The following is a 222,773-nucleotide window of genomic DNA, read 5'->3' as shown; positions in this document are numbered from 1 at the left end:
CGTCGATCAGCTCGCGGGCGCCGCCGCGGTCCGCGGTCACCACGGGCGTTCCCGACGCCAACGCCTCCAGGACGGCGAGCCCGAAGGTCTCCGCCGGGCAGCAGGAGAGGCTGACGTCGGCGTCGGCGATCCGGTGGGCCAGCTCGGCGCGGTCGCTCAGGTGTCCGTGGAACCTGACCGGTGCCCGGCCGCACATCGCCATCAGCTCGGCCTGCATCGGTCCCTCGCCGAAGACGTCGAGCCGGACGTCCACGCCCCGGCGGTGCAGCTCCAGGGCGGTGCCGACCGCCAGCTGCGGCGACTTCTCGGGGGAGAGCCGGCCGACGTGGATCAGGCGCAGAGCCCCGGCCGTGCTCTCCCGCGGCCGACGCCGGCGTGGATGGAAGTGCTCGAGATCGGAGCCGAGCGGGATCAGCATCATCGGGGTGCCGGCATCCTCGGCGAGCTGGTGGAACTCCCGGTGGGCGTAGCGCGAGGTCACCACGACGTTGTCGAAGGAGCGCACGAGGATCCGGTTGAGCAGTCCGATCGAGACCTTGGTCGTGGTGTCCAGGCCGGTCCGCAGCTGCATCTGGTCGTCGAGCCGCTCGTGGCTGAACAGCACCGACCCGACGCCGTTGCGCCGCGCCCACCACGTCACCGGGACCAGGGTGAACTTGTCCGAGCACTCGATGCTGGTCGGGCCCCACTCCTCCAGGATGTCGACGACCCGCCACGGCTCGAGGATCAAGCGGTAACCGCCACCGACCCGCGGGGCGCGGACCTCGACGAGCGGACCGTGCGGGCCGTCGTACCGCCGGTCGTTCTCGCCCGGGATGACCAGGAGGCGTTCGCACCCGGCCCGGGCGTAGCCGGCCCCGAGCGCCTCGAGCGCTGTCTTCATGCCTCCCGAGCGGGGCCCGATGAAGTTGGCCAGCTGAGCGATCCGCACGTGACAGACCCTCCCGGTTCCAGGTGAACGGGGAGGGTCTGTGCGGTGGATGTCGCCCGACGGGCGCTGGCCGAGGTCAGGCGGCGATGGGCTTCCCGTTGAGCTTCTTGTAGGTGTAGGCGGTGCCGATCAGGGCGACCGGGGCGGTCACCAGGTAGCCCACCAGGCAGAGGCAGAACCCGACCAGGGTGAAGAAGAAGGCCAGGATCGCCCAGACCAGGGCGCTGCCGACGTTGTCCTTGACCATGGTGAAGCTGGCCTTGATCGCGTCGACCGGCTCCAGGCCCTCGTCGAGCAGGAAGTAGGTCGAGTAGCTCAGCAGGAACGCGGCGATGATGCCGGGGATGATGCAGAGCAGGAACCCGACGAACACGATCGCCCCGGTCAGCAGGGCCAGGATCAGCACCTTGCCGATCGGGACCCGGCGGGCCAGCGAGCCGATCTCGAGCGGACGGCCCTCGGTCAGGTCGAGCGCCGCCCGGACGATGAAGGCGCCGACGAACGTCTGGACGACGAAGCTGACCGCGGCGAGCAGGGCGGTGAAGAGCAGGCCGACCAGCTGGTCGCTGTCCTTGGGGGTCGCCAGCTGCAGGACGACCGAGACAACGGTGGTCGCGACGAGCAGCAGCAGCGTGATCGCGATGATCACCCCGGCGTTCTGGGTGAACTTGGTCCAGCCGTAGGAGAGGGCGTCGCCGACGGAGTAGTCACCTCCGCCGCTGGGTCCGGCCGGCGGAGCCGGGGGCGGCGGGGGCGGCGTCGATCCGTAACCGCCGTACCCGCCCCCGTCGGAGGGGGGAGGTGTCTGGCCGTAGTCAGGAGGCTGCGTCATGAGGGGAACGTAGTCCCAGCTGTGGCATCCTGAACAGGGCGATTCGCGCTTGAAACGCACTTGTCACCGTGAGGGTGCACCCCGATTTGGCGCGGCCCGGGCAGCCTAGTAATGTTTCCGCCCGTTGCCCCCTTAGCTCAGTGGTAGAGCACTTCCATGGTAAGGAAGGGGTCGTCCGTTCAATCCGGACAGGGGGCTCTGTGGCGGGGTAGCTCAGGCGGTTAGAGCGCACGACTCATAATCGTGAGGTCGCGGGTTCGATCCCCGCCCCCGCTACCAAAGGCTTCACCGCAAGCATCACGGCACCACCCAGCAGCAGCATCATCCACCATAAGGACTTCCCATGGCCTCCAAGAGCAGCGACGTTCGCCCCAAGATCACTCTTGCGTGCACTGAGTGCAAGGAGCGCAACTACATCACCAAGAAGAACCGGCGCAACGATCCCGACCGGATCGAGCTGTCGAAGTTCTGCCCGCGTTGCCGCACGCACCAGGCGCACCGCGAGACCCGCTGATTTCTGCGCTCCAGAGCGCACCGCGAAGACCCCGCCTCGGCGGGGTCTTCTGCATTTCCCGACAAAGGTCGCGCCCGATTGTTGGCGACCTCCGGGAAGCGGCGGCCCGTCCCGGCCCCCTAGCGTCAGGGGCGTGGATGACTCACTGCTGGAGCGCACCTTCGCGCCCGTCGGCCCCTGGCAGATCACCGCGGATCGGGTGCAGGCCTTCGCCGCCGCCACCCGGTACGCCGGCGCCGGAGTGCCCCCGACGTTCCCGATCGTGCTGCTCAACGACGCGATGCTCGCCCTGCTCGACGAGATCGACGCCAGCCTGGAGCGGATCGTGCACGGTGAGCAGCGCTTCACCTGGGCGCGTCCGCTGGAGATCGGCGACGAGCTCACCGCCAGCATGCGGATCGCCTCGATCCGGACCCTGGGGGTGGCCGACGTGCTCGGCACCCTGACCACCCTGACGGACGCGAGCGGCGCCGTCATCGGCGAGGCCAAGGCCACCCTTGTGCACTCGGCCGAGGAGGAGGTGGCATGAGCGAGACCGTGTCCTACGAGACCCGCACCTTCCTGCTGACCCGCGCGGACCTGCTGGCCTACGCCGAGGCCAGCGGTGACCACAACCCGATCCACTCCTCCGACGAGATCGCCCTCGCGGTCGGCCTTCCCGGCGTGATCGCGCACGGCATGCTCACCCTCGGCCTGGTCGCCAGCGCCGTCGAGGGCTGGGCCGCCGAGCACCACGACCACGCCGAGGTGGTCGAGCTCGGAGCCCGGTTCACCGCGCCCGTCGTCGTGCCCAAGGACGGTGCGGCCCAGGTCACCGTCGCGGTGAAGTCGGTCAAGGAGGCCGAGGACGGTGCCGCCGTCACGCTGATGCTCGAGGTCACCACCGGCGGCGAGAAGGTGCTCGCCGCCCCCAAGGCCGTCCTGCGACCCCGCGGTTGAGACACTAGGCCGGTGACCCAGCACCGGCTCGCCGACCACACCACCCTGCACCTGGGTGGACCGGCACAGCAGTGGGTCGAGGCGACCACCACCGCGGAGCTCACCGAGGCGGCGAGCGACCGGGACGCCCTGATCCTGGCGGGCGGTTCCAACCTGGTCATCGCCGACAGCGGTTTCGCGGGCACCGTGGTCAAGGTCGCCACCCGGGGGATCACCCCCGACACCGATCTGTCCGGAGGCGACCCGTCGTGCGGTGGGGTGCTGCTCACCGTCGCCGCCGGCGAGAACCTCGACGACCTCGTCGCCGAGACCGTCGCCCGGGGCTGGAGCGGCCTCGAGACCCTGGCCGGGATCCCCGGTTCGGTCGGCGCGACCCCGATCCAGAACGTCGGCGCCTACGGGTCGGAGGTCTCGCAGACCATCGCCCAGGTGCGGGTCTGGGACCGGATGCTCGGTGGGTTCCGCACGTTCGCCGCCGCCGACTGCCACTTCGCCTACCGCTCCAGCCGGTTCAAGTCCGACCCCGACCGGCACGTCGTGGTCGAGGTGGTCTTCCAGCTCATCCCCGGCACCCTGGGTGCGCCCGTGCGCTACGCCGAGCTCGCCGCTCGGCTGGGCATCGCCGTCGGGGAGCGGGCTCCGCTGGCCGACGTGCGTGCCGCGGTGCTCGAGCTGCGCCGGGGCAAGGGGATGGTGATCGACCCGGCCGACCACGACACCTGGAGCGCGGGCTCGTTCTTCACCAACCCGCTGATCGACCCGGCGAGCGTCCCGACCGGTGCGCCGTCGTACGACCAGGGCGACGGCACCGTGAAGACCAGCGCCGCCTGGCTGATCGAGCACGCCGGCTTCGCCAAGGGCTACGGCAACGACCGGGTCAGCCTGTCGACCAAGCACACCCTGGCGTTGACCAACCGCGGTGGCGCCACCACCGAGGACCTGCTCGAGCTGGCCCGCGAGATCCGCGACGGCGTCGAGCGGGAGTTCGCGATCACCTTGGTGCCGGAGCCGGTGCTCCTCGGCTGCCGGCTGTGACACGACGCAGCGACACCAGGACCTCGTGGTGCTCGGTCTGCGGGAACATGTCCAGCAGCCGGGCGCTCGTGACCGTGTAGGACTCCATCACCGCCAGGTCGGCGGCGAGGGTGTCGACGTTGCACGAGGAGTAGAGCACGTGCGGCACCGAGGAGGACTCGAGCCAACCGGCCAGCGTCGGACCGATCCCGCGCCGCGGCGGGTTGACGATCACCAGCTCCGGTTCGGCCCGCGCCGCCAACGCCGCGGCGGTCGCATCGCCGGCGATCCAGGTGGCCTCGACCTCGAGCTCGGCTGAGGACAGCCGGGCTGACTCGATCGCCTGCTCGCTCGCCTCCACGCCGACCACTTCGCGCCCCGGGGCCGCGACGTGCAGCCCGAAGCCGCCGACGCCGCAGTACAGGTCCCACACCGACGTCGGAGCGATCTCCTCGACCAGGCCGGCCGCCTCCCGGTAGAGCGTCGCCGCCACCTCGGTGTTGGTCTGGAAGAACGACTGGGGCCGCAGGTGCAGCGGGCGTCCGTTGACCTCCATGGTGAGGGTCTCGCCGTGCAGCAGCACCTCCTCGGGGCCCTCGAGGATCGCCTTGTGCGCCGGCTGGAGGTTCGCCGAGACGACGCTCACCGGCAGCGCCGCGAGCAGCGTGGGCAGGTGCTTGCGCAGCCGGGGGAGCGGCTCGGTCGAGCGCAGCACGAAGCGGATCATCAGCTCACCCGACGGGGCGACGGTGGCGAGCACGTGCTTGAGCTCCCCGCGCCGCTCCGGGATCGAGTACGGCGTCAGCCCGGCGCGGCCGATGAAGTCGGCGATCACCGGCAGCGCGTCGTGCAACCGCGGGTCGTGCAGCCCGCACTCGCGCAGGTCGACGCCGTTCCCGGCCGGGTCGAGGATGCCCAACGTCGGCTCGGACGCGGTGCCCCCGATCACCATCTTGGCCTTGTTCCGGAAGCCCGACTCCGGGCTGGTGACCGGCTCGCGCCACGGCACCTCGGCCGGCAGCGCGGCAGCGACCCGGCCCTGCTTGCGCGCCAGCTGGTCGACGTACGGCATGCCCATCCAGGCGCACGAGCGACACACGGAGGTGTCGAAGTAGGAGCACTTCATCGGAGCGGACCCTCAGGTGGTGCGGATCAGAGGACGACGCTGACGTTGCGGGAGGTCTCGGAGAACCCGGTGTCGGAGATCTCGCCGTACGAGAAGACGAGGACGACGAAGACGATCACCGCCACCAGGGCCAGCACGGCCAGGGCGAGCATGACGGTGCCGACGAGGCCGAGGATGAAGCCGGCCTGCGCATCGCCGCGGCCGCTGAGCGCCCCGTTGGACTGGTCGATCCGGCGCATCGAGCGCAACCCCATCACCAGCGCGACGGGGGAGCCGAGGAAGCCGAGGCCGCACAACGCGAACCCGACGACCAGGGTGGCGATCCCGGTGATCATCGCGGTGCGCGCGTTGGGGTCCTCCGGCGCGGTGGCGTAGCCGTACGGCTGCGGCGAGTACGGGTAGCCGTACGGAGGCTGGCCGGGGGGCGGCAGCTGGCCCGGAGGCGGCTGCTGGCCCGGGTAGGGCGGAGGCCCCTGAGGTGCGTCGGCTGACCCGTTCGGCTGCTCGCTCATGACCCCATCATTCCGCAGGGGTGGCGAGCCAGGCGTCGACGTCGGCCAGGAGCGCGGCCTTGGTCGACTCCGGTGCGGCCGAGGCGCGGATCGATCCTGCGGCCAGCGAGGCGAGGTCGGCGTCGCTGAGCTCGTGGGCGGCGCGCATCGAGGCGTACTGGCCGAGCAGTCGGGACCCGAAGAGCAGCGGGTCGTCGGCCCCGAGCGCGATCGTGGCACCGGCGGCCATCAGCGTCGGCAGCGGCACCTCGGTCAGCGACGAGTAGACCCCGAGCGAGACGTTCGACGTCGGGCAGACCTCGAGCGCGACGCCGGCCTCGACGAGGGAGTCGAGCAGGGCCGGGTCCTCCGCGGAGCGGACCCCGTGGCCGAGCCGGGTCGGGTGCAGCGAGCGCTGCACCGTCGCGATGTGCGACGGACCGAGCAGCTCACCGCCGTGCGGGACCAGCATCAGTCCGGCGCGCTCGGCGATCGCGAAGGCGTGCTCGAACTCCGCCGTGGATCCGCGGCGCTCGTCGTTGGAGAGCCCGAAGCCGGTCACTCCCCGGCCGGCGTACTGCGTCGCGAGGCGGGCCAGGATCCGGGCGTCGAGCGGGTGCCGGGTGCGGTTGGACGCGATGATCGTCGACATCCCGATGCCGGTCTCGCGGGAGGCGACCGCGACGGCGTCGAGGACGAGCTCGGTGAACGCGGTGATCCCGTCGAAGATGCCGGCGTAGCCCGACGGGTCGACCTGGATCTCGAGCCAGCGACCGCCGTCGGCGACGTCGTCCTCGGCGGCCTCGCGGATCAGCCGGTAGATGTCCTCAGGCCGACGCAGCACCGAACGGGCGACGTCGTAGAGCCGCTGGAACCGGAACCAGCCCTTCTCGTCGGCGGCCGAGAGCTGGGGCGGCCACTCGGTGACCAGCTGGTCGGGCAGCCGGAGGCCCTCCCGCTCGGCGAGCTCGAGCAGGGTCGAGTGCCGCATCGACCCCGTGAAGTGCAGGTGCAGATGCGCCTTCGGAAGAGACCGAAGGTCACGCACCCAGCTTCTCCGCGGCAGCCAGGCGCACGCAGACCGCGACGACGGCCATCGAGGCCTCCACGTCGGCCACCGACGGGAACGACGGAGCGAGCCGGATGTTGGTGTCGTCGGGGTCGTTCTTGTGCGGGTACGCCGACCCCGCCGGCGTCAGCGCGACCCCGGCCGCCTTGGCCAGCTCGATCACCCGTGCGGCCGTGCCCGGAAGCACGTCGAGGGAGACGAAGTAGCCACCGTTCGGTCGGGTCCAGGTGGCGATGCCGAGACCGCCGAGGCCCTCGCTCAGCGCGGTCTCGACCGCGGCGAAGCGGGGCGCGAGCAGCTCGCGGTGCTTGGCCATGTGCGCCCGGACACCGTCCGCGTCGCCGAAGAACTCCAGGTGGCGCAGGTGGTTGATCTTGTCGGGGCCGATCGAGCCGAGGCCGAGGTGGTCCAGGAACCAGGCGACGGTCTCGCGGGAACCACCGAGGAAGGCCACCCCGGCACCGGCGTAGGTGATCTTCGAGGTCGAGGCGAAGACGATCGGACGGTGCGGGTGCCCGGACGCGGCGGCCAGCGACACGATGTCGGCGCTCTTCGTCTCTTCGTCGGTGAGGTGGTGCAGCGCGTAGGCGTTGTCCCAGAAGATCTTGAAGTCCGGGGCTGCGGTCGGCATCGACGCGAGCCGCGCGGCCACCTCCTGGCTGGTCACCTGGCCGGTGGGGTTGGCGTAGGTCGGGACCAGCCACATGCCCTTGATCGACGGGTCGGTCGCGACCAGGGCGGCGATCGCCTCGGCGTCCGGGCCCTCATCGGTCATCGGGACGGTGACCATCTCGATGCCGAGCCACTCCAGCAGCGCGAAGTGCCGGTCGTAGCCGGGCACCGGGCAGATGAACCGGACCGGGCCGGCCGACATGTCGACGCTCCACGGGTGGGGGGAGTCGACGCCGCCCTTGAGGATCAGGGTGACCAGGGTGTCCTTCATCAGCGTCAGCGACGAGGCACCCTGGGCGGTGATCTGGTCGAGCTCCAGGCCGAGCAGCTCGGCGAAGACCGCGCGCAGCTCGGGCACGCCCGCCAGGCCGCCGTAGTTGCGGGCGTCGGTGCCGTCGGCCTGCTTCTTCGAGGCCGGCAGACCCAGCAGTGCGTCGGACAGGTCGAGCTGGTCCGCCGACGGCTTGCCCCGCGTCAGGTCCAGCTTCAGGCCCTTGCCTGCCAGGGCGTCGTACGCCGTGCGCTCGGCCGCGAGGAAGGCGGCGATCTGCTCGGGGGTCTGGTCGGCGAGGGGGGTCTGCTCCGTCACCGGGCCATGTTCTCAGATCGGCGGTAGCCGTACCGAACCCGGCGGCGTAGCCGGGCGCGGCCGGGGTGGTTAGGCTCGATCCATGAGCGAGCAAGGGAGCCTGTACGTCGTCGTCGACCCGGCCACCGGTGAAGTGGTCCGTGAATACCCGACGGCGACCGACAATGACGTCGAGACGGCGCTGAGCGCCACTACGGAAGCCTGGAACACCTGGTCGAAGACGACCACCGTCGCCGAGCGTGCGGCGTTGATCCGCAAGGTCGCGGAGCTGCACTACGAGCGCAAGGAGGAGCTCGGCGCCATCATCGTCCGCGAGATGGGCAAGCCCCTCGAGGACGCCATCGGCGAGGTCGAGTTCTCCGGAGCGATCTTCGAGTACTACGCCGACAACGCCGAGAAGTTCCTCGCCGACCAGTCGATCGAGCTGCTCGACGGCACCGGCACGGCCGTGATCAAGCGGGCGCCGTTCGGTGTGCTGCTCGGGATCATGCCGTGGAACTTCCCCTACTACCAGGTCGCCCGGTTCGCCGGTCCCAACCTGATCACCGGCAACCCGATCGTGCTCAAGCACGCCCCGCAGTGCCCCGAGTCGGCCGCCGCGATCCAGCAGATCTTCGACGACGCGGGCTTCCCGGCCGGGACCTACGTCAACCTGTACGCGACCAACGAGCAGATCGCCGATATGATCGCCGACCCGCGGGTCCAGGGTGTCTCGCTGACCGGCTCCGAGCGTGCCGGTGCGGCCGTCGCCGAGATCGCCGGACGTCACCTCAAGAAGGTCGTCCTCGAGCTCGGTGGCTCCGACCCGTTCATCCTGCTCGGCACGAACGACATGGACGCGACCGTCGAGGCCGCGGCCGCCGCGCGCCTGGACAACACCGGGCAGGCCTGCAACGCGGCCAAGCGGTTCGTCGTCACCAGCGACCTCTACGACGAGTTCGTGGAGAAGTTCACCGCGCGGGTGCTGGCCGGGGCCGAGGGCATCACGCCGCTCTCCTCGGCGGCCGCGGCCGCCGGCCTGCAGCGCCAGGTCGACGAGGCCGTCGCCGACGGTGCCTCGCTGGCCAGCGCGGGCGAGCGCGACGGCGCGTTCTTCCCGACCGGGGTGCTCACCGACGTGACCCCGGAGAACGGCGTCTACTACCAGGAGCTGTTCGGCCCGATCGCGATGGTCTTCAAGGCCGCCGACGAGGACGACGCGGTCCGGATCGCCAACGACACTCCGTTCGGTCTCGGCTCGTACGTCTTCACCCCGGACGCCGAGCAGGCCGCCCGAGTGGCGTCGAAGATCGACGCCGGCATGGTCTTCGTCAACGGCGTCCAGGCCGACGGCGTCGAGCTCCCCTTCGGCGGGATCAAGCGCTCCGGCTTCGGCCGCGAGCTCGGCCCGCTGGGCATCGAGGAGTTCGTCAACAAGAAGCTGATCCGCACCATCGCCTGACCTGGGCTGGTGAGCAGGCAGAAGTTTTCGCCTGCACCACGCTGAACGGGCAGAAGTTTGCAGCGCAGGCTGCAAACTTCTGCCCGTTCGCCGCGTCCGGGGTGAAAACTTCTGCCTGCTCACCGAGTGGAGAACGCGGCCTCCGAGGCGGGGTCGACGCTGCGGCGGGCGAGGGTGAAGCAGGTCGCGCAGGCGAGGGAGGCGATCAGCATGCACGCGCCCATCGGGACCGCGGTGTCGCTGCCGGCGATCCCGCCGATCACGGAGAACACGCCGCCGGTGGCGAACTGGACGCTCCCCAGGAACGCCGAGCCGGCGCCGCGGAGGTCCCTCGCCTGCTCCATCGCGAGCGCGGCGGTGTTGCCGGAGACGAAGCCGAAGCTGCCCACGGTCGCGAACAGCGGGACCAGGAGCAGGCCCGGCCAGGGCGACAGCGCCGCCAGCAGCACCAGCAGGCTGCCGCCGACCAGGACCGGCAGCGCCCGGGCCAACGTGCGTGCCGGGTGCACCCGGCGCCGCGACAACCGGGTCGAGGTCGCGCCGGCCGCCATCAGCGCCAGCGAGTTGAGGCCGAAGCCGAGCCCGAACGCCCAGCTCGGCAGCCCGAGCACCTCCTGGTAGACGAACGACGAGGTCGAGACGTAGCTCATCAGGCAGCCGAAGCAGAACGAAACGGTGAGGACGTAGGCGACGAACGTCCGGCGCTTCGCCAGTCGCCCGAGCGGTGCGTAGGAGAGCCGCGGCGTCCGCGCCTCCCGGGGCAGCGTCTCGCGCAGCACCAGGACGATGCCCACCAGCTGGAGGGCGAGGAAGCCCAGCACGATCGCGAGGATGCCGCGCCACGGCACGTGCCCGGCCAGCAGGCCGCCCAGCACGGGCGCCGCGACGGGGGCGATCGTGATGATGGTCATCATCAGGCTCAGCGCCTGTGCCGCCCGGTGGCCCCGGACGAGGTCGGCGATCATCGCGCGCCCGATCACCAGCGACGACGACGCCGCCACCGCCTGGACGAACCGGGCGCCGATCAGCACCTCGACCGAGGGGGCGATCACCGTGACCACCGAGGCGGCGATGGCGATCGCCGTGCCGACGAACATCGGCCGCCACCGCCCCACGTGGTCCGACAGCGGCCCCCAGAGCAGCTGCCCGACCCCGAGCCCGACCAGGAACGCGGTCAACGTGAGCTGGATGTGCTGGCCGTCGGTCTCCAGGCCGGTCGCCATCTCGGGGAACGAGGCGAGGTAGAGATCGGTCGCGACCGGCGCCGTCGCCGAGAGCAGCGCCAGGACGCCGATGACCTTCAGCGGCAGGCCGCGGTCCGCCGGGTCGTCCGATGTCGCCAGCCCAGTCACCCTCCGACGGTAGTGACCTCGGCTTCGAGGGGCACCAGCGGCCTCCGCGGTTTTGTGAACATCCGACAGTTCGCGGAGGCTGAGGTGGGACGTTCCGTCGATGCATCGGTCGGAGCGCGAGGCGTAAATTGAGCAACTTGTTCGGAACGATGGAGGGGTGGACGGATGTCTACTGAGGTGTCGGCGGATCGACGGGCGGCGCGTGAGGCAGCCCGGATCGACGGCGAGAACGCGCGGTCGTGGCAGCTGGTCAACGCGCTGCTGCGGGACAAGTTCGATGCAGCGGAGCTCGGACGCGCGGACCAGGTGATCCTGGACGTCGAGGACGCGGTCGACGCATCCCTCAAGGGCCAGGCCCGACAGAACGTGGTCGAGTGGCTGACCTCGGGCGGCAGCGCCTGGGTCCGGATCAACGACTGGACCACCCTGGACTGGCACGACGACCTGGTCGCGCTCGCCGGCGCCCCGGGGCTCAAGGGCGTCATCCTCGCCAAGGTCGAGGCGGCCGAGCAGGTCACCGACACCTTCCAGCGGCTCGGCGGGAACACCCCGGTGATCCCCCTCCTGGAGTCGGCCCTCGGCATCGAGGACGCGGTCAGCATCGCCCGTGCGCGCGGCGCCTACCGGCTGGCCTTCGGCAGCGGTGACTACCGCAAGGACACCGGCGCGGCCAACGAGCCGATCGCGATGGCCTACCCCCGCACCCGCCTGGTCCTGGCCAGCCGGATCGGCGGCCTGCCGGGCCCGATCGACGGTCCGACGGTCGGCAACGCCCACGCCCTGCTGCGCGAGCAGTCGGCCGACGCGGTTGCGCTCGGCATGACCGGAAAGCTCTGCCTCACCGGTGACCAGCCTGCGCTGATCAACGAGTCGATGAGCCCGAGCCCGGCCGACGTCAGCTGGGCGACCGACTTCCTCGCCGAGTTCGAGGCCAACGGCCGCGTCATCCGCGACGGGTCGGACAAGCCACGCCTGGCCCGCGCGGAGACGATCGTGGCCCGCGGCAAGATCTTCCGGATCGCTCCGGAGCCGGACGACAGCAGCACGAGTACGGCGTCGCCGTACTGAGCTCGCGATCGACCGTGACGCCCCGCCCCTGCTGGCCCTGCTAGCAGGGGCGGAGTGCGTCGTGGAGCTCGTCGACGCTCGGAGCGAGCGGCAGGGCGGTGGCGTCGGGCCGCGCGCGCAGTCCCTCGAGCTGGAGGGCGGCCAGGCGCTGCCAGGCCTGCGGACACCGTGACGCCGTGCGGGCGATGAGCTCGGAGTTGCCGAGCAGCATCAGGCTCAGGTCGGTCCGGGTGATGTCGTCGCGCACCTGTCCTGCCGCGCGAGCCCGGTCGAGCAGCTCCTCGAGGCGGACCCCGACGAGGGCCTTCATCTCGTCGGCCGCCTGCGTGCCCGGGAATCGTTGCGCCACCAGTTCGCGCAACGCGGCGTTGCCGGCCTGGAGCTCGCCCAGGCCGATCACCAGGCTGCGCAGCCCCTGGAAGGGATCCGGATCCGCGCAGGCCCGGTCCACGACGTCGAGGTAGGCAGCCGCGATCGTCTCCAGAACCGCGGCGACCAGATCGCCACGGGTGGGAAAGCGGCGGTACAGGGTCGCGATCCCGACATCGGCCCTGCGGGCGACGTCCTCCAGCGGCGCCTCGAGCCCGCGTTCGGCGAACAGCGCCGTGGCCGCCTCGATGATCCGCTCGCGGTTGCGGGCGGCATCGGCGCGGAGCGTCTCCGCGCGCTCGACGGCCGGTGCCTCGGTCATGGGACCCATCTTATCAACTGGAGGGCAGCCTCCGTTTCGTTGTAGAGTCCCCAAAATGGAGGCTTCCCTCCGGTTGTGGCGAGGCTTTAGCGTGGCTGATTGCGAGGTGATCCGGTGGCAGTGATCGACATGGGCCGACGATCCGCGGTCACCCCTGCCCTTCGTTCGGCCGTGCCGCCCGTGCTCGAGATCGGCGGGCTCATCCTGATGGCGGCTGCCTACACCTGGATCCGGGCGCAGCAGGGCGCCGACGCCGGCGTCGCGTACGCCCACGCGGAGGTGATCCTCGACCACGAACGGTGGCTCTTCGAGCACGTCGAGCTGCCGTTCAACCACTGGGTCGCTGCCACCGCCGTCGTCGCCGTGCCCGCGTCGTACTACTACGCCGTCTTCCACTACCTGATGACCCCGGTCGTCTTCGCGGTCTCGTGGAAGCGCGGCGGGTGGATCTACAAACGCGGCTACTGGACGCTGGTGATCGCCTCCGGCCTGGCGCTGATCCTCTACGCGACCTACTCCGTGGCCCCGCCCCGCCTGCTGCCCGGCAGCGGTGCGATCGACGTGCTCCGGCAGTACGCCTCCTACGGGTGGTGGGGCGATGCCGCCTCCGCGCCGCGCGCGATCGGCGACGCGACCAACCAGTTCGCGGCGATGCCGTCCCTCCACTTCGGCTGGTCGCTCTGGTGTGCCATCCAGATGTGGAGCTTCGGTGGGCGGGGGTGGCGGATCGCCGCGGTGGTCTACCCCACGATGCAGGCCGTCGTCGTGATCGGCACCGCCAACCATTTCATCGGCGACGTGGTCGTCGGTGGGTTGTGCGTGCTCCTCGCGGAGGCGATCGTGGTGCTGGTGCACCGCTACGGCCGCGAATTCGGCACCCGATTGGTGCTCGGGACCCGCGCCCCGTAAGATTCTCGACTGGTGGATTTCCCACATGATGTTGTGCGCCCTTTTTGGGGCCATGGCACCCTGTGGCCCAACAGAGATTCACCGGAGGGCACTAGCTCAACTGGCAGAGCACCGGTCTCCAAAACCGGGGGTTGGGGGTTCAAGTCCCTCGTGCCCTGCACCAAAACGTTGGACGAGGAGAGGCATGTCCGAGAGCACGACCACCCCGGCACCGCGCAAGCGTGGTGGGGGAGAGAAGCGCACGAGCCTCTTCACGTTCTACCGGCAGGTCGTCGCTGAACTGCGGAAGGTCGTGTGGCCGACGCAGCAGCAGCTGACGACGTATTTCATCGTCGTGCTGGTGTTCGTCCTGATCATGATGGCAATTGTCTCGGTCCTCGACTTGGGCTTCGGCAAGCTGTTCTTCGCGATCTTCGGCGGACGTGACTGACGAGAACCATGGACGAACTGATGGAGCAGAACGTGTCTGAGCAGGAATTCGAGCCGACCGAGGCCGACCTCGACGAGATCGAGAACGCTGACGACGCCGAAGAGGCTGCGGACGTCGTCGAGACCGAGGCGCCCGTCGCCGAGGATGAGCAGGTGGCCGAGGTCGAGGCTGAGGCTGCGGCCGACGAGCCCGCCGACGAGGACCCGCTCGAGGCGTTCCGCCGCGAGCTGTGGGCCAAGGCCGGCGACTGGTTCGTGGTGCACACCTACTCCGGCATGGAGAACCGGGTGAAGTCCAACCTGGAGAACCGGATCATCTCGCTCAACATGGAGGACTACATCCACGAGATCGTGGTCCCCACCGAAGAGGTCTTCGAGATCAAGAACGGCCAGCGCAAGAAGGTCAAGCGCACCGTTCTCCCCGGCTACGTCCTGGTCCGGATGGACCTCACCGACGAGTCGTGGGCCGCTGTCCGGCACACGCCGAGCGTGACCGGTTTCGTCGGCCACCAGCACCAGCCGGTTCCGCTGTCGATGTCCGAGGTCGAGTCGATGCTGGCTCCGGCCGTCGTCGCCGCCGCCGAGGCTGAGGCCGCGGCGATCGCCGCCGGCACCGCCGACCAGGGTGGCGCGGGCACGATCCTCGCCGCGAAGAAGCCGGTCGAGGTCGCTGACTTCGGCGAGGGTGACTCGGTCATGGTCGTCGACGGCCCGTTCGCGACGCTGCACGCGACGATCACCGAGATCAACGTCGAGTCCCAGCGGCTCAAGGCCCTGGTCGAGATCTTCGGCCGGGAGACCCCGGTCGAGCTGTCGTTCAACCAGGTCAGCAAGGTTTGAGATCGGCGCCCGTCTGACGGGTGCTTGATTTGGAAAGTCTCCGGCTGATGTCGGAGACTTTTCCATTGGTGGGCTCGCCTGCCGGTCGAGAGGCCGACGAAGGAGCCAGTGGCAGAGGCATCCGCCTCGTCATGACCACGGAGAAGAAAGAGACACAAGCATGCCTCCCAAGAAGAAGATCGCCGCGCTGGTCAAGGTCCAGCTCCAGGCTGGTTCCGCCACCCCGGCTCCGCCGGTCGGTACCGCGCTTGGTCCGCACGGCGTCAACATCATGGACTTCTGCAAGGCGTACAACGCCCAGACCGAGTCCATGCGCGGCAACGTGATCCCGGTTGAGATCACCATCTACGAAGACCGCACCTTCGACTTCATCACCAAGACCCCGCCGGCTGCCGAGCTGATCAAGAAGGCCGCCGGCCTGGCCAAGGGTTCCTCGGTCCCGCACAAGGACAAGGTCGGCAAGCTGACCAAGGACCAGGTGCGCGAGATCGCGACCACCAAGCTTCCCGACCTCAATGCCAACGACATTGACGCCGCGATGAAGATCGTCGAGGGCACCGCCCGTTCGATGGGCGTCACCACCGACTGAACGTGGGAGAGCCGCGCTGGCTCGCTAACCACACCTCCTCTTAACAACCGAAGGAACAATCATGCAGCGCAGCAAGACCTACCGCGCCGCGGCTGAGGCGTTCGACAAGAACGAGATCTTCAGCCCGCTGGCCGCTATCACCATCGCCAAGGGTGCGAGCAAGAAGAAGTTCGACGAGACCGTCGACGTCGTCATGCGACTGGGCATCGACCCGCGCAAGGCCGACCAGATGGTCCGTGGCACCGTCTCCCTGCCGCACGGCACGGGCAAGACCGTCCGCGTCATCGTGTTCGCGAACGCCGACAAGGCCGACGAGGCCCGCGCCGCCGGTGCCGACGAGGTCGGCGGTGACGAGCTCATCGAGCGCGTCGCCGGTGGCTGGACCGACTTCGACGCCGCTGTCGCGACGCCGGACCTGATGGGCAAGGTCGGCAAGGTCGCCCGGATCCTCGGGCCGCGTGGTCTCATGCCGAACCCGAAGACCGGCACCGTGACCGCCGACGTGGCCAAGGCCGTGTCGGACATCAAGGGTGGAAAGATCGAGTTCCGCGTCGACCGCCACTCGAACCTCCACTTCATCATCGGCAAGGCCTCCTTCACCGAGGCTCAGCTCGCTGAGAACTACGCCGCGGCGCTGGAGGAGGTCCTTCGTCTGAAGCCGGCCAGCTCCAAGGGTCGTTACGTCAAGAAGATCACCGTCTCCACCACGATGGGCCCGGGTGTCCAGGTTGACCCCAACCGCACCCGCAACGTCGCGAGCGACGACGAGAACTGATTGACCTGAGCGCAGACCGAGCCTGCTCGGTCACGCTTCGCCCGAAGGGGCCTCGCCGATTTGGCGGGGCCCCTTCGTCGTCCGTAGAGTGCTCCTTGAAACCAGAGACCGCCGGTTGTCTGAGGGCCCAGCCCGATGACCGAAGGCTCCGAGAAATCGGACGGCCCGCGCAGGATTCAGAGCATGACCCGGCCGCGCCGAAGTCCACGCCCTGAGCACTGCGCTCAGGGCGTTCGTCATTTCGGAGTGGACCGGGAGTCTCGCCCACGGAAGAAGGAGACCCATGGCGCGGGCAGATCGCAACGCGGCCGTTGCGGAGATCGTTGACGAGTTCAACGCCTCCGCTGGTGCCGTGCTGACCGAGTACCGCGGTCTCACCGTCAAGGAGCTGCAGACGCTGCGTCGCTCCCTCGGTGCGAACGCCAACTACGCCGTGGTCAAGAACACGCTGACCAAGATTGCCGCCGAGCAGGCGGGTTTCAACGGTCTCGATGACTACCTCGCCGGCCCGACCGCCGTTGCCTTCATCAAGGGTGACGTCGTCGAGGTCGCCAAGGGTCTGCGTGACTTTGCCAAGGCCAACCCCGCCCTTGTGATCAAGGGTGGCTTCCTGGACGGCAAGGCTCTCGACGCGAAGGAGGTCGGCAAGCTCGCTGACCTCGAGTCGCGCGAGGTCCTCCTTGCCAAGCTCGCTGGCGCCATGCAGGCGTCGCTGGCCCAGGCGCTCTACGTCTTCAACGCCCTGCCGACCAAGGCTGCGCAGCTCGCTGCCGCCCTGCAGGTCAAGGCGACCGAAGACCCCACGATCCTCGCAGGTGGTGCCGGTGCTCCGGCTGCCGCCGAGGAGGCTGCAACCGAGGCTGCTGCTGAGGAGGCTCCCGCCGAGGAGTCCACCGAGGCCGCTGCCGAGGAGACCACCGAAGCGTGAGCTTCGGAACCACCACCTGAAACCCCGGTTCGCCGCTTCTAAGCCGCGGCGCACCACATCGAAAGGAAGCCAATCATGGCGAAGCTCAGCACTGCAGAGCTGCTCGACGCGTTCAAGGAGCTCACCCTCATCGAGCTCTCCGAGTTCGTGAAGGAGTTCGAGGAGACGTTCGGCGTCACCGCCGCCGCTCCTGTTGCCGTTGCCGCTGCCCCGGCCGCCGGTGGCGCTGCTGGTGGCGACGCCGCCGCCGAGCAGGACGAGTTCGACGTCATCCTCGAGGACGCTGGCGACAAGAAGATCAACGTCATCAAGGAGGTGCGCGCCCTGACCTCCCTCGGTCTGAAGGAGGCCAAGGACCTCGTTGAGGCCGCCCCGAAGGCTCTCCTCGAGAAGGTCTCCAAGGAGGCCGCCGAGAAGGCCAAGGAGGCCCTCGAGGCCGCCGGCGCCAAGATCACCCTCAAGTGATCCTGCGTTCAACGCATCTCTGACGTCTCTGACGTCGTAGCCCCAGGGCGACCACCTCACGGTGGTCGCCCTGGTGGCATTTCGGGCCCCCTCCGTCGCCTCCCGCCGGAACTTCGGGCAAATGGGTCTAGAACCCGTTCTCGAAGCCGATCGACTGCCTGGACGAGCCGTAACCTCAGTCACACTTCGACGTTGTTACGGATCAGTAGGTTGTGGAACTGGGACGGGAGATCGGTGCGCCATGGGCGTCGACATCAAGATCGAAAACCTCACGAAGAGCTTCGGCAAGCAGTTGATCTGGGGAGACGTCAGCCTGACGATCCCTGCCGGAGAGATCTGCGTGATGCTCGGGCCTTCGGGTACCGGCAAGTCCGTCCTGCTCAAGACCGTGATCGGACTGCTCAAGCCCGATTCCGGCTCGGTGATCATCGAGGGCACGGACCTCGTCACCTGCTCCGAGAAGGAGCTCTACGAGATCCGGAAGCTCTTCGGCGTCCTGTTCCAGGACGGCGCGATGTTCGGCTCGATGAACCTCTACGACAACGTCGCCTTCCCGCTGCGGGAGCACACCAAGAAGTCCGAGACCGAGATCCGCAACATCGTCATGGAGAAGATGGACCTCGTCGGCCTGATCGGCGCCGAGGACAAGCTCCCCGGTGAGATCTCCGGCGGCATGCGCAAGCGTGCCGGCCTGGCCCGCGCCCTGGTCCTCGACCCCGAGATCATCCTCTTCGACGAACCCGACTCCGGCCTGGACCCGGTCCGCACCGCGTTCCTCAACCAGCTCATCGTCGACCTCAACGCCCAGATCGACGCCACCTTCCTGATCGTCACCCACGACATCAACACCGCCCGCACGGTGCCCGACAACATCGGCCTGCTCTACCACAAGCACCTGGCCATGTTCGGCCCCCGCGAGATGCTGCTCTCCTCCGAGGAGCCGGTGGTCCGCCAGTTCCTCAACGCCCAACGCGTCGGCCCGATCGGGATGAGTGAGGAGAAGGACGCCGACCAGCTCGCCGCGGAGAAGGACATGGACCTTCCCCCGCTGCCCCCGATCGCCCTGCAGCTGGAGCCCTCCAACGGGATCCCGCGCCGCAGCCAGCAGGCTCCGGGCGAATGGTGCCGGCAGAACGGCGTCACCCCGCCCCCTGGCTCCTTCCAGCCGGACTCCGTCCTGGCTGGCGGCAGGGGAATCACGGCCGAGGTCTGATCGGTCATGTCCTCCCTGACCGCGGCTCGGGTCCTGAGGCCGGTCGGGACGGCCGGACGCTTCTTCGCCTTCGGGCTCGACGTGTTCCGCAGCCTGTTCCGCCGCCCGTTCCAGCTGCGTGAGTTCATCCAGCAGGCCTGGTTCATCGCGTCCGTCACGATCGTGCCCACGGCCCTGGTCGCCATCCCCTTCGGCGCCGTCATCGCGCTCCAGGTCGGCGGCCTGATCAAGCAGTTCGGCGCCCAGTCGTTCGTCGGCTCGGCCAGCGTGCTCGCCGTCGTGCGTGAGGCCGGCCCGATCGCGACCGCGCTGCTGATCGCCGGTGCCGGTGGCTCGGCGATCGCGGCCGACCTGGGCGCCCGCAAGATCCGCGAGGAGCTCGACGCCATGATGGTGCTGGGCATCGACCCGATCCAGCGGCTCGTCGTGCCGCGGGTGCTGGCCTGCATGCTCGTCTCGGTGTTCCTCAACGGCCTCGTCAGCGTCGTCGGCGTGCTCGGCGGCTACGTCTTCAACGTGATCATCCAAGGCGGTACACCAGGGGCCTACCTGGCCAGCTTCACCGCGCTGGCGCAGCTGCCGGACGTCTGGCAGGGCCTGGCGAAGGCGCTCGTCTTCGGCCTGATCGCCGCCATCGTCGCCTCCTACATGGGGATGAACGCCGGCGGCGGCCCGAAGGGCGTCGGCGACGCGGTCAACATGTCGGTCGTGATCACGTTCATGCTGCTCTTCGTCGCGAACTTCGTGATGAGTGCGCTCTACATCCAGTTCATCCCGGCGAAGACGGGGTAGCGCCATGAGTCTCTTCACCGCCGCCGGGGCCAGTGCGAGCAAGGCCGCCAGCCGTCCGCTCAACTGGCTCGACCGGCTCGGCCGCGAGCTCGCGTTCTACCTGCGTGCGCTCAGCTGGATCCCGCGCGCCCTGGGCCGCTACCGCCGCGAGATCGCCCGGCTCCTCGCCGAGGTCACCCTCGGCTCCGGCTCCCTCGCCATCATCGGCGGCACCATCGGCGTGATCACCGCGATGACCTTCTTCACCGGCACCGAGGTCGGACTGCAGGGCTACGCCGCGCTCAACCAGCTGGGCACCAGCGCGTTCTCGGGCTTCGTCAGCGCCTACTTCAACACCCGCGAGATCGCGCCCCTGGTCGCCTCGATCGCGATGGCTGCCACCGTCGGCTGCGGCTTCACCGCCCAGCTCGGCGCGATGCGGATCTCCGAGGAGGTCGACGCCCTCGAGGTGATGGCCGTCCCGTCCATCCCGTTCCTGGTCACCACCCGGATCATCGCTGGTCTGATCGCCATCATCCCGCTGTACGTCGTCGGCCTGCTGTCGTCGTACCTGGCGACGCGCTTCACCGTGACCAAGGTGTTCGGCCAGTCGACCGGGACCTACGACCACTACTTCAGCACCTTCCTCCCGCCGGGGGACGTGCTGTGGTCGTTCGGCAAGGTCGTCGTCTTCGCCGTCGTCATCATCCTGATCCACTGCTACCACGGCTACACCGCCTCGGGCGGACCCGCCGGCGTCGGTGTCGCCGTCGGTCGCGCCGTGCGGACCAGCATCGTCACCGTGGCGATCCTCGACCTGTTCCTCTCGATGGCGATCTGGGGCTCGGTCACGACGGTGAGGTTGGCCGGATGAACAACCCCACTCGGTTCCGGCTGCTGGGGGTCTGCTTCATCGCCCTGATGGTCGTCGGTGTCTGGCTCGTCTACGCGGTCTTCACCAAGAAGTTCGCCACCTACGACGAGGTCACCCTGCAGACCAGCTCGGTCGGCCTGCAGCTGCCCGACCGTGCCGACGTCAAGGTCCGTGGCGTGATCGTCGGTGAGGTCCTGTCGACCAGCGCCGACGCCGACGGCGCCACCATCACGCTCGGGCTCTACCCCGACGAGATCGGCACCGTCCCCGCCGACGTGACCGGGGCGATCCTGCCGAAGACGCTCTTCGGCGAGAAGTACGTCTCCCTCCAGGTGCCCGAGGGCACCGCGGCGACCGCGAGCGCGTCGCTCCGTGCCGGTGACGTGATCAAGAAGACCCAGATCTCGACCGAGCTCGACGCCGTCCTCAACGACCTGTACCCGCTGCTGCGCGCCGTCCAGCCGGCCGACCTCAACATGACGCTGAACGCGGTCTCGACGGCGCTCGAGGGCCGGGGTGAGCAGCTCGGTGAGTCCCTCGAGACCGCCGACTCCTACCTGAAGAAGCTCAACCCCGAGCTGCCGGTGCTGCTCGACGACCTGCGCCAGACCGCGCGCGTGGCCGACACCTACAACTCGGTGATCCCCGAGCTCTCCCAGACGCTGCGCAACACCCTCGTCACCGCCGGCACCCTGCAGGAGAAGCAGCAGCCCGTGCGTGACCTGCTCCGGAACACCACCGCCCTGTCGGGCACCGCCGAGGCGTTCCTGCGCACCAACGAGAAGAGCCTGACCGACCTCGCCCGGATCAACGACGGGCTGCTCGCCACCACGGCGCGCTACTCGACCGAGTTCCCCTGCCTGCTGGGCGGCCTGGACGCGCTCGGCCAGCGGGTCGGGAACGTCTTCCGCGGCTACACGCTCCACATCGTGCTCGAGACGCTGCCCAACCAGCCGCGGGCCTACACCGCCGCGGACCAGCCGGTCATGAAGGAGGACCGCGGCCCGGCGTGCGGGCACCTGCCGACGCCGCCGTGGAACCAGGCGAACCCGCTGAGGGTCGTCCCGCAGGTCAACGACGGGACCGGGGGGAACCTCAAGTGAGCAGGACAGGTCTCGACTCGAAGACCACCAAGGACCTGGTCAAGCTGACCATCTTCATGGTGGTGACCGCGATGGCGACGGGGATCCTGGTGCTCACCATCGGCAACCTCTCGTTCGGCGGCACCCAGCGGTACAAGGCCGTCTTCACCGACGCGACCGGCGTCGCGAAGGGCGACGACATCCGGATCGCCGGGGTCAAGGTCGGCACGGTCAAGAAGATCGAGATCACCGACCGGACCAAGGCGCTGGTCACCTTCACGGTGGCGTCCGACCAGCACCTGGCCGACGCGACCCGGGCCACGATCCGGTACCGGAACATCGTGGGCCAGCGGTACGTGGCGCTGACCGACACCCTCGACAGCGGGAACCGGATGCACGCCGACCAGGTCATCCCGGTCTCCCAGACCCAGCCCTCGCTCGACCTGTCCGTGCTCTTCAACGGCTTCAAGCCGCTCTTCCGGGCACTCTCGCCGGACGACGTGAACCAGCTCTCCTACGAGATCGTGAAGGTCTTCCAGGGGGAGGGCGGCACGCTGGAGAGCCTGCTCACCCACACCGCCTCGGTCACCCAGACCCTCGCCGACCGGAACGCGGTGATCGACTCGCTGATCGCCAACCTCAACCAGGTGCTCGACCACCTCGGTGACCGCGACCAGCAGCTCTCCCGCCTGATCACGACGTTCCGCTCGTTCGTGGGCGGGTTGTCCCAGGACAAGGACGCGATCCTGAACTCCCTCGACCAGATCTCCGAGGTCTCGGTCCAGACCGCCGACCTGCTCCAGGGTCTGCGTGGACCGCTCCCGACGGACGTCACCCAGCTGCGCCAGCTCGGAGCGAACATCAACAAGAACAAGGCCGAGCTCGACCGGAGCCTCCAGGTGCTGCCGATCAAGCTCAACAAGGTCGGGAACACCGCCAGCTACGGCTCGTGGTTCAACTTCTTCCTCTGCAACTTCGACGCGACGGTGAAGCTGCCGAACAAGCAGCAGATCCAGGTCGGGACGAGCGCGCTCAAGCTGAACACGGGGACGAGGTGCAAGCTCGGATGAGGCGTCTGTTCGGCGGCGAGTTCAAGCCGTTCCGCGAGCGCAACCCCCTGGTCATCGGGGCGGTCAGCCTGGCCGCGATCGCGTTGCTGATGATGGGCGCCTTCAAGGCGCAGGACCTGCCCCTGATCGGCGGCGGGACGAAGTACTACGCCGCCTTCTCCGAGGCCGGCGGTCTCAAGACGGGCGACGAGGTCCGGATCGCCGGTGTCCGGGTGGGCAAGGTGGACTCCATCGAGCTCGACGGCGACCAGGTCAAGGTCGGGTTCCGGATCAAGACCGACTCCCACTTCGGTGAGAAGACCGCCGCGGCGATCAAGATCAAGACGATCCTCGGCGCGATGTTCCTCGCCCTGGAGCCTGCCGGAGCCGGTCAGCTCGCGGACGGCGCCGAGATCCCGGTCTCGCGCACCGAGTCGCCGTACGACGTCGTCGACGCCTTCACCGGTCTGGCCGACACCGCCGGCGACATCGACACCGATCAGCTCGCCGAGGCGTTCACCACCCTGTCGGACCTGACCCGGACCACCCCTGACTCGTTCAAGGCCGCACTCGACGGTGTCTCCGCGCTCTCGCGGAACCTGGCGGCGAAGGACGAGCAGATCTCGACCCTGCTCACCAACCTCGAGCGGGTCAGCACCGTCCTCGACCAGCGCGACGGCGACATCGTGGCGCTGATGAAGGACGCCGACGGCCTCTTCACCTCGCTGGTGGCGCGGCGTGCGGCGGTGCACGACCTGCTCACCTCGACCGCATCCCTGTCGAAGCAGCTCACCGGTCTCATCCGGGAGACCCGCACCGACCTCAACCCGGCCCTCACGCAGGTCAAGGGCGTGCTCGCGGTGCTGGAGAAGAACCAGGAGAACATCGATGAGAGCCTGCGCCTGATGGCTCCGTTCTACCGGCTCTTCGCCAACGTGCTCGGCAACGGACCGTGGTTCGACTCCTACATCCAGAACCTTCCTCCCGTGCCGGCGGTGGGCTGATGAAGCGCGTCCTTCGCTGGGTCGTCCCAGCCGCCATCGCCCTGGTCGTGATCGTGCTCGGCGTCCGGATCCTCTCCGGTCCCGGGGAGAAGACCCTGGTCGCGGAGTTCCCGCGCACCGTGTCGGTCTACGAGGGCAGCGAGGTCCGCATCCTCGGCGTCACCGTCGGCACCGTCGACAAGGTCGAGCCGGGGGGCACCTCGGTCAAGGTCACGCTCAGCTACGACGCCGACGTCAAGGTCCCGGCCGATGCCAAGGCCCTGATCGTCGCCCCGTCCGTGGTCGGTGACCGGTTCATCCAGCTCACCCCGGCCTACACCTCCGGCCCGATGCTCGCCGACGGCGCCGTCCTCGACGTCGCCCGGACCGGCACGCCGCTGGAGCTCGACGACATCTACAGCAGCCTCGACGACCTCGTCGTCGCCGTCGGCCCCGAGGGGGCCAACAAGAACGGTGCCCTGAGCGACCTGCTCGAGCAGACCGCGAAGAACTTCGGCGGAGAGGGCAAGACCGTCAACCAGACGATCAACGACTTCTCCGACCTCACCCAGACCCTGGACGACAACAAGGACGAGCTGTTCGGTTCGGCGGAGAAGCTCGAGGGCTTCATCGGCACGCTGGCGAAGAACGACGACACCGTGCGGGACTTCAACACCTCGCTCGCCTCGGTCTCGGAGCTGCTCGCCGGCGAGCGCAACGACCTGTCCGCGTCGCTGCGCAACCTCGCCACGGCGCTCGGCGAGGTCAAGACCTTCGTCACCGAGAACAAGACGGTGCTGCACGACGACATCGCCAGCCTCAACCGGCTGGCCACCACCGTGGTGAAGCGTCGCGACGAGCTCTCCGAGACGCTCAACAACGCGCCGCTCGCGCTCGACAACCTGTTCCACGCCTACAACCCGCGCTCCGGCACGCTCGACACCCAGGCCAACCTGGACAAGCTCGTCGGCTACAGCCTGGCCAACCTCCCGCTCAGCGCCTGCACGATCCTGAACAACATCGACGCGTCGGGCCAGCTGTGCAAGCTGCTCGGTGGCAACGGTCGCAGCGGCGACGTCTTCGGTGCCCTCGCCGGCACCGGAAGCGCGTCCGGGAAGCGCAACGACCTCACGCTCGGGGGACTGGTCCGATGACCGCGAACGCATCCCGGCCGACCTGGCGCCGTCGTACGGCGGGCCTGGCCCTGCTCCTGGCCTCAGCGGTCGGCCTGTCCGCGTGCAGCTTCGACGCCTACTCGCTGCCTCTCCCGGGCGGCGCGGACGTGGGGAAGAACCCGATCACGGTGACCGTCGAGTTCGCCGACGTGCTCGACCTGGTGCCGGACTCCTCGGTCAAGGTCGGCGACGTCACGGTGGGCCGGGTCGACGCGATCACCCTCGAGGACGGCCACGCCGACGTCCGGATCAAGATCCGTCGCGACACCGACCTGCCGGTCAACGCGGTCGCCAACATCCGTCAGACCAGCCTGCTCGGGGAGAAGTTCGTCGACCTGGCCGCGCCGGCCACCGACGCGAGCCCCACCCGGCTGACCACGGGTGACACCATCACCCTGGCCAGCAGCGGCCGCAACCCGGAGCTCGAAGAGGTGCTCGGGGCGCTCAGCCTGATCCTCAACGGTGGCGGTGTCGCTCAGCTGCAGACCATCTCCGTCGAGCTCAACAAGGCGCTCTCCGGTCGCGAGGACGCCGCCCGCAGCGTGCTCACCCAGGCGAACGCGTTCGCCTCCCAGCTGGACGCGCACAAGGGCGACATCGTGCACGCGATCGAGGCCCTGGACCGGCTGGCCGTCTCGGCCCGGGCCCAGGAAGCCACCATCGACGCCACCCTCGAGGACCTCCCGGGCGCGCTGGAGAGCATCGACTCCCAGCGCAAGGACCTGGTCACCATGCTGCAGGCGCTCAGCGACCTCGGCGTGGTGGGCACCCGCGTGATCAAGGCGTCCAAGGCGCAGGTCATCCGGACGGTCGAGAACCTGCAGCCGACGCTGACCCAGCTCGCGGCGGCCGGGGACCACCTGGTGAACTCCCTCGACACCGCCTTCACCTACCCGTTCGTCGACGAGGTCGTCGGCCGCGACCCGCAGGTGGCGCGCAACCTGCACATGGGTGACTACGTCAACCTCGCGATCGACCTCCAGATCGACGCCTCGGGGCCGCTGAGCAACCTGGGCAACCCGGTGCCGTCGGCGATCAACCCGACCAACGTGGTCAACAACCTGCTCAAGTGCCTGACCTCGGGCGACCTCACGGGCAAGGCCTGCAAGGACCTGCTGGCGGCCGGCACGACCCTGTTGGACCTGCTCAACGCCTGCAAGAAGCCGGCCAACCGGGACACCGCGCTGTGCGGCGTGCTCAACCAGGTGCCCGGGCTGCCCAACCTCTCCGGGACCGTGCCGTCCCAGCTCCCGTCGGCGCTCCACCAGATCCTGCCGAGCCCGTTGAACGACACCCTGGCCGGCCTGCTGCCCGGTCTGCTGCGGGCCGCTCCCGGAGCGACCGCCTCGTCCGACGGCGAGGTGAGCGGGTCGTTCACCTACGACGAGCTCAGCGGTGTCTACGACCCGAGCCTGGTCCGGCTGCTCGTGCCGGGCCTCGCCGTGAAGGGGGCGACGAAGTGATCACCCGACGGACCAAGGTCCAGCTCCTCATCTTCGCGCTGATCACCGTCGTCGGCGTGACCTTCGCCGGCGCCCGCTACGCCGGCCTGGGCCGGCTGGTGCACGACTCGGCCTACACGGTCGTGGTGCACCTGCCCTCCTCCGGCGGCGTCTACGAGGGCGCCGAGGTCGACTGGCGCGGGGTCAAGGTCGGCACCGTCAGTGCCATGGACCTCGCCGACGACGGCGTCGACGTCCACCTCGACATCGACAACAGCTACGACACGATCCCGGCCGACGCGATCGCCCAGGTCGCCAACCGCTCAGCGGTCGGCGAGCAGTACGTCGACCTGCAGCCGCAGTCGGAGAAGGGGCCCTACCTCCAGGACGGCTCGGAGATCGCCGCGTCACGCACCCGGACCCCGCTGCCGACCGAGAAGCTGCTCGGCGACGCTGCGACCACGGTCGGCTCGGTCGACACCCAGTCGCTGACGACCACCATCAGCGAGCTGGGCACCGCCTTCGGCGGGACCGCGACGGCCCTGCAGACGATCCTCGACTCCAGCACGTCGTTCATCCGGACCGCGAACGCCAACTTCGACCTGACCAGCAACCTGATCCAGGACTCCAACACGGTGCTGTCCGGCCAGATCGCGACCGCGAGCGCGATCACGTCGTTCTCCCGCAACCTCGAGCTGTTCAGCAACGTGCTCGCCGGGAGCGACCCCGACCTGCGGAAGCTGATCGCCAACGGGGCCGCCGGAGCCAGCCAGCTCAAGCAGTTCCTCGACGAGAACAGCGTCAACCTGACCGAGCTGCTCCGGAAGTCGGTGACGATCGGCGACGTCGTCTACGAACGCCTGCCGGGCCTGCGGTCGATCCTCGTGATCTACCCGTTCGTCGTCGAGGGCGGCTTCACCGTCGTCGACAAGGACAACGTCAGCGGCCAGTACGACGCCCACTTCGGGCTCGTCCTGACCACGGACAAGCTCTGCGAGAACGGCTACGGCGGCACCAAGAAGCGCTCGCCGCAGAACACCGCCGACCGTCCGCTGAACTCCAACGCACGGTGCACCGACTCCCCGAGCCAGTCCAACCCGCGAGGCGCGCAGAACCTCAAGCGCGCGCCGTACCGGGGTCCGGTGGATACTTCCTCCGTGATCGGTACCTACGACCAGAGCTCCGGCGCCTTCAGCTGGGGCGCCCCGGAGTGATCCTGCGTCGAGGGATGCTGGTCGTCGGCTCCCTCCTGATCGTGCTCGCCCTCGCAGCGATGGCCTACCAGGCCGTCCACCGCGGCGGTGCTCCGTGGTCGACGGACAACCCGACGCAGGACGCGCGTGACGACGTGATGACCCAGGCCCGGGCCTTCATGACCACGGTCAACAGCTACGGTCCCGACCTGGTCGAGGGACAGTCGATGCCGGCGTACCGTCGCAACGTCGAGGAGCTGGTCACGGCCAAGTTCAAGGCCGACTTCGAGACCAACGTGCCGTACGCCGAGGCGACCGTGGTCCAGAGCGGACTGGCCCGCACCACCCAGGTCTACGCGACCGGGGCGAGCGAGCTGGACACCGACCGGGGCCGGGCGACGGTGATCGTCGCCGGGGAGTTCACGAACACCTTCGCCGACCCGAAGGCGCCGACCGACCCGACCAAGCGGGTCACCGCCGACCCGCAGCCCTACCGGGTCGAGGTCGTCCTGGTCCGCCAGGGCGGGGAGTGGAAGGTCGACAACTTCACCCCGGTCGGCGCGACCGCCGAGCCGAGCCCCGACGCCTCCGCGACCCCGGGAGCGACGCCGTGAGCCGGCTCACCCGCGGCTGGGTCCTCGCCGTGCTCGGGGTCGTCGCGATCGTGCTCGTCGCCGCGGCGGCGTACTCCTGGTCCCGGCCCGACCCGATCGCGGCCGAGGACGCCGGGCGCGCCGCCCAGGAGGTGGCCGAGCAGGCGATCCTGCCGATCGTCTCCTACGACTACCGCACGCTCGACCAGGACAAGGCCGAGGCCGACAGCTACCTCACCGAGCGCTACCGGAGCGAGGAGTTCGATCCGCTGTGGGCCGCGATCGAGCAGAACGCGGGCACCTCGAAGACGGTGATCACCGCCCGGGTCGTCGGATCCGGCGTCGTGCACGCCACCCCGGACCGGGTCCAGGTGCTCGTCCTGGTCGACCGACCGACGAGCAACACCGACTCCCCGCAGCCGGTCACGTACCAGGATCACGTCACCCTCACGATGGTGAAACGCGGCGATTCCTGGCTCGTCGACGGCCTCGCGACCCAGTGAACTCGGCCCCAGGACACGCCGAGATCCGCCGAACTGCTTGACCCGGACAAACTTCGGGGTCATCATGTTGAGCCTCTGGGCAGATTGCGCTAGTGTCGTTCTTTGCGCGTGCCCTCAAATGCCCTTTGGTCTATCCGGTGACCCCTGTGGTGGTGGGCGCGCTGATATCCACCTGCGAAACCTGTTGAAGGATTCCTCTTGGCCGCGCGCAGCTCCTCCGCCACTTCCCGTCGCCTCTCTTTCGCAAAGATCACTGAGCCTCTCGAGGTTCCCCAGCTCCTCGCCCTCCAGACCGACAGCTTCGACTGGCTCGTCGGCAACGAGGCTCACGCCGAGCGGGTCGCCGCTCGTCGTGCCGCCGGCGAGGACGTGTCGGACAAGTCCGGCCTGCAGGAGATCTTCGAAGAGATCTCTCCGATCGAGGACTTCTCCGAGACGATGTCGCTCTCGTTCGAGAACCCGGTCTTCTACGACCCCAAGTACACCGTCGACGAGTGCAAGGAGAAGGACTTCACCTACTCCGCTCCGCTCTACGTCTCGGCGGAGTTCACCAACAACGACACCGGTGAGATCAAGGGCCAGACGGTCTTCATGGGCGACTTCCCGCTCATGACCGACAAGGGCACCTTCATCATCAACGGCACCGAGCGTGTCGTGGTCTCCCAGCTCGTCCGGTCGCCCGGCGTCTACTTCGAGCGGGCCGCGGACAAGACCTCGGACAAGGACATCTTCACCGCCAAGCTCATCCCGAGCCGTGGCGCGTGGCTGGAGTTCGAGATCGACAAGCGCGACCTCGTCGGCGTCCGTCTGGACCGCAAGCGCAAGCAGAACGTCACCGTCCTGCTCAAGGCCCTCGGCTGGACCAACGAGCAGATCCGCGAAGAGTTCGGCCAGTACGAGTCGATGATGTTGACCCTCGAGAAGGACAACACCACCGGCCAGGACGACGCGCTGCTCGACATCTACCGCAAGCTCCGTCCCGGCGAGCCGCCGACGCGTGAGGCTGCGCAGACGCTGCTGAACAACTACTACTTCAACCCGAAGCGTTACGACACCGCCAAGGTCGGTCGCTACAAGGTGAACAAGAAGCTCGGCCTGCTCGAGGCGTTCGACCAGCAGACGCTGACCGTGGACGACATCGTCGCCGCGATCAAGTACATCGTCGCGCTGCACGACGGCCAGACCCAGCTCGAGACCCCGCAGGGCCTGATCGACATCTCGCCCGACGACATCGACCACTTCGGCAACCGCCGGATGCGGACCGTCGGTGAGCTCATCCAGAACCAGCTCCGTACGGGTCTGGCTCGGATGGAGCGCGTCGTGCGTGAGCGGATGACGACCCAGGACGTCGAGGCGATCACGCCGCAGTCCCTGATCAACATCCGTCCCGTCGTCGCGGCGCTGAAGGAGTTCTTCGGCACCTCGCAGCTCTCGCAGTTCATGGACCAGAACAACCCGCTCGCGGGTCTGACGCACAAGCGTCGTCTGTCCGCGCTCGGCCCGGGTGGTCTCTCCCGCGACCGCGCCGGCATGGAGGTCCGTGACGTCCACCCGTCGCACTACGGCCGGATGTGCCCGATCGAGACGCCGGAAGGCCCGAACATCGGTCTGATCGGTTCGCTCGCGTCCTTCGGTCGGATCAACCCGTTCGGCTTCGTCGAGACGCCGTACCGGAAGGTCGTCGACGGTGTGGTCACCACGCAGATTGACTACCTGACGGCCGACGACGAGTCCAAGCAGGTCATCGCGCAGGCCAACGCCACGATCGACGCGAACGGCAAGTTCCTCGACGAGCGCGTCCTCGTGCGCCTCGCCGACGGCGAGGTCGCTGAGATCCCGGCCAACGAGGTCGACTACATGGACGTCTCGCCGCGCCAGATGGTGTCGGTCGCGACCGCCCTGATCCCGTTCCTCGAGCACGACGACGCCAACCGCGCCCTGATGGGTGCCAACATGCAGCGCCAGGCGGTTCCGCTGGTGCGCAGCGAGGCCCCGCTGGTCGGTACCGGTATCGAGTACCGCGCCGCCGTGGACGCCGGTGACGTGCTCACCGCGACCGCCGCCGGTGTGGTCAAGGACGTCTCGGCCGAGCTGATCGAGACGATGAACGACGACGGCACGTACACGACGTACCGCCTCTCGAAGTTCAAGCGCTCGAACCAGGGCACCTGTGTCAACCAGATCCCGCTCGTCACCGAGGGTGACCGCGTCGAGGTCGGTTCGCCGATCGCCGACGGTCCGGCCACCGAGGGTGCCGAGATGGCGCTGGGCCAGAACCTGCTGGTGGCGTTCATGCCGTGGCAGGGTCACAACTACGAGGACGCGATCATCCTGTCGCAGCGTCTCGTGCAGCAGGACTACCTCACCTCGATCCACATCGAGGAGCACGAGGTCGACGCCCGCGACACGAAGCTGGGCCCGGAGGAGATCACTCGGGACATCCCGAACGTCTCCGAGGAGATGCTGGCCGACCTCGACGAGCGCGGCATCATCCGCATCGGCGCCGAGGTCACCACCGGTGACATCCTCGTCGGCAAGGTCACGCCCAAGGGTGAGACCGAGCTGACCCCGGAGGAGCGCCTGCTCCGCGCGATCTTCGGTGAGAAGGCGCGCGAGGTCCGCGACACCTCGATGAAGGTCCCGCACGGCGAGGAGGGCACCGTCATCGGTGTCCGCGTCTTCGACCGCGACGAGGGCGACGAGCTGCCCCCGGGGGTCAACCAGCTGGTGCGTGTCTACGTCGCGCAGAAGCGGAAGATCTCCGTGGGTGACAAGCTCGCCGGCCGTCACGGCAACAAGGGTGTCATCGCCAAGATCCTGCCCGTCGAGGACATGCCGTTCATGGAGGACGGGACCCCGGTCGACGTCATCCTGAACCCGCTCGGTGTTCCGCGACGCATGAACATCGGTCAGGTCCTGGAGCTCCACCTCGGCTGGCTCGCCAAGCAGGGTTGGGACCTCGACCTCGCGGACGACAAGAACGTCCGCAAGACCGAGTGGGCCAAGCGCCTGATGGCGATCAACGCCGACAAGGCCGAGCCCGACACCAAGGTCGCCACCCCGGTGTTCGACGGTGCGCTCGAGGACGAGATCACTGGTCTCCTCAGCGCCACCAACCCGAACCGTGACGGTGTCCGTGTCGTCGGCACCGACGGCAAGGCCCGCCTCTTCGACGGTCGCTCCGGCGAGCCGTTCCCGGAGCCGGTCGCGGTCGGTTACATGTACATCCTCAAGCTCCACCACCTGGTCGACGACAAGATCCACGCGCGCTCGACCGGCCCGTACTCGATGATCACCCAGCAGCCGCTCGGCGGTAAGGCCCAGTTCGGTGGCCAGCGCTTCGGTGAGATGGAGGTCTGGGCCATGGAGGCGTACGGCGCTGCCTACGCGCTCCAGGAGCTGCTCACGATCAAGTCCGACGACGTGCCTGGTCGCGTCAAGGTCTACGAGGCGATCGTCAAGGGCGAGAACATCCCCGACTCGGGTATCCCGGAGTCGTTCAAGGTTCTCGTCAAGGAGATGCAGTCGCTCTGCCTGAACGTCGAGGTCCTCTCGCAGGACGGCAGCGCGATCGAGCTCAAGGACGCAGAGGAAGACGTCTTCCGTGCAGCCGAGGAGCTGGGCATCGACCTGTCTCGCCGTGAGCCCTCGTCCGTCGAAGAAGTCTGAGCAAGGTAGGTATTCAAAAAGTGTTGGACGTCAACTTCTTCGAACAGATTCGGATCGGCCTGGCCACCGCGGACGAGATCCGCGCGTGGAGCCACGGTGAGGTCAAGAAGCCGGAGACCATCAACTACCGCACGCTCAAGCCTGAGCGGGACGGACTCTTCTGCGAGAAGATCTTCGGCCCGACCCGGGACTGGGAGTGCTACTGCGGCAAGTACAAGCGCGTTCGCTTCAAGGGCATCATCTGCGAGCGGTGTGGCGTCGAGGTCACCCGTTCCAAGGTGCGTCGTGAGCGGATGGGCCACATCGAGCTCGCCGCTCCCGTGACCCACATCTGGTACTTCAAGGGCGTTCCGTCGCGGCTGGGCTACCTGCTCGACCTCGCCCCGAAGGACCTGGAGAAGGTCATCTACTTCGCGGCGTACATGATCACGTCGGTCGACGAGGACGCGCGTCACCGCGACCTGTCCTCCCTCGAGGCCAAGGTCGGCCAGCAGCGCGACATGCTGACCAACCGCATGGAGGTCGCGCTCAACGACCGCCAGAAGAAGCTCGAGGAGGACCTCGCGGCTCTCGAGGCCGAGGGTGCCAAGGCCGACGCCAAGCGCAAGGTGCGCGACGGTGCCGAGCGCGAGCTCGCCGCCATCCGCAAGCGTGGTGAGGCCGAGCTCGCTCGCCTCGACGAGGTCTGGGACACGTTCAAGAACCTCAAGGTGCAGGACCTGCTCGGCGACGAGCTCCTCTACCGCGAGATGAAGAACTGGTTCGGCAAGTACTTCGAGGGCTACATGGGCGCCACGGCGATCCAGAAGCGCCTCCAGGACTTCGACATCGCTGCTGAGGTCGAGTCCCTGCGCGAGACCATCGCCACCGGCAAGGGTCAGCGCAAGGTCCGCGCTCTCAAGCGGCTCAAGGTCGTCGACGCGTTCCGCAAGACCGGCAACCAGCCGATCGGCATGGTCCTCGACGCCGTCCCGGTCATCCCGCCGGACCTGCGCCCGATGGTGCAGCTCGACGGTGGTCGCTTCGCGACCTCCGACCTGAACGACCTCTACCGTCGTGTGATCAACCGGAACAACCGACTCAAGCGTCTGCTCGACCTCGGTGCGCCGGAGATCATCGTCAACAACGAGAAGCGGATGCTCCAGGAGGCCGTCGACTCGCTGTTCGACAACGGTCGTCGTGGTCGCCCGGTCACCGGTCCCGGTAACCGTCCGCTCAAGTCGCTCTCCGACATGCTCAAGGGCAAGCAGGGTCGCTTCCGTCAGAACCTGCTCGGTAAGCGCGTCGACTACTCGGGTCGTTCGGTCATCGTCTCGGGTCCGCAGCTGAAGCTGCACCAGTGCGGTCTGCCCAAGCAGATGGCCCTGGAGCTGTTCAAGCCGTTCGTGATGAAGCGCCTCGTGGACCTGAGCCACGCGCAGAACATCAAGTCGGCCAAGCGGATGGTCGAGCGTGCTCGCCCGGTCGTGTGGGACGTCCTCGAAGAGGTCATCACCGAGCACCCCGTGCTGCTCAACCGTGCACCCACGCTTCACCGTCTCGGTATCCAGGCGTTCGAGCCGCAGCTCATCGAGGGCAAGGCCATCCAGCTGCACCCGCTCGTCTGTGGCGCCTTCAACGCCGACTTCGACGGTGACCAGATGGCTGTCCACCTGCCGCTGTCGGCCGAGGCCCAGGCCGAGGCTCGGGTGCTCATGCTCTCGACGAACAACATCCTCAAGCCGTCGGACGGTCGTCCGGTGACGATGCCGTCGCAGGACATGATCATCGGTCTGTTCTTCCTCACCACCGACCGCGACGACCAGCCCGGTGTGGGCCGCTCGTTCGGTTCGCCGGCCGAGGCGATCATGGCGTTCGACCGTGGCGAGATCTCGCTGCAGTCGCAGGTCAAGATCCGTCTCGACGACATCGTCGCGCCGGAGGGCTGGGAGGCTCCCGAGGGTTACGTCGAGGGTGACGCGATCATCCTCGAGACCACCCTGGGTCGGACCATCTTCAACGACACGCTGCCGGCTGACTTCCCGTACGTGAACGAGGAGGTCGGCAAGAAGCGCCTCGGCGCGATCGTCAACGCCCTCGCTGAGCGGTACCCGAAGGTCGTCGTCGCTGCCTCCCTGGACGCGCTCAAGGACAACGGTTTCCACTGGGCCACGCGCTCGGGTGTCACCGTCTCGATCGACGACGTCACGACGCCGTCGAACAAGCTCGAGATCCTCAAGGGCTACGAGGAGAAGGCGGCCAAGATCCAGAAGCAGTACGAGCGTGGTCTCGTCACTGACGAGGAGCGCCGTCAGGAGCTCGTCGAGATCTGGACCGAAGCGGCCAAGGAGGTCGGAGACGCCATGGAGGCGGCCTTCGACAAGAAGAACCCGATCTACATGCAGGTCACCTCCGGTGCCTCGGGTAACTTCAACCAGATCCGCCAGGTCGGCGCCATGCGTGGTCTTGTGGCCAACCCGAAGGGCGAGATCATCCCCCGCCCGATCAAGGCCAACTTCCGCGAGGGCCTGTCCGTGCTCGAGTACTTCATCTCGACCCACGGTGCTCGCAAGGGTCTGGCCGACACCGCTCTGCGTACCGCCGACTCGGGTTACCTGACCCGTCGTCTGGTGGACGTCTCGCAGGACGTCATCATCCGCGAGGAGGACTGCGGCACCGAGCGTGGCTTCCTGGTCTCGATCGTGGACGAGGACGTCGAGACGACCGCCTACGCCCGCACCGCGGCCGAGGACGTCATCGCCCCGAACGGTGACGTCGTCGCCGTCGCCGGCGAGGACCTGGGTGACGTCAAGATCGCCGAGCTCGCCGAGGCCGGCGTGGTCGAGGTCAAGATCCGCTCCGTCCTCACCTGTGAGGCCGCGACCGGTACCTGCGCCAAGTGCTACGGCCGCTCGCTCGCGACCGGCAAGCTGGTCGACATCGGTGAGGCGGTCGGCATCATCGCCGCCCAGTCCATCGGTGAGCCCGGCACGCAGCTCACGATGCGTACCTTCCACACCGGTGGTGTGGCGTCGGCGAGCGACATCACGCAGGGTCTTCCCCGCGTCGTGGAGCTCTTCGAGGCCCGCACCCCCAAGGGTGTCGCCCCGATCAGCGAGGCCGCCGGCCGCGTCCAGATCGAGGAGACCGACAAGGCCCGCAAGGTCCTCGTCACCCCGGACAACGGTGACGAGGTCATCGAGTACGTGGTGTCGCGTCGTTCGCGTCTCAACGTCGCCGACGGTGAGCACGTCGAGGTCGGTCGCACCCTCACGGTCGGTACCCCCGACCCCAAGGAGGTGCTCCGCATCCTCGGTGTCCGGTCCACCCAGAAGCACCTCGTCGACGAGGTCCAGGGCGTCTACAAGAGCCAGGGTGTGGCGATCCACGCCAAGCACATCGAGATCATCGTGCGGCAGATGCTGCGCCGGATCACGGTGCTCGAGTCGGGCGAGACGAACCTGCTCCCGTCCGACCTGGTCGACCGGGCGAAGTACGAGGCGGAGAACCGTCGCGTGGTCTCCGAGGGCGGCAAGCCGGCCTCGGGTCGTCCCGAGCTGATGGGCATCACCAAGGCGTCGCTCGCCACCGAGTCGTGGCTCTCGGCGGCCTCCTTCCAGGAGACCACCCGAGTCCTCACCGACGCGGCGATCAACGGTCGCTCCGACAGCCTCCGCGGCCTGAAGGAGAACGTCATCATCGGTAAGCTCATCCCGGCCGGTACCGGCCTGGAGCGCTACCGGAACATCCGGGTCGAGCCGACCGAGGAGGCCCGCGCGGCCGCCTACTCGGTGACCGGATATGACACCTACGACTACGACTTCGGTAACGGAACCGGTCAGGCCGTCGCTCTCGACGACTTCGACTTCGGTTCGTACCAGAACTGACGTAGCCCCCAGCAACGCCCGGTCCCGCAAGGGGCCGGGCGTTGTGCTTTCTGGAAGGATGGACCCCATGTCTGCGTTCCCGACCTCGACCGACGTCCTCGTAGTCGGTGCCGGTCCGGCGGGATCCGCGGCGGCGACCTGGCTGGCCCGGGCGGGACTCGACGTGACCCTGGTCGACATGGCGACCTTCCCGCGTGACAAGACCTGCGGCGACGGGCTGACGCCCCGCGCGATCGCCGAGCTCCAGCTGCTCGGCCTCGAGGACTGGGTGCGGACGCACCCCGTCTCGCGTGGTCTGCGCGCCCACGGCTTCGGCCAGACGCTGGAGCTGCCCTGGCCGGGTGGATCTCACCCGGACTGGGGTTCGGCGGTCGCCCGTGTCGAGCTGGACGACCACCTGCGCACGAACGCGATCAAGCACGGGGTGACGGCGATCGACGGACTGAAGGCCGTCGACGTCCGTCGTGAAGGCGGCCGGGTCGCCGCGGTGGTGTTCGAAGGCGGCGCCGAGATCGCCTGCCGCTGGCTGATCGTCGCCGACGGGGTGCGCTCGCCGCTGGGGAAGGTGCTCGGACGCGAGTGGCACCGGGACACCGTGTACGGCGTCGCCGGACGGTCCTACGTGAAGAGCTCCCGCAGCGACGACCCGTGGATCTCCTCGCACCTCGAGCTGCGGGACGAGGCGGGGACGCTGCTCAGCGGCTACGGCTGGGTCTTCCCCCTCGGGGACAGCCTCGGTCATGGGGAGGGAGGGTCGGTCAACCTCGGCGCCGGCACCCTCGCGACGGCGAAGCGACCCGCGGACGTCGCGATCAAGCCGTTGATGCGCACCTACGCCAACCAGATCCGCGACGAGTTCGGACTGCAGGGCGAGCTCCAGTCCGAGGCCAGCGCCCTGCTCCCGATGGGCGGCGCCGTCAGCAACGTCGCGGGCCCCAACTGGGCGCTCATCGGTGACGCGGCGGCGTGCGTGAACCCGCTCAACGGCGAGGGCATCGACTACGGCCTAGAGACCGGACGGCTGATCGCCGACGTCCTCACCGCTGCTCCGAACACCTCGCTCACCACCATCTGGCCCGCGATCCTGACCGAGCACTACGGCGAGGCGTTCTCCATCGCCCGGCGCCTCGGCGGCATCGCGACCAACCCGAAGCTCGTGGCAGCGCTCGGCCCGGCCGGCCTCCGCAGCCGTTGGCTGATGACGCTGGCCCTGCGCTGGATGGGCAACCTGGTCACCGACGAGGACCGCGACTCCGCCGCCCGGCTGTGGCACTGGGCAGGGCGCCGGTCGATCGCCCTCGACGCACGACCCCCGTTCTCATGAGCGCGATGAGGCGGCGGGAACGACTGCCTCAGGTCCAGCGGGTCGCCGCCTACGCCGTCATCCTCCGCGACGACCGGATCCTGCTCTCGCGCCTGGCCGACGCGCTCAGCCCGACCCCGGTGTGGACGCTGCCCGGCGGCGGGCTCGACCACGGTGAGGACCCGCGATCGGCCGTGGTGCGCGAGGTCCGCGAGGAGACCGGACTCGACGTCACGGTCGGGGAGACGGCCTGGCTGCTCTCCGCCCACCGGTCGAACACCTGGCGTCGGGGCCGCAACGTGGACGCCCACGCCCTGCGGATCGTCTACGACGGCTGGGTCCCCGTCGACGCACCGCCGCCGCACACCGTCGAGGTCGGTGGGTCCACGGCCGAGGCTGCCTGGCACTCCCTGGCCGACGTACGGTCCGGGGCGGTGGCCACGCTGTCCCTCGTCGCCGAGGCGCTGGATCAGCACCAGGTCACGCGGGTGCAGCGGGTGGCGACGTACGGGCTCCTGACCCGCGCCGGCGACGGTGCCGGGGGTGGCGTCGAGGTGCTGCTGACCCGGATCGCGCCGCACGCGGTCAGCGGCGGCAAGTGGCACCTGCCCGGCGGCGGGATCGACTTCGGTGAGTCACCCTCCGACGCGCTGCTGCGCGAGTTCGTGGAGGAGACCGGGCTCAAGGTCGAGATCGAGGCGCCGCTGGAGATCCGCGACCTGCACTTCACCGGGGTCGCGCCCACCGGACGGCTCGAGGACTTCCACGGCATCCAGCTCGCTTACCGGGTGCGGATGCTCGACCCGACCGCGACGCCCGAGATCACCGAGGTCGACGGCACCACCGACCAGGTCCGCTGGGTGCCGTTGGGTGAGGTCGAAGCGCTGGAGACGACGACGATCGTCGGAGCCGCGCTCGCCGCGGCCGGACTGGCTGCGGGCGGATCGGCTGCGGACGGGCCGCCCGCTCACTAGCCTCCTCGGCATGAGGCTTCACTGGGCGGCGCTCCTCGGGGCGGTCCTCCTCCTCGCCGGCTGTTCCGGGACGTCCGAACCGACTGCTGCGCCGTCCCCGCCCGTGGTCCCCACGACTCCGGCTGCTCCGACCAGCGCCGCGCCGATCGTGATCGGTGACTGCCAGGTCCCGCCGAAGGACCTGATCGACTGGGCGGGGTACGCCATCGCCAGTCATCCAGGACCCTTTACCGCCACGGCGATGGTCCGTGCAGCGACCACCGCCACCGGCGTCTGGTACGTCATCGCGGTCGAGCGGGCCTACGTCCACGACGACGGCAGTCTCGCCGGCGGCGCCTCGCTGAGCGCGGCACTGACCAACGACGCCACCGCGGTGACGGACCACGAGGATCCGCAGATGATCCCGCTCGGAGCCGACGACGTGCCGGAGACCGGTGCCGGGCGGGACTCCTTCCGTGCTGACTGGTCCAACGTCAGCTGGACGGGGGCGACCTTGAACGCCGGCCGAGCTGCGCTGCAGCGGGCCCTGACCTGCCTCGCGTGAGGGTTCCGGGCGTCCACCGGGCGGAGGCGCGAGCGGAGCGGCTGCGCACCAGTGGGAGAATGGCCGCGTGACGCTCGTTGCCACTGACCTCGCCGCTGAGCTGCGCAGTCGAGGACTCACGGTCGACGACTCCACGCTCACCCGCGCCCTCTACTCCTCCGACGCCTCGCTCTACCGCGTCGTGCCGCAGGTCGTGGCGACCCCGCGGGAGACCGACGAGCTGGTCGCGCTGCACGAGGCCTCGCGCGCGTTGGGCGTGCCGCTGACCCTGCGCGGGGCCGGCACCTCGATCGCCGGCAACGCCGTCGGCCCCGGCATCGTGGTCGAGACCCGGCAGCTGGGCAGGGTCCTGGAGCTCGATCCCGAGGCCCGCACCGCCCGCGTCGAGCCGGGCATCGTGCACGCCGACCTGCAGCGTGCGGCGGCCCCGCACGGGCTGCGCTTCGGCCCCGACCCCTCGACCCACACGCGCTGCACCATCGGCGGGATGATCGGCAACAACGCCTGCGGCAACCGCGCGCTCGGCTACGGCCGCACCGTCGACAACGTCGAGGCGCTGAGCGTCGTGCTCGGCACCGGCGAGGTCGTCTCGTACGACGGTTCGGGTGCTGTCGGCGTCGCCGCCGAGCGGCTGGTCGCGCTGGCCGATGCCAACCTGGCGCACGTCCGGACCGAGTTCGGCCGCTTCGGCCGCCAGGTCTCCGGCTACTCGCTGGAGCACCTGCTGCCCGAGAAGGGCCGCCGGATCGACCGGTTCCTGGTCGGCACCGAGGGGACGCTGGCGACCGTGCTCGAGGCGACCGTGAACCTCGTCGTCGACGAGCCGCACCGACTGCTGCTGGTGCTGGGCTACGCCACCATGCCGGAGGCCGCCGACGCGGTCCCGGCGGTGGTCGCCGCGGCGCGTGCCGCCGGCGGCAAGCTGATCGCCTGCGAGGGCCTGGACGCCCGGATCGTCGAGCTGGTCCGGTCGCGCGGGGGAGCGGTGCCCGAGCTGCCGCGTGGTGCCGGCTGGTTGATGGCCGAGGCCGCGGGCGATGACGCCGAGGCCATCCTCGCCGCCGTCGACACCGCTTCGGGCGCGCTCGCAACCCGACTGCTGGTCTCGCCGGCCGAGCAGGCTGCGATGTGGAAGATCCGCGAGGAGGGCGCCGGGTTGGCCGGTCGCTCGCTGCCGACACCGGCCTACTCGGGCTGGGAGGACGCCGCCGTACCGCCGGAGCACCTCGGTGCCTGGCTGCGCGACTTCGACGAGATCCTCGGTGCCCACGGCCTGCAGGGCCTGCCCTACGGCCATTTCGGCGACGGCTGCATCCACTGCCGGATCGACTTCCCGTTCCAGCCGGGCGACCCGGCCTCGGCCGCGGTGTTCCGCGAGTTCATGGTCGCCTGCGCGCACGGGATCAAGAAGTACGGCGGCAGCCTCTCGGGCGAGCACGGCGACGGCCGGGTGCGTTCGGAGCTGATGCCGCTGATGTACGACGCCGAGTCGATCGAGCTGTTCGCCGCGGCCAAGGCGATCTGCGACCCCGAGGGTCTGATGAACCCGGGCAACATCGTCGAGCCGGCCTCGATGACCGACGACCTGCGTCCGGTCCGCCCGCGGGCCCGCCCGACCACCGCGCTGCGACTGCTGCACGACGACGGTGACCTGGGGGCGGCCGTGCACCGGTGCACGGGTGTGGGCAAGTGCGTGGCACCCTCGACCTCGGGGGTGATGTGCCCGTCCTACCTCGGCACCAAGGAGGAGAAGGACTCCACCCGCGGTCGCGCGCGGGTGCTGCAGGAGGCGTTGGACGGTGCCCTCGTGCAGGGGCTGGCCGATCCCGCCGTCGCGGGTGCGCTCGACCTCTGCCTGGCCTGCAAGGGTTGCTCCACCGACTGCCCCAGCGGCATCGACATGGCGACGTACAAGTCGGAGAGCCTCTACCAGACGTACGACGCCCCGGGTGCTGTCGGCGGTCGCCGGCCCCGCTCCCACTACCTGCTCGGGCGGCTGCCGATGTGGGCGCGGCTGGGTGCGCCGTTCGCGCGACTGACCAACCTGCTGCTGAAGCTGGCTCCGTTGGCGTGGTTCGCCAAGTGGATGGCCGGGATCGACCAGCGGCGGTCGGTGCCGAAGTTCGCGCCGAAGACGCTGCGGCGCTCGGCGACGACCGGACGTGTCGTGGACGTCGAGGCGCCTGATGTCTGGATCTGGGCTGACTCGTTCACCGACCACTTCTTCACCCAGTCCGGTGCCGCGGCGATCGAGTTCCTCGAGGCGTCCGGCCTGCGGGTGCGGGTGATCAAGGACGACGCCTGCTGCGGGCTGACCTGGATCACCACCGGCCAGCTCGACCAGGCACGCTCGATCATGGAGCGCACCGTGCGGACGCTGGCGCCCTACATCGCCTCCGGTGTCCCTGTCGTGGGTTTGGAGCCGTCCTGCCTCGCGACGCTGCGCTCGGACTCGGTCGAGCTGACCGCGATCCCCGAGGCGGCCGAGGTGGCTGGCGGGATGCTGAGCTTCGCCGAGCTGGTGACGCGCCTGGAGCTGCCGCTGCCCGACCTGTCCGGCGTGGAGATCGTCGCCCAGCCGCACTGCCACCAGAGCGCGGTGTTCGGCTGGAAGGTCGACCAGGCGTTGCTGGAGCGGGCCGGCGCCACCGTGACCAAGGTGGCCGGCTGCTGCGGGCTGGCCGGCAACTTCGGGGTCGAGCAGGGGCACTACGAGGTCTCCGTCGCGATCGCCGAGACCCACCTGCTGCCGGCCGTGCGCGCCGCCTCTCCGCCGACCGTCATCCTGGCTGACGGGATGAGCTGCCGGGTGCAGCTCGACGACCTGGCCGGGGTGCCGACGATGCACCTCGCCGAGCTCTTCGCCTCGCGCCGCTGAGTCTCCACAGGTGGTGCTGCCGACCGGGTTGTGCACCGGCCGGTCGGGCTGCGTGACCGGAGGTCCTCCCCGGGACCGAGGGTGGGGTCATGACACATCTCGTGCGCACCCAGGCCGACCTCGAGCAGCTGTGGTCCGAGATCATCGTGCCGGGCGCCGAGCCCGATCCGGTGGTCTTCGTGCTGCTGATCGACGAGGCGTCGAATGCTCTGCCCGCCACCCTGGCGATCGAGGATCCACCCGAGTTCCTCTCCGTCTGCGAGGCGCTCGACTTCGCGGTTGCTCTGCGCACGACCGTCGCGGAGTTCTGCCCCGGAGGGAGCGTGGCGGTCCTGCTGAGCCGCCCCGGGCCCGCAACGATCACACCCGACGACGTCCGGCGGGCGCACGAGCTCCACTCCGCGTTGGAACGCTACGGCGTGCGATCGTGGCCGTTCCACATCGCTGGCGATCGTGAGATCCGACCGGTGTCCGCCGACGACCTGACGGCGTTCGTCCGGCTCGACGGCTGAGCGAAGGCTCCGGTCAGACCGGGGTCGAGTCGGACGGGACGAATCCGGCCCCGTGCCCCGGCAGGATGAGGGCCGGGCTGAGGTCGAGGAGTCGTTGACGCTGCTCGCGCAGCAGCCCGCGGTCGGGGGCGAACGGGTCGTCGGCCGGGCCTTCAGCCATCCACCACAGGTGCGTGGTCACGACCAGTCCGGACGTGGTGGTGGCCAGGACCGAGACGTCCTCGGCGGTGTGGCCGGGCGTCGGCGTCAGTCGGATCGACTCCGAGAGCTGCCAGTCGCCGGGCTCGCGGTCGATCCACTGGTCGTGCACGTAGGTCGTGCCCACGTCGTGCACCCGCGCGTTCTCGAAGAGCGCGATGTTGATCGTGTGGTCGGGGTGGTGGTGGCTGAGCACGATGTCGGTGACCTCGGCCGGGTCGACCCCGAGGGCCGCCAGCGGGTCGAGGATCGCCGACCGGCTCGCGACCATGCCCGGATCGACGATCACGACCGACGCTCCGTCGCGGAGCAGCGTGACCGTGCTGGCCACCCGCTCGTCGGCGTACCCCTCGACCAGGACATCCACGGTGGCGACCATGTCCCGGACGGTAGCAGCGCACTCGCGATGGGGTCGGGATGCGCGCGCGTTCGTAGACTGCCGGAGTGAGCCCGAAGCAGCGCCGACTGATCATCCCCGCGGCCCTGGTGGCCCTGCTCGTGATCGTCGTGATCGCGCAGGTGCTGAAGTGAGCCAGAAGGGCGCGTCGAAGCCGGCCCGGGAGAGCGAGCCGCTGCTGCGGGTGCTCAACCGGATGCGCTCGCTGATCCGCGATCCTGAGGTGCTGGTCAAGGCCGTGGCGAGTGGCAAGCAGCGCGGCACCGACCCGGCCTGGCGTCGTGCCGAGATCCGGTACGTCGACCTGAAGTCCGGCACGCATCTGCAGATCACGACCTACGACGCCACCCAGGCGTTCACCGCCAACCACGCTGTCGGCGACCTCGAGGCCCTGGACGCTCTGCTCGACCTGCCGTTCGCGCGCTGGGTCGTGACGGCGCTGGTCGACGGCGTCGAGACCGAGACCACGATCGAGGCCAAGACCCCCCACACCGCCCTCGTCGCCAGCAAGGTAACTGCTGGTGAATCCGGGGCCGCGGCGGGTGCCGAAGCGGATTCACCAGCACTTAACCCTGTGCGCGCGCACGACCACGCCAAGGAGCGTCTGCTGCCGGAGTCGGACCCGGTCTTCATCACCCTCGGGATCAGCGACAAGGACGGCAGGCTCAAGCCCAGCCGCACCGCGAAGTACCGGCAGGTCGAGGAGTTCCTGCGCCAGCTCGACGTCGCGATCAGCGATGCGACCAGCTCCGGCCGGCTGCGGAAGCCGACCGCCGAGGAGCCGCTGCGGATCGTCGACCTGGGCTGCGGCAACGGCTACCTGACCTTCGCCGCCCAGCGCTTCCTGACCTCGGTCCGCGACCTGCCCGTCGTCGTCACGGGGGTCGACGTCAAGGAGCAGTCCCGCGAGCACAACAGCGCCGTCGCCGCCTCGCTCGAGGTGGCGGCCGAGTTCGTCGTCGGCACGATCGACGGGGTGACGTTCCCCGACGACGCCCGCCCGGAGATCGTGCTCGCGCTGCACGCCTGCGACACCGCGACCGACGACGCCCTGGCGCGCGCGATCGAGTGGGAGTCCGCGCTCGTGCTGGCCGCACCCTGCTGCCACCACGACATCGCGGCCCAGCTGCGCAAGGCGCCGACCCCGTCGCCGTACGCGATGCTGACCCGGCACGGCATCCTGCGCGAGCGGCTGGCCGACACCCTCACCGACGGGCTGCGCGCCTCGCTGCTGCGGGTCGCCGGGTACAAGGTCGACGTGATCCAGTTCGTCGAGAGCCAGCACACCCCGCGGAACACGATGCTGCGCGCGATCCGGTCCTCGGGGCCGGTCAAGGGCGGCGCGGTGAAGAAGGAGTACGACGAGCTGGTGGCGACCTGGGGGCTGAAGCCGCGGCTCGCCGAGCTCCTCGGGTCGGCCTGAGGCTCGTGCGGTGATCGCGCGGATCGTCGCGGCCCTCGTGCTGTCGCAGGCGCCGCACACGGTGGCGTTCCACTTCACCGATCCCGCGATCACCGAGTCCTCCGGGCTGGTGGCCCTGCCCAACGGCCTGTTCGTGACCACCAACGACTCCGGTGACACCGGGCGGGTCTTCGTCGTCGACGACCACGGGACGACGCGGCGGGAGAGCGACTGGTCAGCGTCAGCGACCGACGTGGAGTCGCTGGCCCCCGTCGGCTGGCCAGCGAGCTCGGACCGGGTGTGGGTCGGCGACATCGGCGACAACGGGGCGCGGCGGGAGTCGATCGTGATCACCCAGGCCAAGGTCGGCCTCGGCGCGGAGACCGACGAGGGCATCCTTCCGCAGCGCTACGTCTATCCCGACGGAGCCCACGACGCCGAGACCCTGATGGCGGCCCCCGACGGCAGACTGCTGATCGTCACCAAGGGATTCCTCGGCGGCACCCTGTTCGCGACGCCGCGGCCCGAGGACCTGGGCTTCGACGAGGTCCGGACGCTGGAGCAACTCAGCTCGCCGAACGCGATGCTGCCGATGGCGACCGACGGCGCGTTCCTGCCTGACGGGAAGCACTTCCTGGTGCGCGGCTACACCTCGGCCACGCTCTACGCCTGGCCGAGCCTGACCCGCCTCGGGTCGATGACGCTGCCGGCCCAGAAGCAGGGCGAGGGGCTCGCGATCGACGCCGACGGCACGCTGTGGCTCTCCTCGGAGGGAGTCGACAGCCCGGTGCTCAAGCTCCAGCTGACCCCGGCCCTGCAGGCCATCGTCGACGGCACCTCGCCGTCAGCCACCCCCACCCCCAACGGACCGTCCGCGACCGACGAGCCTCCGGTCGACGCCACGCCTCCCGCCGAGCCCGAGATCGAGTGGGTCGGCTGGCTCGCCGGCGCCGCCGTCCTCGTCGGCATCTTCGCCTTCCTCGCCCGGCGCCGGTAGCAGTTCGCCGAGATGGCCCGTCTGGTCCGCCGAGATGGCCCGGCTGGTCAGGCAGCACGCCTCTTGCGTGCAGGTGTGCCGATAAGTAGCGTGCGGGACATGGGCGCCCAGGTCGGACGGGTCGCTCCACTGGCGGAGCCGTGGAGCGACGAGGATGCGCGAGCGATCGGTCGGTGGGGCCACCCCGAGGCGACGTACCCGCCGCTGCTCCTGACCCGCTGCCTGCAGCGGATCCCGGCCCTGGCCGACCGGACGCGGGCGATGGGCGAGTCCCTGTACGTCGACGGGCGACTGTCGGCGCGGCACCGCACGATCGTGATCCTGCGGACCTGCGCTCGGATCGGCTGCGCCTACGAGTGGGGCGGGCAGGCCGCGTTCTGGGGCCCGATCGCTGGCCTGAGCCCGGAGGAGTGCGACGCGCTCGTGACCTCGGCGGCCGACGATGCGTTCTGGGCACCCGACGAGCAGGCGCTGATCCGGGCGATCGACGGACTCGAGGCGACCGGCTCGATCGCGGGGCCGGCGTGGGACGACCTCGGCTTCCTCGACGACGAGCAGCGGATGGAGTTCCTGGTCGTCGCGGGTTGGTACCGGACGATCTGCACGCTGTGCAACGCGATGGCGTTGCCCGTCGAGGACTGGATGCGACCCTGGCCGGCCGGCGCCGATGCCCCCGCGGTGACGGCATGACCGGCGTGTTCTCGCTGGAGGGGCGCACCGCCCTGATCACCGGCGGATCCCGCGGCATCGGCTTGGCGATCGCGACCGAGTTCCTCCACGCCGGCGCCCGCGTGATCCTCTGCGCGCGCCACGGTGAGGAGCTCGACGCCACCGTCGCCGCCCTACGGCCGCTGGGGGACGTGGACGGGGTCGTCGCCGACCTGTCCAGCACCGACGGTGTCCGTGCGCTCGCCGCTGACGTGGCCGAGCGCACCGAGAGCCTCCACGTCCTGGTGAACAACGCCGGGGCGACCTGGGGTGCACCGATCGAGGAGTTCCCGGAGAACGGCTGGGACAAGGTGATGACGCTCAACGTGAAGTCGCTGCACTACCTGACCGCCGAGCTCCTGCCGCTGCTGCGTGCCGGTGCCACCGCCGAGGCGCCGAGCCGCGTGATCAACATCGGATCGATCGACGGCCTGGCCGCGCCCCTGATGGAGAACTACGCCTATTCGGCCAGCAAGGCGGCGGTCGCGCAGCTGACCCGGCACTACGCGCGCCGGCTCGCCCCCGAGAACATCCTGGTCAACGCGATCGCGCCTGGCCTGTTCGAGTCCAAGATGTCGGCCTTCATCGTCGAGACACCCGAGCTCGCGGAGCTGGCGACCAGCACCATCCCGTTGCGCCGGATCGGCCGTCCCGAGGAGATCGGCGGCACCGCCGTCTGGCTGGCGTCACGCGCCGGTGGTTACGTCACCGGTCAGGTGATCGTCGTCGACGGCGGCAGCCTCGGCGCGGGCCGCTGATTCGTCAGAGGTTCGGGACGACGTGGTCCAGGCAACGGGTGAGCGCCTCGACGTCGGCGGCATCCACGGTCGGGTACATCGCGACGCGCAGCTGGTTGGCGCCGATCCCGCGGTAGGAGTCGAGGTCCACGACGCCGTTCTCCCGCAGGATCGCCATCACCCGCGCCTTGTCGATCGACGCGTCGAGCTCGATCGTGGCGACGACGTCGGACCGGTTCTCGGGGTCGTCGACGAACGGGGCGGCGTACGACGCCTTCTCGGCCCACTCGTAGAGGACCGTGGCCGAGGCGTGGGTCCGTGATGCCATCGCCGGCAGCCCGCCCTCAGCGTTCATCCACTCCAGCGTGCGGGCCATCAGGAACAGCGTCGCCAGCGACGGGGTGTTGAGGGTCTGGTCCTGGCGGGTGTTCTCGAGCGCCTGGACGAGGTCGAAGAACGCCGGGATGTAGCGCCCCGAGGCCTTGATCCGCTCGGCGCGCTCGATCGCGGCGGGGGAGAGCGCGGCGAACCAGAGCCCACCGTCGGAGGCGAACGACTTCTGTGGGGCGAAGTAGTAGACGTCGGCCTGGCTGATGTCGAGGTCGAGGCCGCCGGCCGCCGAGGTCGCATCGACGACCGTGAGCTGGTCCGCGGTCGCCCCGGCCGGACGCACGACCGGCGCCCACACGCCGGTCGAGGTCTCGTTGTGCGCCCACGCGTAGACGTCGACGTCGGCATCGGCGACGCAGACCGAACGCGTGCCGGGCTCGGCGGGAAGGATCGACGGGCTCTCCAGCCACGGCGCGGCGTTGACGGCCTTGCCGAACTTGCCGCCGAACTCACCGAAGACGGCGTGCTGCGAGCGGCGCTCGATCAGGGCGAAGGCGGCCAGGTCCCAGAATGCGGTCGAGCCACCGTTGCCGACCGCGATCTCGTAGCCGTCGGGCAGGGAGAACAGGGTTGACAGCCCGTCGGTGACCTCGCGGACCAGGTGCTTGACCGGCGCCTGCCGGTGCGAGGTCCCCATCAGGGAGCGGCCGGTCGCGGCCAGCGCCTCCAGCCAACCGTCCGGCACCTTCGCGGGCCCGGAACCGAAGCGGCCGTCTGCGGGGAGGAGGTCGGCGGGGATCTTCACGGGCTCATTCTCGCAGCCGCGGTCCAGCCGATTGTCCCGGTCCGGACTCCGGGCGGTCCTAGGCTGACTGATCGTGAGGGATGCATGAGCGTCGAGTCCGGTCCGCAGATCGTCTACGGCACGCCGCTCGGGCGGGCGGTGATCGGCGCTGCGGTGCTCGGCTCGGCGATGACGTTGCTCGACGGCACCGTGGTCAACGTGGCGCTGCGCACGATCGGCACCGATCTCGATGCCAGCCTGGCCGAGCTGCAGTGGATCACCAACGCCTACCTGCTGACGATGGCGTCGCTGATCCTGCTCGGCGGCTCGCTGGGAGACCGCTTCGGGCGGACTCGGATCTTCATCATCGGCACCTCCTGGTTCGCCCTCGCCTCCCTCGGTTGTGGCCTCGCGCCGACGGCGGAGGTGCTCGTCGCGGCCCGCATCCTGCAGGGCATTGGTGCCGCCCTGTTGACGCCGGGCAGCCTGGCGATGATCCAAGGGGTCTTCGCCCACGACAGCCGGGCGCGAGCGATCGGTGCGTGGACCGGCCTGACCAGCGGTGCGGCCGCCGTCGGCCCGTTCGTCGGCGGCGCGCTCGTGGAGTACGCCTCGTGGAGGTGGATCTTCCTGATCAACCTGCCGATCGCGGTGGTGGCCGTCCTGGTGGCGCGGCGCTGGGTGCCGGAGACCCGGGCCGCGGCCGTCCCCGCGCGGTTCGACGTCCTGGGTGCGGGACTGGGCGTGGTCGCGCTGGGAGGCGTGACCTACGCGCTGATCCAGTGGGGTGATCGCGGAGCCTGGATCGCCGCCCTTGTGGGTGTGGTGGCGGCGCTCGGGTTCCTCCTGGTCGAACGCCGCTCGCCCGACCCGATGATGCCGCTCGACCTCTTCCGGGAGCGGACCTTCAGCGCGGCCAACGCGATGACGTTCCTGGTCTACGCCGCGCTCGGCGCGATCCTGCTCTTCCTGGTGCTGCAGCTCCAGACGGTCGGCGGGTACGGCGCCCTCGAAGCGGGGCTTGCCACGCTGCCGATCCCGATCGGGATGCTGCTCCTGGCCTCGCGCGGGGGCCGGATCTCGGACCGGATCGGTCCGCGCATCCCGATGACGGTCGGGCCGCTGGTGATGGCGGTGGGCGTGCTGCTGCTGTGGCAGATCGACGCGGAGGTGAGCTACTGGGTCGACGTACTGCCGGGGCTCGTGGTCTTCGTGCTCGGGCTCGCCTTGATGGTCGCGCCCCTGACGGCGACCGTGCTGGCGGCCGCCCCCGACGAGCGCGCGGGGATCGCCAGCGGGATCAACAACGCCGTCGCGCGGGCCGGCTCGCTGCTCGCGGTCGCCGCCCTGCCGGCCCTGGTGGGCCTGGGCGGCGCCGACTACACCGATCCTGCGGTGTTCGGCGCCGCCTACGGCTCGGCGATGATCGCGTGCGCGGTGCTGCTGGTCGCGGGCGGGATCGTCTCCTGGATCACGATCCCGACCCGGCAGCGCTGATCAGGACCAGTCGGGGTTCCAGCCGGCGATCTCGGAGGCCGGGCGGGTGCCGGGGCCGGTGTAGATCGCGCTCGGGCGGATCAGGCGGCCGGTGGTCTTCTGCTCCAGGATGTGGGCCGACCAGCCGCCGGTGCGGGCGCAGGTGAACATCGACGTGAACATGTGCGCCGGGATGTCGGCGAAGTCGAGCACGATCGCGGCCCAGAACTCCACGTTCGTCTCGAGCACGCGGTCGGGGCGACGCTCGCGCAGCTCGGTCAGAGCCGCCTCCTCGAGCGCCTGGGCGACCTCGTACCGGGGAGCACCGAGCTCCATCGCCGTCCGCCGCAGGACGCGGGCGCGCGGGTCCTCGGCCCGGTAGACGCGGTGGCCGAAGCCCATCAGGCGCTCACCGGAGTCGAGCAGGTTCTTGACGTAGAGCCGGGCGTCGCCGGCCTTCTCGACGTCCTCGATCATGCCGAGCACACGGGAGGGGGCGCCGCCGTGCAGCGGGCCGGACATCGCACCGATCGCGCCGGACAGGGCCGCGGCCACGTCGGCACCGGTCGAGGTGATCACCCGGGCGGTGAAGGTGGAGGCGTTCATGCCGTGCTCGGCCGCTGAGCTCCAGTAGGCGTCGATCGCCTTGACGTGCTTGGGGTCGGCCTCGCCCCGCCAGCGGATCAGGAACTTCTCGGCCAGCGTGGTGCCCTGGTCGACCACGTGCTGGGGGACGACCGGGTGGCCGATCCCGCGCGCGGACTGTCCGGCCCAGGCCAGCACCATCACCGCGGCGCGGCCGAGGTCCTCGCGGACCTTCTCGGGGGTCGAGTCGTAGGAGTAGGTGAACCCGAACGCGGTCGCCAGCTGGGCGATCGCGGACTGCAGGTCGACGCGTACGTCGCCGCTGTGCACGGGCAGGGAGAACGCCTCGGCCGGCATCAGGCCGGGGTCGAAGCTGCCGTCGACGAGGAGTCCCCAGACCTTCTCGAACGGCACCCGTCCGGCCAGGTCCTCGATGTCGACCCCGCGGTACCGCAGCGCGGAACCCTCCTTGTCGGGCTCGGCGATCTTGGTCTCGAAGGCGACCACGCCTTCCAGGCCGTCGTGGACGACGGGCTTGTCAGCCATGCGTTACTCCTCGGTAGTAGGTCCCTCGGCATTCTGCACGAGAACCTGTTCTGCCACATGCCCTAGGGTCATTCCGTGGATGAGCCAGGCCCCCAGGATCTGTCGGCGCTGCGCGAGGACTACGCGCGCGGAGGGCTGAGCGAGTCCGATCTCGCGACCGATCCGATCACGATGTTCCACCGCTGGTACGACGACGCGACGGCCGCCGGCATCCACGAGCCCAACGCGATGGTCGTCGCCACCGCGACCCCCGACGGCATCCCCTCGGCCCGGTTCGTGCTGCTCAAGGGATTCGGTGCCGACGGCTTCGTCTTCTTCACCAACCAGGCCAGCCGCAAGGGCTCCGAGCTCGCGGCGAACCCGGCGATCGCACTGCTGTTCCCGTGGCACCCGCTCGAGCGGCAGGTCCGGGTCGAGGGCACCGCGCACGAGCTCGACCGCGCGGAGGTCGAGGCCTACTTCGCCGTGCGTCCGCGGGCCTCCCGGCTCGGCGCCTGGGCCTCGCACCAGTCCGAGGTGATCGCCGATCGGGCGGCCCTCGACGCTGCCTACGTCGCCGCTGAGGAGCGATTCGCCGGGGTCGAGGACGTGCCGTCGCCGGACGAGTGGGGCGGCTACCGGGTCGTGCCCGAGGTGGTCGAGTTCTGGCAGGGGCGGACCGGGCGCCTGCACGACCGCCTCGTCTACCGCCGTGCGACCTCCGGCTCGACCGGCTGGACCACGGAGCGGCTGCAGCCATGACCACCGACGCGTGGCTCGACGCCGAGCTGACCCGACTGCTCGCGTTCGGGCGGGACCCGTTCCACCCGGCCGGCGGCTGCGGCGTCCTCGACGAGGTGGGGGGCGTCGACATCGACCAGCCGTCGTACCTCTGGATCACCGGGCGGATGCTGCACGTCCGCTCCCTGGCCGTGCTGCTCGGGCACGACGAGGACCGTCCGCTGGCCGAGCGGCTGGTCGTCGAGATGGCCGGGCCGCTGCGCGACCCGCTCGACGGCGGCTGGTTCTCTGGACTCAGCCCCGACGGGGTGCCGCTGAACGACGGCGCGAAGTCCGGCTACGACCATGCGTTCGTCCTGCTCGGTGCGACCACGGCCACGCTGGCCGGCATCCCGGGTGCCCGCGAGCTCGCGACCGCGGGGGCGGAGATCTTCGACCGGTACTTCTGGGACGAGGCCGAGGGCCTCTGCGTCGACGGGTGGAGCCGCGGCTTCGACGAGCTCGACCCCTACCGCGGTGCCAACGCCACCATGCACGCCGTCGAGGCGATGCTCGCGCTGAGCGAGATCGACGACAGTCGGCCGTGGGCCGAGCGGGCGGGCCGCGCGCTGGCCCGGATGGTCGGCCTCGCCGCCGAGCACGAATGGCGCCTCCCGGAGCACTTCGACGCCGCCTGGCGACCGCTCCTCGAGTTCAACCGTGATCGCCCCGCCGACCCCTTCAAGCCGTACGGCGCCACGGTCGGTCATGGCCTGGAGTGGGCCCGCCTCGCGCTCCATGTCGAGGCCGCGCTCGGCGACTCCGCCCCCGCCGGGTTGGTGGACGATGCCGTCGCGCTCTTCGACCGCGCGGTCGCCGACGGGTGGGACGTCGACGGCGCACCGGGGTTCATCTACACGACCGACTGGACCGGCGCCGCCGTCGTACGGGCTCGGATGCACTGGGTGGTCTGCGAAGCGATCGCTGCCGCTGCCGTCCTCGGTGCGCGCACGGGCGACGCCTCCTATGCCGAACGAGCCCAGGGGTGGTGGGACTACGCCCGCGAGTTCCTGATCGACCTCCAGCACGGCTCGTGGCACCACGAGCTCGACCCGCAGAACCGGCCGCACGCCGGGACCTGGGCGGGCAAGCCCGACCTCTACCACGCGGTCCAGACCGTCCTGCTGCCCCGGATCAGCGTCGGCGCGAGCATCGCCGGCGTGGTGGCGCGCGAGGGCACCCGCTGACGGCCGATCCGTAAAACAGTTTGTGAGTGAGTGCTCACTCACTTATGCTCCTCGGTGTGGGCGAGACGAGGGATCAACCCCGGGAGCCACGGCGTGCGCGAGCGCGGCCGCTGACCCCGGAGGAACGACGCGAGGCGCTGATCTCAGCGACCCTGCCACTGCTCTACGTGCACGGTCGCACGATCACGACCCGCGTGATCGCCGAGGCGGCCGGCGTGGCCGAGGGCACGATCTTCCGCGTCTTCGACTCCAAGGAGGAGCTGATCGACGCGGCGATGGCCCGGGCGTTCGCGCCGGACGAGGTGCTCGCCCGGGTCGCGGAGATCGACCCGGACGAACCGCTGCGCGAGAAGCTGCTCAAGATCTCCAGCGTCCTGCAGCAGCGGGTCAAGGCCAGCTTCGGGCTGATGCGGGCGATGGGCCAGATGGGCCCGCCGAAGCACGCCCACACCGAGGAGCGTCGAGCCGAGATGCGGCAGATCCGCGCGGCCATGACGACCCTCATCGAACCCAACGCCGACGAGCTGTCGGTGGAGCCCCAGATGCTCATCCACATGCTGCGCCTGCTCACCTTCGCGGGCAGCAACGAACAGATCTCCGACGGTCACCTGCTCACGCCCGAGCAGATCGTCGACACCCTCTTGCACGGCACTCTCAGAAAGGACTGATGACGTGCTTCTTCGCGTACTGCGCACCTATCTCAGCCGCTACCGACGACTCCTGATCGCCATCGTGGCGCTCCAGCTGGTCAGCTCCGGGGCGATGCTCTACCTGCCCACGCTCAACGCCGACATCATCGACCAGGGCATCACCCAGGGCGACACGGGCTACATCGTGCGGGTCGGCTTCGTCATGCTCGGCGTCGCCTTCGTCCAGGTGATCTGTGCGATGGCGGCGGGATACTTCGCCTCCCGCTCGGCGATGTCCTTCGGTCGGGACCTGCGCCACGACCTGTTCCGCACCGTCGGCCGGTTCGGCTCCTACGAGCTCGGCCGGTTCGGGGCGCCCAGCCTGATCACCCGGACCACCAACGACGCCCAGCAGGTCCAGCTGATGGCCTACATGCTCTGCGGCATGGGGGTCTCGATCCCGATCATGATGGTCGGCGCGGTCTTCATGGCGCTGCACCAGGACATGCACCTGGCCTGGATCTTCGCCGTCCTCATCCCGGCGCTCTTCCTCACCGTCGGCCTCGTCGCCAGCCGGATGATCCCCAACTTCCAGAAGGTCCAGGCACGTCTGGACGCGGTCAACCGGGTGCTGCGCGAGCAGATCACCGGCATCCGCGTGGTGCGCGCCTTCGTCCGCGAGCCCGAGGAGCGCGCCCGCTTCGACCAGGCCAACGACCAGCTCACCGACGTCTCGCTGCGCGCCGGCCGCTGGCTGGCCACGTTCTTCCCGATGATGATGATGATCGTCAACCTCGGCTCGATCGCGGTGATCTGGTTCGGCGGCCACCTGGTCGACTCCGGCGAGATGCAGGTCGGCGCCCTGACCGCGTTCCTCTCCTACCTGATGCAGGTGATGATGAGCGTGATGATGGGGACGTTCCTGCTGATGCAGATCCCCCGCTCCTCGGTCTGCGCCGACCGCCTCGTCGAGGTCCTCGAGACCGAGCCCTCGATCGTCGCCCCGACCGACGGCGTCACCGAGACCGCCCTCCGCGGCGACCTGGCCTTCGACGGCGTCGACTTCACCTACCCCGGCGCCGAGCACCCGGTGCTGGTCGACCTCACCTTCACCGCCCACGCCGGCCAGACGATCGCCGTGATCGGCTCGACCGGTGCCGGCAAGTCCACCCTGGTCAACCTCGTGCCCCGGCTCTTCGACACCTCCGCCGGAGCGGTGCTGATCAACGGAGTCGACGTACGGGCCTGGGATCCGCTGGCCCTCGGTTCGCGGCTCGGCCTGGTGCCGCAGCGTGCGTTCCTGTTCTCCGGCACCATCCGGTCCAACCTGCTGTACGGCGCCCGGCCCGGCGAGGAGGTCAGCGACGAGGCGCTCTGGCACGCGCTCGAGGTGGCCCAGGCCGGTGACTTCGTCCGCGCGCTCACGACGGAGGACGCCAGCGGGCTCGACGCCCCGGTGGTCCAGGGCGGCACGAACTTCTCCGGCGGGCAGCGCCAGCGCCTGGCCATCGCCCGCGCGTTGGTACGTCGCCCCGAGATCTACCTCTTCGACGACTCCTTCAGCGCGCTGGACCTGGCCACCGACGCCCGGCTGCGTGCCGCGCTCAAGCCCGAGACCACCGAGTCGACCGTCGTGATCGTCGCCCAGCGGGTCTCCACGATCCGCGACGCCGACCTGATCCTGGTGCTCGACGACGGCCGGATCGTCGGCCGCGGCACCCACGAGGAGCTGCTCGACTCCAACGCGACGTACCAAGAGATCGTCGCCTCGCAGCTCAGCGCCGAGGAGGCAGCAGCATGAGCACCCCCACTCCCGCACCCACTCCCGCACCCGCTGCCGGCGCCAAGGTCGGCAAGCAGATGAAGGTCGCCGAGCGGATCCAGTCCACCGGCGGCGGCCCCGGCCGCGGCCCGATGGCGGGCAACGTCGGCGACAAGGCCTCGACCTTCGGTCCCTCGGCCAAGCGACTGATGCGTCGCCTCGCGCCGCAGCGCATCCGGGTCGGCGCGATCTTCGTGCTCGCCGTGATCAGCGTGCTGTTGACCTCGCTGGCGCCCCGGTTCCTCGGGCATGCGACCGACCGGGTCGTCGCCGGTGCGATCGGGCGCCAGCTGCCCGCCGGTGAGACCGTCGACCAGGTGATCGCCGGGCTGCGCGCCAGCGGTCAGGACCGGATGGCCGACCTGATCTCCGGGATGAGCCACGTGATCCCGGGCGAGGGTGTCGACTTCGGTGCCGTCGCGGCGATCCTGCTGTTCGTCCTCGGGCTGTACCTGTTCTCCAACCTGTTCTCGTTCCTCCAGGGCCTGCTGCTCAACGGCCTGGTGCAGAAGACGGTCTACGACCTGCGCACCGACGTCGAGGAGAAGATCAACGTGCTGCCGCTGGAGTACTTCGACTCCCAGCCGCGCGGGGAGATCCTGTCCCGGGTCACCAACGACATCGACAACGTCAGCCAGTCGTTGCAGCAGACCATGTCGCAGCTGCTCACCTCGGTGGTCAGCATCTTCTCGATCCTCGCGATGATGCTGTGGATCTCGCCCCTGCTGGCCCTGATCGCCTTGGTGACGGTGCCGGTCTCGATGCTCGTCGCCCGCACGGTGATGAAGCGGTCGCAGGGCCAGTTCGTCGCCCAGTGGCGCTCGACCGGACAGCTCAACGCCCACATCGAGGAGACCTTCTCGGGGCACGACCTGGTCCGCGTCTTCGGGCGTCAGCAGGCCGTCGAGGAAGTCTTCGCCGAGCGCAACGAGCAGCTCTACCAGGCCGGGTTCAAGGCGCAGTTCGTCTCGGGACTGGTGATGCCGGTGATGATGTTCATCGGCAACATCAACTTCGTCCTCGTCGCCGTCGTCGGCGCGCTGCGGGTCGCCCACGGTGCGCTCACCATCGGTGAGGTGCAGGCGTTCATCCAGTACAGCCGCCAGTTCAACATGCCGCTGACCCAGGTCGCCTCGATGATGAACCTGCTCCAGTCCGGGGTGGCCTCGGCCGAGCGCGTCTTCGAGCTGCTCGACGCCCCGGAGCAGGTCACCGAGCGGGACGGTGCCCTGGCCGACGTACGTCGCGGGGAGGTGCGCTTCGAGAACGTCTCGTTCTCCTACTCACCCGAGGCGCCGCTGATCTCCGACCTGTCGCTGGTGGCGCGTCCGGGCGAGACCGTCGCGATCGTGGGCCCGACGGGCGCCGGCAAGACCACGCTGGTCAACCTGATCATGCGGTTCTACGAGCTCGACGCCGGCCGGATCACGCTCGACGGCGTCGACATCACCGCGATCCCGCGGTCGGTGCTGCGGGCGCAGACCGGGATGGTGCTCCAGGACACCTGGCTCTTCGAGGGCACCATCCGGGAGAACCTGCTCTACGGCCGGCCCGACGCCAGCGAGACCGAGCTGATGGCTGCGGCCAAGGCCACGTTCGTCGACCGGTTCGTGCACTCGCTGCCTGACGGCTACGACACGATCGTGGACGCCGACAGCGGCTCGCTGTCGGCCGGTGAGCGGCAGCTGCTGACGATCTGTCGTGCCTTCCTGGCCAGCCCCGCGCTGCTGATCCTGGACGAGGCCACCTCGTCGGTCGACACCCGCACCGAGCTGCTGCTGCAGCAGGCGATGGCGGCGCTGCGCTCGGACCGGACCAGCTTCGTGATCGCGCACCGGCTGTCCACGATCCGCGACGCCGACCTGATCCTGGTGATGGAGTCCGGGCGGATCGTCGAGCAGGGCAACCACGACCAGCTGATCGCTGCCGGCGGTGCCTACGCACGGCTCTACCAGTCGCAGTTCGCTGCGGCGGAAGGGGCCGCGTGAGGTCTGCCTGACCCCTAGTGTGGGCGCATGACGACGGCGCTGGTGGGAGTTCTGCTGCTCTCGCTGGCGACCCTGATCGCCTCATCGATCGCGGTCTGGTGGCGTCGGGAGGCGATCGGTCTGCGGATGCGGATCGCCCAGCTCGAGGCCGAGCGGACCACGCTGATCCACGCCTTCGAGGACGAGGGGCTGCCGCTGCCGGTGGAACGGTTGCGCACCCTGCGGGTCGCTCGGCAGGCGGCGCGGGCGTTCCTCGACACCGCGGAGCTGATCCGTGCCGGCGGGTTCCAGCAGGTGCTCAACTCCTCCCTCGACGAGTTCGGGCGCTGGCTGGACACCGACCGTTCGGCGATCGAGCAGTGGGCCACCGAGGAGGGTCTGGTCACCGTCGTCTTCTCCGACATCGAGGGCTCGACCGCGATCAACGAGGCCGTCGGTGACGAGGCCTGGCTGCGGATCCTGCGCGCCCACGACACCCTGATCCGCTCCGAGGTGGAGCGCCGCGGCGGTCACATCGTGAAGAGCCAGGGCGACGGCTACATGATCGTCTTCGGTCAACCGCTCGCCGCGGTCAAGGCCGCCGCCGGGATCCAGCGCCGCCTCGCCCGCGGTCGGAACCGGGCGTTGCGCCGCGCCGGGATCCGGGTCCGGATGGGCATGCACACCGGCCAGGTCGTCTCCCGCGACGGCGACTACTTCGGCCGCAACGTGGCGCTCGCTGCCCGGGTCGCGGCCCAGGCCGACGGCGCCGAGATCCTCGTGACCGACGAGGTCAAGGCGATCATCGCCGGAACGGCCCCCGCCGCCGTACGGTTCGAGGCGGACCGGGTGGTGGAGCTCAAGGGCTTCGCGGACCAGTTCCAGCTCTGGCGAGTGCGCTGGATCTGATGCCGACTTGAGGGTTCCTGCAGGCGAATCGACAGTTCGCGTGCAGCAAACCTCAACTCGGCGCCCCCAACCCTCAAGTCGGCTGCAGGAACCCTCAAGTCGGCGGAGGGGGTCCAGGTTTAGAGGTCCAACAGGCTGACCGTGTCCGGGGTGACCAGGACGACGCGGTGGTCGGGGAGCTCGACGGTGCGGACGGCGTAGGCGTCGTATCCCTCGGCGACCTTGATGCTGGACAGCTGGAGCCGCTGGTCGGGAGTGATCCGGGCGACGCCGATGTAGATCCGGCCGTCCGCCCCGCTGAGCACCGTCAGGGCGGTGTCGCGGTCGGGGAGCCAGGTGAACGCCTTCGGCTCGTCGCCGACGATCGGGTAGGTGCCCGCGCCGAACCGGGCGACCGAGACCTCGCGGACCGCCTTCAGGTCGGAGGCGTCGAAGAGGCTGACCTTGGTCCGGTCGTGGTCGCCGCTCTGGCCCACCCCGAGGATCCGGTCCTTCCCGACCGGGTGCAGGTAGGTCGAGAAGCCGGGGATCTTCAACGCCGACAGGGTCGTCGGGTGGGCCGGGTCGGTCAGGTCGATGGCGAAGAGCGGGTCGGTCTCGAGGAACGTCACCAGGAGGACGACGTCGTCGAACCAGCGCACCGACTTGATCTGCTCGCCGGGCGCGATGTCGCCGAGTTGGCCGACCGTGGTGAGCTCGTCGCCCTCGACGCCCATCGTCACGATGCTGCTGGCGTTGCGGGTCGCGCCGCTGGCGCTCAATGCCAGCCGCAGGCTGTCGCCGACCGAGTCCATCGCCCAGCGGTTCGCCAGGAACCCGTCGGCCGAGCCCGAGGCGATGTGTTCGGCACCCGCGCCCTGGAGCGCGAAGGCGTAGACGTGGGTGACGCCGTCGCTGCCCCACCCGCCGGGTGCGACCGCCATGTCGCAGGCGGCGCACGCCATCGGGCTGCCGTACCCCGAGTCGGCGAGGTAGAGCCGGTCGGGCGTGGAGTAGGTCAGCGTCGTCGGAGCCGCGATCGCGACGCTGGAGAAGTCGGTCGGGTCGCTCATCGTGAAGCCGGTCAGCGACACCGTGTCGAGGCCGACCTCGTCGACGTCGTCGGGCAGCGCGACCTGGTCGCAGTCGAGCAGCGGCTGCTCGCCGGAGCCGTCGTCGTAGCTGGGCAACCAGTCGTTGATCGTCGACTTCTCCACCAGCGCCCGGTTCCGCTTGAGCGCGGTGTTCTGCCCGACCGAGCCGCCGGGCTGGACGAAGTCGAGTTGCGGCAGGCCGGCCGAGAGCACCAGCCGTACGACGTCGCCGTACTGCCGCGCGTCGACGACGCCCGAGCTGAACCGGACGGTGTGGGTGATCACCGGGGTGGCCGGGTCGGCCAGCGAGACGGTGAGCATCGTGGTGCTCGGGGCGCCGGACGCGGTCTTGAAGGAGGCAGTGTCGACGCCGAGGACGACCACGTCGGTCCCGCGGAGCAGCACCTGGCCGCCGTCGAGCTCGGGCAGGCGCAGGTCGGAGACCTCCTCCGGCTTCGACCCGGTGACGTCGTAGGTGAGCAGGTGGCGACCCTTGACCCGGACCAGCAGCTTGCCGTCGGTCTTGACCGTGTCGGGTTCGTCGACGCCGGCCTCCTGGACGTTGGTCCCCGTGTCCGAGGAGGTCACCGAGCCGAGGTCGTTGGCGGGTGCGCCCCCTGACGCGGTGCTGGCCGCGCTGTCGGCCGCAGCCTGCGGCATCGAGTACATCTCGCGGCCGCCGAGCGGGACCGGGCCGCCGTACCCGCCGTTCCAGCCGTACGCCGAGACCAGCGGCATGGCGCGATCCTTGTACGAGGCGAGCAGGTCGGCGCAGCTCGACGGGGCGTGCAGGCCCTGGACGAACGCGACCGGTGACGCATCGGAGAATCCCGGGCCGGCTCCGAGGTCACCGCCCGCGCCGCCGTTCTCGGCATCGCTCGCCGCGGTTCCGGCGCCCGGCATCGAGCCGACCTGTGTGCCGGCGATGAACGCGAGCCCCAGCGCTGCTGCGGCGCCGCCGGCGAGGAGCGGACGGATGAGGAAACGGCGACCGCGTGCGGCGGTACTGCGTCGGCCCTCCCGCACGATGTCGGCGGTGGGCGGCGGGTCGACGGGGTAGTCGTCCCACAGGCGTTCGAGTCCGGTCATCGGGCATCTCCGGTCAGGTCGAGGAGGTGGTCGCTGGCGGCGAGCCGCGCGAGCGAACGGGACAGTCGGCTCTTCACCGTGCCGGGGGAGATCCCCAGGGTGGCGGCGGTCTGAGCCTCGGTGAGCTGGACGAAGTAGCGCAGCACGACCACCTCGCGGTGGCCGCTGGGGAGGGCCTCGAGCGCTCGGTGCACCGCGTCGGCCATCGCGACCCGGTCGCTGCTGTCGCTCAGCCCTGAGGCGCCCGCGTCGGTGGCGTCGAGCGGCGCCGCGGCGCGGTGCTTCCACCAGCCGGTGCGGCGCTGGTCGCGCAGGCAGTTGAGCAGCATCCGGTAGACGTAGGCGTCCTGGTTGGTGGCGCCCTCCACCTTGTCCCAGCCGGCGTAGGCCCGGACGAGGGTGTTCTGCGCGACGTCCTCGGCGTCACTGGGCGAGGCGCCGAGGAAGACCGCCGCCCGGACCAGGCCGCGCCACGACGCCGCGACGAAGGCGGCGTAGGCGGTCTCTTCCTGCTGGTCCACGCGCGCTCCTCGGAGTCAGTTGTCGCAGCACCGGTGCGATGCTCTCGACGATATGACGGTGTGAGCGACGCCTCAGGTTCCCTGCGGCGAAAAGATGGTCGGAAAGTTGTCGAACTCAACCAACGAGGAATATCGTTGACCTATGCAACAAAATGACACGATGTCCCACAAGGAGATCATGGAGGCCCTCTCCGGGCTTCTGATCGCGATGTTCGTCGCGATCCTGTCCAGCACCGTGGTGACCAATGCGCTCCCCACGATCGTGCACGACCTGGAGGGCACCCAGACCGGGTACACCTGGGTCATGGTCGCCACCATGCTGGCGATGACGGCGACCACCCCGATCTGGGGCAAGCTCGCCGACCAGTTCAGCAAGAAGATGCTCATCCAGGTCGCCCTGGTCGTCTACGTCAGCGGTTCGGCCCTGGCCGGTCTGGCCCAGTCGATGTCCTGGCTGATCGGCGCCCGCGTCATCACCGGTATCGGTGTCGGCGGTGTGATGGCGCTGATCCAGATCATCATCGGCTCGATGGTCTCCCCGCGCGAGCGGGGCCGCTACTCGGGCTACATCGGCGCCGCCTTCGGCCTCGCCACCCTGCTCGGCCCGCTCGTCGGCGGCGTCATCGTCGACTCCCCGCTCGGCTGGCGCGGCTGCTTCTACGTCAGCGTCCCGTTCGCCGTCGCCGCCTTCGCCGTGCTGCAGTCCAAGCTGCACCTGCCGACGGTCCGCCGCGAGGTGAAGATCGACTACCTCGGCTCCACCTTGCTCATGGGTGGCGTCTCCCTGCTCCTGGTCTGGGTCTCCCTCGCCGGCCAGCAGTTCGACTGGATCTCCGGTACGACGGCCCTGCTGGTGGGTGGCGGACTCGCCGTCCTGGCCGCCGCCGTCTACGTCGAGGCCCGGGTCGCGGTCGAGCCCGTCATCCCGCTGGACCTGTTCAAGGACCGCACGATCACGTTGGCCACGATCGGTGCCACCTTCGTGGGCGTCGTGATGATCTCCGCCTCGACCTTCCTGGCCGAGTACTTCCAGAACGCTCGGGGGATGAGCCCGACCCACGCCGGTCTGATGTCGCTGTGCATGGTCATCGGTCTGATGGGGTCGAGCATCGTGTCGGGTCGGATGATCTCCAACACCGGGCGCTGGAAGATCTGGCTCGTGGGCGGCATGGCCGCCGTGCTGGCCGGCACGATCCTGCTCGCCACGATCGACCACGCCACCGCCCTCTGGGCGATCGGCGGCTACATGTTCGTCCTGGGCCTCGGCCTCGGCGCCACCCAGCAGAACCTGGTGCTCGCGGTGCAGAACAACGTGGAGCAGGCCAACATCGGTGCTGCCAGCTCCGTCGTGGCGTTCTTCCGCACCCTGGGTGGGGCCGTCGGCGTCAGCGCCTTCGGTGCCGTGCTCTCCAGCCGGATCAGCACGCACGTCGGCGAGGGCGTGACCTCGCTCGTCCAGAGCGGCCAGGTCACGGTCGACCAGGCGAAGGCGCTCGCGGGCGACGCCCTGCCGAAGGTGTCGAGCCTGCCCGAGCCGTTCAAGAGCCTCTTCGAGGGTGCCTTCGGTGACGCGACCGGTCAGATCTTCCTCTTCGCGGTCCCGTGCGCGGCGCTCGCGCTGATCGCCGTCTCGCTGATCAAGGAGACGCGCCTGCGCACCACCCTGGACAAGCTGGTCGCACCCGAGACCGAGATCGAGCTCGCCGCCGAGCTCAATGCGGCCGAGCTCGGAGGCAGACGATGAGCGAGCGGGCTGACAGGCTCGGCGCGATCGAGGCCGAGGTCGGCGTCCTGATCCGCCGGGTCCGCAAGGTCGTCGCCGAGCGTGCCGCCGCGGTCCACCCGGACCTGCAGGGCGTCTCCTACCTGCTGCTGGGCTGGATCGAGGAGCACGGCCCCGCCCGGGCCTCGGCCGCGGTCGAGGCGCTCCGGATCGACAAGGGCGCCCTGTCCCGCCAGCTCCAGCACCTCGAGGAGCTCGCCCTGATCAGCCGCACCCCCGACCCGGCCGACGGTCGGGCCAGCCTGGTCGAGCTCACCGACGACGCCCGGCTCCGGATGGGCCAGATCGCCCAGGACCGGCGCAAGCTGGTCGACGAGCGGCTGGCGGACTGGAGCGTCGACGAACTCCACGAGCTCGCCGCTCAGCTCCAGCGCTACAACCGGGCGCTCACCTGACCTCTGGTCCGGCTGGTCCGGTCAGCGCAGCCAGACGCAGGTGTTCGGGGGAAGCGTCGTGCCGACCTCGTCCGAGCTGCTGAGCAGGACCTCGCCGCTCGGCAGCTCCACCGGCTCGGTGCCCGCGTTGAGCAGCACCGTCACCTCGCCGCGGCGCACCGCGACCACGTCGGGCTCGCGCTCGAGCAGCTCGATCTCCTCCGGTCCGTGCGCCCACAGCTGGCGCCGCGCCTTGAGCGTGCGGCGGTAGAGCTCCAACGTCGAGGAGGCGTCGCCCGCCTGGACGGCGACACTCAGGTCGGCCCACTCGGCCGGCTGCGGCAGCCACGGCGTCGACCCGGGCGGCCCGAATCCGTACGGCGTCTCGTCGCCGTGCCACGGGATCGGCACCCGGCACCCGTCGCGCGTCGGCCCGTCCGTCTTGGGGTCCTGCCGGAACTCCGGGGCCACGTCGACCTCGGGCAGCCCCAGCTCCTCCCCCTGGTAGAGGTAGGCCGAGCCGGGCAGCGCGAGCATCAGCAACGTGGCGGCACGGGCCCGATCCAGACCGACCGCCCCGCCGCCGTACCGGGCGACGTGGCGCGGCTGGTCGTGGCTGTCGAGGACCCAGGTCGGCGGTGAACCGATCTCGGCCAGGGCGGTCATCGTCCGGGTGATCACGCCGCGGTAGGCCTCGGCGCTCCACGACGCCCACTGGAAGGCGAAGTTGAACGCCTGCTGGAACTCGTCGGGCCGCACGTAGAGCGCCATCGCGGCGGCGGAGAGCGGCATCGCCTCGGCGACCATCATCCGCTCCGAGCCAGTGGAGGCGGTGAACTCGTCGAGGATCTGCCGCCAGCGGTGGTAGACGTCGTGCACCGCGGGCTGGTCCCACATCGGGGCCCAGGTGATCCCGCGCTTGACCATCTCCGAGGGCTCGGTGGTGAGCGGTCCACCGTCGGTCATCACCTGGTCGGGCATGCCGTCGGCCTTGGCCAGGCCGTGCGCCACGTCGACCCGGAAGCCGTCCACGCCCCGCTCGAGCCAGAACCGGAGCACGCCGTCGAACATGTCGGCGACCTCGGGGTTGCGCCAGTCCAGGTCGGGCTGGGAGGCGTCGAAGAGCCGGAAGTACCACTCGCCGTGCGGGTCGTCCGGCGAGATCGCCCAGGCCGGTCCGCCGAAGACGGAGAGCCAGTTGTTCGGCGGCTTCTCGGGGTTCTCCGGGTCGACGGGACGGAAGAGGTAGCGGGCGCGCTCGGGGCTGCCCGGCGGCGAGGCGAGCGCGGCCCGGAACCAGGCGTGGTCGCTCGAGGTGTGGTTGGGCACCAGGTCGACGATCACTCGCAGGCCCAGCTCGTGGGCCCGCGCGACCAGCACGTCCAGGTCGTGCAGGGTGCCGAAGAGCGGGTCGACGTCGCAGTAGTCGGAGACGTCGTACCCCCCGTCGCGCTGCGGGGAACGGAAGAAGGGGGAGAGCCAGATCGCGTCGACCCCGAGACCGGCGATGTGGTCCAGCCGCGAGGTGATGCCGGGCAGATCGCCGACACCGTCGCCGTCGGAGTCGGCGAAGCTGCGGGGGTAGACCTGATAGACCACGGCGTTGCGCCACCAGTGCTCGCTCACCCGACCACCCTACGGGCGTACCGGAGGGGGTGGTCCAGACCCCTAGAATGGAATGTGTGAGCGACCTCATCGATACCACTGAGATGTATCTGCGGACCATCTACGAACTGGTCGAGGAGGGCATCGTCCCGCTGCGTGCCCGGATCGCCGAGCGGCTGCACCAGTCGGGGCCGACCGTGAGCCAGACCGTCGCCCGGATGGAGCGCGACGGTCTGCTGACCGTCGAGGGCGACCGGCACCTCCAGCTGACCGAGGAGGGCCTGCGCCTGGCGACCCGCGTGATGCGCAAGCACCGCCTCGCGGAGCGGCTGCTGGTCGACGTCATCGGCCTGGACTGGGAGCTGGTCCACGAAGAGGCCTGCCGCTGGGAGCACGTGATCAGCGAGAACGTGGAGAAGCGGCTCCTCGAGCTGCTCGACCACCCGACCGAGTCGCCGTACGGCAACCCGATCCCCGGCCTGAACGAGCTCGGCGCCGACGAGCCGAGCGAGACCTTCATGCAGGGTGTCGAGCCGCTCTCCAAGGCCGCGGCCCGGGGTCCGGGTCGGGCCCTGGTGCGTCGCATCTCCGAGGAGATGCAGAAGGACGAGGCGCTGATGAGCGCGCTGCGTCGGGTCGGCGCGCTGCCGGACCGCACCGTGACGATCTCGCAGACCGATGAAGGTGTCCTGGTGGGCGCCTCCGGCGAGGCCGCCGAGCTGCTGCCCGAGGCCGCCGATCACATCTTCGTCAAGCGGCTCTGAGCCTCACCCCGGTCGCGTTGCCGGGCGAGGTCGGTGAGGAACTCACTCGTTCCGACCTCGAGCTTGTACGTCGCCAGCTCATCGCCTCGGGTGGCGCCCCGGTTGACGATCGCGACGGGGACGCCGACCTTCGCGGCCCGGCGCACGAACCGTAGGCCGCTCATCACCGACAGGCTCGAACCGGCCACCAGCAGCACGCCGTCGCGCGCTGCCAACGACTCGACCGCGTCGAAGCAGCGAGCCACCTCGGCCTTGTCGGCCGACTCCCCGAAGAAGACGACGTGCGGCTTCAGGTCACCGTGGCAGATCGGGCAGGTCGGCACGACGAAGTCCGCGGTCTCCTCCAGGGCGACGTCGCCGTCGGGCAGGGAGAGCACGTGCGCGTGCCGGTCCGCCCAGCCGGGGTTGAGCTCCTCGAGCCAGGACTGCACCGTCCGCCGGTTCTCGATCCTGCTGCAGGACAGGCAGATCACCTCGCTCACCCGGCCGTGCAGCGCGACCACCCGACGTGATCCGGCGGCCTCGTGCAGCCCGTCGACGTTCTGCGTGATCAGCAGGTCGGGGTCGATCGCGGCCAGGGCCCGGTGCCCCGCGTTGGGCTGGGCGACGCCCATCCGGGTCCAGCCGAGGTGGCTGCGCGCCCAGTAGCGACGCCGGTTGGTGACCCCTGCGGCACCGGCGGCGACGAACTCGCCGTAGGTCATCGGGTTCCGGTTGCTCGAACCCGGTCCTCGGTAGTCGGGGATCCCGGAGTCGGTCGACAGGCCCGCACCGGTCAGCACCACCAGCGGCCGGTCGGCGAGGAGGTCGAGCGCGCTGTGGTCGACGGCGGTCACCGGGCAGCGGCCGCGCGGTCCTCGCGGGCGTCGCGAGCGAGGTACCGGGCCTTGGCCTTGGCTGCCTCCTCCTCCCGGTTCTTGGGCGGAGCGGTGGTGACGAGGGCGTCGAGCAGGTGCTGGGTGATGTGCGCGATCTCGTGCACCGCCTCGTCGAACGCCGCCTGGTTGGCGGCCGAGGGCTTCGTCGTCCCGGCGACCTTGCGCACGAACTGGAGTGCTGCCGAGGTCACCTCGTCGGAGGTCGCGGGCGGCTCGAAGTTGTTCAGCGGTCGGATGTTGCGGCACATGCCGCCAATCTACGTCGGCGCGCGGGCCGACTCACGGGTTCCAGTTCAGGGCGCCGATGACGATCATCCGCAGCTGGAGCCGTGCGGTGTCGGCCAGCGCCGGCTCCTGGTCGGGGCGGGCGGTGATGATCTCCTCGGCGATCGAGACCATCGTCGTCACGATCAGGTGGGAGAGCGCGCGGACGTCGGCTGCGGGCCACGCCGCCAACGGAGGCAGCCGCCCCAGGTCGGTGGCCAGGTCCGACTCGCACAGCCCGATCTCGTGCCGGATCGCGTCCCGGACGGTGCCCATCGCGGCGTTGCGCTCCCGGGCGATGAAGGCGAAGTGGGCGCGCTGGTGGTGCAGGTGCTCGGTCAGCACCCGGACCGAGTTGTCGGCGATGTGGACCGGCGAGGAGAGCGACTCACCGCGGCGCAGGTCGCGCAGCATCGCGCGCAGCGAGACGAACGATTCGTCCACGAGCGCCAGGCCGAGCTCCTCCAGGGTGGCGAAGTGGCGGTAGAAGGCGGTCGGCACGATGCCGACCTCCTTCGCGATCTGGCGCAGGGACACGGCCGCGAGCGGCGTCGTCTCGGTGAGCTCGAGAGCGGCGTCGAGGATCGCGCGCCGGGTGCGCTCCTTGCCCTCGGCGCGGGTGCCCGCCGCCGCCTGTCCGCTCACAAGCAAACATTCTAGTGCACAGGCGTCCACTGTGCCGCGGATCACTGTTGACGCCTGATCGGGCCTGGTGTTTCATTTTCAGTGAACGGTTGTTTACTGAAAGGAGCGTTTGATGGCACTCGACCTCGGTGGCCGCGTCCTCCGCTCGCGCACCCTTGCTGCGCTCACCACACCGCACTCCGTCGACCACTACCTGACCCAGCTCAACCCGATGTGGGTCGCCCACGACGTCCGCGCCCGGATCGTCGACGTCCACCGCGAGGTCGACGTCCCCGGATCCGCCCCCGTCGTCACCCTGACCCTGCAGCCGACCTCGACCTGGGCCGGACACCAGCCCGGCCAGCACGTCAGCGTCGGCGTCGAGCTGCCCGGCGCCCGTCGCACGACCCGGGTCTTCACCCTCTCGAGTGCATCCTCGCGGCCGGGGGAGCGGTTCCAGCTCACCATCCGGGCGCGCGAGGACTCCGTCGTCGCCGGGATGGAGCGCCGCAGCGTCTCGGCGTTCCTGACCGGGCCGAGCGCGCTCGGCGCGATCGTGCACCTGTCCCAGGCCGAGGGTGACTTCGTCCTGCCGGACCGGGTGCCCGAGCACATCGTGCTGATCTCCGGCGGCTCCGGGATCACCCCGGTGATGGCGATGCTGCGCTCGCTCCAGTCCCGCACCCACCGCGGCCGGATCGACTTCATCCACTTCGCTCACACGCCCGAGCACCAGATCTTCGCCGACGAGCTCGACCTCGCCGCGCACTCGGGCAACGGCCTCACCGTGCATCAGTTCTACCCGGGCATCGGCGACCCCTACCTCTCGCCCGCCCTCCTGGAGCGGCTCGTCCCCGGCTACGCCGACCTCCCCGCCTGGGTCTGCGGTCCGACCGGCCTGATCGAGGCCACCCGCGCGGCGTACGGCGACTCCGACACCTTGGCGGTGGAGTACTTCCAGCCCCCGCGCGCCAGTGGCGTGGCCGGCGGCGCGATCACGTTCACCCGCGGTGGCCAGCAGGTCGCCAACGACGGCTCCAGCCTGCTCGACCAGGCCGAGGCCGCGGGCCTGCGCCCGGAGTCCGGCTGCCGGATGGGGATCTGCTTCTCCTGCGTGACCACCAAGCGCGAAGGCACGGTCCGCAACGTGCTCACCGGCGAGGTCTCCTCGCTGCCCGACGACGACATCCGGATCTGTGTCAGCGCCGCTGAGGGCGACTGCACGATCGACCTCTGATCGGAGAGAACCCATGACTCACACCCCCACCCTGACCCCGGAGCAGCTCGACGAGTTCGGTGCCGAGCTCGACGCCATCCGCGCCCGCGTGATCGCCGACCTCGGCGAGGTCGACCGCGACTACCTGCGCAAGGTGGTCAAGACCCAGCGCGCCTTCGAGGTCGCCGGCCGCGCGCTCTTCTACGTGCCGCCGGCCTGGCCGCTCGCCGTGGCTGCGCTCAGCGTCTCCAAGATCCTCGACAACATGGAGATCGGCCACAACGTCATGCACGGCCAGTACGACTGGCTCGGCGACCCGCAGTTCAACTCGCGGATGTTCGACTGGGACAACGTCTGCCCGGCCGACCAGTGGAAGCACTCGCACAACTACATGCACCACACCTTCACCAACATCCTCGGCAAGGACCGTGACATCGGGTACGGCATCCTGCGGATGGACGAGGAGCAGCCGTGGCGCCCGTACTACCTGGGCAACCCGCTCTACGCGCTCGGCCTGATGACGCTCTTCGAGTGGGGCGTGATGCTGCACGACCTCGAGGTCGAGGAGATCTGGGCGGGCAACCGGACCTGGGCCGAGACCAAGAAGATCCGCGCCGGGATGCTGCGCAAGACCAAGCGCCAGGTGATCAAGGACTACCTGCTCTTCCCGGCCCTGACCGGACCGTTCTTCCTGTCCACCCTCGCCGGCAACGCCGTGGCCAACCTCGTCCGCAACATCTGGGCGTTCAACATCATCTTCTGCGGCCACTTCCCGACCGGCGTCGCGGTGTTCTCCCAAGAGGAGTGCGAGAACGAGACCCGTGGGCACTGGTACTACCGCCAGCTGCTCGGCTCGGCCAACATCTCCGGCGGCAAGCTGCTGCACGTGATGAGCGGGAACCTGTCGCACCAGATCGAGCACCACCTCTTCCCCGACCTGCCCGCCCGGCGCTACCCGGAGATCTCGGTCGAGGTGCGGCAGCTCTGCGACAAGTACGACCTGCCGTACAACACCGGTTCGCTGCCGCGGCAGCTCGGCAGCGTCTTCGGCAAGATCTTCAAGCTGGCACTGCCTGGCCGCCGTACGCCGGCCCCGACCGCGCCCGAGGCTGTGAAGGAAGACACCCTGGCCGCCTGAGGCGACCTGGGGGAGACTGGACCGATGCCTCGACTGAGCCGACTCGAGATCCGCAAGGACACCGCGCAGAGTGCGGTCGTCGCCGTCACCGACACCGTCGGTGAGGTGACCGGCATCGTGCTGCACGCGATCAAGGACGTCGCCGGCTCGGTCGGCGGTCTGGCCACCGAGCTCTTCGAGCTGCGCGAGACAGCCCGCCGTGCCGAGGAGGACGCGCTGCTGGGCGACCTGCCCGACATCACCGTCGATCCCGACGCGTAGGCCTTGTTGCAACTTCTTCGCAATAGCGTGAGAATGGTGATGCGCGGGTGGCGTCGCTACGACGCCTTCTGCCTCCCGGTTCCGGCCACTCTGGCGACCGGGACGACCGAGAAGAAGGCGCACTCATGCACGTCCCTGACGGATTCCTCGATGCTCCGACGTCGATCCTGACGGGAGCGGCCGCCGTCGTCGTGGTTGGTGCGGCCCTGCGCGGGGCCCGGAACGAGCTCGACGACAAGACCACTCCGCTGGCCGGTCTGGTGGCCGCCTTCGTCTTCGCGACCCAGATGCTCAACTTCCCGGTCGGTGCGGGCACCAGCGGGCACCTGATGGGCGGAACCATCGCCGCGGTGCTGGTCGGACCCTGGACCGGAATCCTGGTGATGTCGGTCGTCTTCATCGTCCAGTGCCTGCTCTTCGCCGACGGCGGGATCACCGCGCTGGGCACCAACATCATCCTGATGGGCGCCATCACCGTCGGTGTCGGCTGGCTGGTCTTCGTGCTCGTCCGTCGCCTGGCCCCGACCCGGATCGGCATCGTCGCGCCGGCCGCCGCGTTCGGAGCGTTCCTCTCGGTCCCCACCGCCGCGCTCGCCTTCACCGGGCTCTTCGCGATCGGTGGCACCGCCGACATCCCGCTCGGCACGCTCGCCACGGCGATGATCGGCTGGCACACCCTGATCGGGATCGGCGAGGCGATCATCACCTTCCTCGCCGTCGGCAGCGTCCTCGCCGTCCGCCCGGACCTGGTCTACGGCGCTCGACCGGCGATGGCTGCGCGTCAGCTCGTGCTCAAGGGGGCTGCGGCATGACCCGCGCCATCAGCTTCAAGTGGGTCGCCCTCGGTGCGCTCGTCGTCGCGCTCCTCCTCGCCGGCGTGGTGAGCTACTACGCCTCCAGCAGTCCGGACGGATTGGAGCACGTCGCGACCGAGAAGGGTTTCCTCGGTACGGCGAAGGATCACGCCGCCGCCAGCGGTCCGCTGGCCGACTACAGCACCCGGGGTGTCGACAACGAGCGGCTCTCCGTCGGGATCGCCGGCGTGACCGGCACCCTGATCGTGCTGGTGCTCGCGGGCGGCCTGACCTTCGTGGTCAGGCGCCGCAGCTCGAGCACGGCCAGCGAGTCCAGCACCTCCAGCGCGTCCTGACCTCATGGGCGCCGGACACGCACACCCGCTTCACTTCCACGGTCACTCGCCGCTGCACCGGGCTCCGGCGCACCTGAAGCTGATCGCACTCGTCACCTTCATGCTGATCGTGGTGGCGACGCCACGCGACTGGTACGCCGTGTTCGCGGCGTACGCCCTGGTCCTGGTCGGCGTCGCCGCGGTCTCCCGGGTGCCGGCGAGGTACCTGCTGCCCCGGATGCTGGTCGAGCTGCCGTTCGTGGTGTTCGCGCTCGTGATCCCGTTCGTGGCGCACGGGCCGCAGGTCGAGGTCCTCGGGGTGAGTGTGAGCCAGCCCGGTCTGGTCGATGCCTTCGGCATCCTGGCGAAGGGGACGCTCGGCGTGCTGGCCGGCGTCCTGCTCGCGGCCACGACGGAGTCCGTCGAGCTGGTGCGGGGTCTGGAGCGGCTCCGACTCCCGCGCCAGCTGGTGGAGATCATGAGCTTCATGCTGCGTTACCTCGAGGTCGTCATCGACGAGATGCGACGCATGCGGGTCGCGGCCGCGTCGCGCGGGTTCACCGCCCGGAGTCCGCGGCACTGGCCGGTGATCGCGAAGTCGGTCGGCGCCCTGTTCATCCGCTCGTTCGAGCGCGGCGAGCGGGTCCACCTGGCCATGCTCGCCCGTGGCTACACCGGCACCTTGCCCCGCGCAGCGACGGAGAAGCGATGACGCCCGTGCTCGACGTACGCGGTCTCGCGCACGCCTATCCCGACGGCCACCAGGCGCTCTTCGGCGTCGACCTGCACGTCCACCGCGGCGAACGGGTGGCACTGCTCGGCCCCAACGGCGCCGGCAAGACCACCCTCGTGCTGCACCTGAACGGCATCCTCACCCCCGGCGCCGGGTCGGTGAGCGTGAGCGGCCTGCCCGTCACCAAGGCGAACCTGCAGGAGGTACGCCGCCGGGTCGGGATCGTCTTCCAGGACCCCGACGACCAGCTCTTCATGGGGACCGTGCGGCAGGACGTCGCGTTCGGTCCCGCCAACCTGGGCCTGCGCGGCGCCGAGCTCGACGCCCGGGTGATGGAGGCGCTCACCATGGTCGGCATGGAGGCCTTCGCCGACCGGCCGCCGCACCACCTCTCCTTCGGCCAGCGTCGCCGGGTCGCGGTCGCGACCGTGCTCGCGATGAAGCCGGAGATCCTGGTGCTCGACGAACCGTCGTCCAACCTCGACCCAGCCTCGCGTCGGGAGCTGGCCGACATCATCGCCTCGCTCGACGTCACGGTGCTGATGGTGACCCACGACCTGCCCTACGCGATGGAGCTCTGCGAGCGCTCGGTGATCCTGCACGACGGCGTCCTCGTCGCCGACCGGCCGACGCTCGACCTGCTCAGCGATGCCGAGCTCCTCCGGCAGCACCGGCTCGAGCTCCCGCTCGGCTTCGACCCGCAGCTCGCTGCGGCCCAACTCGGTCTTCGGAGCTAACTGGTCTTGAAACGGGCGGTCGGTGGTGTCCTGAGGGACGTTCAAGACCAGTTACTTCTGATCGGTTGCTCCGAACAAGCGAGAAGCCCCCGCGACGATGTCGCGGGGGCTTCTTCCTGCCTGTGGCCAGGGGCGGGGTCGAACCGCCGACCTACCGATTTTCAGTCGGTCGCTCGTACCAACTGAGCTACCTGGCCGGGCCGGAGGAGAGATTACCGGAGAACGGGGTCTACCTACGAATCGGGTGCGGCGAGGGCCGCGGCGGAGGCGGCCTCGAGCGCCGCTTCGGCGTCCGGGACCGTGTGGCCCAGGGCTGCGGCGGCGAAGACCCGGCGGGCGACCTCCTCGACGCTGCCGCCCCACGGCAGGAACGGCTTGGCGACGTGCAGGGCGGCCAGTCCGTGGGCGCAGGCCCACAGGTCGAGGGTGACGGTGACCGGGTCGGCCGGGGCGAAGATGCCGGCCTCGATGCACTCGACGACGGCTTCGTTGAAGTGGTTCCAGGCGCCGGCCTGGAGCACCATGTCGATGTCGGGCTTGGCGCACGGATCCATCGTCGCCAGCCGGTAGTGCTCGGGGTGCTCGACCGCGAACCGGACGTAGGCCAGGCCGTAGGCACGGAGCCGGTCCAAGGGCGAGGCTTCGGACTCCCCGGCCGCCACCATCAGCTCGTCGAGCTCGGTGAAGACGTCGACCACCACCGCGATCAGCAGGTCGTCCTTGTCGGCGAAGTGGCGGTACAGCGACGGCGTCGTCACCCCGACCGCCTGGGCGACGGCTCGCATCGAGACCGCCTCCGAGGTCGCGGCGGCAGCCATCAGCTCGCGGGCCGCCACGATGATCTCGGCGCGCAGCTTCTCCCCGTCGCCGCGCGCGGACCGTCGCCGAGGCGCCGTACCCGTCGTCGCCGTCGTGCTCGCCGTCATCTCACTCCTCTCGCAGGCCGATCCGGTCGTGCAGTCGCACCAGCGGCTTCGGTGCCCACCAGTTCGCCCGTCCCATCAGCTTCATGAACGAGGGTACGAGGATGCCCCGCACCAGCGTCGCATCCATCAGCACGGCCAGCGTCAGGCCGAGGCCGAAGAGCTGCATGAACTGCACCCGGCTGGTCACCATCGCGGCGAAGACGATCGCCATCAGCGCCGCCGCAGCGGTGACGAGGCGGCCGGTGCGGCCCAGGCCGACCGCGACCGCGTGGGTGTTGGCCGACTCGGTCTTGTCCGAGTGGCTCCACTCCTCCCGGATCCGGGAGAGCAGGAAGAGCTCGTAGTCCATCGACATCCCGAAGGCGAGGCAGAACATCAGCACCACCATGTTGACCACCAGGTAGCCCGCGGGGGTGAAGCCGAGCAGGCCGGAGAGGTGGCCGTCCTGGAAGATCCACACCATCGCCCCGAACGTCGCGGTCAGGGAGAGCAGGTTGAGCACCAGCGCCTTGAGCGGCACCACGACCGAGCCGGTGAAGAGGAACAGCAGCACGAACGTGGTCAGGGCGATCAGGCCGAGGGCCCAGGGCAGCCCGTCGGCGATCCCGTCGATCGCGTCGACGTTGAAGGCCGCCCAGCCCGACCAGTGCACCGGCGCCTCGGATCCCTCCGGGACGCCGACCACGCGCAGGTCGCGGACCAGCTCGACCCCGGCGTCGGAGAACGGGTCGACGTCGGAGGCGATGTCCCAGCGCACCGCGTCTTGGTTGGTCACCACGGTCACCGCGTCCACGCCGGGGACGGCCTTCAGGCCGGCGGTGAAGGCGGTGATCGCCTCGGTGTCGGTGCCGCCACTGCTGGTGACGCCGGTCATCGCCGAGGCGGCGTTGACGTCGAAGTCGGCGCGCAGGTGGTTGCCGACCTCGCGCGGGACCTGGGCGGTGGTGAGGACGCGGTCGTCGGGGTAGCCGAAGCTGGCGCGCAGGAACGGCGAACCGAGCAGCAGCAGGACCGCGACCACGACCCCGCCGTAGGCCAGCGGGCGCTTCATCACGCGCATCGCCAGGCGGTACCAGGAGGTCGACTCCGGCTCGGGGTTGTCCTTGATCCGGCGGACCCGCAGCGCGTTGATCCGGGTGCCCAGCAGGGCGAGGATCGCCGGCAGCACGATGAGCGAGGCGAGCGCCGCGAGCGAGACGACCGCGAGGCCGGCGTACGCGAAGGAACGCAGGAAGTAGAGCGGGAAGACCGCGAGGGCGGCGAGGGAGAGTGCCACGGTGATCGCGGAGAAGAAGACCGTCCGCCCTGCGGTGACCAGGGTGGTGCGGATCGCGTCGGGGACCTCGGATCCCTTGCCGATCTCCTCGCGGAAGCGGCTGACCATGAAGAGGCTGTAGTCGATCGCCAGTGCCAGCCCGAGTGCCGTGGTCATGTTCATCGCGTAGATCGACACGTCGGTGAACGTCGCCAGCGCGCGCAGCACGGCCAGGGTGCCGATGATCGCGAAGATCCCGATCAGCAGGGGTACGGCGGCGGAGACCAGGCTGCCGAAGACGAAGATCAGGGCGATCGCCGTCAGGGGGATGGCGATCAGCTCGGCGCGGGTGAGGTCCTTCGTGGTCTGGTCGGTGACGGCGGCGTACGTCGCCGCGGCGCCGCCGACCTGGACCGAGACACCGTCGTCGCCGTGCTCGGTGTTGAACTTGTCGGCGAAGTAGCCGCCGCGTTCCTGGGCCTCGTCGTCGTCACCGCTGACGTGCGCGATCACGAGTGCCTCGTCCCCGTCGCGGGAGACGAGGGTGGCGCGGGCCTGCTCAGGCGCCGTCCAGTACGACGTCATGTTGCTGATCCAGTCGGGCTTGGCCGCGAGCGCCTTCATGATCTCGGCGCCAGCCGCCTCTGCGGCGTCGGAGTCCGCACCGTCGGCGCTGTCGGTGTCGCGCACCAGGAAGATCAGGTTCGCCGCGCCACCGTCGAAGTGCTCGTCGAGCTGCTCGGTGGCGATCGTGGAGTCGGCGTCCGGGACGGTGAAGCCCCCGGCCTTGAGGTGGTCGGCCACGGGGGCGCCGACCACGATGCCAACGATCAGGAAGAGCCCGGCGACGACAAGGATGCGACGCGGAGCAGCGAGGGCCAGGTCGGCGAAACGACGGAACATGCCGTTAGGTTGACAGCGTTAGGTTAACGCTGTCAACACTTAATCTCAGGCGGGTGGTTTGGTCGCCACCACCCCTCGCGCCCTAGACTCATCCCGCTTCTGCCTCGGCAGGGGTGCCGCCCCCTTCGTCTAGCGGCCCAGGACCCCGCCCTTTCACGGCGGTAGCGCCGGTTCGAATCCGGTAGGGGGTACGGAACGAGAAGAAGCCCCTGGTCAGCGGAGACGCTGACCAGGGGCTTCTCTGTTGTCGCTACTCGGATCGAGAGGGCCGATGGCTCGGTCGAGCGGAGTGAAGAACATCTGCCAGTTGAGCCCCCAGGTCGCCCCGTCGTCGTACGAGAAGGACTGCTGCCAACGGGGCTGGTCCGGGTCGGCGAACCACTCGAACCGGACCCGTGCCGGACGTCCGCCGATCGTGTCCACCGCGTCGAACACGCCGTGGGTGCCGTCGAAGCGGCCCTCGACCGGGGTGTCGAGCACGCCGGGCGCCCTGGTCGAGCTCCACCAGATCCGCCACGCCTGGGTGCTCGGGTCGAAGAGGCGCAGCGTGAAGCCGACGAAGGGCGGACCGCCGTCGGCGGGCGCTGCCACGGTCATCTGATCGGTGTGCCCCATCCCGGTCAGGATCGGACCCACCTCGCTGACGGCGTCGAACTCGACCCACTCGTCGCAGGTCGGGTCCGTGACGTCGACGAGCTTGCGGTTGCGGACCGCCCACCGGCCGAAGATGAAGTCGAAATCGTGGTGTGAGGACACGACGGTGACGCTAGCGACGTGCGCCGACAACTGCTCAGCGGCGCGGTACGGTCCGGAGGCACATGCCGCCCTGCATCGGAGGACCTCATGACCGACCTCGCGACCTCGGACACCTTCGCCGGCCGCTCGATCCTCGTCACCGGAGCTTCCTCGGGCCTCGGCGCTGCAACCGTGCGCCGCTTCGCTGCAGGTGGGGGACGGGTGTACGCCGCCTCCCGCAACTCGGACCTCCTGGCAGCCGTCGCCGCGTCGTGCGCCGACCTCCCGGGCGAGGTGCGGTTCGGGTCCCACGACATCACCTCGCCGGCCGACTGCCGGGCCGCCGTCGCTGCGGCGGTCGCAGCGTTCGGGCGTCTCGACGTCGTGGTCAACAACGCAGGCCGGCACGACTTCCGGATCACCACCGAGGTCACCGAGGAGCAGTGGGCGCACGACATCGCGCTCAACCTGAGCGGCGCCTTCTTCGTTTCCCAGGCGGCGATCCCGCACCTGCTCGAGACCCGGGGGAACATCGTCAACGTCGCCTCGGTCGCGGGGCTGATGGGGGAGGCCTACTCGGCGGCGTACACCGCGGCCAAGCACGGCATCGTCGGCCTGACGAAGGCGCTCGCGGTCGAGTACCTCAAGACCCCCCTGCGGGTGAACTGCGTCTGCCCGGGCGGGATGAACACGCCGCAGGTCACCACGATCGAGGTCCCCGAGGGTGCGGACTGGGACCTGATCATGCGGGTCTCCGCCGCCCGAGGGTTGATGGAGGCAGATCCGGTCGCGGCCGTGATTGCGTTTCTCGCCTCCGACGACGCGGCGGCCGTGCACGGCAGCATCCAGCCTGTCGACGTGGGTCACCTCGCCGGCTGATGCCCTGGACGATGCTCCGGGAGTATGAATACGGTGCATAACAGGTCTTGGACGGCATGACCTGTTTGGCCCGAGAGTTGCGCCATGCACGAAGAGTTCAGTGACGGTCAGGTCCAGGGAGTCGGCACCTCGCGCGTGAAGCGTGGGATGGCGGAGATGCTCAAGGGCGGCGTGATCATGGACGTCGTCACTCCGGAGCAGGCCAAGATCGCTGAGGATGCCGGTGCTGTGGCGGTGATGGCGTTGGAGCGTGTTCCGGCTGACATCCGTGCCCAGGGTGGGGTGTCGCGGATGAGTGACCCGGACATGATCGACGGGATCATCTCCGCGGTCTCGATCCCGGTGATGGCCAAGGCCCGGATCGGGCATTTCGCCGAGGCTCAGATCCTGCAGTCGTTGGGTGTGGACTACATCGACGAGTCCGAGGTCCTGACCCCGGCTGATTATGAGAACCACATCGACAAGTGGACCTTCACCGTCCCCTTCGTGTGTGGTGCGACGAACCTGGGTGAGGCGCTGCGGCGGATCACCGAGGGTGCGGCGATGATCCGGTCCAAGGGTGAGGCCGGCACGGGTGATGTCTCGAACGCGGTGACCCACATGCGGGCCATCCGTAAGCAGATCCGGTCGCTGGCTGCGTTGACCACCGATGAGCTGTACGTGGCGGCCAAGGAGCTCCAGGCGCCCTACGAGCTGGTCAAGGAGGTCGCTGAGAACGGGAAGCTGCCGGTGGTGCTGTTCACTGCGGGTGGGATCGCGACGCCGGCGGATGCGGCGATGATGATGCAGCTCGGTGCTGAGGGTGTCTTCGTGGGTTCGGGGATCTTCAAGTCGGGTAACCCGGCTCAGCGGGCTGAGGCGATCGTGAAGGCGACGACGTTCTTCGACGACCCGGACGTGGTCGCGAAGGTGTCGCGTGGTCTGGGTGAGGCGATGGTCGGGATCAACGTCGACGAGCCCGCCCGTTCGATCCAGTTCGCCGAGCGCGGCTGGTAAGCGTCCGGGCGGTCAGACCTGCGGCTTCACCGCACGGTGGTCGTCCCAGGACATCCAGATCATGGCGGCGATGCTCGCTGCCGCGATCAGGAGGCAGACGATCACTCCCACTGTCGTTCCCATACGACCAGTGTGCGCGCCGAGGCGGCAGAAAGCGCCGGCGATCTTCAGAGCGTGGGCTGCGGCAGCAGCTCGTAGCTCTCCTTGAGCACCTGCAGGTGCACCCACGACTCCATCCGCGTCACCCCGGGCATCTGGCGCACCCGGTCCAACCGCTCGGCCAGGGTCGACTCCCCGGCCACCGAGATGGTCGCGATGATGTCGAAGCGGCCCAGCGTGGTGGCGACGAACTCGATCCCGGGGATCCGGCGCAGCCGCGCGACGATCAGGGCCGGGTCGGCGGTGTCGAGGTTGAGCCCGACGCCGGTCGCGACGGGGCCGGACTGCCCACGGCGTGACTGGGTCGCGCCGATCTTGAGGACGCCCTCGTCCAGCAGGCGCACCACCCGCTTGCGCGCCGCGGGGGCGGAGATGCCGAGCGCCAGCCCGAGCTCGGCGTAGGTCATTCGGCCGTTGCCCGCGAGCATGCCGACCGCGTGCAGGTCGACCTGGTCGAGGTGGGTGCCCGGGCTCGGGCGTGACGGGATCAGGATGCCGAACGGGACGTCGACGTACTGCACCGTCTCCACCCGCGTGACGTGGGGCAGGGTGCGGATCGCAGCGACCCGGGCGTAGAGGTCGCGCTGGTCGCCGGTGCGGACCTCGGCCACGATGTCGCAGTCGCCGGCGATGGCCGAGACGAAGACGACGGCCGGGTCGGCGATCAGCCCCGCGAAGGCCCCGTCGGCCGGGCCGTCGACGTGCACGGAGACGTGAGCGAGCGCGCGCTGGCCGAGCAGCTCCGGGTGGAGCGAGGCGGTCACCCGGATCGTGCCCGCCTCGAGCAGTGCCCGGACCCGGGCGGCGGCCAGGGCGCGGGGCACGTGGAGCTGGGCCGCGAGCTCGGCGTACGACGCCCGGCCGTCATGCCGAAGGATCGTGACGAGCTGATCGTCCAAGTCCCGCACGGGGCACCTCCTGGGTGTGTCCTGGGCCACATTCTTCTGAACGACTTTGACGCACTTCGCAGTCAGGTCTGGGGCCTCAGGACGCACTGTAGGCATCAATTGATCGAAATGTCGATCAAATAGAAACCAAACGGCATCCATTCGATTTCGAGACGGTTGCCGGGTTCTGGCTCCGCGATTAGCGTCCCTGCTCACCGGTGTGACCCACACCACTCGGAAACTCGGGAACGTCGAAGGAACGAAATGCGGACTCTCCACCACCTTGAGGCGAGCAACCTCGACCTGCGCGTGCGCCTCTTCGAGAACGCCACGGTGCACACCCTGGCCGGAAGCGCCCTGGCCGGTGAGCGACCCGAGGCACTCCTCGTCGTCGGCACCTCGATCGCCGCGACCGGCTCGGCCGCCGAGTGCCTGCAGGTCGCCCTGGCCTGCGGCTACAAGGACATCGAGCGGATCGACCTCGGCGGCGCCACCGTGCTCCCCGGGTTCGTCGACCCCCACGCCCACCCGCTGATGCACGGCCAGATGCTGAGCTGGGTCGACTGCGGCCCGGCCCAGGCCGGCAGCATCCCCGAGATCGTCGCCCTGCTCAGCGCCGCCGCCGAGCAGCTGCCGGCCGGCACCCCGGTCCGCGGCTACGGGTACGAGCACCGCAACCTGGTCGAGGGCCGCCACCCCCACCGCAGCGAGCTCGACGAGGTCGCCACCGACCGCGAGGTCTACCTGATGAACGCCAGCGGCCACGGCGGCGTCGTCAACAGCTACACCTTCGAGCTGCACGGCGTCGACGACTCCACCCCCGACCCCGAGGGCGGCCAGTTCTTCCGCGACGCCGACGGCCACCTGACCGGTGAGCTCTCCGACGCGGCCTGCAACATCCTCACCGGCGTCGGCGGCGTCAAGGTCGGCCACCACGGCCCCAACTTCCACCTCGCCGACGAGCCGGCCGAGCACGAGCGCCAGCTCCGCGCTTCCCTGGCGGAGTTCGCCGCCGGCGGCGTCACGATGATCGGCGACGCCCAGGTCAGCTCGCGTGAGCTGTCCACCTACCTGCGGATCGGGAACGGGCTCAACGTCCGGGTCAACCTCTACTTCCTCTCCCACCTGCTCGACGAGATCATCGCGCTCGGCATGGACCGCCCGTTCGGCAACTCCAAGCTCTCCTTCGCCGGGGTCAAGCTGTACGCCGACGGCACGCTCGGCGGCTGGACCGCCTACTTCCCGGAGGGGTACATCGACGACCCGTGCCGGAAGGGCCAGCTGTACCACCAGCCCGACGAGTACTCCGAGCTCGTCGCCAAGGCTCACGGCGCAGGCCTGCAGACCGCCACGCACGCGCAGTCCCCGACCGCCATCGGGATGGTGCTCGACGCGGTCGCGGCGGCCCAGAAGGAGACCCCCCGCGAGGACGCGCGCCACCGGATCGAGCACTGCGGCCTGCCGGACCCCGACCAGATCGTGCGGATGGCCGAGCTCGGGATCTTCCCGGTCAACCAGTCCCAGCACTACTACAACTGGGGCGAGGGCGTGAAGGACGCCATCGGTACGCCGGGGGAGCGGTTCAACCCGCTCGGCGAGTTCGAGCGCGCCGGCGTCCCGGTCACGCTCAGCTCCGACGCACCCGTCGCCTCGCCGCTCCCGCTGGAGGCCATCCAGGCGGCCGTGACCCGGGTGACCCGCAACGGTCACCAGCTCGGCCCCGACAACCTGCGGATCAGCGTCGACACCGCCGTCCGGGCCCACACCATCAACGGCGCGCGGGCTCTCGGCCGCGAGTCCGAGCTCGGCACGCTCGAGGTCGGCAAGCGCGCTGACTTCGTCGTCCTGGACGCCGACCCCTACCTGGTCGCCTCCGACCAGATCTCCGCCATCCAGGTCCTCGAGACCTGGGTCGACGGCGCCCGCATCCACACCCACCAGCACGCTCGCGCCCAGCGAGCCGTCACCACCCGCTGACGCTCAGCGATCATCCCGATGAAAGTAGTGAAGAACATGCGTACGTCCCTCTTCGCCGTCGCCGGCGTCATGGCCCTCTCCGTCTCCCTCTCCGCCTGCGGGTCCGGCTCCGACTCCGGTACGTCGAGCAGCACCGCCCCGAAGGGGCTGGCCGACTCCTCGAAGGCGACCTTCTGCATCGACCCCGAGTACGCGCCGCTGGAGTACTACACGAACGGTTCGAGCGGCGAGATCGTCGGCTTCGACGCCGACGTTTCCCGGGCCATCGCGGAGCACTGGGGTGTCGAGGCGGAGCTGGTCCCGACCTCCTTCGACGGTCTGATGCCCGCGCTCCAGTCGCGCCGGTGCGACGTCCTCAACAGCGGTCTCTACATGTCGGAGAAGCGCCTTGCCGTCGCCGACGCCAGCCCCGTGCTCAACACCGGCGCGGCGATCGTGACCACGCCGGAGAACGCCAAGTCCTACGCCGAGGCCACCGACCTGTGCGGCGTCGCGGTGACGGCCCAGGCCGCCTCGGCCAACGCCACCCTGATCGAGGACCTCAAGAAGCCGTGCGAGGAGGCCGGTGAGGACGCGCCGAAGCTCACCCAGTACCCGCAGACCTCGCAGACCGTGCTCGCCGTGCTCAACGGGAAGTCCGACGCCCTGGTCGAGACCGATGTCGCGGCGGCGTACATGGCCACGAAGAACGACGGCAAGCTCGTCGTGGTCGACACGATCTTCCCGAAGGACACTCAGTTCGGAGTGTTCACCCGCAAGGGCGACAAGCTCTCGCAGTCCGTCGCCGAGGCGGTCGACGCCCTGCGCGCCGACGGCACGCTGGCCGAGCTGGCGACGAAGTACGGACTCAACCCGGCGTCCATCGCCGCCAGCTGATCCGATCCACCGAGCAGGAGAGTCAGGACCATGGAGTTCGATGTCGGGATCTTCTTCGACCAACTGAAAAATGTGGACTACGCGCGAGGAGCATTGCTCTCGCTCGGTGTCGCAGCGCTGTCGCTCGTGCTGGCGATCGTGATCGGGTTCCCGGTCGCGCTCGGCAAGACCTCCAACCGGCCCGCGGCCCGCGTTCTCGCGAACCTCTACGTGTGGTTCTTCCGGGCGATCCCGGCGCTGCTGGTGCTGCTGATCATCTGGAACGCCTTCCCGCAGATGTTCCCGATCTTCCGGGAGAGCTGGTTCTCCCCGTTCATCGCCGCCTTCGTGGGGCTGGGGCTGGTCGAGGCCGCGTTCATGGCCGAGATCATCCGGTCGGCTCTGCTCGGCGTCGACGAGGGTCAGTACCTCGCGGCGCGGGCGCTCGGGATGAAGCCGGCCACCGTGATGCGCAAGGTGGTGCTGCCGCAGGTCGTGCGGATCGCGCTGCCGCCCACGGGCAACGAGTTCATCGGCCTGGTGAAGTACTCCTCGCTGGCCTCGGTGATCTCGCTGCGTGAGCTGCTCACCACCGCCCAGGTCGGGGTCAACACGACCTTCCGCTACGGCGAGTACTACGCCGTCGCGATCGTCTACTACCTCGTCATCGTCTCCCTCCTGACCGTGCTGCAGGGCCAGGCCGAGAAGCGCTTCCTGTGGACCTCGCGCACCAAGAAGACGAACACCCCCGGCAGCGACGCCGTCGCGGTCGAACCGGTCACCGAAGGAGCACCGGCGTGAACACCACTACTCCCGACCCTCTCCTCGAGGTCCGCGGGCTGGCCAAGTCGTACAACGGCACGCCGGTCCTCCGGAGCGTCGACTTCAGCATCAACAAGGGCGACGTGAAGGCGGTCCTCGGGCCGTCCGGATCCGGCAAGTCCACGATGCTGCGCCTGATGGCGCTCCTCGAGCCCGCTGACGCCGGCGTGATCCGCCTGGGCGGTCAGCAGCTCGGTGGCCTCAACCAGCGGGGGAAGCAGAAGTCCGAGACCGAGCTGGCGCGCGAGCGTCGCTCCGTCGGGATGGTCTTCCAGAAGTTCAACCTCTTCCCGCACCTGACGGCCGAGAAGAACGTGATGATCGGCCTGACCAGCGTGCAGGGGGTCTCGCCCCGCGAGGCCCAGGAACGCGCCCGGGCGATGCTCGAGCGGGTCGGCCTGGCCAACCGGGCCGGCCACTACCCGAGCGAGCTCTCGGGCGGTCAGCAGCAGCGCGTCGCCATCGCCCGCGCGCTGGTGATGAACCCCGCCGTCCTGCTCTTCGACGAGCCGACCTCGGCGCTCGACCCCGAGCTCGTCGGCGAGGTGCTCCGCGTGATGGAGTCCCTCGCCGAGGACGGCATGACGATGATCGTCGTCACCCACGAGGTCCGGTTCGCCCGACGGGTCGCCAGCGAGGTCTCGCTGTTCGACGGTGGCGTGATGGTCGAGGCCGCCGCTCCGGAGCAGTTCTTCGACAACCCGCAGCATGAACGCACCAAGAGGTTCCTCAGCCATGTCCACTGATCTGTCCACTGATCAGCCGCTCGCGGTCTACACCGACACCGACGACCTCGACCCCGCTCCCGGGATCGCCCTGCTGGAGGCGAACGGCTTCCGCGTGGAGCACCTCGGGACCACCGACCAGGACGCCATCATCAAGGGCGCCCAGGGGGCCAAGGCCCTGCTGGTCGGCTACGCCGAGGTCACCGAGGAGATGCTCGCGGCGCTGCCCGACCTGGAGATCGTCGCCCTCGCCTCCTCGGGTGTGGACAACGTCGACCTCGACGCCGCCCGCCGGCACGGCGTCAGCGTGGCCAACCTCCCGGCCCTCGCCGCGGAGGAGGTGGCGGGCCACGCGATCGCACTGGCCCTCGCCCTGCTGCGCGAGCTTCCGTTCTTCGGCGCAGCGACCGGCGAGGCCGACTGGCTCTCCCGGCCGACGTACGCGCCGGTCCGGTTGAGCCAGACCACGCTCGGTGTGATCGGGCTCGGGCACATCGGCAGCATCGCTGCCCAGCAGGGTGGTGCGCTCTTCGGGGAGGTCCTCGGGTACGACCCGTACCTGCCCGACACCCTGGCGACCACGGCTCGCCTCGAGGCGATCGGCGTACGCCGGGTCGACCTGCCCGAGCTGCTGGCCAGCTCCGGTGTCGTCACGCTTCACCTGCCGCTGACCGAGTCGACGCACCACCTGATCGACGCCGAGGCGCTCGCCGCGATGCCGGTCGGGTCCACCCTGGTCAACGTCAGCCGGGGCGGCCTGGTCGACTCCGAGGCCCTCGCCGCCGCGATCGACAGCGGTCACCTGCGCGGTGCCGGGATCGACGTCCTCGACACCGAGCCGGCCCCGCTCGACCACCCGCTGGTCGGCCACCCCCGGGTCCTGCTGACCCCGCACGTCGCCTACCTGTCGGACCACACCCTGCGCGAGTACATCCGCGTGCAGGCCCAGAACGTCGTCTCGTTCGCCGACCAGGGTGCCGCCGACCACGTCGTCGTGCCCGCGCCCGACTTCCTGACCTCCTGACCCACAGAACCGAGAAGGACTCCCCATGACCAGCCCCAGCACCGGCGGCCGGGCCGTCGTCCGCGCCCTCGCCGAGCGTGGTGTCGACCTCGTCTTCGGCATCCCCGGCACCCACAACCTCGAGATCTACCGTCACCTCGACGGCTCGGGAATCAAGCACGTCACGCCCCGCCACGAGCAGGGTGGTGGCTACGCCGCCGACTCGTACGCCCGCGTCAGCGGCAAGCCGGGCGTCCTGATCACCACCACCGGTCCGGGCCTGACCAACGCGATCACCGCCGCGGCGACCTCGTACGCCGACTCGCTGCCGATGCTGATCATCTCGCCCGGCATGCCGACCGGAATGGAGCGGGCCGACATCGGCTGGCTGCACGAGATGAAGGACCAGCACGCCTGCATCGAGGCTGCGGTGGAACGCAGCATCCGGGTCTCCTCGGCCGCCGAGGCCTACGCGGCGATCCACGAGACCTTCGACCACTGGGAGGTGGCGCGCCGCCGCCCGGTGCACATCGAGATCCCGATGGACCTGCTCGACGCCGAGTTCGACGAGGCTGAGCTGGTCCGCCCGGTCCCGACCGCGACCCGGCTGGCCGCCGATGCCGCCAGCGTCAGCGCTGCCGCCGAGGCCCTCGCCGGTGCCGGGTCGGTCGTGATGGTCGTCGGTGGTGGAGCACGTCATGCCACCGCCGAGGTGCGCGAGGTCGCCGAGCGTCTCGGTGCCCCGGTCGTGACCAGCGTCAACGGCAAGGGCATCCTCCCCGAGAACCACCCGCTCTCCCTGGGCGCCTCCATCCGGCTGCCCGAGGCCCACGCCGTGCTGACCGAGTCGGCCGCGCTGCTCGTGGTCGGCTCGATGCTCGGCGACGACGAGCTGTGGGGCAACGTCGTCCAGGCCTCCGGTGTCGTGGTCCGCCTCGACGTCGACCCGACCCAGCTCGACAAGAACCTCAAGGCCACCCACCACCTCCTCGGCGACGCGGCCACCACGCTGCCGCTGCTGCTGGCGGCCCTTCCGGCCGACGTGGAGAACAGCTTCAGCGACCGCGCCTCCGAGCTGCGTGCCGAGCTCGATGCCGCCGCGATGGTCACGGGCGCTCCGTTCGCCCCGTTCCACGACGCCCTGCGCGAGGTGCTGCCCGAGACGGCGATCTTCTCCGGCGACAGCGCCCAGGTCTCCTACAACGGCACCGCCAGCCAGTGGAACTCGCTGGTCCCCGGGCAGTACGTCTACCCGGCCGGCTTCGCCACCCTCGGCTACGGCATCCCCGGTGCCATCGGCGCCGCCCTGGCTGCGCCCGGCACGCCCGTCCTCGTCGTCGCCGGTGACGGCGGCACCATGTTCACCATCCAGGAGTTCGCCACCGCGGTCGACCTCGGTCTGCCGATCCCGGTCGTGATCTTCAACAACGGTGGCTTCCAGGAGATCCGTGAGGGCATGGAGGCGCGTGAGATCGCGCCGCTCGGGGTCGACGTGCGCAGCCCCGACTTCCCGCTGCTGGGCCGGGCGTTCGGCGGCGAGGGGGTCCGGGTGCACACTCCGGCCGAGCTGGCCGAGGCCGTCGCCACGGCGCTGAAGGCCTCCGGCCCGACCCTCATCGAAGTCCCGATCTGAGCCGCCCCGGATGACTGCCACCCTGACGGCGACGCCGTACCGCTCGGTCAACCCGGCCACCGGTGAGCTGATCGCCGCGTTCGACGTCGCCACCGATGCCGAGGTCGAGGCCACCCTCACCGGTGCCCAGCGCGCTTTCACCCACTGGCGCGAGCAGGCGATCACCGACCGCGCTGCGCTGGTCGGCACGATCGCAGATCTGTTCGAGGAGCGGATCGATGAGCTCGCCGAGATCGCGACCCGCGAGATGGGCAAGCCGATCGCCGAGGCGCGCGACGAGGTCCGGTTCAGCGCCGACATCTTCCGCTACTACGCGACCGAGGGACCTCGGCTCGCCACCGAGCAGGAGATGTCCTTCGCCGACGGGTTGGCACTCCTCCAGCGGCTGCCGATCGGGCCGTTGCTGGGTGTGATGCCCTGGAACTACCCGTACTACCAAGTGGCTCGGTTCGTGGCCCCCAACCTGGTGCTGGGGAACACGATCGTGCTCAAGCACGCCGAGTCCTGCCCCGGGTCCGCCGCGGCGATCGCCCGGCTGCTCGCGGACGCCGGGCTGCCCGAGGGTGCCTTCACCAATCTGTTCGCCACCCACGAGCAGACCGCCCGGATCATCGCCGACGAGCGGATCCGAGGGGTCTCGTTCACGGGCTCCGAACGGGCCGGGGCGATCATCGGCGAGCTGGCCGGGCGACACCTGAAGAAGGCCGTGCTTGAGCTCGGTGGGTCCGACCCGTACATCGTGCTCGACACCGACGACGTCCGGGCAGCAGCCGACCAGGCGTGGGACCGCCGGATGGAGAACGTCGGGCAGGCCTGCAACTCCAACAAGCGGATCATCGTCACCGCCGACCTCGCCGAGGAGTTCGTGGCGCGCCTGGTCGAACGGGCCGCCGCGCTCGTCCCGGGCGATCCGCTGGTCGAGCAGCCGGGCACCTACGCGCCGATGGCGTCGCAGGTGGCGGCCGACGCGTTGGCCGATCAGATCGCCGACGCGGTGGCCGGCGGGGCACGACTGCACGTCGGAGGACCGACCGACACCGTCGGCTCCTACTTCGCGCCCGCCGTGCTGACCGGAGTCACACCCGGCATGCGTGCCTTCCACGAGGAGCTCTTCGGTCCGGTCGCGGTCGTCTACGTCGTCGGCAGCGATGATGCGGCCGTCGGCCTGGCCAACGACAGCGCCTACGGGCTCGGTGGCGCCGTCTTCTCCACCGACGGAGCCCGGGCGGCCCGGGTCGCGGCCCGGCTCGAGGTCGGGATGGCGTCGGTGAACGCCGTCGCCGCAGAGTGCGCCGAGCTGCCGTTCGGTGGGGTCAAGCGCTCCGGTTTCGGACGTGAGCTCGGCCCGCTGGGGATGGACGAGTTCGTCAACAAACGGCTCTACTTCGACGCTGGAGGAGCGTCGATCCGGGGGTAGCGCACCCCGATTGGGAGTTCTGAGACCCGTTCGGTTAGAGTTCCCTCGCTCGTGAAAACGAGTGCAAGGCCCCGTAGCGCAGTTGGTTAGCGCGCCGCCCTGTCACGGCGGAGGCCGCGGGTTCGAGTCCCGTCGGGGTCGCAGTACAGCGAAGCCCCTCGCAGTCGAAAGACTACGAGGGGCTTCGCTGATTTCGGCTCCAGGCGGTGGTGGGATCGGGGTGGGAGCCGGGTCCCCCTCCGGTCGGCGTGACCTCCACCCGACTCGGGCGTTGATCCAGGTGGCGACCGATGCGCGGATCGCCGCCACAGTCTCGGTGTGGCCCAGTTCCGAGAGAGTGCCATGTCCGAACCGCTTCAACGCCCCTCGTGCTCCGAGTGCGGTGACTGCTGGGCAGACGTCATCGACCAGACGGTCCCGCTGTGCGCGAAGTGTTACAACGCTCGCAAGGACGGCGGTGTGCCGTGCCCGGCCAGCGTCGACGTCGTCCGTCGGATCAGCTCTGCTCGGCGATCGTCCTGACCCGCTCGAGGGTCTGCGTCATCCCACGCTCGTTGGCCCGGCTGCGGTGCCAACCCAGCAGCCGCCAGTAGACCTTGCTGAAGCCAGAGGTCTCGAGCTCGAAGGACTCGGTGATCCGCGTCCCGCCGTTCTCCTTGGCCAGCTGGTAGCGCCAGTTGTTGACCTTCGTCGTGCCGGCGTAGACCCCGAACCCGAAGTCCTCTCCGGCCACGCAGGTCGTCACCGTGCACGTCGTCCAGTACGTCGGCCCGACACCGTTGCGCTTCACGTGGCCCTTGAAGCGCGCACCGACCGCGGGGCCGGTGGCGCCGTGGGTCCACATCGCCTCGAACGTCTCGGGGCTCAGCTCCCCGATCCGGGTCACGTCACTGACGATCTCCCACACCGCCTGTGGCTCGGCGTCGATCCACAGGCTCACTTCTCCGCGCATCCCCATGCAGCCTCTCAGTCGTCGGTCAGCTGTTGCTGAACGGGAACAATGCCACCGGCTCGGTCGTCGGGGAAGGCGACCCGCCCTCCGGCTCGACCGTGATCCCGGCCGCCGTGGAGTCGGTCGCCGAACCCTCGAGAAGGACCTCGGAGTCGGTGCCCGACGGCATCAGCGCAGCAGGGACCATCGAGCCGGCGGGGTCCTGGTACCAGATCTGGTAGACCTCGTCGTTCGGCAGCTCCGGCAGGTCCGAGCTGACGGCCGCCGACTGGTTCAGCGACACGGAGCGGTAGATCGTCACCGTGCCACCGCCTTCGAGCTGCTGCTCGATCTTCTGCGCGTCGGAGGCGGCCATCACGGCCTGGACGGGGTCGGTCGCGGTGTCCGTGCTCCACGGGCGCCACACCAGGCCGACCATGAGGAGGCTGACGGCGGCGACGAGCAGCGACGTCGTCCACCAGCGGCGCGACGACCGCGATGCCGTGGTCGGCTCGACCTTCGGCGGCAGTGGGCGGACCGTGCTGATCGAGGCGAGCACGCGGTCGCGCAGCTCGGGCGGGGGAGCGACCGGGCTCAACGCCGCCAAGGTGCTTCCGGTCTCGCGGAAGCTGGCGACCTCGTCGGCGCAGGTCGGGCATTCGGCCAGGTGAGTCTCGAACTCGAGCCGTTCGGTCGGGTCGAGGGCGTCAAGCGCGTAGGCGCCGGCAAGCAGGTGCATATCCATGTTCCAGGGCGTGTTGGTCATCGTCCGCCTCCGACTCCGAGTGTGTCCCTCAGTCGGATCAGCCCGTCTCGGATCCGTGTCTTGGCGGTTCCGACCGGGAGCTCGAGCATCTGAGCGATCTCTGTGTGCGTGTAGCCCTTGAGGTAGGCGAGTTCGATCGCCTCCCTCTGGACCGTGGTGAGCGTGCCCAAGGCGTTGCGGACGCGTTGTGCCTCCATCCGCGCCTCGGCCAGCTCAGCGGTGACGTCGTGCTCCACCGCGCGGTTCTGCTCCTCGTAGGTCACGTCGCGTCGGGTGGCCGACTCGGCCGAGCGGACCCGGTCGACGGCACGTCGGTGGACGAGCGTGAGGATCCACGCGAGCGCGGACCCCCGAGCCGCATCGAACCGAGCCGACGTACGCCACAGCTCGAGCATCGCCTCCTGCACGACCTCCTCGGCCTGGGCCGGGTCGCGCACCACCTGGACGGCCAAGCCGAAGGCTCGGGCCGCGACCTGGTCGTAGAGGTCGGCGAAGGCCTGCTCGTCGCCCCGGGCGGACCGGGTGATCAAGCTGGCCAGGGCTGTCGGCGTGCCCGACGACGCCTCCGGTGGGGAGGAATCGTCGGGCACCGCACGGAGATGATCCATCTCAACTCGTCCTGTGGGTCGGTGGGGTTCCGAATTACTTCGGCATCAGGACCGTGTCGATGACGTAGACGGTCGCATTCGCCGTGGGGATGTTGCCACACAGCACGTTAGCCCCGTCGACCTTCATCCCGGAGGTGTCGCCGCTGACGGTGACCATGTCCTTGTTCAGCGTGGTCTGGGTGCCCACGACAGCGTCGGGGTCGAGCTGGCCGGCCACCACGTGGTGGGTGAGGATCGCGGTCAGCGTCGCCTTGTCGGCGAGCACCTTGTCGAGCTGGTCGGCCGGGATCTTGGCGAAGGCGTCGTTGGTCGGGGCGAAGACCGTCAGGCCCTCGGCGCCGTTGAGGGTGTCGACCAGGCCGGCCTTGGTCACGGCGGTGACGAGGGTGGAGAGCAGCGGGTTGTTGCTCGCGGCGGTGGCGACCGGGTCCTTGACCATGCCGTCGAAGGAGCCAGCGCCCGTGGTCGGGATCGCCGAGCAGGCGGGACCGAAGGTCTGGTCGCCGGCGCTCATCGCGTCGGGGGAGCTGCTCGTGGAGGTCTTCGGGGTGGAGTTGCTGGCGTTGGACGCGTCGTCGCTTCCACAGGCCGCGAGGCCGGCGACGAGGAGGGCAGCGGTGGCCGCGACGCCGGTGCGGCGCACGAGGGAGAGCGAGTTCATGGGAGTTCCTTTCGGAGTGCCATCGGCCGGTGCCGAGGTCAGGAGTGATTCGGTGCCACGACCCGTCCGGATTGGTCGGATCGGCAGGAAATCAGGAAACGGTGACGCTGATCGTGTGGACGCCGCTGGCGCCGTCGGGGAACGGGTTGGCGCGGACCGGCGTCTGGGTCGTCCCGTCGCCGGTGCGGACCCGGGCCGCCAGCATGTGGGACCCGGAGGTCGCCTCCCACGGCAGGAACCACTGCCGCCAGTACTCCTCGCCGCCGGTCGGGCCCAGGTTCGCCGGCTGCCACGGCCCGCCGTCGATGCGGACCTCGACCGCCTCCACCCCGCCGCGCTCCTGCGCCCAGGCGATCCCGCCGATCACGACGGAACCGGCATCGAGCTCGCTCAGCGCGCGCGGGGTGTCGATCCTGCTCGAGGGCTTGATCGGGGCATCGGTCGCCCACCCCCGGTCCGTCCAGTAGGCGGTCTGCTCGGCGTAGGTGGTCAACGTCATCCGGGTGATCCACTTCGTCGCCCCGATGAAGCCGTAGAGCCCTGGCACGATCAGCCGCGCCGGGAACCCGTGCGCCCGAGGCAGCTGGGTGCCGTTCATCCCGACCGCGATCATCGCGTCACGGCCGTCGGTCGCGGCGTCCAACGGCGTGCTGATCGTCATCCCGTCGACGTCGGTGCTGAGGATCTGGTCGGCCCGCGACCCGACCCCGGCCCGGTCCAGCAGCGATGACAGCGGTACGCCGAGCCAGCGGGCGCCGCCGGCGTACGGGCCGCCCACGGAGTTCGAGACGCAGGTCAGGGTGATGTCGCGCTCGATCAGGTCCATGGCCAGCAGGTCGTCGAAGGTGAAGGTCAACCGGGTGGACACGTCCCCGTCGATCCGGAGCCGCCACGAGTCGGAGTCGACGACCGGGACGTCGAGTCGGGTGTCGACCCGGTAGAACGCGGCGTTCCTGGTGCGGAACGGGGTGATCCCCGGGACCGTGCGATCCAGGCCTGCGGGCAGCGGAGGTGCCGGGTCCGTGGGCGGGGGAAGCGTCACCGACTCGGCTCGCGAGCGGCGACGGATCAGCCAGCGGGCCGTGCCGCCGACGCCGGCGGTGACGACCATCGTGGCCGCCACGGTGCCGACCATCACGACGGTACGGCGACCACGACTGACCTCGCGCCAGCGCGGTGCTGCGACCCAGCGCAGCAGCAGGATCAGCGCGATCCCGGCCGTGACACCGGTGACCAGGCTCGGGACCACGTCGACGACGGAGGCCGCGGGCCGGCTCAGGGCGCAGGCCGCGGCGGCCAGGCTGAGCAGCGCCAGCCCGATGCCGGCGGCGAGCCGGTGGCCGCGACCGGCGAGGATGCCGATGGCCCCGGCGACCGCGAGCACGACCAGCAGCACCGAGCCGATCAGGATCGGCTTGTCGTGGGTGCCGAAGTGCGCGATCGCCCACTCCTTCACCGCGGTCGGGGTGTGGTCGATGACCGTCGACCCGACCGCGAGCACCGGGGAGGCGGCCGGGGTGGTCAGCGCCGCGACCAGGTGGCCGCAGGCCATCCCGAAAGCAGCCGCTACCACCCCGATCAGGGCGGCGAAGGGAGCAGGCACACGGGTTTGGTCCATGTGGTTCATTCGGAGCCACGAGCCGGTCCGGTTGGAAACGTGTGAAAATATATTTGAGGCGGGACCAATCCGCCTTTCGATCGGCTCCGAAGAACCCATGACCGACCGTTCCCCCACACAGTTGGTGAGGTTATGAATCAGCTTTCGGCAGGCCCCCACCCTGACGGAAAGCACCGAAGCCGAGCTCGCCGCATCGCGGTGATCGGCTCAGGTGTCTCCGGACTTGTCGCTGCCCATGTGTGCTCGGCCCAGGCCGAGGTCACCCTGATCGAGGCCGACGACCGCCTCGGTGGTCACGCGGACACCCACGACGTCGTCGACGGTGAGCGGACCCTCGGGATCGACACCGGCTTCATCGTGCACAACCGGGTCACGTACCCGACGTTGATCCGGATCTTCGACGAGCTCGGCGTGGCCACGCAGGCCTCCGAGATGTCGATGTCGATCGTCGACGAGCCGACCCGCGTCGAGTGGGCCGGCGCCCGCGGTGTGCGGGGACTGGTCCCCGGCCTGCGCCGGGCCAGCGACCCGCGCCACCTCGCGATGCTGGCCGAGATCCCGCGGTTCCACCGCGCCGCTCGGGAGCTGCTCGCCCGGGAGGAGGACGTCTCGGAGCACGGCGGCGACCTCACCACGCTGGGCGACTTCCTCGCCGAGCACGGTTTCAGCGACCGGTTGCGCAGCCACTTCGTGGAGCCATTGGTGGCCGCGGTCTGGTCCTGCGACCCCGAGGTGGCTGGCGAGTACCCGGCGGCCTACCTGTTCCAGTTCCTGGCCCACCACGGCATGTTGTCGGTGCGCGGCAGCCACGCCTGGCGCACCGTCACCGGCGGTTCGCGCAGCTACGTCGACGCGATCGCGCGCCGGCTCGGCGAGCACGGCGGCCGGATCCTCACCGGGATGCGGGTCGAGTCGGTGCTCGAGGAGGACGACGGCGTCGACATCGTCGCCACCTCCCACGACGGCGAGTCGTTGCGGGAGCGGTTCGACGCCGTCATCATCGCCACCCACCCGCACCAGGCGCTCGCGATGCTGGCCGCACCCACCCCGGCGCACAAGGAGGTGCTGGGCGCGATCAGCTACGCGACCAACCCCGCCGTGCTGCACACCGACACCGCGCTGATGCCCGAGGCGGAGGCGACCTGGGGTTCGTGGAATTTCCGGCGGCGCAGCACCAGCACCGGCCAGGTCACGGTCACCTACGACCTCACCCGGCTGCAGCGGCTCGACACCGAGACCCGCTACCTCGTCACCCTCGGCGGGTCGGACCTGATCGACCCGAGCACCGTGATCGCCGAGATGGACTACGAGCACCCGCTCTACACGCCCGAGTCGGTCGCGGCGCAGCGTCGCCTGCCCGAGCTCGACACCGACCGGATCGCCTTCGCCGGCGCCTATCACGGCTGGGGCTTCCACGAGGACGGTGCGCGCTCGGGCGTCGCCGCCGCCGAGCGGATCGGTGTGGCGTGGCCGATGCGGCCCGTCGCCGTACCTGCTCTGGACCCTGAGGTGCCCGCGGAGCCGACCGTCTACGCCACCCGGATCACCCACCGCCGCCGCCAGCCGTGGCAACGCCGGTTCGTGCACCGTTCCCTGCTCTGGGTCGCCGACCTCGACCAGGCCAGTACGCCGGCCGCGGGCCGTCTCGCGCGGACGCGCTCCTGGTTCACCGGACGGCTGGAGGCGCGGGACCACCTGGGTGATCCCGACCGCAGCATCCGGGAGAACCTCACCGCCTTCCTCGCCGGGCACGGCCTCGAGCTCGGCTCCGGCCGGGTGCTCGTCGCGGCCCACCCGCGCGCCTGGGGGCACTGCTTCAACCCGATCAGCGTGTTCTGGTGCCGCGGCGAGGACGGTGCGCCGCTGGCGACGATCCTCGAGGTGCACAACACCTACGGCGACCGGCACGCCTACACCCTGCTGCCCGACGGAACGAGCCTGCCCGACGGCGCCGACACCGTGGCCAAGGCGATGTACGTCTCGCCGTTCCACGGCACCGACGGCCAGTACCGGGTGATCGCCCCCGAACCGGAGGTGGGCGGACGGCTCAACGTCTCGATCAACCTCCGCACCCGCACCGGGGCCCGGTTCAGTGCCTCGCTGCGCGGCGAGCCCGTGCCCGGCCACCGACTGCGCGCGGGCCTGGTCGGCCCCCGCGACGCCCTGCTCATCCGGATCCACGGCATCACGCTGTGGGCCCGCCGCCTGCCCATCCAGCCCCGTCCGGTCCACCACCAGGAAGGTGTGTCATGACGTTGATCGCCCACTCCGCCGCCCCCACGCAGCTCACTCGTTGGCCGGGTCTGGCCGCACCGGCCGCCAACCTGCGCACCGCCGTCGGTGCCGACCTGGCCCGCCGACTCTTCGAACGCGCCTTCTCCCGGATGCCCGTCACGGTCCGGCTGCACGACGACACCGGGGTCCGCACGATCGGGCTCGGCGGACCGCAGATGAACGTGGTCCGTCCCGACGAGTTCTTCGCCCGGCTCGGACGCGACGCCAACGTCGGGTTCGGTGAGGCCTACATGACCGGAGCCTGGGAGGCCGACGACCTGGCCGCCTTCCTGCGGGTCCCCGCCGGCCAGCTCGGTGCCCTGGTCCCGCCCGTCCTGCAGCGGATGCGGCGCCTGGTGGTGCCGCGGATCTCCGCCACCGAACGGGGCGAGGTGAGCGACACCCAGGACAACATCGCCCGGCACTACGACCTGTCCAACGAGCTCTTCGAGCAGTTCCTCGACCCGACGATGACCTACTCCGCGGCGATGTTCACCACCGACGCCGCCGGCGAACCCGTGGTCGATGACGACCTCGAGGCCGCGCAGGTCCGGAAGGTCGACGCGCTCCTGGACCTGGCCGAGGTCGGCCCCGGCACCCGCCTCCTCGAGATCGGCACCGGCTGGGGCCAGCTCGCCCTCCAGGCCGCCCGACGCGGCGCGAAGGTGCGCACGCTGACCCTCTCGGTCGAGCAGCAGGAGCTGGCTCGGACCCGGCTCGCCGCCGCCGGCCTGCTCGACCGGGTCGACGTCGAGCTGCTCGACTACCGCAAGGTCGACGGCCGCTACGACGCGGTCGTCTCGGTCGAGATGATCGAGGCCGTCGGCTGGCGGCACTGGCCCGAGTACTTCGCCACCATCGGGCGCGTCCTGACCCCGGGCGGTCGTGCCGTGATCCAGGCGATCACGATGCCGCACGACCGGATGCTCGCCACCCGCGACTCGGTCACCTGGATGACCAAGTACATCTTCCCCGGCGGCTTCCTGCCCTCCCTCGAGGGTCTCGAGGCCGCGGCGCAGGAGGGGGCCGGGCTGCGGATGCAGGTCGCTGCCTCACTGGGGCACCACTACGGCGAGACCCTTCGGCAGTGGGACGTGGCCTTCGCGGATCGGGCCGCCGAGGTGGCCGAGCTCGGCTTCGACGTCACCTTCCGGCGGATGTGGCACTTCTACCTCGAGTACTGCCGGGCCGGCTTCGAGGCCGACTACATCGACGTCAACCAGCTCGTCTTCACCGCGGAGGAGATCCGATGACGCTGCTAGACGGACCTGAGGTCGACACCGGCCTGGCCGGCCGGCTGGCCGAGGTGGTCACCCCGCTGATCGGGGACCTGCCGGTCCGGCTGCGCGCCTGGGACGGCAGCGAGACCGGTCCCGTCGACGCGCCCCGGGTGGAGCTGAACTCCGCCGACGCGTTGCGCCGCCTGATCTGGAGCCCCGGAGAGCTCGGTGCGGCTCAGGCCTACGTGACCGGTGAGGCGGACCTGCCCGGCACGATGGCCGAGCTCGACCACACCCTCGGCGTGCTGATGGCCGCCGGGAGGGTGGCCGCCCCCAGTCGGGCGGAGCGGGCGAGGGCCGCCGTACGGGCGGGGAAGGTGGCCCTCGGACTGGGTCTGGTCGGGCGACCGCTGGCGCCGCCGGCGACCCAGGCCCAGGTCAAGGGGCGATTGCACTCCCTGGCCCGGGACCGGGCCGCGATCAGCCACCACTACGACGTGTCGACGTCGTTCTACGAGCTGGTCCTGGACGAGTCGATGGCCTACTCGTGCGGGTATCACGCCACCCCGGAGGTCTCCCTGGAGGAGGCGCAGCGGGCCAAGCTCGACCTGATCTGCGCCAAGCTCGGCCTGGGCCCCGACTCGACGCTGCTCGACATCGGGTGCGGGTGGGGATCGCTGACCGTGCACGCGGCGCAGCACTACGGCGCCCGGGTCGTCGGGGTGACGATCGCGGCCGAGCAGCAGAAGTACGTCACCGAGCGGATCGCCCGACTGGGCCTCTCCGACCGGGCCGAGGCGCGGCTGTGCGACTACCGCGACGTGACCGGTGTCTTCGACGCGGTCAGCTCGATCGAGATGGGCGAGCACGTCGGGGAGTCGAACTACCCCACGTTCGCCCGGGTGCTGCACGACCGGGTCCGGCCGGGCGGGCGGGTGCTGATCCAGCAGATGTCCCGCACCGGAACGTCGCCGGGCGGCGGCCCCTTCATCGAGTCGTTCATCGCGCCGGACATGCACATGCGTCCGGTGGGGCAGACCGTCGACCTGCTCGAGTCCGCGGGGCTCGAGGTGCGCGACGTGCACGGCCTGCGCGAGCACTACGTGCTCACCGTCGCCGGCTGGATCGAACGCTTCGAGGCCAACGCCGACGCCATCCGCGACCTGGTCGGGGAGGAGATGCTGCGGGTCTGGCGGCTCTACCTGGTCGGTGGCTCGGCGGCGTTCCGCGACGGCCGGATGGGGGTCGACCAGATCCTGTCGATCCGTCCGGCGACGGATGGTGCGGCGCATGATCTTCCGCTGGTGCGTGGCTGGTGAGCCCCGCGCTGGCGATCTTCCTCGCTGCCGCTGCAGCCGTCACAGGGGTGATGGTTGCGGCAGCGGTGACGGCCCGGCGCCTGCGCCGGGTCGCGGTGGTCGATGTGGCTTGGGGCTGTGCCTTCGTGGCGCTGGCGGTTGCATCGGCTGTCGTTGCGGGGCTGCTGCGGCCCGGGGGTTCTGTGGGGGACCCCGGGCTGCGGTGGCTCGTCGTGGCGATGGTGGTGATCTGGGGCGGACGCCTCTCGCTGCACCTCGGCCGCCGGATCTTCGGCGGCGACCACGACGACCCGCGCTACGAGCAGATGCTGGGCGGACCGCTCGACCAGGTGTCGTTCGTGACGGTGGTGCTCAAGGTCTTCCTGCTCCAGGGCGTCATCGTGCTGGTGGTGGCGCTGCCCGTGCTGGTCGCGGTGCAGTCCTCGGTCGCCGAAGGCTGGGGCTGGTGGGTCGTCGGGCTCGGTGTCGTGGTCTGGGCGATCGGACTGTTCTGCGAGGCGCTCGCCGACCGGCAGCTCGCCACCTTCATGGCGACCCCCGACCGGCCGAAGCTGCTCACCACCGGGATCTGGTCCTGGTCGCGGCACCCGAACTACTTCGGGGACGCCTGCGTCTGGTGGGGGATCTGGCTCGCCGGCGCGGCCTCGACCGGATGGCCCGGCGCGCTGATCGGTCTGGCTGGGCCGGTGGCGATGACCTGGTTCCTCACCGCCGTCTCCGGCGTCCGGCTCTCCGAGCGGAGGATGCGCGGGCGTGAGGGCTGGGACGCCTACGCCGCCCGCACCTCGATCTTCGTGCCGCTGCCGCCTCGACGGTGAGCAGGCAGAAGTTTTCGCCACAGCTGTCGTGAGCAGGCAGAAGTTTTCAGCGCCGCTGAAAACTTCTGCCTGCTCACCGTGCCTTGCTTGAAAACTTCTGCCTGCTCAGCGACCCAGGAGATGTCTCAGGGCCGGCTCCAGGTGGGGGTGGCGGAAGGGGTGGCCGAGCTCGGTCAGGCGGGTGGGGAGCACCCGTTGGCTGGCGAGCGCCGTCTCCTTGGCGCCCTCGGCACCGAGCAGCAGCGCCGGGCCGAAGCCGGGGGTGGGCAGCAGGCTCGGCCGGTGCAGCGCATGCCCGAGGGCGGTGGCGTACTCGGCCGCCGTCACGGGGGAGGGTGCGACCGCGTTCACCGGCCCGGTCAGCCGCTCGTCGACGAGCGCGCGCAGGTAGATGTCGAGCAGGTCGTCGATCCCGATCCACGACACCCACTGCCGTCCGTCACCGAGCCGCCCGCCCAGTCCCGCCTCGAACAGCGGGCGTTGCGCCTTCAGCGCGCCTCCGCGCGGGCTCTGCACGATCCCCGTCCGCACCAGCACCACCCGCGTCCCGGGGACCGAGGCCGGCACCGTCGCCGCCTCCCAGTCGCGCACCACCTCGGCCAGGAACCCCGCCCCGGACTCACTCCCCTCGGAGAGCTGGGTGTCGGCGCGGTCGTAGCCGTAGAACCCGATCGCGGACGCGGAGACGAACACCGGGACCCCGGCCAGGGCGACCGCCTCGGCCAGACGTCGGGTCGGTCCGATCCGGCTCTCCCGGATCGCGCGCCGGTGGTCGGCGGTGAAGCGACCGGCGATGGTGGCGCCGGCCAGGTGGACCACGGCGTCGACGTCGTCGATCAGCGCCGCCAGGGTGGCGGGCTTGGACCGCTCGGGGTCCCAGAAGAGCTCACCGTGAGCCGGGTCGCGCCGGACGAACCGGATCACCTCGTGCCCGCCGCCGCTCAACATCGCGCACAGCGCGGAGCCGATCAGCCCGGAGGCACCCGTGACCGCGATCCGCATCGGCTCGGGACGCATCGCCCGCGCCGCCGCATGGGCCGCCAGGTCGCCGGCGAGCTGGGCGTGCCGGTAGCGGAACATCGGCGCCAGCAGTCGACCCGGAGCCGACGTCTCGACCCGGTCGGTCAGGATCGTGCCGCCGCCCAAGGAGTCCTCGAACACGTGCTGGTGGTGCCACCGCAGCGGCGCGAGGAACGGCCGGGAGGCCAGCTCGTCGGCGAACCGGCTGCCCTCCTCGAACTCCTCGGGCAGGTGCTGCGCCACCCACCGTCGCCCGACCGGGAGCCGCAGCACCGCCCTGCCGTCGCGCAGCGAGTCGGCCTCGGACTCCACCCCGACCGGCTGCCACGGCGGGGAGAGTCGGGTCAGGGCCCCCGGACGCGCGTGCCAGTCGAAGACCTCGGCCCGCGGGTGCGGGAGCAGCTGGCTGTCGACGTACGTCATCGGCGGCGCACCTCCTCGTAGTCGGCCAGCGTGGCAGCCCGCGCCTCGGCGTGGTCGACGATCGGCGCGGGATACCCACCGTTGGTGTCGGCCGGTGCCCGCCACGGCTCGTGGATGAAGCGGTCCTCGACGGTGCGCAGCTCGGGGATCCACCGCCGGATGTAGCGCCCGTCCGGGTCGAACCGGCGGGCCTGGGTGGTCGGGTTGAAGATCCGGATGTACGGCGCCGCATCGGTGCCGGTGCCCGCCGCCCACTGCCAACCGTGCTGGTTGCTGGCCAGGTCGCCGTCGACGAGGTGCCGCATGAAGTGCCGGGCCCCGTGGGTCCACTCCACGCCGAGGTCCTTGACCAGGAACGACGCCACCAGCATCCGCACCCGGTTGTGCATCCAGCCCTCGCCGAGCAGCTGCCGCATCCCGGCGTCGACCAGCGGGTAGCCGGTCAGCCCACGCTGCCACGCGGTCAGGCGCTGTTCGAGCAGGCCGCCGTCGACGTAGGCGAGCCCCTTCAGCTTCGGGTCGACGTAGTCACGAGCGGTCTCGGGCCAGCGCGAGAGCACCGCGGCGTAGAACTCGCGCCACGCCAGCTCCTTGCGGAAGACGTCGTCGCCCTCGCCGAGGTCGGCGAGCAGGGTGCGCGGATGGAGCTGGCCGAACTTCAGGTACGGCGACATCCGGGAGGTCAGGTCGAGGTCGGGACGGTCGCGCAGCTCGGGGTAGTCGCCCAGGTGCTCGCGGTAGCGCTCCCACGCGGCCAGCCCCGCCTGCTCCCCGGCCTCGGGCAGCACCATCCCGGCTGGCAGGTCGGGTTCGGTGGGGATCGGGTCGCTCGCCCCGTCCAGCCAGCCGACGGTGCCGGGGTCCGAGGGCGCCGGCCCCGGCCAGCCGTGGTCGGCCCACGCGCGGAAGAACGGCGTGAAGACCTTGTACGCCGTCCCCGACTGGGTCCGCACCTCGCCCGGCGCGACCGCGTAGGGGGTGTCCGAGCGCACCAAGGGGATCCCGGCCGCCTCGATCTCCCGGTCACGGCGGGCGCCGTAGGGGCCGAAGTCGGCACTGACGTGCACCGAGCCGACTTCGAACTCGCGCACGACGTCGGCCAGCACCCGGCGCGGGTCACCGGTGCGGAGCACCAGCCCGGCGCCGTACTGGCGAAGATCGGCGTCCAGGGCGCGCAGGCTGCGCAGCAGGAACGCCACCCGAGGAGCACCGGACGGGCCGAGCAGGGCCGGGTCGAGGACGAACAGGGGCAGCACCTCGCCCTGACGTCCTGCTGCGAGCAGGGCGCCATGGTCGCGCAGGCGCAGGTCGCGCCGGAACCACAGGACGGCCCGGCCGTCCTGACCTGCCTGCGGGTCGGGGTCAGGTGCCATTCGGTTCAGGCTACTGGCGGGCGGTTGCGGCGGGAGAGTGTCAGGACGAGGACCGAGATCAGGATCCAGGCGTCGATCACCGCCCACGAACGCCAGGAGCCGAACTGGTCGAACAGGATCTGCGCGGTCGCCAGGTCCAGGCCCGCGCCGTGCGGCGCCCAGGTGCTGAGGGTCCGCCACGGCTCGGCGAGCATGAAGAGCGGGGTGAACCGGGCCAGCGGCGCGGCGAGGAGGACGAACAGCAGGGTCGCCGCGACCAGCCCCCACACCCCGATCAACGTGGTCAGGGCGGTGGTGGTCATCCCGGCCGCGATCACCAGCGCGGCGATCAGGTACTTCGTCGAGATGGGCAGCCACCAGCAGGCCAGCGCGGCGACGGCCCCGACGGCGATGAAGATCCCGAACCGGCCCACGCCCGCCCGGAACGTGGTCTCGAACGATCCGCGTCGCCAGGTCAGGATCAGCGCCGCCGCGAATCCGAGCGTGAGGGACGCCGTCACGATCAGGTAGGGCACCCGCCGATCGGTGTCGACCGGTTCGATGACGAGGTCGAGGCTGCGCCCCAACGAGCCGGAGACCTGCTCGGCCGCCCCGGCGATCGCGGTCGCACCGCGCTGCCCGGCCGCGCCGGAGACCCGCAACGTGTCGGTGTCGGCGGTCAGGTCGACCAGGATCACCGCATCGGCCTTCCCGGTCCGCAGGGCGTGCAGGGCCTTCGCGGGCGAGGTCCCGGCGACCGCGTCGAAGGGGCGGTCCGGCAGGGCGTTGGCCTGGTTGGCCAAGGTGCTCGACACCACCGCCGGCCCGACGATGATCAGCCGCGCCTCGACCGGCTGGGAGGTCGGCACCGTCCAGAGCAGCACGCCTGCGACCAGGAGCTGGCCGAGGATCGCGAGGATCCACAGTCCGGTGCGCATCGGCCTGAACGTGGGGACGCTCGCGGAGGGCGTCGCCGAAGACATGGCGTGAGATTACCGACGCCGTGATCACTCACGCAGAGCCGCCCGAGGTCCGATGATGGTGGGGTGAGGATGAGCTGGCGCGCGCAGGTCGTGCTGATGATCGTCCCGGTCGTCGCGCTGGCCGTCGTCATCGTGCTGCTCCTGCCCTCGGGGAAGGTCGCCTCGATCCCGGCGCCCTCGCTCGCGAGCGAGACCCAGTGCCTGCCGATCACGCAGCCGAAGACGGTGCCCGAGCTCAACCGGATGACCGACACCCTGCGTGGCAACGCCGAGTTCCAGGGCGCCGACGTCGGGGCCAGCGTGCTGCTCTCCGACGGCCGGTCGCTGTGGGTCTTCGGTGACACCCTGCGATCGGCCGACTTCGTCGGGCAGCGTTTCGTGCGCAACTCGATGCTGCTCTTCGACGAGTCCTGCGCCAACGTCGTCCTCCCCGCCGACCACGGCGCGCTCATCCCCGACCGGGCAGACGGTGTCGGCTACTGGCCGATGAGCGTGGCCAAGATCGCCCGCGCCGGCTACGACCTGGTGGCGGTCAGCGCCAACCGGGTCCGGGCCGACCCGGCGGTCGGTGACACGTTCGCGTTCGAGAACCTCGGTCCGGCGATCGCGGTCTTCATCGTGCCGACCAACCAGACCCCTCAGCTGCTCAGCGTCGAGGACATCGGCCCCGACTCGACCGATCGGTCACGCCCCGCCTGGGGCGCCGCGCTCGCCACCGACCCGGACGCCGACTGGGTCTACCTCTACGGCACGGCCAACCCCGGCCGCACCCTCGTCTTCGGCTACTCGCTCCAGGTCGCCCGCGTCCATCCCGACGACATCCTCGATCGCACCCAGTGGCGGTTCTGGAACGGGTCGCGGTGGGTGCGCAAGGCCGACGACGCGGTCGAGCTGATCCCGGCCGTGGGCGGGGTCTCGCAGACCTTGAGCGTCTTCGAGGCCGACGGATCCTGGTACGCCGTCAGCAAGCGTGACGAGTTCGTCGGCTCCGACCTGGTGATCTGGAAGGCGCCCTCGCCGACCGGGCCGTTCGTGGCCACACCACCGGTCGCCTCGATCCCGTCCTCGGGCCGCACGCTGCGCTACATGCCGCTGGCCCACCCCGACCTGATCCCGGTCGACGACACGGTGGTGGTCTCCTACAGCCAGAACAGCACCGACGTGAACGCGATCATCGACGACCCGTTCCTCTACCGCCCGCAGTTCCTCCGGGTCGCCCTGCCCTGACTATGCGAGCGAGCCGAGCAGCCAACCGAGGCTGACCGCGGCCAGGCCGAGGGCCAGGGAGAGCGCGACGTAGCTCACCGCGATCGTGGTCCGGCCCAGCTCGACGAGGCGGACCGTCTCGAAGGAGAACGTCGAGAAGGTGGTGAAGGCGCCGCAGAACCCGGTGCCGACCAGGGTCAGCAGCCAGGTGGGGGTGTCGCTGTGCGCGACCACCGAGGCGATCAGGCCGAGCAGGAGCGAGCCGCTCACGTTCACGGTCATCGTGCCCCACGGCATCCGCGAGGTGTGCCGAGCCTGCACCGCGAGGTCGAGCAGGTAGCGCGCGGGCGCACCGAGGGAGGCGCCCAGGATCACCAGCAGGGCGTTCATCGAGGCACCCTCGACGTACCCGGGGCGCGGGGGGTCAGCGCCAGGCCCGCGACCGTGGCCAGCAGCCCACCGACCAGCGTGAGTGCGAGGTAGGCGAGGGCGGTCGCCGGGTGGGCGACCCAGCTCGATCGGCCGTCGAGCATCCAGGTGGAGAAGGTGGTGAAACCTCCGAGCACCCCGACGCCGAGGAACGGGCGGATGTAGCGCTGCTCGGGCCAGCGCTCCACGATCAGCACCATCAGGACGGCGAGCAGGAACGCCCCGGAGATGTTCGTGATCAGCGTGTCCCAGGCGAACCCGCCGGCCGGGTGGGGGATCGCCTCGGCCAGCCCCCAGCGAGCGAGGGAGCCGAGCGCGCCGCCGACGGCGATCGCGGGCAGGACGTCGACGTGGTCGGCGAGCCGGACGCCGGGACGCGGCGGCAGGTCGGGATCGATCGGCAGCTCGGCCCCGTCGGAGCCGGTCACTCCATCCCTCGGTGGTCGACGACCGCAGCGGGTACGCCGTCGCCGTCGACGAGGTCGGTCGCCGGCTCGAACCAGACAACCTTTCCGGCGTTCTCCAGGGTCACGCCCCAGGCGGTGGAGGCGCGGGCGACCAGGGCCAGGCCGCGGCCCTCCTCGGCGAGCAGGTCGTCGAGCAGGGCGGCCGGTCCGGGATCAGGGACGCGGGGGGCGTCGGGTGACCCGTCGTGAACCTCGATCCGGGGGTGGTCCGCATCGCCGCGCAGACGTAGCGTGATCGGGTCGGAACCATGGAGGAACGCGTTGCTGACGAGTTCGGAGATCGCAAGGCGAGCAGTCTCGTCGAGGTCGGTACGTCCGACCTCCGCGAGTGCTGCCACCACCCACCGGCGCGCGGCCGGCGCCGAGTCCGGACCGGGTCCGACGGTCAGGGGTGGGCGCGAGAACGGCATCAGGCGCCTCCTTCCCCACGGCAGGGACGGTCCACCGTCCCGGATCAATGTTCGCCTGAACGTGACCTTACCGAGCCGCTCCGGCCTTGCCGAGGGCCCCGCAGGTGGTCATCTGTGGGCTGAGGCATAAGAATGGTCCATGGATCGTTCTAATGAATGAATTCACAAGCGCTTTGAAGGAAGGGTGAGTCACATGTCTGAGCGCCACAAGGTCGTGGTCGTCGGGTCCGGTTTCGGCGGGCTCTTTGCCACGAAGGGGCTCAAGCGCGCCGATGTCGACGTGACCATGATCGGCAAGACCAGCCACCACCTCTTCCAGCCCCTGCTGTACCAGGTCGCGACCGGCATCCTGTCCCAGGGCGAGATCGCTCCGCCGACCCGCGAGATCCTGCACAAGCAGAAGAACGCGACCGTCCTGCTCGGTGAGGTCACCCACGTCGACCTCGCCAACAAGACCGTCACGTCGGAACTGCTGAACTCCACCACGACGATCAGCTACGACTCCCTCGTCGTGGCCGCCGGTGCCGGCCAGTCCTACTTCGGCAACGACCACTTCGCCGAGTTCGCCCCCGGCATGAAGTCGATCGACGACGCGCTCGAGCTGCGCGGCCGGATCTTCGGCGCCTTCGAGCTGGCCGAGCTGGCCGCCGAGCGCGGCGAGCCGATCGAGTCGCTGCTCACCTTCGTCGTCGTCGGCGCCGGCCCGACCGGGGTCGAGCTGGCCGGCCAGCTGGCCGAGCTCGCCCGCCGCACCCTCAAGCGCGACTTCCGCAACATCTCCTCCAGCTCCGCGCGGGTCATCCTCGTCGACGGTGCCGACCAGGTGCTGCCGCCGTTCGGCGAGAAGCTCGGCGCGACCACCAAGGAGGCCCTCGAGGGCCTCGGCATCGAGGTCGTCCTCGGCGCGCTCGTCACCAACGTCGACGAGTTCGGCCTGGAGATGAAGTTCAAGGACGGCAGCACCCAGCGGATCGACGCGATCACCAAGATCTGGGCCGCCGGTGTCCAGGCCGCGCCGATCGGCAAGGAGCTCGCCGAGCAGAGCGGTGCCGAGCTCGACCGCGCCGGCCGGATCTCGGTCAACCCCGACCTGACCCTCCCGGGCCACCCCGAGGTGTTCATCGTCGGCGACATGATCAACCTCAACAAGCTCCCGGGTGTCGCCCAGGTCGCCATGCAGGGCGGCAAGTACGCCGCCAAGGAGATCCGGAACCGCCTCGACGGCAAGCCCAGCAAGGGCGACTTCAAGTACTTCGACAAGGGCTCGATGGCGACGATCAGCCGGTTCAAGGCGGTCGCCCTGGTGGGCAACCTGCGCTTCACCGGTTTCATCGCCTGGCTGATGTGGCTCGCGGTGCACATCGTCTACATCACCGGCTTCAAGAACCGGCTCACCACGGCCTTCCGCTGGGTGATCTCGTTCCTGGGCCGCGACCGCTCCGAGCGCACCAGCACCATCCAGCAGGTCTTCGCCCGTGAGGCGCTGCAGCGTCTCGAGGGTGGGCACAACGCGCTGGTCTGGGCACCCCTCGGCGAGCACAACATCGACACCGCGGCAGCGGCCGAGGTCAAGCTCGAGGAGCTGGACTCGCAGGCTGCGCAGTCGGTCGAGACCGCCAGCTGAGCAGAGCTCGTTGAACAGATCGGCCCGGGTCCAACTGGACCCGGGCCGATCTGCGTTCTCCGCCGTCCGCCGTCAGCTGGGGCGGTAGGTCTCCACGACGTACATGAACTCGGTCGGGTCGACCATCGTCGCGTCGATGACCACCGAGGACATGCCGCGACGCTCGAAGGTCGCCTGCCAGTCGCCGGTCTCGGCACTGCCGGTGATCGCCAGCGGTGTGTGCGGGTCGGCCAGGTCGAACTGGGTACGCGTGCCGGCCCGCTCGATCATCAGGCGGCTGCCCCGCATGTAGAGGCGCGAGGCGGCGTCACCCGCTCGGGCCGCCCACAGGATCGCCGTCGCCACCGCGGCGACCCCGGCGATCGCGATCGCCGCCACGGTGCGGCTCTCGTAGGCCCACCAGCAGGCACCCAGCGTGGCGAGCACGCCGGCGAGCAGGAGCACGGTCGGCAGACCGCTGCGCTGCTTCGGCGGGGCGAAGGTGTGCTCGTAGTGCTGACCCGCCGCCGGCATCGTGATCGCGTGCACGGGGGCGGAGGTGGGCTCGGGCTCGGGCTCGAGCTGGGGAGCGGCGGCCGGCTCCGGCTCCAGATCCTCCGGCTCGTTCTCGCTAAGTGCTGGTGAAAGGTCGCCGACGGGCGCTTCCGTCGTGACTTCACCAGCAGTTACCTCGGCGAGGACGGGCTCCAGCACCGGCTCCAGCTCGGGCTCGGCTTCCTGCGTCGGCTCGGGGTCGACGGCCGCAGCGACCGCCACCGGGGCTGCCTCACGACGGCGGAAGAGTCCGCGTGCCTTCGGCTCCGGCGCGGGCTCGTTCACGGCGGGCGCAGGCTCGTTAACTGCTGGTGAAAGGTCCTCCGAAGGGGCTTCCGCCGAGCTTTCGCCAGCAGTTACCTGCTCGGGCTCGGCTGGGGCGACCTCAGGGGCGACCTCGAGGGTGGCGGGCGCGATCGGTGCGATCGGTGCGACGGGCGCGACGGGCGTGACCGGGGCGGTGAGCGAGGCCAGGAGGGCCGAGGTGGAGGCGGACAGCGGGGCCAGGCCGGGGATGTCCAGCGACGCGACGATGTCGTCGACGCTCGGCTCCGCCGGGGGTGCCGGGGGTGCCGGCGCGGGCTCCGGTTCGGGCGCCGGGACGGGTGCGGGCTCGGGCTCCGGCTCCGGCTCCGGCTCCGGCTCGATAACTGTTGGTGAAACGTCGTCCAGAGTGGCCCCTGCCGCGCTTTCGCCAGCAGTTACCTCGTCGGGTGCCTGGTCAGCGGGCTGCTCGGGCTCGACGACGGGCTCCGGCTCCTCGGTCGGGAGTGGGTGGTCGGGGTCGATCGGCGACCCCTCCTCGACCATCTCCTCGGCAGGGTCGGGCTCGGCGTGGGTGTCGGGCTCCGTCGGGGGGAGAGCGTCGAGGGCGGCGAAGGCAGCGAGGACGGCGCTGGCCGCATCGTCACTCGGCAGTCGCCGCGGGGCGGGCGGCTCGGTCGCCATCCGGGCCAGCTCGTCACCGATCTCGGAGAGCGAGGGCATCTCGGGGGTGGCGTGCTCGTCGACGAACACCTCGGTGACCTGGGTGACCTCGACGATCTCGACCGCGTCCTCGGTCTCCACGATCTCGACGGCTTCGACGACCTCGATCACCTCGACCAGGTCCCCGTCCTCGTCGACGACCTCCACGGTCTCGACGTCGACGATCTCGATCACCTCGGCGTCAACCACCTCAGCGTCGACGAACTCGAGGTCGAGCGTCTCGACCTCGACGACGTCGACCTCGGAGATCCCTTCGTCCGACTCGACCGCGTCCACGGCTACCGGGTCGGCCTCGGCCTCGCGTGCCAGGCGATCGGCGGCAGGCGTCCCCCGTCGGTTCAGCCACTGGTCGAGAAGGCCGTCGGCTGAATCGTTCATGAACCCTCCCGGGAGAAGACGCGCGTGTTCCCCCGCATCATGACATCGGCCGCTGCGGACGTCCTCCGAATGAGGATGCTCGCCCGGCCAGGAGCCGCCGGTCGGCCTCTGCGATGATGTGCGCGGGCCCTTAGCTCAGTTGGTAGAGCGTCGGACTTTTAATCCGCTGGTCGTCGGTTCGAGCCCGACAGGGCCTACCGAAGATTTTCTGCGTCGCCCGAGAACACCCCTCCCCTGTGGGACCGCCTTGTGCCACTGTTGGCGCGGCAATCGAGCGACAGGGGTCAGGAACATGGGGAAGCGTTTCCAGGGCAAGCGGGCCGTGGTCACCGGAGCAGCCGGCGGAGTCGGCCGGGCGACGGTCGAGCTGCTCGTCGAGGAAGGCGCGACGGTGGTCGGGCTGGACCTCAACCCGGCCGACGACGTGGTGGCGTGCGACGTCAGTGACGACGCGTCCGTGCGTGCCGCCATCGCCACGGCAGCCGAGCGCCTGGGCGGGATCGATGTCGTGGTCAACGTCGCCGGCATCGACCAGTTCCGGAAGTTCGACGAGCTCGACCTCCCCACCTGGCAGCGCCACCTCGGCGTCAACCTCACCGGTCCGATGCTGGTCAGCCAGGCGGCACTGCCGCACCTGCGCGAAAGCCGGGGAAACATCGTCACGATCGCCTCGATCGCGGGCCTGCGCTCGCAGCCGTACCAGGCGGCGTACTGCGCCTCGAAGGCCGGCGTGATCGCGCTGATGAAGTCGCTCGCCCTCGAGCTCGCCGCGGACGGGATCCGGGTCAACACGATCTGCCCCGGCGGCATCCAGACCGACCTGCCGACCAACGCGGCGGCCGAGCACATGGACTCCGACCTGGACTGGGACCTGCTGATGGAGACCTCCGGAGCACGGTACGGCTTCATGCCGCCCAGCGACGTGGCCGACGCCGTGGCCTACCTCGCCTCCGACTCGGCGGTCTCGGTCACCGGTGCCGTCCTCTCGATCGACCGCGGGACGGCCTGCTGAGGAAACCGCCCGCGCGAGCATCCTGTGCGCCAAGATCGGCGCATGGACAAACTCGTGCTGGTGCTCCACGGCGACGACCTCACCGTCCCGCTCTCGTCCTCGGACCTGCGGGACCGGCTCGCGGCGGCGGGTGCCCGGCGGCTCCAGGTCAACGTGCACGACGAGGCCGTGGTCGGTGGGCTCCGGCTCGTGGACGAGCGACCGATCAGCGCCCTGGTCACCGTCTGGCTCGATGAGGGCGCCGACCTCGCCCCCGTGATCGGTGCGGTCGCCGACACCGCAGGTCAACCAGACCTGCACGCCTACCGCGTCGAGGAGCGGGTGCGGCTGGACCCGACGCCGATGCCCGACGGGCAGCGCTCCGAGGTCTACGCCCAGGTCGCACTGCTGCGTCGGCCACCGGCGATGTCGCGCGAGCACTACCTGTCCTACTGGATGCTGCACCACACCCCGATCGCGATCCGGACGCAGAACGTGTCGGCGTACGTCCAGAACATCGTGCTGGAGCCGCTGACCGACGCCTCCCCGGAGATCGCGGGGATCGTCGAGGAGCACTTCCCGATGGAGGCGCTCCAGGATCCCAACGCGTTCTACGGCAGCCGGGACGCGGCCGACCTGGCCCGGCGGATGACCGAGCTGCTCGACAGCGTCGCGCAGTTCGGGGCCGGGGAGAACCTGGATCTGGTGCCGACCAGCCGCTACAGCTGGGCTCTGTAGCGGCGCCGAGGCTTGACGAGGTACGCCCAGGTCCACCAGCAGAGCCAAGCGATCCCAGCGAGATCGAGCCCGATCATGTAGTAGAACTCGTGCGAGTCCGCTTGGTAGACCTTGGGGAAACGGTCGTCCAAGGACTGCGCGGCGACAGTTCCGCCAATCTCGGCGCCGCCGTCATCGATGAACACATCAGTGCGTCGGATGGTTCCGTCGCTCGAGACGAAGGTTCCGTACGAGGTGCATCCGGATCGCCCGGAACACTCCTTGCGTTCCGTGGTGAACGTGCCGGGCTTGCCCTCGTTGTGGAGGGCACGCCACGAGGTCCCATGGTCGGGAGCCATCCACAGCAGGGCCAAGAGGACTGCGGGACCCGAGAGAACCCAGGCCCAACGCTTCAGCGGCTCAAGCCAAGACTCGGTTGAGGACCGCTTTTCCACCGGCGCATCCTAGAGAACGTCGGCGGGCTACGAGGTAGGCGCCTCGGCCTGCAGCCACTCCTCGAAGGTCTGTGTCCCGCGCGGTCCGTCGGTCGTGGGGCAGAGCGCTCCGGAGCGCATTCCTCGTCCTGCCGCGCCCGGCAGCCGGACGCCGACGACCCGGCGACCCGATCCACGGGTGCGTGTGACCAGCTTCGCCAGCTCGACGAGCTGACGCCGTTGGGGTCCAGCCAAGTCCGCGGCTCGACCCTGCGGGGCCGAGGTGGCGAGGTCGACCAACGCCGACGCCACCTCGCGGGCAGCGATCGGCTGCGTGGTCATCTGCGGCACCAGCGACAGCGGCCCGACGGTGACGAAGCCCAGCGCCTGCTCGGCGAACTCGTGGAACTGGGCGGCGCGGAGGATGGTCCACCCCACGGTGCCGGCCTCGATCAGCCGCTCCTGGTGCAGCTTGCCCTGGTAGTAGCCGGTCGGGACCTGGTCGATCCCGATGATGGACAGTGCGACGTGGTGACCCACCCCGGCCCGGGCCTCGGCTGCGAGGAGGGTGCTGGTCACCGAACCGAAGAACGCCTCGGCCTCCGCGGCCTTCTGGGTCGTGGTGTTGGTGACGTCGATGACGGCCTCGACACCGGTGAGCGCTTCGTCCACGCCGGTGCCGGCGACCAGGTCCACCCCGGCCGACCGGGTCAGCAGGACCACCTGGTGGCCCCGGGCTTCGGCCGTGTTGACGACGAAACGGCCGACGGTGCCGGTGCCTCCGGCGACAGCGATCCTCACGGGGCGATCCTCGCATCCGTCGCGCCGGTCGCGCGACCGCCGTCAGGACCCACGCATCTGGTCGGCCAGTGGGCAGTCGAACGGGTCGCGTGCCCGGAGCCCGACGTGGTTGAGGTAGCCGACCACCATCGCGTAGGAGCGGACGAGTCCCACCTCGGTGTACGGGATGCCGACCCTCTCGCAGTGTTCACGGACGATCGGTTGGGCGCGCTTGAGGTTGCAGCGCGGCATGCTCGGAAACAGGTGGTGCTCGATCTGGTAGTTCAGTCCGCCCATCGCGATGTCGGTCAACCAGTGGCCGTGCACGTTGCGGGAGACGAGGACCTGGCGTCGGAAGAAGTCGAGCCGCATCGCGGCGGGGATCATCGGCATCCCCTTGTGCGCGGGGGCGAACGACGCGCCGAGGCAGATCCCGAAGACGGCCATCTGGATCCCGATGAAGGCGGCAGCCATGCCGAGGGGAAGGAACCAGGCCACCACGGCGACGTACCCGACCAGCCGGGTGACCACGAGGGTCAGCTCCAGGCGACGCCACGGCTCGGTCGAGGAGCGGTCGAGTCCGCTGCGGATGCTGGCGATGTGCAGGTTGAACCCCTCCAGCGTCAGCAGAGGGAAGAAGAACCAGCCCTGGTGGCGCACCAACCAGCCGACGGCCCCGGTCCGGGCCTGCACCAGGTCCGGGGTGAACGAGATCGCGCCGGGCGCGATGTCGGGGTCCGTCCCGATCCGGTTGGGACCGCGGTGGTGCTGGGCGTGCTTGACCCGCCACCAGGAGAAGCTCAAGCCGGCGAAGCCACCGCCGAGGATCCGGGCCGTCCAGGCGTTCCAGGCGGCGGAGCTGAACACCTGGCGGTGGGCGGCGTCGTGGCCGAGGAAGCCGAACCGGGTGACGATCAGGCCGAGTGCGCCTGCCAGCAACAGCTGGTACCAGGAATCGCCGAGCAGGGTGAAGCCGACCCACACGGAGGCGAAGGCCGCAACGCAGGCCGAGATCTCGAGGGCGTAGTAGTCGTAGCGCCGCTTCAGCAGCCCGGCGGCGTACACGTCATCGGCGAGTGCGACGTAGCCGGCGATGAAGTGGTCGCGCGTGGGTGTGGGTGTCATGGTCGATCCCCGATCCGTTCAGGAGTGACCGGGAGGAGCCGTCGAACGGGCACCGGCGCGGCCGGCGACGGCAGCTCGACCAGGGCCTCGAGCTCCTCGACCACCTCGGCAGGCGTCTTCGGTCGCGGTCGACGCAGGACCTCGAGCAAGGCGGTCGCCGACTCCGCGACGGTGAAGTGGTTCGCCGCGGCTCGCCGCTCCGTGGGCGTGACCGCTCCGTGGGCGATCGCGTGTTGCAGCCCGACCGCCAGTGCTTCCGGATCGTCGGGCACGACGAGTGTGACGGCTCCGCAATCGGTCTCAGGCAGTCCGCCGTCGTCCGAGGCGACGACGCGGCAGCCCGTGTGCTGGGCCTCGATCGAGACGATCCCGAAGGTTTCGTGCCAGTACTGGCTGTTGGACGGGATGACGACGATGTCGTGCAGCGACATCAGGGCGGCCATCGCCTCGGGCGTCTTGCACGACTCCACCACCCGCACTCCCGGGTGCGCATGGAGCAGCGCGTGGATGATGGCGCCCTGAGGCTTGTCGGCACCCGCTGTGGTCGCCGTGATCGCGATCCGCTCGTCGGTGGCGATCAGGTCGTTGTGCAACGTGGCCAGCAGCGTGTAGATCCCCTTCTCCGGGCTCAACCGACCGGCGTAGAGGATCCTGACCCGATCCTGCTCCGCGGGCGGACGCACGACCGTCTCGAAGCAGGGTTCGGCGAAGGGGTAGACGACCGCGATCGTGGCGATGTCGACGTCGAGGAAGTCGGCCCAGAGTCCGGCGGCGAACGCGCTGGTCGCGATCAAGGAACGCGCACGCATCTGGGTTCGCACCGTTGCCTGCTCGGCTTCCCGCAGCGGCGGCGGGACGTGCAACATCTGGTACGCCGGCCGGCGGGTGCGCACCTCGGGGAACTGGGTCGTGAAGACCACGGTCCCGTCCAGCTCGGCGATGTCCTCAGGACGGTCGACGGCGTGGAACGGAATCCCGACGAACTCGTCGCGCCCGTCATTGCGACCGGCCCCGACGGTGACGATCCGGGCCGCGATCCCGCGCCGGTTCAACTCCCGGACGTGACCGATCGTGTAGTTCTCCGTGCCCCCGGTGCCGGCAGGAAGCGGGAGACCCGCTTCCCACACGAACGAGATCACGAGGAGATATCAGGCTCCGACATCGTCTCGCCTCCGATGTGCCTCGCTGCCCGGCCGGGAGGAAGACCCCTGCGAAGTGTCACGGTGTCTGTCCGGCGGTGGCAGTCCACTGTCCACGGTAGCCGGAGCACCAAGGAATCACGCTTCGTGGAGCTGGACCCGTGCCTCCCAGGGTGCCAACCGGTCGCGCGCGCGATCCTCCGCGGGATAGTTGCCGAGGATCACCCGGGCCGGATCGAGGCCGGAGGGGTCGACGCCGCCGGTCTCGCCGGACAGGTTCGCGACCACCCTGATCTCCCTGCTCCCGAACCGGCGGCGGAACGCGTAGACGCTCTCGTTGCCGATCTCCAGCAGGCCGAAGTCGCCTCGGGACACGACCGGCTCGGTGTGCCGGAGCTCGATCAGTCGACGGTAGAGGTGATAGATCGACCTCGGGTCGTGGCGCTGGCGGGCGGCGTTGAGCCACTGGTGGTTCGGGTTGACGCCGATCCAGGACGCGCCCGAGGTGAAGCCGGCACCACGGTCGCCGTTCCACTGCATCGGCGTGCGGGCGTTGTCTCGGCTGACGCGACGCAGCAGCGCCAACGCCTCAGCGGGATCCCCTCCGGCCGGTCCGACGCGATGGGCGTAGTACCGCAGCGACTCGACGTCGCGAAAGTCGGCGATGTCGGCGAAGACTCCGTTGGTCATCCCGAGTTCCTCGCCCTGGTAGATGTACGGCGTCCCTCGGTGCAGGTGCAGCACGATCGCCAGCGCTGTCGCCGACTCGAACCAGTACCGGGTGTCGTCGCCGTACCGGGAGACCACGCGGGGCTGGTCGTGGTTGTTCCAGTACAGGCTGTTCCATCCCGTGTCGCCCAGCTCGACCTGCCAGCGGCTGAGGGTCTCGCGCAGGTCGTCGACCCGGATCGGCTTCGGCGTCCACTTGTCACCGTCGTGGTCGAGCGAGACGTGCTCGAACTGGAAGACCATGTCCAGCTGTCCGTGCTGGGCGTCGGTGAAGGCGCGCGCCTGCTGCGGTGTCACCCCGGGCATCTCGCCCACCGTCAGGTAGGCGCCGGGCCGCGGCGCGAAGACCCGCTGACGCATCTCCGCGAGATAGGCGTGGATGCGCGGGCCGTAGGAGAAGTACGGCATCCCGTCGCCGTACCCGCTGGGGGTGAGCGGCCCGTCGGGTAGCTCCGGGTGCTTCGAGATGAAGTTGATGACGTCCATCCGGAAGCCGTCGATGCCGCGATCGAGCCACCAGTTCATCATCGCGAAGACGGCCTCGCGGACCTCGGGGTTCTCCCAGTTGAGGTCGGGCTGCTGGGGGGTGAAGAGGTGCAGGTAGTACTGACCCCGCTCGGGTGACCACTCCCACGCCGGGCCGCCGAAGACCGCGCCCCAGTTGTTCGGTTCGGCTCCCGGTTGACCGGGCACGGTGCCGGGCCGGGGGTCGCGCCAGAAGTACCAGTCGGCTTTGGCTCCGTGCCGACCACGCCGCGACTCGAGGAACCACGGATGCTCCTCCGAGGTGTGGTTCACCACCAGGTCGAGGATCAGCCGCATGCCCCGCTCGTGCACCGCGGCGATCAGGGTGTCGAGGTCGGCCAAGGTGCCGAAGAGCGGATCGATGCCCTGGTAGTCGCTGATGTCGTAGCCGTTGTCGGCCTGCGGCGACGGGAAGACCGGAGAGAGCCAGACGACGTCGACCCCGAGGTCCGCGATGTGGTCCAGGTGGGTGATCACCCCACGCAGGTCACCGATTCCGTCGCCGTCGGAGTCGGCGAAGCTGCGCGGATAGACCTGGTACACCACCGCCGAGCGCCACCACAGCTCGTCGGGGTCCTGCACGGCGGGACCCGCGTCTGCAGTCACCTGATGAACCGTACTCGTGCACCCGTGACCTCAGGAGGTGCGACGTAGGCTGGCACCAGGACCGCAAGCGTCGGGTCCGCACCCTTCCCCATCGAGCCCGGTGGGAATCGACCCCGACGACAGCGGCGACATCTGAGGTGGTGGCCGCCATGGCCGCTCGAATCCCGTCCCCCCGCGTCGCCCTTCGGCCCGAAGCCGATCACACGCCCCCGGATCGTTCTCTTCCCGAGGGTGCGTGGTGGCCGGAGAACCGGTCGCTCTCCGAACAGCTCGGTCAGCTGTTCGCCTCCTGGCCCCCGGAGCGTGGCCGGATCCATCGCGTGCTGTACTCACCGCCGGACTGGGACGACCGTCCCCGGTCGGTCGACGTGCCCGGCCGCCGCGTGAAGGTGGGGAGCTTCCCCCGCGACGACACTCACGAGCTGGTCCTGACCCTCGCGAACGGTGAGCGCCGCCGGATCACGGTGATCCCACCCGCGACCGACCCCGCAGCTGCTCAGGAGGTGCTCTCCACGGTCACAGCCCGTCGGGGAAGCCCTCGAGTGGGTCCAGAGGATCCGCAGCTGCCGACGGTGCCACCGGCTCCTCTGCGGTAGCAGCGGCGCCTGCGGCCTCCGCCCGGAGGAAGTAGCGCCGCACGCCTTCGCCGATCAAGCAGCAGCCGAGTGCGACCAGACCCCAACGCCCGAGCATGGTGCTCAGCGTGATCTGGTGACGCACCAGTCCTTGGACCAGGGCGGGGGAGGCGAAAACGGTGGCCAGCACCAGGCCGGGCAGCACGGTGATCGGTTGCCACGCGGTCCGAGCCGGGGTGGCCGGAGACGGCGAGGGCGCCGTCTCAACCGATGCCACGGACGTGGGTGGTGCCAGGTCGGGCACCACGGTCAGGCGAGGCTCCCCGAAGGGATCCTCCTCGAGCAGGGAGAGTGCTGCGCTCATGCGGTCACCGCCAAGGTCGGACGAAGGGCGTCCTCAACCGGCTGGCCGGTGACGATGCCGACCGAGCGCACCGACGTCGCGCCGGTGATCTCGGAGTAGGACAGGACAGGGAGGGTCTCGAGGGCCGGCTCGATCAGGCGTCGTACGGCGAACCGCAGCTGCGGTGCGCAGACCAGGATCGGCCGGGCGCCGGTGTTCTCCGCCGTGGTGGCGAAGTTGTTGAGCGCGACCAGGATGTTCTGGGCGAGCTCGGGGGACAGGGTGAGCACCGCACCGATCTCGGTGGTGCGCAGCGACTCGAACATGCTCTGCTCCAGCATCGGGTCGAAGCTGATCGCCGAGACCGTCCCGTCGGACAGGTAGGGCGCGACCAGGGCCGGGCCCAACGCCATCCGGGCGGAGTCGACGAGGCCGTCGATGTCCTTGCTGACCGGAGCACGCAGCGACAGGGCCTCGAAGATCCGGACCAGGTCCCGCACCGAGACGCCTTCGTCGAGGAGGCCGCGCAGCACCCGTTGGATCTCGCCGAGGGAGAGCTGCACCGGGGTGAGCTCCTCGATGACGACCGGGTGGGTGCGCTTGACCACGTCGGTGAGCAGGCGGACGTCCTCACGGCCGAGCAGGCGGCCGGCGTGCTTGGTGACCACCTCGGACAGGTGCGTGGTGATCACGGAGGCCCGGTCGACGACCGTCGCCCCGGTGATCTCGGCCTGGTGCCGCATCTCGAGCGGGATCCACTTGGCCTCCAACCCGAAGACCGGCTCGCGGGTCGCCGTACCGGGCAGGGAACCGAGGGTGTCCCCGATCGCCAGCACGGTGTCGCGGGGCGCCGTCCCGCGGGCGACCTCCACCCCGAACAGCGTGATCGCGTACGTCGACCCGGGCAGCTCCAGGTTGTCGCGGGTGCGGACCGGCGGGATCACGATGCCCAGCTCGCCGGCGGTCTTGCGGCGCAGGGCCTTGACCCGGTCGAGCAGGTCGCCGCCCGTGGTGGCGTCGACCAGGTCGATGATGTCGGCGGCCAGCTCCAGGCCGAGCGGATCGACGAGGATCTCGCTGGCCAGCGCTTCGGGGGAGTCGTTGTGCGCGGCGGCAGCGGCGGCGGACTCGGCCTCGTTGGCCAGGGCGAGCACGGCGGCGGGCTTCTCGGCCACGATCCGGGCGGCGAAGACCAGCAGCAGGCCGCCGGTCAGCAGGAACGGGATCTTGGGCATGCCGGGGATGATGCAGAGCGCGAGCGCGGCGAAACCGGCGATGCGCAGCGGCGCCTTGCGGCTGCCGATCTGCGCCATGATGTCCGAGCCCATGTCGTCGTCGCTGACCGACCGGGTGACGATGAGGCCGGTGGCGACGCTGAGCAGCAGCGCCGGGATCTGGGAGACCAGGCCGTCCCCGATGCTGAGCAGGGAGTAGTGCGTGATCGCCTCGGAGAACGACATCCCGTTCTGGACCACGCCGATCGCGAACCCGCCGAGCAGGTTGACCACCGTGATGCAGATGGCGGCGATCGCGTCACCCTTGACGAACTTCGAGGCACCGTCCATCGCGCCGTAGAAGTCGGCCTCGGCGTGCACGTCGGCACGGCGCTGGCGAGCCTGGTCCTCGTCGATCAGGCCGGAGTTGAGGTCGGCGTCGATCGCCATCTGCTTGCCGGGCATCGCGTCGAGGGTGAACCGGGCGCCGACCTCGGCGACGCGGCCGGCACCGTTGGTGATGACCACGAACTGGATGATCAACAGGATGATGAAGACGATCAGACCGACGATCAGGGAGCCACCGACGACGAAGTGGCCGAAGGTGTCGATCACCTTGCCCGCATAGCCGTCGAGCAGCACGAGGCGGGTGGCGCTGACGTTGAGCGCGAGCCGGAAGAGGGTCATCACCAGCAGTACCGACGGGAACGACGCGAAGTCGAGCGGCCGCTGGACGAACATTGCGGTCAGCAGGATCAGCAGCGCGCCGGTGATGTTGAACGCGATCAGCATGTCGAGGGTGAAGGCCGGCAGCGGCACGACCAGCATCACCACGATGGCGACGATGCCGACGGGAACGCCGAGCTTGGAGAGGTGCTTCACGGACGGGCCTATCTCGAGGTCACTGCATCAGTGCCGTCCCTGGCGCTGCCGAACACTGGTCCACCATCCCTGGTCTCCGGGTGCTTTCATCGGCAACGCGGTGAGCGATCTGAGGACCCCGCCGAAGTGTCAGGCGAGATGTTCCTGGGTGGACGGCCGACGGCGCCCGGGAGGCAGCACCTCGGGCAGCGGCAGGTGCCGGTCGGTGCGCGGCGAACGGTGCTCCCCGCCGTGCTGGCCGAGATTGCGACGCCCGATCACGAAGGCGAGCACCTGCGCGACGGCACCCCACAGCTCGCGGGGGATCTCCTGGCCCACCGTGCAGGAGCGGTACAGCGCACGGGCGAGGGGGACGTCCTGGACCAGCGGCACCCGGTTCTTCGCCGCCTCGAGCCGGATCTTCGCCGCGATCGCGCCCGCCCCGCGGGCGACCACCCGGGGTGCACCCTCCTCGGGGGCGTAGCGCAGGGCGATCGCGACGTGGGTCGGGTTGACCAGCAGCACGTCGGCCTGGGCGACGTCGGCGATCATCCGCTGCCGGGCGGCCTGGCGCTGGCGGGCACGGATCGCGCTCTTGACCAGCGGATCGCCTTCGGCCTGCTTGTGCTCCTGCTTGACCTCGGACTTGGTCATCATCAGCTGCTTGTTGTGGCGACGCTTCGTGATCAGGTAGTCGACCGCGGCGAAGGCCAGCCCGACGATCGAGATCGTCCGGATCAGCGAGAACGCGCTGTCGTGCACCACGTCGAGCACGGCGTCCATCGGGACGAAGCCGCCCACCAGCGGCATGATCCCGCGGATCGCGCGCCAGGCGATGAAGCCGACGACGAGCGACTTGAGCAGCATCTTGGCGCCCTGCCACCAGGTCTGCGGGCCGAGGAGCTGCTTGATCCCGGTGATCGGGTTGAGCTTGTCGAACTTGGGTTGGAGCTTCTTGGGCGCCATCACGAAGCCGCCCTGGGAGACCGCCGCGACGAAGCTGACCAGCGCGATCGTGCTGGCCAGGATCACCACGGCCCAGAACGCGTGGGTGAACCCCATCCGGAGCAGCTCCAGCGCCTTCGGGACCGTGGGGTCCTCGATGCTGCGCAGGCTGGCCGTCATCAGGTCGTGCAGGGCCTCGAACTCGCGGCTGAGCAGCGGGGCGAGGACCAGGCCGACCACGAAGAGGGAGAGCCACGACCCGAACTCGGGGGTGCGCGCGACCTGTCCCTCGCTGCGCGCCTTCGCCCTCTTCTTGGCTGTCGGCTTCTCTGTCTTGTCCTCACCGGAGGCGGCCATCAGCTCACCCCCGACATCGCGGACATCGCCTGCAGGGTGAGGTCGGTGAGCTTGCGGACCACGGCGGGCAGCATCGGGAAGCTGGCGCCGACCAGGATCAGGGTGAGGCCGATCTTGGCCGGGAACATGATGCTCATCGCGTTGAGGGCGGGGGCGACCTTGGTGAGCAGCGCCAGAGCGAGGTCGGCGATGAAGAAGACAGCGATCAGGGGCAGCGCGATCTGGAGGCTGGTGACGGTCAGCACCCGGAAGGCCGTCAGCATGATGGCCTGCCAGTTGGTGAAGTCCGGGGTGCCGTCCAGGGGCAGGAACTCGAACGTCTTGAGCAGGCCGCCGATGATCAGCAGGTGGGCGCCCGTGACGAGCAGCAGCGCCAGGCCGATCCACTGGTAGAAGCGGCCGAAGACCGAGTTCGTGTTCATCGACATCGGGTCGTAGGCGGCGACCATCTGGAACTGCCCGAAGGTGTCGACCAGGCTGCCGGCCATGCTGATCGAGGTGAACAGCAGCTGCACCACGAAGCCCAGCGCCAGCCCGATCAGGACCTGGGTGAGCACCGCCAGGATCAGCTGCGGGGTGGTGGTCGGGAGCCGGTCGTCGACCAGGTCACCGGTGACGACCAGCGCCAGCGCGAGCGACATCACCACCTTGACCATGGTCGGGACCGACCGGCTGTTGAACGGCGGCGCGACGAAGAGCCAGGCGATGATCCGCACCGTGGCGAGCAGGAACGCCGTCAACTGGGCACCGTTGATGGTGACGTTGGCGTTCAGCTCGGTCGGGAGCGCGGCGATCATGACTCAGGCGAGCAGCGACGGGATGGACTCGAAGAGGTTCACCGTGAAGCTGATCATCGTGTGCAGCATCCAGTTGCCGCAGAAGAGCATCGCGATCGCGACTCCGATCACCTTCGGGACGAAGGAGAGCGTCGGCTCCTGGATCTGGGTCATCGACTGGAACAGCGAGATGGTGAAGCCGATGACGAGCGAGGTCACCAGGAACGGGGCCGACAGCTTGGCCGCGACGAGCATGGTCTTGAGCGCGAGCTCGATGATCGCGGTGTCGGTGACTTCCAGCGGCGCGATCATCAATAGCTCCCCACGACGGCTCTGATGATCAGCCCCCAGCCGCTGACCAGCACGAAGAGCAGCAGCTTGAACGGGAGCGACACCATCACCGGGGGCATCATCATCATGCCCAGCGCCATCAGCGCCCCGGAGACGACCACGTCGATCACCAGGAACGGGATGAAGATGATGAACCCGATCAGGAACGCGTCCTTGAGCTCGGACAGGATGAACGCCGGGACCAGGGTGGTCAGCGGGACGTCCTCGCGGCTCTTGGGCAGCTCCCGGTCGGCGACCGAGGTGAGCAGCTTGAGCTCGTCGTCGTCGGTGTTCTCGAGCATGAACTCCTTGACCGGCTCGATGCCGTCGTGCCACGCCTGGGAGAGCGTCACGTCCCCGTTCAGGTAGGGCTGGATCGCCGCATCGTTGACCGACGACACCACCGGGGCCATCACGAACAGGCTGAGGAACAGCGCCAGTCCGGCCAGCACCTGGTTGGGCGGCGTGGTCTGCAGACCGAGCGCGTTCCGGGTCAGGCTGAGCACGACCAGGATCTTGGTGAAGCTGGTGCAGGTCAGCAGCAGCGCCGGCGCGACCGAGAGCAGGGTCAGCGCCAGGATCGTGATCAGGGAGTTGCTGGGCTTGTCGGTCAGCCCGTCGAGGTTGACCTGGACCGTGGGCCCCGTCGGGTCCGACGGACCGTTGGGGCCGTCCGGCGCGGCCAGCGCGGAGCTCAGGAAGGCGCCCGGTGCGACGACGAGCGTCACCGCTCCCGTCGCCACGAGGAAGGCGCGGGAGGTGATCGGGCCCATCAGGAGGCCTTCGAGTCGAGGTCGGAGTCGACCTGGGCCTGCGCGTCGGCGGGGGCGTCGGTGGGCGCGCCGGCGGTCCGGGGGCGGACCTGCTCCCACGTCTGCCGCCACGTCTGCGGGGACAGGATCGAACCGTTCAGACCGCCGGGCTTGAACGGGACCGGCATCTTGGCGACCGCGGCCGCGGGCGTCGTACCGGAGGGGTCGTGCGGTTCGAGGGCCGCCTCGAGGTCGTCCATGTCGAGGCCGACCTCGTCGGGTTCCACCTCGGTCAGCAGGGTGACGTGCTGGTCGGTGGTGCCGAGGACGAGCACCCGGGTGCCGACCGTGACGACGGCGACCTGGGTGTTGCGGGTGAGGTGCTGGCGGTGAACGACCTGGATCGGGGCGCCGGAGCGCCCCTTGAACCGGCGGTTGGCCACACGGGAGATGAGCAGGAGCAGACCGAGGACCAGCGCCAGGGAGAAGATCAACCTGATCGCCAAGCCCACCATGCTGGCTCCCTCGCTGGAGGAGCCGAACATGGGTCAGACCGCCCCGAGCTGCGCTGTGTCGTCGAGGATCTCGGTGACGCGCAGACCGAAGTCCTCGTCGACCACGACGACCTCGCCGCGTGCGATCAGGCGGCCGTTGACCAGCAGGTCGGCCGGGCTCCCGGCCGCGCGGTCGAGCTCGAGGACGGCACCGGGGGAGAGGGCGAGCAGGTCGCGCACCGTCATCCGGGTCCGGCCCAGCTCGACGGTCACCTCCATGTCGACGCCGTGCAGCATCTCGAGGCCGCGCTGGCCCGGGACGGTTCCGGCGTACGCCGCCGCGGCCATGCCCGCGGCACCGAGGGCTCCGGCGAGCGGTGCCGACAGATCCGCCAGGGGCGCGTTGGCCGGGGCCGGTGCGGCAGCGGGTGAAGCGGCGGGCGAGGCGGCGAGCGGAGCGTCGACGATCTGCTCGACGACCTCCGGCATCTCCGGCATGTCCTGCTCGGCGATCGGCTCACGGGCGCCGGCGAGCGCCTCGTCGCCGATCAGGATCGCGGCGTCGATCCCGATCCCGATCAGCGGCACCGTGGTGAAGGCACCGCCGGCACCTCCGACCAGCTCGGTCAGGATCGTGTCCAGGTCGACGGTGCGGGCGCCGCGGGCGCGGGTGCCGAGCTGGGCGGCGATCGCCTCCAGCGCGGGGGTGACGGCGGCGTGCAGGTCGAGGCCGCCGAGCGGGCTCGAGGCCAGCGCGTTGACCAGCTCGGCGCCGACCAGGACCGCGATCCGGCCGGGGACCGGAGCATCCAGGTCAGCGATCGCGCCGCCGGCGAAGGCGGCGGTGACGTGCGGGTTGCCCGGCTGGGTCGGGCCGACGGTCAACGGTTCGACGGCCGGAAGGACCGCGGCTGCGGCTTCGGCTGCTGCCGCGGCGCGGGCCTCGGCCGCGCCGGCGGCGAAGTCGGTGGGGAACTCGCTCATGGGGGGTCTCCTTGGGGTGAGCGTCGCTGGACGAAGACGGGGTGGGGCGGGGTCGGTGCCCCAGGATCAGGTGGGCGCGTTCGGGTCGCGGGGTGTGTCGACGATCAGCGCGGCGAGCTTCTGGCCGCGGGCGCCGGGGGTGGCGTGGGCGAACGTGTTCCCGGCCACGGTCACCTCGAGCGGAGAGGTGGCCAGGTGGTCCAGGCGGAGCACGTCGCCGGGGCGCAGCGAGCTGATCTCGCGCGGTCCGAGGTTCGTCGAGCGGAACCGGACCGAGACCTGCACGGGGACCCGGTTGAACTGGGTCTGCAGCGTCTGCGATGCGGCCGCACGCTGGGCGCGCTCACGGTCGGAGACGGGGCCGGGCTGGGCGGCCTGGGCCAGGTGGGAGCCGAGTCCGGAGAACGGCAGGCACACCGTCATCCGGTGCTCACGGTCGTTGATCTTGAGCTCGAAGCTGAACACCACCATCACGTCGGCGGTGGCCGCGACCTGGGCGAACTGGGGGTTGTACTCGACCCGGAGCAGCTCGGGCTCGATCGCGACGATCGAGTTGAAGTAGTACTGCATCTCGCCGAGCAGTCGCTCGATCAGCCCGCGAGCGACGTTGGACTCGATCTCGGTGAGCGGCCGGTCCGGCTGGTCGGGGGACCCGGGGCCGCCGAGCATGTGGTCGATGCAGGAGAAGACCGCGAACATCGGGATCTCGAGCATGCAGACGCCCGGGATCGGGTCGGCCGAGAAGAGGGTCATGTACGTCTGGCTGTCCAGCGAGTCGACGTACTCGGCGTAGGTGCGCTGCTGGATGTCGAGCAGGGTCACCGAGCAGACCGTCCGCATGGAGGAGGTGAACACGGTGCTCGCCTGGCGGGCGAAGCCGTCGAAGGCGAGCTGGAGCGTGCGGGAGTGCTCACGGGACAGCTGGATCGGCCGCCGGAAGTCGTACGGAACCGGCTCGGCCGAGCGTCCCCGACGACGCCCCTTTGACGGCACTGTGGTGTTCACGCCGACCTGATCGGCGTCCCTCACGGGGTTCTGAGGAGTTGGCTCGATTGAGTCCTAGGTCCGTGAGCCTTAGGTCCGTGAGCCTTAGGTCCCGCCCGGTCCTCCTCGAGTCCTACTGGGTGACGAACTCGGTGTAGTAGACGTCCATCACGTGGCCCTCGTAGGCCTCCTTGAGCGCGATCATGAGGTGCTGCTTGAGCTCCTCGCGGGCGCCCTTGGCCATCACCTGCGACATCGACAGGCCGCTGAAGGTCTCGATCTCGGCGTCGAGGGCCTTCGAGCCGTCGAACTCCTCGGCGTGCGCGTCGGTGGTCAGCTGCAGGGCGATGCCGGCACGGAGGTAGTGCCCGTCGGCCAGGTTGATCTGGAGGGAGTCGAGCTTGACCACCTCGCCGGGGACCGGCGCCTTGGGACCGGTCTCCTTGGGCTTGAGCACGAGGAACCAGCCGGCGCCGGCAGCGACGGCGAGGACGAGGACGAAGGCGATCAGCTTGACCGGCTTGCGCTTGGCCGGGGCTTCGGCGTCGCCCTTCGGCGGCATGGCGGTGACGGTCATGGCGTGGCTCCCGTGTGGCTGGTCGAAGAGGCGGGCTTGAGCGAGTTCTGGACGAGGTTGAAGCGGGCGCGGGTCTCGGCAGGTGCCTGGGAGAGGACGATGACGTCGACCCGCTTGTTGAGGTTCTGGGAGCCGTCGATCTTCGGGTCGATCAGCGGCTTGGTGTGGCCGAAACCGGTGGCGCTGAGCCGCCCGGTCGGGACGTGGTGCTGCTCGTTGAGGAAGCGCAGGGCCGTGATCGCGCGGGCCGTGCTGAGCTCCCAGTCGGTCGGGAAGTACTTCGGCTTCACCTTGACCTGGTTGGTGTGGCCGTCGATCTCGATCGGCTCGGTCAGCCCGGCCAGGATCGGGGCGACGGTGGCCAGGATCGTCCGGCCGCGTGCGGTCAGCGTGGCCAGGTTGGGCTCGAACACGACGTGCCGGGAGACCAGCGAGACGACCAGGCCGCGCTCGTCGATCTGGGCCTGGACGTCGTCGCTCAGCCCCTTCTTCGACAGCGCGCTCTTGATGTGAGCCCAGACCTCGGTGAGGTGGTCCACCTCGGCCTGGGCGGCCGCGTTGGCGCGACCGGTCTCGTTGACGTTCTGCAGGGTCAGCTCGCGCTCGACGGCGGAGCGCTCCGAGGGGGTCAGGTTCGCCATCATCGAGCCGAACGGGGTCGAGTCCTGCTGGACAGCGCCGGCGTCGTCGTTCTGCGGGTTGGCACCGTTGAGGATGTTGATGCTGTGCCCGAAGCCGTTGGCCAGGCCGTTCTTGAGGGCCTGGTACTTGCGGGTGTCCACCGTCGACATCGCGAACATGATGATGAAGAGCACCATCAGCAGGGTCACCATGTCGGCGTACGTCACGAGCCAGCGCTCGGAGCCCTCCTCGTGCTCTTCCTCGGCGTGGCCCCGACGCCGTCGCGACCGGGTGGAGGTGGACATGGTCAGGCCGCCTCGGGGTCCTGCTTGGTGGCAGGCAGCAGCGACTTGAGCTTCTCGGCGACCAGGCGCGGGTTGGAGCCGGCCTGGATGGCGGCGACGCCCTCGATGGTGAGCTCCATCCGGGCTGCCTCGAGCTGGCCGACGCGCTTGATCCGGTGGCCCAGCGGGAACCAGACGATGTTGGCCATCATCACGCCCCACAGGGTGGCGACGAAGGCGGAGGCGATCAGGGGGCCGAGGGTCTCGGGGGTGGAGAGGTTCTCCAGGACGTGCACGAGGCCCATCACGGTCCCGATGATCCCGATGGTCGGGGAGTAGGCGCCCGCGTCGGAGAAGAACTTCGCGGCCTGCTTGTCGGCCGCTCGCTTGGCCTCGACCTCGGACTCGAGGATGTCGCGCAGCTCCTCGGGGTCGGTGCCGTCGATGGCCATCGTGACGCCCTTGACCAGGAACGGGTCCTCCACCTCGCGCAGTCCGTCCTCGAGGGCGAGGAGCCCTTCGCGACGGGCCTTCTCGGCGAGCGAGACGACGGTGGGCACCAGGTCGGAGGCGGGGGTCGCGTTGGCGGTGAACGCCTTCTTGAGCGACGGCACGATCGCCTTGGCGTCGGCCATCGTCCCGCCGGCCATGCTGACCAGCACCGTGGTGCCGATGACCAGCAGCATCGGGGGGAACAGCAGCAGCGAGGTCGGGTGACCGCCCTCGAGGATGTTCGCCACGATGATGACGACGAAGGCGAGCCCGATCCCGAGCGCGGCGGCTGGATCCTTCATCAGCTGTCTCCTCCGGTGCGCTCAGTGTCGGAAGAACGCCGCGTCGCGGGGTGGGAGGCGACCGAAGCCAGCTTCCCTTCCGCCCCGCGACGCGGTGCAGGCGTCGCCGCGTGGAGGGCCTGGACCTGGGCGTGGGCCGCGTCGAGGAGGGAGCCGAGAGCGACGATCTCGCCGCGGTAGGCGACCACGGCGTCCAGGACCGCACCCATCGGTTCGGCGACGACGTACTTCTTGCCGTCCACGAGGGTGATGACGGTGTCAGGGGTGCTGTCGACCCGCTCGATGAGGTCGGCGTTCAACAGGAATTGAGATCCAGAGAGCCGGGTGAGCGTGATCATGAGAGCACCGTCCTTGTGCGTTCATTCCGAGGTGCGGCCGTCCATGGCCGCGTACAACACAGTTCGGCGTGGCGTGGCGACTTCTGAGGGAGAACGTGCAACAGGGGCCTTCCGTCGCCGGAAGGCCCCTGTTGTGCGGCGACGCTGGGAGGACGTCGCTACCGATCAGCGCTTCATGTTGATCAGGCCCTCGAGGACCTGGTCGGAGGTGGTGATGACCTTGGAGGAGGCCTCGAAGCCGCGCTGAGCGAGGATCAGGTTGGTGAACTCCTGGGCGAGGTCGACGTTGGACATCTCGAGGCTGCCGACGTTGAGCTTGCCGTGGCCGGTCGACCCGGCGTCGTTGACGTCGGGGGCACCCGAGTTGGCCGCGGCCGCGAACTGGGTGTCGCCGACCTTGTTCAGACCCTGCGGGTTGGTGAACGTGGCGAGCTCGACCCGGCCCATGTCGCGCTTGATGCCGTCGTCGTAGGTGCCGCGGATGACACCGTCGGAGCCGATCTCGTAGGACGACAGGGTGGCGGTGTACGCCGTCACCGGGTTGGTGCCGTCGAGGTCGCCCACGCCGACGGTGACCGTCTTGATCTGGGTCAGGGTGGTCAGGTTGGTCGCCGGAGGACCAGCCGGGAACGTGGCGGTCGCGATGTTGGCGCCGGTCGACGGGTCCTGGCTGTAGGTGTAGGCGGTCGGGTCGGCCGAGAGGCCCATCACGAACTTGCCGTCGGGGGCGACCAGGTTGCCCATCGAGTCCCAGGAGAACGCGCCGGCGCGGGTGTAGACCTGGTTCGGCTGAGTGGGGCCGTTGCCGCCGGAGCCGAGGATGAAGAAGCCGTCGCCGCTGACCATCATGTCGGTCGGGCGACCGGTGGTCTGGTTGGAGCCCTGGGTGAAGTTGCCGCTGGTGGCGGCGAGCTGGACGCCGAGACCGATCTGGATCGGGTTGGTACCACCGGTCTGGGCGGTCGGCACGCCACCGGCGGTCAGCATCTGGGACAGGGTGTCCTGGAAGACCGTCGTGGAGGCCTTGAAGCCGGTGGTGTTCGCGTTGGCGATGTTGTTGCCGGTGACGTCGAGCATGGTCTGGTTGACCCGGAGGCCGGAGATACCGGCGAAGAGGGAACGAAGCATCTGATGACTCCTGGTGATCTGTCGGGCTGTCGGGTGGTCGGAATGTCGGGGTGGGTCAGCTCGCGTCGGCGGTGCTGCTCGCATCGCCGGTGCTGCTGCCCGCGCTGGTGCCTGCGCTGTTGACGGAGACGACCATCGAGACCGGGACGGTCTCGCCGTCGACGGTCAGGGAGGGGCCGGTGGCGGAGAAGTTCGCGCCGGTCGCGGTGCCGGTGTGGAGACCACCGGTGGAGTCGGCGTAGGTGACCTGCTTGCCGATCATCCCGGCAGCACCGAACGTCATCTGGGCGTTGAGCAGCTCCGCCATCGAGTCGGCGACGTTCTGCATCTTCTCCAGCGAGGTGAACTGCGCGTTCTGGCTCATGAACTCGGTCGAGTCGGTCGGGTTCATCGGGTCCTGGTACTTCAGCTGCGCGACCAGGAGCTGGAGGAACATGTCGTGGTCCTGGGTCGAGGCCGAGCTGTCGGCCGCGCCGAGGGCGGTCCAGGCATTCGAGATGCCTTCGGTGCTGGAGACGGTCACTGTCTACTCCTCACATCAGCCGGTCGAGCCGACCGGCGGGCGTCGTGGTGGGACGGATCGGTGCGCCTCCGTCGAGAGGCGCAGCAGTGCGGGGCGAACCGGCCGGCGAGGCGCCGTACGGGTTCTCGGGGCGGGAGCCCTGCTGGCTCGCGTGCTGGCGGGCCTGGTTCTGCTGCTGGCCCTGCTGCTCGGCGAGGGAGGCGAACGGGCGGTTGCCGCCGTCGGAGTCGGTGTTCGACGGGTTCGAGGAGCCGGCCTCGCGCACCACGATCCGGGTGTCGGCGCCGGCGGTGAGCTCGAGCATCTTGTGCAGCTCGCCGGTGCCCGAGGCCAGGGCCGCCCGGGCAGTGGGGTTGTCGGCGCTCAGGTGCACCTGCAGGCTGCCGGCCCGGGCGATCATCGTCACCTTCACCTCGCCGAGGTTCTCCGGGTTGAGCACGATCGCGATCCGGTGCGTGCCCGGGCCCGCGCTCTGCGCGAGCCGGGTGATCTCCGGGAAGGTCTGACCCGTCACCGAGGCGGCCGTGGTGGTGCTGCTCGCGGCGGTGGTGCTCGTGACGGTGGCCGGGGCGGTCGCTCCGGCGGCGAGGGTCGGCATCGTGGCGCTCGGGTCGCTCGCCTGGCTGACGTCCGCGGCGGCGGCGAGGGTCGCGGAGCGGAGGTCCTCGCCGGTGGTGCCGGACTGGCCGTTGCTCTGCTGGCCGGTCTGGGTGCCCGTCTGCGTGCCGGTCTGGCTGCCGGGCTGGCCACCGATCGGGGTGCTGGCGGAGGCGGGCGTGCCGGCCTGTCCGGCGTCGGGGGTGGTCGCGCCGGCGAGCGGGGTGGTGCTCGGGTCGGCGGTCTGGACCGTGAAGCTCGCGAGACCGGTGGGCTCCGCCTTCCCCGGTACGACGCCCTCGGCCGCGCCCGGCAGCGGACCGGTGCCGAGGGTGGTGCCGAGGGTGGTTCCGACGGTGCTCACGTCGATGGCGGCGGGGGAGGTGGTGCCGGCGGGCGTGGCGCCGATCGCGCCCTCGGTCCCGCTGACACCGGCCATCCCGGGCAGCGCGGAGAAGAGGGGGTTGACCGTGCTGCCCGGGAGGGCGGGCGGGATCGCCGCCACCAGTGCCGACCCGTCGCCCAACGTCTGCGAGGACGGGTCGGAGGTTCCATCGGCCGCGGGGGGAGTGGTCTGAGGAGCACCGGCCAGCGCAGCCTCGAGCTCGGCGACGAAGTCGGCCGGCCCGTCCTCGCGCCGGTCCTCGCGTCGGTCGGCGCGGTCGGTGGCGGTGTCCGGGGCCTCGGTCCGCTCGTGCTTGACGCGGGAGGGCCGCGACGAGGACGTGCTCGGGCCGGTGCTGCCGCCGGGGGCGGGCGGCAGGGTCAGGGTGGGGAGGACGGTCATCGGTTCCCTCCGGAGAAGAGTGCCTGCAGGTCGTAGGCGGAGCGGGAGGTGGCCACGGCGTCGGAGCCGTTGAGGGCGGCCAGGGCCGCGGTCACGCTGGCCCCGGTCGTGCGGGAGCTGGATCCCGTGACGGTGGACTGGTCGATCACCCGACGGATGTAGTCGGGGGTCGAGGGCACGTCGACGATCCGGACGTTGAGCCCGGTGCGGGGCGCCTCGATCATCTTCCCGTTGCCGAGGTAGATGGCGATGTGGTCGGCACCGTTGTTGCGGCTGGAGTTGTCCCAGGCGAGCAGGTCACCGGGACGAGCCTCGGCCAGGGAGGAGACCGCGGTGCCGCTGCGGGCCTGGTCGGCGGAGAGTCGCGGCAGGTCGATCCCGACGGTCTTGAACGCCTGCTGGACCAGGCCGGAGCAGTCCACCCCGGTGGCCAGCGAGTTCCCGCCCCACACGTAGGCCTTGCCCAACGCCGACTCGGCGGCAGCGATCACGCGCTGCTGGACGTCGCTGATGTCCGCCGCGGTGCCGGTCGTGGTGCTGAGACGGCCGAGTGACGACGTACTGGCTGCGGTGAGCTCGCTGCCGAACGCAGCGGCCGAGGCGGCGTCGGTCATGCTCGTGCCGGCCAGGGACTGGATCTGGCTCTGGATCGCCTGGATCCGGTCGGTGACGCTCGCGATGCTCATGCGCCGGCCGCGCTCTCGGCGCGGTTGCGCATCCAGGCCTGGGCGGCGAGGTCGTCGGCCTCGCGGGCGGCCTTGCGGTCGGCCTCGACCCGACGCTCCGCGGCACGACGCTCGAGGAGCTGCTCGACGGCGGAGAGCTCGCTCTTGTCGTGCTCCCAGCGGGCGCGAGCGCGATCGGTCTGCGCCTCGGCCGTGGCCACCGCCGCCTGGGCGTCGCCGAGGGAGGTGTTGAGCTGGCCGAGCGTCATCCGCAGGGTCAGGAGTGCGCCGGGGGCGCCGGAGCCGAGGATCTCAGCCTCCAGGGCCGCCGCGGCCCGAAGCTGGGCGTGCAGCTGGGCCAGCCGCTCCTCGCGATCGCGCTGTTCGACCAGCGCGTGCTGGAAGGAGAGCAGGCTCGCCTGCTCCTGCACACCGCGGACGCGTGCGACGGCCGTCAGACCTGGATCAACACGTGTGGACACGACACAGCCTTCGTTCGAGGGGGCCGGTCCATCGGCACTCACAGTGAGCAATCCGTCGCTCGGGGATCTCGTTCGGCCCTCTCACCCCTGACCTGAGCGGCCAAAGGTCCCGACTTCGGCCATCTCGGCGAGGAAGGACTACGGGAGGGGGGCGCCGACGAGGCCGTGGAGGGCGGCCCAGGTGTCGCCGGAGGGTTCGCCCATGCTCTGCTGGAGGAAGGCGTTGATCTGGGGGAGGAGGGCGAGGGCGGCGTCGGCGTCGGCGTCGGAGCCGGCGGCGTACGCGCCGATCTCGACGAGCTCCTTCACCGAACGATGCGCGGCCAGGAGGCGGCGGAGGCGACGGGCGTCGCCCTGCTGCTCGGGCGTGCACACCGTGGACTGGAGACGCGAGATCGACTCGAGCACGTCGATCGACGGGAAGTGCCCCGCCGTCGCCAGGGAGCGCGACAGCACGATGTGCCCGTCCAGGATCGACCGTGCGGTGTCACCGATCGGGTCCTGCAGGTCATCGCCCTCGACCAGGACCGTGTACAGCCCGGTGATCGAGCCCTCCGGCGAGGTGCCGGCCCGCTCGAGCAGCCGCGGCATCAGACCGAACACCGACGGCGGGTACCCGCGCGTGGCGGGCGGTTCGCCGGCCGAGAGCCCGATCTCGCGTTGGGCCATCGAGACCCGGGTGAGCGAGTCCATCATCAGGACGACGTCACGGCCGGCGTCGCGGAAGGACTCGGCGATCCGGGTGGCGACGAAGGCGCTCCGCATCCGTTCGACCGCGGGCGCGTCGGAGGTCGCGACCACGATGACGGAGCGAGCCAGCCCTTCGGGACCGAGGTCGTTGTCGATGAACTCGCGGACCTCACGGCCACGTTCGCCGACGAGGGCGATCACGTTGACGTCGGCCGACGTACCGCGGGCGATCATCGAGAGCAGGGAGGACTTGCCGACGCCGGAGCCGGCCATGATTCCGATCCGCTGACCCCGCCCGCAGGCGACCAGCGCATCGAGCGCCCGCACCCCGAGCTCGACCGGCTGCTCGATCCGGGGTCGCTGCAGGGCGTTCGGTGCCTCGTTGTCGACGCTCACCCGGGGGAGGTGGTCGAGCGGCGGACCGCCGTCGATCGGTCGGCCGAGGCCGTCGAGCACGCGGCCGAGCAGCTCCTCACCGATCTGCACCTGCAACGGGCCGCCGGTGTGGCGGACCAGGTCGCCGATGCAGACCCCGGCCAGGGAGCCGAGCGGCAGGCAGATCAACCGGTCCGGGTGCAGGGCGGCGACCTCGGCCAGCACCGGGGTACCGGTGCTCGAGGTGACCTCGACCAGGTCACCGACGGCCGCGGACAGGCCGATCACGACCAGACGCAGTCCGAGGATCTCCGAGACGGAGCCGAAGCTGACGGTGCGCGCGGCCAGGAGTGATTGCTCGACGTGCAGGTCGGTCAGGATCACGGGGTCGCCCCGGGGCGGGGCTGGGGTGCGCGCGGGGGACCGACGAGCCGGTCCGCAGCGGTCCGCGCCACCACCCGCGGGTCGGTCAGCACGGCCCGGACCCGCTGCATCGCGGTGGTGATCCGCAGGTCCGTGACGGCACCGTTGGCCACGACGAGCGCGTCGCCGGGGCCGAGGCGCGGGTCGGCCTCGATCTCCAGGCCGAGCCCGACCAGGTCGTTGACCGCGGCGTCGCCGGCCAGTGCCGGCGGCAGGTGGACGGTGCCGGTCGGCACCGCGGGCAGCACGTTGAGCACCCGGCGCACCACGGCGGGAGCGCGGACGGCGGTGATCTCGGCCTGCATCAGGGTCTCGGTGAGCTGCCACGCCAGGTCGGTGGACTGCTCCTCGATCGTGGTGCACAGCGTCTCGAGCAGACCGCGCACCTGCTCGGCGGCGCGGGCCAGCGAGTGGATCGCAGCGGCGTGCTCGGCGGCCCGGACCTCCTCGGCCTCCAGCCGCTCGGTCTCGGCCCGACGGGCCTCCTCCTCGGCGAGCTGGGCGGCCTCGCGGCGACCCTGGGCCCAGCCGACCGCGTACCCCTGGGCGTTCGCCTCGGCGCGGGCGGTCTGGCTGATCTCCTCGAGCACCGTGCGGGCGAGCTCGGTCTGCTCGACGTGGCCGCGGGGCAGCTCCGGCATCGCCAGGGCCTCCACCTCGGCGGCTGCCGAGCCGGATGAGCGCAGCACGTGGTGCTCGAGCGAGCGCATCAGACCACGAACTCCTCGTCGTTGCCGCGCCGCACGGTGATCTGGCCCTGCTCCTCGAGCTGGCGGATCGTGCGGATGATGGCCTGCTGCGACTCCTCGACCTGGGCGAGACGGACGGCACCGAGCATCTCGACCTCGTCGAGCAGGTTCTCGGCCGCACGCTCGGACAGGTTGCCGGTGATCTTGTTGCGGACCGCGGCCGAGACGCCCTTGAGCGCGAGAGCGAGGTCGCCGGTGTCGACCTGGCGCAGCACCTGCTGCACCGACCGGTCGTCGAGCCCGACGATGTCCTCGAACATGAACATCCGGCTCTTGACCTCGTCGGCGAGCACGGGGTCGAGGCCCTCGAGGCCCTCGACGATCTGACGCTCGGTGGGGCGGTCGGAGCGGTTGATGATGTTGACCAGCGGGTCGACGCCGCCCACCCGGGAGACCTCTGCGGGCTGCAGCATCGAGGAGAGCTTGCGCTCGAGGACCGACTCCACGGCCCGGATGATCTCCGGCGAGGTCCGGTCCATCACCGCGATCCGGTGGGCGACGATCGCCTGCTGGTAGGCCGGCAGGCCCGAGAGCAGCAGCGACGCCTTGTCCGGGGTCATGTGCGCCATCACGAGAGCGATCACCTGGGGGTGCTCCTCGGCGATGAAGCCGCGCAGCTGCGCCGGGTCGGCCCGGTGCAGGAACTGGAAGGGCATCTGCACCGCGGCGGCGTGCAGCCGGTCGATGATCTCGGCCGCCCGCTCCTCGCCGATCGAGTTCTGCAGCAGCTGCTGGGCGAACCCGAAGCCGCCCTGGGCGATGTGGGCCCGGGCCACCATCATCTGGTGGAACTCGAGCAGCACGTCGTCGGTCTCGGAGCCGGAGATCATGTCGAGCTGGGAGATCTGGGCGGTGATCGCCTCGACCTCGGCGTCGTTCATGTGCTTGAGCACCGCCGCGGCGCGCTCCTGGCCGAGGTTGACCATCAGGATCGCGGCCTTGCGTACGCCGGCGGAGTTGGCCAGGGAGGTTCCGGCAGTGGCCATCACGGCCAGTGCGGGGGTCATCGTCGGGGTCATCGTGCTCATGACTTGTGATCCACCAGCCATCCACGCAGCAGTGCTGCCACGTCTTCGGGTTGACGCTCGACCAGGGCGTTGAGCTCCTCGCGGATCTCGTCGCTCGGGTTGAGCTCCAGCGGTGCCGCGCTCGCCTCGAGCTCGGCCATCAGCTTGTTCGTCTCCAGCTCGCCGGCCGCGCGGGCCTCGGCGTCGGCACGCAGCTGTTCGACGACGTAGGTGGTGGCCAGCTCGCGGGCCTTCGCCTTGCGTCGGGCACGGACCCAGGCCAGCAGCAGCACCAGGAAGATGACTCCGCCGATGGCGCCGTTGCGGATCCAGACCATCCGGGCCGCAGCGGCCTTCGCGGCCTCCGCCTTGGCCAGCTCCTTCGCGTTGCTGGTCTCGGTGGTGCGGTCGAACGGCATCGAGCTGACGTCGATGGTGTCGCCACGCTTGGTGTCGATGCCGGTGGCGGCGGCGATCGCGTTGCGGATGTCGGCGGGCTGGATGGTGCCGAGCGCCGCCGCGTCGAGGATGACGCCGATGTGCAGCGACCTCACCGAGCCGGGTGCGGCCTCGCGGGCCTCGTCGACCTGGCCGACGGCGTTGTCCTGGGTGGTCGTGCCGTTCTCGTACGTCGACGGGCCGTCGCTGCCGGTGGCGGACGGATCCATCTGGCCGTCAGGCCCGACCACGCCGTTGACCGCGGAGCTGAGCTGGTCGCCCGGACCGGTGTACTTCTCGAGCTGCTTGGTCTCCGACAGCGGCGGGGTCTGGGGGTCGTAGATGTAGCGCCGGGAGTTGGTCTTGGTGGAGTCGAAGTCCAGCACCGGGGTGACGTTGATCGTCGCGTTGCCCGGGCCGATCACCCGGTCCAGCGTCGCCTGGATCTGCGACTGCATCTGCTCCTGGAACGCGGAGACCGCCTGCTGGTTGGTACTGGCCGCGCCGGCGACCGAGGAGTCCTGGACCGTGAGCGTCTTGCCGGTGGCGTCGGAGACGCTGACCTTGTCCGGGTCGAGCCCCTCGATCGAGCTGGAGACGAGGTTCACGACCGTCTGGACCTGCTCGGTCGTCAGGGTGTCCCCCATGCCGGTCTTGACCAGGACCGAGGCGGTGGTGGGCTCCTGCTCGTCGGTGAAGACCTGCTTCTCCGGCATCGCCAGGTGCACGACCGCGGTCTCGACACCGTCGATCGCCTCGATGGTCTTGGCGAGCTCGCCCTCCATCGCCCGCTTGAAGTCGGTCTGCTCCTGGAAGTCGGAGGTGGAGAGGCTGTTGTTGTCGAGCAGGCTGTAGCCGCCCGAGTCGGAGGCCGGCAGGCCCTTGCCCGCCAACGCGATCTTCGCCGAGTCGACGGAGGACTTCGGCACCATGATGGTCTCGCCGCCGTTGGTCAGCTCGTAGGGGACGCCCTCCTTGTCGAGCTCCTCGACGATCGCGGAGGCGTCGCTCCCCGACAGGTTGGAGACCAGCGGCGCGTACGTCGGCGCCGACGCCCAGTTGAAGACCAGGAAGCCGCCCAGCACCAGGGCGACCGTGCCGATCAGGGCGACGGCCTTCTGACCGACGGTGAAGTCACCGAAGGTGCGGGCATACCGGCCGAGCTGCCGGGTGAGGTTCTCGCGCATCGGTCAGCCTCAGATCGGCATCGTCATGATCTGCTGGAACGCGGCGACAGCCTTGTCCCGGACCGCGACGGTCAGCTGGGTCGCCAGCTGGGCCTCGCTCGCGGCGATGGTGTAGTCGTGGATCGCGTTCAGGTCGCCGGTCGCCGCCTGGACGGAGAGGTTGGCGGCCTTGTCGGCCATCCCCTCGACCGACTCCAGGCCCTGGGTCAGCAGGTCGCCGAACTCCGAGCCGGTGCCCGTCGGCCCGGTCGGGCCGGTGGGGGAGCCGAGGCCGCTGGCACTGCCGACGCCGCCGACGCCGGAGGTGAGCGAGTCGGGGTCGCTGATCGTGGTGATGCTGGGGAACTCGAGCGGGGTGATCGACATGGTTACTTGGCTCCGATCGAGAGGGCCGCGCTGTAGTCGTCCTGGGCGATCTTGGTCACCTGGACCGAGGACTGGTAGCCGCGCTGGGCCATGATCAGCTGGCTCATCTGGGACGCCATGTCGATGTCGGGGGCGCGGACGTAGCCGTCGGCGTCGGCGAGCGGGCTGTCGGGGCTGTGCACCACCCGGCCCTCGGCCGAGCTGGCAGCGAAGCCCGCGACGTCGACACCGCCGTCAGGGCGGGAGCTGAAGACCGGGAACTTCGCCCGGTAGGCCTCGGCGCTGGTCGGGGTGACCGTGTTGACGTTGGCGATGTTGTCGGCCAGCGCGTCGAGCCAGACCTGGTGCGCACCCATCGCGGTGTTGGCGATCGCCAGGGAGTCGAAGGCACCCATCACGCACCACCGGTCGCGGTCTTGAGCAGGGAGAACTGGTCGGTCAACGCGCGGCTCACCATCTGGTAGGTGTACTGGGTCTGGACCGCAGCCATCGTCTCCTTGCGGAGGTCGACGTTGTTGTCGTTGGCACCCACGGGCGTCTCGGTCGGCGTGGAGGTCGCCACCACGCGGGAGCTGGACGGGTCGAACTCCCCGCCGGCGATCGCCTTCTTGAGCGAGTCCTCGAACTCGACCGACCGGGCGCGAAAGCCAGGGGTGTCGATGTTGGCGATGTTGTCGGCGACGACGTTCTGTCGCAGCGACAATCCGTTCAGCGCCGTGTGCAGCGTGAGGCTGACGGCGTCGGTCACACCAAAGGACACGAGTCCCCCTCCGAATGAGGCGAGGTGAGGCGGTCCGATGGTGCTGGATCCGCCTGACATGGGTGCCGGTCCTTCGGCGACAGGGGTGAGCTATCCGTGCTCACTGTCGCCATTCGGCACCGCTCGGCCTCACCTGAGGGGCCGAACGTCCCGATCTTGGGAGCAGGGCTCAGCGGCGCAGGTCGGCGGCGAGCTCGGAGTAGCGCTGGGCCTGGGAGCTGCGGCCCATCGCCTCGTAGAGCGCGGCCAGGTTGTGCGCGGCCAGGTGGGATCCGCGCCCGGCTACGGCACCGACCAGGTCGGGCGCCTCACCGATCTCGAGGCAGCGCAACCAGGAGGTCTCGATCACAGGGAGGATCTCCGCGGTGGTCTCGGGGTGGGACAGGCCGTGGGTGAGCAACAGGTCGCCGAGGCAGAAGTGGAAGTCGGGCGACATCGACCAGCGCGGCATCTCGACCTCGGCCAGCTCCAGCGCCTCGGCGCTCCGTCCGGCCTGGCCCAGGGTGAACAGCATCCGCACCACCACGTCGTGCCGGGCCGGCGCGGTCGCCGGCAGCAGCGACAGCGCTGCCCGGTAGGAGTCGGCGGCTTCGGCGTACTCGGCCTCGGACGTGGCATCGGACTCCAGGGCCCGGCCGAGCTGGAGCACCAGGTAGGCGTCGTCGGGGTGCTCGGCGAGCTCGGCCCGCAGGAGCGCCGCGTTGCGGCCCCGCTTGGTCTCGACCACGGTGGGGGAGTAGCCGTCGTGGCCGACCTCGATCCGGGTGTGCCGCACGGGCCCGTCCCAGACCGGCTGCTCGTGGATCCGGCCCGCCCACCGCACGCCAGCGGGCAGCAGCCGCGGGATCCGGCCGCGGGTGGTGGTCTCGCCGACCTCTCCGGACATGGTCCGGGTCCCGATCGTGGAGACGACGTCGACCTCGCCCACGAACGGCTCCCCCTCCAGCCGTACGGCGGCCAGCGCCGCGGCCGCCCGGGGGAGCAGCCACTCGTCGGCGTCGAGCATCAGCACCCAGTCGGTGCTGGTGTGCTCGAGGGCGATGTTGCGGGCGGCGGCGAAGTCGTCGCGCCACGGCGCGTGCACCACGGTGGCGCCGTACTCCTGCGCGATCGCGACGGTGCCGTCGACCGACCCGGTGTCGACCACCACGATCTCGTCGACCAGGTCACGGGCGGAGGCGAGGCACCGGGCAAGGCAGCGTTCCTCGTCCCGGACGATCATCGCCAGCGCGATCGTGGAGCTCATCCCGGCGAGCGGTCTCAGGCGACCATGACGACGGCGACCTGACCGGTGCCGTAGCCGGCGATCTCCACGCTGAGGTCCTCGCGGCGACCCAGCGTCAACGCCTGGGCGCGGACCATCGGGTCCAGGGCGAGCCCGGCGGGGTGGAGCTGGTGCAGGCGCAGGTGCTCGGCGCCGCCCTCGTTGAACATCGACGCCGCGACGTTGAGCACCTCGTAGAGGTTCTCGGCGAGGGTCTCGTCCAAGGTGCCCTCCTCGACCGCGGCCTCGGCACCACCCGGCGGGACCAGCGCCAGTGCGGCGCCGACGTACGCGGAGAACTTCAGGTCGCACGCGATCAGGCTGGTGATCCGCAGGCTGTCGTCGACGTACACCGCGATCGAGGCCGGCTGCCTCGGCCCGGGAGCGAACGGCGTCGTCGGGGTGAGGACGACGTCGCGACCGAGCAGACCGGTCAGGAGATCGCGGACCTGCTTGGGGGAGGGCAGATGACTGGGCATCGGGGTGTTCCTTCGTGCGAACGTGCGGTGAAACGTGGGGTGAGACGGGTCAGACGAGGACGGCGCGGAGGTGCTCGTCGAACGTCTCAGGGGTGAACGGCTTCGCGATCAGGAAGAGCGCACCGGAGGCGGCAGCGCGGGCGCGCATGTCGTCGGAGCCCTCGGAGGTGACGAAACCGAACTTCACCTGGTTGCCGCTGGAGCGCAGCGCGTTGAGGCAGTCGATGCCGTTCATCTCGGGCATGTTCCAGTCCGACAGCACCAGGTCGGGCTGCTCGGAGCCGACCTTCTCCAGGCAGTCGCGACCGTTCTCGGCCTCGACGATGTCGTGGCCGCCGTGGCCGGCCTGACGGAGGGTGCGGATGACGATCTGGCGCATCACTTTGCTGTCGTCGGCGACGATGATCTTCATGGCGTGGTGCTTCCTTTCACAGTGCCGGAACGACGTGGACGCTGACCCGGACCGGTTCGCGGGTCCAGACGCCGTCGAAACGTGACACCTCGAACGCCCCGTTGGGGTGGGCCGCCCGACCGGCGGCGACCGCCGGCAGGGAGAGCACGCTGGGGCCGGGCATCAGGGACTTGATGTTGCCGCCGATCATGTTGACCAGCTCACCGACCGCGTCGGCGACGTCGCCGTCGGCGGCCTGCTCGGCCTCGTCGAGGCCGAGCATGATCGCGGTCAGGGAGTCGGCCAGGGCCGCGGACAGCTCCACGGTGACGGTGCCCTCCCAGCCTCCGGTGATGGAGACGGCGGCCGACCACACGGAGTCGGCCGAGAACGGCTCACCGGCTTCGACATAGGTGGGCAGCAGCGGCTGGTCCTCACCCAGGAAGCTGGTCCAGACCTGGTCGATGACCGCGGCGACGTCAGTTTGTTCGGGTGCGAGTGTCATCACGCGACCCCCTTCTCCAGCAGGCCCAGGAGCTCGAACTTCTCCACGATGGCGTCGGGTGTGAACGGCTTGATCACGTATTCGTGGGCACCGGCGGCGAGGGCCTTGACGATCTGGCCCTGCTCGGACTCGGTCGTCACCATCATCAGCGTCATCTTGCGCCACTCCGGGTTGGAGCGGACCCGCTGGATGAACGTGTAGCCGTCCATCACGGGCATGTTCCAGTCGATCAGGCAGATGTCCGGGATCGGACCGCCGGCAGCGGAGGTGGACTCGAGCTGGTCCAGCGCCTCCTGGCCGTGCCCGGCCTCGGCGGCCTCGAACTCGAGCCCGGTGACGATGCGACGCAGGATCGAGCGCATCGCCCGGGAGTCGTCGATGATCATGGCGCGGCGGCTCATCGGGCTGCCACCTCCTCGAGGGGACGCCGCGGCTGGGGGACGCGGAGGTCGGGGTAGTCAGGCACGGTTCAAGCTCCGATCGTGGTGCGAGCTGGTGCAGGGGCGGTCAGGGTGCCGGTCAGCCGGGTGACGGGGGAGACCCCGAAGGCGCTGCGGTGGGCCTGGACCCGTCCGAGGGACTCGGTGCGCCACAGCTTCGAGACCTGCTCGGGCATGTCGATCGTGGTCTCGGTCGAGCCCAGCAGCAGGTAGCCGTCGTCGGCCAGGTGGGTGTGGATCCGGCGGAGGATGTCGTACTTCACCGTCGGCTCGAAGTAGATCAGCACGTTGCGCAGCAGGATCAGGTCGAAGTGGCCGACCCCGGTGAACGGCTCGGCGAGGTTGATCTCCTTGGCGCGCACCATCGAGCGCAGCTTCGGGACCACCTCCCACTCCGAACCCACGCGGGTGAAGTACTTGATCAGGCTGGTCGCGGGCAGGCCACGGTTCATCTCGACCTGGCTGTACCGACCGGCGTTGACCCGCGCCACCATGGCCGCCGACACGTCGGTGGCGGTGATCTCGGCGGTCCACCCGGCCGGGAGGTGCTGGTCGAGCAGCATCGCGATCGAGTACGCCTCCTGGCCGCTGGAGCAGGCGGCCGACCAGATCCGCAGGTGCCGGCTCGCGGCCCGCGAGGCCAGCAGGTCGGGGAGCATGTGCTCGGTGAAGACCTGGTAGGGAGCCTGATCGCGGTACCAGCTGGTCTCGTTGATCGTGAGGGCGTCGACGGCCTTGCGCTGCTCGATCGGATCGATCGTGGTGCGGCGGATGTAGGCGTCGACGTCGTTACCGAAGCCTGCCGCCGCAGCGAGCGGCAACAGGCGGGCCTCGACGAGGTAGTCCTTCGCCTCGTCGTAATAGACCATCGCTGTCTCCCGGCGCACGAGCGCCGAGATGAGCTGGAAACTGGTCGCCGACATCGTCACGGGCTGTTGATCGGAATCACTCATCATGTTCTGAGCGAAAGCGCCGATGGGGCCTGCGTGATTCGAGTTCTGATCGTCGACGACTCCGCCCTGATCCGCAGGCTGATCGCCTCGGCGTTGTTGGAGGCCACCGACATCGAGATCGTCGGCAAGGCCCGCGACGGTCTCGAGGCGGTCGCGATGGTCGACGAGCTCCTGCCCGACGTGGTGACCCTTGACATCGAGATGCCCCACCTCGACGGCCTCGGGGCGCTGGAGCAGATCCGGGAGAAGCACCCGCGGATGCCGGTGATCATGTTCTCGACCCTGACCGCCCGAGGCGCCGCCGCCACCCTGGAGGCCCTCTCCCGCGGGGCGTCGGACTACGTCACCAAGCCGTCCAACACCGGATCGGTGGCCGAGGGCCTCGCCTCCGTGCGCGACCAGCTGGTCCCGCGGATCCGGGCGCTCGCCGGGATGCGGCTGCTGGCTCCGACACCGCGCCCCCGACGTACGGCTCCGGTGGCGACCGGCGCCCGGCGCAGCTCCGGTCCGCCGGAGGTGCTGCTGATCGGCTGCTCGACCGGTGGTCCCGACGCGCTCGCCACGGTCCTGGCCGGTCTGCCGGCATCGCTGCCGGTGCCGGTCCTCGTCGTCCAGCACATGCCTCCGGTGTTCACCGCGATGCTCGCCCAACGGCTGGACAAGCTGTCGGCGCTGACCGTGCGTGAAGCGGTCGACGGCGACGTGCCGAGCCCCGGCACCGTCCTGATCGCGCCCGGCGACTTCCACATGGCGGTCGTGAACCGGGCCGGCGGTCCGCGGATCCAGCTGAACCAGGGTCCGCAGGAGAACTTCTGTCGTCCGGCGGTCGACGTCCTCTTCCGGACCGCCTGCCAGGCGTACGGCGGCCGCGCGGTCGTGGCGGTCCTGACCGGGATGGGTCAGGACGGACTGGAGGGGACCCGCCCCCTGGCTGAGGCCGGGGCGCCGATCATCGTGCAGGACCAGGACAGCTCCGTGGTGTGGGGGATGCCGGGCGCGGTCGCGATGGCCGGCCTGGCCGACGACGTGCTGCCGCTGAGCGCGGTCCCGGGACGACTGGTCGAGGCCTGCGGTCTCGCCGTCCGGCGATGAGGGACCGTTCACCGTGAATTCACCGTCTGATGGCCGATCGACTCGGGACCAGTTGGGACCGAGGTCCCGATTACCTGGGCAATTGGTCGGTTCCTTCGCCAAAACCTTCCGCGACCCGGGTCCGATGGGCAAGGTACACAGCGTGACCGAGCACCTTCCCCTTGGCGACGAGCGCGCCACCGAAGAGCTGATTACCAGCACGATGCCGCTGGTGGGCCACATCGTCCGCGAGACGATGGGGCGTGTGCCTTCGCACGTCAGCCGCGATGATCTGACCTCGGCCGGTCTCACTGCTCTGGTGCAGGCGGCCCAGGCCTACGACGCCGAACGTGGCGTCCCGTTCGAGCGGTACGCCGCGACCCGGATCCGGGGCGCGATCCTCGACGAGCTGCGCAGCGTCGACTGGGCCTCCCGGTCGGTGCGCCGTCGCGCTCGTGACCTCGAGGAGATGCGCTCCCGGCTGGCCAGCACCCTGGGTCGGACGCCCACGGTCGCGGAGGTCGCCTCGTCGCTCGGGATGACCGTCGACGAGGTCGCTGCCAACGACGAGGACGTCAGCCGCGCCCAGGTGCTCTCGCTGCAGGGTTCGGCCACGGCCTCCCTGGACGAGCTGATCCCGACGCGCGCCCCCAGCCCGGAGGCCCTGGTCGAGCACCAGGAGAAGCTCACCTACCTGATGGAGGCGATCGAGGAGCTGCCCGAGCGGCTCCGGGTGGTCGTCCACGACTACTTCTTCGCCGAGCGCCCGATGGCCGAGATCGCCGCCGAGCTCGGCGTGACCGACTCCCGGATCTCCCAGATGCGCGCCGAGGCACTCGTGCTGCTGCGCGATGCGCTCAACACCGCGCTGGAGCCGTCTCTCGTCCAGTCGACCGGCAAGGCCGGCGGCTGTGCGAACCGACGCCGCGAGGCCTACTTCGCCGCAGTCGCCGCCCGTCACGCGGACGGCGCTCGCCGCAGCGTCGACGCGAACCTCGGTTTCGGTGTCGCCAGCGCGCTCGACGCGACTGGCTGAACGTCCCGCCAAGCGACAGGGGCCGCCCGGATCATCCGGGCGGCCCCTGTCGGCGTCGGCGGTGCCGGCTACAGGTCCCGGACCAGCTGGAGCCTGACCTCCGCGGTGGCGCCCAGTCCACGCTTGAACCGGGCCAGCCCGAAGTTGAGCTCCTGCGCGCCGGGCTCCCCGGGCTCGCTCGAGGTTCCGATGTCGAGGGTGGAGACGCCCCGGCCGACGGCCCACCGGGTCACCTCGTGGGCGAGGGCGGGCATCGGCGGTTCACCCTCCCAGGCGGGGTCGTCACCCCAGCTGATGATCGAGGTCGCGTCCCGGGAGATCTCGTAGGTGAGGGCGCCCGCCACGACCCGGTCCTCCATCGTCAGGGTGTGGAACACGATCGCCGGGGCGAGCTCCCGCTGCGCCTCGAGCAGGTAGTCCAGGCTCAGCGGCATCGGCCGCCCCTTCACCTCACGGTTGGCCTTCATGACCGCGTAGCCGGCCCGGAGCTCCTCGGGGGTCGGCGTCGAGGTGAAGTGGTACCCGAGCGAGCGCAGCTTCCGCACACGGTTCATCACGACCTTGCGGGGCAGGGCCGCGGCGTCGTCGTCGGACGAGACCCCGCGCAGGTCGATCGACTGGTTGAGCTCGGTCCGGTGCAGGGTGAAGCCGTTGTTCAGCAGGAAGAACTGCACCATCCCCTGCAGGGTGCCGTGGCTGGCCGGGGGCAGCTTGACCACGAGCCGTCGGGCGCCGGTGGCGGCGGCAGCGGCGACGGTCTGGGTGATGGTGGCCGCGACGTCCTCGGCCGTGGCCGCCGGGTCGACGAGGTCGAAGCCGCCGAAGGGTGCTGAGTAGCCGTTGACCAGGTCGCCGTCGTCCATCACCGCGGTCAGGCCGCCGATCAGCCGGTCCTGCTCGTCACGGGCCTCGAAGCGGTGAATGCGCGTCGCATCGGTATTAAGTTCCAGGAACCCCCGCCGATTGAAGAGTGTGCGCCAGACATCCGCAGAGTTCTCCGTCATACGCCCATTCTCCGGCAGGGTGGACACGATGCGTGACACCCCCATGTCGCGTGTGCAGGTTCTCGAGCTGCCGATCGTCCACGACGACCGCGGCAACCTGACCTCGATCGAGGCTGACGAGCACGTGCCGTTCGGGATCAAGCGGGTCTACTACCTGTACGACGTCCCGGGCGGCTCCGAGCGGGGCGCGCACGCCCACAAGGACCTCCACCAGGTCGTGATCGCGATGTCGGGAAGCTTCGACATCCACCTCGACGACGGCCACGAGAAGCGCACGTTCCACCTCAACCGGTCCTACCACGGGCTCTACATCCCGCCGTTGGTCTGGCGCTCGATCGACAACTTCTCCTCGGGCTCGGTCCTCATGGTGCTGGCGTCGGAGAAGTTCACCGAGGACGACTACTTCCGGTCCTACGACGAGTTCATGGCCGAGGTGTGGAAGCGGTGACCTCCGCCCCTTCCCCGGAGGTCCCCTTCCTCGATCTCGCCGCTCTGCACGCACCGCTGCGCCGGGACCTGGACGCCGCGATCGCCCGGGTGATCGACCGCAGCAGCTACGTCCTCGGCGCCGAGGTCGACGCGTTCGAGACGGAGTTCGCCGCGTTCGTCGGCACCGGGCAGTGCGTCGCCGTCGCCAACGGCCTCGACGCCATCACCATCGCCCTGCGTGCCCTCGGCGTCGGGCCCGGTGACGAGGTGGTCGTCCCGGGGCAGACCTTCGTCGCGACCTGGCTGGCCGTGACGGCCGCCGGCGCCACCCCGGTCCCGGCCGACGTCTCCCCGCTGACCGGGCAGATCGACCCCGACGCCGTCGCCGCTGCGATCACCGAGCGCACCGCCGCGATCATCGCCGTGCACCTCTTCGGCACGATGGCCCCGATGCGCGCCCTGCGTCACCTCGCCACCCGGCACCGTCTCGCCCTGGTCGAGGACGCTGCCCAGGCCCATGGCGCCTCCCTCGACGGGATCCCGGCGGGACGCTGGGGTGACGCCGCGGCGTTCAGCTTCTACCCCGGCAAGAACCTGGGCGCGCTGGGCGACGCCGGCGCACTGGTCACCCCGCACGCCGACGTCGCCGACCGGGCCCGCCTGCTGCGCAACTACGGCTCGGCGGTGCGGTACCAGCACGAGATGCAGGGGACGAACTCCCGGATGGACGAGCTGCAGGCCGCGGTGCTGCGGGTCAAGCTGCCGCTGGTCGAGTCCTGGAACGTCCGCCGACGGGCGATCGCCGATCGCTACGAGGAGGCGCTCACGGGCCGGGTGGAGCTGGCGCACCAGCCCGTCGGCTCGGTCCCCGCTCGTCACCTCTTCCCGGTGCTGGTCGCGGACCGGGAGGAGTTCCGGGACGTGCTCACCGCACGCGGCGTCCACACGCTGTCGCACTACCCGGTGCTGCCGTCGCTCTCCGGTGCCTACCTCGAGACCCATGCCGCGTGGTCGCTCCCCGCGAGCGCGCGGTGGGCGGCCGAGGAGGTCAGCCTCCCGATGGACCCGACCCTCTCCGAGGACCAGGTCGACCGGGTGATCGAGGCCGTCCGGTCGGCGGTGCCGGAGCTGGCCCCGGTCTAGCCGCACCGCGAGCTCGCCCTCACGCAGAAGGATCCCGGCCCACCGTGGGCCGGGATCCTTCCGCGTTCGGGGCGGGGCGGCCTCAGCCGAGGAGCACCTCGGCCGCGCCGAGTCCCTGCAGGATGTGGTCGTTGATCGACGAGGACCCGAAGCCCAGCGCGCCGCCGAGGACGTGGGCGTTGCCGTGACCCTCGATGCCCGACTGGGCCTTGAGGAAGGACTCGTAGTTCGCCGGGCTCGCCAGGACGAGGCCCTGGAAGGACTTGATCGCCAGCACCTCGGGACGCGCACCCGGCCGGATCACGCCCATCTGCTCGAGCTCGGCCAGGGCCGCGGGGGCGTCCTCCTCCTCGGTGTCGTGGTGGAGCTCGACCGTGAGCAGGACCTTGCCGGGCAGGTGCGGGCCCGGCGCCGTGACCCGGGCGATCCGCAGGGCGGGGTCCAGGACGTGGATCAGGGACGGGACGAAGAGCACGTCCTCGGCGGGGAGCTCGGCCCAGCACACGACGGTGCGGGCCGTGGTCGGGGTCCAGGACTGTCCGCGCGCGGCGAAGTACGAGGCCGGCGAGACCGCGATCACGGGGGAGGGGTCGGTGACCGGGTCGATGTTCGCGAAGGTGCAGGTGACCTCCCCGGACGGCTCGATGTCGACCGCGCGCAGGCCGCCGGCCTCGACGACCGTCACGCCCCGGGCCTTCATCCGCTCGACGAGCAGGCCGACGAAGGCGGCGACGCCACCGGGGACGCTCTCCAGCGGCCGGTGCGGGGTGAACGAGAGCGGCTCGCCCAGGGCTGCCTGGTGGATGGTGCTCGGCCACAGCAGCGGCGCCCACACCTTGCGGGTGTAGGTGGCGAGGATGCCGTCGGTGCCGACCTCGGTGATCTTGCGGACGAACGGCTCGATCAGGGCGTCGTGGAAGGTCTGACCGTGGCTGCGCAGCGAGGCCTCACGCAGGGTGAGGTGCTCGCGATCGGCCTCGGGCACCGAGTCGATCCACCCCCGGGCCGGCAGGGCCGCGGTCTCCTCGACGATGGCGCGGAGCTGCTCGGGGGTGACGAGCTCGGCGATCCGGGTGAGGTCGACCGAGTAGTAGAAGTCCTTGCTCAGCGTCCCGTTGGACCAGGCGTGCTGCTCGGACTGGACGTGGAGGAGGTCCCCGGCCAGCTCGTCGGCCCAGGCGCGGGCGTGCGGCAGGAACGGGCGCAGGTCGCCCGAGGCGGCGTCGTACTCGCTCAGCGGGCTGGCCTCGCCGACCCCTTCCAGGTCGAACTCCAGGACGCGGATGCCGACGTCGGTGACCCGGCCGTCGACCGGGACCCCGGCGAAGCCGGCGCCGAGCGGGCCGCCGGTCGCGTACAGCGTGACGGAGTGGCCGGCGCCCGCGAGGGCGTCGGCGGTGACGAGCGCCGACAGGGTGGTGCCGACGACGGTGAAGTGGCTCATGCGGACCTCAAGGAGAAGTAGTTGATGCTGCTGTGCTGGGGGAAGTACTGGGCGACGGCGATGAAGCCCTCGATCGTCGCGTCGGAGAGCGTGTCCATCTGGGCGTTGGTGAGGGGCTTCATCAGGAGGCCCTCCTGGACGTCGACCTCCAGGCCGACGGAGGCGGTCAGCTCGCGGACCTCGTCGATGCTCCACATCGTCGTCGCGAGCAGGTCGCGCCCGCGGGCGCCGAGGTCGCGCGTGTCCTCGATCAGGCCCATCTCCAACGCCACGAGGCGGTGGAGCGAGTCGGGATTGGGCAGCGTCAGGTGCAGACGACCTCCCGGGGCGAGCCAGCCGCGCGCCAGACGGAGCACGCGCAGCGGGTCGTCGAGCTCCTGCAGCACGTTGGTCAGCAGGATGTGCTCGAAGCCCTGCTCCGGAAGCTCCAGGTCCTCGAAGGCGGAGCGGGCGAACTCGACGCCCGGGACGCCTCGCGAGCGTGCGGCCTCGAGGTACGGCGGGGCGTGGTCGACGGCGAGCCAGGACGCTGCGCTGGTCGCTGAGAGGATGGTGCTGAACATCAGGCCCTTGGCGCAACCGAGCTCGAGGACGCGGTCCTCGGACCCGATCTCCCGGGCGATCCGGCGCGCCGTGGCCAGCGTGTACCACCGGTCGAAGTCGTGATCGGGGTCGTAGCGGTCCTCGTACCAGACGGTCGCGTCGGTCGTCGTGTCGTTCGTCGTGTGCGTGGTCATCGTGCGGCGTGCTCCTGTTCGATGAACGAGTCCCAGACCGCGTCGAACTCGGCGATGGCTGAGGTGTCGGTGAGGCAGAGCAGCATCGCCTCGCGGAGCTCGGTGAAGGCGGGGTCGCCGGGGTAGAGCTGGTCGATCGTCTGCACGACGGTCTGCACCACGATCCCTGCCTCCTCCGGGGGGAGGTGACCGGCGCGGTAGGACGCGATCGCCAGCGCGGCCCAGGCAGCGATCCCCATCTTGAACTGGTGGGAACCCTGGGACTGCGTGATCTGGCCGGCTCCCATCCGGAAGCCGCCGTGCTTCGCGGGCAGGTAGCCGAGCCGGCCGTGGAGCGCGTTCATCAGGAGCGACGCCACGTCCTCCAGGCCGCGGAAGGAGACACCCTCGTACAGCCCGTCGACGTAGTGCGCGATCCCGGCCCGGGTGAAGACGGTGTTGGACATCTCGCCCAGCCAGTTGTCGCGCCAACCCACGACCGAGCGCACCAGCCCGGCCGGCTCGAGCATGAGGACGGCGGCCTCGGCCTGGGCGACCTGCTGCGGCACGGTCGCCTCCATCAGGGGCAACCCCTGCTCGGTGCAGATCCAGCGCGCGCTCACCGAGGCGGTCAGGTCGTTGCCGGTGATCGCGTTGGCGTGGTCGCGGTAGAAGCTCGGGAAGATCAGGTCGTCGTCCATCAGCACGTGGACGAGCTCGGTGCGCCCGCCCCAACGCTCGATCGCGTGCAGCATGTTGGCGCGGGCGCCGCGGCGTGGGCCGGGGACGACCTCGACCTCGATGCCCTCGAAGAAGCCACGGACGGCGGGGTCCTCCCACAGCTTCAGGAACTCGCCGGTCGGGGTGTCGTCGGAGACGATCACCAGGCTCGGCTTGAGGATCTGGTGCTCGATCATGAAGGCGAGCTCGGCGAAGTACTGCGGCTTGAAGGCCGGTACGAGGGTGGCGATGGTCATCGGTGACTCCTTCAGGCGGGCTGCGCCGACGCGTTGAGCGCGGCCTGGTAGGTCTCGACCCACCGGGGGGCCCAGCGGGAGGTGATCAGCGTCGCGGCCTTGGTGCGGGCGTTCTGGCCGAGCCGGCGGCGCAGCTCCTCGTCGTTGGACAGGGTCCGGATCGCCCGCTCCCAGTCGCTGCGGGTCCGGCACAGGAAGCCGGTCTCGCCGTCCTCGACGAAGTCGAGGTAGGGCCCGGCGGCCGAGGCGATCGTCGGGATCCCCAGCGCTGCGGCCTCGAGGGCCTTGATCGGCGACTTCGACCGGTTGAAGGCGTCGTCCTCGAGAGGAGCGAGCATGACGTGGAAGTCGGCGATCGTGGAGTAGTACTCCGGCAGGGTGTCCGACCAGGGCCGGAGAGTGGCGGGGTGGCGCAGGGTGCTGCGGTAGTCGCCGCCCACCAGGGTGAGCTCGGCGCCGGTGGCCCGCAGACCGCGGTCGATCCCGGAGGCGCACGCGCGCCAGTCGGCCTCGTGGGTGGTGGTGCCGGCCCAGCCGAGGTGCAGCGCCTGGCCGGGCTCGCGGAGCGGTGCCTTCACCTGGTGGAGGCTGCCGTGCACGGTGTTGGGCAGCACCGCGATCGTGGCGTCCGTGTACTGCCGGAACCGCTCGGCCAGGTGCGGCACGGAGACGGTCACCAGGTCGGCCGAGGCGAGCGCCGCCTCCATCGCCGGCACCCACTCGCGCCGGTAGACGTCGGAGCCGATGCTGCGCACCATCCCGTTGTCGGCGCGCAGGTGGAGCAGGTCGTCGTCGTACTCCAGCACCTTGAGCGGCGCCTCGGCCTGGTGCCAGTACTCGGCCTGTTCGGGGCTCATCAGACGCTGGGCGACGAGCACGTCGCTGTCGAGCGGGACGTCGTAGTCGACGAACGCGACCTCGGCGAGGCCCTGCTCGAAGGCGGCGTTGAGCGGAAGGCCCAGCCGGTACAGGAAGCTGGCCTGGAAGTCTCCGCGCCAGACCGCGATGCGCATCATCGGGCACCGGCCAGGGGAGCGTCGGTGAGGCCCTTGGCCGCGAGCCCGTCGGCGTACGCCCCGGCCCAGACCTTGGCCCAGTCGGCGGTGATGTAGGCCCGGGCGCGCTCGCGGGCCGCCTGGCCCATCGCGAGCCGCATCTCCTCGTCGTTGCCGAGGGCGCGGATCGCCCGCATCCAGTCGTCGTCGGTCCGGCACAGGAACCCGGTCTCGCCGTGCACCACGAAGTCGCGGTACGGCGTCGCGTCGCCGACCACCGAGGGCACGCCCAGGGCCGCGGCCTCGAGCGCCTTGAGGGGGCTCTTGGAGCGGCTCCACAGCTCGTCGGTGAGCGGGGCGAGCAGGACGTGCCACCCGTGGATGGCGAGGTAGTACTCGTCGATCTGGTCGGTCCACGGGCGGTACTCGGTGTCGCGGTAGCCCAGCAGGCTGCGGAAGTCCGAGCCCATCATCACCATGTGGGCGTTGGTCTTGGACAGGCCGTACTTGACCCCGGAGCCGCACAGCTCCCAGTCGCGCTGGTGGCTGCCGGTGCCGCCCCAGCCGACGACCAGCTGCTCGCCGGGCTGGCGCACCCGCTGCGGAACCTCGAAGAGGACCTCGTCGACGGTGTTGGGCAGCACCACGATCGGGGTGTCGGTGTGCTCGCGGTAGAGCTCCGCCAGGTGGGGGACCGACACGGTGACGAGGTCGGCGGCCTGGAGGGAGTCCAGCACGGCCTGCCGGCCGAACGCCTCGTAGTCGGCGCGCGTCATGCCCGTGCGGAAGGTCGGGTGGTCGGTGCGCAGGTTGAGGTAGTCGTCGTCGTGCTCGACCACCAGCAGCGCCTGATCGTCGAGCGAGGTCCACGCGGAGAGGAAGTCCGGGTGGGAGAGGTGGTGGTTGATCACCACGTTCGCGCCGTCGTGGCCGTACAGGTTGTCGCCGATGGTCACCGTGGCGAGCTCCTGGTAGGCCAGCTCCACCAGAGGCGCCTTGATCCGGTACTGGTAGCTGGCGTCACTGGCCAGGGCGGTCGTCCACGCGAAGATCTTCACGGAAGGTGGGATCGGGTGGGACCGTCCCGATCTGAGATTTCTCCCGATTTCCTCCGCAAGCGGCTCAGGTGGCTCCGCGAACGGCCGAACCTCTCGCTGACAGCCCACGGATGGGCTCTCGGAAACTCGGGCTTCAACTTCCAGGAGGGAAATCCCATGAGCCTTCGCATCAACACCAACATCGACGCTCTGACCGCCTACCGCAACCTGACCCAGACCCAGCAGTCCCAGGGCACGTCGGTCGAGCGTCTCTCGTCGGGTCTCCGGATCAACAAGGCGGCCGACGACGCGGCCGGTCTGGCCATCAGCCAGGGTCTGCTCTCGCAGATCAACGGCACCAACCAGGCCATCCGCAACGCCCAGGACGGCATCAACGTCGTTCAGACCGCCGACGGCGCTCTGACCGAGGTTCAGTCCATCCTGCAGCGTGTCCGCACCCTCGTGGTCCAGGGCGCCAACGACTCCAACGACTCGGCGGCCAAGGGCAACATCGTCACCGAGATCAAGCAGCTCTCCAAGGAGCTCGACCGGATCGGTGCCACGACCGAGTTCAACGGCAACAAGCTGCTCGCCGGTTCCGCCGACCTGAAGTTCCAGATCGGTGCCCGTTCGGCCGCTTCGTCCAGCACCCTCGGTGGTTCGGACAACCAGCTCCAGATCAACCTGAGCACCGCGTCGGGCCTCCTCGGCTCCGCCAACGGTGGTCTGGCGATCACGGGTTCGGCCCTGCTCGGCTCGGGCACCAGCGCCCTCGCCGGCTCCTCGACGGCCGCCACCTGGACCGCCGCGCTCGACAACCTGGACGCCGGCCTCTCGGCGGTGTCCACGGTCCGCGCCAACCTCGGTGCGTACCAGAACCGCCTGCAGCACACCATCAACAACCTGTCGGTGGCGCAGACCAACCTGCAGGCGTCCAACAGCTCCATCCAGGACACCGACATGGCGGCTGAGATGAGCAACTACACCCGGACCAACATCCTCTCGCAGGCTGGCACGTCCATGCTCAAGCAGGCCAACCAGAACGCCCAGAGCGTCCTGTCCCTGCTGCAGTGATCCACCCGGTGATCTGAGGATCACCACAGCAGCACCCGGTGCCGGTGGGGCCAACGGCCCCACCGGCACTACCCATTCTTCGGACCTCTTCAAGGAGTTCTCGTGTCGGCGATCCAGTTCAGCGGCATCTCCAGCGGCCTCAACACCTCCGGCATCATCGACTCGTTGATGGAGGTCGAGTCCGTCCCCCAGACGACGCTCAAGAACCGGCTCAGCACCGAAGAGGCGAAGCTGACCGCGCTGCAGTCGATCAACTCGGCGATCCAGGCGCTCAGCACCTCCGCGGGCAGCTTCCTCACCGGGAGCACCTGGAAGCAGCTCACCGCGACCTCCTCCGACACGGCGATCACCGTCGCCGCGGACAGCACCGCCACACCGGCGAACCTCAGCCTCAGCGTGGTGTCCAGGGCGACCTCGGCGAAGCTGAGCTTCGCCGACGCGCACGCTCTCACCGACGTCATCGCCGACCCCGGAGGCACGCTGACGCTCGCGCTGCCCGACGGAACGAGCACGACCGTCGACACCGGCGACGGCACCTTCAAGTCGATCCTGGCCAACCTCAACGCGCTCAAGGACGCCGACGGCAAGGCCCTGGTCAACGCCTCGAGCGTGAACGTGGGCACCGGCAGCTTCCGGCTGCTGATCAGCGCGGGCGCGACGGGTCAGGGCGACCTCGACCTCAGCGGCGCCAACCTCGCTCTCGGCGCGGCGAGCAAGACCTCCGGCACGAGCGCCGAGATCGATCTCGGCAGCGGGATCACCGTGACGTCGCGGTCGAACACCTTCACCGACCTCCTCCCCGGCGTCGACGTCACCCTGGGAGCCGCCGCCACCGCGTCGACCACTAGCGAGATCGCGATCGTCTCCGACCCGGGCAGCCGGTCCACCGCGGTCAAGGCCCTGGTCGACCAGCTCAACACCGTGCTGAGCTCGATCTCCCAGGTGACGTCGTACGGCACGATCTCGACCACCGCGGGCGCTGCCTCCAGCGGGGCCGGCCTGCTCGCCGGCGACGGCGTGACCGGGTCGTTCGCGCAGCAGCTGCTCAGCACCGTCTACACCGCCACGGGCGGGGTGCTCAACGACTTCGGCGTGAGCATCGACCGCTACGGGAAGTTCCAGTTCGACTCCACCAAGTTCTCCGCCGCGTACGCGAAGGATCCCGATGCGGTCCAGAACGCGATCGTGGGCACCGACGGCTTCGCTGCGCGTCTGGTCAAGACGACCGCCCAGATCTCGGGGACGGCCGGTCTGCAGGCGGACAACTCGATCCTCACCTCCGACGGTCAGCTCACCCAGATGATCAAGCAGCAGCAGAAGTCGCTGACGCGGTACAACGACCAGATCAGCGCCTGGGACGACCGTCTGGCGGCCAAGCGGGCGAGCCTCAACGTGCTCTACACCCACCTCGAGGTCACGCTGAGCAAGCTCACCGCGCAGCAGTCCTGGCTCTCCTCCGCCCTCGAAGGGTTGAGCTCGAGTTCCTCATCCTCGAAGTGATCCGGCCGATGAAGACTGCATGACGACGATGCGTGATCCGCGGGCTACCTACCAGCTCGCGTCGGTCACCACCGCCAGCCCGGCGCGCCTGCTCGTGATGCTCTTCGACCGGCTCGTCCTGGACTGCGAACGCGGTCTCCGAGCCCTGATGGGCGGCGACCGGGGCGAGGCGAACAGCCAGTTCCAGCACGCCCAGACCATCCTGGCTCACCTCAGCGCGACCCTGGAGGTCGACGGCATGCCCGCCGGGCGTGAGCTTCTCGCGCTCTACGACTGGACCACCCGTCAGCTGATCCGCGCCAACATCGACGCAGACCAGCGTGCCGCGGCCGAGGCGCTCACCCGGGCGCGGGAGCTGTGCGACATGTGGAAGCAGGCGGCGCTCCTCGCCGCAGCCCCGTCGGCCTGAGCAGCGCCGACCAGCCGACGTACGTGACCTGACTTTTCTCGTGGAAGGACATCAGATGGAGCCGAGTGCCGATCGGACGACGGATGAGATATGGGAGGCCGTCCTGGACGACCTCGAGACCCAGCTCAACCGCGCCGAGCGTTTCCTCGATCGACTCGACCCGGAGACCATCGAGTCCTGGTCGGCGCAGCCGCCGGCCGCACCGATGCCGCGCTACCTCGTTCCTCGGGCCCAGGCGCTGCTGGAGCGTCAGCAGGCGATCATCGAGGCCATTCCCGAGGTGATGGCCAAGGTGCGAGCGCGCTCCCAGGTCACTGGCCGCTTCAGTGGCGACGGTGACGGCGGCACCCGCCGCGGCTCCTCGGTCTACGTGGACGTGAGCGCATGAGCGACAACGTGATGGAGCGGCTCTCGCTCGTCCTGTGGCAGGAGCGCGAGCTCCTGGACCTCCTCGCCTACAAGCTCGAGCTCGAGCAGCTGGTCCTGGCCAGCGGTCGGAGCCGGTGGCTCGCGCGCGCCAACCGCGAGGTCGAGGACGTGCTCCACACCGTGCGTGAGACCGAGGTGCTGCGTTCCGTCGCCGCCGACGAGGCGGGGGAGTGCTACGGCCTCGGCCCGTCGCCGAGCCTGGCGGCGTTGGCCGAGCTGGCCGACGAGCCGTGGCGCTCGATCCTCGCTGAGCACCGCGAGGCGTTCGTCGCCGTGACGCGCGACATCGCCGATCTCTCCGAGTCCAACAAGGCACTGATCACCGCCGGGTACCGCTCGGCGCGCGAGACGTTGCTCGCCATCGGTGGAGCCGCCACCGAGCAGAACTACACCCACTCCGGCGAAGTCGTCGCGGCCGCCCCGCGTCCTCGCCTCATCGACAGGAGCTTGTGACCCATGACCGGCACCTTCGGCGGGCTGAACACCGCTCTCAGCGCGCTGCGCTACCAGCAGGTCGCGATGGACGTGGCGAACAACAACGTCTCCAACGTCAACACCGACGGCTACGTCCGTCGGCGGGCGATCGCCGAGCAGGTCGGTGGCACCGACCAGCCGGTGATGTACGCCTTCTACGACGGTCACGGTGACGGCGTGAAGACGAGCGCCGTCCAGCGGGTCTTCGACCAGCTGATCGATGCGCGCGTGCGCCGTGAGAACGGCACGTTGAGCTACCTGACCACCCAGCAGACGATCCTCAAGCGGATCGAGACCTCGATCAACGAGCCCGGCACGAGTGGGATCAACCAGGCGATCGGCGACTTCAACGCGTCGTTGCAGGACCTGACCAGCGACCCCGGTGGTCTGGCGGCACGGCAGACCGTGGTCGCCAAGGCCGACGCCCTGGCGACCGCGATCCGGACCCAGTCCTCGAACGTCACGCAGGAGGCCGCCGACCAGCGGACCCACGCCACGACCGTCGTGCAGCAGATCAACGACGCCGCGACCCAGCTGGCCGCGCTCAACCGGTCGATCTACACCGCGGAGAACAACGGCACCGACGTCGGAGCCCTGTACGACCAGCGCGACACCATCGCGCTGAACCTGGCCAAGCTCGCCGGTGCCACGGTCTCCGTCGCCGGCGACGGCCGCTACAACGTCAGCGTGCCCAACAACGGCGGCACCCCGTCCAGCATCGCGCTGGTCACGGGCGACTCCGCGGCCGCGGTCTCGATGACCGTCAGCGCCACCGGCGACCTCAGCTACGACATCGGCGGCACGGCGGTGAACACGGCCGCCGGCAGCCTGTCGGGCGAGCTCGGTGGCATCACCGACGTGGTCAACCAGACCCTCAAGGCGCACAAGGCCTCGCTGGACGCCCTGGCGACGAGCCTGGCGACCCAGGTCAACGCGGCCAACGCCCTCGGCAAGGACCTCTACGGCAACGCCGGCGGTGCCCTGCTGACCTTCGGCGATCCGACCGACCCGGCCGGGACGTTGCGGGTCAACCCCGCCGTCGTCGCCGACACGGGCCTGATCGCCGCCTCGGGCAACGTCACCGGTCCGACGCCGCCGGGCATCGGCACGCCCGACCTCGACGGGTCCAACGCCGACGCGATGAGCATCGCCACCTCGATCACCGGTGACTACGGCGCCCTGGTGACGTCGTTCGGTGCCCAGGTCGCCGCGCTCAACACGCAGACCCTGACCCAGAAGACGATGACCAACCAGGTCACCGACGAGCAGCAGCAGCTCGTCGGGGTGAACCTCGACGAGGAGACCATCAACCTGGTCGCGGCCCAGCACGCCTACGAGGCTGCGTCGAAGGTCATGCAGACCCTCGACTCGATCCTCGACACCCTGATCAACATGAAGCGCTGAACGGAGCGACACGATGGCCATCACCCGCGTCACCCAGCAGATGCTCTCCGACCGGAGCCTCAACGCCGTCATGGGCGGCCTGGGGCGGATGTCGAAGTTCCAGGAGCAGCTCGAGACTGGGAAGAAGATCAACCGCCCCTCCGACGATGCCGCCGGCACCAACACCGCGCTGCGGATCCGGAACTCGTTGGCCGAGCAGACCCAGTACGGCCGCAACGCGCAGGACGGCCAAGCCTGGCTCTCGACGATCGACTCGACCCTGAAGGGCATCGTCAACCAGATGCAGCGGGCCAACGTGCTCGCCCTGCAGGGCGCCAACGACGGTGCCATGTCGCAGTCGGCGGCCGACGCCCTGGCCACCGAGGTCGACCAGATCCGTGCCAGCGTCCTCCAGCAGGCGAACACGCAGTACCTCGGACGTCCCGTCTTCGGCGGTACGACGACGGGCGGTGCTGCCTTCGACACCAGCACCGGTGACTACATCGGTGACGGCGGCTCCGTGACGCGTCGGGTCGGTCCCGGCGTCACCGTCCGGGTCGACTCCGACGGCCGGAGCGTCTTCGGGCCGGACGGCGACAACCTCTTCACCCACCTGGCGGACCTCTCGGCAGCGCTGACGGCGGGCAACTCGAGCGGGCTCCAGAGCGCCCTCGGGAAGATCCAGGCCGACATCACCGCGATGTCGGCCGCCCAGGCGGACGAGGGCGCACGGATGAACCGGCTCGCCAACGCCTCGGACCTCGCCTCCCAGGCGAAGCTGCAGCTGACCACCTCGCTGTCCGACACTGAGGACATCGACCTGGCCGAGGCCACGATCAACGTCAAGCAGGCCGAGGTGGCCTACCAGGCGGCCCTGGCAGCGACGGGCAAGACGATCCAGCCCAGTCTGTTGGACTTCCTGCGATGAGTGCGACGATGGCTGAGATGGCGACCTTCACCGACCTGCCGGTCATCGAGCTGGTGCACCCCATGCCTGGGTTCGCCGACGCGCACACGTTCTCCTACGCCCCCCTCGACGAGGCGGGCGTGCTGGCGGAGATGCGCTGCCTCGACCGCGACGGTCTGAAGTTCCTCACCGTCCCGGCGGCGACCTTCTTCCCGGACTACGCACCTGAGATCAAGGACGAGGACGTCAGCGCGTTGGGCATCACCGACGTCAACGACGTGCTCGTGCTGCTGATCGTCCACGCCGGCGCGAACCTGGCGACGACGACGGTCAACCTCCGGGCACCGATGATCATCAACACCACCGTGGGCAAGGGCGCTCAGGTGATCCTCGACGACCAGGCTCTGGCCGTCGACGCACCGCTCCTGCCGTGAGCCGGTCCTTCGACCTGCTGATCGGTAGGATGCACCCATGCTGGTCCTGAGCCGTCGCGTCGGCGAGAGCGTCGTCGTCGGTGACGACGTCACGATCACCATCCTCGAGGTGCGCGGCGACGTCGTCCGGGTCGGGATCGACGCGCCACGATCGGTCAGCGTGCACCGGGCCGAGCTGCTGGCCGAGCTGGCGACCTCCAACCAGGAAGCGGCGTCGCCCTCGGAGGCCGAGGTCGCCTCGCTCACCGACGCGCTCTCCGAGGCGTTGAAGAAGCGCGACTGATCCGTCCGACGGCGCGGATCACCCCGGAATCCTTTACCAAACTGGGGTCGGAATGGGCCTCATCACGGCTCGAACAGCGCCGATAGGCACCCTCAGAAGGGGGGCGCCAGCATGGACGACGACGCCGAAATCATCGCCGAGTTCCTCGTGGAGAGTCACGAGAACCTCGACCAGCTCGACCAGGACCTGGTCGACTTGGAACAGCACCCGGGCAGCCGCGAGCTGCTCTCGAGCATCTTCCGCACGATCCACACGATCAAGGGCACCTCCGGGTTCCTCGCGTTCGGTCGGTTGGAGCGGCTCACCCACGTCGGTGAGACCTTGCTGTCCAAGCTGCGCGACGGCGAGGAGACGATGACCCCGATCATCGGGAACGCGCTCCTGGCCATGGTCGACACCGTCCGTGCGCTGCTCGACTCGATCGAGCGCACCGGCCGTGACGACGACCCCGCGGTCGACGTCGACCCCATCGCCGCAGCCATCCAGGCCATCCTCGACGGCACCGTCGCAACGGTGCCCGAGGTCGGTGGGTTCCACGAGCTCGAGACGGCCGCTGCCGAGGAGGCCCCCGAGCTCCTCGCGGAGCAGCCCCTCGACGCGGTGGCGGTCGAGGCCGTCGTACCCGAGGTCGAGGAAGCCCCCGAAGCCGTCGCCGAAGTCGTCGAGGTCGTCGAGGTCGCTGAGGTCACCGAGCCGGTCGAGGCGACCGAGGGCGACCCGGAGCGCCGCAGCGCCGTCGATGCCAGCATCCGGGTCGACGTCGACCTGCTCGACAACCTGATGCAGCTGGTCGGCGAGCTCGTCCTGACCCGCAACCAGGTCATCCAGCGCGCCAGCGGCGCCGAGGACACCGAGCTCGTCCGTGCCAGCCAGCGTCTCGACCTGGTCGCCTCGGAGCTGCAGGAGAGCGTCATGAAGACGCGCATGCAGCCCATCGGGCAGGTCTGGGCCAAGATGCCACGGATGGTCCGGGACCTCTCCCAGCAGCTCGGCCGCGAGGTCGACCTGGTGATGGAGGGCCACGAGACCGAGCTCGACCGCTCGCTCCTCGAAGCGCTCAAGGGCCCGCTCACCCATCTGGTCCGCAACTCGATGGACCACGGCATCGAGAAGCCCGAGGACCGGCTGTACGCCGGCAAGCCGCGCGCCGGCAAGCTGTCCCTGCGTGCCTTCCACGAATCCGGCCAGGTGGTCGTCGAGATCACCGACGACGGGGCCGGGATCAACCCCGACAAGATCGCCGCGGTCGCCATCGAGCGCGGGGTCATCACCCGTGACCAGGCCGCCCGGATGGACGCGCGGGAGATCATCAACCTGATCTTCCGGCCGGGCTTCAGCACCGCCAGCGAGGTCACGAACGTCTCCGGCCGCGGTGTCGGCATGGACGTCGTGCGGACCAACATCGAACGCATCGGCGGTTCGGTCGACGTCAACAGCGAGGCCGGCAAGGGCTCTACCGTCCGGGTCCGGATCCCGCTGACCCTGGCCATCATCCCGGCACTGATCGTCGGTGAGGGTGAGGAGCGGTACGCGATCCCGCAGGCCAACCTGGTCGAGCTGGTCCGGATCGAGGGCGCCGACATGGCGCGCAGCGTCGAGAACCTGGCCGGAGCCCCCGTGCTGCGCCTGCGCGGCAAGCTCCTCCCGCTGGTCTCCCTGACCGAGGCTCTGGGCGGTCCGCGGCCCGACGCCGAGTCGCTGACCGTCGTGGTCCTGCAGAGCGACGACGTCCGGTTCGGGCTGTGCGTCTCCGAGGTGCACGACACCCAGGAGATCGTGGTCAAGCCGATCGGCCGCCAGCTCAAGAGCCTCACCATGTACGCCGGCGCGGCGATCATGGGCGACGGACGAGTGGCGCTGATCCTCGACGTCAGCGGTGTCGCCACGGTGCAGAACATCGGTGCGGTGCAGGCCGACGTGACCGAGGTGAAGGTGGTCGACGACGACCGCTCCGCCCTGCTGGTCCTCGAGGTCTCGGGCGGTCGTCGGGCGGCGTTGCCGTTGGCCGCCGTCGCCCGGCTCGAGGAGTTCCCGCTCGACCGCGTCGAGCACACCGGCGGGTCCGAGGTCGTCCAGTACCGCGACGGGATCCTGCCGCTGGTCCGGCTCGCCACCGCGATCGGCCTGCCCGACACCGGGACGGGCACCGACGGGCAGCTCTCCGTGGTCGTGCACGAGATGGAGAACCGCTCGGTCGGCATCGTGATCGACCGGGTGCTCGACGTGGTCGAGACCGTCGTCGTCCCCTCTCAGGTCGGACGTCGACCTGGGGTCACCGGCTCGGCCGTGGTCCAGGACCGCGTCACCGACCTGGTCGACCTCGAGGCCGTCGTCGCTCGGACAGGAGTCTCCGCATGAGCACCGCACCCGGTCTGACGAAGGTCGACCAGTACTGCACCTTCTGGGTCGCCGGACTCTTCTTCGGCGTGAACGTTGACGAGGTGCAAGAAGTCCTGCGACACCAGCCGATGACGCCGGTGCCGCGGGCCAGTGAAGCCGTTCGTGGGTTGATCAACCTGCGGGGTCAGATCGTGACTGCGGTCGACCTCCGGGTTCGTCTCGGGCTCCCACCGCGTCCCGAAGGGACGCTGCCGATGAATGTCATCGTCCGCTCGCGGGGCGAGGTGGTCAGCCTCCTCGTCGATGACATCGGCGACGTGATCGATGCAGATCAATCGGGTGGCCTCGGTATCGAGGCACCCCCATCGAACGTGCCCGAGAGCGTGCGCGAGGTCGTGGTCGGGGTCCGCCCCCTCCCGGAGTACCTCCTGCTCGTCCTGGACGCGGATCGCGCGGTTGATGTGACGACCGTGCCCGAACCCACCGGAGGAAACCAGTGACTGACCTCGAGATTGCTCCGGCCCCGTCCCAGAACGGGACCGGACCGAACCTCCACGTCGACCTCATGGGCAACAGCGCTCCCGCTGCCCCGACCGCGGTCGTCCCGGCACCTTCCAAGCCCGTCAATCCGAGCAGCGTCCCCACCCGATCCCACGGCGAGCAGTACTTCGCCCTGGTCGAGGCACTGCCCGTCACGGCCTTCTTCGTGACCCCCGACAACATCATCCGGTTCGCGAACTCGGAGTCCCGGGCCGGTCTGGCGCGCGTCGGTCTGGACCTCGCGGGCCAGACCTTGGTCGGTCAGCCGCTCTCGCTGCTGTACTCCCACCCGGTCCACGGCGACAACCTGGTCGCCACCGACGCCTTGCTGCCGCTCAGCGACGTGCTCCACCTCGGCGCCGAGACGGTCGAGGTCAGCCTGACCGCCGTGCGCGACAACGGCGTCTACGTCGGCGCCCTGGCGACGACCAACAACATCACGGACAAGCTGCGCGTGGAGAAGGTCAACGCCGAAGCAGCTGCTGACACCACCGCGGTCAACCGCGTCCTGGTCGCCCTGGCCGAGGCCACCACGGTGGAGCGGGTGGTCCAGGTCGCCCTCGACACCGTGCGTGACTCCTTCGGGTGGGCCTACGGCTCGTACTGGAAGCTCAACACTGTGGACCGCGTCCTTCGGTTCGAGCGTGAGTCCGGTGACGCCGGACCCGACTTCCGCAAGGTCACGCTGGAGGCGTCGTTCGCCGAGGGTGTCGGCCTGTCGGGCAAGACCTGGGCGAAGCGTGACCTGGTCTTCACCGCCGACATCGGCGAGATGACGGACTGCGTGCGTGCCCCGATCGCGCAGAAGGTCGGCGTGAAGTCGGGTGTCTGCTTCCCGATCATCGTCGACGGTGACGTCATCGCCACGATGGACTTCTTCGCCACCGAGACCCTCGACCCGACGGCGGAGCGGCTCGACGCGCTGCGCAACGTGGGCCGCCTCGTCTCCTCCGCGATCGGCCGGATCGAGCGCGACGAGGTCGAGCGCCTGCGTGCGGAGGAGACGGCCGCGAACACCAACGCCGTCAACCGCCTGCTCTCCTCGATCGCCACCGCCGACACCGTCGAGGGGGCTGTCCAGGTCGCGCTCGACACCGTGCGTGACGCGTTCGGGTGGGCCTACGGCTCGTACTGGAAGCTCAACACCCTGGACCGCGTGCTGCGGTTCGAGCGTGAGTCCGGTGACGCCGGTCCGGAGTTCCGCAAGGTCACCTTGGAGGCGTCGTTCGCCGAGGGTGTCGGCCTGTCGGGCAAGACCTGGGCGAAGCGTGACCTGGTCTTCACCGCCGACATCGGCGAGATGACGGACTGCGTGCGTGCCCCGATCGCGCAGAAGGTCGGCGTGAAGTCGGGTGTCTGCTTCCCGATCATCGTCGGTGGCGACGTCATCGCCACGATGGACTTCTTCGCCACCGAGACCCTCGACCCGACGGCGGAGCGGCTCGACGCCCTGCGCAACGTGGGCCGGCTGGTCTCTTCGGCCGTCGAGCGGATCGAGAAGGAGTCCGCCGAGCGCGCCCGCGCCGAGGAGACGGCCCAGCGGGTCGCGGTGCTGCTCGACGTCGTCCAGGCCGCGGTCGCCGGTGACCTGACCCGCGAGCTGCCGGACTTCGGCAACGAGCCGGTCGGCGAGATGGCCACCGCCCTCGGACGGCTGATCGAGTCGTTCCGCACCAACATGGGCAACATCGGCGGCACCGCGGACTCGCTGGCCGTCGCCGCCGAGCAGCTGACGGTGCTGTCGCAGGGCATGGGCGAGGGTGCTTCCCTGACCTCCGACCGTGCCGCGTCGGCCTCCTCGGCCTCCGTCCAGGTCTCGGCCTCCATCCAGACGGTGGCCACGGCCGCCGAGGAGATGACGGCCTCGATCCGGGAGATCGCGAAGAACGCCACCGAGGCCGCCTCGGTCGCGACCAACGCGGTCACGGTCGCCTCCGAGGCGCAGGGCACCGTCGCCAGCCTGGGCGAGTCCTCCGCCGAGATCGGCCAGGTGATCAAGGTGATCACCTCGATCGCGCAGCAGACCAACCTGCTGGCCCTCAACGCCACCATCGAGGCAGCTCGGGCCGGCGACGCCGGCAAGGGCTTCGCGGTGGTCGCCAACGAGGTCAAGGAGCTCGCCAAGGAGACCGCCAAGGCCACCGAGGAGATCGGTCAGAAGATCGAAGCGATCCAGAGCGACACCCAGGGCGCGGTCTCGGCGATCAGCCGGATCGCCGAGGTGATCGCGAAGATCAACGACATCCAGACCACGATCGCCTCGGCGGTCGAGGAGCAGACCGCGACGACCAACGAGATCGCTCGTTCGGTCACCGAGGCCGCTGCCGGAGCCAACGGCATCGCCGAGGACGTCACCCAGGTCGCCTCCGCCGCCGCCGACACCCGCCAGGGTGCGCAGAACACGCTGCAGTCCGCCACCGAGCTCACCGACGTCGCCGGAGAGCTGAAGTCGATGGTGGGGCAGTACAAGCTCTGACCCGGTCTGGAATCGCTGGCCCGGCCGGGGCAGGAACAGGGGCTCGCTCTTCGGAGCGGGCCCCTGGTTTTTCCACGGGGCGCGCCCTGCGCGAAGATTGCCTCGTCCGCCTCCGTAGCTCAGGGGATAGAGCGCCGCACTCCTAACGCGGGCGTCGCAGGTTCGAATCCTGCCGGGGGCACCACGGAACGGCCCCGCACCGAGATCTCGGTGCGGGGCCGTTCGGCTCTCGCCAGTCCACACCGCTGTGCCGGACCGCCGGTTCTGTCGGTGGTGCCGTCTAGGTTCGGGGTATGGAGGAGCCGGTGTTCGACGAGGGGTCGGAGGCTGGTCGCGGCCTGGGTCCGACGGCCGGGTTCCCCGTCGATGACCCGCTGGCGATGGTCGCCAACACGCGGCAGATGATGGCCGCAGCCGAGGTCTCAGCTCTGTTGCACACCGTGGACTGGGCTGAAGCCCATGGCCCGGAGTCCGGCCCTGGGGTCTCGTTCGGGCGCGGGCCGGCACTGTTGGACCTCCTCCATGACATCCCGTTGGCGGGTGAAGGCACTCCACTGGTGAGGGAGGACGCGATCGCCGAGATGGCTGTGGCACTCGGGATGAGTGATGCGCAGGCGCGTCTGTGGATCGGGGACGCTCTCGAGCTCGCGTACCGGTTGCCGCTGATCTTCGAGCGGTTGTGGGAGGAGCACCTCCCGGTCTGGAAGGCCCGTCTGGTCGCTGCCGCGACCCGGCCCCTGTCTGCTGAGGGGGCTGCGTGGATGGATGCCCAGCTGGCGTACCGGTTCGAGAAGGTCGGCCACACCACCCTGACCCGGTTGATCACGGAGGCGTTGACGCGGTTCGACCCGGAGGAGGCAGCACGTCGGGCTGAAGCAGCAGCGGAGTCACGCAAGGTCGAGGTCCACACCGAGTCCGCTGCGTTGAACCAGAACGGTGTGGTCGACACCTACGCCTGTCTGGATCTGCCGGATGGGATCGACTTCGATGCTGCGGTCGCGCTGGTCGCTGAAGAGCTGAAGCAAGCAGGGTCGGAAGAGAGTCTGGATGTGCGTCGGGCGAGGGCGGTGGGGGTCATCGCCCGCCGGATCCTGGCCGGTGATCTGACGGTGGCGCCTTCGACGGCGCGGGATGCGAACCTCTACATCCACCTTGATGCCGGCCAGGACATGCAGGCGTGGGCCCGTCTGGAGGCACCGGACACCCTGGTCCCGGTGGCTCGGGTGAAGGAATGGCTGGCGGGCGCGAGCAAGGTGATCGTGCGGCCGGTGATCGACCTGAACGAGGACCTGATCCGCAACCCCTACGCCCCGTCACAGACGCAGCGTGAGCAGTTGTTCCTCACGCAGACCACGTGTGCGCATCCGTACTGCAACAAACGGGCACGGAAAGCGGATCTGGACCACATCAACGCCTATGACAAGGAAGGCCCACCCGGGCAAACCAGATCATCGAATCTCGCACCCTTGTGCAGATATCACCACCGGTTGAAGACCTTCACCGACTGGACGTATGCCCGCCTCGCGGCCGGGATGTACCTGTGGCGCAACCCCGCAGGACAGCTCTACCTCCGTACCCGCGACGGCACCACCCCGATCAGCTTCGCCAACTGACCCTGTCTCGACTCGCCGCCTAGGTCGGCAGCTCGTCGTCGCGTTCCTCGATCAACGCGTCAGGAGCGGTCAGCCGCCACGCCTCGAAGGTGAGCTCGGCCAGCTCGTCGCGTTCAACGCCTTCGAGGTGGATGACGACCCAGCCGAAGCCTCCCGAGGTGAACTGCACCTCGAAGACGTCGGGACGCTCGGCCACCAGCGAGAGCTGCTCGACGATCGTCTGCTTGAGCCCGACCGTTCGGGTCGCCGGCCAGAGGTAGCCGAAGGTCCGGCCTTCGACGTCGAACCGGAGCCACTTGTCCCGATCGGAGCGGCTGACACCCGGGAGCTGGGAAACCAGATCGAGGAAGTCAGGGATCTCGCAGGGCACGAGAGCATCATGCCGCCGATGCAGAAGGCCCCCGCCCCCAGCAGGGGACGAGGACCTTCGGCGGAGGGCGTGCGGGTTACTTCTTGAGCGCCTTCTGGGCCTTGGTCAGGGCGGTCTTCTTCGCCTTGACGGCCTTCTTCGCCTTGGCCAGCTTCGCGTTCAGGGCCTTGATCTTCTTGGCCTTGGCCTTCTTCGAGAGCGTGCTCTTCTTGGCGTCCTTGATCTGGGCCTTGATCGAGTTGACCTTGGTGGTGGCGGAGGTCAGCGCCGTCTTGGCCTTGGCGACCTTCTGCTGCGCCGGGGTCAGGACGACCGGCGGCTTCACGACCGGCGGCGCCACGACGACCGGGTCCTTGACCGTGACCGAGGCGGATCCCGACTCGGAACCGAGGCGCACGGCTTCGCCCGAAGCGAAGACGGCCCGGTAGCTGTGCGTTCCGGCCTTGACGCCCGTCAGCGCCAGAACGGCGTTGCCGGTGGTGACCGTCGCCGTACCGACCTTGGTCTCACCCTCGTAGAACGACACGCTGCCGGCGGACGCCGGAGCGACCGTGGCCGTCAGGGTGACGCGGTTGGCGGCGGCCGAGGCCGCGGTGAGGGTCGTGGCCGTCTCGGTCCGGACCGTGATCGTGCCGGTGCTGGAGTCGACCTCGTCGCCCTCCAGGGTGGCGTTCACGCCGTGCAGCAGGGTGCTCGTCCAGTCCAGCTCACTGCCGATGGCGTCGCCGTGGGCGCGGACCCGGAACTCGGTGGTCGCGGTGTAGTGCGCGGGCACCGGGAAGCCGGTCACGCCGTCCTGGTCGGCGTCACCGTCGCCGAAGCCGGTGACGATGCCGTCCTCGGTCTCGGTCTGGATCATGTCGGTCCAGGTCTCGCCGTTCTTCCACTGCAGGTCGAGGCTCCCGGCGTCCACGCCGGAGATCTCGGTCTCGACGAACAGGTTCGGGTCGCCCCAGCCGCCGTCGAGGTGACCTTCGTACTCCGACCAGTCGGCGCCGGCGGTCAGGGTCTCGGGGACGTCCAGCGAGAACGAGGGGGCCACCTGCACGTCGATGGTCCCGCTGCTGTGGGAGAGCTCCTCGCCGTCCTTCGTGGCGTCGACACCGTGCAGCAGGGTGCTGGTCCAGGTGAGCTCGCTGCCGGCGGCGTCAGACTGCGCGCGGACCCGGAACTCGGTGTCGGCGGTGTAGCCCGCGGGGGCGGTGAATCCGGTGATCCCGTCCTCGTCGGCGTCACCGTCGGCGAATCCGACGACGACACCGCCGGTGATCGCCTCGGCGACCATCGGCTCCCAGGTCTCGCCGTTCTTCCACTCGAGGTCGAGGTTGGTGGCGTCAGCACCGAGGATCTCGGTCTCGACGAAGATGTTCTCGGCACCCGAACCGGCGTCGAGGTGGCCGGTGTAGGTGGTCCACTCGCCACCGGCCCGGAGGGTCTCGGGGACGGTGATGCTGAACGACGGGGCGACCGGCTCGTCGGCGTTGGACGCACCGGCGGTGAACGCGAGGCCGGCGAGGGTCATGCTGGCGACCGCGGCGCTGGCGAGCGCGCGGTGCGTGAGCGTGTGCTTCTTCACTGTGTTCCTGACTATCGGGTGATCCGGGCAAGGCGATGCCCGGGACTCCTCCGCGCGGGCGGAGGGACTCGTACTTCTTTCGGCGCCTCGGTGCCGATAACAAGAACTTGGGCAAGAAATGCCGGGACCGGTCCCGGGATCAGGGCGAAAGAACGGCGATCCGGGACCTAGGTCCTGTTCTTCGGATGAGGTGGTTTGAAGCCGCTCGGTCGAGGGAAGGACCTCTGTGCACGCAACGGAGCACGTCTTGGGAGGCACCGATGGAAATCCTCGATCTTGCGGTCAACGACTTCAGCCGTCGAAGCGGCTCGCTGCTGGTCAGCCACGCCGCCACCGCCCTCGACCGGGGGCTCGAGCCCGGTGAGCGGATCGCGGTCGTCGACGGCTCCCGGTGCTGGGAGGGCGTGGTCGTCGACCTGCACTTCAGCCTGGAGGACACCCTGTACCGGGTGGAGCTCGGTCACGCCCTGTCCCGGGCCGACCTGCTCGACCAGCTCACCCGTCCCGCGGTCGCCTCGGACCGGGCGATCCGCGGCCTCGGCTGACCCGCACGGGCTAGTCACCGCCGCCGCATGGTCCCTTTTTCTGATTGTGGCGGCGAAAATGCTGCGACTTTCGTCCCGCCTGCCGATGATGACGGCATGGGACAGGGAGTCAACGTTCGCGTGTTTCTCGTGGACGACCACGAAATCGTTCGCCGCGGGGTACGCAGCCTGCTCGAGGCGGAGGGAGACATCGAGGTCGTCGGGGAGGCGGCTTCGGCCGTCGGAGCCGCTGAGGCGATCCTCGCGGCAGCCCCCGACGTGTGCGTCCTGGACGCCACCCTGCCGGGTGGTTCGGGGATCGACGTGTGCCGTCAGGTGCGTGAGGCGAACCCCGAGATCAAGGCCCTGATCCTCACCGCCCACGACGACGACGCGGCCATCTCGGCCGCCATCCTCGCCGGCGCCGCCGGGTTCGTGCTCAAGCAGATCGAGGGCAGCTCGCTGGTCAGTGGCGTCCGCCTGGTCGCCTCCGGTCACAGCCTGATCGACCCGGCCGTCGCCGCCCGCGTGGTGCAGCAGGTCCAGTTCCACCGCCGCAGCGTCGACGTCCTCTCGGACCTCACGCCGCAGCAGTCCAAGATCCTCTTCCTCATCGCCGAGGGGATGACCAACCGGCAGATCGCCGAGCGGCTCTTCCTCGCCGAGAAGACGGTGAAGAACCACGTCACCGGCCTGCTCGCGCGCCTCGGCGTCCAGCACCGCACGCAGGCCGCCGTGCTCGCGCTCAAGCTCCGTGGCGACCACCTGCCGGCCGCCGTTCCGGCGCCGCGCACGGAGAGTGCGGGCAGCTTCACGTCGTCCATGACGGTGTGACGCTGCGGCGTCCTTTGGACGACTCTCAGGTTGCCGGGCAACAATGTTCCGGTGACTGACGTGGAAGAGCGCCCCGACAGTGCGGCGCGTGATCCACGCGTCGCCGTTCGGTCGACCTCCCGCACCGACCGTGGCGGCGCTCGACGCCTGCCCACCCGACGTCGTCACACCGTCGCCAAGGTGCTCCTGTCCACCACCCTGGCGCTGGCGCTGATCTCCGGGATGAGCGTGGCGTACTTCTACCGCCACCTCAACGGGAACCTCAACCGGGTCGAGATCGGCCAGGACATCATCGCGCCCCGCCCCGAGGCGGTCGATCCCGGCCCCGAGGGCCCGATCAACATCCTTGTGATGGGCTCGGACACCCGCGACTGCGCCGGCTGCAACATCGACGGCATCAACGGCGCCGGCGGCTCGGACACCACGATCCTGCTGCACCTCTCCGCGGACCGGAAGTCGGCGTACGGCGTCTCGATCCCGCGCGACTCGCTGGTGGACCGTCCGCGCTGCAAGGACAAGGACGACAAGTCCGTCATCCACGAGGCCGCGACGAACCAGATGTGGAACGCGGCCTACTCGATCGGCGGGGAGGCCTGCACGGTCGCCCAGTTCGAGCAGAACACCGGCATCCGGGTCGACCACTACGTCACGGTCAACTTCGGCAGCTTCAAGAACATGGTCGACGCCATCGGTGGCGTCGAGGTCTGCGTCCCCGAGGACATCGACTCCCGGGACTACGGCATCTTCATCAAGAAGGGCACCCGCAAGATCTCCGGCAAGGCCGCGCTGGCCTACGTCCGCGTGCGGCACGGGATCGGCGACGGCTCCGACATCGGTCGGGTCAAGCGTCAGCAGGCCTTCATCGGTGCGATGGTCAGCCAGGTGCTCTCCGCCGACACGCTGGCCAACCCGATCAAGGTGACCAGGTTCCTCAACGCGGCCACCAAGTCGCTCACCCTCGACATGAACCTGACCGACCTGGTCAAGCTCGCCGTCCAGTTCAAGGGCGTCGGCGCCTCGGGAATCCAGTTCATCACCATCCCGTGGGAGTACCCCTCCTGGGATCCCAACCGGGTGGTGTGGACCGACGACGCCGACGTCGTGTGGCGCAAGATCCGCAACGACAAGGCGCTGCCCAGGAGCACCAGCTCCGCGGCCATCCAGGTCGACCACCTCCCCGGCAAGCAGGACACGCCGACCCCGTCGCCGACCGCCACGCCGAGCGACTCCCCGAGTGAGACGCCGAGCGGCACCGCGACGCCGTCGACCCCGACGACCCCCACCCCTTCGCTCGAGGCCAACGGCCGCACCGCGGAGGAGAACCAGGCGCTGGAGCAGGCAGGACTCTGCACGTGAGCACCGAGGACGACTGGCGCCGGCGTCAGCGGCTCGCCGCGATCTTCGGTGACGATCTGCCCGAGTCGACCAGCGACGATCGTGACGAGCCGGGCACCAGCACCGACCGCACCAGTGACGAGTGGCTGCGCGCCCAGGTCCCGCCGCACCACGGCACTCCCTGACGCGTTCCGCGTCGTGGCCGACCGAGGCTGTGGACAGCGCCTCACGGCGCCGCTCCGACCGACCTAGCCTGAGGCGATGGTCGCCACCGCCCGCCCTCGCCTGCGCCGGTTGCGTCGTCGCGTCCTGGGCCACCGACGGGCGCTGGCCGCGCTCTGTGCCGCGATCGCCACGGCCGCGGCCCTGCAGGAGGTCCGGCCGCCGGAACCGGCTCGACCCGACCCGATCGTGCCCCACCTCTCCCTCGGAACACGGTTGGCGGCCGACCATCCCGGCCGGACCCCGCTCCCGGTCCGTTTCCCCGACGCCGGCATGGCGGACCTGCTCGAGCCGGGGGACCGGCTCAGCCTGCTGGCGACCTCCTCGGCAGCCGACGGGGGAGCCAGCGCGACCGTGGCCCGCGACGCCGTGGTGCTCGCGGTGCCGGCGGTCGACTCCGGTGACCTCGGGGTGATGGGGGACGGGTCGGGCGGACGACTGGTGGTGCTCGGCCTCCACCCCGACGAGTCGGCTGCGGTCGCCGCCGCGGCGATCCGGACGGTTCTCAGCTTCAGCTGGGACGGCTAGGGTCGTCGCATGAACGGATTCAGGAACTTCATCCTGCGGGGGAATCTGGTCGATCTCGCCGTCGCAGTCATCATCGGTACGTCGTTCAACACCGTGGTGTCGACGTTCGTCGCCTGGCTCACGGACCAGCTCCCGGGCGGCACCGACCTCTTCGACAAGGAGTCGAAGGGTGGCGCGTTCCTGAACGCCGTGATCGCGTTCCTGATCATGGCGGCGGTCGTCTACTTCTTCATCGTGCTGCCGTACACGAAGCTGAAGGAGCGCTACTTCCCGAGCCCGCCGCCGGGGCCGTCCTCCGAGGCGCTGCTCGGCGAGATCCGCGACATCCTCGCGGCGCAGAGCAAGTAGGTCAGGAAGCGCTCGACGCGCTCGACGTCGAGGTCGCGGTGCTGGAGCTGCTCGACGAGCTTGAGCTGGACGAGCTGCTGCTGCGCGAGTCGTTGCGGTAGAAGCCGGAACCCTTGAAGACGACACCGGCGGCGCTGAACACCTTGCGGAGCTTGCCCTCGCACTGGGGGCACTCGGTCAGGGCGGCGTCGCTGAAGGACTGCACCTCGTCGAAGGCGTGGGTGCACTCGGTGCAGGCGTACTGGTAGGTCGGCACATTCGCTCCGTTCTGGGCCTCGCTGGCTGGCACTCGCTGAGTTCGAGTGCCAAAGGTACCAACGCAATCGCGAGCGTGGTTAGTCCAGCGCGACGACGCCGCCCGGGGTGAGGGCTGCGGTGACCGGTCGGTCGTGCGCCTCCACCGGTACGTCGACACCGACCTCGTCGTCGTACAGCACGATCCAGACGTCGGTGCCGAGCGGCACCCGGGCGAGCGCGCGGTCGTAGGAACCGCCGCCCCGGCCCAGGCGCTCACCACGATGTGAGACGGCGAGGCCGGGAACGAGGACGAGATCCGCGCCGCCGATCGCCGTCGGTCCCAGGCCGGCGCCGGGCGGTTCCAGCAGGCCGCGCCGCGCGGAGGCGAGGGTGCCGTCGTACACCGCCCAGTCCAGGTCGTTGTCGGGTTGGAGTTGGGGGAGCAGCACCCGTTTCCCGGCTGCACGGAGCGCATCCAGGAGCTCACCGGTCCCCGGCTCGGTGCCGATGGAGACGTAGACGGCCACGGTCGCGGCCCGCCGTACGCTCGGATGGGCGAGCGCCGCGGCGGCGATCTGGCGCCCGGCCAGGCCGACTTCGGCCAGCGAACGCCGACGGCGACGGGTGAGGAACTGATCACGTACCGCGGTTTTTGCCGGGTTCGGTTCCCCCTCACTCACCGGATCACCTTACGATCCCCCTTATGGGTAGCGCAGGCCTGCAGATGGCGACCGCCAAGATGCGGGAAGCCGGAGTGGACACCGTCGCGGTGGAGACGTTCGCTCACTACTACCGCTTGGTGGAGCTCGGTGAGACCGGGATGATCCCCGAGTCGACGATCGAACCCGTCACGATGCCCGCCCTCGCCGACGTCGAGGTCGACGACACCGCCGCCATCGACGCCCTGCGCGCCACCGTCGTGATCAAGCTCAACGGCGGCCTGGGCACCTCGATGGGGATGGACCGGGCGAAGAGCCTGCTGTGCGTGCGCAAGGGACTCTCGTTCCTCGACGTCACCGCCCGCCAGGTGCTGCACCTCCGGGAGCAGTACGGCGCCGCGCTGCCGCTGCTGTTCATGAACTCCTTCCGCACCAGCGGCGACACGTTGGCCGCCCTGGCGCGCTACACCGAGCTGCCGACCGAGGGTCTGCCGCTGGAGTTCCTGCAGAACCGCGAGCCGAAGCTGCGCGCCGACGACCTGACCCCGGTCTCCTGGCCGAAGGACCCCTCCCAGGAGTGGTGTCCGCCCGGCCACGGCGACCTCTACACCGCCCTGCGCGGCACCGGCCTGCTCGACCAGCTGATCGCCGAGGGCTTCCGCTACGTCTTCGTCTCCAACTCCGACAACCTCGGTGCCGTGCCCGACCCGCGGGTCGCCGGCTGGTTCGCCGGCAGCGGCGCCCCGTTCGCGATCGAGGCCGTCGAGCGCACCGTGAGCGACCGCAAGGGCGGTCACTTCGCCCGACGCAAGTCCGACGGCCGGATCGTGCTGCGCGAGACAGCCCAAACCGCGAAGGCCGACCTGGCCGCGCTGGCCGACCTGAGCCGGCACCGGTACATGAGCACCAACAACCTCTGGTTCGACCTGCACGCGATGCGCGACACCCTCGACGCCCGCCGCGGGATCCTGGGGCTGCCGCTGATCCGCAACGTCAAGCACGTCGACCCCGCCGACCCGTCGAGCCCCGAGGTCATCCAGATCGAGACCGCGATGGGTGCCGCGATCGAGGTCTTCGAGGGCGCCCAGCTGATCGAGGTCGGTCGGGACCGGTTCGTCCCGGTGAAGACCACCAACGACCTGCTGGTGCTGCGCAGCGACGTCTACGACATGGGCGCCGACTTCCGGCTCGACCAGGTCTGCGACGAGGTCCCGTTCATCGACCTCGACAGCGCCTACTACCGGGTCGTCGCCGACTTCGAGAAGCGGTTCCCCGAGGGCACCCCCAGTCTGCGGAAGGCCTCCAGCCTCAAGGTGAAGGGTGACGTCACCTTCGGCCACGGCGTCCAGGTGATCGGCGAGGTCGAGGTCGCCGGTGGCGGTGGCATGCGAGTCGACGCCGGTGCGGTCCTGACCCCACCTCCGGCCGGAGTCTGACGGCGTGGGCGAGGCCCCGCACGCGCCCCTGACAGTCGAGGAGCACCGCAGCCGGATCCTGGCTGACCTGGTCCCGCTCCCCGCCTACCCGATGCCGCTGCTCGAGGCCCACGGTCTCGCGGCGGCCGCCGAGGTGACCGCCCTGGTCTCGATGCCGGGCTTCGACAACTCCTCCATGGACGGCTACGCCGTCTCCTTCGCCGACGTCGCCACCGCCTCCGAGACGAGCCCGGTGCGGCTGCCGGTGGTCGGTGAGAACGCCGCGGGCGCGGCCACCCTGCTCGCCCTGCCCCGCGGCGCGGCGGCCAAGGTGATGACCGGTGCGCCCATCCCGGCCGGGGCCGACACCGTGGTGCCCTACGAGCAGACCGACCGCGGTGAGGCACACGTCGCGATCCTGGCCGCGCCCACCGAGGCCGGACGCCACATCCGACGTGCCGGGGAGGACGTCGTCGCCGGTGACGTGATCCTGTCCGCCGGCACCGTCGTGGGACCCCGCCAGATCGGCCTCCTCGCCGGCTGCGGGCATGCCACGGTGCCGGTGCGGCCACGGCCGCGGGTCGTCGTACTCTCGACGGGCAGCGAGCTCGCCGAACCCGGGACCCCGCTCGGGCCGGCCGGGATCCACGACGCCAACTCCTACCTGCTCGCCGCCGCGGCCCGTTCGGCCGGAGCGATCGCCTACCGGGTCGGGATCGTCCCCGACCAACCGGACGCGTTCCTCGAGGCGCTCGAGGACCAGCTCGTCCGCGCCGACCTGGTGATCACCTCGGGCGGGGTCTCGGCCGGCGACTACGACGTGGTCAAGGAGGCGCTGCGCGAGCGCGGGGTCTGGTTCGGCCCGGTCGCGATGCAGCCCGGCAAGCCGCAGGGCTTCGGGTACGTCGGCCCCGACCGCACCCCCGTCATCACCCTGCCCGGCAACCCGGTCTCGGCGTGGGTCTCCTTCCAGCTGTTCGTGCGTCCCGCGATCCAGCGCCTGATGGGTCTGGCGCCGGTGGAGAAGCCCGCAGTGCGGGCCCGCTTGACCGAGCCCGTCAGGTCGATGGCGGGCAAGCGGCAGTACCTGCGCGGCGTGCTCGGCCAGGACGCCGAGGGCCCGGTCGTGTCGCTGGCGGGCGGGGCAGGATCCCACCTGCTCGGCGACCTCGCGATCGCCACGTGTTTGATAGTGGTCCCCGACGAGGTCGTCTCCCTGGCGGCCGGGGACGAGGTGGAGGTCCTGGAGTTCGATGACTGAGCAGTCCCGTCTGACCCACCTCGACGACTCCGGGGCGGCGCACATGGTCGACGTCACCGCCAAGGACGTCACCGCCCGCACGGCCGTGGCGACCGGGCGGGTGCTGGTCTCGGCCGAGGTGGTCGCGCTGCTCCGCGGTGCCGGCGTGCCCAAGGGTGACGCGCTCGCCGTGGCCCGGATCGCCGGGATCATGGGCGCCAAGCGGACCCCGGACCTGATCCCGCTGTGCCACCCGATCGCGCTCAGCGGGGTCAACGTGGACCTGGTGGTGGCCGACGACGCGGTCGAGATCACCGCGACGGTGCGCACCGCCGACCGGACCGGGGTCGAGATGGAGGCGCTCACCGCTGTCTCCGTCGCGGCGCTGAGCGTGGTCGACATGGTCAAGGCCGTCGACCGGGGTGCCGTCATCACCGACCTGCGGATCGAGTCGAAGTCCGGTGGCCGGTCGGGCGAATGGACCCGGTCGTGAGCTCGGGGAGCCGGATGCGGGGCGGAGTCGTGGTCGCCTCCAACCGGGCCGCCGCCGGGATCTACGCCGACCTCACCGGCCCGCTCATCGTCGACTTCCTCACCGGCCTCGGCTTCACCGTGCCCGACGCGGCCGTCGTCCCGGACGGGCAGGCGGTCGCGCAGGCGATCTCGACGCACGTCATGTCCGGGGCCAGCGTCGTCCTCACCACGGGTGGGACCGGGCTGACCCCGACCGACGAGACCCCCGAGGTCACCGCGCCGCTGCTGGACCGCCAGGTCCCCGGGATCGCCGAGGCGATCCGGGCGGCCGGCCTCGCCCACGGCGTCCCGACCGCGATGCTCTCGCGCGGGCTGGCCGGCACCATCGGGGAGTGCCTGGTGGTCAACCTGCCGGGCTCGCGCGGTGGGGTCACCGACGCCCTGGAGGTGCTGCGTCCGGTCCTGGAGCACGCGGTCGCCCAGCTGCGCGGTGGGGACCACCCGCAGTGAGCGGCCCACGAGTGCCGCTCTGGCCCGCGACCCTGGAGTCCGGCGACGTCCGGGTCCGACCGCTGTCGATGCGTGACGCCGTCGCCTGGGCGACCGCCCGACGCCGCAGCGCTGCGTGGCTCGCCCCCTGGGACGCGACCGTGCCCCCGAACGGCGAGGGCCGCCCGGCGACCTTCACCGCCCTCGTACGCCGCCAGCGCAAGGCCGCCCGCGCCGGCACCGCCCTGCCCTTCGCGATCGAGGTGGACGGCCGCTTCGCCGGTCAGGTGACGGTCTCCAACATCGTCCGCGGCTCGGCCCTGTTCGCCTCGATCGGCTACTGGATCGACGTCTCCTACGCCGGCCGCGGGGTCGTGCCGCGGGCGGTGGCGCTGGTGATCGACCACTGCTTCGCCGCGGGTCTGCACCGGATCGAGATCTCGATCCGACCGGAGAACGAGAACTCGCTGCGGGTGGTGGAGAAGCTCGAGATCGGGCAGGTCGGCTACTCGCCGCGCTACCTGCACATCGACGGTGAGTGGCGTGACCACATGAACTTCGCGATCACTCGCGAGGAGTGGCCACCCGGCGGTCTGATCACACGAGTCACATAAACCTCATGCGCAATTTGCGACACACCACAACACGTCCGTGGTGACCCGCGCTCGCACTCCTACGCTCGTCCCGTGGACCCCAGTGCGTTGATCTTCGTCGCCCTCGCCGTGGCGTGGGCCGCCTACCTCGTCCCCAAGGCACTGGAACATCACGATGCCGGTGCGCGCGCCAAGAACGTGACCACGTTCTCCGAGCGGATCCGGATCCTGGCGCGCCGCGAGGCGATCAGCCGCCGCACGACCACGCTGGTCAAGCCCGCCAAGGTCGCTCCCGTCGAGCCGCAGGCCGCCCAGCCCGCGCTGCCGGGCACCGATGCCACCGAGATCACCGAGCGTCCGCTCGAGGTGATCGTCGAAGAGGTCCGGCTCGAGCATCACGACTCCGTCATGGAGACCACCCAGTCGGGTCGGCTCCACCTGCGCCACGGTGCGGCCCCGTCCCGCCGGACGGCGGCCGCCGTCGCCGCCCAGCGCCGTCGTCGCGTCCTCGGCGCCCTCGTCTTCCTCACGGCCGCCGTCGGCGCCACCGCCGCCGGCAGCGTGATCAGCTGGCTCTGGCTGCTGGTCCCGCTGGCCCTCGTCGTCGCCTGGCTGGTCGCCTGCCGGCTGATGGTCACCCAGGAGCGCGCCGCGCGCCGCAACCCGGGTTCCGCACCGTCGACCCCCGCCTTCGTCACGGCCGAGGTTCCGTCGGCGGAGGTCGCGCCGGGCGACGTCGTCGTCTCGCTGCAGGACGACGACACCACCGACCTCCCCGCGATCCCCGCCGCAGGCACCTGGGATCCGGTCAACGCGCCGCTGCCGACGTACGTCTCGAAGCCGGCGGCCCGACGCAGCATCACGACCATCGACCTCGACTCCACCGGGGTGTGGACCTCGGGTCGCACCGAGGCAGACACCGCCCTGGCGCGGGAGGCCGACGCGGTCCGTGGGACCGGCGAGATCGAGCAGGAACGGCGCGCAAGCGGGGCCTGATTTCAGGGGGCCGGGCGGGCGGTGCTAGCCTCGTCCACGCACTCGCGGGGGTATGGCGCAGCTGGTAGCGCGCTTCGTTCGCATCGAAGAGGCCAGGGGTTCGAATCCCCTTACCTCCACCCGAGTCACAGAGGGCGGTCCACTCGGACCGCCCTCTGGTCATTTCACCTGGTCACTTCTCCGCCCGACGCTGCGAGTACAGTCCGGACCCGAGTCCGTACGTCGCGAGGAGAGTCATCAGATGCTGGTCGAGTACACCGTCACCGAAGGCATCGCCCGGATCGTGATGAACCGGCCCGAGGCCGCCAACGCGCTCAACTCGGCCATGGGGGCGGCGCTGACGGAGGCCGTGGCCCGGGTCGCCGCCGATCCGTCGGCGCGCGTGGTGATCCTCTCCGGGGCCGGGCCCCGCTTCTGCGGCGGGGGCGACCTCGCCGAGATGGCCGGCGCCGAGGACCGCCCTGGCGTCGTGCACGCGATGGCCGACGGGGGACACGCCCTTGTCCGTGCGCTCCAGGACCTCGAGATCCCGGTGATCGCCCAGGTGCACGGCGCCGCCGCCGGGATCGGGCTCTCCTACGTGCTGGGTGCCGACTTCGCGGTCGCCGCGGCCTCGACCAAGTTCGTCACGGCCTACACCAGCGTCGGGCTCACCCCTGACGGCGGCATGTCCTGGCTGCTGCCCCGCATCGTCGGGCAGCGCACCGCGATGGAGCTGCTGATGCTCTCGGAGCCGGTCAACGCCCAGCGGGCGCTGGAGCTGGGCATCGTCTCCCACGTCGTGGCCGACGACGAGCTCGCCTCGGCCACCGACGAGCTCGCGCGCAAGCTCGCCGCCCGGCCCACCCACGCGCTCGGCCACGTCCGGCAGCTCGTGCAGCGGTCCTGGACCCAGTCGCTGTCCGAGCACCTCGACCTGGAGGCCGACACCATCTCGACGATCTCCGGCACCGAGGCCACGGGCGCGCTGATCGACCGCTTCGTCGGCAAGTAGCCCCGCGGCTCAGCCGCACGCCCCTCCGGCCGATGGAGACATCGACGGGCCGAGGAGCGGCCCCTGGACCGGGGAGACGGCAATGCTGCCTGACCGCATGGACCGGGTGGTCGACCCGCAGGAGGCCGCTGAGGAGCTGGCCATCTGGTTCGGGGTCGGGATGGCCCTGCTGAGCATCGGCATCGCGTTCCACGGCACCTTCACGTTGTGGACCGCCGAAATCGCCGAAGCGGGCGTCGCGATCGCAACGCCCGCTTCGAGTACGACGACTCGCTGAGTCGGCCGACTCGCTCCAGCTCAGCCCAGCGCGGCGGCCTCGGCGGCCAGCCGGGTGATCGTCGCCCAGTCACCGGACTCGACGGCTGCCTTCGGGGTGAGCCAGGTGCCGCCGACGCAGCCGACGTTGGCCAGGCCGAGGTACGTCGGTGCGCTGGCCAGCGTGATCCCGCCGGTGGGGCAGAACCGGGCGTCGGGGACGACGGTGGGCAGCGAACCCAGGAACGCCGCACCGCCCGAGGCCTCGGCCGGGAAGAACTTCATCTCGGTGACGCCGGTCTCCAGCACCGCGAGGACCTCCGAGACCGTCGCCGTACCCGGCAGGAAGGGCAGCCCGGTGTCGGTCATCGCGCCGAGCAGCGTCGGCGTCGCGCCCGGGGAGACCAGGAACTGGGCGCCCGCCTCGGCGGCCAGCTTGGCCCGCTCGGGGCTGGTCACGGTGCCGGCGCCGACCACGATGTCGGGGACCTCGTCGGCGATCGCCCGGATCGCCTCCAGGCCCGCCGGGGTGCGCAGGGTCATCTCGATGACCTTGATGCCGCCGGCGACGAGCGCCTGGGCGACGCCGACGCCCTCGGCCGCCGTGGCGACCACGACCACCGGAACCACGGGGGCCAGGGAGAGCAGTGAACGGTCAGACATGGGCGGGCTCCTCGACGGGGGTGATCAGGGGGAAGACGGAAGCACCAGTGTCGGCCGAACCGACCGAGGCGCGGAAGACCGAGAACAGCTCGCGACCGGTGCCGACGGTGTTGACCGGCGGGGCGCCGGTGGCGGGACGGCGGGCGAACTCGGCGGCGTCGACGTGGATGTCGAGGGTGCCGGCCACGGAGTCGACCGTGATCAGGTCACCGTCGGTGACCCGCGCCAGCGGGCCGCCGAGCGCGGCCTCGGGGGTGAGGTGGATCGCGGCGGGGACCTTGCCCGAGGCGCCTGACATCCGGCCGTCGGTCACGATCGCGACCTGGTAGCCGCGGTCCTGCAGGACACCGAGCGCCGGGGTGAGCTTGTGCAGCTCGGGCATCCCGTTGGCGGCCGGCCCCTGGTAGCGGATGACGGCGATCAGGTCACGCTCGCAGCGGCCCTCGCTGAACGCGGCCAGGAAGTCGGCCTGGTCGTCGAAGACCATCGCAGGAGCGGTCACCACCCGGTGCTCGTCGCCGACCGCGGAGGTCTTGATCACCGAGGTGCCGAGGGCGCCGGTGAGGACCCGCAGGCCGCCGTCGGCGCGGAAGGGCCGCGTGGCCGGCCGCAGCACGTCCTCGTCGTGGGAGACCGCGGTGCCCTCGACCCAGGTCAGGGTGCCGTCGTCGGCCAGACGGGGCTCGACCGTGTAGCGCGACAGGCCGCGGCCGAGGACCGTCTCGACGTCGTCGTGCAGCAGACCGCTCTCGAGCAGCGTCCGGATCAGGAAGCCGATCCCGCCGGCGGCGTGGAAGTGGTTCACGTCCGCGGAGCCGTTCGGGTAGATCCGGGCGAGCAGCGGGATGACCGCGGAGAGGTCGGACAGGTCCTCCCAGGTCAGCTGGATCCCCGCCGAGCGGGCGATCGCGACCAGGTGGAGGGTGTGGTTGGTCGAGCCGCCCGAGGCGAGCAGGGCGATGCAGGCGTTGATGATCGCGGCCTCGTCGACCAGCTCCCCGATACCGGGGCCCCCCTCGAGCGCGAGCTCGGTGGCCCGGGCCGCGGCGGCACGGCTGAGCGCCTCGCGCAGGTCGGTGTCGGGAGGGGTGAAGGACGCGCCCGGCAGGTGCAGCCCGAGCACCTCCATCACCAGCTGGTTCGAGTTGGCCGTTCCGTAGAACGTGCAGGTGCCGCGACCGTGGTACGACGCCGCCTCGGCCTCGAGCAGCTCCTCGCGGCTGGCCTTGCCCTCGGCGAAGCGCTGCCGCGTGCGGGCCTTCTCCTTGTTCGGCAGGCCCGAGCTCATCGGCCCGGCCGGGACGAAGACGGTCGGGAGGTGGCCGAATGCGAGCGAGCCGATCATCAGTCCGGGGACGATCTTGTCGCACACGCCGAGCATCAGGGAGGCGTCGAACATGTCGTGCGAGAGCGCGACAGCGGTCGACATCGCGATCACGTCGCGCGAGAACAGGGAGAGCTCCATCCCGGCGCGGCCCTGGGTGATGCCGTCACACATCGCCGGGACGCCACCGGCGACCTGGGCGATGCCGCCGCTGCGGATGACCGCGTCCTTGAGGATCGGCGGGTACTCGGCGTAGGGGGCGTGCGCGGAGAGCATGTCGTTGTAGGACGTCACGATCGCGACGTTCGGCTTGGCCCCGGGGGAGACGACGCGCAGCGACGCCTTCTCGGTGGGCTCGGACGCGGCGAAGCCGTGGGCCAGGTTCGCGCAGCCCAGACGACCACGCGCCGGACCGGTCTCAGCGGCCGCGCGGATGCTGGCGAGGTACGCGCCACGGGTCCCTCGGGAGCGCTCGCGAAGGCGCTCGGTGACCGCAAGCACGGTGGGGTTCAAGGGTGCGACAACAACCATACGTCCACCATTGCATGTCTATAGGTTTGGTGCAATACCTACTTATGTCTTTATCAAACCGAACGGGTGTGAATATGATGCAGCCCATGTCCGAGATGCCGAGCGCTGGTGCGATGTTGGAGTTGATCCGCGGGGGCGATGCCGCCACCCGTGCCGACCTCCGGCGGCTGACCGGTCTTTCCCGCACCGCGGTCGTCTCCCGGGTCGACGCACTCGTCGACGCCGGCCTGCTCGTCGTGGGTGCCGAGCTGACCGCGACCGGAGGCCGACCGGCCGGTGCCCTCGTGTTCAACCACGCTGCCGGCGTGGTGCTCGCCGTCGCGATCGGCCGCAGCCGCAGTCAGGTCGGGCTCTTCGACCTGGTGGGCCGTGAGATCGCCTCCGACACGCAGGACCACGGGCCGGGGATCTCGCCCGAGGAGCTGATGCCCGCGGTCGCCACCCGGCTCGCCGGCTTGGTCGAGGAGGTCGACGCCCCTGTCTTCGGGATCGGGATCAGCCTGCCCGGCGTGGTCGATGCCGCCCGGCTGATCAGCATCGACTCCCCGGTCATGCGCGGCTGGGACGGCGCCGACCTGGCGCCGTACCTGGCGGGGTTCGGCGGCGTGCCGATCTTCCTGGCCAACGACGCCGACGTGCTGGCGCGCTCGGAGCTCCTGGTCCCTGACGCGCACCGCAACGCGCTGGTGGTGAAGGCCTCGACCGGCCTCGGCATGGGCGTGATCGCCGACGGCGCGGTCCTCACGGGCGCGCGCGGCGCGATCGGCGAGATCGGGCACACCAAGGTCGACCGTGCGGCGGGCGTGCCGTGCCGCTGCGGTGGTGAGGGCTGCCTCGAGGCGATCGCCGGCGGCTGGGCCCTGGTCAACGCGCTCAAGGACTCCGGCGTCGCTGCCGGTCACGTCCGCGATCTCGTCGCGTCGGCCCTAGCCGGCGATGCGATCGCGCGGGGCCTGCTGCGCGAGAGCGGTCGTCAGGTCGGCGAGGTGATCGCGATCGCGATCAACCTGCTCAACCCCGACGTGGTCGTGATCGGCGGCGACATGGGCCAGGCGTTCGACGTCTACGCCGCGGGGGTGCGCGAGAGCGTCTACGCCCGCTCCACCGCCTTCGCCACCCGCGACCTGCAGTTCCTCCCCGCCGCCCACGGCGACGCCGCCGGCCTGGTCGGCTGCGCCGCACTGGCGCTGGACCACGTCCTCGCCCCCGTCGAGGTGGACGCCCGCCTCCAGGGCTGAGTCAGGCGGTGGCGCCCCAGGTCCCGCCGAAGGCAGCGCTGGTGTTCGCATCGATCGCCGCGCAGAGCTCGCCCAGGTCCATGCCGCGCACCTCGGCCATCACGCGCAGCGTGTTCGGGATCAGGTAGGGGCTGTTGATCGCGCCCCGGTGCGGCATCGCCGTCAGGAACGGAGCGTCGGTCTCGACCAGGATCCGGTCCAGCGGCGCGATCGCGAGCGCCTCGCGCAGGTGCGGTGCGTTCTTGAACGTCACCGTCCCCGCGAAGCTCAGGTAGGCGCCACGGTCGAGACAGCGTCGCGCCACGTCGACGTCGCCGGAGAAGCAGTGCATCACCCAACGCTCCGGGGCACCGGCGGAGTCGATCACGTCCAGGATCGCGTCGTGCGCGTCGCGGTCGTGGATCTGCAGCGTCTTGTCGTGCGTCGACGCGATGTCGATGTGCCGCCGGAAGCTGTACTCCTGCGCGGCGATCCCCTCAGGCCCGGTCCGGAAGAAGTCCAACCCGGTCTCGCCGACGGCCCGCACGCCGGCGTGAGCCCCGGCCAACGCCTCGATCTCGTCGAGCGCCGCGTCGAGCCCGGCACCGTGGTGCGGGGCGTCGTTGGGGTGAAGCGCGACCGCAGCGACGATCTCCGGATGGCGTACGGCGGCCTCGACCGCCCAGCGTGAGCTGGCGAGGTCGCAGCCGACCTGCACGAACCGGGTCACCCCGACCGAGGCCGCGGTCGCGATCGCCTCGTCGACATCGAGCTGGAGGCCGTCGCGCCCCATGTCGAGGTGACAGTGGTTGTCGACGACCGGGTGCGGGAGCGGCTCGGGGACCGGAGGAAAACCATCGCGCGTCATCAGTGGTCCCGGTGGATCAGGTCGTAGACGTCGCGCTTGGGCACGCCGGCGCGCTTCGCGGCCTCGAGGATCGCCTCCTTGCGGGTCATCCCGTCGGCCTCGAGATCGGCGACCAGGGCGATCAGTGATTCGGGGGAGGTGTCGATCTCCCCGGCGACGTACCCGGAGACGACCAGGGTGACCTCGCCGCGGACGTCCTCCGACGCCCACGACACCAGCTCGGCCAGCGGCCCCCGCACGACCTCCTCGTAGGTCTTGGTGAGCTCGCGGCACACCGCGGCGGGGCGATCGTCGCCGAACGCCTCGGCCATCGCGGTCAGGGCGGCGTGGGTGCGGTGCGGTGCCTCGAAGAAGACCATCGTGCGCTCCTCCGTGGCCAGGCCGGCCAGGCGCCGCGAGCGTTCGCCCGCCTTGCGGGGCAGGAACCCCTCGAAGCAGAACCGGTCGACCGGCAGCCCGCTGACCGCCAGCGCGGTCAGCACCGCGCTCGGGCCGGGCACCGCCGTCACGCGTACGTCGGCCTCGACCGCGGCCGCCACCAACCGGTACCCGGGGTCGGACACCGACGGCATCCCGGCGTCGGTCACCAGGATCACGCGCTGCCCCGCGAGCAGCGCCTCGAGCAGCAACGGCGTCCGCGCCGACTCGTTGCCCTCGAAGTAGGAGACGACCTTCGCGGTCGGCTCGATCCCCAGGTCGCCCAGCAGTCGCTTGAGCCGGCGGGTGTCCTCGGCGGCGATCACGTCGGCGGCGAGCAGCTCCGTGCCGAGGCGGGGTGGAGCATCCTCCACCCGTCCGATCGGGGTGGCGGCCAGCACGAGCACTCCATCCATACGGGCATCCTCCCAGAGGCCGTCGCTAGGGTGATTCGTGTGACCCTGCTGATCGATGGTGAGCCGGTCGAGCCGATCGCCAAGGCCGAAGGCCTTCCCGAGCCCACCGCCTGGGAGCGCGCCCGCAGCTCGATCGCCGGTCACGACGCGGTGGTCGGCTGGTGCGCCACGATCGTGATCACCGCCGCCGCGTTCGTGCTGCGGCTGTGGCGGATCGGCACCCCGCACGAGTTCGAGTTCGACGAGACCTACTACGCCAAGGACGCCTGGTCGCTGCTGCACTTCGGTTACGCGCGCGACTACATCGAGGACGCCAACCAGAAGATCCTCGACGGCACCCTCACCGGGATCTGGAAGGACACCCCGGAGATGATCGTCCACCCCGAGGTGGGCAAGTGGATGATCGCGGTGGGGGAGAAGCTCTTCGGGATGGACCCGACCGGCTGGCGGATGGCGTCGGCCTTCGCCGGCGCGATGCTGATCTTCGTCGTCATCCGGCTCACCCGCCGGCTGTCGGGCTCCACCCTGCTCGGCTGCCTGGCCGGGGTGCTGCTCTGCTTCGACGGCCTCGAGTTCGTGCTCTCCCGGCTCGCGCTGCTCGACATCTTCCTGGCGCTGTTCATCACCGCGGCCGTCTCCTGCCTGGTCGCCGACCGGGACTGGTTCCGTGCCCGCCTGGCCGCCCGGCTCGACGCTCCGGTCGCCGCCGCCTCGGCCTGGGGCCCGCGGATCCTGTGGCGGCCGTGGCTGCTCGCCAGCGGCGTGCTCTGGGGACTCGCGGTCGGCACCAAGTGGGGTGCGCTCTACCCCCTGGCCGCCTTCGGCGTGATGGTCTGGATCTGGAGCGCGGGAGCGCGGCGCTCCTTCGGGGTGCGCGGCGCGCTGCCCAAGTCGGCCGTGTCCGACGGGCTGCCGGCGTTCGGCTACCTCGTCCTCGTCGCCGCGTTCGTCTACGTCGCCAGCTGGGGCGGCTGGCTGGCCAACTCCGAGACCTACGAGAAGCACCTCTCCTCGACCCAGTACACGCACTACACCGGCGAGGGGCACTGCCAGGACCAGACGTACGTCGCCGACAACCCCGACGAGTCGGCGAAGTGGCCCACCGCGACGGAGCCGGATGCGACCGGGCTCGCCGAGATCCCGCAGTCGCTGCGCAGCCTCTGGTACTACCACCAGGACGTGTGGACCTTCCACACCCACTTCCTGCAGTGCGCCACCCACACCTACGCCTCCAGCCCGGCGGGCTGGCTGCTGCTCAACCGCCCGGTCGGGGTCGCCGCCGACACGGGCATCCAGCCCGGTGCGACCAGCGACGGCGAGGTCTGCGAGGCGCCGTCCGGGTCGGACTGCCTGCGCCAGGTGCTGCTGCTCGGCACGCCGGCGCTGTGGTGGGGCGGCGCCGTGGCGATGGTCTTCGCGCTGGTGATGTGGGTCGGTCGACGTGACTGGCGCTTCGGGGTCCCCGTGATCGGGCTCGCCACGACCTGGTTGCCGTGGTTCACCTACGACGACCGGCCGATCTTCAGTTACTACGCGATCGCCTGCATCCCGTTCATGGTGGTCGCCCTGGCACTGACCGCCGGGGTGATCCTGGGGCCGGCCGGACCGAGCCGGCGCCGTACCGTCGGGGCGGTGGTGGTCGGGGTGTTCACCATCCTCGTGGTGGCGAACTTCGCCTGGTTCTGGCCGATCTACACCAACGGCCTGCTGACCCACGACGAGTGGCTCAAGCGGATCTGGTTCTCGCGCTGGATCTAGCACGAGAACCCGCGACTCGGCACCCCGAAACCCGGGACTCGGCGGTCGCGGGAGCGTGAAATAGGTCACAACGCCCCGCCTGGGACCCGGTCCCGAGTTTGCATTCGGGCAGATCCTCACGTTGCCTCGAATCCCATGTGGAACGGAATTCAGGCCCGAATCGCGGTGATCGTCAGCGCCTTCACCGTCGCGGTGGTCGCGCTGGGCGTCGTCGTCCTGGGCGGCTCGAACGCCCCGAACGATGCGGCCGAGACCTCCGCGGACTCGCTCACCATCGCCCCCTCCGCCGGCACCGCCGGTGCGGAGCGCGACACGGCCCTGTCCCGTTCGACGTCGCGCCGCGCGGCGCCGACCAGCGCGCTCGGCAGCATCTCGTCCCAGCGCGTCTTCGACGCCGACAACGCCCGGACCTGGACCAAGCTCGAGCTGCACAGCACCGTCACCCGGACCGAGAAGGTCGACTTCGAGCGCGTCGAGACCGCCTCCGACGACCTCTACCAGGGTGAGTCCAAGGTGACCCGTGCCGGAGTCACCGGACGACGTACGGCGACGTACGACCTGACCCGCCGCAACGGCGAGGTGATCGACAAGGACCTGGTCAAGGCCACCCGCACCCGCGAGCCGGTCGACGAGCTGGTCCTGGTCGGCACCAAGCAGCGTCCGCTCGAGACCGGCAGTGGTGTCTGGGACCGGTTGGCCGGCTGTGAGGCCGGGGGCAACTGGCACATCAACACCGGCAACGGCTACTACGGCGGCCTCCAGTTCAACCTCGGCACCTGGCGCGCCAACGGCGGCAGCGGCCGCCCGGACCAGGCCAGCCGCGAGGAGCAGATCCGCGTCGCCACCAAGCTGCGTGACGCCGCCGGCGGCTACGGCGCCTGGCCCGGCTGCGCCGCCAAGCTCGGCCTTCCCCGCTGACACCCGGCTTCGGCCCCCGGGCCGATAGCCTGTCCCTCATGCCCGACCTGCGACTCCTCGGTCCCGCCGAGGTCCGGTCCCTGGCCGCCGAGCTCGATCTGCGCCCGACCAAGCAGAAGGGCCAGAACTTCGTCATCGACGCCAACACGGTGCGCCGCATCGTGCGCGAGTCCGGCGTCGGAGCCGACGACGTCGTGGTCGAGGTCGGACCCGGGCTCGGCTCGCTCACCCTGGCGATCCTCGAGACCGGCGCGCACGTGACCGCGATCGAGATCGACGACCTGCTCGCCTCCCGACTGCCGCGCACGATCGCCGACTTCGCGCCCGACGCCGTCGACCGCTTCGAGCTGGTCCACGCCGACGCGCTCCGGGTCACCGAGGTTCCCGGCCCGGCGCCCACCGCCCTGGTCGCGAACCTGCCCTACAACGTCAGCGTCCCGGTGCTGCTGCACCTGATGAGCCTGCTGCCCACCCTGGAGAAGGGCCTGGTGATGGTGCAGGCCGAGGTCGCCGACCGGCTCGCCGCCGCTCCCGGCTCCAAGGTCTACGGCGTGCCCAGCGTCAAGGCGGCGTGGTACGCCGAGGTCCGCCGAGCCGGCGCGATCGGGCGCAACGTGTTCTGGCCCGCCCCGAACGTCGACAGCGGACTCGTCTTCTGGCGGCACCGGCCCCCGCCGACCACCGACGTCAGCCGGGAGACCGTGTTCGCGCTGATCGACGCCGCCTTCGCCCAGCGACGCAAGTCGCTCCGCGGGGCGCTCAAGGGCCACGGCGTGACCGAGGCCCACCTGCTCGCGGCCGGGATCGACCCGCTCACCCGCGGTGAGCAGCTCACCATCGACGACTTCGTCCGACTCGCCGAGGCGGTCGCTGCCGGAGCAGGCGCATGACGGCGGTCACCGTGCGGGCACCGGCCAAGATCAACCTCTACCTCGGGGTCGGGCCGGTCCGCGAGGACGGCTTCCACCCGCTCGCGACCGTCTACCAGGCGATCGGCCTGTACGACGACGTGACGGCCACCCCGGCAGCCGACGGCGAGGGCTGGTCGGTGCACACCGTGGCCGACGCCAACATCGACCTCACCACCGTCCCCGACGACGAGACCAACATCGCGATCCGTGCCGGGAGGCTGCTCACCGCCCACCACGGCCGCGACGAGCTCGCCGCCCACCTGGAGATCCACAAGGGCATCCCGGTCGCCGGCGGGATGGCCGGCGGATCGGCCGACGCCGCCGCGACCCTGGTCGCGGTCGACCGGCTCTTCGACCTCGACACCAGCGACGAGGACCTGCTCGCGCTGGCCGCCGAGCTCGGCAGCGACGTCCCGTTCGCCCTGATCGGCGGCACCGCGATCGGCACCGGACGCGGTGAGGTCGTCGAGCCCGTGATCGACACCAGCGAGATGTGGTGGCTGGTGGTGCCGCACGAGATCGGCCTGTCCACCCCGGCGGTCTACAAGCACTTCGACATGATGGTGGCCGAGGAGCTGCTCGAGGCGTTCCAGCCGGCGATCCCGACCTCGCTGCTGGGCGACCTCGCCGCCGGCGACGTGCTGGCGCTGACCCCCGACCTGGAGAACGACCTCGCCGTCGCCGCCTACGACCTCCGCCCCGACCTGGTGGTGCTGCGCGAGCGGCTGGAGCGGCTCTGGCCCGACGCGGTGCTGCTCAGCGGTTCCGGCCCGACCCAGCTGGCGCTCTTCGCCGACCGCGACGCCGCCCGCATGGCCGCCGGCACGCTCAGCGAGGAGGGCGTCGCGCACTGGTTGGCTCCCGCCCCCGTCGCCGGCTGCACGGTTATCTCCCACGCCTGAGACACTGGCTGCCTCATGGCTGCCCCACTGAACCTCCTCAACCTCGAGCACGTCTCGAAGTCCTACGGGATCCGCCCCCTCCTCGACGACGTCTCGCTCGGGGTCAACGCGGGGGACCGGATCGGCATCGTCGGCCGCAACGGCGACGGCAAGACCACCCTGCTCGAGGTGATGAGCGGCATGGAGTCACCCGACCAGGGCCGGGTCTCCCAGCAGCGGGGGCTGCTGCTGTCCTACCTGCACCAGGGCGACCAGCTCGACGACACCCACACCGTGCGCGAGGCGGTCCTGCGCGGGATGAGCGACCACGAGTGGGCCGCGGACTCCCGCACCCGCGAGGTCGTCGACGTGCTCCTCGCCGGCGTACCCCTGGAGCGCAGCGTCGACGGGCTCTCCGGCGGCGAGCGCCGGCGATGCGCCCTGGCACAGCTGCTGCTCGGCGACGACGACCTGCTGATCCTCGACGAGCCCACCAACCACCTCGACGTCGAGGCCGTCGCCTGGTTGGCGGCCCACCTCGCCCAGCGCACCAGCGCGCTCGTCGTCGTCACCCACGACCGGTGGTTCCTCGACGCCGTCTGCCAGTGGACGTGGGAGGTGCACGACGGCGCCGTCGACGTCTACGAGGGCGGGTACGCCGCCTTCGTGCTCGCCAAGACCGAGCGATCGCGGCAGGCCGCGGCCTCGGAGCAGCGCCGGCAGAACCTGATGCGCAAGGAGCTGGCCTGGCTGCGCCGCGGTGCCCCGGCCCGCACCTCGAAGCCGAAGTTCCGCATCGATGCCGCCAACGAGCTGATCGCCGACGAGCCGCCGCCGCGCAACAAGCTGGAGCTGGAGCGGTTCGCCACCCAGCGCCTGGGCAAGGACGTGATCGACGTCGAGGACGTCGACCTGTTCCGCGGGGAGCGGCAGCTGCTCGACCACGCCACCTGGCGGATCGGCCCCGGCGACCGGATCGGCCTGGTCGGGGTCAACGGTGCTGGCAAGACCTCGATGCTCGCCCTGCTCGACGGCACCCTGGCGCCCAAGGTCGGGAAGGTGAAGACGGGGCGGACGGTCTCACTGGCGCACCTGACCCAGCAGCTCGACGACGTCGACCCGACCGAGCGCGTCCTCGACGCCGTCGAGAACATCCGGCGGGTCAACCGCACCGCCGACGGCAAGGAGATCACCGCCACCAGCCTGCTGGAGCGGTTCGGCTTCGTCGGGGACCGGCTGATCACCCGGATCGGCGACCTCTCCGGTGGTGAGCGCCGCCGGCTGCAGCTGCTCCGTCTCCTCCTCGCCGAGCCCAACGTGCTGCTCCTCGACGAGCCGACCAACGACCTCGACATCGAGACCCTCACGCTGCTCGAGGACTTCCTCGACGGCTGGCCCGGCACGCTGATCGTGGTCTCCCACGACCGGTACTTCCTCGAGCGGGTGACCGACTCGATCTGGGCGCTGATGGGCAACGGCCAGATCCAGATGCTGCCCCGCGGGGTCGACGAGTACCTCGAACGGCGCGCGGCCTCGGCGGCTCCGGTCCAGGCCTCGGCGTCGGTCGCGGCCGGCAGCACGTCCGGTGCCACGCAGAGCGGCAAGGCCAAGAAGGGCTCCGCCGAGGAGCGCGAGGCGAAGAAGACCGTCGCCCGGGTGGATCGTCGGCTGGCGAAGATCGCCGAGCTGGAGACCGCGTTGCACGCCGACCTCGAAGCCAACAGCGGGGACTACGAGAAGCTGGCCGACCTCGGCGCCCAGCTGCAGAAGCTCCTCGACGAGCGCGAGCAGCTCGAGCTCGAGTGGCTCGAGGCCTCCGAGCTGCTCGACTGAGCACCCGGGACCAAAGTCCCTAATTCTGGCGCTTCTGCGCGTAATGTAACTGGCATTTACGATTGCGGCTTGTGGTGCCCGTCACACAGTGTGAAACTCACTGTTGCACCAGGGGGCAAAAGGGAGGCCGCCGGTGCTACTAGGGAGGAAAAACCTGTGGCTACTGCTATGCCCATGCGGCGTCTCGCCGCGCTGACCGTCGGCGCTCTCGCAGCCGGCACCGTGTCGGCCTTCGCGCTGGGAGGCGTTCCCGCCAACGCGGACACGCCGTCCGGCACGGTCTCGATCGACAAGTCGTTCGACTACAAGTGCAACCTGTTCGCAGCGTTGAACAAGAACGACCCCATGGAGATCGCGAACGACCCCAACTTCCCGTTCGTCGTCAACGTTCGGGCTCAGTCGACCGTCCCCGGCACCGTGTACGCAGGACAGTCGATCGCGCCGACCCCGACCACCATCACGCTTCACCTCGACGACAACCTGTGGAACGCGACAGCGATCCTCACCGGTGGCGGGTGGAACATCGAGCTCTCGGGAGCGAACACCCCGGGGATGTCGCGCAGTCTCGACGGGTACTCCGACGACTCGTCGATCGGCTTCACGGTGGCAGGTCATCGGACGGATGTGCCGATCAACGACCTTCGCGTCGACAACGCGCCGATCCCCGGCAAGGCCGCGGGCTCGGCCATGGTTCCGGAGAGCCCCTGGCTGGTGCCGACGGCTGGCACCGTCGCGAAGATCGACGTGCCCGCGTCCGCCGCTGGTCAGTCCGCCACTCTCCAGATGCCGCACACCTTCACCGCGTTCTCAACCCTCCTGAACGGGTCCGTCGACGCGAACGACCCGACGGCTGGTCACCAGGACTACTACGCCCGACTCGATTGCACCTTGCCCGACGCTGTCGACGGCTCCTTGCTGGCGAACCCGATCCCGATCGTCGCTCCTGCAACGACCTCGATCTCCGCTCCGTCCACGGTGACCCCGTTCGCCAAGAGTGCAGTCCTCTCCTACGCCGTCCAGGGTGTCGACGCCGGCACCGTGGACGTTCTCGACGGAGCGAAGGTCCTCAGCACCAGCACGTTCAGTGCCGGCCACGGCTCGGTGAAGCTGCCCGTGCTTCCGGTCGGATCGCACCGGCTCACGCTCAAGTACGCGGGACGCTACGGAGCTCTGGCGAGCTCGACGACCAGCACCGTGACGGTCGCCAAGGTCGCCGCGTCGATCAGCTCGGCGACGATCGCGCCGAAGACGATCAAGGCCAAGAAGACCGCTCCGAAGCTCTCGGTCTCGGTCACGTCCGCCGCTGGAGCACCCACCGGCACCGTGACGGTCACGCTGAAGGGCAAGAAGGTCGGTTCGGCCACGCTCAAGGGCGGCAAGGCCACGGTGAAGCTGAAGAAGTTCGCCAAGAAGGGCAAGCAGACGCTGTCCATCTCCTACGGCGGTTCCGCGACGACCACCGCGGTGAGCAAGACCCTCAAGGTCACCGTCAAGTAGTGATGCACCACCGGAGCCCGGTGGGTGGTCCCCTGGGGCCGCCCACCGGGCTTTCCCGTGCTCCGATGGGCGAAGATGGTCCGGTGAGGGAGTCGGAGGGGCGGCGCGGTCCCGAGCGCCGCGTCTCGGGGGTCCTGACCCTGGTGATCCTGCTCCTCCTGGGCTTCCTCGGCTGGCAGCTCATCGGGACCGACCTGGTCTCGCACCACCGCCAACGCAGCGTCGTCGGGGCGTTGCAGGACGGCTGGTCCGACCGCACCGGTGACGCCACGCACGATCCGGTGCGGATCGGCGAGGGCTTCGCGATCCTGCGCATCCCACGCTTCGGCCCCGACTTCGAGGTGCCCGTCATCCAGGGGGTCGCCGACGACCAGCTGGCCTCCGGGGTCGGCCACTTCTCCGACACGGCCCGACCCGGGCAGGTCGGCAACTTCGCCGTCGCCGGCCACCGGGTCACCCGCGGTCAGCCGTTCGGAGACTTCCCCTCCTTGAGGGCGGGGGACCGCGTGATCGTCGAGACCCGGACGGATGTGTTCACCTACGTGCTCGACGACGGCGGGACCGACCTCACGGTGGGCTACCAGGACACCGGCGTGGTCCAACCGGTCCCGGACCGGCCTCGCGCGACGGCGAAGCGCGCCCTGATCACGCTGATCACCTGCTCCGAGCTCTACCGCACCCAGGACCGCTCCGTGGTGCACGGCCACCTGGTCGCCGCCCAGCGTGCCTGATCGGCAGGGCTGAGGTCAGAGCGACACCGAGTCGCTGACCAGCCAGCGGCCGTCACGCTTCGTCATCGTGAGCACCGTCCGCACGGCGATCGGGTCGAGCGCCGCGCCGGCACTGGTGCGACCCTGGTCGACGTACAGCAGGACCCGTGCCGTCGTGGGGGAGCAGTCCTCCCCGCACTCGAGGACGGCGACGTTGCGCACGGTCGCGGTGACGACGAGCTTGCGCTGCGCCGCCAGCGACGTCACGGTCGGTACGACGCCGGCGAACTTCGTCGCGAAGGCCGGGGTCATCCGCTTCTGGGCGGCGGCGAGGTCGTCGGCCACCGAGTCGTAGGAGTAGCTGAGGATCTGCTCCGCGGCCGTCGCCGCAGCCGACGCGGCAGCGCTCTGGGCGTCGGCCTGGGTGGTCGCGTCGCGGTCGTCCCGGACGAGGTCGACGGTCGCCACCACGCCGAACGCCAGCGCAGCGACGGTCGCGGCGGTCAGCGGCACCAGCCACCGCCGCACCCGGCGGGGCGGGTGCAACAGGCTGCTCCGGCTCGTCGTCCGTTCGGCGGCGGCGTCGACGGCCTCGACCGTCCTGGTCGCGCCTGCCGGATCGGCGGTGCGGCGTGCCTCGCCGGCGATCCGGGGACGCCGGCGGGGCGTGCTGGCCGACGCGCTCGGGCGTCGCGGCTGCTTGATGCTCACTTCGCTGCTCCCGTCGTGGCATCGACGGCGTGGAAGTCCTCGACCAGCCACCTGCCGTCCTGCTTGACCAGCGCGACCTGCCACCGCAGTCGCGGCGGGTTGGTGAGGGTGCCCGTCGGAACGGTGTCGGCATCGACGGCGACCAGGACCTCCGCCGAGTCGGAGTCGAGGCTCTCGACGGCTGCCTGGCGGACCTTGCCGGTGCTCTTCAGCTCGGTCTTCGCGTAGGCCGACAGCAGCCCTTCCGTGGACGCCTTGAACTGGGCGGCGAACGCCGAGGTCAGCAGCGGGGCCACCCGGGCGTCGTACTCGTCGAGGTCGGTCACGTCGTAGGTGTTGATGCTGGCCGCGAAACGTGAGGCCGCGGAGATGGCGTCCGGGCGGGCGTCGGCCTGCTGCCGGCTCGTCGGCTCCGGGCGACTCAGGGCCCACACGCCGGTGGCGATGCCGGCGACCAGGGCGAGTCCCAGCCCGATCGCGACCGGGCGAGCGGGTGCCCACTGCTCCTCGACGCTCACTTCGTCGCCGCCGGCCCGAGGACCATCCATGACCATGACTCACTTCCCAGATCGTTGGCATCGACGCCACCGGTGCCCGTGTCGGCACTGGCCACCACTCGCTTCGAGTCGGCGTCGTAGGTGCCCACGACACGGCTCGGCGCCGAGGCGGCTGCCTTCTTCGTCGTGGTGCAGCGACCGACCTTAGCCCGCGTGCTCGCGCCGTCGGCCGGCGCGGTGTCGAACGGCTCCCGGATCGTCGCGCCGGTCGTGCAGATCCCCGGGCCCGGTTGCAGCGAGAGGCTGAACCGGGCGCTGTAGTGGCCGGTCGCCGGGTCCTTCGCCAGGATCGAGTACGCGCTCTCCAAGCCGTACGGCGCGAGCACGAGCACCCCCTGGATACCGGGCAGGTGCGCACGCACGACCCGGTTGGTGGTGACCAGCTGGTCCACCAGCCGTCCCAGCTCGACCGAGTTCTCCGCGACCAGCGAGCGGAGCTCGTCGGCCGCACCCGCGCCCGCGTCGATCACCGTGCGCAGATCCGTGTCGGAGCTGCGCAGCGTCCGTGAGAGCAGGTCGAGGTTCGTGACGAAGGAGGAGATGTCGTCGCCGTGGTCGATCTGGGTCTGCAGCACCGAGGTCGAGTCCTTGATCAGCTGCGCGGTCACGTCGTACTTCTCCTGCGCGGTCGAGATGAAGGAGCCGGACGTGCTGATGATCGAGCGCAGCTTCGGACCGGTCCCGGCGAAGGCGATGCCGAGCTGGTCGATGACGGTGCTCAGGTCGTCGGCCGGCACCGAGGAGATCAACCCGTCCAGGTCGGTGAGCAGCGTGTCGGTGCGGACCGGGATCCTGGTCGAGGCCTGAGCGATCTCGGAGCCGTCGCGCAGGAACGGGCCGCCGTCGACGCGTGGCTGGAAGTCGAGGTACTGCTCGCCGACCGCCGACTTGTTCGCCACCACCGCCAGGGTGTCCGACGGGATCCTGGTGTCGCTCTCGACCTCGACCTGCACGTCGACACCGCCGCTGGTCAGCACCATCGTGCGGACCCGGCCGACGCCCACGCCGCGGTAGGTCGCGTCGGCGCCGGCGAAGATGCCGCCGGAGTCGGCCAGGTGGATGGTCACGGTGTAGCCGCCGCGGCCGACGAGCCGGCCCACGTGGGCGTAGCGGGCGCCGATGAAGCTGGTCGCGGCGAGGCCGATGACGAGCAGCCCGACGAGCTGGAGACGCAGTGTCCTCGTCATCGGACCGCGCTCCCCGCCAGCGCGGCGGCGACGCCGTCCTGGGACTGGAGCCAGCTCGTCATCGCGGACCTCTCGGCCGGGGTCATGGCGTCGAACGTCGCACCGAAGTCGGTGTCGAAGTCGATCACGGTGTTGAGGTAGTCGCCCGTCGCGCTCTCGGCCGCCCGTGCTGGGGTGCTGCCGACCGCGGCGTCCGGGAACGGGAACGTCGGCAGGATCCGGAGTGCGTCGACGAGGTCGTCGCCGCTGCGCGCGAGGTTTGCGACGATCGGGGTGAGCTTCGCCAGGTCGTGCACGGTGGCGGCCTGGGACTTCTGGATCACCTGGGTCGCCACCGAGCTGAGGTCGGTGAGCGAGGAGATCATCGCGACCAGCTGGTCGCGCTGTGAGTTGGCCACGCGCAGAGCCTGCGGGAGGTGATCGAGGGCCAGCTCGATCGCAGACGTCTGCGCGCGGGTCTGTCGGGCGAGCCGGTCGATCTGGCCGAGGGCCGAGACCAGGTCCCGCTTGGAGTCGTCGGCGGTGCCGACGATCTCCTCGAGTCGGTTGAGGAGGACGCGCACGTCCGTCTCCCGCCCGGCGAAGGTGTGGTTGAGCTCGGTGGTGATCTCGGAGAGCTTCGCCACCGACCCGCCGTTGAGGACGAGGGAGAGCGCGCTGAGCACCTGCTCGATCTGCGGGTTCTCCCCGGTCCGGGCCAGGGCGATGCTGTCGCCGTCGCCCAGCCGACCGACCGGGTCCTGCGCCGGTGCGGCGAGCGAGACGAACTTCTCGCCCAGGATGCTGGTCTGGCGGATGGTGGCGACGGCGTTGTCGGGCAGCTCGACGTCGCCGTTCACGACGAGGCTCACTCGGGCGTGCCAGCCGTCGAGGTCGATCGCGCTCACCCGTCCCACCGAGACGTCGTTCACCTTGACCGCGTTCTGGGGGACGAGGTCGAGGACGTCGTCGAAGTCGACGGTGATGGTGAACGGGTGGTCGCCGACGGCGGCACCTCCCGGGAGGGGCAGGTCGGCGACACCGCCGCTGCACCCGCTCAGGCCGAACGCGAGGAGACCGATGACGGGGGCGGCCAGGCTGGCCCGTCGGGGGAGGGGACGACTCATCGTGAGACCCCCATCATCGTCTCGATCCCGCCGGACTCGGCGGTCGTCGGTGTCGCTCCTGCGGTACGACGGCTCGCTGCGCTGCTCGCTCCGGGCACGCTGGCCGCGAGCTGAGTCAGGACGTGACCGACGTCGTAGCAGGTCGTCTCCTGGTCCGGGTTCTGCCCCGACGCCAGCCCGCAGTAGGCCGAGATGACCGACGGGTTGGTCAGCAGGGAGAAGTCGTCGGAGTCGGCAGCCTTGAGTGCTCCACGGCTGTTCAGGGCGCTGGAGGAGGGGTCGTAGGTCGCGATCAGGTGGGTGATGGCGTCGGGCCCCTCGGTGAGGATGGAGGCCAGGTTCTTCCGCTGCGTCGCGAGGCTCCGGGTCACGCTGGTCAGGCCGTGCACCGTCTTCTTCAGCGAGGTGCGGTTCTCGGCGACGTACGCCCGGACCTCGTCCAAGGAGTCGGCGAGTGAGGAGAGCGCGCCGGCGAGGTCCGTCCTCTCCCCGGCCAGGACGTCGGAGACGTCGGCGAGGCTGCTGTTGAAGTCACGCACGGCGGTGTCGTTGGCGTCGAGCACCGAGACGAAGTCGGCGAGCTGGGTGACGCTGTTGAAGAGCTCGTCCTTGTTGCCGGCGAAGGTGCTGCTCAGCTCCGACAGCGCGGTGATGCTCCGGTTCAGCTTGGCTCCCTGGCCGTCGAGGTTGCGGGCGCCGTTGTGGACGAGACGGGACAGGGCGCCGTCGGAGTTGGCGCCCTGGGGGCCGAGGGCCCGGCTGAGGTCGTCCAGCGCCGCGTAGGTCTCGTCGAGCTCGACGGGGACCTCGGACCGGGTCTGGTCGAGGAAGGAGTGGTCGGGCAGCTTCGCGCCCGTGTCGTAGGCGGGAGTGAGCTGGATGAACCGGTCGCCGACGATGGCGGGGGAGACGATCACGGCGTGCACGTCGGCTGGCACCGGGTAGTCGCCGTCCCACGACAGCGTGACGCGGACCTTCGTGCCCATCGGGCGGACCGAGTCGACGGTGCCGACCTCGACGCCGAGGATCCGGACCGTCGAGCCCGGGTAGAGCGAGACGGTGCGGGTGAAGTCGACGGTGAGGTGCTGGTCCCGGTCGTGCGGCCAGACCTTGACCAGGGTGAGGCTGAGCAGGGCCAGGACCACGAGGATCAGGCCCGCCTTCAGCTCGAGGGTGCGGACGGTCGTGCGGCTCACAGGCCTGGCACCCCCAGCATGCTCATCAGGTTGTAGAGGAAGCCGTCGATCCACGGCCCGTTGCCCGTCGCGCTGTTCACTCCCGCGTAGAAGGCGGGCAGCTTGGTCAGCGCGGCGTCGATGTTCTGCTCGTTGTCCTCGAGCACGCCGACCACCCGGGCGAGGTGCGTCAGGGTCGGCCGGAGATCGTCCCGGGTGTCGGTGACCAGCCCGTGCAGCTGCTCGCTCAGCCCCCGCACGCCGACCAGCAGGTCGTGCACGGCCTCGCGGCGAGCGCTCAGCGCGGTGAAGAGGGTGCCGCCGTCGCGGAAGAGCGCGGTGATCTCGCGGTTGCGCGAGTTGAGCGTCCCGGTCACGCCCGACAGGTTGGTCAGCAGGGTCTTGATCTGGTCGTCGCGCTTGGCGAGGTTCTCCGAGAGGCGGGTGATCCCGTCGACCGCGCCGCGGAACTCGGCCGGCGTGTTCTCGGTCGCGTCGGCGAGGACGTCCATCGAGTAGGCCAGCTGGTCGGTGTTGATCTGCTGGGTCGTGGTCGACAGGTCGGAGAACGCGGAGACCAGGTCGTACGGCGGCGTCGTCCGCGCGGTCGGGATCGTGCCGCCGTCGTCCAACCGCCCGGTCCCCGCGGGGTCGAGCGCGAGGTACATCGTCCCGAGCAGGGTCTTGATCCGGATCGAGGCCGACGTCCGCGAGCGGACCTCGTCCACGTGGTCGGACAGGGTGAAGGTCACCGTGACGGTGCGGTGCTCGAGCTCGAGCCCGTCGACCGTGCCGACCCGGACACCGGCCATCCGGACGTCGTCGCCCTTCTTCAGGCCGCCGACCTCGGTGAACCGGGCGTGGTACGTCGTCCCGCCGCCGATCAGCGGCAGGTGCTCGGCCCGCAGCGCGGCCAGCAGCAGCACCGCGATGATCAGGACGCCGACGACGCCCACGGTGGTGGGGTTGCGCTCGCGGAAGGGCTTCACCGGCATCGGTCGACCCCCTCTCCGGTCACCGTGACCCGCGTGGTGGTCCCGAAGGTGCGGGGACTCTGCCAGCCCTGGATGCTCGGCACGGCGGGCAACGAGCCGCGGACCCCGATCTCGCAGACGTAGAAGTTGAAGAACGATCCGTAGGCCATCGCGCTCTCCAGGTGGTCGAGCTTGATCGGCAGCACGCCGAGGGTGTCGTCGAGGCGTTGCCGCGCCGAGGTCGTGTCGAGGCTGGCGCTGAACGTCGCCAGACCGGCGAGGTCGTCGGTCAACGGCTCGCGGACGTCGTCGAGCAGGCCGGCGGTGGACTGGGCCAACGACGCGATCGGGTCCAGGCCACCGGTGATCGTGTCCTTGTCCTCGGCGAGCCCGGTGATCAGCTGCGACAAGGTGCTGATCGTGTCCGACAGCTCGGCGTCGCGGTCGTTGAAGGAGGTCAGGACCGCGGTGAGGTTGGTGATCACGCTGCCGATCAGCTCGTCCCGGTCGGCGAGGGTCCCGGTCAGCGAGGACGTCTTGGCGAGGAGGGACTCCACCGTGCTTCCCTCACCCTGGAAGACCTGGATCAGCTCGTAGGCGAGCTGGTTGGTCTGCTCGGGGTCGAGCGCCGCGAAGAGTGGCTTGAAACCGGCGAAGAGCGCGGTCAGGTCGAGGGCCGGCGCGGTGCGGTCGAGCCCGATGACGGCCTCGGCGTGCAGCGGCGTCGTGCTGCCCTCGGTGCCAGGGCTGAGGGCCAGGTACCGCTGGCCGACCATGTTGCGGTAGCGCAGCGTGGCGAGCGTGCTCCCGGTCAGGGTGACCGCCGAGTCGACGGAGAACCGGACGAGCGCGTTGGCCCCGCCGGGGGTGACGTCGATCGAGCCCACCTCGCCGACCCGGACACCGGCGATGCGGACGTCGTCACCCGGCACCAGGCTGGTCGCGTCGGTGAAGAGCGCGCGGTACTCGGTCCGCTCGCCGAAGGAGACGTTGCCGATCACCAGCACGATCGCGCCCGTCATCAGCGCCGTCACGACGAGGAAGGCGACCAGCTTGGCCAACGAGCTCGTCGTGGCGCGGTCCCAGCGGGTCATCTGACGCTCACCTCGGCTCCGCGCAGGGCCGGGATCGCGGCTTCGGCGGCGAGGTCGGGCACGGCGTCGGCGTCGACGCCCATCGCGCCCGCGAGCAGCTGGGTGACGCCCTGCCTCTCGGTCGCCGAGCCGGGGGTCGCGGCGCGGTGGTCGGCGAGTCCGAAACGCGCCAGCAGGCTCGCCGGTGCCCCGGGTGCCGGGTCCTTCGGGCCGTACGTCGGCGAGGGCAGGCTGCGGCAGTCCGGAGCGAGGTCGGCGTCGAGCCCGGGCTGGGACACCTCCTCGCCGGCTGCGTAGCCGGTCGCGGTGCGCGGGGCGAACGAGATCGAGACGTGGGCACGCTCGTCACGGAATGCGTCGTTGATGCGAGGGAGCAGTCCCTCGATCCCGCCGAGGAGGCAGGGCAGCGTGGGGGAGTACTTCGCGAGCAGGTCGAGGGTGGAGCGCGATTCGTCGGCCAGCGTGATCAGGTTGTCGCCGTTCTCGCGCAGGAAGTCGTCGGCGGTGTCGGCGAGCGAGTCCACGCTGCCGAAGAGCTGCTGCAGCTGGGCCTGCTTGGCGACCACGGTGTCACCGGTGACGACGGCGTTGGAGAGCAGGTCGCCGATCTCGGGCATGGCGTCGCCGTAGGTCTCGGCCACGCGACCGAGCGCCGTGATGTCGTCGACGAGGTCGTCGGCGAGCGGGGCGAACTTGACCAGGTAGTCCTGGAGCGAGGTCAGGGTCTTACCGAGGCTGGTCCCCTGGCCGCTGAAGGCCTCCGACAGCGCGGTCAGGAGGTAGGAGAGCTTCTCGGGCTTGATCGCGGTGAGCAGCGGGTAGGCGTCGTTGAGGACCTGCTCGACCTCGGGGGGCAGCGAACCCTGGGCGATCCGGGCTCCGGCGGTGATCGCGGTCCCACCGGCTCCGGCGAGCGGGCGCAGGTCGACGTACTTCTCCCCGAAGAGGGTCTTGGGCACGAGGTAGGCCTCGACCCGGGCGGGGATGGTGCCGGCGAGGTCGGGGTCGAGCGCCAGATGGATCTCGGCGTCGGTGCCGTCGGAGGTGATCGCGGCGACGCGACCGACGATCACGCCGCGCAGCTTCACGTCGGCGTTCCTGCTGAGCTCGAGGCCGACGCCGTCGCTGGTCACGGTCGCCGGGAGGTCGTGGGTGAACTTCTTGGTGAACACGGCGTAGGTCAGCCAGACCAGTGCCAGCACGAGCACCAGGGCGGCGATCCCGCTGGCCCGCACCACACCGGGACGGTCGCCGAGGGGGACGTGGGCCATCAGCCGGCCAGCCTGACGGTGGTGGTCGTGCCCCAGATCGCCATCGAGAGCAACAGGTCGACGACGTTGATCACGACGATCGAGGTGCGCACCGCGCGCCCCACCGCGATCCCGACGCCGACCGGGCCGCCGCTCGCGGTGTAGCCGTAGTAGCAGTGGATCATGATCACCGCGACCGCGAAGATGATCACCTTCACGAACGACCACGCGATGTCCCCCGGGGGGAGGAACAGGTTGAAGTAGTGGTCGTAGGTGCCGGTGGACTGGCCGTAGGCGAGGGTGACGGTGAGGCGGGTGCCGACGTAGGAGGAGAGCAGGCCGACCGCGTAGAGCGGGATGATCGCGACCATCCCGGCCAGGACCCGGGTGCAGACCAGGTAGGGCAGGGAACGGATCGCCATCACCTCGACGGCGTCGACCTCCTCGGAGATCCGCATCGCACCGAGCTGGGCGGTGAAGCCGCAGCCGACCGTCGCGGCGAGCGCGATCCCGGTGACCACGGGCGCGATCTCCCGGGTGTTGAAGTAGGCCGAGAAGAAGCCGGCGAAGGCGCCGGTGCCGAGCTGGTTGAGCGCCGTGTAGCCCTGGAGCCCGACCTCGGTGCCGGTGAAGAACGTCATCGCCATGATCACGCCGACCGTGCCGCCGATGACGGCGAGGCCACCCCGCCCGAAGGTGACCTCGCCGAGCAGGCGGAGGACCTCCTTCGGGTACCGGGTCAGCGTGCTGGGCAGCCACGAGATGACGCGGACGTAGAAGACGAGCTGGCTGCCCAGGCCGTCGACGGCGGCGGAGGTGCGGCGACGGGTCGCTTCGAGGAGCGCCATCAGATCGCCTTCGCCGGGATGATCTGGAAGTAGAGCGTGGTCATCACGAAGTTGGCGACGAAGAGCAGCAGGAAGGTGATCACGACCGTCTCGTTGACCGCCTGGCCGACTCCACGAGGACCGCCCTCGGCGTTCATCCCCTTGAACGAGGCGCACACGCCCGCGATGAGCCCGAAGACGAGAGCCTTGGCCATGCCCTGCCACAGGTCGGGGAGCTGGGCGAGCGCGGTGAAGCTCGCGATGTACGCGCCCGGGGTGCCGCCCTGGAGGACGACGTTGAAGAAGTAGCCGCCGAGGATGCCGACGAAGCTGACCAGTCCGTTGAGGAAGACCGCGATCAGCATGCTCGCCAGCACCCGCGGCACGACGAGCCGCTGGATCGGGTCGATCCCCATCACCATGAGAGCGTCGAGCTCCTCGCGGATCTTGCGGGCGCCGAGGTCGGCGGAGATCGCCGAACCGCCGGCACCGGCCACGAGGAGAGCCGTCGCGATCGGGCCGGCCTCACGCACGATCGCCAGCACCGCGGCGGAGCCCGTGAACGACTGGGCGCCGAACTGCTGGATCAGGCTGCCCGCCTGGAGCGCGATGACGGCGCCGAAGGTGATCGCCACCAGGGCGGTCGGCACGATCGTCACCGAGGCCAGGAACCAGGCCTGCTGGATCAGCTCGCGCAGCTGGAAGGGGCGGCGGAAGACGGCCAGGAAGGTGTCGGTGCCGAAGGCGAAGAGTCGGCCGGCCGTGGTGAACGGCCGGGCGACGACGGTGAGGGTGCTCACCGGCCTGACCTCAGGCGGTCGGGCCCGAAGGAGCCAGGAGGCGGGGTGACCCCGTTGAGCCGGCACCATTCGCCCGGGGCCTGCTGGCTGCGGCGCGGGATCCCGTTGGAGGGCTCGAGCTGCAGGGCGATCGGAGGCAGCGGGGGAAGGTCCATGTCCTTCTCCGCGGCGAGCTGGTCGGCGTCCTTCTCCTCGCTCATCCCGATCGGGCCGACCCGTTGGGCGTTGAGGAACTGACGGACCACCGGCTCCTCGGAGGAGAGCAGCATCTCGCGGGGGCCGAACATGGCCAGGTGCTTGTGGTAGAGCAGGCCGATGTTGTCGGGCACCGTGCGGGCGGTGTTGATGTCGTGGGTGACGATCAGGAAGGTGGCGTCGATCTGGGCGTTGAGGTCGACGATGAGCTGGTTGAGGAACGCGGTGCGGACCGGGTCCAGGCCGGAGTCGGGTTCGTCGAAGAGGATGATCTCGGGGTCGAGGACCAGGGCGCGGGCCAGGCCGGCACGCTTGCGCATGCCGCCGGAGATCTCACCGGGGAGCTTGTCCTCGGCGCCGATCAGGCCGACGAGGTCCATCTTCTCCATGACGATGTTGCGGATCTCGGTCTCGGACTTCTTGGTGTGCTCCCGCAGCGGGAAGGCGACGTTGTCGTAGAGGTTCATCGAGCCGAACATCGCGCCGTCCTGGAACAGGACGCCGAAGAGCTTCCGGATCTCGTAGAGCTCCCGCTCCGGGCAGGTCGTGAGGTCGACGCCCTCGATCAGGATCGAGCCACGGTCCGGCTTGAGCAGGCCGATGAGGGCCTTGAGGAAGACCGACTTCCCGGTCCCGGACGGACCGAGCATCACGCTGATCTCCCCGGGCGGGAGGGTCAGCGAGACGTCGGACCAGATGAGCTGCTTGCCGAACGACTTGGTCAGTCCCTCGACGCGGATCTCGACCCCCATCGTCAGCGCGGGGAGGAGGTGACGGTCGCCCGGCGGGCCCGGACGAAGAGCGCTGCCCGTGTCGCGATGGCGACGCCGAGCAGTGCGAGGAGCCAGAGCGGAACGGGGGAGCCGGTGTCGGGGAGCGAGGTGGTCGCGACCACCTCGTCGACCGTCGTCCCGGAGTCGTCACCGCTGCCGCCGGCGCCACCGGGCGCGGTCGCCCCGGCCGTGGCGGTGGTCGACGGGGAGCCGGTCGCTCCGGAGGTCGGGGTCGTCGACGGGGTGGTCGACGGGGTGGTCGACGGCGTGGCCGACGGGGTGGGCGTGGGCGTCGAGGTCGCACCGCCGCCGGCCCAGGCCGGCACCGACGAGCGGTTCACCGTGGGGAGGGGACAGTCAGCGAGGGAGCACCCGGCGCCGACGTCGATCGTCCCGATCACCCGCTGGTCGGCGGTGTCGCTCTTGCGGTAGCAGTCCAGGTCGGTGGTGGAGATGCTGCCGAGGACCTTGGGGTCCAGCACGGCGTGGATCTGGAAGTACAGCGGCAGCTCGACGTAGATGACGCCGTCGGCCGCGGGGAAGGTCGGAGCGCTGAAGGACGCGACGGTCCCGGCGACGTCGGCGATCGTCATGTCGCCGGTGGCCGGCAGGCTCTGGGCGGGTGCAGCGAGTCCGTTGACGGGCACGCTCATGCTGCCCACGGCACCGGCGCTCGTGGCAGCGTCGAGGACGACGCTCGCCGTCGCGCTTCCGCCGACGGTCGACACGCCCCCGGCCGGAACGGTGGGCATCCCGTGCAGGATCGCCACCAAGGTGGCGGGCATGATCAGGTCGAGGCTGGCCGAGGTGCTGGCCACGGCTTCGCCGCTGGCCACCTTGGTCGGGACCGAGGACCGGGCGTTGACCAGGAAGGTCTTGGGCCCGCCCACGGTCTGGTTGATCACCGCGTTCGTCGCCTTGCAGGTGTAGGCCACGCCGGTGACCGAGATGTTCTGAGTGCCGCCTGCGGCGTGCGCCGCCGTGGGTGCGAGTGCGACGCCGAGCCCGGCGATCGCCAGCGTTGCGGCCGAAAATGGGCGCGCGAAACCAAGAAGCACGAGTTGTTCCCTCCCGGGGATGAATGCGCGAGCGGTCCCTCAACCACTCGGGCGCGGCTTAATGTAACGCGGAGTTACATGTGAGGCAAGCCACGTTGTGCACTCAGTGCCTGAAACCGTGCGGGCGTCAGTCGCCGGAGCTGAACGGCACCAGCAGTCGGCGCAGCAGGCCGGCCAGCTCGGCGGCCTGGTGCGGGGTGAGGCTGGCCAGGAAGTCGTGCTCGGCGTCGAGCAGTCGGGTGAAGCCGTCGTCCACGGCCTGCTTGCCCTCGGGGGTCAGTCGGACCAGGACCCCGCGCCGGTCCTCGGGATCGGGGTAGCGCTCGACCAGGCCGCGCGCGGCCAACCGGTCGACCCGGTTCGTCATCGTCCCCGAGGTCACCAGGGTCTCGCGCAGCAGGCGGCCGGGCGAGAGCTCGTACGGCGCCCCGGCCCGTCGCAGCGCGGCGAGGACGTCGAACTCCCAGGCCTCGATGCCGCTGGCCGAGAACGCGTCCCGGCGGGCCAGGTCGAGGTGGCGGGAGAGTCGGGAGAGGCGGGAGAAGACGGCGACCGGAGACAGATCGAGGTCCGGGCGCTCACGTGCCCAGGCCTCTGCCAGCTCGTCGACCTCGTCGCGCATGTCCGCAGTCTAGGCCGATCGCGGCGATCGAGATTCTTGATGTCGAGTTACTGGCGAGTAATAAAGTCGCTACGATCGCCTCATGGTGAACCTCAGCAAGCTCTGGAAGCAGGCCACCGAGGCCCCGGTCGTCGGGGGAGTCGTGGGCAAGAAGGTCTTCTCGATGGCGTTCAGCCAGGTGGCGCCGTACTTCGGGTCGATCCACGCGACCGTCACGGTGCTCGAGCCGAACCATGCCGAGCTGGTCATCCCGGACAAGCGGCGGGTGCACAACCACATCGGCACCGTGCACGCGATCGCGCTGTGCAACGGGCTGGAGATGGCGATGGGTGCGCTGGCCGAGGTGACCATCCCGGCGTCGAAGCGCTGGATCCCCAAGGGCATGACCGTCGCCTACACGGCCAAGGCGGTCGGCGACATCACCTGCATCGCCGAGACCGACCAGGAGCAGTGGGACAGCGCCGAGGGCGACCTGCCGGTCCGCGTCCGTGGCCTGACCAAGGACGGCACCGTCGTGATCGAGGGCACGATCAACCTCTGGGTGACGACCAAGAAGCCGCGCGCCTGACAACACCTGGCTGGCTCGCAAGCTGGACACTGGTCCGAATAGTGGATGTGCCCCACTAAGTTCCTAATGTTGACTAATATGATTGTGATTGGTCTTCACAAGGGGTGCACATGCAGGACGTTTCACAGGAGGCTTCGCCGCGCGTTCTGGTCCAACGACATTCGTCGGGGGACCGGCTGTTCATCCACGGCATGCGAGCCGTCGGTTACTTCACGTTCGTGCTCGTCGGCTCGATCGGTGTCTTCCTCGCCATCCAGGCGCGCCCGACGCTGCAGCACTACGGGCTGAGCTTCTTCACCGAGCAGCGCTGGCTGCCCAGCCAGGACATCGTCGGGATCGCCGCGGTCCTGGTCGGCACCATCGAGGTGGCCGCGATCGCCCTGGTGATCGCGATCCCGCTGTCCGTGCTGAGCGCCCTCTTCATCACCGACTGGGCGCCGATGGCGTGGCGCCCCAACCTGGTGCGGGGCGTCGACCTGATGGCCGCCGTGCCGGGCATCGTGTTCGGCCTGTGGGTGCTGCTCTTCATCCAGCCGCACGCCACCCACGTCGCGCACTGGCTGAGCAAGTACTTCGGCTGGATCCCCTTCTTCTACGTCCACACCGACGTCGACTACCCGATCTGGAACCAGGCGCCCGGGTACGCCGCCTACCAGGGCAGCGCCTTCATCGCCGCGATCGCGGTCTCGATGATGATCTTCCCGATGGCGACCTCCGTGATGCGCGAGGTCTTCGGTGAGGCGCCGGTCGGGGAGAAGGAGGCCGCGATCGCCCTCGGGGCGACCCGGTGGGCGATGGTCCGCAAGGTCGTGATCCCGTTCGGGCGCAGCGGCATCATCGGCGGCTCGATGCTCGCCCTCGGCCGCGCCCTGGGCGAGACCATCAGCGTGGTCCTGATCATCAACCAGGTCTTCGACATCAAGCCCAACGTGCTCGAGTCCGGCACCGCGACGATCTCGAGCATGATCGCGATCGGCTACAAGGAGGCCACGCCCGCCCAGCTGAGCGCCCTGCTCACCTGCGGCTTCGTGCTCTTCATGATGACCCTGGGGGTCAACACGATCGCCGCCCGGATCGTCGCGCGCAGCCGCAGCGGAGCGGGGACCGAGCTATGACGCTCACCCCGCTCAAGTTCGTCCCGCCCGCGCCGCCCGCTCCGCTCGCCGAGGAGGTGCGCACCACCAAGAGCTCCACGCGCGAGGACCGCTACACGCTGATCGGTGCCGCCGTCGCCAGCCTGGCCACGACCTGGCTGCTCTACGGCCAGCTGCTCCCGTTCAGCGGCAGGATCGGCTTCATCGTCAGCTGGTACTTCGTCTTCGTCATCTTCTACGCCGGCCTGACCGCGCTCACCCGCCCGCGGGCCATCGTCGCGGACCGGATCGCGACCTGCTTCGTCGTCGCCGCACCCACACTGGTGGCCGCGGCCCTGGTCTCGACCGTGATCGTGACCCTGGCCAAGGGCCTGCCCGCGCTGGTGCACCCGAACTTCTTCACCGACGACATGGCCGGAGTGCGGCCGAGCGACCCCTTCACCGAGGGCGGCATCCTGCACGCCATCGTCGGCACGCTGATCGAGATGGGCATCGCGGTCGCGATCGCGCTGCCGCTCGGCGTGATGACCGCCGTCTACATGTCCGAGGTGGGCGGCCGAGGCGCTCGCCTGGTCCGGACCGTGATCGAGGCGATGACCGCACTGCCCTCGATCGTGGCCGGCCTGTTCGTCTACACCACGCTGATCGTCGGGCTCGGCTTCCAGTCCAGCGGGTTCGCCGCCGCCTTGGCGCTGGCGGTGATGGGCCTGCCGATCATGGCCCGCGCCGCCGACGTCGTCCTGCGGGTCGTCCCGGGGGGCCTGCGCGAGGCGTCGTACGCCCTCGGCGCCACCAAGTGGCAGACCGTCGGCCGCGTGGTCCTGCCGACCGCGCGACCGGGCCTGGCCACCGCGCTCATCCTCGGTGTCGCTCGGATGGTCGGCGAGACCAGCCCCCTGCTGCTCACCAGCGGCGCCAGCACGTTCCTCAACACCAACCCCGTCAACAACCCGATGAACTCCCTGCCGCTCTTCGTCTACAACGCGGTCGGCTCCGGTGAGCCGCACTTCGTCCAGCGTGGTTACGCCGCCGCGACCGTGCTGCTCGCACTGGTCCTCGGCCTGTTCATCCTTGCCCGGTTCGTCGCCAGGAGGACCCGATGACTCGCCCCGCCCTCACCCGACGGCTGCGCACGCTCGCCCTCGTCCTGGCCAGCCTCGGGCTCGCCCTCGGTGGTCCGACCGCCGCCAACGCCGCCACCCACGCCCTGATCCAGGGATCGGGATCGAGCTGGGCGGCCAACGCGGTCAACCAGTGGGTCGCCGACGTCGCGACCCAGGGCATGCAGGTGGTCTTCACCGCCAACGGCGCGGCGCAGGGCCGCAAGGACTACGCCAACCGGTCGGTGCACTTCGCGGTCTCCGACATCGGCTACCGCGGCGCGGACCCGACCACCGGCCAGCAGGACGACCCCAAGGGCCGTTCGTTCGCCTACCTCCCGATCGCCGCTGGCGGCACGTCCTTCCCGTACCACATCGAGGTGGGCGGGAAGCTGGTCCGCAACGTGCGCCTGTCGGGGGAGACGATCGCCAAGATCTTCACCAGCCAGATCACCAACTGGAACGACCCGCAGATCACCCAGGACAACAACGGCAAGGCGCTGCCGTCGATCCCGATCATCCCGGTGGTCCACTCCGAGGGAGCCGGTGTCACCAACCAGTTCACCCGCTACCTGGCCAAGCAGTACCCGAAGATCTGGGGCCCCTGCAACGGCGGCAAGGCCGTCGAGACCGAGTACTACCCGCTCAACTGCGGCAAGTCGACGGGCAACCAGAAGGCGCTCGCCGGCTCCGACGGCGTGATGAACTTCCTCAAGTCCGCCGGTGCCAACGGCTCGATCGGGATCGAGGAGTACTCCTACCCGGTGCTGGCCAACTACCCGGCGGTCAAGGTGCTCAACAAGGCCGGCTACTACACGCTGCCGACGCAGTACAACGTCGCCGTCGCCCTGACCAAGGCGGTGATCAACAAGAACCCGAAGGACCCGAACTACCTCACCCAGAACCTGGACGCGGTCTACGTCAACTCCGACAAGCGGACCTATCCGCTGAGCTCCTACGTCTACGCGATCATCCCGACGTCGAAGAGCGACACCAAGCTGACCCAGACCGCGCAGCGCCAGACCCTTGCCGACTTCCTCTACTACGGCATCTGCCAGGGGCAGTCCGAGATCGGACCGATCGGCTACTCCAGCCTGCCGGTCAACCTGGTCACCGCCGGGTTCGAGCAGATCAACAAGATCAAGACCGCCGACCCGAAGGTCGACCTGACCAAGCGCGACGTCAGTACCTGCCACAACCCCACCTTCGTCGCCGGTCACCCCGACCAGAACTACCTGGCGAAGATCGCGCCCAAGCCGCCGGAGTGCGACAAGGTCGGCGCGGACCCGTGCGCGGCCGGCGTCGGCAGCTACAACGGCGCCAACCCGACCGATGCGAAGAACAACACGCCCGGCACCACCACCAAGGGCGGCACCACCACGGGCACCACCCCCGGTACGACGACCCCGACCGCGGGCGCGACCACCGGTGTCGGCACCGTGACCGACAGTGGCACCGGCACCACCGACGTCGCCGCCGGTGGTGTGGTCGACCCGGCCCTGGCCGCGCAGTCCATCGAACCCACGACGCTCGCCGCTGACAGCCACTCCGGCCCCTCGGTCGCCCTGACCGGGCTGGTCGTGGGCATGCTCGGCCTGATCCTGATCGGTCCGGCCGTCCTGACCCGGGCGCTGGGCAGGAAGTCGTGAAGCGCCTGCTCGGCACCCTCCTCGCCGGAGCGGTGGCGGGGTCGGTGGCCTTCGTCGGGCTGCTGCCGGCTGCCCCGTCGGCCCAGTCGGCGACCGCGACGCCGTACACCTCGACCCCCGAACGCGTCGCCTACGACGAGGCGGGGGCCGCGACCACGATCGAGCGGCTCAAGGTGGGGCTCACGGTCTCGGCCACCACCAACCTGCGTGGCCTGCAGCAGATCGACGTCGCCTGGACGGGCGCCCATCCCACCGGCGGGATCGCGACCGACCCCAACTCGGGCTCGGCCTCGCGCCAGGAGTACCCGATGGTGCTCCTCCAGTGCCGGGGGACCGGTGCGTCGATCACGCCGCAGACCTGCTGGACCTCGACGGCCGAGGAGCGCTACCAGCGCTCCAACCCCGAGAGCTTCGCCTGGCCGGCGTGGCGTTCCGACGCGGCGGCCTCGGCCGCCGACCGGGGTCAGTTCGTCGGCCGACCGGCGACGAACCCGAAGGGATGCGAGCTCGCCACCTTCGGTGCCGAGCGCTGGGTCCCGTTCGTGGCCAAGGACAAGACGTCCTACCCCGGCGGTGCTGCCGGCTGCGGTGGTGTCGCGCCGGAGGCCTCCGCCTTCGGTGACGTCGGCATGCCCAGCAACACCACCTACGGCGTCACCCAGGCCGACGGCACCGGCAGTGCGCGGTTCAGCGTCTGGACCAACGACGAGAACGCGTCGCTGGGCTGCTCGACCACGGTGGCCTGCTCCCTGGTCGCGGTCCCGATCGTCGGCCTGAGCTGCGACGCCTGGGGCACCCGGCTGCCGGTGACGGCTCCGCGCCCGACCGGCACCTCGGCCACGCGCGCCGACGGCTACTGCCGGGGGACCGACCAGTACCAGCCCGGCGAGCTGTCCCGCCCGGGCGTCTACAACCTGTCGACGTCGGGCCAGCTGTGGTGGGCCGCCTCGAACTGGCGCAGCCGGATCGTGGTGCCGCTGACCTTCGCGCTGTCGTCGAACATCTGCGGGGTGGTCAACAAGACCGCGCCGATCTCCGTCTTCGGCTCGATCCTGTTCAACGAGCTCTCCGCCCAGTGGATGCCGAAGTTCTGCACCACCAAGGGCTACCGGCCCTTCGTGCACGTCCAGACCGCCGACACCGCGGCCCGCAACCTGATCGTCGCGGGCAGCGCCGCGATGTCGCTGAGCTCACGCGCTCCCGAAGAGCCCTACGGGCGTCCGGTGGTCCAGGCGCCGGTGGCGCTGACCGGGTTCGCGATCGGGTTCAACATCGACAAGGCCGACGGCAGCCGGCTGCGCAACCTCAAGCTGAACGCGCGCCTCGTCGCGAAGCTGCTGTCGCAGTCCTACCCGGCCACCAGCGGGGTCCGCAGCTCCTACCCGGCGCTGTCGAACAACCCGCTCAACGTGACCCGTGACCCCGAGTTCCAGGCGCTCAACCCCGACGCGCCGCAGCTCGGCGCGGTCGAGGCCGCGGCGACGATCCTGGCGCTCAACACCGACTCGGACCTGATGTGGGCGCTGACGTCGTGGATCGACCAGGACCCCGAGGCGCGGGCGTTCCTCGACGGCGACGCCGATCCGTGGGGGATGAAGGTCAACCCCAACTACGCCAAGGTCAAGCTGCCGCTCAGCTCGTGGACGCTGCTCGACCAGTTCGAGCTCAGCAACGACACGATCTGCTACAACGCCAGCCCGTCGCCGTACCTCGGACTCGTGGCCAACCCGGTGGGCCAGCTCAACGTGCTGCTGCAGGACGTCCAGTACGCCATCTCCAACGTGGCGACCAGCTGCTCCAACGACGCCGACCCGAGCGACCCGACCACGCTTCGGCTGCGCGTCCAGGGACGCCAGATCCCGGGGCACCGGTTCGTCCTCGGCATCGTGCCGCTGACCGCCGCCCACCGCTACGGCTTCGACGTCGCCCAGCTCCAGACGGCGTCCTCGGTGCCGCTCGACGACACGTTCACCTCCGCCGACGGCCGCCGGTTCGTCGCCGCCGGTGACGCGGGCCTGAAGGCCGGTGCCGCCCTGCTCGCGCCGGACCCGACCGCGGGGCTCTGGACGTTCCCCTACGCCAGCCTGCGCACCGCTGCCGGAGCGGCCGCCTACCCGGGCACGATGCCGGTCTTCGCGACCGTCCCCACCACCGGCCTGAGTGCCGACGTCGCGTCCCGCGTCGCCCAGGTGCTGACGTATGCCGCCGGGCCCGGTCAGGTGAAGGGCTCCGGCACGGGACAGCTCCCGCCCGGTGCCCTGCCGCTGACGGCCACCGACGGGCTGGCCGCGTTGGCGGCCTACACCCGGTGCGCCGCCCGGGCCGTCACGGCGCAGGCCGGGGACGTCCCCGCGGTGGACGCGACGACCTGCTCGGTCAAGCTCGCCCCGAGCGCGACGCCGGGCACCACCGCGCCGGTGACCCCCGTCGTCCCCGCCGGTCCGGTCGTCGGTGACCTCGCTCCCGTCGCGGTCCCTGCGGCCGTGGCTCCGGGGCAGACGCCGGTGGCCACGACGGACACCTCCGTCCTGGTCACCGCGGCCGTCACGAGCGGTTTCGGGCGCTACGGACTGCCCTCGGCCGCCTTCGCCCTGGTCTTCCTCCTCGTCTTCGGGGTCGGCCTGCGCTGGGGTGACCGGTTCGTGCCGGCGCTCGTCGCGCTGTCCGCCCGCGTGCGGAGGAAGCCATGACGGCGACCACCGTCCGCACCGCGCCGGTCGACAGCACGCCGCTGGCCTCGCGGACCCGGCTCGGGAAGTCGGCCGCCTCGGAGGTCGCGTTCCTGGTCGCCCTGCTGCTGGGCTGGTGCCTGCTCTACCTGGTGGTGCTGAGCGGTTTCCAGGCCGGCCACACCCAGGCCTCGCTCTACGACCGCCTGCGGTCCGACCTCGCCGCCGGCCTCGCGCCGACCGGTGCCCCGATCGCGCCGGGCACACCCGTGGCGCTGCTGGATGTGCCCGGAGTCGGGGTGAGCGACCAGGTCGTCGTCGAGGGTGCGACCCCGGACCTCCTGCGCGGCGGTCCCGGACATGTTCGGGGCACGGTGCTGCCCGGACAGGTCGGGACCAGCGTGCTGGCCGGACGGTCCCTGACCTTCGGCGCCCCGTTCGGCGGGATCGACCAGCTCGGCGCCGGTTCCCTGGTGGTCGTCCGCACCCAGCAGGGGCGGTTCGAGTTCAGCGTCGTGGGTGTTCGCGGCGCCGGCGACCCGATCCCGGCCGTCCCCGCGGGCGGGTCACGGTTGGTGCTGGTCACCTCGACCGGTGCGAGTGCGCTGAGCCGGTCGCAGACGACGTACGTCGACGCGGATCTCGTCGGCGATCCGGCTCCGGCCGGTCCTCGAGGAACGGCGAGCGCGGCGGACGCGCCGATGAGTCGTGACGCCGGCGTGACGACCTGGGCGCTGCTGGCGCTGAGCCTGCAGCTGCTCGCGCTCGCGCTGGGCTGGTTCGTCTGGGCGCGGGCGCGGTGGTCGCTGATCGGCGCCTGGACGACGGGCGTGCCCGCGGTCCTGGCCGCGGCGTGGATCGCGACGTCCGTCGCGAGCCGGCTGCTGCCCAACCTGGTCTAGCGCCCGCCTAGCGCCCGTCCAGCGCCACAGGCTGAGACGATGTCCAATATTTGGATAAAGATCATTAAGTCCCCTTTTCTAATGTACTTTTTCACCATCGTCTTGATCCGCACACGGCGGACGCAGTCAGAAAGGCCTCGCCCCATGTCTTCTGGGTTCTCCGGACTCACTCGGTCCAGCCGCGTCGGCCGCGGCGCGCGCGCCGGTGCCGCCGTCGTCGGCGCTCTCACGGTGGCGGGCCTGGCGCTCAGCCAGGCTGCCCCGGTCCACGCCGACCCCGCTCCGCAGCCCGGTGACGTCGTCGGCGTCGGATCGGACATCATTCAGAACTCGATCAACTTCCTCGCCGACGGCTACAACGGCCTGCCGGGCTACAACTCCGCGGGGAACAAGAACCGGATCTTCAACTACGACTCGGTCGCGGACGCGAACGGTCGCAACGCCTTCACCGACCCGCTGCTCGGGACGCCGTCGGCGCTCAACCCGACCGTCGTGCTCCGTGCCGGTACCTCCCCGGTCCGTCGCCCCAACGGTGGTGGCAAGGGGATCAGCGCGCTGCTCGCCGACGGCGACGCCGCGAACGGTGGCCGGATCCAGTTCGCCCGCACGCCCAACGCCCTGACCGCCGCGCAGCTGACGACCGCCACCAACACCGCGGGGGTCGGTGCGATCCGCACGGTCCAGTTCGCCAAGGACTACCAGTACATCGCGACCGGTTCGACGACCAACGCCCCGGCGGCGGGTCTCACGGCGCAGAACCTGCTGGGCATCTACAACGGCACCATCAAGCACTGGAACGAGATCCCGGGCAACGAGTCGGGCTCGACCGAGCAGATCATCCCGCTGCTCCCGCAGGACGGTGCCGGCGTGCAGACGATCTTCCTCAACACCATCAAGGCCGCGACCGGCACGGCGGTCGCCGTCGACACCGACAACGGTGACGGCTACGCGGTGCGGAAGGTCCAGCAGAACGACCCGACCACCATCACCGGCCTGTCGGCCGCTGACGCCAAGAACGCGATCGTGCCGTTCCCGAAGGGCCGCTTCCAGCTGCTCGACGACGGCTACTTCTACGCGCCGACGGTCGACTACAACTCGGCCAACCTGGGCACCAAGCTCACCACCACGGGCATCAAGCTCCAGGTGCCGGGCGTCGGCAGCATCGCGAGCGGTGCCTACAAGGCCGACATCCCGTACTACGTCCTGTTCCGTCAGAGCGACCTGGACAAGTCCGCGGGCTGGCAGCCGGGCAGCACGCTCAACTGGGTGAAGACCTTCTTCGCCAACCCGGCCTGGGACCCGCAGGCAGACGACAACACCGTCCCGCCGCCCTTCGTGGCCAGCCCCGCCGGCAAGGCGCTGCTGACCGGACTGGGTCTCGACCCGAGCTACGAGCTCAAGCCGGCCGGCTTCACCGTCGGCTGACCCCCAGACCCCGGCGGGCCTGAACGGCGCACCCCCGTCCAGGCTCGCCGGCTTGGAAATCTCGTCCCGAACCCACGACCCCGACCAGCAGACAGGAGCCAGCGATGACCGCCACCAGCGTCGAGCCCGCCGTCACCGGTGAACCTCGATCGCGTCGTCGCCTGTTCGTTGTGGTCGCCGTCGTCCTGGTGGCGGTGGTCGTCGGCGGGATCGTGGGCTGGAAGGTCCTCGCGACCGACACGGCTCCCTACCAGGATGTGGCGGCGACCAGCCGCCTCACCCTGTGCGACGGGGACGGACGGGCGGTGACCGAGGGCTCGACGACCTCCCGGCTCGCCGCCAGCGTGGTGGGTGCTTCCGGCGCTGCCGCGACCGACACCGCCACGCTCTACGCCTTCCAGCCCCGCGAGGGTGTCTCGGCCGGCGAGTGGACCGGGATCGCGTTGACCTCGAGCGGGTCGGCGGCCTCACCGCTCGAGCTGGGCTCGGACTCGATCACCCTCGGCCAGTTCCTCGGCGGCTACCCGGCCACCTGGGACGGCTGGGTCCAGCTCCGCCTCGTCGTGACCTCGCCGGACGGCGGCGCCCAGCCGACGTACGCCGCGGTCGACCTCCGGGTCGACGGCGACGGATGGACAGCGACGGACCCCGGTTCGGCCACCTGCCCGGCCTGATCGACCACAGAAACTTTTGAGAGGAACCACCAGTGAAGAAGCACTCCTTGGCCGCGATCGTGGCCACCGCCGTTGTCATCGGTGGCGCCGCGGTTGCGGTCAACGCGGCGACCAGTGCGCCGTGGCAGGCCGCGGCGATCAAGAGCCCGAACGCGGTCGGGAGCATCTCGCTCGTCAACGCCGCGGGCCAGCCGGTGGACAGCGGTTCGATCGAGGAGCCCTTCGCGGCGTTCGCCGTCGGTAGCGGCGGCCTGACGAGCGGTGCGCCGGAGAAGACCGTCGCGGCCCTGTCGCTCTACACGCCGACCAGCGTCGTGGCAGCCCCGACCGCGGCCGCCTACACCACGGCCGCCGCGCTCACCGTCGGCCCCGACTCGTGGACCGGCGTCCAGATCGCGGCCCCGACCACGCAGAACGCGACCTTCCCGGCCGGCGTCACCGGCCCGGCGGTGAACCTCACCGGTTCGACCACGCTGAAGCAGTACATCGCGGGCTACGAGAACACGCTGACCAACAGCGCCTACGCCGGTGTCTACGAGCTGCGCCTCACCACCGCCGTGGTCGGCCAGGCGTTCTCGTCGACCTACAACGTGCTCGACATCCAGGTCGGCAACGACGGCAAGTGGCACGCCTACGGCGAGGCCACCCCGGTGGTCGGCCCGAGCGCCGCCTGCAAGAAGGCGACCACGGACGCCGCGACGGCCGCCGGTGCGTTGGCCACGGCCAACAGCACCCTGACCAAGGCCAAGGCCGCGCTGGCCAAGGCGTCGACCGCCAAGGTGAAGTCCTACCTGAAGGCCACCGCCAAGCTGGCCAAGGCGAAGACCAAGAAGGCCAAGACGGCTGCCAAGAAGGCCGTGGCGAAGGCGAAGAAGAAGGCCGGTTCCTCGGCGCTGAAGAAGTACAACGCCGCCGTCGCCGCCCAGAAGGCCGCCGTCACCAACCAGGCCGCCAAGGCCAAGGCGTCCGCCGCCGCAGCCAAGGCCAAGACCGCGGCCTGCGCCTGAGGTTGAATCAGTCCATGACCGCGCTCGCTGTCGTCGCTCCGGAGTCCGCGCCCATCACGGCGCGGGCTCTGGAGGCGGACGCCATCTCGGCCTGGTTCGGGACCCGCAAGGTCCTGGACCGGGTCTCGCTGACGATGCCGGCCGGGCAGGTCACCGCGCTGATCGGCCCCTCCGGGTGTGGCAAGTCCACGTTCCTCCGGATCCTCAACCGGATGCACGAGCTGGTCCCCGGGGCGTCCCTCGCCGGTCAGGTCCGGCTCGACGGCCACGACATCTACGACGAGGACCGGCAGCTGACCGATGCCCGGCGGGCGATCGGGATGGTCTTCCAGAAGCCCAACCCGTTCCCGGCGATGAGCATCCGGGACAACGTGCTGGCCGGCCTCTCGCTGACCGGCACCCGGATCAAGAAGGACGAGGCCGAGGCGCTGGTCGAGGTGTCGCTGCGCCGCGCCGGGCTGTGGGACGAGGCCAAGGACCGGCTCGCCCAGCCCGGGTCGGCGCTGTCGGGCGGACAGCAGCAGCGGCTCTGCATCGCCCGCTCGCTGGCGGTCTCCCCGCAGGTGCTGCTGATGGACGAGCCCTGCTCGGCCCTCGACCCCACCTCGACCCGCGTGGTGGAGGAGACGATCCTCTCCATCGCCGAGGAGGTCACGGTCGTGATCGTGACGCACAACATGCAGCAGGCCCGCCGGGTCTCGAGCCAGTGCGCGTTCTTCCTCGCCGAGCACGGCACCCCCGGCGTCATCGTCGAGCACGGCGAGACCGAGGCGATGTTCGCCGACCCGATCGACCCCCGCACCTCGGCCTACGTCAACGGCCACTTCGGCTGATCATTCGCCGAGATGGCCCGTCTGGTCCGCCGAGATGGCCCGTCTGGTCAGCGTCGGCGCGCGGCGATGACGATCGCCACGGCGGTCGTACCGATGAGCGCCGCCACCACCGGCCAGCGGGGGAGATCGCCCTGGCCCTGGCTGCTCAGCACCGCCCGCTGCGCCTGACTCGACAGCACCGCCCCGTCGGACTGGTGCGACAGCACCGATCCACGCGACTGGTGCGAGCCGAGAGAGCCGAGCGACATCGACGACCCGATCGAGAACGCCGAGGCGAACGAGCCCACGCTCCCGATCGACGCGACCGAGCCGACACTGCCGATCGACAGCACCGAGCCGCGTGACCACAGCGAGAGCACCGAGTCCGTCATGGAGCCACGATCGCAGATTCCGAGCGCACCGGCGCGCCGCCGTACCCTTGAACCGCTATGTCGACGACCGAAGCCCCGCTCACGACCCCTGACGGCCCGCGCACCTACGAGGTGAAGACGCACGGCTGTCAGATGAACGTGCACGACTCCGAGCGCCTCTCCGGCCTGCTCGAGGGCGCCGGCTACGTCCGCTTCGACGGGGACTCCATGTCCGGCGACGCCGCTGACGTCGTGGTCTTCAACACCTGCGCGGTGCGGGAGAACGCCGACAACAAGCTCTACGGCAACCTCGGCCACCTCGCGCCGGTCAAGGCCAGGAAGCCCGGCATGCAGATCGCCGTCGGCGGCTGCCTGGCGCAGAAGGACCGGGACACGATCACCACCAAGGCGCCGTGGGTCGACGTCGTCTTCGGCACGCACAACATCGGCTCGCTGCCCGTGCTGCTCGAGCGCGCCCGGATCGCGGAGGAGGCGCAGGTCGAGATCCTCGAATCCCTCGACGTCTTCCCTTCGACCCTGCCGACCAAGCGTGAGTCGGCCTACGCCGCCTGGGTGTCCATCTCGGTCGGCTGCAACAACACCTGCACCTTCTGCATCGTCCCGAGCCTGCGTGGCAAGGAGAAGGACCGCCGCCCCGGCGAGATCCTCGCCGAGATCGAGGCGCTGGTCGCCGAGGGCGTCAGCGAGATCACGCTGCTCGGCCAGAACGTCAACGCCTACGGCGTCGAGTTCGGTGACCGGGAGGCGTTCTCCAAGCTGCTCCGCGCCTGCGGTGAGATCGAGGGCCTGGAGCGGGTCCGCTTCACGTCGCCCCATCCCGCGGAGTTCACCGACGACGTGATCGACGCGATGGCCGAGACCGCCAACGTGATGCCGAGCCTGCACATGCCGCTCCAGTCCGGGTCGAGCAAGGTGCTCAAGGACATGCGCCGCTCCTACCGGCAGCAGAAGTTCCTCGACATCATCCACAAGGTGAAGGCCTCGATCCCCGACGCCGCGATCACCACCGACATCATCGTCGGCTTCCCGGGCGAGACCGAGGAGGACTTCCTCGAGACGCTCAAGGTGGTCGAGGAGTCGCGCTTCTCCGGCGCCTTCACGTTCCAGTACTCCAAGCGCCCCGGCACCCCCGCCGCCACGCTCGCCGACCAGGTCGAGCCGGCCGTCGTCTCGGAGCGCTACCAGCGCCTGATCGCCCTGCAGAACCGGATCGGGCTCGAGGAGAACCAGGCCCAGGAGGGCCGCACCCTCGACGTCATGGTCGCCGAGGGGGAGGGCCGTCGCGACGACGTCACCGGCCGGCTCTCCGGCCGCGCCCCCGACAACCGGCTGGTGCACTTCGCCGCCGGCGAGCTGCAGTACGGCGTCGACGTACGACCCGGCGACGTGGTCACCGTGACCATCACCCGGGGAGCGCCGCACTACCTCGAGGCCGACGGTGCCGTGCACGCCGTGCGTCGCACCCGCTCGGGCGACGCCTGGGAGAAGCGTCAGGGAGCGCCCGCGTCCGACGCGAAGCCGACGGTCGGGCTCGGGCTGCCGACGGTCGGTGTCCCCGCGCCGCTGCCCGAGGCCCCCGTCTGCGGCTGACCCGAGCCAGCGGTCAGAAGCCGTACGCGACGTACGGCGGCACCGGGTCGCCCCCGGCGAGCTGGGCGCTCAGCAGGCCGAGCAGGTGCTCCTCGTGCGGCACCATCGGCTGGGGGAGCGCATCGATCGGGAACCAGCCCAGGGCACTCGCCTTGTCCGGCTCCTGGATCGTCGGCTCGCCCTCCCACACGTGGGCCGTGAAGAAGAGATCGATCCGTTCGTCGATCGCCTCACCGCCGGCGGTGCGGTGCATCGAGGTGCAGAACTCGGCGCCGATGCCGCACAGGCCGAGCTCCTCGGCCGCCTCGCGGGCCACGGCGACGTACGCCGTCTCGCCCTGCTCCACGTGCCCGGCCGCCGCTGCGGCCCAGTGGCCCGCCATGTAGGGCACACCGGGTCCGCGCTCCTGGAGGAGCACCTCGGTGCCACCCGGTCCAGGACGCAGGAGATAGAGATAGGCCGCCGGGACGACCACGAACCGATCGTGGGGCTGGGCGCTCACTCCAGTCCGAGCTTGTCGGTGAGGGCGTCGGCGGCGGCGTCGACCTGGCCGTCGAACTTGCCACCGGTCTTGTCCGAGATCACGTCCTTGGCCTTCTCCACACCGTCAGTGACCTCGTCCTTGTGGTCGCCGGCCAGGTCCTTGGCCTTGTCCATCGCATCGTCGAGAAAACTCATCGTTCGTCCCTTCCGTCGGTCCGATCCGGAGCGGTCCGCGGGTCGGATCGCCTCCCTGAAACACTAGACCCGTGCAACCCATCGTCGCCGTGGTCGGAGCCACGGCCGCCGGCAAGACCGGGCTCAGTCTCGACCTGGCCGAGGCGCTGGGCGGGGAGATCCTCAACACCGACGCGATGCAGGTCTACCGGGGGATGGACATCGGCACCGCGAAGCTGCCCATCGCCGAGCGGCGCGGCATCCCGCACCACCTGCTCGACCTGATGGACCTCGACCAGCTGGCCAGCGTCGCGGAGTTCCAGACGATGGCGCGCGCTCTGATCATCGACCTGCGCTCGCGCGACCTGGCCCCGGTGCTGGTCGGTGGCAGCGCGCTCTACACCCGCGCGATCCTCGACCGGTTCGAGTTCCCCGCCACCGACCCGGCCGTCCGCGCCCGGCTCGAGGCCGAGCTCGAGGTCGCCGGGCCGGCGCCGCTCTTCTCGCGGCTCCGCGAGCTCGACCCGGTCGCGGCGGAGCGGATCGATCCCGACAACGGCCGCCGGATCGTCCGTGCCCTGGAGGTCATCGAGCTCACCGGCGAACGCTTCTCCGCCCGGCTCCCCGTCCCGGAGTACGTCGACGCGCACACGATCCAGATCGGCGTGAGGATCGACCGGCCGGCCCTCGACGAGCGGATCCGGCTGCGGGTGCACCAGATGTTCGAGGACGGCTTCGTCGCCGAGGTCGAGGCGCTGATCGCCCACGGCCTGCTGGACTCCCGCACGGCCGCCGCCGCGATCGGCTACCGCGAGGTCGCGCAGCACCTGGCCGGCGTCCTGACGCGGGAGCAGGCGATCGAGCGCACGGTGATCAAGACGCGGCAGTTCGCGCGGCGTCAGGACCAGTGGTTCGCCAAGGACGAGCGGGTGGTGTGGGTGGAGTACGACGACCCCGAACGCGTCGGAAAGGCGATGGCCGCGATCGCTAGGCTGGTGCGGTGAGCCAGCAGGGAACCGTCCACGAGATCTCGACCATCGACGAGCTGGTCGGGATCCTCGGCGAGGCGCACGAGCGCACGCTGACCAAGGGGCGCCCCGCGCTGATCCAGGAGGACCGCGACTGGCTGGCGGCCTCACCCTTCTGCGTGCTGGCCACCGCTGCGGCCGACGGGACGTGCGACGCCTCGCCGAAGGGTGACCCGGCCGGCACGCTCGTGCACGTGATCGACGAGCGCACGATCGCGATCGCCGAGCGTCCGGGGAACCGGCGCGCGGACGGCTACCGCAACATCCTCACCAACCCGCACGTCGGGGTGATCTCGATCATCCCCGGACGTCCCGAGACCCTGCGGATCAACGGCCGCGCCCGACTGCTCGCCGACGCGCCGTACTTCGACGAGCTGGCCGTCCGCGGACGCCGGCCGGTGATGGCGCTCGAGATCGCGATCGAGGACGTCTTCCTCCACTGCGCCAAGGCGTTCCTGCGCAGCGGCCTGTGGGAACCGGACACGTGGGCGGCCGACGCTGCCCGCGTCGAGGAGAGCTTCGCCGAGCGCGACCGCCAGTCGGTCGAGCTCTACGGACAGGGGCTGTACTGATGAGCTACCCCTTCCTCAAGGGCCACGGCACCCAGAACGACTTCGTGCTGCTGCCCGACCACGACGGCACCGTCCACGGCGACCTGGCCGACGAGCGGGTCGCGGCGCTGTGCGACCGGCGTGCGGGGATCGGCGGCGACGGCGTCCTGCGGGTGATCCGGACCGCGGTGATCGACGCGGCGCAGGCCGCGGAGGCGGAGTGGTTCATGGACTACCGCAACGCCGACGGCTCGATCGCGGAGATGTGCGGCAACGGGGTCCGGGTCTTCGTGCGGCACCTGCTCGAGGCCGGCCTCGTCGACGCCGGTGAGCCGGTGCCGATCGCCACCCGCGCGGGGATCAAGACCGTCTCGATCGTGGGCGACGAGCTGGTCGCCGACCTCGGCACCCCGCTGCTCCTCGACTCCAGCGCGGTCAGCGTGGGGGACTGGACCTGGTCGGCCCGCCACGTCGACATGGGCAACCCGCACGCGGTCGCCTTCGTCGAGGACCCGCTCGGCCTCGACGCCCGGGGCCCGGTCGGCACGTTGCTGGACGAGCCGGTCTACGACCACGACGTGTATCCCCGGGGGGTCAACATCGAGTTCGTCCACCGGGTCGCGCCGAGACACGTCGCGATGCGGGTGCACGAGCGCGGCTCCGGCGAGACCCAGTCGTGCGGCACCGGCGCTGCCGCGGTCATGGTCGCCACCGCCGACGCCGACGGGGCACCCCGCGACACGCCGTACCTGGTGGACGTGCCGGGCGGTCGCCTCACGATCACGTGGACCTCGGCCGACCGGGTGCTGCTGCAGGGTCCGGCGGAGATCGTGGCCTCCGGAGTCACCGACCTCTGAGCGTGACTCAAGTTCACCGGGGGATCGGCGACCTGACACCTGGGCGGTGCCCGCAGGACGGACGCGCGCACTTGCCTGCTGCCTGTGACGCTCGTGGGCCGTCGAACGACTCTCGCTGCAGGACTCACCGTCGGTGTGCTGCCCGGACTGATGGCGGCCAGGTGGGTGGGCGACGGTATCGACAACCGCCAGGCCGCCGCCCTCGTCCGGGGTCGGATCACGCAGCCGACCTCGGTACGAGCCGGTGACGTCACCACCGACTCCGCGGTCATCTGGGCGAGGAGCGGGAGCGAGGTCGGTCGCCTGCACTGCCGTCTCACCAGCAGCGGCCGCCGGGTCGGCAGCCTCCGCGGCGGCGTGGCCAACCCGGGCAACGACTTCACCGCCCGACTCCACCTCACCGGGCTCGAGCCTGGCCGCGAGTACGTCGCCACCACCTGGTTCGCGCACCCCGACGGCACCCGCGGAGAGCCGAGATCGACCACGTTCGCCACGGCGTCCGACGTCCCGGCGCCGACCAGCTTCGTCTGGAGTGGTGACTCGTGCGGCCAGGGCTGGGGGATCGACGAGTCACGCGGCGGGCTGACCGGCTACGCGGCGGTCCACGCGCTGCGGCCCGACTTCTTCCTCCACGTGGGCGACCACATCTACGCCGACATGCCGATGAAGGAGCACGCCCACGACCGCTGGGGGAACTCCTGGACCAACCTGCTCGACGAGTCGGTCACCAAGGTCGCCGAGACGCTCGAGGACTTCCGCGGACGGCATCGCTACCCGCTGCAGGACCGGAACGTGGATGCGCTCTACGCGACGGTCCCCACCGTGGCGATGTGGGACGACCACGAGACGCTGAACAACTGGTACCCCGGCGAGGTCGTCGACGACGACCGCTACCGGATCGAGCGCCGGTGCGACGTCCTGGCCGCGCGCGGCAGGCGGGCCTGGCAGGAGTACATGCCGGTGCCGCCGACGGTGCTCGGCGCGACCGGTCGGATCTACCGGAAGGTCGCGCGGGGTCCGCACCTGGACCTGTTCTGCCTCGACATGCGCTCCTACCGCGACGCCAACGGGACCAACACGTCGGACGACCGTGATCCGGAGCGGGGCATCCTCGGGTGGGAGCAGGAGCAGTGGCTGGTCCGTGAGCTCACCCGCTCGACGGCGACCTGGAAGGTGGTCGCCTCCGACATGCCGCTCTCGATCGCCACCTCGCACGCGGACGACCGCGACTCGGTCGCGCAGGAGGACGACGGGGCGCCGCGAGGGAGGGAGATCGAGATCGCCCGACTGCTCGCCGCGCTGCAGGCCAACGGTGTCCGCAACGTCATCTGGGTGACCGCCGACGTGCACTTCACCGCTGCCCACCACTACGCCCCCGAGCGTGCTCGGTTCACCGACTTCGACCCCTTCTGGGAGTTCATCTCCGGCCCCATCCACGCCGGCACGTTCGAGACCGCGACCCCGGACGCCACGTTCGGTCCGGAGGTGGTGTTCTCCCAGGGGAACACCTCGGACCTGCTGGCGATGTCGCCGGCGGAGGGGAAGCAGTACATCGGTCAGGTCGAGATCGCGATCGACGGACGGCTCACCGTGACGCTGCACAGCGTCGGCGAGGGCCCGCTCTGGACCCGCTCGTTCGACCCCGCTTGATATCGAGTACGTCGACGGCCGTTGCCGACGTACGCTGGACGTCTCATGACTGCACCACGCGACGCTGAACTCACGACCGATCTCGACGACTCCGCCTTCACCCTCGACGCCGAGCTCGACGAGACCGAGAGCTGGGACGAGCTCGTCCCGGCCGACGGAGACGACCCCGAGGACGAGCCCACGCTCGGTGCGATGGAGCTGGCCGAACGGCACGCGCTGCGCCGGATCGCGAGCCTGCGCACCGAGCTCGAGGACATCACCGAGGTCGAGTACCGCCAGCTCCGGCTCGAGCGGGTCGTGCTCGTCGGCGTGTGGTCCTCGAGCGCCCAGTCCCAGGTCGACGTCGAGAACTCGATGGCCGAGCTGGCCCTGCTCGCCGAGACAGCCGGCTCGGAGGTGCTCGAGGCGATCTACCAGCGCCGGCAGGCCCCGGACCCGGCGACGTACGTCGGTCGGGGCAAGGTCGAGGCGATCCGCGAGATCGTCCAGGCGACCGGCGCGGACACGGTGATCTGCGACGGTGAGCTCGCGCCGTCCCAGCTGCGCAACCTCGAGGACAAGGTCGGGGTCAAGGTCGTCGACCGCACGGCGCTGATCCTCGACATCTTCGCCCAGCACGCCAAGAGCCGGGAGGGTCAGGCGCAGGTCGAGCTGGCCCAGCTCAGCTACATGAAGCAGCGCCTGCGCGGATGGGGTGGCAACCTGTCGCGCCAGGCCGGTGGCCGGGTCGCCGGCGGTGCCGGGATCGGGTCGCGTGGTCCCGGTGAGACCAAGATCGAGAACGACCGGCGCAGAATCAACACCAAGATCGCCAAGCTGCGCCGTGAGCTCTCCGAGATGAAGGGCACCCGCGACACCAAGCGCCAGGAGCGCCGCCGCCACCAGGTGCCGGCGGTCGCGATCGCCGGGTACACCAACGCCGGCAAGTCGTCGCTGCTCAACCGGCTCACCGGCGCCGGCGTGCTGGTCGAGGACGCGCTTTTCGCGACGCTGGACCCGACCACGCGCCGCACCCAGGCCGCCGACGGCCGGGTCTACACCGTCTCCGACACCGTCGGCTTCGTCCGGCACCTGCCGCACCAGCTGGTCGAGGCGTTCCGCTCCACGCTGGAGGAGGTCGCCGACGCCGACCTGATCGTGCACGTCGTCGACGGCTCGCACCCTGACCCCGAGGGCCAGCTGGCCGCCGTGCGGGAGGTCTTCGCCGAGATCGGCGCCTCCGACGTGCGTGAGCTGGTCGTGATCAACAAGGCCGACATCGCCGACGAGATCGTGCTCGGCCGGCTTCAGCGCAACGAGCCCGGCTCGATCGTGGTCTCGGCCAAGACCGGTGCCGGCATCGCCGAGGCGATCAAGGCGGTCGAGGCCGACCTGCCCCGCCCGGCGGTCGAGTTCCACGCCCTGCTGCCCTACAGCCGCGGCGACCTGGTCAACAAGATCCACCAGGCCGGCGAGATCGACACCCTCGAGCACACCGC

The 222,773-nt window shown here is 70.1% G+C and carries 224 protein-coding genes and 9 tRNA genes (2 of these 233 cut by a window edge); 133 read left to right on the top strand and 100 right to left on the bottom strand.

Annotated elements, in window-relative coordinates; genetic code table 11:
* Positions 1-931, bottom strand: the 5' portion of a protein-coding gene (locus ACZ5J1_RS15285; protein WP_464560292.1) for a glycosyltransferase. The gene continues 203 nt to the left of window position 1, outside the view; 931 of the gene's 1,134 nt are visible here — the first part of the coding sequence; it begins with the start codon at positions 929-931; the stop codon falls past the left edge of the window.
* Positions 932-1,007: 76 nt separating this feature from the next.
* Positions 1,008-1,763: a YciC family protein gene (locus ACZ5J1_RS15280; RefSeq protein ID WP_464560290.1), complete on the bottom strand. Its 756-nt coding sequence runs from the start codon at positions 1,761-1,763 to the stop codon at positions 1,008-1,010.
* 126 nt (positions 1,764-1,889) lie between these two features.
* On the opposite strand from ACZ5J1_RS15280, the gene ACZ5J1_RS15275 reads away from it, so the two are divergent.
* The 6 genes from ACZ5J1_RS15275 to ACZ5J1_RS15250 all read left to right on the top strand — a co-directional run bounded on the left by ACZ5J1_RS15275 (position 1,890) and on the right by ACZ5J1_RS15250 (position 4,251).
* Positions 1,890-1,961 (top strand) — tRNA-Thr (locus tag ACZ5J1_RS15275).
* 4 nt (positions 1,962-1,965) lie between these two features.
* Positions 1,966-2,042, top strand: a tRNA-Met gene (locus ACZ5J1_RS15270).
* 64 nt (positions 2,043-2,106) lie between these two features.
* Positions 2,107-2,277 carry a 50S ribosomal protein L33 gene (gene rpmG, locus ACZ5J1_RS15265; protein ID WP_464560288.1) on the top strand — a complete coding sequence of 57 codons (171 nt, stop codon included), beginning with the start codon at positions 2,107-2,109 and terminating at the stop codon, positions 2,275-2,277.
* A 133-nt stretch (positions 2,278-2,410) separates the two neighbouring features.
* A complete protein-coding gene (locus tag ACZ5J1_RS15260; RefSeq protein ID WP_464560286.1) occupies positions 2,411-2,806 on the top strand; it encodes an FAS1-like dehydratase domain-containing protein in 396 nt (131 codons plus the stop codon).
* Positions 2,803-3,216: a MaoC/PaaZ C-terminal domain-containing protein gene (locus tag ACZ5J1_RS15255; protein WP_464560284.1), complete on the top strand. Its 414-nt coding sequence runs from the start codon at positions 2,803-2,805 to the stop codon at positions 3,214-3,216. Before ACZ5J1_RS15260 ends, ACZ5J1_RS15255 begins: the two co-directional genes overlap by 4 nt.
* A gap of 12 nt (positions 3,217-3,228) precedes the next feature.
* A complete protein-coding gene (locus ACZ5J1_RS15250) occupies positions 3,229-4,251 on the top strand; it encodes a UDP-N-acetylmuramate dehydrogenase (RefSeq protein WP_464560282.1) in 1,023 nt (340 codons plus the stop codon).
* Here the strand turns inward: ACZ5J1_RS15250 and ACZ5J1_RS15245 are convergent.
* The 4 genes from ACZ5J1_RS15245 to ACZ5J1_RS15230 are packed head-to-tail and all read right to left on the bottom strand — an operon-like array spanning position 4,208 to position 8,177.
* Complete coding sequence (locus ACZ5J1_RS15245) at positions 4,208-5,356, bottom strand: methyltransferase domain-containing protein (protein ID WP_464560280.1); 1,149 nt, start codon at positions 5,354-5,356, stop codon at positions 4,208-4,210. The two genes, ACZ5J1_RS15250 and ACZ5J1_RS15245, sit on opposite strands and share 44 nt — an antisense overlap.
* Positions 5,357-5,382: 26 nt before the next feature.
* Positions 5,383-5,868: a DUF4190 domain-containing protein gene (locus ACZ5J1_RS15240; protein ID WP_464560278.1), complete on the bottom strand. Its 486-nt coding sequence runs from the start codon at positions 5,866-5,868 to the stop codon at positions 5,383-5,385.
* A gap of 7 nt (positions 5,869-5,875) precedes the next feature.
* The gene (locus ACZ5J1_RS15235; RefSeq protein WP_464560276.1) at positions 5,876-6,838 is read right to left on the bottom strand and encodes an adenosine deaminase; all 963 of its coding nucleotides are present in this window, start codon (positions 6,836-6,838) and stop codon (positions 5,876-5,878) included.
* A 49-nt stretch (positions 6,839-6,887) separates the two neighbouring features.
* On the bottom strand, positions 6,888-8,177 hold the full coding sequence (locus ACZ5J1_RS15230) for an aspartate aminotransferase type Ic (protein WP_464560274.1): 1,290 nt from the start codon (positions 8,175-8,177) through the stop codon (positions 6,888-6,890).
* An 82-nt stretch (positions 8,178-8,259) separates the two neighbouring features.
* Here ACZ5J1_RS15230 and ACZ5J1_RS15225 point away from each other — a divergent pair, with 82 nt between their 5' ends.
* Positions 8,260-9,618, top strand: a complete 1,359-nt coding sequence (locus tag ACZ5J1_RS15225; protein WP_464560272.1) for an NAD-dependent succinate-semialdehyde dehydrogenase — start codon at positions 8,260-8,262, stop codon at positions 9,616-9,618.
* 119 nt (positions 9,619-9,737) lie between these two features.
* On the opposite strand, the gene ACZ5J1_RS15220 is transcribed toward ACZ5J1_RS15225, so the two are convergent.
* On the bottom strand, positions 9,738-10,970 hold the full coding sequence (locus tag ACZ5J1_RS15220; protein ID WP_464560270.1) for a multidrug effflux MFS transporter: 1,233 nt from the start codon (positions 10,968-10,970) through the stop codon (positions 9,738-9,740).
* Positions 10,971-11,135: 165 nt separating this feature from the next.
* Between ACZ5J1_RS15220 and ACZ5J1_RS15215 the strand changes: the two genes are divergently transcribed.
* Complete coding sequence (locus ACZ5J1_RS15215) at positions 11,136-12,038, top strand: HpcH/HpaI aldolase/citrate lyase family protein (protein WP_464560268.1); 903 nt, start codon at positions 11,136-11,138, stop codon at positions 12,036-12,038.
* 40 nt (positions 12,039-12,078) lie between these two features.
* Here the strand turns inward: ACZ5J1_RS15215 and ACZ5J1_RS15210 are convergent, their stop codons facing one another.
* Positions 12,079-12,729, bottom strand: a complete 651-nt coding sequence (locus ACZ5J1_RS15210; RefSeq protein WP_464560266.1) for a TetR/AcrR family transcriptional regulator — start codon at positions 12,727-12,729, stop codon at positions 12,079-12,081.
* Between the two features lie 114 nt (positions 12,730-12,843).
* On the opposite strand from ACZ5J1_RS15210, the gene ACZ5J1_RS15205 reads away from it, so the two are divergent.
* From ACZ5J1_RS15205 to ACZ5J1_RS15080, 26 genes are all read left to right on the top strand, one after another.
* On the top strand, positions 12,844-13,638 hold the full coding sequence (locus ACZ5J1_RS15205; protein WP_464560264.1) for a phosphatase PAP2 family protein: 795 nt from the start codon (positions 12,844-12,846) through the stop codon (positions 13,636-13,638).
* A gap of 85 nt (positions 13,639-13,723) precedes the next feature.
* A tRNA-Trp gene (locus tag ACZ5J1_RS15200) sits at positions 13,724-13,796 on the top strand.
* 26 nt (positions 13,797-13,822) lie between these two features.
* Positions 13,823-14,068 (top strand): preprotein translocase subunit SecE, encoded by a 246-nt coding sequence (gene secE / locus ACZ5J1_RS15195; protein WP_464560262.1) that lies wholly within the window; start codon positions 13,823-13,825, stop codon positions 14,066-14,068.
* A gap of 20 nt (positions 14,069-14,088) precedes the next feature.
* Positions 14,089-14,907 carry a transcription termination/antitermination protein NusG gene (gene nusG / locus ACZ5J1_RS15190; RefSeq protein WP_464564805.1) on the top strand — a complete coding sequence of 273 codons (819 nt, stop codon included), beginning with the start codon at positions 14,089-14,091 and terminating at the stop codon, positions 14,905-14,907.
* A 160-nt stretch (positions 14,908-15,067) separates the two neighbouring features.
* A complete protein-coding gene (gene rplK, locus ACZ5J1_RS15185; protein WP_464560260.1) occupies positions 15,068-15,496 on the top strand; it encodes a 50S ribosomal protein L11 in 429 nt (142 codons plus the stop codon).
* 61 nt (positions 15,497-15,557) lie between these two features.
* Positions 15,558-16,271 carry a 50S ribosomal protein L1 gene (rplA, locus tag ACZ5J1_RS15180; protein WP_464560258.1) on the top strand — a complete coding sequence of 238 codons (714 nt, stop codon included), beginning with the start codon at positions 15,558-15,560 and terminating at the stop codon, positions 16,269-16,271.
* A 283-nt stretch (positions 16,272-16,554) separates the two neighbouring features.
* Positions 16,555-17,199 (top strand): 50S ribosomal protein L10, encoded by a 645-nt coding sequence (rplJ, locus tag ACZ5J1_RS15175; RefSeq protein ID WP_464560256.1) that lies wholly within the window; start codon positions 16,555-16,557, stop codon positions 17,197-17,199.
* A gap of 75 nt (positions 17,200-17,274) precedes the next feature.
* A complete protein-coding gene (gene rplL, locus ACZ5J1_RS15170) occupies positions 17,275-17,664 on the top strand; it encodes a 50S ribosomal protein L7/L12 (RefSeq protein WP_464560254.1) in 390 nt (129 codons plus the stop codon).
* A gap of 241 nt (positions 17,665-17,905) precedes the next feature.
* Positions 17,906-18,877 (top strand): ABC transporter ATP-binding protein, encoded by a 972-nt coding sequence (locus tag ACZ5J1_RS15165; RefSeq protein ID WP_464560252.1) that lies wholly within the window; start codon positions 17,906-17,908, stop codon positions 18,875-18,877.
* Positions 18,878-18,883: 6 nt separating this feature from the next.
* The gene (locus tag ACZ5J1_RS15160; protein WP_464560250.1) at positions 18,884-19,669 is read left to right on the top strand and encodes an MlaE family ABC transporter permease; all 786 of its coding nucleotides are present in this window, start codon (positions 18,884-18,886) and stop codon (positions 19,667-19,669) included.
* A gap of 4 nt (positions 19,670-19,673) precedes the next feature.
* On the top strand, positions 19,674-20,522 hold the full coding sequence (locus ACZ5J1_RS15155; protein WP_464560248.1) for an MlaE family ABC transporter permease: 849 nt from the start codon (positions 19,674-19,676) through the stop codon (positions 20,520-20,522).
* Positions 20,519-21,625, top strand: a complete 1,107-nt coding sequence (locus tag ACZ5J1_RS15150) for an MCE family protein (protein WP_464560246.1) — start codon at positions 20,519-20,521, stop codon at positions 21,623-21,625. Before ACZ5J1_RS15155 ends, ACZ5J1_RS15150 begins: the two co-directional genes overlap by 4 nt.
* The gene (locus ACZ5J1_RS15145; RefSeq protein ID WP_464560244.1) at positions 21,622-22,674 is read left to right on the top strand and encodes an MCE family protein; all 1,053 of its coding nucleotides are present in this window, start codon (positions 21,622-21,624) and stop codon (positions 22,672-22,674) included. The genes ACZ5J1_RS15150 and ACZ5J1_RS15145 overlap by 4 nt, the downstream gene beginning before the upstream one ends.
* A complete protein-coding gene (locus ACZ5J1_RS15140) occupies positions 22,671-23,657 on the top strand; it encodes an MCE family protein (RefSeq protein ID WP_464560242.1) in 987 nt (328 codons plus the stop codon). Before ACZ5J1_RS15145 ends, ACZ5J1_RS15140 begins: the two co-directional genes overlap by 4 nt.
* Positions 23,657-24,790 (top strand): MCE family protein, encoded by a 1,134-nt coding sequence (locus tag ACZ5J1_RS15135; protein WP_464560240.1) that lies wholly within the window; start codon positions 23,657-23,659, stop codon positions 24,788-24,790. Before ACZ5J1_RS15140 ends, ACZ5J1_RS15135 begins: the two co-directional genes overlap by 1 nt.
* Positions 24,787-26,274 carry an MCE family protein gene (locus ACZ5J1_RS15130; protein WP_464560238.1) on the top strand — a complete coding sequence of 496 codons (1,488 nt, stop codon included), beginning with the start codon at positions 24,787-24,789 and terminating at the stop codon, positions 26,272-26,274. The genes ACZ5J1_RS15135 and ACZ5J1_RS15130 overlap by 4 nt, the downstream gene beginning before the upstream one ends.
* Positions 26,271-27,467 carry an MCE family protein gene (locus ACZ5J1_RS15125; protein WP_464560236.1) on the top strand — a complete coding sequence of 399 codons (1,197 nt, stop codon included), beginning with the start codon at positions 26,271-26,273 and terminating at the stop codon, positions 27,465-27,467. The genes ACZ5J1_RS15130 and ACZ5J1_RS15125 overlap by 4 nt, the downstream gene beginning before the upstream one ends.
* A complete protein-coding gene (locus tag ACZ5J1_RS15120; protein ID WP_464560234.1) occupies positions 27,464-28,060 on the top strand; it encodes a hypothetical protein in 597 nt (198 codons plus the stop codon). The genes ACZ5J1_RS15125 and ACZ5J1_RS15120 overlap by 4 nt, the downstream gene beginning before the upstream one ends.
* Positions 28,057-28,542: a hypothetical protein gene (locus ACZ5J1_RS15115; RefSeq protein ID WP_464560232.1), complete on the top strand. Its 486-nt coding sequence runs from the start codon at positions 28,057-28,059 to the stop codon at positions 28,540-28,542. The genes ACZ5J1_RS15120 and ACZ5J1_RS15115 overlap by 4 nt, the downstream gene beginning before the upstream one ends.
* 198 nt (positions 28,543-28,740) lie before the next feature.
* The gene (gene rpoB / locus ACZ5J1_RS15110) at positions 28,741-32,211 is read left to right on the top strand and encodes a DNA-directed RNA polymerase subunit beta (RefSeq protein WP_464560230.1); all 3,471 of its coding nucleotides are present in this window, start codon (positions 28,741-28,743) and stop codon (positions 32,209-32,211) included.
* Positions 32,212-32,231: 20 nt separating this feature from the next.
* Complete coding sequence (locus ACZ5J1_RS15105; RefSeq protein ID WP_464560229.1) at positions 32,232-36,077, top strand: DNA-directed RNA polymerase subunit beta'; 3,846 nt, start codon at positions 32,232-32,234, stop codon at positions 36,075-36,077.
* 67 nt (positions 36,078-36,144) lie between these two features.
* Complete coding sequence (locus ACZ5J1_RS15100; RefSeq protein ID WP_464560227.1) at positions 36,145-37,401, top strand: geranylgeranyl reductase family protein; 1,257 nt, start codon at positions 36,145-36,147, stop codon at positions 37,399-37,401.
* Positions 37,398-38,354, top strand: coding sequence for an NUDIX domain-containing protein (locus tag ACZ5J1_RS15095; protein ID WP_464560225.1), 957 nt, complete (start codon positions 37,398-37,400; stop codon positions 38,352-38,354). The genes ACZ5J1_RS15100 and ACZ5J1_RS15095 overlap by 4 nt, the downstream gene beginning before the upstream one ends.
* 10 nt (positions 38,355-38,364) lie before the next feature.
* Complete coding sequence (locus ACZ5J1_RS15090; protein WP_464560223.1) at positions 38,365-38,898, top strand: hypothetical protein; 534 nt, start codon at positions 38,365-38,367, stop codon at positions 38,896-38,898.
* Between the two features lie 67 nt (positions 38,899-38,965).
* Positions 38,966-41,776 carry an FAD-binding and (Fe-S)-binding domain-containing protein gene (locus ACZ5J1_RS15085; RefSeq protein WP_464560221.1) on the top strand — a complete coding sequence of 937 codons (2,811 nt, stop codon included), beginning with the start codon at positions 38,966-38,968 and terminating at the stop codon, positions 41,774-41,776.
* 89 nt (positions 41,777-41,865) lie between these two features.
* Positions 41,866-42,288 (top strand): hypothetical protein, encoded by a 423-nt coding sequence (locus tag ACZ5J1_RS15080; protein WP_464560219.1) that lies wholly within the window; start codon positions 41,866-41,868, stop codon positions 42,286-42,288.
* A 13-nt stretch (positions 42,289-42,301) separates the two neighbouring features.
* On the opposite strand, the gene ACZ5J1_RS15075 is transcribed toward ACZ5J1_RS15080, so the two are convergent.
* Positions 42,302-42,865, bottom strand: coding sequence for an MBL fold metallo-hydrolase (locus ACZ5J1_RS15075; protein WP_464560217.1), 564 nt, complete (start codon positions 42,863-42,865; stop codon positions 42,302-42,304).
* 148 nt (positions 42,866-43,013) lie between these two features.
* Between ACZ5J1_RS15075 and ACZ5J1_RS15070 the strand changes: the two genes are divergently transcribed.
* From ACZ5J1_RS15070 to ACZ5J1_RS15055, 4 genes are all read left to right on the top strand, one after another.
* On the top strand, positions 43,014-44,306 hold the full coding sequence (locus ACZ5J1_RS15070; RefSeq protein ID WP_464560215.1) for a class I SAM-dependent methyltransferase: 1,293 nt from the start codon (positions 43,014-43,016) through the stop codon (positions 44,304-44,306).
* 10 nt (positions 44,307-44,316) lie between these two features.
* Positions 44,317-45,282, top strand: a complete 966-nt coding sequence (locus tag ACZ5J1_RS15065; RefSeq protein WP_464560214.1) for a hypothetical protein — start codon at positions 44,317-44,319, stop codon at positions 45,280-45,282.
* 99 nt (positions 45,283-45,381) lie between these two features.
* The gene (locus ACZ5J1_RS15060; protein WP_464560212.1) at positions 45,382-45,972 is read left to right on the top strand and encodes a carboxymuconolactone decarboxylase family protein; all 591 of its coding nucleotides are present in this window, start codon (positions 45,382-45,384) and stop codon (positions 45,970-45,972) included.
* Positions 45,969-46,748 carry an SDR family oxidoreductase gene (locus tag ACZ5J1_RS15055; RefSeq protein WP_464560210.1) on the top strand — a complete coding sequence of 260 codons (780 nt, stop codon included), beginning with the start codon at positions 45,969-45,971 and terminating at the stop codon, positions 46,746-46,748. The genes ACZ5J1_RS15060 and ACZ5J1_RS15055 overlap by 4 nt, the downstream gene beginning before the upstream one ends.
* Before the next feature lie 4 nt (positions 46,749-46,752).
* Here the strand turns inward: ACZ5J1_RS15055 and serC are convergent, their stop codons facing one another.
* Positions 46,753-47,862 carry a phosphoserine transaminase gene (serC, locus tag ACZ5J1_RS15050; protein WP_464560208.1) on the bottom strand — a complete coding sequence of 370 codons (1,110 nt, stop codon included), beginning with the start codon at positions 47,860-47,862 and terminating at the stop codon, positions 46,753-46,755.
* Positions 47,863-47,946: 84 nt separating this feature from the next.
* On the opposite strand from serC, the gene ACZ5J1_RS15045 reads away from it, so the two are divergent.
* A complete protein-coding gene (locus ACZ5J1_RS15045) occupies positions 47,947-49,338 on the top strand; it encodes an MFS transporter (protein WP_464560206.1) in 1,392 nt (463 codons plus the stop codon).
* Here ACZ5J1_RS15045 and ACZ5J1_RS15040 read toward each other — a convergent pair whose 3' ends face one another.
* Positions 49,339-50,448 (bottom strand): citrate synthase 2, encoded by a 1,110-nt coding sequence (locus ACZ5J1_RS15040; RefSeq protein WP_464560204.1) that lies wholly within the window; start codon positions 50,446-50,448, stop codon positions 49,339-49,341. It abuts the gene before it with no gap.
* Between the two features lie 75 nt (positions 50,449-50,523).
* Between ACZ5J1_RS15040 and pdxH the strand changes: the two genes are divergently transcribed.
* From pdxH to ACZ5J1_RS15010, 6 genes are read left to right on the top strand one after another with little or no spacing between them, the layout of a single operon-like run.
* Positions 50,524-51,189: a pyridoxamine 5'-phosphate oxidase gene (gene pdxH, locus ACZ5J1_RS15035; RefSeq protein WP_464560202.1), complete on the top strand. Its 666-nt coding sequence runs from the start codon at positions 50,524-50,526 to the stop codon at positions 51,187-51,189.
* Positions 51,186-52,394, top strand: coding sequence for an AGE family epimerase/isomerase (locus ACZ5J1_RS15030; RefSeq protein WP_464560200.1), 1,209 nt, complete (start codon positions 51,186-51,188; stop codon positions 52,392-52,394). Before pdxH ends, ACZ5J1_RS15030 begins: the two co-directional genes overlap by 4 nt.
* Positions 52,395-52,450: 56 nt before the next feature.
* The gene (locus ACZ5J1_RS15025) at positions 52,451-53,062 is read left to right on the top strand and encodes a TetR/AcrR family transcriptional regulator (RefSeq protein ID WP_464560198.1); all 612 of its coding nucleotides are present in this window, start codon (positions 52,451-52,453) and stop codon (positions 53,060-53,062) included.
* A 4-nt stretch (positions 53,063-53,066) separates the two neighbouring features.
* Positions 53,067-54,824 (top strand): ABC transporter ATP-binding protein, encoded by a 1,758-nt coding sequence (locus ACZ5J1_RS15020; RefSeq protein WP_464560196.1) that lies wholly within the window; start codon positions 53,067-53,069, stop codon positions 54,822-54,824.
* Positions 54,821-56,833, top strand: coding sequence for an ABC transporter ATP-binding protein (locus tag ACZ5J1_RS15015; RefSeq protein ID WP_464560194.1), 2,013 nt, complete (start codon positions 54,821-54,823; stop codon positions 56,831-56,833). The genes ACZ5J1_RS15020 and ACZ5J1_RS15015 overlap by 4 nt, the downstream gene beginning before the upstream one ends.
* Positions 56,834-56,860: 27 nt before the next feature.
* A complete protein-coding gene (locus ACZ5J1_RS15010) occupies positions 56,861-57,721 on the top strand; it encodes an adenylate/guanylate cyclase domain-containing protein (RefSeq protein ID WP_464560192.1) in 861 nt (286 codons plus the stop codon).
* A gap of 119 nt (positions 57,722-57,840) precedes the next feature.
* Here ACZ5J1_RS15010 and ACZ5J1_RS15005 read toward each other — a convergent pair whose 3' ends face one another.
* Both ACZ5J1_RS15005 and ACZ5J1_RS15000 read right to left on the bottom strand, forming a co-directional pair.
* Entirely contained in the window at positions 57,841-59,883 is a 2,043-nt protein-coding gene (locus tag ACZ5J1_RS15005) for a beta-propeller domain-containing protein (RefSeq protein WP_464560190.1), read from the bottom strand.
* Positions 59,880-60,404: a SigE family RNA polymerase sigma factor gene (locus ACZ5J1_RS15000; protein ID WP_464560188.1), complete on the bottom strand. Its 525-nt coding sequence runs from the start codon at positions 60,402-60,404 to the stop codon at positions 59,880-59,882. The genes ACZ5J1_RS15005 and ACZ5J1_RS15000 overlap by 4 nt, the downstream gene beginning before the upstream one ends.
* A 160-nt stretch (positions 60,405-60,564) precedes the next feature.
* Here ACZ5J1_RS15000 and ACZ5J1_RS14995 point away from each other — a divergent pair, with 160 nt between their 5' ends.
* Positions 60,565-62,148, top strand: coding sequence for an MDR family MFS transporter (locus ACZ5J1_RS14995; protein WP_464560186.1), 1,584 nt, complete (start codon positions 60,565-60,567; stop codon positions 62,146-62,148).
* On the top strand, positions 62,145-62,582 hold the full coding sequence (locus tag ACZ5J1_RS14990) for a MarR family winged helix-turn-helix transcriptional regulator (protein WP_464560184.1): 438 nt from the start codon (positions 62,145-62,147) through the stop codon (positions 62,580-62,582). Before ACZ5J1_RS14995 ends, ACZ5J1_RS14990 begins: the two co-directional genes overlap by 4 nt.
* Positions 62,583-62,603: 21 nt before the next feature.
* Here the strand turns inward: ACZ5J1_RS14990 and ACZ5J1_RS14985 are convergent, their stop codons facing one another.
* Positions 62,604-64,187 (bottom strand): glycoside hydrolase family 13 protein, encoded by a 1,584-nt coding sequence (locus ACZ5J1_RS14985; protein WP_464560182.1) that lies wholly within the window; start codon positions 64,185-64,187, stop codon positions 62,604-62,606.
* 56 nt (positions 64,188-64,243) lie between these two features.
* Between ACZ5J1_RS14985 and ACZ5J1_RS14980 the strand changes: the two genes are divergently transcribed.
* Complete coding sequence (locus tag ACZ5J1_RS14980; protein WP_464560180.1) at positions 64,244-64,930, top strand: metal-dependent transcriptional regulator; 687 nt, start codon at positions 64,244-64,246, stop codon at positions 64,928-64,930.
* Here the strand turns inward: ACZ5J1_RS14980 and ACZ5J1_RS14975 are convergent.
* From ACZ5J1_RS14975 to ACZ5J1_RS14965, 3 genes are read right to left on the bottom strand one after another with little or no spacing between them, the layout of a single operon-like run.
* Positions 64,906-65,766 (bottom strand): Sir2 family NAD-dependent protein deacetylase, encoded by an 861-nt coding sequence (locus ACZ5J1_RS14975; RefSeq protein WP_464560178.1) that lies wholly within the window; start codon positions 65,764-65,766, stop codon positions 64,906-64,908. The genes ACZ5J1_RS14980 and ACZ5J1_RS14975 overlap by 25 nt on opposite strands.
* On the bottom strand, positions 65,763-66,056 hold the full coding sequence (locus ACZ5J1_RS14970) for a DUF2277 domain-containing protein (protein WP_464560176.1): 294 nt from the start codon (positions 66,054-66,056) through the stop codon (positions 65,763-65,765). Before ACZ5J1_RS14970 ends, ACZ5J1_RS14975 begins: the two co-directional genes overlap by 4 nt.
* A gap of 31 nt (positions 66,057-66,087) precedes the next feature.
* A complete protein-coding gene (locus tag ACZ5J1_RS14965) occupies positions 66,088-66,717 on the bottom strand; it encodes a TetR family transcriptional regulator (protein WP_464560174.1) in 630 nt (209 codons plus the stop codon).
* Between the two features lie 112 nt (positions 66,718-66,829).
* Here ACZ5J1_RS14965 and ACZ5J1_RS14960 point away from each other — a divergent pair, with 112 nt between their 5' ends.
* The 7 genes from ACZ5J1_RS14960 to ACZ5J1_RS14930 all read left to right on the top strand — a co-directional run bounded on the left by ACZ5J1_RS14960 (position 66,830) and on the right by ACZ5J1_RS14930 (position 71,910).
* Entirely contained in the window at positions 66,830-67,933 is a 1,104-nt protein-coding gene (locus ACZ5J1_RS14960) for a flavin reductase family protein (protein WP_464560172.1), read from the top strand.
* Between the two features lie 13 nt (positions 67,934-67,946).
* The gene (locus ACZ5J1_RS14955; RefSeq protein ID WP_464560170.1) at positions 67,947-69,050 is read left to right on the top strand and encodes a fatty acid desaturase family protein; all 1,104 of its coding nucleotides are present in this window, start codon (positions 67,947-67,949) and stop codon (positions 69,048-69,050) included.
* 24 nt (positions 69,051-69,074) lie between these two features.
* The gene (locus ACZ5J1_RS14950; RefSeq protein WP_464560168.1) at positions 69,075-69,311 is read left to right on the top strand and encodes a hypothetical protein; all 237 of its coding nucleotides are present in this window, start codon (positions 69,075-69,077) and stop codon (positions 69,309-69,311) included.
* A 125-nt stretch (positions 69,312-69,436) separates the two neighbouring features.
* Positions 69,437-70,123, top strand: a complete 687-nt coding sequence (locus tag ACZ5J1_RS14945) for an energy-coupling factor ABC transporter permease (RefSeq protein ID WP_464560166.1) — start codon at positions 69,437-69,439, stop codon at positions 70,121-70,123.
* The gene (locus ACZ5J1_RS14940) at positions 70,120-70,461 is read left to right on the top strand and encodes a PDGLE domain-containing protein (protein ID WP_464560164.1); all 342 of its coding nucleotides are present in this window, start codon (positions 70,120-70,122) and stop codon (positions 70,459-70,461) included. The genes ACZ5J1_RS14945 and ACZ5J1_RS14940 overlap by 4 nt, the downstream gene beginning before the upstream one ends.
* Positions 70,462-70,465: 4 nt before the next feature.
* Positions 70,466-71,152, top strand: coding sequence for a cobalt ECF transporter T component CbiQ (cbiQ, locus tag ACZ5J1_RS14935; RefSeq protein ID WP_464560162.1), 687 nt, complete (start codon positions 70,466-70,468; stop codon positions 71,150-71,152).
* Complete coding sequence (locus ACZ5J1_RS14930; RefSeq protein ID WP_464560160.1) at positions 71,149-71,910, top strand: energy-coupling factor ABC transporter ATP-binding protein; 762 nt, start codon at positions 71,149-71,151, stop codon at positions 71,908-71,910. Before cbiQ ends, ACZ5J1_RS14930 begins: the two co-directional genes overlap by 4 nt.
* Before the next feature lie 123 nt (positions 71,911-72,033).
* On the opposite strand, the gene ACZ5J1_RS14925 is transcribed toward ACZ5J1_RS14930, so the two are convergent.
* The 3 genes from ACZ5J1_RS14925 to ACZ5J1_RS14915 all read right to left on the bottom strand — a co-directional run bounded on the left by ACZ5J1_RS14925 (position 72,034) and on the right by ACZ5J1_RS14915 (position 74,994).
* Positions 72,034-72,107, bottom strand: a tRNA-Phe gene (locus tag ACZ5J1_RS14925).
* Between the two features lie 36 nt (positions 72,108-72,143).
* On the bottom strand, positions 72,144-72,836 hold the full coding sequence (locus ACZ5J1_RS14920) for a TetR/AcrR family transcriptional regulator (RefSeq protein ID WP_464560158.1): 693 nt from the start codon (positions 72,834-72,836) through the stop codon (positions 72,144-72,146).
* 1 nt (position 72,837) lies between these two features.
* Positions 72,838-74,994 carry an MMPL family transporter gene (locus tag ACZ5J1_RS14915; RefSeq protein ID WP_464560156.1) on the bottom strand — a complete coding sequence of 719 codons (2,157 nt, stop codon included), beginning with the start codon at positions 74,992-74,994 and terminating at the stop codon, positions 72,838-72,840.
* Positions 74,995-75,112: 118 nt separating this feature from the next.
* Here ACZ5J1_RS14915 and ACZ5J1_RS14910 point away from each other — a divergent pair.
* Positions 75,113-75,185: transfer RNA gene (locus ACZ5J1_RS14910), tRNA-Glu, on the top strand.
* Positions 75,186-75,207: 22 nt separating this feature from the next.
* Here ACZ5J1_RS14910 and ACZ5J1_RS14905 read toward each other — a convergent pair.
* Entirely contained in the window at positions 75,208-75,750 is a 543-nt protein-coding gene (locus ACZ5J1_RS14905; protein WP_464560154.1) for a hypothetical protein, read from the bottom strand.
* Positions 75,751-75,837: 87 nt separating this feature from the next.
* Here ACZ5J1_RS14905 and ACZ5J1_RS14900 point away from each other — a divergent pair, with 87 nt between their 5' ends.
* Positions 75,838-76,608 (top strand): SDR family NAD(P)-dependent oxidoreductase, encoded by a 771-nt coding sequence (locus ACZ5J1_RS14900; RefSeq protein ID WP_464560152.1) that lies wholly within the window; start codon positions 75,838-75,840, stop codon positions 76,606-76,608.
* An 84-nt stretch (positions 76,609-76,692) separates the two neighbouring features.
* Entirely contained in the window at positions 76,693-77,604 is a 912-nt protein-coding gene (gene pdxS / locus ACZ5J1_RS14895; RefSeq protein WP_464560150.1) for a pyridoxal 5'-phosphate synthase lyase subunit PdxS, read from the top strand.
* Positions 77,605-77,771: 167 nt separating this feature from the next.
* Here the strand turns inward: pdxS and ACZ5J1_RS14890 are convergent, their stop codons facing one another.
* Positions 77,772-78,671 (bottom strand): Lrp/AsnC family transcriptional regulator, encoded by a 900-nt coding sequence (locus ACZ5J1_RS14890; protein ID WP_464560148.1) that lies wholly within the window; start codon positions 78,669-78,671, stop codon positions 77,772-77,774.
* 243 nt (positions 78,672-78,914) lie between these two features.
* On the opposite strand from ACZ5J1_RS14890, the gene ACZ5J1_RS14885 reads away from it, so the two are divergent.
* From ACZ5J1_RS14885 to ACZ5J1_RS14850, 8 genes are all read left to right on the top strand, one after another.
* Complete coding sequence (locus ACZ5J1_RS14885) at positions 78,915-80,627, top strand: amidohydrolase (RefSeq protein WP_464560146.1); 1,713 nt, start codon at positions 78,915-78,917, stop codon at positions 80,625-80,627.
* Between the two features lie 36 nt (positions 80,628-80,663).
* Complete coding sequence (locus tag ACZ5J1_RS14880; RefSeq protein WP_464560144.1) at positions 80,664-81,503, top strand: transporter substrate-binding domain-containing protein; 840 nt, start codon at positions 80,664-80,666, stop codon at positions 81,501-81,503.
* A 30-nt stretch (positions 81,504-81,533) separates the two neighbouring features.
* A complete protein-coding gene (locus ACZ5J1_RS14875) occupies positions 81,534-82,283 on the top strand; it encodes an amino acid ABC transporter permease (RefSeq protein WP_464560142.1) in 750 nt (249 codons plus the stop codon).
* Positions 82,280-83,050: an amino acid ABC transporter ATP-binding protein gene (locus tag ACZ5J1_RS14870; protein ID WP_464560140.1), complete on the top strand. Its 771-nt coding sequence runs from the start codon at positions 82,280-82,282 to the stop codon at positions 83,048-83,050. The genes ACZ5J1_RS14875 and ACZ5J1_RS14870 overlap by 4 nt, the downstream gene beginning before the upstream one ends.
* A complete protein-coding gene (locus tag ACZ5J1_RS14865; protein WP_464560138.1) occupies positions 83,040-84,053 on the top strand; it encodes a C-terminal binding protein in 1,014 nt (337 codons plus the stop codon). Before ACZ5J1_RS14870 ends, ACZ5J1_RS14865 begins: the two co-directional genes overlap by 11 nt.
* 25 nt (positions 84,054-84,078) lie before the next feature.
* Positions 84,079-85,665, top strand: coding sequence for a thiamine pyrophosphate-binding protein (locus tag ACZ5J1_RS14860; protein ID WP_464560136.1), 1,587 nt, complete (start codon positions 84,079-84,081; stop codon positions 85,663-85,665).
* A gap of 10 nt (positions 85,666-85,675) precedes the next feature.
* Complete coding sequence (locus ACZ5J1_RS14855) at positions 85,676-87,082, top strand: NAD-dependent succinate-semialdehyde dehydrogenase (protein ID WP_464560134.1); 1,407 nt, start codon at positions 85,676-85,678, stop codon at positions 87,080-87,082.
* A 67-nt stretch (positions 87,083-87,149) separates the two neighbouring features.
* A tRNA-Asp gene (locus ACZ5J1_RS14850) sits at positions 87,150-87,223 on the top strand.
* A 355-nt stretch (positions 87,224-87,578) separates the two neighbouring features.
* Here ACZ5J1_RS14850 and ACZ5J1_RS14845 read toward each other — a convergent pair.
* From ACZ5J1_RS14845 to ACZ5J1_RS14825, 5 genes are all read right to left on the bottom strand, one after another.
* Positions 87,579-88,034: an SRPBCC family protein gene (locus ACZ5J1_RS14845; RefSeq protein WP_464560132.1), complete on the bottom strand. Its 456-nt coding sequence runs from the start codon at positions 88,032-88,034 to the stop codon at positions 87,579-87,581.
* Positions 88,035-88,059: 25 nt separating this feature from the next.
* The gene (locus ACZ5J1_RS14840; RefSeq protein WP_464560130.1) at positions 88,060-88,779 is read right to left on the bottom strand and encodes an anti-sigma factor; all 720 of its coding nucleotides are present in this window, start codon (positions 88,777-88,779) and stop codon (positions 88,060-88,062) included.
* Entirely contained in the window at positions 88,776-89,387 is a 612-nt protein-coding gene (gene sigK / locus ACZ5J1_RS14835; RefSeq protein WP_464560128.1) for an ECF RNA polymerase sigma factor SigK, read from the bottom strand. The genes ACZ5J1_RS14840 and sigK overlap by 4 nt, the downstream gene beginning before the upstream one ends.
* A gap of 34 nt (positions 89,388-89,421) precedes the next feature.
* Positions 89,422-90,048, bottom strand: coding sequence for a fasciclin domain-containing protein (locus tag ACZ5J1_RS14830; RefSeq protein ID WP_464560126.1), 627 nt, complete (start codon positions 90,046-90,048; stop codon positions 89,422-89,424).
* 91 nt (positions 90,049-90,139) lie between these two features.
* Entirely contained in the window at positions 90,140-91,666 is a 1,527-nt protein-coding gene (locus ACZ5J1_RS14825) for a molybdopterin-dependent oxidoreductase (protein WP_464560124.1), read from the bottom strand.
* A 237-nt stretch (positions 91,667-91,903) separates the two neighbouring features.
* Between ACZ5J1_RS14825 and ACZ5J1_RS14820 the strand changes: the two genes are divergently transcribed.
* From ACZ5J1_RS14820 to ACZ5J1_RS14805, 4 genes are read left to right on the top strand one after another with little or no spacing between them, the layout of a single operon-like run.
* Positions 91,904-93,919, top strand: a complete 2,016-nt coding sequence (locus ACZ5J1_RS14820) for a DUF1365 family protein (RefSeq protein WP_464560122.1) — start codon at positions 91,904-91,906, stop codon at positions 93,917-93,919.
* Positions 93,916-95,193 (top strand): class I SAM-dependent methyltransferase, encoded by a 1,278-nt coding sequence (locus ACZ5J1_RS14815; protein WP_464560120.1) that lies wholly within the window; start codon positions 93,916-93,918, stop codon positions 95,191-95,193. Before ACZ5J1_RS14820 ends, ACZ5J1_RS14815 begins: the two co-directional genes overlap by 4 nt.
* Positions 95,190-96,479 (top strand): class I SAM-dependent methyltransferase, encoded by a 1,290-nt coding sequence (locus tag ACZ5J1_RS14810; RefSeq protein WP_464560118.1) that lies wholly within the window; start codon positions 95,190-95,192, stop codon positions 96,477-96,479. Before ACZ5J1_RS14815 ends, ACZ5J1_RS14810 begins: the two co-directional genes overlap by 4 nt.
* On the top strand, positions 96,476-97,297 hold the full coding sequence (locus ACZ5J1_RS14805; protein ID WP_464560116.1) for a DUF1295 domain-containing protein: 822 nt from the start codon (positions 96,476-96,478) through the stop codon (positions 97,295-97,297). The genes ACZ5J1_RS14810 and ACZ5J1_RS14805 overlap by 4 nt, the downstream gene beginning before the upstream one ends.
* A 105-nt stretch (positions 97,298-97,402) precedes the next feature.
* On the opposite strand, the gene ACZ5J1_RS14800 is transcribed toward ACZ5J1_RS14805, so the two are convergent.
* Genes ACZ5J1_RS14800 through ACZ5J1_RS14790 form a run of 3 tightly spaced genes read right to left on the bottom strand, consistent with a single transcriptional unit; the run spans position 97,403 to position 101,030 of the window.
* Positions 97,403-98,740: a TIGR01777 family oxidoreductase gene (locus tag ACZ5J1_RS14800; protein ID WP_464560114.1), complete on the bottom strand. Its 1,338-nt coding sequence runs from the start codon at positions 98,738-98,740 to the stop codon at positions 97,403-97,405.
* On the bottom strand, positions 98,737-100,113 hold the full coding sequence (locus tag ACZ5J1_RS14795; RefSeq protein WP_464560112.1) for a cryptochrome/photolyase family protein: 1,377 nt from the start codon (positions 100,111-100,113) through the stop codon (positions 98,737-98,739). Before ACZ5J1_RS14795 ends, ACZ5J1_RS14800 begins: the two co-directional genes overlap by 4 nt.
* Before the next feature lie 5 nt (positions 100,114-100,118).
* Complete coding sequence (locus tag ACZ5J1_RS14790; RefSeq protein WP_464560110.1) at positions 100,119-101,030, bottom strand: hypothetical protein; 912 nt, start codon at positions 101,028-101,030, stop codon at positions 100,119-100,121.
* 114 nt (positions 101,031-101,144) lie between these two features.
* On the opposite strand from ACZ5J1_RS14790, the gene ACZ5J1_RS14785 reads away from it, so the two are divergent.
* On the top strand, positions 101,145-102,302 hold the full coding sequence (locus ACZ5J1_RS14785; RefSeq protein ID WP_464560108.1) for a DUF4185 domain-containing protein: 1,158 nt from the start codon (positions 101,145-101,147) through the stop codon (positions 102,300-102,302).
* On the opposite strand, the gene crcB is transcribed toward ACZ5J1_RS14785, so the two are convergent.
* The 3 genes from crcB to ACZ5J1_RS14770 are packed head-to-tail and all read right to left on the bottom strand — an operon-like array spanning position 102,303 to position 103,587.
* Entirely contained in the window at positions 102,303-102,671 is a 369-nt protein-coding gene (crcB, locus tag ACZ5J1_RS14780) for a fluoride efflux transporter CrcB (protein WP_464560106.1), read from the bottom strand.
* On the bottom strand, positions 102,668-103,138 hold the full coding sequence (locus tag ACZ5J1_RS14775; protein ID WP_464560104.1) for a fluoride efflux transporter FluC: 471 nt from the start codon (positions 103,136-103,138) through the stop codon (positions 102,668-102,670). The genes crcB and ACZ5J1_RS14775 overlap by 4 nt, the downstream gene beginning before the upstream one ends.
* Positions 103,135-103,587: an ATP-binding protein gene (locus tag ACZ5J1_RS14770; protein WP_464560102.1), complete on the bottom strand. Its 453-nt coding sequence runs from the start codon at positions 103,585-103,587 to the stop codon at positions 103,135-103,137. Before ACZ5J1_RS14770 ends, ACZ5J1_RS14775 begins: the two co-directional genes overlap by 4 nt.
* Before the next feature lie 193 nt (positions 103,588-103,780).
* Here ACZ5J1_RS14770 and ACZ5J1_RS14765 point away from each other — a divergent pair, with 193 nt between their 5' ends.
* A complete protein-coding gene (locus ACZ5J1_RS14765) occupies positions 103,781-105,211 on the top strand; it encodes an NAD(P)/FAD-dependent oxidoreductase (RefSeq protein ID WP_464560100.1) in 1,431 nt (476 codons plus the stop codon).
* A gap of 72 nt (positions 105,212-105,283) precedes the next feature.
* On the opposite strand, the gene ACZ5J1_RS14760 is transcribed toward ACZ5J1_RS14765, so the two are convergent.
* On the bottom strand, positions 105,284-107,110 hold the full coding sequence (locus tag ACZ5J1_RS14760; protein ID WP_464560098.1) for a hypothetical protein: 1,827 nt from the start codon (positions 107,108-107,110) through the stop codon (positions 105,284-105,286).
* A 124-nt stretch (positions 107,111-107,234) separates the two neighbouring features.
* Between ACZ5J1_RS14760 and ACZ5J1_RS14755 the strand changes: the two genes are divergently transcribed.
* The 3 genes from ACZ5J1_RS14755 to ACZ5J1_RS14745 all read left to right on the top strand — a co-directional run bounded on the left by ACZ5J1_RS14755 (position 107,235) and on the right by ACZ5J1_RS14745 (position 108,839).
* Positions 107,235-107,307: transfer RNA gene (locus tag ACZ5J1_RS14755), tRNA-Lys, on the top strand.
* A gap of 95 nt (positions 107,308-107,402) precedes the next feature.
* The gene (locus ACZ5J1_RS14750; protein ID WP_464560096.1) at positions 107,403-108,122 is read left to right on the top strand and encodes an SDR family NAD(P)-dependent oxidoreductase; all 720 of its coding nucleotides are present in this window, start codon (positions 107,403-107,405) and stop codon (positions 108,120-108,122) included.
* 42 nt (positions 108,123-108,164) lie between these two features.
* On the top strand, positions 108,165-108,839 hold the full coding sequence (locus tag ACZ5J1_RS14745; protein ID WP_464560094.1) for a hypothetical protein: 675 nt from the start codon (positions 108,165-108,167) through the stop codon (positions 108,837-108,839).
* Here ACZ5J1_RS14745 and ACZ5J1_RS14740 read toward each other — a convergent pair.
* The 5 genes from ACZ5J1_RS14740 to ACZ5J1_RS14720 form a co-directional block, all read right to left on the bottom strand.
* On the bottom strand, positions 108,821-109,177 hold the full coding sequence (locus ACZ5J1_RS14740; RefSeq protein ID WP_464560092.1) for a hypothetical protein: 357 nt from the start codon (positions 109,175-109,177) through the stop codon (positions 108,821-108,823). The two genes, ACZ5J1_RS14745 and ACZ5J1_RS14740, sit on opposite strands and share 19 nt — an antisense overlap.
* A 123-nt stretch (positions 109,178-109,300) precedes the next feature.
* A complete protein-coding gene (locus tag ACZ5J1_RS14735) occupies positions 109,301-110,053 on the bottom strand; it encodes an SDR family oxidoreductase (protein ID WP_464560090.1) in 753 nt (250 codons plus the stop codon).
* A gap of 42 nt (positions 110,054-110,095) precedes the next feature.
* Positions 110,096-111,157 (bottom strand): fatty acid desaturase family protein, encoded by a 1,062-nt coding sequence (locus ACZ5J1_RS14730; protein WP_464560088.1) that lies wholly within the window; start codon positions 111,155-111,157, stop codon positions 110,096-110,098.
* Positions 111,154-112,296: a glycosyltransferase family 4 protein gene (locus tag ACZ5J1_RS14725; RefSeq protein WP_464560086.1), complete on the bottom strand. Its 1,143-nt coding sequence runs from the start codon at positions 112,294-112,296 to the stop codon at positions 111,154-111,156. Before ACZ5J1_RS14725 ends, ACZ5J1_RS14730 begins: the two co-directional genes overlap by 4 nt.
* 138 nt (positions 112,297-112,434) lie before the next feature.
* Entirely contained in the window at positions 112,435-114,156 is a 1,722-nt protein-coding gene (locus tag ACZ5J1_RS14720; RefSeq protein ID WP_464560084.1) for an alpha-glucosidase, read from the bottom strand.
* 149 nt (positions 114,157-114,305) lie between these two features.
* On the opposite strand from ACZ5J1_RS14720, the gene ACZ5J1_RS14715 reads away from it, so the two are divergent.
* Positions 114,306-114,752 (top strand): DUF5994 family protein, encoded by a 447-nt coding sequence (locus tag ACZ5J1_RS14715; RefSeq protein WP_464560082.1) that lies wholly within the window; start codon positions 114,306-114,308, stop codon positions 114,750-114,752.
* On the opposite strand, the gene ACZ5J1_RS14710 is transcribed toward ACZ5J1_RS14715, so the two are convergent.
* From ACZ5J1_RS14710 to ACZ5J1_RS14560, 31 genes are all read right to left on the bottom strand, one after another.
* A complete protein-coding gene (locus ACZ5J1_RS14710; protein ID WP_464560080.1) occupies positions 114,673-115,095 on the bottom strand; it encodes a hypothetical protein in 423 nt (140 codons plus the stop codon). The genes ACZ5J1_RS14715 and ACZ5J1_RS14710 overlap by 80 nt on opposite strands.
* Positions 115,092-117,170 (bottom strand): flagellar biosynthesis protein FlhA, encoded by a 2,079-nt coding sequence (gene flhA, locus ACZ5J1_RS14705; RefSeq protein ID WP_464560078.1) that lies wholly within the window; start codon positions 117,168-117,170, stop codon positions 115,092-115,094. The genes ACZ5J1_RS14710 and flhA overlap by 4 nt, the downstream gene beginning before the upstream one ends.
* A gap of 129 nt (positions 117,171-117,299) precedes the next feature.
* The gene (locus ACZ5J1_RS14700) at positions 117,300-118,451 is read right to left on the bottom strand and encodes an EscU/YscU/HrcU family type III secretion system export apparatus switch protein (protein WP_464560076.1); all 1,152 of its coding nucleotides are present in this window, start codon (positions 118,449-118,451) and stop codon (positions 117,300-117,302) included.
* Entirely contained in the window at positions 118,451-119,248 is a 798-nt protein-coding gene (locus ACZ5J1_RS14695; RefSeq protein ID WP_464560074.1) for a flagellar biosynthetic protein FliR, read from the bottom strand. Before ACZ5J1_RS14695 ends, ACZ5J1_RS14700 begins: the two co-directional genes overlap by 1 nt.
* Before the next feature lie 3 nt (positions 119,249-119,251).
* Complete coding sequence (locus ACZ5J1_RS14690; protein ID WP_464560072.1) at positions 119,252-119,539, bottom strand: flagellar biosynthetic protein FliQ; 288 nt, start codon at positions 119,537-119,539, stop codon at positions 119,252-119,254.
* A complete protein-coding gene (gene fliP, locus ACZ5J1_RS14685; RefSeq protein WP_464560070.1) occupies positions 119,539-120,330 on the bottom strand; it encodes a flagellar type III secretion system pore protein FliP in 792 nt (263 codons plus the stop codon). Before fliP ends, ACZ5J1_RS14690 begins: the two co-directional genes overlap by 1 nt.
* The gene (locus ACZ5J1_RS14680) at positions 120,330-120,815 is read right to left on the bottom strand and encodes a flagellar biosynthetic protein FliO (RefSeq protein WP_464560068.1); all 486 of its coding nucleotides are present in this window, start codon (positions 120,813-120,815) and stop codon (positions 120,330-120,332) included. The genes fliP and ACZ5J1_RS14680 overlap by 1 nt, the downstream gene beginning before the upstream one ends.
* A 42-nt stretch (positions 120,816-120,857) precedes the next feature.
* Entirely contained in the window at positions 120,858-121,787 is a 930-nt protein-coding gene (gene fliN, locus ACZ5J1_RS14675; protein ID WP_464560066.1) for a flagellar motor switch protein FliN, read from the bottom strand.
* 66 nt (positions 121,788-121,853) lie between these two features.
* On the bottom strand, positions 121,854-122,792 hold the full coding sequence (locus ACZ5J1_RS14670; protein ID WP_464560064.1) for a flagellar motor switch protein FliM: 939 nt from the start codon (positions 122,790-122,792) through the stop codon (positions 121,854-121,856).
* A 112-nt stretch (positions 122,793-122,904) separates the two neighbouring features.
* Positions 122,905-123,348 (bottom strand): flagellar basal body-associated FliL family protein, encoded by a 444-nt coding sequence (locus ACZ5J1_RS14665; protein WP_464560062.1) that lies wholly within the window; start codon positions 123,346-123,348, stop codon positions 122,905-122,907.
* Positions 123,345-124,274 (bottom strand): OmpA/MotB family protein, encoded by a 930-nt coding sequence (locus ACZ5J1_RS14660; protein WP_464560060.1) that lies wholly within the window; start codon positions 124,272-124,274, stop codon positions 123,345-123,347. The genes ACZ5J1_RS14665 and ACZ5J1_RS14660 overlap by 4 nt, the downstream gene beginning before the upstream one ends.
* A 2-nt stretch (positions 124,275-124,276) precedes the next feature.
* Positions 124,277-125,047 carry a motility protein A gene (locus tag ACZ5J1_RS14655; protein WP_464560058.1) on the bottom strand — a complete coding sequence of 257 codons (771 nt, stop codon included), beginning with the start codon at positions 125,045-125,047 and terminating at the stop codon, positions 124,277-124,279.
* A complete protein-coding gene (locus tag ACZ5J1_RS14650) occupies positions 125,047-125,385 on the bottom strand; it encodes a flagellar FlbD family protein (RefSeq protein WP_464560056.1) in 339 nt (112 codons plus the stop codon). Before ACZ5J1_RS14650 ends, ACZ5J1_RS14655 begins: the two co-directional genes overlap by 1 nt.
* 165 nt (positions 125,386-125,550) lie before the next feature.
* Positions 125,551-126,513, bottom strand: a complete 963-nt coding sequence (locus ACZ5J1_RS14645) for a flagellar hook protein FlgE (RefSeq protein ID WP_464560054.1) — start codon at positions 126,511-126,513, stop codon at positions 125,551-125,553.
* A 55-nt stretch (positions 126,514-126,568) separates the two neighbouring features.
* Positions 126,569-127,036 carry a flagellar hook assembly protein FlgD gene (locus ACZ5J1_RS14640; RefSeq protein WP_464560052.1) on the bottom strand — a complete coding sequence of 156 codons (468 nt, stop codon included), beginning with the start codon at positions 127,034-127,036 and terminating at the stop codon, positions 126,569-126,571.
* 10 nt (positions 127,037-127,046) lie between these two features.
* Complete coding sequence (locus ACZ5J1_RS14635) at positions 127,047-128,420, bottom strand: flagellar hook-length control protein FliK (RefSeq protein WP_464560050.1); 1,374 nt, start codon at positions 128,418-128,420, stop codon at positions 127,047-127,049.
* Complete coding sequence (locus ACZ5J1_RS14630) at positions 128,417-129,106, bottom strand: C40 family peptidase (RefSeq protein ID WP_464560048.1); 690 nt, start codon at positions 129,104-129,106, stop codon at positions 128,417-128,419. The genes ACZ5J1_RS14635 and ACZ5J1_RS14630 overlap by 4 nt, the downstream gene beginning before the upstream one ends.
* The gene (fliJ, locus tag ACZ5J1_RS14625) at positions 129,103-129,567 is read right to left on the bottom strand and encodes a flagellar export protein FliJ (RefSeq protein ID WP_464560046.1); all 465 of its coding nucleotides are present in this window, start codon (positions 129,565-129,567) and stop codon (positions 129,103-129,105) included. The genes ACZ5J1_RS14630 and fliJ overlap by 4 nt, the downstream gene beginning before the upstream one ends.
* A 138-nt stretch (positions 129,568-129,705) precedes the next feature.
* Positions 129,706-131,016 (bottom strand): FliI/YscN family ATPase, encoded by a 1,311-nt coding sequence (locus ACZ5J1_RS14620; protein ID WP_464560044.1) that lies wholly within the window; start codon positions 131,014-131,016, stop codon positions 129,706-129,708.
* A complete protein-coding gene (locus ACZ5J1_RS14615; protein ID WP_464560042.1) occupies positions 131,013-131,765 on the bottom strand; it encodes a FliH/SctL family protein in 753 nt (250 codons plus the stop codon). Before ACZ5J1_RS14615 ends, ACZ5J1_RS14620 begins: the two co-directional genes overlap by 4 nt.
* A complete protein-coding gene (gene fliG / locus ACZ5J1_RS14610; RefSeq protein ID WP_464560040.1) occupies positions 131,765-132,832 on the bottom strand; it encodes a flagellar motor switch protein FliG in 1,068 nt (355 codons plus the stop codon). Before fliG ends, ACZ5J1_RS14615 begins: the two co-directional genes overlap by 1 nt.
* The gene (gene fliF / locus ACZ5J1_RS14605; RefSeq protein WP_464560038.1) at positions 132,829-134,436 is read right to left on the bottom strand and encodes a flagellar basal-body MS-ring/collar protein FliF; all 1,608 of its coding nucleotides are present in this window, start codon (positions 134,434-134,436) and stop codon (positions 132,829-132,831) included. Before fliF ends, fliG begins: the two co-directional genes overlap by 4 nt.
* Positions 134,437-134,445: 9 nt before the next feature.
* The gene (locus ACZ5J1_RS14600) at positions 134,446-134,802 is read right to left on the bottom strand and encodes a flagellar hook-basal body complex protein FliE (RefSeq protein WP_464560036.1); all 357 of its coding nucleotides are present in this window, start codon (positions 134,800-134,802) and stop codon (positions 134,446-134,448) included.
* 2 nt (positions 134,803-134,804) lie between these two features.
* The gene (locus ACZ5J1_RS14595) at positions 134,805-135,197 is read right to left on the bottom strand and encodes a flagellar basal body rod protein FlgC (RefSeq protein WP_464560034.1); all 393 of its coding nucleotides are present in this window, start codon (positions 135,195-135,197) and stop codon (positions 134,805-134,807) included.
* Positions 135,197-135,562: a flagellar basal body rod protein FlgB gene (gene flgB / locus ACZ5J1_RS14590; RefSeq protein WP_464560032.1), complete on the bottom strand. Its 366-nt coding sequence runs from the start codon at positions 135,560-135,562 to the stop codon at positions 135,197-135,199. The genes ACZ5J1_RS14595 and flgB overlap by 1 nt, the downstream gene beginning before the upstream one ends.
* 169 nt (positions 135,563-135,731) lie before the next feature.
* Complete coding sequence (locus tag ACZ5J1_RS14585; protein WP_464560030.1) at positions 135,732-136,808, bottom strand: glycosyltransferase family 2 protein; 1,077 nt, start codon at positions 136,806-136,808, stop codon at positions 135,732-135,734.
* Positions 136,809-136,822: 14 nt separating this feature from the next.
* Positions 136,823-137,305: a hypothetical protein gene (locus ACZ5J1_RS14580; RefSeq protein ID WP_464560028.1), complete on the bottom strand. Its 483-nt coding sequence runs from the start codon at positions 137,303-137,305 to the stop codon at positions 136,823-136,825.
* Between the two features lie 49 nt (positions 137,306-137,354).
* Positions 137,355-137,717 carry a response regulator gene (locus ACZ5J1_RS14575; RefSeq protein WP_464560026.1) on the bottom strand — a complete coding sequence of 121 codons (363 nt, stop codon included), beginning with the start codon at positions 137,715-137,717 and terminating at the stop codon, positions 137,355-137,357.
* Between the two features lie 16 nt (positions 137,718-137,733).
* Entirely contained in the window at positions 137,734-138,201 is a 468-nt protein-coding gene (locus ACZ5J1_RS14570) for a chemotaxis protein CheX (RefSeq protein WP_464560024.1), read from the bottom strand.
* On the bottom strand, positions 138,201-138,602 hold the full coding sequence (locus ACZ5J1_RS14565; RefSeq protein WP_464560022.1) for a response regulator: 402 nt from the start codon (positions 138,600-138,602) through the stop codon (positions 138,201-138,203). The genes ACZ5J1_RS14570 and ACZ5J1_RS14565 overlap by 1 nt, the downstream gene beginning before the upstream one ends.
* Before the next feature lie 68 nt (positions 138,603-138,670).
* Complete coding sequence (locus ACZ5J1_RS14560; RefSeq protein ID WP_464560020.1) at positions 138,671-139,564, bottom strand: CheR family methyltransferase; 894 nt, start codon at positions 139,562-139,564, stop codon at positions 138,671-138,673.
* A gap of 63 nt (positions 139,565-139,627) precedes the next feature.
* Here ACZ5J1_RS14560 and ACZ5J1_RS14555 point away from each other — a divergent pair, with 63 nt between their 5' ends.
* On the top strand, positions 139,628-140,686 hold the full coding sequence (locus ACZ5J1_RS14555) for a protein-glutamate methylesterase/protein-glutamine glutaminase (protein ID WP_464560018.1): 1,059 nt from the start codon (positions 139,628-139,630) through the stop codon (positions 140,684-140,686).
* Between the two features lie 142 nt (positions 140,687-140,828).
* A complete protein-coding gene (locus ACZ5J1_RS14550) occupies positions 140,829-141,701 on the top strand; it encodes a sigma-70 family RNA polymerase sigma factor (RefSeq protein ID WP_464560016.1) in 873 nt (290 codons plus the stop codon).
* Positions 141,702-141,769: 68 nt separating this feature from the next.
* Here ACZ5J1_RS14550 and ACZ5J1_RS14545 read toward each other — a convergent pair whose 3' ends face one another.
* Positions 141,770-142,705 (bottom strand): GNAT family N-acetyltransferase, encoded by a 936-nt coding sequence (locus tag ACZ5J1_RS14545; protein WP_464560014.1) that lies wholly within the window; start codon positions 142,703-142,705, stop codon positions 141,770-141,772.
* 28 nt (positions 142,706-142,733) lie between these two features.
* Here ACZ5J1_RS14545 and ACZ5J1_RS14540 point away from each other — a divergent pair, with 28 nt between their 5' ends.
* Together ACZ5J1_RS14540 and ACZ5J1_RS14535 are read left to right on the top strand one after the other, a co-directional pair.
* Entirely contained in the window at positions 142,734-143,153 is a 420-nt protein-coding gene (locus tag ACZ5J1_RS14540) for a sugar 3,4-ketoisomerase (RefSeq protein ID WP_464560012.1), read from the top strand.
* Complete coding sequence (locus ACZ5J1_RS14535) at positions 143,150-144,277, top strand: DegT/DnrJ/EryC1/StrS family aminotransferase (RefSeq protein WP_464560010.1); 1,128 nt, start codon at positions 143,150-143,152, stop codon at positions 144,275-144,277. Before ACZ5J1_RS14540 ends, ACZ5J1_RS14535 begins: the two co-directional genes overlap by 4 nt.
* Before the next feature lie 82 nt (positions 144,278-144,359).
* On the opposite strand, the gene ACZ5J1_RS14530 is transcribed toward ACZ5J1_RS14535, so the two are convergent.
* From ACZ5J1_RS14530 to ACZ5J1_RS14510, 5 genes are read right to left on the bottom strand one after another with little or no spacing between them, the layout of a single operon-like run.
* The gene (locus tag ACZ5J1_RS14530; protein ID WP_464560008.1) at positions 144,360-145,721 is read right to left on the bottom strand and encodes a hypothetical protein; all 1,362 of its coding nucleotides are present in this window, start codon (positions 145,719-145,721) and stop codon (positions 144,360-144,362) included.
* On the bottom strand, positions 145,718-146,458 hold the full coding sequence (locus ACZ5J1_RS14525) for a class I SAM-dependent methyltransferase (RefSeq protein WP_464560006.1): 741 nt from the start codon (positions 146,456-146,458) through the stop codon (positions 145,718-145,720). The genes ACZ5J1_RS14530 and ACZ5J1_RS14525 overlap by 4 nt, the downstream gene beginning before the upstream one ends.
* Entirely contained in the window at positions 146,455-147,414 is a 960-nt protein-coding gene (locus ACZ5J1_RS14520) for a hypothetical protein (protein ID WP_464560004.1), read from the bottom strand. Before ACZ5J1_RS14520 ends, ACZ5J1_RS14525 begins: the two co-directional genes overlap by 4 nt.
* A gap of 11 nt (positions 147,415-147,425) precedes the next feature.
* Positions 147,426-148,427, bottom strand: coding sequence for a glycosyltransferase (locus ACZ5J1_RS14515; protein WP_464560002.1), 1,002 nt, complete (start codon positions 148,425-148,427; stop codon positions 147,426-147,428).
* The gene (locus tag ACZ5J1_RS14510; protein WP_464560000.1) at positions 148,427-149,467 is read right to left on the bottom strand and encodes a glycosyltransferase family 4 protein; all 1,041 of its coding nucleotides are present in this window, start codon (positions 149,465-149,467) and stop codon (positions 148,427-148,429) included. Before ACZ5J1_RS14510 ends, ACZ5J1_RS14515 begins: the two co-directional genes overlap by 1 nt.
* Positions 149,468-149,623: 156 nt before the next feature.
* On the opposite strand from ACZ5J1_RS14510, the gene ACZ5J1_RS14505 reads away from it, so the two are divergent.
* The 14 genes from ACZ5J1_RS14505 (at position 149,624) to ACZ5J1_RS14440 (ending at position 163,308) form a co-directional block, all read left to right on the top strand.
* A complete protein-coding gene (locus ACZ5J1_RS14505) occupies positions 149,624-150,520 on the top strand; it encodes a flagellin N-terminal helical domain-containing protein (protein WP_464559998.1) in 897 nt (298 codons plus the stop codon).
* Positions 150,521-150,622: 102 nt separating this feature from the next.
* Positions 150,623-152,020, top strand: a complete 1,398-nt coding sequence (gene fliD / locus ACZ5J1_RS14500) for a flagellar filament capping protein FliD (protein WP_464559996.1) — start codon at positions 150,623-150,625, stop codon at positions 152,018-152,020.
* Between the two features lie 19 nt (positions 152,021-152,039).
* Positions 152,040-152,429: a flagellar export chaperone FliS gene (gene fliS / locus ACZ5J1_RS14495; RefSeq protein WP_464559994.1), complete on the top strand. Its 390-nt coding sequence runs from the start codon at positions 152,040-152,042 to the stop codon at positions 152,427-152,429.
* 55 nt (positions 152,430-152,484) lie between these two features.
* The gene (locus tag ACZ5J1_RS14490; protein WP_464559992.1) at positions 152,485-152,817 is read left to right on the top strand and encodes a hypothetical protein; all 333 of its coding nucleotides are present in this window, start codon (positions 152,485-152,487) and stop codon (positions 152,815-152,817) included.
* Positions 152,814-153,311, top strand: a complete 498-nt coding sequence (locus ACZ5J1_RS14485) for a flagellar protein FlgN (RefSeq protein WP_464559990.1) — start codon at positions 152,814-152,816, stop codon at positions 153,309-153,311. The genes ACZ5J1_RS14490 and ACZ5J1_RS14485 overlap by 4 nt, the downstream gene beginning before the upstream one ends.
* Before the next feature lie 3 nt (positions 153,312-153,314).
* On the top strand, positions 153,315-154,736 hold the full coding sequence (flgK, locus tag ACZ5J1_RS14480; RefSeq protein WP_464559988.1) for a flagellar hook-associated protein FlgK: 1,422 nt from the start codon (positions 153,315-153,317) through the stop codon (positions 154,734-154,736).
* Positions 154,737-154,749: 13 nt separating this feature from the next.
* A complete protein-coding gene (gene flgL, locus ACZ5J1_RS14475) occupies positions 154,750-155,643 on the top strand; it encodes a flagellar hook-associated protein FlgL (RefSeq protein ID WP_464559986.1) in 894 nt (297 codons plus the stop codon).
* Positions 155,644-155,651: 8 nt separating this feature from the next.
* On the top strand, positions 155,652-156,056 hold the full coding sequence (gene fliW / locus ACZ5J1_RS14470) for a flagellar assembly protein FliW (RefSeq protein ID WP_464559984.1): 405 nt from the start codon (positions 155,652-155,654) through the stop codon (positions 156,054-156,056).
* A 37-nt stretch (positions 156,057-156,093) separates the two neighbouring features.
* A complete protein-coding gene (csrA, locus tag ACZ5J1_RS14465) occupies positions 156,094-156,339 on the top strand; it encodes a carbon storage regulator CsrA (protein WP_464559982.1) in 246 nt (81 codons plus the stop codon).
* A 111-nt stretch (positions 156,340-156,450) separates the two neighbouring features.
* Entirely contained in the window at positions 156,451-158,697 is a 2,247-nt protein-coding gene (locus ACZ5J1_RS14460; protein ID WP_464559980.1) for a chemotaxis protein CheA, read from the top strand.
* Complete coding sequence (locus tag ACZ5J1_RS14455; RefSeq protein ID WP_464559978.1) at positions 158,694-159,179, top strand: chemotaxis protein CheW; 486 nt, start codon at positions 158,694-158,696, stop codon at positions 159,177-159,179. Before ACZ5J1_RS14460 ends, ACZ5J1_RS14455 begins: the two co-directional genes overlap by 4 nt.
* A complete protein-coding gene (locus ACZ5J1_RS14450; protein ID WP_464559976.1) occupies positions 159,176-161,695 on the top strand; it encodes a methyl-accepting chemotaxis protein in 2,520 nt (839 codons plus the stop codon). Before ACZ5J1_RS14455 ends, ACZ5J1_RS14450 begins: the two co-directional genes overlap by 4 nt.
* Positions 161,696-161,803: 108 nt before the next feature.
* Positions 161,804-161,879: transfer RNA gene (locus ACZ5J1_RS14445), tRNA-Arg, on the top strand.
* Between the two features lie 220 nt (positions 161,880-162,099).
* A complete protein-coding gene (locus ACZ5J1_RS14440; protein WP_464559974.1) occupies positions 162,100-163,308 on the top strand; it encodes an HNH endonuclease signature motif containing protein in 1,209 nt (402 codons plus the stop codon).
* Between the two features lie 19 nt (positions 163,309-163,327).
* Here ACZ5J1_RS14440 and ACZ5J1_RS14435 read toward each other — a convergent pair whose 3' ends face one another.
* Positions 163,328-163,678 carry an MmcQ/YjbR family DNA-binding protein gene (locus ACZ5J1_RS14435; RefSeq protein WP_464559972.1) on the bottom strand — a complete coding sequence of 117 codons (351 nt, stop codon included), beginning with the start codon at positions 163,676-163,678 and terminating at the stop codon, positions 163,328-163,330.
* A 76-nt stretch (positions 163,679-163,754) separates the two neighbouring features.
* Complete coding sequence (locus ACZ5J1_RS14430) at positions 163,755-165,254, bottom strand: Ig-like domain-containing protein (protein ID WP_464559970.1); 1,500 nt, start codon at positions 165,252-165,254, stop codon at positions 163,755-163,757.
* A 260-nt stretch (positions 165,255-165,514) separates the two neighbouring features.
* On the opposite strand from ACZ5J1_RS14430, the gene ACZ5J1_RS14425 reads away from it, so the two are divergent.
* The 6 genes from ACZ5J1_RS14425 (at position 165,515) to ACZ5J1_RS14400 (ending at position 169,045) form a co-directional block, all read left to right on the top strand.
* Positions 165,515-165,799, top strand: a complete 285-nt coding sequence (locus tag ACZ5J1_RS14425) for a hypothetical protein (RefSeq protein ID WP_464559968.1) — start codon at positions 165,515-165,517, stop codon at positions 165,797-165,799.
* Between the two features lie 129 nt (positions 165,800-165,928).
* Complete coding sequence (locus ACZ5J1_RS14420) at positions 165,929-166,612, top strand: response regulator (protein ID WP_464559966.1); 684 nt, start codon at positions 165,929-165,931, stop codon at positions 166,610-166,612.
* A 51-nt stretch (positions 166,613-166,663) separates the two neighbouring features.
* On the top strand, positions 166,664-167,968 hold the full coding sequence (locus ACZ5J1_RS14415) for an LCP family protein (protein ID WP_464559964.1): 1,305 nt from the start codon (positions 166,664-166,666) through the stop codon (positions 167,966-167,968).
* Entirely contained in the window at positions 167,965-168,132 is a 168-nt protein-coding gene (locus ACZ5J1_RS14410; RefSeq protein ID WP_464559962.1) for a hypothetical protein, read from the top strand. Before ACZ5J1_RS14415 ends, ACZ5J1_RS14410 begins: the two co-directional genes overlap by 4 nt.
* 76 nt (positions 168,133-168,208) lie before the next feature.
* The gene (locus tag ACZ5J1_RS14405; RefSeq protein WP_464559960.1) at positions 168,209-168,697 is read left to right on the top strand and encodes a hypothetical protein; all 489 of its coding nucleotides are present in this window, start codon (positions 168,209-168,211) and stop codon (positions 168,695-168,697) included.
* A gap of 9 nt (positions 168,698-168,706) precedes the next feature.
* Positions 168,707-169,045, top strand: a complete 339-nt coding sequence (locus ACZ5J1_RS14400) for a large conductance mechanosensitive channel protein MscL (RefSeq protein ID WP_464559958.1) — start codon at positions 168,707-168,709, stop codon at positions 169,043-169,045.
* Position 169,046: 1 nt separating this feature from the next.
* Here the strand turns inward: ACZ5J1_RS14400 and ACZ5J1_RS14395 are convergent, their stop codons facing one another.
* Positions 169,047-169,301, bottom strand: a complete 255-nt coding sequence (locus ACZ5J1_RS14395) for an FmdB family zinc ribbon protein (protein WP_464559956.1) — start codon at positions 169,299-169,301, stop codon at positions 169,047-169,049.
* A gap of 79 nt (positions 169,302-169,380) precedes the next feature.
* A complete protein-coding gene (locus ACZ5J1_RS14390; RefSeq protein WP_464559954.1) occupies positions 169,381-169,962 on the bottom strand; it encodes a 5-formyltetrahydrofolate cyclo-ligase in 582 nt (193 codons plus the stop codon).
* Positions 169,963-169,985: 23 nt separating this feature from the next.
* Between ACZ5J1_RS14390 and ACZ5J1_RS14385 the strand changes: the two genes are divergently transcribed.
* From ACZ5J1_RS14385 to ACZ5J1_RS14345, 9 genes are all read left to right on the top strand, one after another.
* A complete protein-coding gene (locus ACZ5J1_RS14385; RefSeq protein ID WP_464559952.1) occupies positions 169,986-171,377 on the top strand; it encodes a UTP--glucose-1-phosphate uridylyltransferase in 1,392 nt (463 codons plus the stop codon).
* A gap of 4 nt (positions 171,378-171,381) precedes the next feature.
* Positions 171,382-172,617 carry a molybdotransferase-like divisome protein Glp gene (gene glp, locus ACZ5J1_RS14380; protein WP_464559950.1) on the top strand — a complete coding sequence of 412 codons (1,236 nt, stop codon included), beginning with the start codon at positions 171,382-171,384 and terminating at the stop codon, positions 172,615-172,617.
* A complete protein-coding gene (gene moaC / locus ACZ5J1_RS14375) occupies positions 172,610-173,089 on the top strand; it encodes a cyclic pyranopterin monophosphate synthase MoaC (protein WP_464559948.1) in 480 nt (159 codons plus the stop codon). Before glp ends, moaC begins: the two co-directional genes overlap by 8 nt.
* Positions 173,086-173,580, top strand: a complete 495-nt coding sequence (locus tag ACZ5J1_RS14370; protein WP_464559946.1) for a MogA/MoaB family molybdenum cofactor biosynthesis protein — start codon at positions 173,086-173,088, stop codon at positions 173,578-173,580. Before moaC ends, ACZ5J1_RS14370 begins: the two co-directional genes overlap by 4 nt.
* 11 nt (positions 173,581-173,591) lie before the next feature.
* On the top strand, positions 173,592-174,173 hold the full coding sequence (locus ACZ5J1_RS14365) for a GNAT family N-acetyltransferase (protein ID WP_464559944.1): 582 nt from the start codon (positions 173,592-173,594) through the stop codon (positions 174,171-174,173).
* Between the two features lie 72 nt (positions 174,174-174,245).
* On the top strand, positions 174,246-175,148 hold the full coding sequence (gene sepX / locus ACZ5J1_RS14360) for a divisome protein SepX/GlpR (RefSeq protein WP_464559942.1): 903 nt from the start codon (positions 174,246-174,248) through the stop codon (positions 175,146-175,148).
* A gap of 46 nt (positions 175,149-175,194) precedes the next feature.
* Positions 175,195-175,267 (top strand) — tRNA-Ala (locus ACZ5J1_RS14355).
* 122 nt (positions 175,268-175,389) lie between these two features.
* Positions 175,390-176,142, top strand: coding sequence for an enoyl-CoA hydratase/isomerase family protein (locus ACZ5J1_RS14350; protein ID WP_464559940.1), 753 nt, complete (start codon positions 175,390-175,392; stop codon positions 176,140-176,142).
* Positions 176,143-176,224: 82 nt separating this feature from the next.
* A complete protein-coding gene (locus ACZ5J1_RS14345; protein WP_464559938.1) occupies positions 176,225-176,419 on the top strand; it encodes a hypothetical protein in 195 nt (64 codons plus the stop codon).
* A 20-nt stretch (positions 176,420-176,439) separates the two neighbouring features.
* On the opposite strand, the gene eda is transcribed toward ACZ5J1_RS14345, so the two are convergent.
* Together eda and edd are read right to left on the bottom strand one after the other, a co-directional pair.
* Positions 176,440-177,060, bottom strand: a complete 621-nt coding sequence (eda, locus tag ACZ5J1_RS14340; RefSeq protein WP_464559936.1) for a bifunctional 4-hydroxy-2-oxoglutarate aldolase/2-dehydro-3-deoxy-phosphogluconate aldolase — start codon at positions 177,058-177,060, stop codon at positions 176,440-176,442.
* The gene (gene edd, locus ACZ5J1_RS14335) at positions 177,053-178,915 is read right to left on the bottom strand and encodes a phosphogluconate dehydratase (protein WP_464559934.1); all 1,863 of its coding nucleotides are present in this window, start codon (positions 178,913-178,915) and stop codon (positions 177,053-177,055) included. The genes eda and edd overlap by 8 nt, the downstream gene beginning before the upstream one ends.
* Positions 178,916-179,001: 86 nt before the next feature.
* Here edd and ACZ5J1_RS14330 point away from each other — a divergent pair, with 86 nt between their 5' ends.
* Positions 179,002-180,153 (top strand): ROK family protein, encoded by a 1,152-nt coding sequence (locus tag ACZ5J1_RS14330; protein ID WP_464559932.1) that lies wholly within the window; start codon positions 179,002-179,004, stop codon positions 180,151-180,153.
* 1 nt (position 180,154) lies between these two features.
* On the opposite strand, the gene ACZ5J1_RS14325 is transcribed toward ACZ5J1_RS14330, so the two are convergent.
* The gene (locus tag ACZ5J1_RS14325) at positions 180,155-181,000 is read right to left on the bottom strand and encodes a TatD family hydrolase (RefSeq protein WP_464559930.1); all 846 of its coding nucleotides are present in this window, start codon (positions 180,998-181,000) and stop codon (positions 180,155-180,157) included.
* Positions 181,000-181,833, bottom strand: a complete 834-nt coding sequence (gene rsmI, locus ACZ5J1_RS14320) for a 16S rRNA (cytidine(1402)-2'-O)-methyltransferase (RefSeq protein ID WP_464559928.1) — start codon at positions 181,831-181,833, stop codon at positions 181,000-181,002. Before rsmI ends, ACZ5J1_RS14325 begins: the two co-directional genes overlap by 1 nt.
* A 39-nt stretch (positions 181,834-181,872) precedes the next feature.
* Here rsmI and ACZ5J1_RS14315 point away from each other — a divergent pair, with 39 nt between their 5' ends.
* The 7 genes from ACZ5J1_RS14315 to ACZ5J1_RS14285 all read left to right on the top strand — a co-directional run bounded on the left by ACZ5J1_RS14315 (position 181,873) and on the right by ACZ5J1_RS14285 (position 190,362).
* Entirely contained in the window at positions 181,873-183,591 is a 1,719-nt protein-coding gene (locus ACZ5J1_RS14315; protein WP_464559926.1) for a dolichyl-phosphate-mannose--protein mannosyltransferase, read from the top strand.
* A 135-nt stretch (positions 183,592-183,726) separates the two neighbouring features.
* Positions 183,727-184,509 (top strand): transglycosylase family protein, encoded by a 783-nt coding sequence (locus ACZ5J1_RS14310; RefSeq protein ID WP_464559924.1) that lies wholly within the window; start codon positions 183,727-183,729, stop codon positions 184,507-184,509.
* Between the two features lie 38 nt (positions 184,510-184,547).
* Entirely contained in the window at positions 184,548-185,399 is an 852-nt protein-coding gene (gene rsmA, locus ACZ5J1_RS14305) for a 16S rRNA (adenine(1518)-N(6)/adenine(1519)-N(6))-dimethyltransferase RsmA (protein ID WP_464559922.1), read from the top strand.
* Positions 185,396-186,322: a 4-(cytidine 5'-diphospho)-2-C-methyl-D-erythritol kinase gene (locus ACZ5J1_RS14300; RefSeq protein ID WP_464559920.1), complete on the top strand. Its 927-nt coding sequence runs from the start codon at positions 185,396-185,398 to the stop codon at positions 186,320-186,322. The genes rsmA and ACZ5J1_RS14300 overlap by 4 nt, the downstream gene beginning before the upstream one ends.
* 15 nt (positions 186,323-186,337) lie before the next feature.
* A complete protein-coding gene (locus ACZ5J1_RS14295; RefSeq protein ID WP_464559918.1) occupies positions 186,338-188,134 on the top strand; it encodes an ABC-F family ATP-binding cassette domain-containing protein in 1,797 nt (598 codons plus the stop codon).
* Positions 188,135-188,308: 174 nt separating this feature from the next.
* Complete coding sequence (locus ACZ5J1_RS14290) at positions 188,309-189,631, top strand: DUF6801 domain-containing protein (RefSeq protein WP_464559916.1); 1,323 nt, start codon at positions 188,309-188,311, stop codon at positions 189,629-189,631.
* Positions 189,632-189,714: 83 nt separating this feature from the next.
* Positions 189,715-190,362, top strand: coding sequence for a class E sortase (locus tag ACZ5J1_RS14285; RefSeq protein ID WP_464559914.1), 648 nt, complete (start codon positions 189,715-189,717; stop codon positions 190,360-190,362).
* Between the two features lie 15 nt (positions 190,363-190,377).
* Here ACZ5J1_RS14285 and ACZ5J1_RS14280 read toward each other — a convergent pair whose 3' ends face one another.
* The 13 genes from ACZ5J1_RS14280 to ACZ5J1_RS14220 all read right to left on the bottom strand — a co-directional run bounded on the left by ACZ5J1_RS14280 (position 190,378) and on the right by ACZ5J1_RS14220 (position 202,670).
* On the bottom strand, positions 190,378-191,052 hold the full coding sequence (locus ACZ5J1_RS14280) for a hypothetical protein (RefSeq protein ID WP_464559912.1): 675 nt from the start codon (positions 191,050-191,052) through the stop codon (positions 190,378-190,380).
* Positions 191,049-191,600, bottom strand: coding sequence for a hypothetical protein (locus tag ACZ5J1_RS14275; protein ID WP_464559910.1), 552 nt, complete (start codon positions 191,598-191,600; stop codon positions 191,049-191,051). Before ACZ5J1_RS14275 ends, ACZ5J1_RS14280 begins: the two co-directional genes overlap by 4 nt.
* The gene (locus ACZ5J1_RS14270; protein WP_464559908.1) at positions 191,567-192,796 is read right to left on the bottom strand and encodes an MCE family protein; all 1,230 of its coding nucleotides are present in this window, start codon (positions 192,794-192,796) and stop codon (positions 191,567-191,569) included. Before ACZ5J1_RS14270 ends, ACZ5J1_RS14275 begins: the two co-directional genes overlap by 34 nt.
* Positions 192,793-193,902, bottom strand: coding sequence for an MCE family protein (locus ACZ5J1_RS14265; protein ID WP_464559906.1), 1,110 nt, complete (start codon positions 193,900-193,902; stop codon positions 192,793-192,795). The genes ACZ5J1_RS14270 and ACZ5J1_RS14265 overlap by 4 nt, the downstream gene beginning before the upstream one ends.
* Positions 193,899-195,098: an MCE family protein gene (locus ACZ5J1_RS14260; protein WP_464559904.1), complete on the bottom strand. Its 1,200-nt coding sequence runs from the start codon at positions 195,096-195,098 to the stop codon at positions 193,899-193,901. Before ACZ5J1_RS14260 ends, ACZ5J1_RS14265 begins: the two co-directional genes overlap by 4 nt.
* Entirely contained in the window at positions 195,095-196,072 is a 978-nt protein-coding gene (locus tag ACZ5J1_RS14255) for an MCE family protein (RefSeq protein WP_464559902.1), read from the bottom strand. The genes ACZ5J1_RS14260 and ACZ5J1_RS14255 overlap by 4 nt, the downstream gene beginning before the upstream one ends.
* On the bottom strand, positions 196,063-197,145 hold the full coding sequence (locus ACZ5J1_RS14250; protein ID WP_464559900.1) for an MCE family protein: 1,083 nt from the start codon (positions 197,143-197,145) through the stop codon (positions 196,063-196,065). Before ACZ5J1_RS14250 ends, ACZ5J1_RS14255 begins: the two co-directional genes overlap by 10 nt.
* Positions 197,142-198,416 (bottom strand): MCE family protein, encoded by a 1,275-nt coding sequence (locus ACZ5J1_RS14245; protein WP_464559898.1) that lies wholly within the window; start codon positions 198,414-198,416, stop codon positions 197,142-197,144. Before ACZ5J1_RS14245 ends, ACZ5J1_RS14250 begins: the two co-directional genes overlap by 4 nt.
* A complete protein-coding gene (locus tag ACZ5J1_RS14240; RefSeq protein ID WP_464559896.1) occupies positions 198,416-199,243 on the bottom strand; it encodes an MlaE family ABC transporter permease in 828 nt (275 codons plus the stop codon). The genes ACZ5J1_RS14245 and ACZ5J1_RS14240 overlap by 1 nt, the downstream gene beginning before the upstream one ends.
* Positions 199,243-200,022: an MlaE family ABC transporter permease gene (locus ACZ5J1_RS14235; RefSeq protein ID WP_464559894.1), complete on the bottom strand. Its 780-nt coding sequence runs from the start codon at positions 200,020-200,022 to the stop codon at positions 199,243-199,245. The genes ACZ5J1_RS14240 and ACZ5J1_RS14235 overlap by 1 nt, the downstream gene beginning before the upstream one ends.
* Entirely contained in the window at positions 200,019-200,969 is a 951-nt protein-coding gene (locus ACZ5J1_RS14230; protein ID WP_464559892.1) for an ABC transporter ATP-binding protein, read from the bottom strand. Before ACZ5J1_RS14230 ends, ACZ5J1_RS14235 begins: the two co-directional genes overlap by 4 nt.
* Before the next feature lie 2 nt (positions 200,970-200,971).
* On the bottom strand, positions 200,972-202,048 hold the full coding sequence (locus ACZ5J1_RS14225) for a DUF6801 domain-containing protein (protein ID WP_464559890.1): 1,077 nt from the start codon (positions 202,046-202,048) through the stop codon (positions 200,972-200,974).
* A gap of 127 nt (positions 202,049-202,175) precedes the next feature.
* Entirely contained in the window at positions 202,176-202,670 is a 495-nt protein-coding gene (locus tag ACZ5J1_RS14220; RefSeq protein ID WP_464559888.1) for a MarR family winged helix-turn-helix transcriptional regulator, read from the bottom strand.
* Between the two features lie 82 nt (positions 202,671-202,752).
* Here ACZ5J1_RS14220 and ACZ5J1_RS14215 point away from each other — a divergent pair, with 82 nt between their 5' ends.
* The 10 genes from ACZ5J1_RS14215 (at position 202,753) to ACZ5J1_RS14170 (ending at position 214,591) form a co-directional block, all read left to right on the top strand.
* The gene (locus ACZ5J1_RS14215; RefSeq protein WP_464559886.1) at positions 202,753-203,238 is read left to right on the top strand and encodes a hotdog fold domain-containing protein; all 486 of its coding nucleotides are present in this window, start codon (positions 202,753-202,755) and stop codon (positions 203,236-203,238) included.
* Between the two features lie 191 nt (positions 203,239-203,429).
* On the top strand, positions 203,430-204,353 hold the full coding sequence (gene pstC, locus ACZ5J1_RS14210) for a phosphate ABC transporter permease subunit PstC (protein ID WP_464559884.1): 924 nt from the start codon (positions 203,430-203,432) through the stop codon (positions 204,351-204,353).
* On the top strand, positions 204,350-205,435 hold the full coding sequence (gene pstA, locus ACZ5J1_RS14205; RefSeq protein WP_464559882.1) for a phosphate ABC transporter permease PstA: 1,086 nt from the start codon (positions 204,350-204,352) through the stop codon (positions 205,433-205,435). Before pstC ends, pstA begins: the two co-directional genes overlap by 4 nt.
* Positions 205,432-207,081 (top strand): substrate-binding domain-containing protein, encoded by a 1,650-nt coding sequence (locus ACZ5J1_RS14200; RefSeq protein WP_464559880.1) that lies wholly within the window; start codon positions 205,432-205,434, stop codon positions 207,079-207,081. The genes pstA and ACZ5J1_RS14200 overlap by 4 nt, the downstream gene beginning before the upstream one ends.
* Entirely contained in the window at positions 207,078-209,771 is a 2,694-nt protein-coding gene (locus ACZ5J1_RS14195; protein WP_464559878.1) for a hypothetical protein, read from the top strand. Before ACZ5J1_RS14200 ends, ACZ5J1_RS14195 begins: the two co-directional genes overlap by 4 nt.
* A complete protein-coding gene (locus ACZ5J1_RS14190) occupies positions 209,768-210,652 on the top strand; it encodes a class E sortase (RefSeq protein ID WP_464559876.1) in 885 nt (294 codons plus the stop codon). The genes ACZ5J1_RS14195 and ACZ5J1_RS14190 overlap by 4 nt, the downstream gene beginning before the upstream one ends.
* Before the next feature lie 144 nt (positions 210,653-210,796).
* Positions 210,797-212,077 carry a substrate-binding domain-containing protein gene (locus tag ACZ5J1_RS14185; RefSeq protein ID WP_464559874.1) on the top strand — a complete coding sequence of 427 codons (1,281 nt, stop codon included), beginning with the start codon at positions 210,797-210,799 and terminating at the stop codon, positions 212,075-212,077.
* 104 nt (positions 212,078-212,181) lie between these two features.
* Entirely contained in the window at positions 212,182-212,751 is a 570-nt protein-coding gene (locus ACZ5J1_RS14180) for a hypothetical protein (RefSeq protein WP_464559872.1), read from the top strand.
* A 32-nt stretch (positions 212,752-212,783) separates the two neighbouring features.
* Positions 212,784-213,758 (top strand): hypothetical protein, encoded by a 975-nt coding sequence (locus ACZ5J1_RS14175; protein WP_464559870.1) that lies wholly within the window; start codon positions 212,784-212,786, stop codon positions 213,756-213,758.
* Between the two features lie 14 nt (positions 213,759-213,772).
* Positions 213,773-214,591, top strand: a complete 819-nt coding sequence (locus ACZ5J1_RS14170) for a phosphate ABC transporter ATP-binding protein (RefSeq protein ID WP_464559868.1) — start codon at positions 213,773-213,775, stop codon at positions 214,589-214,591.
* 47 nt (positions 214,592-214,638) lie between these two features.
* On the opposite strand, the gene ACZ5J1_RS14165 is transcribed toward ACZ5J1_RS14170, so the two are convergent.
* Positions 214,639-214,962: a hypothetical protein gene (locus tag ACZ5J1_RS14165; protein WP_464559866.1), complete on the bottom strand. Its 324-nt coding sequence runs from the start codon at positions 214,960-214,962 to the stop codon at positions 214,639-214,641.
* Between the two features lie 57 nt (positions 214,963-215,019).
* On the opposite strand from ACZ5J1_RS14165, the gene miaB reads away from it, so the two are divergent.
* Complete coding sequence (gene miaB / locus ACZ5J1_RS14160; protein WP_464559864.1) at positions 215,020-216,552, top strand: tRNA (N6-isopentenyl adenosine(37)-C2)-methylthiotransferase MiaB; 1,533 nt, start codon at positions 215,020-215,022, stop codon at positions 216,550-216,552.
* 13 nt (positions 216,553-216,565) lie between these two features.
* Here the strand turns inward: miaB and ACZ5J1_RS14155 are convergent, their stop codons facing one another.
* Entirely contained in the window at positions 216,566-217,054 is a 489-nt protein-coding gene (locus ACZ5J1_RS14155; RefSeq protein WP_464559862.1) for an NUDIX domain-containing protein, read from the bottom strand.
* On the bottom strand, positions 217,051-217,230 hold the full coding sequence (locus ACZ5J1_RS14150; RefSeq protein ID WP_464559860.1) for an antitoxin: 180 nt from the start codon (positions 217,228-217,230) through the stop codon (positions 217,051-217,053). The genes ACZ5J1_RS14155 and ACZ5J1_RS14150 overlap by 4 nt, the downstream gene beginning before the upstream one ends.
* Before the next feature lie 71 nt (positions 217,231-217,301).
* Between ACZ5J1_RS14150 and miaA the strand changes: the two genes are divergently transcribed.
* The 5 genes from miaA to hflX all read left to right on the top strand — a co-directional run.
* Positions 217,302-218,213, top strand: coding sequence for a tRNA (adenosine(37)-N6)-dimethylallyltransferase MiaA (gene miaA, locus ACZ5J1_RS14145; RefSeq protein WP_464559858.1), 912 nt, complete (start codon positions 217,302-217,304; stop codon positions 218,211-218,213).
* Positions 218,210-218,809, top strand: a complete 600-nt coding sequence (locus ACZ5J1_RS14140) for an MSMEG_1061 family FMN-dependent PPOX-type flavoprotein (RefSeq protein WP_464559857.1) — start codon at positions 218,210-218,212, stop codon at positions 218,807-218,809. Before miaA ends, ACZ5J1_RS14140 begins: the two co-directional genes overlap by 4 nt.
* The gene (gene dapF / locus ACZ5J1_RS14135) at positions 218,809-219,645 is read left to right on the top strand and encodes a diaminopimelate epimerase (RefSeq protein WP_464559855.1); all 837 of its coding nucleotides are present in this window, start codon (positions 218,809-218,811) and stop codon (positions 219,643-219,645) included. The genes ACZ5J1_RS14140 and dapF overlap by 1 nt, the downstream gene beginning before the upstream one ends.
* 84 nt (positions 219,646-219,729) lie before the next feature.
* Entirely contained in the window at positions 219,730-221,295 is a 1,566-nt protein-coding gene (locus tag ACZ5J1_RS14130; RefSeq protein ID WP_464559853.1) for an alkaline phosphatase D family protein, read from the top strand.
* 45 nt (positions 221,296-221,340) lie between these two features.
* Positions 221,341-222,773: the 5' portion of a GTPase HflX gene (gene hflX, locus ACZ5J1_RS14125; RefSeq protein WP_464559851.1), read on the top strand. The gene runs 70 nt beyond the window's last position; the window shows 1,433 of its 1,503 coding nt (coding positions 1-1,433); it begins with the start codon at positions 221,341-221,343; the stop codon falls past the right edge of the window.

It is taken from the genome of Nocardioides sp. JCM 18999 (assembly GCF_055391175.1).
The sequence above is the reverse complement of the archived record's forward strand: the minus strand, read 5'-3'. Positions and strand labels throughout refer to the sequence as shown.

What these genes read in the sequence shown, in the direction of transcription:
- ACZ5J1_RS14560 (WP_464560020.1), bottom strand. Translation starts at nt 139,564, where the DNA reads ATGTCGGCGACCAGTTTCCAGCTCATCTCGGCGCTCGTGCGCCGGGAG.
- ACZ5J1_RS14460 (WP_464559980.1), top strand. Translation starts at nt 156,451, where the DNA reads ATGGACGACGACGCCGAAATCATCGCCGAGTTCCTCGTGGAGAGTCAC.
- ACZ5J1_RS14255 (WP_464559902.1), bottom strand. Translation starts at nt 196,072, where the DNA reads ATGCCGGTGAAGCCCTTCCGCGAGCGCAACCCCACCACCGTGGGCGTC.
- ACZ5J1_RS14865 (WP_464560138.1), top strand. Translation starts at nt 83,040, where the DNA reads ATGTCCACTGATCTGTCCACTGATCAGCCGCTCGCGGTCTACACCGAC.
- ACZ5J1_RS14215 (WP_464559886.1), top strand. Translation starts at nt 202,753, where the DNA reads ATGGTGAACCTCAGCAAGCTCTGGAAGCAGGCCACCGAGGCCCCGGTC.
- ACZ5J1_RS15255 (WP_464560284.1), top strand. Translation starts at nt 2,803, where the DNA reads ATGAGCGAGACCGTGTCCTACGAGACCCGCACCTTCCTGCTGACCCGC.
- ACZ5J1_RS14695 (WP_464560074.1), bottom strand. Translation starts at nt 119,248, where the DNA reads ATGATCGCCGCGCTCCCGACCGAGCTGAACGCCAACGTCACCATCAAC.
- ACZ5J1_RS14405 (WP_464559960.1), top strand. Translation starts at nt 168,209, where the DNA reads ATGGTCGCCACCGCCCGCCCTCGCCTGCGCCGGTTGCGTCGTCGCGTC.
- ACZ5J1_RS14290 (WP_464559916.1), top strand. Translation starts at nt 188,309, where the DNA reads ATGCGGCGTCTCGCCGCGCTGACCGTCGGCGCTCTCGCAGCCGGCACC.
- ACZ5J1_RS14915 (WP_464560156.1), bottom strand. Translation starts at nt 74,994, where the DNA reads ATGTTCCGTCGTTTCGCCGACCTGGCCCTCGCTGCTCCGCGTCGCATC.
- crcB (WP_464560106.1), bottom strand. Translation starts at nt 102,671, where the DNA reads ATGAACGCCCTGCTGGTGATCCTGGGCGCCTCCCTCGGTGCGCCCGCG.
- fliP (WP_464560070.1), bottom strand. Translation starts at nt 120,330, where the DNA reads ATGGGCCCGATCACCTCCCGCGCCTTCCTCGTGGCGACGGGAGCGGTG.
- ACZ5J1_RS14995 (WP_464560186.1), top strand. Translation starts at nt 60,565, where the DNA reads ATGTCCCACAAGGAGATCATGGAGGCCCTCTCCGGGCTTCTGATCGCG.
- ACZ5J1_RS14930 (WP_464560160.1), top strand. Translation starts at nt 71,149, where the DNA reads ATGACGCCCGTGCTCGACGTACGCGGTCTCGCGCACGCCTATCCCGAC.
- ACZ5J1_RS14920 (WP_464560158.1), bottom strand. Translation starts at nt 72,836, where the DNA reads ATGACGGCGAGCACGACGGCGACGACGGGTACGGCGCCTCGGCGACGG.
- secE (WP_464560262.1), top strand. Translation starts at nt 13,823, where the DNA reads ATGTCCGAGAGCACGACCACCCCGGCACCGCGCAAGCGTGGTGGGGGA.
- ACZ5J1_RS15010 (WP_464560192.1), top strand. Translation starts at nt 56,861, where the DNA reads ATGACGACGGCGCTGGTGGGAGTTCTGCTGCTCTCGCTGGCGACCCTG.
- ACZ5J1_RS14530 (WP_464560008.1), bottom strand. Translation starts at nt 145,721, where the DNA reads ATGAGCCACTTCACCGTCGTCGGCACCACCCTGTCGGCGCTCGTCACC.
- ACZ5J1_RS14330 (WP_464559932.1), top strand. Translation starts at nt 179,002, where the DNA reads ATGTCCGAGATGCCGAGCGCTGGTGCGATGTTGGAGTTGATCCGCGGG.
- rpmG (WP_464560288.1), top strand. Translation starts at nt 2,107, where the DNA reads ATGGCCTCCAAGAGCAGCGACGTTCGCCCCAAGATCACTCTTGCGTGC.
- ACZ5J1_RS15055 (WP_464560210.1), top strand. Translation starts at nt 45,969, where the DNA reads ATGACCGGCGTGTTCTCGCTGGAGGGGCGCACCGCCCTGATCACCGGC.
- flgK (WP_464559988.1), top strand. Translation starts at nt 153,315, where the DNA reads ATGACCGGCACCTTCGGCGGGCTGAACACCGCTCTCAGCGCGCTGCGC.
- ACZ5J1_RS14580 (WP_464560028.1), bottom strand. Translation starts at nt 137,305, where the DNA reads ATGCCCAGTCATCTGCCCTCCCCCAAGCAGGTCCGCGATCTCCTGACC.
- ACZ5J1_RS15245 (WP_464560280.1), bottom strand. Translation starts at nt 5,356, where the DNA reads ATGAAGTGCTCCTACTTCGACACCTCCGTGTGTCGCTCGTGCGCCTGG.
- eda (WP_464559936.1), bottom strand. Translation starts at nt 177,060, where the DNA reads ATGTCTGACCGTTCACTGCTCTCCCTGGCCCCCGTGGTTCCGGTGGTC.
- ACZ5J1_RS14570 (WP_464560024.1), bottom strand. Translation starts at nt 138,201, where the DNA reads ATGACACTCGCACCCGAACAAACTGACGTCGCCGCGGTCATCGACCAG.
- dapF (WP_464559855.1), top strand. Translation starts at nt 218,809, where the DNA reads ATGAGCTACCCCTTCCTCAAGGGCCACGGCACCCAGAACGACTTCGTG.
- ACZ5J1_RS14190 (WP_464559876.1), top strand. Translation starts at nt 209,768, where the DNA reads ATGACGGCGACCACCGTCCGCACCGCGCCGGTCGACAGCACGCCGCTG.
- ACZ5J1_RS14575 (WP_464560026.1), bottom strand. Translation starts at nt 137,717, where the DNA reads ATGAAGATCATCGTCGCCGACGACAGCAAAGTGATGCGCCAGATCGTC.
- ACZ5J1_RS14845 (WP_464560132.1), bottom strand. Translation starts at nt 88,034, where the DNA reads ATGCGCGGAGAAGTGAGCCTGTGGATCGACGCCGAGCCACAGGCGGTG.
- ACZ5J1_RS14800 (WP_464560114.1), bottom strand. Translation starts at nt 98,740, where the DNA reads ATGACGTACGTCGACAGCCAGCTGCTCCCGCACCCGCGGGCCGAGGTC.
- ACZ5J1_RS14875 (WP_464560142.1), top strand. Translation starts at nt 81,534, where the DNA reads ATGGAGTTCGATGTCGGGATCTTCTTCGACCAACTGAAAAATGTGGAC.
- ACZ5J1_RS14710 (WP_464560080.1), bottom strand. Translation starts at nt 115,095, where the DNA reads ATGAGCGCAGCACTCTCCCTGCTCGAGGAGGATCCCTTCGGGGAGCCT.
- ACZ5J1_RS14170 (WP_464559868.1), top strand. Translation starts at nt 213,773, where the DNA reads ATGACCGCGCTCGCTGTCGTCGCTCCGGAGTCCGCGCCCATCACGGCG.
- ACZ5J1_RS14425 (WP_464559968.1), top strand. Translation starts at nt 165,515, where the DNA reads ATGGAAATCCTCGATCTTGCGGTCAACGACTTCAGCCGTCGAAGCGGC.
- ACZ5J1_RS14250 (WP_464559900.1), bottom strand. Translation starts at nt 197,145, where the DNA reads ATGACCCGCTGGGACCGCGCCACGACGAGCTCGTTGGCCAAGCTGGTC.
- fliG (WP_464560040.1), bottom strand. Translation starts at nt 132,832, where the DNA reads ATGAGCACGATGACCCCGACGATGACCCCCGCACTGGCCGTGATGGCC.
- ACZ5J1_RS14245 (WP_464559898.1), bottom strand. Translation starts at nt 198,416, where the DNA reads ATGGCCCACGTCCCCCTCGGCGACCGTCCCGGTGTGGTGCGGGCCAGC.
- ACZ5J1_RS15030 (WP_464560200.1), top strand. Translation starts at nt 51,186, where the DNA reads ATGACCACCGACGCGTGGCTCGACGCCGAGCTGACCCGACTGCTCGCG.
- ACZ5J1_RS14345 (WP_464559938.1), top strand. Translation starts at nt 176,225, where the DNA reads ATGCTGCCTGACCGCATGGACCGGGTGGTCGACCCGCAGGAGGCCGCT.
- csrA (WP_464559982.1), top strand. Translation starts at nt 156,094, where the DNA reads ATGCTGGTCCTGAGCCGTCGCGTCGGCGAGAGCGTCGTCGTCGGTGAC.
- ACZ5J1_RS14150 (WP_464559860.1), bottom strand. Translation starts at nt 217,230, where the DNA reads ATGAGTTTTCTCGACGATGCGATGGACAAGGCCAAGGACCTGGCCGGC.
- ACZ5J1_RS14505 (WP_464559998.1), top strand. Translation starts at nt 149,624, where the DNA reads ATGAGCCTTCGCATCAACACCAACATCGACGCTCTGACCGCCTACCGC.
- ACZ5J1_RS14700 (WP_464560076.1), bottom strand. Translation starts at nt 118,451, where the DNA reads ATGGCCGCCTCCGGTGAGGACAAGACAGAGAAGCCGACAGCCAAGAAG.
- ACZ5J1_RS14220 (WP_464559888.1), bottom strand. Translation starts at nt 202,670, where the DNA reads ATGCGCGACGAGGTCGACGAGCTGGCAGAGGCCTGGGCACGTGAGCGC.
- ACZ5J1_RS15235 (WP_464560276.1), bottom strand. Translation starts at nt 6,838, where the DNA reads ATGCGGCACTCGACCCTGCTCGAGCTCGCCGAGCGGGAGGGCCTCCGG.
- ACZ5J1_RS15225 (WP_464560272.1), top strand. Translation starts at nt 8,260, where the DNA reads ATGAGCGAGCAAGGGAGCCTGTACGTCGTCGTCGACCCGGCCACCGGT.
- ACZ5J1_RS14660 (WP_464560060.1), bottom strand. Translation starts at nt 124,274, where the DNA reads ATGTCCACCTCCACCCGGTCGCGACGGCGTCGGGGCCACGCCGAGGAA.
- flgL (WP_464559986.1), top strand. Translation starts at nt 154,750, where the DNA reads ATGGCCATCACCCGCGTCACCCAGCAGATGCTCTCCGACCGGAGCCTC.
- ACZ5J1_RS14760 (WP_464560098.1), bottom strand. Translation starts at nt 107,110, where the DNA reads ATGAACGATTCAGCCGACGGCCTTCTCGACCAGTGGCTGAACCGACGG.
- ACZ5J1_RS14295 (WP_464559918.1), top strand. Translation starts at nt 186,338, where the DNA reads ATGGCTGCCCCACTGAACCTCCTCAACCTCGAGCACGTCTCGAAGTCC.
- ACZ5J1_RS15100 (WP_464560227.1), top strand. Translation starts at nt 36,145, where the DNA reads ATGTCTGCGTTCCCGACCTCGACCGACGTCCTCGTAGTCGGTGCCGGT.
- ACZ5J1_RS14825 (WP_464560124.1), bottom strand. Translation starts at nt 91,666, where the DNA reads ATGGACCAAACCCGTGTGCCTGCTCCCTTCGCCGCCCTGATCGGGGTG.
- ACZ5J1_RS15210 (WP_464560266.1), bottom strand. Translation starts at nt 12,729, where the DNA reads ATGACCGAGGCACCGGCCGTCGAGCGCGCGGAGACGCTCCGCGCCGAT.
- rplJ (WP_464560256.1), top strand. Translation starts at nt 16,555, where the DNA reads ATGGCGCGGGCAGATCGCAACGCGGCCGTTGCGGAGATCGTTGACGAG.
- ACZ5J1_RS15155 (WP_464560248.1), top strand. Translation starts at nt 19,674, where the DNA reads ATGAGTCTCTTCACCGCCGCCGGGGCCAGTGCGAGCAAGGCCGCCAGC.
- ACZ5J1_RS14885 (WP_464560146.1), top strand. Translation starts at nt 78,915, where the DNA reads ATGCGGACTCTCCACCACCTTGAGGCGAGCAACCTCGACCTGCGCGTG.
- ACZ5J1_RS14990 (WP_464560184.1), top strand. Translation starts at nt 62,145, where the DNA reads ATGAGCGAGCGGGCTGACAGGCTCGGCGCGATCGAGGCCGAGGTCGGC.
- ACZ5J1_RS14785 (WP_464560108.1), top strand. Translation starts at nt 101,145, where the DNA reads ATGAGCTGGCGCGCGCAGGTCGTGCTGATGATCGTCCCGGTCGTCGCG.
- ACZ5J1_RS14615 (WP_464560042.1), bottom strand. Translation starts at nt 131,765, where the DNA reads ATGCGCTCGCTCGAGCACCACGTGCTGCGCTCATCCGGCTCGGCAGCC.
- ACZ5J1_RS14950 (WP_464560168.1), top strand. Translation starts at nt 69,075, where the DNA reads ATGCCTCGACTGAGCCGACTCGAGATCCGCAAGGACACCGCGCAGAGT.
- ACZ5J1_RS14860 (WP_464560136.1), top strand. Translation starts at nt 84,079, where the DNA reads ATGACCAGCCCCAGCACCGGCGGCCGGGCCGTCGTCCGCGCCCTCGCC.
- ACZ5J1_RS14955 (WP_464560170.1), top strand. Translation starts at nt 67,947, where the DNA reads ATGACTCACACCCCCACCCTGACCCCGGAGCAGCTCGACGAGTTCGGT.
- ACZ5J1_RS14545 (WP_464560014.1), bottom strand. Translation starts at nt 142,705, where the DNA reads ATGACGGAGAACTCTGCGGATGTCTGGCGCACACTCTTCAATCGGCGG.
- ACZ5J1_RS14635 (WP_464560050.1), bottom strand. Translation starts at nt 128,420, where the DNA reads ATGACCGTCCTCCCCACCCTGACCCTGCCGCCCGCCCCCGGCGGCAGC.
- rplK (WP_464560260.1), top strand. Translation starts at nt 15,068, where the DNA reads ATGCCTCCCAAGAAGAAGATCGCCGCGCTGGTCAAGGTCCAGCTCCAG.
- ACZ5J1_RS14655 (WP_464560058.1), bottom strand. Translation starts at nt 125,047, where the DNA reads ATGAAGGATCCAGCCGCCGCGCTCGGGATCGGGCTCGCCTTCGTCGTC.
- ACZ5J1_RS14645 (WP_464560054.1), bottom strand. Translation starts at nt 126,513, where the DNA reads ATGCTTCGTTCCCTCTTCGCCGGTATCTCCGGCCTCCGGGTCAACCAG.
- cbiQ (WP_464560162.1), top strand. Translation starts at nt 70,466, where the DNA reads ATGGGCGCCGGACACGCACACCCGCTTCACTTCCACGGTCACTCGCCG.
- ACZ5J1_RS14630 (WP_464560048.1), bottom strand. Translation starts at nt 129,106, where the DNA reads ATGAGCATCGCGAGCGTCACCGACCGGATCCAGGCGATCCAGAGCCAG.
- ACZ5J1_RS14525 (WP_464560006.1), bottom strand. Translation starts at nt 146,458, where the DNA reads ATGACCACGCACACGACGAACGACACGACGACCGACGCGACCGTCTGG.
- ACZ5J1_RS14595 (WP_464560034.1), bottom strand. Translation starts at nt 135,197, where the DNA reads ATGGGTGCCTTCGACTCCCTGGCGATCGCCAACACCGCGATGGGTGCG.
- ACZ5J1_RS15165 (WP_464560252.1), top strand. Translation starts at nt 17,906, where the DNA reads ATGGGCGTCGACATCAAGATCGAAAACCTCACGAAGAGCTTCGGCAAG.
- ACZ5J1_RS14790 (WP_464560110.1), bottom strand. Translation starts at nt 101,030, where the DNA reads ATGCGCACCGGACTGTGGATCCTCGCGATCCTCGGCCAGCTCCTGGTC.
- ACZ5J1_RS14180 (WP_464559872.1), top strand. Translation starts at nt 212,182, where the DNA reads ATGACCGCCACCAGCGTCGAGCCCGCCGTCACCGGTGAACCTCGATCG.
- ACZ5J1_RS14765 (WP_464560100.1), top strand. Translation starts at nt 103,781, where the DNA reads ATGTCTGAGCGCCACAAGGTCGTGGTCGTCGGGTCCGGTTTCGGCGGG.
- ACZ5J1_RS14265 (WP_464559906.1), bottom strand. Translation starts at nt 193,902, where the DNA reads ATGAGTCGTCCCCTCCCCCGACGGGCCAGCCTGGCCGCCCCCGTCATC.
- ACZ5J1_RS15240 (WP_464560278.1), bottom strand. Translation starts at nt 5,868, where the DNA reads ATGAGCGAGCAGCCGAACGGGTCAGCCGACGCACCTCAGGGGCCTCCG.
- ACZ5J1_RS15215 (WP_464560268.1), top strand. Translation starts at nt 11,136, where the DNA reads ATGTCTACTGAGGTGTCGGCGGATCGACGGGCGGCGCGTGAGGCAGCC.
- ACZ5J1_RS15090 (WP_464560223.1), top strand. Translation starts at nt 38,365, where the DNA reads ATGAGGCTTCACTGGGCGGCGCTCCTCGGGGCGGTCCTCCTCCTCGCC.
- ACZ5J1_RS14230 (WP_464559892.1), bottom strand. Translation starts at nt 200,969, where the DNA reads ATGGGGGTCGAGATCCGCGTCGAGGGACTGACCAAGTCGTTCGGCAAG.
- ACZ5J1_RS15075 (WP_464560217.1), bottom strand. Translation starts at nt 42,865, where the DNA reads ATGGTCGCCACCGTGGATGTCCTGGTCGAGGGGTACGCCGACGAGCGG.
- ACZ5J1_RS15040 (WP_464560204.1), bottom strand. Translation starts at nt 50,448, where the DNA reads ATGGCTGACAAGCCCGTCGTCCACGACGGCCTGGAAGGCGTGGTCGCC.
- ACZ5J1_RS15005 (WP_464560190.1), bottom strand. Translation starts at nt 59,883, where the DNA reads ATGACCGGACTCGAACGCCTGTGGGACGACTACCCCGTCGACCCGCCG.
- ACZ5J1_RS14325 (WP_464559930.1), bottom strand. Translation starts at nt 181,000, where the DNA reads ATGACGCGCGATGGTTTTCCTCCGGTCCCCGAGCCGCTCCCGCACCCG.
- ACZ5J1_RS14770 (WP_464560102.1), bottom strand. Translation starts at nt 103,587, where the DNA reads ATGCCGTTCTCGCGCCCACCCCTGACCGTCGGACCCGGTCCGGACTCG.
- ACZ5J1_RS14515 (WP_464560002.1), bottom strand. Translation starts at nt 148,427, where the DNA reads ATGCGCATCGCGGTCTGGCGCGGAGACTTCCAGGCCAGCTTCCTGTAC.
- pstC (WP_464559884.1), top strand. Translation starts at nt 203,430, where the DNA reads ATGCGAGCCGTCGGTTACTTCACGTTCGTGCTCGTCGGCTCGATCGGT.
- rplL (WP_464560254.1), top strand. Translation starts at nt 17,275, where the DNA reads ATGGCGAAGCTCAGCACTGCAGAGCTGCTCGACGCGTTCAAGGAGCTC.
- ACZ5J1_RS14485 (WP_464559990.1), top strand. Translation starts at nt 152,814, where the DNA reads ATGAGCGACAACGTGATGGAGCGGCTCTCGCTCGTCCTGTGGCAGGAG.
- ACZ5J1_RS14520 (WP_464560004.1), bottom strand. Translation starts at nt 147,414, where the DNA reads ATGACCATCGCCACCCTCGTACCGGCCTTCAAGCCGCAGTACTTCGCC.
- ACZ5J1_RS14970 (WP_464560176.1), bottom strand. Translation starts at nt 66,056, where the DNA reads ATGTGCCGCAACATCCGACCGCTGAACAACTTCGAGCCGCCCGCGACC.
- ACZ5J1_RS14960 (WP_464560172.1), top strand. Translation starts at nt 66,830, where the DNA reads ATGGCACTCGACCTCGGTGGCCGCGTCCTCCGCTCGCGCACCCTTGCT.
- fliW (WP_464559984.1), top strand. Translation starts at nt 155,652, where the DNA reads ATGGCTGAGATGGCGACCTTCACCGACCTGCCGGTCATCGAGCTGGTG.
- ACZ5J1_RS14690 (WP_464560072.1), bottom strand. Translation starts at nt 119,539, where the DNA reads ATGATCGCGCCGCTGGAAGTCACCGACACCGCGATCATCGAGCTCGCG.
- fliF (WP_464560038.1), bottom strand. Translation starts at nt 134,436, where the DNA reads ATGCGCGAGAACCTCACCCGGCAGCTCGGCCGGTATGCCCGCACCTTC.
- ACZ5J1_RS15080 (WP_464560219.1), top strand. Translation starts at nt 41,866, where the DNA reads ATGACACATCTCGTGCGCACCCAGGCCGACCTCGAGCAGCTGTGGTCC.
- ACZ5J1_RS14900 (WP_464560152.1), top strand. Translation starts at nt 75,838, where the DNA reads ATGACCGACCTCGCGACCTCGGACACCTTCGCCGGCCGCTCGATCCTC.
- ACZ5J1_RS14565 (WP_464560022.1), bottom strand. Translation starts at nt 138,602, where the DNA reads ATGAGCCGCCGCGCCATGATCATCGACGACTCCCGGGCGATGCGCTCG.
- ACZ5J1_RS14400 (WP_464559958.1), top strand. Translation starts at nt 168,707, where the DNA reads ATGAACGGATTCAGGAACTTCATCCTGCGGGGGAATCTGGTCGATCTC.
- ACZ5J1_RS14440 (WP_464559974.1), top strand. Translation starts at nt 162,100, where the DNA reads ATGGCCGCAGCCGAGGTCTCAGCTCTGTTGCACACCGTGGACTGGGCT.
- ACZ5J1_RS14270 (WP_464559908.1), bottom strand. Translation starts at nt 192,796, where the DNA reads ATGACGAGGACACTGCGTCTCCAGCTCGTCGGGCTGCTCGTCATCGGC.
- ACZ5J1_RS14240 (WP_464559896.1), bottom strand. Translation starts at nt 199,243, where the DNA reads ATGGCGCTCCTCGAAGCGACCCGTCGCCGCACCTCCGCCGCCGTCGAC.
- ACZ5J1_RS14830 (WP_464560126.1), bottom strand. Translation starts at nt 90,048, where the DNA reads ATGAACTCGCTCTCCCTCGTGCGCCGCACCGGCGTCGCGGCCACCGCT.
- ACZ5J1_RS15060 (WP_464560212.1), top strand. Translation starts at nt 45,382, where the DNA reads ATGGGCGCCCAGGTCGGACGGGTCGCTCCACTGGCGGAGCCGTGGAGC.
- ACZ5J1_RS14750 (WP_464560096.1), top strand. Translation starts at nt 107,403, where the DNA reads ATGGGGAAGCGTTTCCAGGGCAAGCGGGCCGTGGTCACCGGAGCAGCC.
- ACZ5J1_RS15015 (WP_464560194.1), top strand. Translation starts at nt 54,821, where the DNA reads ATGAGCACCCCCACTCCCGCACCCACTCCCGCACCCGCTGCCGGCGCC.
- ACZ5J1_RS14385 (WP_464559952.1), top strand. Translation starts at nt 169,986, where the DNA reads ATGGGTAGCGCAGGCCTGCAGATGGCGACCGCCAAGATGCGGGAAGCC.
- ACZ5J1_RS15140 (WP_464560242.1), top strand. Translation starts at nt 22,671, where the DNA reads ATGAGGCGTCTGTTCGGCGGCGAGTTCAAGCCGTTCCGCGAGCGCAAC.
- rsmI (WP_464559928.1), bottom strand. Translation starts at nt 181,833, where the DNA reads ATGGATGGAGTGCTCGTGCTGGCCGCCACCCCGATCGGACGGGTGGAG.
- ACZ5J1_RS14855 (WP_464560134.1), top strand. Translation starts at nt 85,676, where the DNA reads ATGACTGCCACCCTGACGGCGACGCCGTACCGCTCGGTCAACCCGGCC.
- moaC (WP_464559948.1), top strand. Translation starts at nt 172,610, where the DNA reads ATGACTGAGCAGTCCCGTCTGACCCACCTCGACGACTCCGGGGCGGCG.
- ACZ5J1_RS15095 (WP_464560225.1), top strand. Translation starts at nt 37,398, where the DNA reads ATGAGCGCGATGAGGCGGCGGGAACGACTGCCTCAGGTCCAGCGGGTC.
- sigK (WP_464560128.1), bottom strand. Translation starts at nt 89,387, where the DNA reads ATGGATCATCTCCGTGCGGTGCCCGACGATTCCTCCCCACCGGAGGCG.
- ACZ5J1_RS15130 (WP_464560238.1), top strand. Translation starts at nt 24,787, where the DNA reads ATGACCGCGAACGCATCCCGGCCGACCTGGCGCCGTCGTACGGCGGGC.
- edd (WP_464559934.1), bottom strand. Translation starts at nt 178,915, where the DNA reads ATGGTTGTTGTCGCACCCTTGAACCCCACCGTGCTTGCGGTCACCGAG.
- ACZ5J1_RS14795 (WP_464560112.1), bottom strand. Translation starts at nt 100,113, where the DNA reads ATGGCACCTGACCCCGACCCGCAGGCAGGTCAGGACGGCCGGGCCGTC.
- ACZ5J1_RS14815 (WP_464560120.1), top strand. Translation starts at nt 93,916, where the DNA reads ATGACGTTGATCGCCCACTCCGCCGCCCCCACGCAGCTCACTCGTTGG.
- rsmA (WP_464559922.1), top strand. Translation starts at nt 184,548, where the DNA reads ATGCCCGACCTGCGACTCCTCGGTCCCGCCGAGGTCCGGTCCCTGGCC.
- ACZ5J1_RS14165 (WP_464559866.1), bottom strand. Translation starts at nt 214,962, where the DNA reads ATGACGGACTCGGTGCTCTCGCTGTGGTCACGCGGCTCGGTGCTGTCG.
- ACZ5J1_RS14810 (WP_464560118.1), top strand. Translation starts at nt 95,190, where the DNA reads ATGACGCTGCTAGACGGACCTGAGGTCGACACCGGCCTGGCCGGCCGG.
- ACZ5J1_RS14600 (WP_464560036.1), bottom strand. Translation starts at nt 134,802, where the DNA reads ATGTCGATCACCCCGCTCGAGTTCCCCAGCATCACCACGATCAGCGAC.
- rplA (WP_464560258.1), top strand. Translation starts at nt 15,558, where the DNA reads ATGCAGCGCAGCAAGACCTACCGCGCCGCGGCTGAGGCGTTCGACAAG.
- ACZ5J1_RS14650 (WP_464560056.1), bottom strand. Translation starts at nt 125,385, where the DNA reads ATGATCACGCTCACCCGGCTCTCTGGATCTCAATTCCTGTTGAACGCC.
- ACZ5J1_RS14310 (WP_464559924.1), top strand. Translation starts at nt 183,727, where the DNA reads ATGTGGAACGGAATTCAGGCCCGAATCGCGGTGATCGTCAGCGCCTTC.
- miaB (WP_464559864.1), top strand. Translation starts at nt 215,020, where the DNA reads ATGTCGACGACCGAAGCCCCGCTCACGACCCCTGACGGCCCGCGCACC.
- ACZ5J1_RS14730 (WP_464560088.1), bottom strand. Translation starts at nt 111,157, where the DNA reads ATGACACCCACACCCACGCGCGACCACTTCATCGCCGGCTACGTCGCA.
- ACZ5J1_RS14745 (WP_464560094.1), top strand. Translation starts at nt 108,165, where the DNA reads ATGGACAAACTCGTGCTGGTGCTCCACGGCGACGACCTCACCGTCCCG.
- ACZ5J1_RS14455 (WP_464559978.1), top strand. Translation starts at nt 158,694, where the DNA reads ATGAGCACCGCACCCGGTCTGACGAAGGTCGACCAGTACTGCACCTTC.
- pdxS (WP_464560150.1), top strand. Translation starts at nt 76,693, where the DNA reads ATGCACGAAGAGTTCAGTGACGGTCAGGTCCAGGGAGTCGGCACCTCG.
- nusG (WP_464564805.1), top strand. Translation starts at nt 14,089, where the DNA reads ATGGAGCAGAACGTGTCTGAGCAGGAATTCGAGCCGACCGAGGCCGAC.
- ACZ5J1_RS14200 (WP_464559880.1), top strand. Translation starts at nt 205,432, where the DNA reads ATGACTCGCCCCGCCCTCACCCGACGGCTGCGCACGCTCGCCCTCGTC.
- ACZ5J1_RS14840 (WP_464560130.1), bottom strand. Translation starts at nt 88,779, where the DNA reads ATGACCAACACGCCCTGGAACATGGATATGCACCTGCTTGCCGGCGCC.
- ACZ5J1_RS15135 (WP_464560240.1), top strand. Translation starts at nt 23,657, where the DNA reads ATGAAGCGCGTCCTTCGCTGGGTCGTCCCAGCCGCCATCGCCCTGGTC.
- ACZ5J1_RS14740 (WP_464560092.1), bottom strand. Translation starts at nt 109,177, where the DNA reads ATGGCTCCCGACCATGGGACCTCGTGGCGTGCCCTCCACAACGAGGGC.
- ACZ5J1_RS14185 (WP_464559874.1), top strand. Translation starts at nt 210,797, where the DNA reads ATGTCTTCTGGGTTCTCCGGACTCACTCGGTCCAGCCGCGTCGGCCGC.
- ACZ5J1_RS14350 (WP_464559940.1), top strand. Translation starts at nt 175,390, where the DNA reads ATGCTGGTCGAGTACACCGTCACCGAAGGCATCGCCCGGATCGTGATG.
- ACZ5J1_RS14275 (WP_464559910.1), bottom strand. Translation starts at nt 191,600, where the DNA reads ATGGATGGTCCTCGGGCCGGCGGCGACGAAGTGAGCGTCGAGGAGCAG.
- fliS (WP_464559994.1), top strand. Translation starts at nt 152,040, where the DNA reads ATGACGACGATGCGTGATCCGCGGGCTACCTACCAGCTCGCGTCGGTC.
- ACZ5J1_RS15280 (WP_464560290.1), bottom strand. Translation starts at nt 1,763, where the DNA reads ATGACGCAGCCTCCTGACTACGGCCAGACACCTCCCCCCTCCGACGGG.
- ACZ5J1_RS14940 (WP_464560164.1), top strand. Translation starts at nt 70,120, where the DNA reads ATGACCCGCGCCATCAGCTTCAAGTGGGTCGCCCTCGGTGCGCTCGTC.
- ACZ5J1_RS15160 (WP_464560250.1), top strand. Translation starts at nt 18,884, where the DNA reads ATGTCCTCCCTGACCGCGGCTCGGGTCCTGAGGCCGGTCGGGACGGCC.
- ACZ5J1_RS14945 (WP_464560166.1), top strand. Translation starts at nt 69,437, where the DNA reads ATGCACGTCCCTGACGGATTCCTCGATGCTCCGACGTCGATCCTGACG.
- ACZ5J1_RS14715 (WP_464560082.1), top strand. Translation starts at nt 114,306, where the DNA reads ATGGCCGCTCGAATCCCGTCCCCCCGCGTCGCCCTTCGGCCCGAAGCC.
- ACZ5J1_RS15150 (WP_464560246.1), top strand. Translation starts at nt 20,519, where the DNA reads ATGAACAACCCCACTCGGTTCCGGCTGCTGGGGGTCTGCTTCATCGCC.
- fliN (WP_464560066.1), bottom strand. Translation starts at nt 121,787, where the DNA reads ATGAGCGAGTTCCCCACCGACTTCGCCGCCGGCGCGGCCGAGGCCCGC.
- pstA (WP_464559882.1), top strand. Translation starts at nt 204,350, where the DNA reads ATGACGCTCACCCCGCTCAAGTTCGTCCCGCCCGCGCCGCCCGCTCCG.
- ACZ5J1_RS14490 (WP_464559992.1), top strand. Translation starts at nt 152,485, where the DNA reads ATGGAGCCGAGTGCCGATCGGACGACGGATGAGATATGGGAGGCCGTC.
- ACZ5J1_RS14300 (WP_464559920.1), top strand. Translation starts at nt 185,396, where the DNA reads ATGACGGCGGTCACCGTGCGGGCACCGGCCAAGATCAACCTCTACCTC.
- ACZ5J1_RS14585 (WP_464560030.1), bottom strand. Translation starts at nt 136,808, where the DNA reads ATGAGCTCCACGATCGCGCTGGCGATGATCGTCCGGGACGAGGAACGC.
- ACZ5J1_RS15045 (WP_464560206.1), top strand. Translation starts at nt 47,947, where the DNA reads ATGAGCGTCGAGTCCGGTCCGCAGATCGTCTACGGCACGCCGCTCGGG.
- ACZ5J1_RS14880 (WP_464560144.1), top strand. Translation starts at nt 80,664, where the DNA reads ATGCGTACGTCCCTCTTCGCCGTCGCCGGCGTCATGGCCCTCTCCGTC.
- ACZ5J1_RS14540 (WP_464560012.1), top strand. Translation starts at nt 142,734, where the DNA reads ATGCGTGACACCCCCATGTCGCGTGTGCAGGTTCTCGAGCTGCCGATC.
- ACZ5J1_RS14665 (WP_464560062.1), bottom strand. Translation starts at nt 123,348, where the DNA reads ATGACCGTCACCGCCATGCCGCCGAAGGGCGACGCCGAAGCCCCGGCC.